Genomic DNA, 219,911 nt, shown 5'->3' on the forward strand with positions numbered 1-219,911 from the left:
ATCGTCATCTGGATCATGCGCGACCAGTTCAACTCGATTCCCGTCGAATTGGAGGAAGCGGCCTTGGTCGACGGCCTGTCGATCTGGGGCGCCTTCTTCCGCATCGTGATGCCGATCGCGCTGCCGGGTATGGTCGCCGCCTTCATCCTGGCAATGGTGCTGTGCTGGAACGAATATTTCTTCGCCGCGCTTCTGACGTCGACCGACGCCAAGACCATCCCCGTCATGGTGGCGAGCCAGACCGGCTCGCAAGGCATCAACTGGTGGTCGATGGCAGCCTTGGCAACCGCCGCGATCGCGCCGCTGGCGATCATCGGCATCGCACTCGAACGCTACCTGATCATGGGCATGACGGCCGGCTCGGTGAAGTAGCTAGACCTCTCCTTCCCCCGAGGCTACGGCATGCACACGTTTCCAAGCGGCTGGCCTTTGACGATAGCGTGCATGGCTGCTTGGCGCATGCATTGTCTTATGTAGCGCTGGTCGACCCCACTCCGTTTCGGCTTCGCCGAGCCACCTCTCCCCCGATCGACGGGGTAGAGGAAAGGCGCCAAGCTTTTTTGGCCTCAACGCTCGTCCAGCAACGCTCCCTTCCTTTCCCTCCGGAGGGGGGAAAGGTGGCGCTGCGAAGCAGCGACGGATTGGCGGAACCACCTGGCAATCAAGCCTCCGCCCGATCAGTCACGCCAGTCACGCAAGATGTGTGGATTCCCTAGGCTCCAACAAGGGGAGAGTGGGAAGCTAGGCTCGCAGGATCGCCTTTAAATGATCGAGGATCATGGCGACGCCGATCTTGCCGAGGCCCGCCGAGGCCTCCGCCGCGTCTTTCGTGTACCAGCCGGTGTTGTCGGCGTAATGCGTCTCGTCAACGGCCTCGGGGCACAGCGCGAGCATCAGCGAGGTTTCGCCTTTGCCGGCATGGTCGAACGGGTATTTGCCGTTCATCGCGGCCGGCATCAGCGGGTGCACCTGCACCCAGTTGAAGACATTCTCGCCCTGCGCATGGCCGGCATAGTAGTCCGCCATGGTGTTCGACCCCCACCAGCCCTCGCCGCGCTCCTTTTCCAGGAAACGGAAGATCGCCTGGCGGCCGGCAGTCTTGAAGGCGAGGTCGGTCGGCATGCCGGCCACGAAATTCTCGGTCTGGTGGTGGATGATGGCGTGGATGTTTCGGAAGCCGATGCGCAATAGCCCGTAGAACAATTCCTCCGCGAAGGGCGAAAGCACCGGGCCGCCGACCTGCACCGAGCCGCTGCCTTCCGGCGCCGCCACCGCATAGCTCGCAGCGCCGTAATAGAAGGGCGGCAGGATGACGAGGTCCCTCTCCTTCTCGATCAGCTCCACCGTCTTGATGACGGCTAAAGTGTCCATGCCGACCGCCATGTGCTCGCCATGATATTCGAGCACGCCGAGCGGCAGCACGACCGGCCAGTTCTCCTCGATTGCCTTGCGGATCTGGTGCGGCAGCATGAGCTCGTAGCGCATCCCCTACTCCATGTTGGTGTGCCGGGCGCGCATGGCTTCCGGCGTTGCATTGGTCAGCGCCTGGAGCTTCAGCCCCATGATCTCGAACAAAAGGAACAGCGCGCCTTCGAACAGCGAGCCCATCGGCAGCACCGAGCTTCTTGCCGCACCCTGGTCGCTGGCCATGGTCTGGGCCGGAATGACGAGCGTGAAGTCGGCGAGTTTCGCCGCGCTGCCTGTCGGCTCGGCCGTCAACAGCAGCACCTTCGCGCCGGCCGCGCGGGCGACCCGCATCAAGGTCAGCACCGTGGTGGTCTCGCCCGGCCCTGAACTCGCCAGGAAGACGTCCCCCTGCCCCAGCGGCGGCGTGGTCATGTCGCCGACCACGGAGACCGGCAGGCCGAGATGGTAGAGCCGCATGGCAAAACCCTTCACCTGCAGCGCCTCGCGACCGCAGCCATAGACGGCGACCCTGCCGGCGCCGGCAAGCATCTGGCAGGCGGCATCGATCCGAGCTTCCTCCGTGCGCGCCAGCACCGCGCCAAGCTCGTCCAGCGCGGTCGCGAACATCTCTGATCGGGCTTGCGTCATTGAGATCTACCTACGCTTGTCGCGGACTGGATTGCGAGCGCGAGTGGCCGCGCGTTTCCGGCGAAAGGCTTGTTTTTGTTCATGCTATCACCGCGAAAATCGCTGTCCAACGAGCCTCGGCACTTTTGCTGGGCCACGAGCGTGATAGTGTCATGTCAGACAAATCACTCCGGGACATCGTCAGACATGAAGACACGGCATTTCGACCGCATTGGCAATGGCGGCATCACCTTCACCGAGCTCGGCTTCGGCACCGCGCCGCTCGGCAATCTCTACCGTGCCATCTCCGACGAGGACGCCAACGCCACCCTGGAAGCGGCCTGGGCGGCCGGATGCCGTTACTTTGACACGGCACCGCTTTACGGCCTCGGCCTGTCGGAAACCCGCCTCAATCCTTTCCTGCGCGGCAGGAAGCGCGACGACTATGTGCTGTCGAGCAAGGTCGGCCGCATCATGCGCGTCGCCCCGCCGGACCAGCGCACCGGCATCGGCAAGTTCTTCGAGACTCCGTCGCGCCGGGAAGTCTACGACTACTCCTATGACGGCGTCATGCGCTCCTTCGAGGCGTCGCTGGAACGTCTGGGCGTGGACCGCATCGACATCCTCTTCGTCCATGACGTCGACATCTTCACCCATGGCAGCAAGGAAGCCTCGGATGCCCGCATCGAGGAATTCATGTCGTCCGGCTATTACGGGCTGCTTTCGCTGCGCGACCAGGGCGTGATCAAGGCCTTCGGCGGCGGCATCAATGAGTGGCAGGTCGCGCAGACGCTCGCCGAGCGCGGCGACTTCGACCTGTTCCTGCTCGCCGGCCGCTACACGCTGCTCGAGCAGGAGGCGCTTGAGAGCTTCCTGCCGCTTTGCCAGAAGCGCGGAATCGGCATCGTGCTGGGCGGCCCCTACAATTCCGGCGTGCTGGCGACCGGGCCGAAGCCTGGCGCCTTCTACAATTACAGCGAGGCCCCGAAGGATATCCTCGACCGCGTGGCGCGTATCGAGGCCGTCTGCAAGCGCCATGGCGTGCGTTTGATCGAGGCGGCGCTGCAATTCCCACTGCAGCATCCTTCGGTGATGTCGGTGATCCCAGGCGGCCAGCGGCCGGCCGAAGTGGAAAGCAACCGCGCGCTGCTCGACACCAAAATACCGGCGGCGCTGTGGGCGGATTTGAAGCAGGAAGGCCTGATGCGCGCCGACGCGCCGACGGCCTGAGCTGCCGCCCTCCATCAGCTGCAAAAAAGAAAAGCCGGGCAAGCCCGGCTTTTCTGCTCTTAAAGAAAAAGGTCTTAGTTGACCGCGTCCTTGAGGCCCTTGCCGGCCGAGAACTTCGGCACGGTGCGCGCCGGAATCTTCACTTCCGCGCCGGTCTGCGGGTTGCGGCCGGTCGAAGCAGCGCGTTTTGACACGGTGAAATTTCCGAAGCCGACAAGCCGGACATCGCCGCCCTTCTTCAGTTCGCCAGTGATCACGGAGAACACCGCATCGACGGCGGACTGAGCATCAGCCTTCGAAATGCTTGCGGAGTCGGCGACAGCGGACACCAGTTCGTTCTTGTTCATAAAAATTCCCTTCCATGAGAAAACCGGAACTTACGACTCATCCCGGCAGGAAACGGACTTTAGAAAGAAGCGTCCCGGAACCCAAGCCCAAAAACCGCGGAATTCCGGGCTTTTTTGCATTTTTTCGTGGCTTTTTCACATGAAAAAGCCGGGCTCGAAGCCCGGCTCTCTCTTTGTGCACTGCAACCTTAACTTTTGTTAGTGCGCCAGCGACTTTCCGGCATCGTCGCCGCTGTCGACCGGGGCCGGCGCATTAACCGGCTCGACCCACTCGATCGGCTCCGGCATCCGGGTGAGCGCGTGCGCGAGCACCTCGCCGACCCGCGAGACCGGAACGATCTCCATGCCGTTCTTCACATTGTCCGGAATGTCCGCCAGATCCTTGACGTTCTCTTCCGGGATCAGGACCTTCTTGATGCCGCCGCGCAATGCCGCGAGCAGCTTCTCCTTCAGGCCGCCGATCGGCAGGATGCGACCACGCAGCGTGATCTCGCCGGTCATCGCCACATCGGCCCGCACCGGAATACCCGTCAGCACCGACACGATAGCCGTGGCCATCGCGGCACCGGCGGACGGGCCGTCCTTCGGGGTCGCGCCTTCCGGCAAGTGGACGTGGATGTCGCGCTTGTCGAACAGCGGTGGCTCGATGCCGAAATCGATCGCCCTGGAGCGGACATAGGAAGCCGCCGCCGAGATCGATTCCTTCATCACGTCACGCAGATTGCCCGTCACCGTCATGCGGCCCTTGCCGGGCATCATGACACCTTCGATCGTCAGCAGCTCGCCGCCGACTTCCGTCCAGGCAAGACCCGTGACCACGCCGACCTGATCGTCGGCCTCGACCTGGCCGAAGCGGAAGCGCGGCACGCCAAGATAATCGGCGAGGTTTTCCGCCGTGATCTTCACCGTCTTCTTCTTCGTCCGCAGGATCTCGGTCACCGCCTTGCGCCCGAGCTTCATCAGCTCGCGCTCCAGGCTGCGCACGCCGGCTTCCCGCGTGTAGGTCTGGATGATGCCGCGGATCGCGTCCTCGCCGACAGAGAATTCGTTCGGCTGCAGGGCATGATCACGGATCACCTTGGGCATCAGGTGACGCTTGGCGATCTCGATCTTCTCGTCCTCGGTGTAGCCGGCGATGCGGATGATCTCCATGCGATCCATCAGGGGCGCAGGGATGTTCAGCGTGTTCGCCGTCGTCACGAACATCACGCTCGACAGGTCGTATTCGACCTCGAGGTAATGGTCCATGAACGTCGAGTTCTGCTCCGGATCGAGCACCTCGAGCAGGGCCGATGACGGATCGCCGCGGAAGTCCTGGCCCATCTTGTCGATCTCGTCGAGCAGGAAGAGCGGATTGGACTTCTTGGCCTTCTTCATCGACTGGATGACCTTGCCGGGCATCGAGCCGATATAGGTCCGCCGGTGGCCGCGTATCTCGGCCTCGTCACGCACGCCGCCGAGCGCCATGCGGATGAACTCGCGGCCGGTCGCCTTGGCGATCGACTTGCCGAGCGAGGTCTTGCCGACGCCGGGCGGTCCGACGAGGCACAGGATCGGCCCTTTGATCTTCTTCTGGCGGCTCTGCACGGCGAGATACTCGACGATGCGCTCCTTGACCTTGTCGAGGCCGAAATGATCGGCGTCGAGCACGTCCTGCGCATAGTTGAGGTCCTGCTTGACCTTGGAGTTCTTGCCCCACGGGATCGACAGCAGCCAGTCGAGATAGTTGCGCACCACCGTCGATTCAGCCGACATCGGCGACATCGACCGCAGCTTCTTCAATTCGGCTTCCGCCTTCTCGCGGGCCTCCTTGGAAAGCTTGGTCTTCTTGATGCGCGCCTCGATCTCGGCGGCCTCGTCGCGGCCGTCCTCGCCCTCGCCGAGCTCCTTCTGGATCGCCTTCATCTGCTCGTTGAGGTAGTACTCGCGCTGCGTCTTCTCCATCTGGCGCTTGACGCGCGAGCGGATACGCTTCTCCACCTGGAGCACGGAGATCTCGGCTTCCATGAAGCCCATTGCCTTCTCCAGACGCTCCTTCACGGAAAGCGTCGCGAGCATCTCCTGCTTCTCGGGGATCTTGATGGCGAGATGCGAGGCAACCGTGTCGGCGAGCTTGGAATAGTCGTCGATCTGGCTGGCCGCGCCGACTACTTCGGGCGAGATCTTCTTGTTCAGCTTGACGTAATTCTCGAAGTCGGTGACGACCGAGCGGGCGAGCGCCTCGATTTCGACCTCTTCCTCTTCCGGTTCGGCGAGCGCGGTGGCGCGGGCCTCATGGAAATCGGCGCGGTCGGTGAACGAGACGATCTTGGCGCGCGAGGCGCCCTCGACCAGAACCTTCACGGTGCCGTCGGGCAGCTTCAAGAGCTGCAGCACATTGGCGAGCGTGCCGATGTCGAAAATCGCATCGGGTTCAGGATCGTCGTCGGCTGCATTCATCTGGGTGGCGAGCAGGATCTGCTTCTCCTGACCCATCACCTCTTCCAGCGCCTTGATCGACTTTTCACGACCCACGAAGAGCGGAACGATCATATGCGGGAACACGACGATATCGCGCAGTGGGAGGACTGCGAAAACGCCGTCGCCGGAAGCCTTGGATATCTTGGCCATTGTCCAACCTTTCATGTCGCGGCCGCTTATTTTAGCCAACCGCGAATCTCATATTAACGACCGAGTGTCGTTCCGCCTACCACCGTTTGTGACGGGAGTTTTACAGCACAGAATTCGGCGCCTCGGCCTTCTGCTGTTAGGTGGATGCAGCCGGGGCAAAGATCAAGGGTTAACACGGTCGCTCGACCCGTTCCATCGCATATCCCTGCCCCGTTGACAGCAAAACGGCGCCACGCGGGCGCCGTTCCATAAAAATGACGGGTCCAGTGCCATTTCAGGCGCTGACATTGCCCTTCTTTTCCTTCTGCTCGGAATAGATGTAGAGCGGCCTTGCGTTGCCGGACACCACCTCTTCCGAAATCACCACTTCGCGCACGCCTTCCAGCGCCGGCAGCTCGAACATGGTGTCGAGAAGGATCGCTTCCATGATGGAGCGCAAGCCGCGCGCGCCGGTCTTGCGCTCGATGGCGCGCTTGGCGATCGCCGACAGCGCGTTCTCATGGAACGTCAGGTCGACATTCTCCATCTCGAACAGCCGCTGATACTGCTTGACCAGCGCGTTCTTCGGCTCGGTCAGGATCTGGATCAGCGCCGGCTCGTCGAGGTCTTCAAGGGTCGCCAGGACCGGCAGACGGCCGACGAATTCCGGGATCAGGCCGAATTTCAGCAGATCTTCGGGCTCGACCTGGCGGAACAGGTCGCCGGTGCGCCGATCCTCGGGCGAGGCAACGGTCGCGCCGAAGCCGATCGAGGTCTTGCGGCCGCGATCCGAGATGATCTTGTCGAGGCCCGCGAAGGCGCCGCCGCAGATGAACAGGATGTTGGCGGTGTCGACCTGCAGGAATTCCTGCTGCGGATGCTTGCGGCCGCCCTGCGGCGGCACCGAGGCGACCGTGCCTTCCATGATCTTCAGGAGCGCCTGCTGCACGCCCTCGCCCGACACGTCGCGGGTGATCGAGGGATTGTCCGACTTGCGCGAGATCTTGTCGATTTCGTCGATATAGACGATGCCGCGCTGGGCGCGCTCGACATTGTAGTCGGCCGACTGCAACAGCTTCAGGATGATGTTCTCGACATCCTCGCCGACGTAGCCGGCTTCGGTCAGCGTCGTGGCGTCGGCCATGGTGAAGGGCACGTCGATGATGCGGGCGAGCGTCTGCGCCAGCAGCGTCTTGCCGCAACCGGTCGGGCCGATCAAAAGGATGTTCGACTTCGCCAACTCCACGTCGTTGTTCTTGCCGGCATGCGCGAGGCGCTTGTAGTGGTTGTGCACCGCCACCGACAGCACGCGCTTGGCGTAAGGCTGGCCGATGACATAGTCGTCGAGGACCTTGAGGATCTCCTGCGGTGTCGGCACGCCCTCGCGCGACTTCACCATCGAGGTCTTGTTCTCCTCGCGGATGATGTCCATGCAGAGCTCGACGCACTCGTCGCAGATGAAGACGGTCGGGCCGGCGATCAGCTTGCGGACTTCGTGCTGGCTCTTGCCGCAAAACGAGCAGTAAAGGGTGTTCTTGGAGTCACCGCCATTATTGCCGACCTTGCTCATTTTTCTGTCCTTTCACCAACGCCCGCCGGTGGTCTGGCTTTCAGTGACGTCTCACCAATCTATCGCGGGAATCCGCCACCGCCAGTGTCCCGGCTCACACAGCGCGTTCCGTACGAAACACGAAATCAGAAAACGCGGCAATGATTCGCTGCAACCCCATTCAAAGCTAAGCCGTCGAAAATCAACATAGCCTTAACGTAGGCAATCCCGACGCCTGAGGGAACAGCCAAATGTGGCCGAAATGCCGCAAGGCGCGCCAAAACCGCGTTATGCCGTCATTTGCTGCTGATGTCAGGCCGAAGCAGCGACCGTCTCGGCCGCTTCGCGGCTCGAAATGACCTTGTCGATCAGACCGAAGTCCCTGGCCTCGTCCGCGGTCATGAAGTGGTCGCGGTCGAGCGTCCGCTCGATCTCCTCATAGCTCTTGCCGGTATGCTTGACATAGACCTCGTTCAAGCGGCGCTTCAGCTTGATGATGTCCTGCGCATGACGTTCGATGTCCGACGCCTGACCCTGGAAGCCACCGGACGGCTGATGGACCATGATCCGGGCGTTCGGCGTGGCGAAACGCATGTCCTTGTGGCCGGCGGTTAGAAGCAGCGATCCCATCGAGGCTGCCTGACCGATGCAGAGCGTCGACACGGCCGGCTTGATGAACTGCATGGTGTCGTAGATCGCCATGCCCGAGGTGACGACGCCGCCCGGCGAATTGATGTAGAGGTTGATTTCCTTCTTGGGGTTCTCCGCCTCGAGGAACAAAAGCTGTGCACAAACCAGCGTCGCCATCCCGTCCTCGACCGGGCCGGTGATGAAGATGATGCGTTCCTTCAAGAGGCGCGAGAAAATGTCATAGGCGCGCTCGCCGCGATTGGTCTGCTCGACCACCATCGGAACGAGGTTCATGTAGGTTTCAACGGGGTTCTTCATGGACTACCCTTGTTGGAGATGGATTTCCGGCACCTTGGTAGACGAGCAATGGCGCGGAATCGTTCTGGATCGGTTATGACCTAAATAGGATGCCGGCTCACCCTAGCGCAAGGTCGCCTCTCCTAGCCATCTGGTTAAGTCGAGTAAAGCGCTGCGGGCCTGAGAACCACGGTCGATTTGATCGCGCGAGACGGCTTCGGTCCTGGTTGGCCGGACGAAGCCATCCGCAAGGTAGCAATTCCTTAACCGCGCCGCTTAACGAAAAGCCTTGAAATCACTGTCCGACCCCGGACCTTCCGCTACAGTCCTGCGTTGTGAAGGCGTCCTTTTTCAACGGGGGAATGTCATGATCCGCAAACACTCCGCATCGCTGGCGGCGGTCGCGATGGTTGCCAGCGTCTCAGGAACCGCCGCTGGTGGCCGCGCGCTCGAATGCTACGAGCCGATCTACAGGCCGGCGCTCTATGACACCGTCTACGAGGATGTGATGGTGAGCCCCGGCGGACAGGTGGTCGATTACGACGCGCCGATCTTCGGCGCCTATCAAAGCGTGGACCAGATCGCGCCGCCGCGCGTCACCTATGAGACCATGCCGGCGGTGACACGCACGGTCTACCACACGGTCAAGGTCGATGATGGCGGCTATGCCTGGGAGTGGCGCGTCATCCATGGTCGCAAGGTGCTGTGCAAGGTCTGGCGCAAGGCCCGCTATGCGCGTGTGGCCGAAACGGTCGTGGTCCAGCCGGGGCGCGTCCGGCGCGTCGTTCAGCCGGCGGAATATGAAGCGGTTGCCCACGAAGTGCTGGTGCGGCCGCAGCAAGTCCGCATCCGGGAAATCCCGCCTTCCTATGGAACAGTGGCGCGCCGAGTGGTGGTGCGGGAAGGCTCGACCAGCTGGCGGCGGGTGCAAATTCCCCGGCATTGCCAAGATTAGGCGAAAACTCGCCTATCGGTTGCAGCCGGCCGGGCCGCGTTGCCGCGCACCGGCCGCATTTTGTTGCCGGCTTAGCCCAGGTCGATGTCGAGAATGGCCATCGAGAAATTGTAGTCGCCGTCGTCCTCGTCCTTGAAGACGATGCCGAGGAATTCGTCGCCGACATAGACTTCGGCCGAGTCTTCCTTGCGCGGGCGCGCCTTGACCTGCAGCTTGGGGTTCTGGAAGACGCGCTTGAAATAGGCGTCCAGCTTTCTAATTTCGTCAGGCTTCAAAAGTCTTCTCCGAAATGTCGGCCTTGTTCGTGGGAACGCGCTTCTGACACGCCAACAATGGCCATGTAAAGGCAAGCCGGCAGGATAACATGGGAGAACAGCCAGGCGGAACTGGCGACCCGTTCGGCCGCCAGCGGTAAGCGGTCGGTCAGATGTCGAAGCTGACCACGTGATCCATGCTCTGCGACGGCAGGAGCTGGTCCATCTGCCGCGAAGGCTGGTCGCAGCCGGTCTCGCCGACGACACGCGCGGGCACGCCGGCGACCGTCTTGTTGTGCGGGACGGGCGACAGCACCACCGAGCCGGCGGCGATCTTCGAGCAATGGCCGACCTCGATATTGCCGAGGATCTTGGCGCCGGCGCCGATCAGAACGCCGCGGCGGATCTTCGGATGGCGGTCGCCACTGGCCTTGCCGGTACCGCCCAGCGTCACCCCATGCAGGATCGAGACGTCGTCCTCGATGACGGCCGTCTGGCCGACGACCAAGCCCGTGGCGTGGTCGAGGAAGATGCCCTTGCCGATGCGGGCCGCCGGATTGATGTCGGTCTGGAACACGGAGGACGAGCGGCTCTGCAGATAGAGCGCGAAATCCCTGCGGCCCTGGTTCCACAGCCAGTGTGCCAGCCGGTGCGTCTGGATGGCGTGAAAACCCTTGAAATAGAGGACCGGCATGATGAAGCGGTCGCAGGCCGGGTCGCGGTCGTAATAGGCCTGGATGTCGACGCGAACCGTGGTGCTCCAATCCGGGTCGTCGTCCAGCATCGCCTTGAAGGTCTGGCGGATGAGGTCGGACCCGATGTCCTGATGTGCCAGGCGCTCGGCAAGCCGGTGGATCACCGCTTCTTCCAGGCTCTCTTGGTTGAGGATGGTGGAATAGAGGAAGGCCGCAAGCAACGGATCGCGGTTCACCGCCTCCATCGCTTCGTCCCGGATCGACCGCCAGATCGGATCGACCGGCTGCACCATGCTGGGGCGGGCAATCGTAATGCTGTTCATCGACGCTCTCCGGCCTTGCTCATTCTCCGGCGGCACATATAGGCCAGATCATAGCACGGTTGAACTCAATTTTCCTTAGTGATCGTTCAAATGGACCTGGTTCACGCAAATTCAAGCGACGATGGAAAACGAACCCTTGCTGGCGGATAGGCGCCGAAATGTCCTGCCTTCGGCGCCCGCCTGTCGAAAAATGGCCCCGGCTGCACCTCAAGGATCAGGTCGGCAACGTTGCGCCGGCGTGCTCGGCAACCATGTATTCGGCGTACCAGTCGGGCCAATTCTTGTCGTATTCCCCGCCGGTTCGCTTCTCGTGCTCACCATGGGCGGCCGCCGCCCGCCGAAGCGCGGCGGCAAGCTCGGCCGACGACGCGAACACCGTATCGCGCGCATCGACGCGGCCGGGTAACCGCTGGGTGATCTCCTGCAGCAGCCAGCCATTGCCGTCCGGATCGCTGAAGGTGACGAACGAGGAATAGCTGCGCCCCTCCGGATGCCGGCCCTTGATCGCCGGCTGGCCGGGGCCGTTGCGATGGAACACCTCGCTTGCCTCGACGCCGCGCGCCGCCAGTTCCGCCCGAGCCGCCTCAATGTCGGTCACAATCAGATAAAGCACTTTTGCCGAGCCGGGCGCCGCCGGCGTCAATCCCTTGCCGAAATGGATCGAGCACGGTGAGCCGGGTGGCGTGAACTGGACGACGCGGAACGTGTCGCCAACGACGAAATCAGCGTCGAGCCGCCAGCCTAGCCCTGCATAGAAATTCTTGGACCGATCGACATCCGAGACGGGGATGACGACAGCCTCCAGCTTCATGTCGATCGTGCCTGGTTTCGCTTTCTCGGTGCTGGTCATGCCAAACTCCTCCGGTTTGAGTGACGCGGCAGCTTCCAGCTGTCTTGTCGTTTGGTCAACCGCTCGCCGATGCCGGCTGGCGTTTGCGGCCGTGCTGGGCGACATTCTCCCTCGCTCGCGCCAAATGCTCCCTGGAAAGGCCAGCCATGCAACGATCCTTGATCGACGAAGCGCTAAAAAGCGAGCTTGCCGCGCTCTATAGCGCCGAAGATCGCCACTACCACGGCCTGGCCCACATCGAAGCGATGCTGGCGCTGGCAACCGAATACCGGCACCTTCTTGATGATCCGCAGGCCGTCGAGGCGGCGATCTGGTTCCACGATGCCATTTATGACAGCCGCGCCAAGGACAATGAGGCGAAAAGCGCTGAACTGGCCGAGAAAAGGCTCGCCGGGCGCGTCGATCCTCGTCGCCTCGCCCGCATAGCGGCCATGATCAACGCCACCGCCACGCACCAGCTGCCGCCTTTGCGCGATTCGGACGCGGTCAACGATGCCGCTCTTCTGCTCGACATGGATCTGGCGATCCTCGGCGCCGAACCTGCGGTCTTCGATGCCTATGAGAAGGCGGTCCGGCTGGAATATGGCTGGGTGGAAGAGCCGATGTGGCGCGCCGGCCGTGCTTCCGTCCTGCAGAACTTCCTCGCCCGTCCGCATATTTTCTACACGCAATCGTTCCGCGATCGGTTCGAGGCAAGGGCACGAAAAAATCTGGAGCGCTCGCTGGCTTCGCTGCAGCCGAACAAAGCCTAGTCTGGAAAAGTTTCCATCCGTCGCGCATAGGCCTTGAAGCCGGCGCGCTCATAGACCGCCTGAGCGGCCGGGTGGTCATGCGTATCGGTGTGAAGCCAAACCCACTCCGGCCGATGCGACCACGCCGCGCGCAGCACCCGGTCGAGCAGGAACGGCCCCAGCCGCTTTCCTTGAAAGGCCGGGACCAGCCCGAAGTGAACGAGCTCGATGGCCGTCTGCCCGACATGGTTGAACTCGCAGAAGCCCGCGGCCTCGCCACCGAGGCGCAGCACGTGGATATGCGTGGCATCGTCGGCGAGCCGCATTTCGAGTTCCGCTTCCGCCATGCGCAGCCGCTGGTCCCATTGCACCGGTCCGCCGACCGCGCGGCAGAGATCGAGATAGAAGGAAAGATCGAGCCTTTCGCGCGCCACGATGGCGCCGGGCAAAGGTGACGCGCGCAGCACGCCCTGGGGCGGCGCGGACATCTCCATATAAGTGACGAGAAGATCGACCATTGTCCGGCGGAGAGCGAGTGCGCTCAGAGCGGGTTTTCGGCGTAGAATTCGAGCACGCGCTGCTTGAAGCTCTTGTCGCCGACGGCGAGCATGTGGTCGCGGCCCTCGATGTGGAACGCCCTGGCGTTGGGCATCAGGGCGGCGAGCTCGTCCGGCGAGCCGCCGATATCGTCCTTGGTGCCGACCGCGATCAGCGTCGGCTGGGTAATGCGCGCCATATCGTCCTCGCTGAGCAGCTCGCGCGAAGTTGCAATGCACGCCGCGAGAGCCCGCCTGTCGCTGCGCGTCTGGTCGGCGAAGGCGCGGAAGGAGCGGCCGCGCGGATGCGTGTTTTGCGAGGGGTCCTCCGCCAGCAGCGCCGCCGCGATCGGATCCCAGTCGCCGACGCCGTCGACCATGCCGATGCCGAGGCCGCCGAACACCAGCGTCGCAACCTTCTGCGGGTTGGAGAGCGCCAGGAAGGCCGAGATCCGCGCGCCCATAGAATAACCCATGACATGGGCGCGTTCGATGCCGAGGTGAGCAAGCAGCGCGGCTGCATCGGAAGCCATCTTGGCCGGCGTGTAATCGGCCTCGTCATAACTCTTCGACGACGAGCCATGGCCGCGATTGTCGAAGGCAATCGCCCTGTAACCGGCGTCGTTCAGCGTCTTGAACCAGCCCGGCGAGACCCAGTTGACATAGTGGCTGGAGGCAAAGCCATGGATCATCAGCACCGGGTCGCCCTGTCCCGAGGCCGGCTGGCGATCGAGATAGGCGAGTTCGAAACCGTCATGCGAAAGGAATTGCATCGGCTGCTTTTCAGTTGGATTGGGCGCCGATGGCCGGATGGCGCAAAAGATCGCCTTCCTTAATGCCGTCCCTGGCGGCGGTGCCTGCCTTCAACTCAAGCACGAAGCGCACGGGCTGTCCGGGTGAGATGATCGCCTCGGACTCGGGCTCGCCAGGCTTGATCGCCTTGATCCGGCCGTCCTCGCCGACAAAGACGAGGTCGAGAGCCATCGGCGTGTTCTTCATCCAGAAATCCACCTCGCCGGTTCTGTCGAAGACGAACAACATGCCGTGATCGTCGGCCATCGTCCGGCGAAACATCAATCCCGCTTCACGTTCGGCGGAGGTATCCGCGATCTCGATGGAGAAGGAACGCTCGCCCGAACCGGTCGACACTATCAGCGGCGTCCGGTCGATGGGCAGCAGCATCGCATCCGCCGAACTCGGCTTCGCAGCCATGAAACAGGCAGCGAAAACGATCGCGGCGCAGAGCGCGCCCGCAGTCAGCCAATTGCGATGAGCCATGGGGTACCTCGTCCAGACGCTCGTCCTAAACCATGATCCGCGGAAGTGGAACCGGTTTTCGGACAAGATAGTCACGTCGCGGCAAAGGGCTCTTCGACTGCGTCGAGAAACCCTTAATGCGAGACCGACAAGGTACCCATATCGGGGTGGATTTCGGCGGCCATAAGGCCTTTGTCGCCGCGTCCGAAGCGCACCAGCACGACCTGGCCGGGCCGGAGCTCGGTTATGCCGTAGCGCCGCAGCGTCTCCATGTGGACGAAGATGTCTTCCGTCCCCTCGCCCCTGGTCAGGAAGCCGAAACCCTTGGTGCGGTTGAACCACTTGACCAGAGCCCGCTCGAGGCCGCTCTCCGGGCTGACGGTAACGTGGGTGCGCTGCTCCTGCTCTGCCGGGTGCACCGCCGTCGAGGCATCCATGGACAGGACGCGGAAAGCCTGCAGCCCGCGCTCGCCCTGTTTCACCAGGCAGACGACCCGCGCGCCCTCGAGCGCCGTCTGGAAGCCGTCCTTTCGAAGACAAGTCACATGGAGGAGGATGTCACCCGAGACGCCGTCGTCCGGAAGGATGAAGCCGTAGCCCTTGGCCACGTCGAACCATTTGATAGCCCCGGCGATTTCGACAAGCTCGGCGGAGTCGCCGCCATTGTCCCGCTTCAAGGCGTCGTCAAGGCTTCCGTCCCGCCTCGTGAAAGAGGCTTTTTCCCCCATAAGAATGCCCCCTTTTCAAATCGAACTGCAACTGATTCTTGCCGAGAGATTAACACTGCGGCTTCCGGGGTGTGCAAGGGCTGACGTGCCTTTTTTCACCGTTCAGCACCGGAAAGGCTGAAATGTTGTTTGCCGGCGCGTCCCGAAGACGATTGGCGAGGCCTCACAATCGACTCCGCCGCCGCAATTGTCGGACGATTGCCCTTTTGCCGGGTGGCTCCTATGGTGCCCGGCAACCCCAACAAGCCGAGGAAGCCGCCATGCGCTATCTGCACACAATGGTCCGCGTCGCCGATATCGACCAATCGCTCGATTTCTACTGCAACAAGCTCGGCCTGAAGGAGGTGCGCCGCTACGAAAACGAGCAGGGCCGCTACACGCTGATCTTCCTCGCCGCGCCCGAAGACGAGCAGAGCGGCATCAACGACAAGGCGCCGCTGGTCGAGCTGACCTACAATTGGGACCCGGAAGATTACAAGGGCGGCCGCAATTTCGGCCACCTCGCCTATGAGGTCGACGACATCTACGCCACCTGCCAGAAGCTGATGGACAATGGCGTGACCATCAATCGCCCGCCGCGCGACGGCAACATGGCCTTCATCCGCTCGCCGGACGGCATCTCGATCGAGCTGCTGCAGAAAGGCCCCGCCAAGGCCAAGGCCGAGCCATGGGCCTCGATGGCGAACACGGGCGTCTGGTAGAACCGGCGGTCCCGCACCGATTTGACCGGCCGCCGCTGGCGTTTCGCCAGATACCGCCTATCTACCGGGAATTGGCGCCAGCCTCATCCAGGCTGGCGTTTCTTCATCCGCCAGGAGAACTTCATGTTGACCAGCCGCGCCGATGTCGCCACCGAACATGCCAGCCGCTACCTGCAGCAGCTTTGCAAGCACTGGTCGCACAAATTCCCGGTTGAGTTCGACCCGCATCACGGCGCCATCCAGCTCTCGCTCGGCCGCACCGTCATGGACGCCGACGATCAGGCGCTGCACATCGCTCTGGCCGCCGACGATGAAGCTTCGCTCGTCCGGTTGGAGAGCGTGGTCGCCGACCATATCAAGCGCTTCGCCTTCCGTGAGGAATTGACTTTCGACTGGCAAAAGGCCGCCTGACAATCGGCGATCAGCCGTCGGCCTTGCTGGCCATCTCGAGCAACGCCAGCACGCTGCGCCAGTTGCGCGCCGTGCCCGGCACCTTCAAGGTGCGCGGGATCAGATTGGCGAACACCGATTTGCCGAGCCCGTCGGGCGCGTGCAGATAAAGCACGTCGCCCTTGATCTCGAAACGCTCGGGGCCGGTGCATTTGTCGGCGAGCCGCTGCGTCTCCTCGGCGGTCGGTTCCCGCTCCAGCGCATAGGCGTGCAGCTTGGTCGGTTCGCCGGCGACCTCGGGATAGGGATTGTCCTTCACCAGCCGCTCGAACCAGCCGGCGTCGCGCACCATGATGCGCGAGTGAAAACCCCATTTCTTCTCGAAGGCCGTTTCGATCTCCCTGGTCAGCGCCGCCGCGCTCCCATTCTTCGCCCGGAACACGACATTGCCGCTCTGCACATAGGTCGCGACATCGGTGAAGCCAAGGCCTTCGAAGAAGGCTTTGAGGTCCGCCATCTTGACGATGCGGTTGCCGCCGACATTGATGCCGGAAAACAGCGCGACGAAGACCGTGCCTTGTTTTGCGCTCATATGATGAAGCCCGCCAGCGTCTCGTTGTCGGTGATATCCTGATACTGCACGCCCTCCGCGTCGAAATTGGCCTTCAGCAAGTCGAAATTGCGCCGGTCCTTGGTCTCGATGCCGATCAGCACCGAGCCGAAATTGCGCGCAGACTTCTTCAGATATTCGAAGCGGGCGATATCGTCGTCGGGACCGAGCATTTCGAGGAAATCGCGCAGCGCGCCCGGCCGCTGCGGAAAGCGGATGATGAAATACTTCTTCAGCCCCTCGAAGCGCAGCGCCCGCTCCTTCACGTCCGGCAGCCGCTCGAAATCGAAATTGCCGCCGGAGACAACCGCGACAATGGTCTTGCCCCTGATCTCCTTGCGTGAAAAATCCTTCAGCGCATCGATCGCCAGCGCCCCGGCCGGCTCCAGCACCACGCCCTCGACATTGAGCATCTCGATCATCGTGGCGCAGAGCCGGTTTTCCGGAACCAGCCGGACGGCATCGGCGGTGAAGTCCTTGAGGTGGCGCAGCGGCTCGCGGCCGATCTCGGCCACCGCGGCGCCGTCGACGAAATTGTCGACCTTGGCGAGCTTGACCCGCTTGCCGCTGGCCAGGCTCTCACGCAGGCTCGGCGCGCCCGCCGGCTCGCAGAAGACGAAGCGCGGGTCGCGATGCTGGTCGGCGAAATAATGAGTCACGCCGGCGGCAAGGCCGCCGCCGCCGACGGGAAGCATGACGATATCGGGCACACGCCCACCCGGCATCTGGGCCGCAATCTCATAGGCGACCGTCGCCTGTCCCTCGATGATGTCCTTGTGGTCGAAGGGCGGCACCATATGCGCGCCGGCGCTTTCGGTGAATTCGAAGGCGGCGCGGTAGCAGTCGTCGAAGAAGTCGCCGACCAGCCTGATCTCGACGAAATCGCCGCCGAACAGCCGCGTCTTGTCGATCTTCTGCTGCGGCGTCGTCACCGGCATGAACACGACGCCCTTTTTTCCGAAATGCCGGCAGACGAAGGCAAAACCTTGCGCATGGTTGCCGGCCGAGGCGCAGACGAACAGCTCGGCATTGTTGCCGGCGGCAAGCGCCTTGCGGAAGAAATTGAAGGCGCCCCTGATCTTGTAGGAGCGCACCGGCGTCAGGTCCTCGCGCTTCAGAAGGATGCGGGCGCCGGTCTTCTTCGACAGATAGTCGTTCTCCTGGAGCGGCGTTTCCGGAAAGATTTCGCGGATCGCTTCGGCGGCCACAGCGACGCGGGCGGAAAAGCTGTTCACGACAAGTCCCTCATTTTCGATCTCGCCGGCACGCGCCACCATCCTGCCGGTGCCGGCAAACCTTCCTGCCGCCCTTTTGGCTTTCGCGCAACACCACGATGGTCCTCGCCCGGCGCTGAGCTAATTTCCGCTGGACACGACTTACTTTAGCCGCACTTCGGCTGTCCGGGAGATTTCCGCGGAGGTGGACGGCCAATCGCGGCCAAAGTGGAATTGCAGTGGAAGTGTCGACGTGCGGTTGAAGACAATTCTCATTATTGCCCTTGCCCTGCTGACGGCGGGCTGCGCGGGTCCCCAGACGCAGGAAATCCTGGGCAGCGTCGTCGTGCCGACGCAAGCGACCGAGATCGCCGGCAACCATTCGATCTTCATCGCCACCACCCGCAAGCGGTCCGACGACCCCAACAAGGTCTTCGACGGCGAACGCTCCGCGACGCTCAACTATGCCCGGGTCAACGTTACCGTTCCGCCGGTTCACCAGACTGGCCAGATCGAGCGCCGCTCCCGCGGCAAGTCGGACGACCCGACCAAGTATTTCATGGCCTCGGAAGTCGTCGGCTACGACACGCAGCCGAAATTCACCAGCGCCCTCAACGCCGACATCGACGCCCGCGGCGGACGTGTGATGGTCTTCGTCCATGGCTACAACACCGGCTTCGACGACGCCGTCTACCGGCTGACCCAGATCGTCCATGATTCCGGCTATCCGGGCACGCCCGTGCTGTTCTCCTGGGCTTCGGGTGCCAAGACCACCGACTATGTCTATGACAAGGAAAGCGCCGCCGCCGCCCGCGATCAGCTGGAAGTGACGCTCAGGATGCTGGCGCAGACCGGTGCCCGGCGCATCGACATCGTTGCCCATTCGATGGGAACCTGGGTGACGATGGAGACACTGCGCCAGCTCGCCATCACCGGCGACCGCGATCTGAGCGGCAAGCTCGGCGACGTGGTGCTCGCCTCGCCCGATATCGATGTCGACGTCTTCAAGAGCCAGATGCGCCGTTACGGCAAGCCGGACAAGCCCTTCATCCTGCTCCTGTCGGACGACGACCGGGCGCTGCGGCTCTCCGGCCTGATCGCCGGCTCGCGGCCGCGCGTCGGCGACTATCGGGACGCCGCCGACCTCGCCTCCTATGGCGTCACGGTGGTCGACCTTTCCAAGATGAAGGGCGGCGACAGCTTCAATCACACCAAATTTGCCGACAACCCGATGATGGTGCAGATGATCGGACAGCGGCTTCGCGAGGACGATGGATTTGCCAGCGATCGCGACGTCACCGACCGCATCCGCCAACTGGCGGCGCGGTAGTCCCAACCGCGTAGTTTCTGCGTTGCATAGACTTTGAACTGGACCCGGCCGCTCTCTGCCTTTATCGGAGTAATGGAGAGCTTTGCCGCCCTTGGGGGACCCCGGGTGACTGTGCACGTGAAGATCGTTGTCGGCCTTGCCTTCGCGCTCGCCCTCGCCGGCTGCGCCGGACCCACGCACGATCTGCTCAACCGCAAGGCGGTTACCGCGCCAGCCTCCGACATTGCCGCCACGCATGAGATCTTCGTCGCGACGACCCGCCAGCAGGCGACCAAGGATCCACGCCAGGTGTTCGACGGCGACCGTTCGCTGACCACCAGCTATGCCCGCGTCGACGTCACCGTGCCGAAGATCCACCAGGTCGGCGCGATCGAGCGCGCCAAGGGCTCGGCCGACAGCAATCCCGCCAAGCAGTTCACCGCCACCGATGTCGTCCACTATGGCGACGCGCAGCAATTCGCCAAGGCGGTCGGCGCCGACATTTCCATGCGCGGCGATCGCGCTCTGGTCTTCGTGCACGGCTTCAACAACGGTTTTGACGACGGCATCTATCGCATTACGCAGATAGCGCATGACACCAAATATCCCGGAACGCCGGTGTTGTTCTCATGGGCATCGAGCGCCAAGGCGACCGGCTATATCTACGACAAGGACAGCGCTAACGCCGCGCGCGACGACCTCGAGGCGACGCTGAGGATGCTCGCCAAGACACGCGTCAAGAGCATCGACATCATCGCCCATTCGATGGGCACCTGGCTGACGATGGAAGCGCTGCGCCAGCTCGCCATCACTGGCGACCGCGACCTCGGCGGCAAGCTCGGCTATGTCATCCTCGCCTCGCCCGACATCGACGTCGATGTCTTCAAGAAGCAGATGATCCGCTACGGCAAGCCGGACAAGCCCTTCGCCATCCTGCTTTCGGGAGACGACCGGGCGCTCAAGCTGTCGAGCTTCATTTCCGGCGACAAGCCGCGCGTCGGCGACTACGGCAACGCCGCCGACCTCGCGAGCTACGGCGTGGTTGTGGCCGACCTTACCAAGACCAAGGGCGGCGACGGCGGCCTGAACCATGCCAAATTCGCCGATAACCCGATCCTGGTGCAATTGCTCGGCGACCGGCTGCGCACGCCGGCAGCCCTGCGAGCGGGCGAACCTCAGGGAGCTGGGTTGGACAATATCGGCCAAGGGCTCGGTAAAGCCGTGGGATCGGTGGCCGAGGTGGTCATCACCACGCCGTTCAAAGTGCTGACCATAGCCACCGGCGGCGAATAGCGCCGGTCCCGCTCAGACAAAGAGGTCGACCTTCTGGAAGGTTCTCACGTCGACCAGGCCAACATCCGAGATCCTGAGCTCCGGGATGACGACCAGCGCCAGCAGCGAGTGTTGCATATAGGCGTTGTTGAGCGAGCAGCCGACCTTGCGCATAGCCTTGGTCAATTGCTCGGCTTTCGCCGCGACGATCTCGGCGCGTTCGTCCGACATCAGGCCGGCAATCGGCATCTCGACCAGCGCCAGTTCCTTGCCCTTGGAATAGAGCACCACGCCGCCGCCCACCTCGCCCAGCCGGTTGACGGCCAAAGCCATGTCTTCCTTGTTGGTGCCGACGACGATGATGTGGTGCGCGTCATGCGCCACGCTCGATGCCATCGCGCAGTCTTCCACATAGCCGAAACCGGAGACGAAGGCGTTGGTGACGCCGCCCGTGCCGCGATGGCGCTCGACCAGGGCGATCTGGCAGATGTCGTTGCGCCGATCCATGGCGACCAACCCGTCCTCGACGGGCAGATCGGCCTCCAGCGCCCGCGTCGGCGCCTGGTTCTCGATCACGCCGATCACCCGCGCCCGCACCTCGTTGGCGCCCTGCGGCGCGGAAATGTCGAAATCCTTCGCCGCGAGCTTCTTGCCGAGCTTGACCGTGTTCTTCGCGGATTGCGGATAGTCATAGGCGGGGATGTCGATCTCGAGCTTGCCGGCCTTCGCCAGCCTGACGCCGCGGCCATAGACCTCGTCTATGGCCATCTGGGCAAGGTCTGAAACGATCAGCAGGTCGGCCAGTCGCCCCGGCGCGATAGAGCCGATCTCGCGCTCCAGCCGGAAATGCTGCGCGGTGTTGAGCGTCGCCATCTGGATCGCGGTCACCGGCTTCAGGCCCTGTTGGATGGCATGCCGCACCACCCGGTCCATATGGCCTTCATGCACCAGCGTGCCGGAATGGCTGTCGTCGGTGCACAGGATGAAGTTGCGCGGGTCGATGCCGCCTTCGGTCACCGCCTTGATCTGCGCCGCGACGTCGTACCAGGCCGACCCCAGCCGCAGCATCGCCTTCATGCCCTGGCGCACACGCGCAATCGCGTCCTCGGCGCGCGTGCCTTCATGGTCGTCCTCCGCGCCTCCCGCGACATAGCCGTGGAACGGCAGGCCGAGATCGGGCGATGCATAGTGCCCGCCCACCGTCTTGCCGGCCTTGACCGTCTCGGCGATCTCGCCCGACATCACCGGATTGTTGGCGGCGACGCCGGGGAAATTCATCACCTCGCCAAGCCCGATGATGTTTTCCCAGGTCATGGCCTCGGCCACGTCGGCGACCGTCAACTCGGCGCCGGCGTGCTCCAGCCCCGGCGCCGACGGCACGCAGGACGGCATCTGCACATGCACGTTGACCGGCATGGCAACCGCCTCGTCATGCATGAGCCGCACGCCCGGCAGTCCGAGCACATTGGCGATCTCGTGCGGATCGATGAACATCGACGTGGTGCCGTGCGGGATCACCGCGCGGCAGAACTCCGTCACCGTCACCATGCCGCTTTCGACATGCATATGCGCGTCGCAGAGGCCAGGCACCAGATAGCGCCCGCCGGCATCGACGACCTTGGTCCCCGGCCCGATGGCGTGCCCGGCGTTCGGCCCGCAATAGGCAAAGCGGCCGGCAGCGATCGCGATATCGGTGCCGGGGATGATCTCGCCCGAATGGACATTCACCCAGCGCCCGTTCCGGATGACCAGATCGGCGGGTTTTCGGCCCATCGCGACATCGACCAGATGTGTCGCGACCTCCGTCCACGGCTTTGGCTTTGCGGCGCTGGTCGGCTTGGCGTTGGTCATGGGCGAGTCCTCTTGCATAAGCCACTTTGGCAAATGTCGGCGCCCGGAGCCAGAGCGTCAGGTCGTAAACCACTGTTGCAGAGATGCAATTCCGTTCAGCGGCGAAAGGGGCTAGTCTTTCCCAAGGAGTCTTTCGGAACCGCCATTTCGGAGTGCTCGATGCGTCGACTGACGCTCGCCAGTGCCGGCTTTCTTGCCCTGCTGTCCGGGTCTGCCTGGGCGGCGGATCTAGGCGCTGATCTGCCGATGACCGCGCCTGGTTTTGACTGGACCGGCTATTATGCCGGCATGCAAGCCGGCTACGGCTGGGGCCGGTCCGACATCACGGTCGATGGCGGGTCGGTCAAGCCCGACATCGACGGCGGTTTTGTCGGCGGCCATGTCGCGGGGCTCTGGCAATTCGACCAGGCCGTGATCGGCGCCGAGGCCGACCTCAACTACGCCTCGATCGACGGCACTGCCGATGCCGGCCCGGCAGGCACGTTCGGCACCGACGTCAAATGGTTCGGATCAATCAACGCCAAGGCCGGCTACGCCGCTGATCGCGTGCTGCTCTATGGCATCGGCGGCATCGCTTTCGCCGGCATCGAGACCTCGCAGGCGGCAGGCACGACCTTTGCCCGAACCCGCACCAGCACCGGCTGGACGCTCGGCGCCGGCGTCGACTACGCCTTGACCAACAATGTCGTCGTCGGCGCGCAATACCGCTACTACGATTTCGGCAAGGAGCATTTCGACGCTTCGGACACCTTCACGGAGCGCGACCAGGACGTGAAGCTGCAGACGCTCGGCGTGAATTTCAGCTATAAATTCTGAGGCTTGCCGCCGTCGTGGCGGCTCCGTCTCTTATTGCCTCTTGAAATCAGGCTCTTGAAAATCAAATGGCCGGCGCCCGCAGGGGGCGGGGGAATGGGTAGGACCTGATAGACGCCGGCCTCGGCGGATCGATCCGCCGTATGGCAAACACGAGCGTTCCCGCAGCAGACCGTAATTCCGCGATCGCGCCACTTTCCAATTACCTACCCCGCCGGAACCGAACATGGCGGATACGCTTCGCCGACGAGGCTGCAACCGGTTGGTCAGGATCGGTTCGATGCCGGCCTTCCCGCCGGCATCGCGGCCAGGCACTCCTCCAGCAGCCGAAGTCGCGCTTTTTGCCAGCGCAGCGTATGCCCAACCTCGTGCAGGTTACATCTTGCCTTCGAATTGGCTGCCTCGATCAGCCCCCGCTCGAGCCGATCGATCTCGCTGCGCAACTGACGCGCCTCCGCCTCCCGCAGCCCTCTGATCCAACCTGCCCCACGCATGGTTCCAGCACCAAAGCCGGCTCGATGCTCGCAGACAAAGGCTAATGAGATCGGTTTGCGGAACCCCGCATTTTAAACATCGCTAATATTAAATCTATGCGACGGATCACCCCACGCAAACTGCGGACGATCCGAAACATCGCTTGACGGCCCATATCAGGCGTCTGAAAAGGGCACGCCTGCGGACGTGGCGGAATTGGTAGACGCAAGGGACTTAAAATCCCTCGATCTCTGATCGTACGGGTTCGATTCCCGTCGTCCGCACCACGTTGAAATGATTGCATTATTCGTTTTCTATCACATCACTCGGATACCCAAACAAAAGTGCCACTGGGTAGCCGCCAGGGTAGCCAGAAGGGATAAAGCTGATTGGTAAAGACTCGCTATGCGTTTTGGTTGGCACTCAAGCAGCGCGACCGCGTTCCTAAATGGTCGTATGCCTCGGCGTTGACGCGGACGAGGCTCCCACAATTCGCCAGCTTAGTTCCGGTGCTCGGATATGCGGTGATCTGGGGAGATACATTCCAGAATTACCTAATGAGGTTCTCAACTCTCGGCGGTCCTTCGATTTTGTCCCCCCTAAGCCGCATTTATTTTTTGTATGTGGGAGGCGTCATGATCCTCTTTGGGCTGATGATATTCTGGTTATTCTGCCCTAGCCCGATTCGGCGCTACCGAAGTCGACGAGAATACGTTGACGCAGTCCCGGGAGATAGGGACGAGAGAGAGGGTAGACGGGCCGCAAAGATTCTTCGATCGATCTACCCTCCGGACGCAGGCGCGCAGTGGGTCATCTATGGTATTAGAGTGACCGACCAAGAAATCGACCTGCTGGCGGAGCCAACGGGGGTATTATCCGGATCAGCTGTCGCGCCACTTACCGCATACTATGAGGTAGCGGATCGGAGGTTTCCGGTCGCTTCGGGATTTTGCTTGTTCTATTTGGTGACCGGCGCAGTTCTATTCCTGGTGCCAAGCTTTGAAGTTTTCATCATGGCAATGAGCCGGTTGATACGCCACACCATCGGCATTGACTAAATCTGTCAGAAGCCGAACTCGCAGGCGAGGTGGCGGCGCGAGGGAGAATACGGCGATGCGATGGGGGCGAGGTTTTTTCCGGCTATGGCTTCTGAGCGCCGTCCTTTGGGTCGGGGCGGCCCTTTTCCTCAATTTCTCGGGTAGCCCTTACTTCCCCGAGCTACGCATAGCAGTGAATCACGATGGGCGGATCGCCGCCTTGAAACCTTGGTCAGACGAGGTGAAGGCGCTCGAAGCGGCTGCGGAAGGCGGAATTTCGGAAAGACAATTTATGGCGGTTTACCCAGGCGCCATCTACTATGCTGACGCTGGTGACGATGTGCCGACGCAATCCAGCAAATTGCAGAAAGTTAGGTCATACCTGGACGGAGAGCGGGCGCGGATTGAGTCGGAATATCGCACGTCCTGCCTCATGAGCTTCCTATACCTCGGCATTTTCCCGCCGGTCCTCCTTCTGGGGCTCGGTGCGGCCGTCGGTTGGGCGCTGGCAGGCTTTCGTCGCACACCTCAGTAAAAAGCCCGGCCACATAGCAGCCGGGCGAGTCTGTGAGGCTTGTCACAGACGCGTGGACACCATCGGGTTAAGCTTACCGAATAGTTCTTTCCTGCAGCGGTGAAGGGAGTAGTCCGATGCTTGGGAACCTTCCTCTTGTCGGCATCGCTGGTCCGCTTGTCGATTGGCTCGGGCGCCGCGCCGATCAGAAGGCGCAGCTGAAGGCGACGGACGAATTGAGCGAGTCACCGGAGGATATGCTCAGCGACATCGGGATTTCCCGTGACGACATTGAGACCGCGCGCCGGCGCCCCGGCCGGGTGAGCTGACAAAAAGGCTCGGCCACCGTAGCAGCCGAGCCTATTTTGATCACCAGTGCGCAAGCTCTTCCCGCTCGTCGTCGCCTTCGCGATCGTCAAAGCCTTGCTGGCCTATGACCCCTTTGCCGTGGCTCTCGGCCCATCCGAGCAGCGGCTCGCCGTCTTCGACCTGCCAAGACACCGGCCGGGCATAGCGGGAGCGGCTTGCCTGGTTGACATGCTCCGTCCAGCCGAGATCGGGCTCAAGGTCGCCTTCGCTGCCGTAGCATCCCAGGTTGCCCGACTGTGAGGCTTCCTCAGTCCAGCCGAGGCCATGCTCATCATCCTCCCATGTGCGGCCGCCCTCGCCTGCCTGCGGCTCGTCGTTGATGTCCCCGCCGTGCTCGTCCTCGTCCTCTCGGTCGTCCGAGTCGCCACCGGCTTCCAGTCCGCCGCTTTCGGGCCAGCCCAGCCACGGCTCGAGGTCTGGCTCTGGCGATAGATCGTCCAGCATGTCGATCAGCGCCTCGATCGAGCCGGCCAGGGACTTGCGGCTGGTGCGGTCGACCTGGAGGGTAAGCAGGTCTTTAGAATTTAAAGAAGCTGCGGCGACATAGGCCTCCGCCTTCTTCGTGAGTTGCAGGTCATCCATGGCGGCGATCCTCCGTCAAGTTGTCCAAGGCGTTGCTGCCGAGGTCTAGGAGCACGTTGGAGGCTCGGAGGAGTAGGAATGCTAAGGTTGAGCGCGCAAGGCGCGTCCTGAGCGCTGCTGAGGCAAGCAGCAATGCTATTCCGGCTGCGTAGGTCATGACGGCCTCCGCTGGACGAGCAGGATACGGCCGGAAAATCTTCCGACGATGGCTATCTTGGCAGCGGGCATAGCTCCGCCGGCTGCCGGAACATGGGTGTTCGGCATGATATTGCTCCATGAGCATGGTTGCTGTAACATCATGCAAATTAAATGACTTCGGCCTCAAGTCAATACAATTTGCATGAAGTAGAAGCGTAATGACGATATCTGCAGGTCAGTTGAGGGCCGCCCGCGGCCTCATAGGATGGTCGCAACAGGATCTCGCCGAGAAGGCTGAAGTGGGCCGAGCGACGATCGCCGACTTCGAAGCGGGCAAGCGTGCGCCCTATGCCACCACATTAACGCGCCTGCAGGAGACGCTTATCGCGGCCGGCGTCGAGTTCATTCCCGAGAACGGCGGCGGCGCCGGGGTGAGGCTCCGCAAAACCTAGCGAGTGACGCGATGCGCATCAGGCCTATGACCGAACAGGACGTCCTTGCTGTATCGAAGTTGCTTGGTGAATCTTGGCGCAACACATATGGGCCTATCGTAGGCCTGGCGGAAACGGCCAAGATTTCCGACGTCCATCATGCCCCTCCGCGGCTCGTGGAGGAACTGGCGGACACCAACAAGACGGCGGTAGTTGCCGAACGACCGGATGGCTCACTCGCCGGCTATGCGATGACCAAGACGGATGCGCTGGGCGACGTCATGCTCGATCGCCTGCACATCGAAAAGAGTGAATTCGGTACCGGCTTGGCGGCCGACTTGCTAGATGCTGTGCTTTCGATTCATGCCGGCCTCCCGAGCATCGCGCTCGAAGTGCTCGAGGGCAACGACAGGGCGCTGGCCTTCTACCGCAAGCACGGGTTTGAAGTTGTCGATCGCAAGCCTTCGTCCTACGGATCGGAGGGACGCATGTCGCTCATCATGCGCAAGCTGCTGGCTCGCTAGTGACAATTCTCATCGCTGAAATCGTCAAGCCGCTCCCCTCTGGGGAGTTGGCCGATTCGCTATTCGGTTTTCAGGATCTTCGCCAAAGCAGCGCCTCTAGGGCCGCTGATGTCATCGTGGGTGCAGACTCTAAGGAGCTTTATAGCTCCTCCTGCTATCGGCTTGTAAATGAGAAGGACATCGCCGTCCAAATGACATTCATAATAATCTTTCAGGGGTCCACTTAACTTATGGTCCTTCATAGTAGCCGGGAGCGGCGCGGGAGGTATGGATCGCTTGCACAGGTCGAACGTCCCCATAGCTGCGCTAACCGCGTCACTCTTGTGCTTGACCCATGAATCCTTGAAACCGCTGGCAAGTTCCCACTTAATGCCGTTGCGCTTCGGCTCGTCGGCCATGATTTCATTCGCGATTTAGCCAATCGAGCATATCGATCACATTGTCGAACTCCGCCTCCGGCTTAGCAGCGTCAGCAGCCAGCAAATCCGCAACGAAATCAGCACTATATCCTCCGGCGGTGCCAGCGAAAAAAGTGCAGCTCAGAGAGATATTCGCCAGCGCATTGGAAAGCGTGTAGTTGTCCATCGGAGCTTGGGCGCCGGGACCCGCATCGAGACCGATTAAGTAGATATTTTGGCTGAGAGCGGTCAGCACCTGCGTCCCCGAAAATCCGGGTACGGTCTTTCTCAACGGCAAAAGCGCCGGAGGGAGACCACGGCGCTTTTCGCGATCAGCGATCCGCAGACTCATATCAATTCAGCCTTTCTTCTTCAAATGCTCAGGTACACGCGACTGGCTAACCAATGTCATCTGCATTTCGTAAACCGGATCGCCATCCGGTGTGTACTGGCCCAGCATCTTTTTCACGTCCAAGACGACCGCCTTCGCTCGTAAAATTGTGCCATCCGACAGCGTGAATTCACTCCAGCCATCTTTCGAAGAAGCAATGTCGACGGGTTCGCTTGGGCCTTTGGGATCGTATCCCAACTGAATTCCAATGGGGAGTTGCGGCGCCTCCGGAGAAGAAGGAGCCGGCTGCTGTCGCTGTTTACTCTTTGCCATTAGACACCTGCCTCGTCGGATGTAGGCATTCCCAAGCAGACGTTAAACCCTGCGCAAGGCCATTGTGCGGTCTCAATATGCTCATTTTGTCGCAACCGTGTCAAACGAGCGACGGCATCGGTTTTCCACCGTCTCTCTCAACTTTTTATCGCGTCCTTGGTTTCCAAAGCTCTAAACCACTGCCTAAAAGGGTCCCCAGGCGTCCAGCGCTTGCATTGCCAGAAGCGCCCAGCACCCGATCTTCGCCGCCGCTGCCCTACGCCGCAGAACTGTTCCGTGCCTCCTGGCGCCCGCCGGTGGCCTGCTGCCACGCGCCCGCAAGGCATCATCTCGATAACCGGCCGGCATGGTTGCCTGACTTCCTATGCAGCCCTTGCCTCAACTGCCCTCTGGCGGGCTTCCCTGGCCAGCGCCATGCACTGTAGGGCCATGCTGCGGCTCAGGCACGGCTGCTTTTCCACCCACGGCCCGAAATGACCACGAGGCAGCGTCGTTTTCATGTGCATCAGCCAGCAGCCGACCTTGAGCTTGAGATCGGTCGACCAGCGCCCGCTGGGAAGCCCCACAGCGTCGTTGTCGGCCGGCTCGGGCTTCGGTGGCGACAGCAGCGCCAGATAGGCCCTGTGGACAGCCTGCTGCCGGTCCTGGGACAGCTTGGCGAACTGGCGGACGGTCATGCCACAGCCAAAGGCAAGAACCGCAGTGTGGCGCTTCTCGCCCCTCATTCGGCCGAGGCGCCCGTATTGCCATTCGTTCGGCAGGCGATAGGTGCCGACGCCTTCGACCTCGATCTCAGTCATGCCGCGGCCCTTTCGAACAGCGCACCACCGGCGAGCATCGGATAGAGCATGGCCGCCATATTGTGCGCGGTGGAACCTGGCATTGCCCTGGCAAGCCGGCGGACATGGCCGAGGTCGATCCGGTCCAAGGCATCGAAGAGTTCGGAACGATCGGCATTGCCTCGATCCGCACCAGGTACGAAACCGCCTGCAGCGTGGCGGCATGGAGCTCGCGACCGTTGCCGGTCTGGTTGATGAGTTTCAGGACTAGAGCCAGGTGAGACTCACCGTGCCGGCGCCCGATCGCGCGCACCGCGGGTTTGCAATAGCAATGACCAGGCTTGCGGCCTGTGGTCCGGTTCTCTTCAGCGTCGTGAAGGGTGACGCCACAGGCTCGAGCTATCCGATGGATGTCGCAAGGATGATCGCCTATCCGTGCCAGCATGCCGCGCCTCGTGTGTGAACGCGCGGATGATGCATAAGTCGCGACTTATTGGCAAGCGTTACGCTCGCAAGCGCCGCTTGGTCTGCCTGGCCGGGAATTGACAGGATCACCACCGGCACGAAGAATTCGTCGGGACCGGTGTGGCTACTCCCTCATCGTCCTTATGGATATGTGCCTCCCATTTGGGCAGAGGCGTATATTCGCGCGAGCCGAAGTCCCCCCGGTTAGGCCCGGCGCTCACTGGCCTACCCCGTCAGCGTGCCGGGCCGCCTCCGACCTCCCTCGCCGACTGCGAATGTACCGGCGGCGACGGGAGCAGGACACTATGGGCACGGCGTCCAGCCGTTCCGCTGCTCCGGCGTCACGGCGTGGTTGGTGAACTGCAGGTTCCGATCGTCGCGGCCGGCGCCGCGGCATTCGCTGCAATAGATGATTTCGAGCAAGTCCCAATGCAGGCAGCGCTGATCAGGTCCAAACCGCCTGACCAGTTCAGCGACGTCGAGCACCGCCCGGCGCCTGCATGTCAGGCAATCGACGGAAAGGCCAGTGCCGGCCCGCAAGCTTGCCGCCGAGCGTGGCTTCTGAAAACGGATATTCCTTGCCCATGGCGATCCTCGTGCTGAAAAGGGTCGCCGCACCGAGGACAATATTCCTGTCCGCGTTGAGGTTGGCAAGAGCCCGCTCGCCTGGGTGGGTCGAACGGGCTCCGGGGGGTGTGGACCCCGGCTGCGCTGGGGACTCGGCACGAGTAGCGCAGCCAAAACCCAACATGGCGGCTAGCGGAAGGTTCCATTAGCTTTTGCTTGTGAACCTATCTGCCGCCTTCGGCATTGTAGGGCATCATGGCGAAGGAACGATTCCCGTTTCTCCTGACGTCTATCGATCGCAACCTGGAGCCGGATGGCAGCGAGCAGGATGCTTACGGGAATAGGGTCTGTTGCGGCTGTTGCTGTCTGCATGCGGCCATAACAAATGTTAATCGACGTTGTTCCCCTCGAGCACGCGGCATGGTTAAGAGCAATCGTGAAAGAGCCCGCCTGCCATGGGTGCCAGACGGGCTCTTTATCGAGTGCGAGCCCTAGCACCCGACGCGACGCCCGAATGGAAAGCAGCCCTATCCGGCGCCGTCTGTTTGATCAACTTCGCCTGCCGCTCGATGTTCCATTAGCAAATGCTTGACTAAGCCGCCGGTCGCGCCAGAGTCGTGGAATGGCGAAGGGCAGCATCAAGGTAGGCGACGAGGTCGTGATCACCGCGACAGTGCGTAAGCGCGTCACTGAGGACCGGGTGAGTGTGTTGATCCCCTCCTACCACCAACCGCATTCGATCGTGGACAGAACGCCCAACATCGGCAGCGGGCAGAAGATCGATCTTGTCGGCGAGGTCACGCGGGTTGACGAGCACACTGTCACCGTCGGCGGCCGGGATCTAGGCATCACCGTCAGCCGGGACGCTGTGCGGAAACGCTAATGCAACAGCAGCGCGCCGCGGTCGGCCAATGCGCCCAGACGGCCTGCGGTAGGTAGCGCAAACTTGGTGCAAGCTATTCAGTTCACACGTTGAAACGTCTGGCACGAAAGTTTGGTATACCACGTCATTCTATTTATAGACCCTTGGCTTTCAGTCTGATCAATCGGCAACAAACCGTGCGCCGCTAATTTTTTCAGCCGTTCTAGTTCTGCCTCACATTCGTCTTGAGTGAGAAATCCCCGCCAGTTGCCAACCATGGTGCATTCGGCCGGTTGTTGAGGATGCCCGAAATAAATGCACATGAAAACTCCGAAGAGAGTCACCAGTTCATTCCTCGCCAGATGCGCTGCCGGCAAGAGTATTACCAGCGACAGCTAATATTTGGTGTGATGACGCCATAAGCAGGGGGATTCACATCGGCTCGTTTCCGATCTAGAATCTTCTCCATGGAACCGGCATTTGACGACATTGCTGCTGTCCTACGAGCCCCGCCAGCGCGTCTGCGGGCTCGATATGGCGCGTTGGCGCTGCGCCTCGCTGAAAGCCTCGCCACCGGCATCGCGATCGGCATTGGCTTCGCCATCGTCCACGCCTTCGCTGGTTGATATATAAGTCGCGACTTATCGGCAAGACTCAGGGGCAAGCTTCGCGCGCCCTGAACCCCAGAGCGCGCGTGAAGTTGGATGTGGTCAGAGCTTCACCCATGCCCAACTCGGGAAGGGTCGGCGTCCTCGCGCCGGCCCTTTTCTTTGATTATAAGAACGAAGCTATCACGACCCGCTTTATATTGCTGGTCGCGCTTGTAATTCCTCCGGTCGCGGCTTGATTAAACTCAGTCGTCAGGCACGAGAAGAACGCTATGGAGTCCAATGATTCCGCCGTAACCTGGCTATCTTTGTTAAGTGTATCGGCGCCGCTATAATTCGCGCTTATCGTTTCAATGGCGCTTGCCATATAACAAGATTGGATGGCAAAACCGCCATCATTCACCTGCAAGGCAGGAGTGGATACAGAGGTCGATGTGGTATTGACCACTGCGCTATCCATTGGTGTAAAGGAATACCGGCATCTCGTATCGTAGACAGCGCCATACAGCCGAGTTAGGCCGGCACTCATGGTGATTATAATGTTGGCTGTTGTGCCCGTCGAAAGCGGGAAGCGAACGATTGCCGTACCGCCTGACGTGCTTGCGACCTGATTGACGACAGTTGCGGCAACTCCGCCAACCGTCACGCTAGATACCGTTCTAGCGTTTGTTGCACCCCATGAAAAGCAAATGACGAGCTGCCTCAGCGCGTTCGCCGTGCCGATATTGACGCTGTTGAAGGTGTAGGTCGTTAGGTTTGTGTCGTCGCTGAAGCTGCCGGCCAGAACCGGAGCATAGGCAGAGCCGGAGAGCGGCACGAATGATGCTCCATCTGCCGTTATGCCAATAGCAGACGGCGCCGTCGCGGTTATGTTGATCGTGGCGGCAGAATTCGTAAGGATCGATCCCGAGTAGAGCTTGTATGTGGAAAACGACCTGAGATCGTCCTGAGTGAGCGTATCAGATCCAGATGTTGTAACGCCGGAGATATTTCCGCTGCGAGCATTGGTAAGAACGAAGCCACCATTGGCGATCTGGAGGCCACTCAAGGTGACCGAGGCCCCGGCATTATAAAGCGCTAGTGCATGCAGCGGCTTAATTCCGGGTGTTGTCGATCTATATACCGCGCAGAGGCAATTGGAGGCCGACGCACTTGTCGTCACAATGATCGTCGCGGTGGTTCCTGTAGGCACATCGGCATAGAAGACACCATATAGACCGACGCCGCTTTGGACCTTGTTAATAACAGTCTTGGCGACTACACCACCGATCGTGACGGAGGTTATCGATGGTGAACCAGGATTGAAAGCTATATTGACAAAAATCTTTCGATTAGCATCGGCCGCTCCGATAGACACCGACGACAGGGTGAATGTGGTCGACGATGATGTTAGATCGGACGCAACTGTCATGAACTGCAAAAGAGTCGGCGTGGAGCCTCCGCCGCCGCCCGTGGTACCCCAGAATCCTCCCGTCGAAAGCAACGGCATTGCCAATTCCTCTCTCTCAGCAGTTATCCAAGGCTACCATTGATGCCGTAGATGCCCATTTAGGTGCCGGCCCTTTCCGCTGCCTGCGCAGCCTTGGCGGCTTCCATCAGCGATTGCCACTCATCATCGGAGATGCCATTGCGCTGCCTGACCTCTTGGATGACATCGCCAAGCCAGAGCCAGATCGGCACTGCGGCGCGCCAATCCAAAACCAGATTAGCCTCCGTCTCACGGATCACATGCGCGCCGCTGCCCTCGTTCGACTCAACAGCTTCAGGCCATGCGGCAACGCCATCAGTGGTTTCGAACGATCCGGTGGCCGGACCAGGGAAACGCTCACTGTAAAACGCACACTGGATTTGCCCGCGTGGAGTGAATGAGCCTGTGCATCCATCGACATGGATGGTTCGATAGGCTGGGCTCTTTTCGTAACGGGTGATTACTTTCTGGGTCATCTTATTTACGCCCTCGATGCCTGAAGGGTCAGCTCATTGAACAAGCCGAGAGCCGCGGCCATGCGCTGTGCCTTCGCGGTCTGGCTGTCAGCGAGCCGGCTTAGGGACAGCGCATATTATCGATCCGACTCCCATGCCGGATTTGCCTTCAGATTGGAGACCACGCCGCGGTAGAGGCGCCGGGTGTCGGCGATCCTCGAACGCAACGTGATCAAATCGGCGATCGGATCGGTATCCGCGTCCGAAAGTGGCCTGCCGGCCGCGGACATCTGCTCGCACACGCGCTTGAACTGGGCTTTTTCAGCACGAGTTAGCCACCTCGGAACGGGCAGAACCGCATGTTTCTGGAGTGTTGCGGGTGCATTCGGCATCAGACACCAGCCGGGAAACTGCAAGATGGCCGAAAAAAATGTGCGAATGGGTTCGCATGCGGTCTGCGCGAGAGCGACCGTTTTAGGACTGACCTACCCCCCCAGGGGCTTCTCTCGTTCATGCCAGCGGCCTCCATGCGCGGGGACGAGCGGCTAAGCGCCATTCCTGATGAACGAGGCTGTCTTCCTCGATCGGCATGGGCAGCGGATCGAATGACTGCATGAAGCAATTGTCGTGGCAGTCGTAGGCGTAGAGCACGACTGTGCGCTGGTCTTCAGCCAGGCACACGTCGACTTGCTCAAAGGTCGGTGCTGGCTTCATGATCTGGCATCCCTGCCTTTCTTCACACAGAGCTTCCACGCTGCACCCTGTCCTGGCAGGAGACCTTGCGAGCCCACTTCCGCGTGCCACATCGATCCGTCATGCGTGCAAAGGTGGCCGCGCTTGTAGGCCTCGTCGGCTTTCCAAACGCCGCGGTATTCGACCGATGGCTTGCTCTCGAGTTCGGCGACGCGCGTCTCTAGTTCCTTGACGCGCTCACTCATCCAGACATGCATTCCGAGATGTTCGCCGGCGACATCCATCAGCAATTCGATCGATGCTCTGCCGGCGGCATCGACGTCACGCCTCTGCATGGCGATCTTTGCCTGATCGATGTTGTATTCCACAAATGCCAGGAAGGCCCTGTCTAGCGCCGCCTTGTCGCCACGCTGACGCGCGCCAGCCGGATAGGTCGGCTCGGGCACATTCTTGATGTCCCACTTCTTTTTCGAATGGCCTTGTGGCGCCGCGCCAGGCGCCTTAGGCGCGAGGTCGCCAAGCTCGATGTCGAAGCGCTCCTTGTGCAGCCGATCGACATGGCCACGAAGCTCGCTGATCTGCGTCTTAAGCCGCTCCTGCAATGGCTGGCTTTGGTCGAGTGGATGCAGTTTCGTGTCCGCTTCAAGGGCCGTATTCTTCTCGGCGATTTGCTTGCCAAGGCGATCGATATCGACATCGATCTTGTGCAACGCCGCCTGCTTCGGATCGACGATGATGGCCTTGACGGGCTTCACCTTTTTCGTGTTCACGGCCATTCGTGGTACTTCTTCCAGAAATTCACGCGCATAACCGAGAGCGCCTTGCAGTTCGCCGAGGTCATGCCCACCGACTCGAGCCGGCGGATATGGCGGAGGTCTTCGCGCTTCCACCGTGCGCGGCGTTCCGCTTTGGTCTCAGACCCGATGAGCTTGACGGTGTGGACGGTCTTCGAAGAGACAAAGGGACCGTTCAGAGAGACTTGGCGAGTTACCATTTGCCTCCCCCCTCTCAATTCGTCCGGTCGAAGGCGACGCGGACATAGTTTAGCCGCTCCCACAACTGCGGACAGACACCGGGAAGTGTCGAAAAGCGGTTGATGTCGATGCCGGCCTGCTTTGTCTTTTCCCTGAAGCTTGGCCCGTAGGTGAGTAGGTTTTCCAACCGTCCAAGCGCCTGATCGACTGCTTCGCGGTACAGCCTCAGGGGCTCCTCAAGGGCTGACCCAAGGCTCGCCTGGTAGGCCTGATTCTCTTCGTCGCGCTTGGCTTTCGCGACGGCCTCGGCTTCGAACAAAGGTGCCAGTTCGCGGCCGATAGCTTCGACGTCGGCGCTGCTGATTTGCGGCGGCTGACCGAGCTGCTGAGCGGCAAGGCGCCGGCCGGCCTCTACGTGGCGTTGCTGGCCTTCCTGGCGCGCGGCAACGGCGTCCTGATAGGCCTGTTCCGCAGCGGCGATGCTGGCAGGTTTCTCGGGGATCGTAAGCAGGCGATCGAAGTCTGGTTCGGCGGCTTTGAGGCGAGCGAGCATTCAATGGCTCCGAGGTCAGAGGAAATTCGAACTGCAATACTCTAACCCGGTGCCCGGAAGCGTAACCGGGGATACTGTAACGCTTAGGCGAACTTCTCGGCGAACGCCCGGCACATGCGCGCGAAGGCCTCGCGAACTTTGGCCGGGTCGTGCTCATCTTGCGGGTTCAAGGAAAGGCTCTCGACCAAGGCGTCTCGCATCTGTCGATCGATAAGGACGTCGGCCCGGATGGCCTCGACGCGGCCGACCTCTGCGCGATGGGAATTCACCCTGCAGGAAGCCGAACAGAACTTCGCGTCCCGGCGCTTGCCCGCGACGCTGCCGTTGCAATGCTGGCATGTCCGATCGGCCGCGCTCATGCGTCACCAGCCGAGCGCGGGAAAAAGTTACGCGGGCAACCAAAATTGTTACGGTTTATGCGCGAGAAACTGCGGGACCGGTCTGGGATTCGTACACCGTCAGAACGATCCTCCCCGCCCCCGTATCTCAGCGGAACAAACGACATCGACTGCCGTTCCCTTGCATCTCGATGATTTTCAAGCCGTTGGACTTCGCGCACGGCCATACGCGCATCGATCGCCATCGCGCCGCACGCCTGGCTATGCTGCGCGGGCGGATCGTGAAGAAGATGGCCAAGATTGACCATGCGGCCGATGAGGTTGAGCAGGCGGCGGCGGTCCTTATCGAAGTCACTCATCAGCCACCTCGCGACGCTGCAAGGTAACCGTTGACTTCATTTTCGTCGGCCGACAGAGCACCAGTCGAGCGTAGATGCTCCTGCGCTTCGGCCATCGACATCAGCATCACGTTCGGCTCTTTCGCGCGCGTAAGCGCTAACCCTTCTTCCTTTCTTTCCGGAGCAGAATCTTCTGGTGCTGGTGCTGGTGCTGGTGGGCATTGCTCAAGCATTGCTTTAGGCATTGCTTCAAGCATCCTTGGAGCATTGCTTGAAGCATTTCGGCGCCACCTGGCGTCAGCGCCTTTCCTGGCCCGATCGATGGCAATTTCACGCTTCTCGGCAGCCGCTTCCCGCTCATTGTCGAGCCGCGGCAACCGCCATCCGTCTTCGAACAAAGAGCAGATGGCCGAGCGCACTGCCTCCCATCGGTCGACGTCGACGCCAGTGACGCGCATCAGCCGGACATCGTCATCAGGCAACATGCCGTGCTGCCAATAATGCCGGCGTAGCCGTTCATAGGCGCCGAACTCTTCAGCGCTCAAATGCAAGGTGATGGCGGCCTCGTCACCGATGTAGGTTTTCATCCAGGCGAGGTCGGTCATCCGGCACCGCCGATCTGGTAGCGGTCAGGAGTCAAACGCGTTTGACATTGCCCCTGCTTTTCTTGACAATCCGGCGTGATTACCGCTATTTTTATGAACACTCTTGCTGCTTGAGTGGTCCCCCGGAAGCCCGCCGATTGGTCCCCGTCGGCGGGTTTTCGTTTGTCAGGATGCGCCATCGTCGAGACCTCCGCTTCTGACCAGATTCGCCAAGCGGATGGACTCAATCGCCTCGGCCGTCGTCATCGGAAATTGAGACTTAAGCCACGGCACCGCCGGCCGGCCGCGGACATGCGGAGGGACTTCGATAAGACGACGGGCGCCGAGGGTGATGACTTCGCTGTGTTCGTGATCGAGGCCGGTCATAGTGATCTATCCTCAATCCAGCTATCGTCGTCTTCGTCATCAGACCCGACGTTCATGTCGGAGATCCGCCGGGTCATGTCGATCTGCATCAAGGCCAAAGCGCGTATGATGGCGACTTGGGTCTCGATGTTCGTCAGGCCGTTGTGGTAAGCCGTGGTTTTGTGCAGATGCCCGACGAGAAATTCACTGCCAGGGTTCAGTACCTCTTTCAGACCAGCGTGAATCTGGGCAGCGGCCTCGGCCGTGCGCCTATGATTGCAAAGATCGCCTTCGGGATCGCTGCCCAGGATATAAGGCGGGCGAGCACCTTTGTTGTCGTTTGCGTTCATGCGGCGCGCCCCCCAATCTTGAAGGGGCGCGCCATCCGCTTCGCCGTTTCCGCTGCATCGGCATTGGCGGCCGCTGGATCACTGTAAGACCGGAGCTTGGTGCGCAGCGGGCGGCCTGGCGCCGGCGTGACAAGCTCCACTGCCCAATTCCGTCCCGATTTCCTGACCGTGTAATAGCTTGTTGCTGCCGTTGGCAGTCGGGTGATGGCGGCGGTCATCACGCGGCCCTCCGAACGAACCGCGATGCCAAATGCCGGCAGAAGTCGGCTCGCCCGTATTTCACCAATTTCGCGGAGAGCCTGATGAATTCCGGTCCGGTCCCGCGGTTGCGATGCTTCTTCACCGCCGACGGCTTCACGCCCTGGATGGAGGCGAGGTCTTCCGGATCGAAAAAGGCAGGGAGAGTGGTGTCAGTCGCGAGAGCTTCGTAGAGCTCGGCGCCGCTGAGGCCGGATGCTGCCCAAAAGCTGAGCCGGGCATTAAACGCCTTAGCCGTGTCTGTCTGTTCCATTTCGTCACCCTCGGTTTGTTTTGGGTGACGCTTAAGTTACTCACGATTTGACGGCGCGCTACAAGTTTCAGTTCCAGAAAATCATGGACTTTTTGAAACCGCCTCGTGAGGGAATATGGGGTCGCCGGGATAAAGCTTGTTATACCGCTTCCAGCCGCGGCGAACGGTCGAGACGCTAACGCCGGCATCTCTCGCGACGCGCAACCGGCTGCGAAGCACGGACCCTAGCCGGGGAAATCCGGCAGGCTGGCAAAGGCCGCCTTCAAGGCGTTCGACCAGCCGTCGGAGATGGTGCGGTAATAGGGATCGTCCTGGGCGATCCGCCTGTTGAGCCCGACCTTGAAGCTGTCCTTCTCCAGGAACAGCAGATCGAGCGGCAGCCCGACCGAAAGGTTGGATTTCAGCGTCGAGTCGAACGACACCAGAAGCAGCTTCACCGTTTCGGCCAGGCCCATTGTCCGGTCATAGGCACGGATGATGATCGGCTTGCCGTATTTCGTCTCGCCGATCTGGAAGAAAGGCGTATCGTCGGTCGATTCGATGAAATTGCCTTCCGGGTAGATCATGAACAGCCTGGGCGGGCTGCCCTTGATCTGGCCGCCCAGGATGAAGGAGGCATTGAAGTAGGAATCCGCCTTGTCGCCGTTCGGCGAGGCGTGTTCGATGACTTCCTTGACCGTGTCGCCGACCAGCCGCACCGTCTGGTACATGGACGGCGTCTCGAGCAGCTTCGGATGGCGGTCACCAACGGTCTTGTTGCGTTCGTCGAGCAGGCTGACCACGGCTTGCGTGGTGGCAAGGTTGCCTGCCGACATCAGCACGATGACGCGCTCGCCCGGCTCTTCCCAGATGTGCATCTTCTTGAAGGTCGAGATCGAATCCATGCCGGCATTGGTGCGCGTGTCCGACATGAACACGAGCCCGCGATCGATCTTGAGGCCGACGCAATAGGTCATGATTCTTCTTTAACAGCGAATCCCGTCGGAAATTACTGCTCTACCGTGACGGAGACGGCAAGCTTCTCTTGCGCCTGCCCCAAGAGTATCCCCGACACTGGCGAGGCGTCGCGATAGTCGCGCCCCGTCGCCACCCGCACATAGCGTTCATCTGGAGAGATACCGTTGGCTGGGTCGAAGGCAACCCATCCGAGCCCCACCACATAGGCCTCGGCCCAGGCATGGCTTGCAGCCTGCTCGACGGCCGCATCCATCATCAGGTAGCCGCTGACATAGCGAGCCGGAAAGCCAAGGGCGACGGCCGCGGCGATGAAGATATGGCTGTGATCCTGGCAGACGCCGGACTTCAGCGCAAGCGCCTCCTCCGCCGGCGTCACGACGCTGGTCGTGCCGGGCTTGTAGGCGACCCGTTCGCGGATGGCGACCATCAACCGGTGCAGCCGCTCGATCTCGGTTCCCTGACCGAGCGTGCCGGCCAGTTCACGTATGCCTTCGCCGGCGGCGGTAAGCTGCGTGTGCTGGCCGAACAGCCAGAGCGGGGCAAAGCCCTGATGCGGGCCTGTCACGCCCGCCGTGTCATGCGTGGTCACCTCTCCCGCCGCCTCAACGGTGATCGCGCTGTGGCCGCTCTCGGCGCTCACCAGCCGCGTGTCGTTGCCGAAATGATCGGTAAAGCGCACCTCCTCGCGCGCGCCTTCGACCTTGATCGCCCAGGAGCCGACGGTCTGCGTACGTCCGCTCAGGGGCAGCAGGCGCAGCCGCTGCAGCAGATATTGCACCGGCGCATCGTAGTGGTACTCGGTGCGATGGGTGATCTTGAGCCGCATGACGCCCGCCCTCAGCCCCTCAATGGAACCGGTAATCCTGGGCGATCTCGTCGCCCAGCCTGGTGTTGTCGCGAATGAACTCGGCCAGGAACTCGTGCAGGCCGTGATCGAATATATCCTTGATCGAGCCCCTCTTGAGCAACGCCTGGATCTTCTCGGCCGTGGCGTGGCAGGCATGGCGCTCGCCATAGTCGTCGGCGAGGAATTTCAGGTGCTCGCCGAGGAAGCGATAACAGAAGGTCAGCGAGCGCGGCATGCGCACATTGAGGATCAGATAGTCCGCAATATTCGTCGGCTTGTAGTCGGCTTCATAGACCCAGCGATAGGAACGATGCGCCGACACCGAGCGCAGGATCGACTCCCACTGATAGTTGTCCAGCGTCGAGCCGACCCAGGACAGCGAAGGTAGGAGCACATAATACTTCACGTCGAGGATGCGCGCCGTGTTGTCGGCGCGCTCGACATAGGTGCCGAGCTGCGAGAAGTCGAAAATCTCGTTGCGCAGCATCGTGCCGTAGAACGAACCGCGGATCAGCGCCGTCTCGCGCTTGATGGCATCGAGCACCGTCGGCAGGTCGCGCTCGTCGATCGGCCTCGCCAGCATGCGCTTCAGCGACATCCAGGCTTCGTTGATGCTTTCCCAGGTCTCGCGCGTCAGCGCCGTTCGCACCATGCGGGCATTGTTGCGAGCCGTCTCGATCGACGACATCGTGCTCGACGGGTTCGAAGTGTCGCGCAGCAGGAAGTCGGAGACGTTGGCAGCAGTGTAGTCCTGGTATTTCTGCGAGAACGCATAGTCGGAGCCGGCGCTAAGCAGCACCGAATTCCATTCCTCCGACGCGTTCTGCGTGCGCGTCAGCGCCATGCGCAGGCCGGCATCGACGAGGCGCGCCATGTTTTCGGCCCGCTCTATATAGCGGTTCATCCAGTAGAGACCGTTTGCGGTGCGGCCCAAAAGCATCTCAGCTTGCTCCGGTGTCGAGCGAATAGCGAATAGCGAGTAGCGAATAGGGAAAAAGGCACTTCATGACTTTTGTTGCAGGCTCCTGATCATCGAACGCAGCATCCTCCCGATTTCATCAGTTTGGCCAAGCAAACCAGCGACCTCCGCTTCGACCATTAATTCTACCTCTCCACACAGGATGAGATGTGTTTCCAACTCTTTCAGAGAGCCCTGCGCCGTGCGAAGAAATTGAATAAAGGCTCCTGTACTTTCTCTTCCATGACCCTCTGCAACATTCGCTGCGATGGAAGCCGCAAAGCGTCGTATCTGAGAAGTCATCCCGTATACTTCACTGTTCGGAAAACCTCTCGTGGCCGAATAGCAATTCACTGCCAACTTCAGGGCCGCCTTCCAAACGGTGAGATCCCTGTAGGAATTGATCGCCGTCGTATCCCCTTCTTTTCCCTACTCGCTACTCGCTATTCGCTACTCGCTCCTCAGTCATCCAACACCCAGGTGTCCTTCGTCCCACCGCCTTGCGATGAATTGACAACCAATGAACCCTGCTTTAGCGCCACGCGCGTCAAGCCACCCGGCACGATCTGGATTCGGTCGGAAACGAGCACGTAAGGCCGAAGATCGACATGGCGCGGCGACAGACCCTTTTCGGTCAGGATCGGGCAGGTCGACAGCGCCAGCGTCGGCTGGGCGATGTAGTTCGAGGGCTTCGCCTGCAGCTTCTTGGCGAACTCCTGGCATTCCTTCTTGGTCGCGGCCGGGCCGACCAGCATGCCGTAGCCGCCCGAGCCGTGCACTTCCTTGACCACCAGCTCGCTGATGTGCTCGAGCACATATTTGAGGCTGTCCGGCTCCGAGCAGCGCCAGGTCGGGATGTTGCCGAGAATGGCCTTGCGGCCGGTGTAGAACTCGACGATCTCCGGCATGTAGGAATAGATCGCCTTGTCGTCGGCGATGCCGGTGCCCGGCGCATTGGCGATGGTGATGTTGCCGGCGCGGTAGACATCCATGATGCCCGGCACGCCGAGGGCGGAGTCCGGGCGGAAAGTCAGCGGATCGAGGAAGGCGTCGTCGACGCGCCGGTAAAGCACGTCGATCTGCTTGTAGCCTTCGGTCGTGCGCATCGCGACATGGCCGTCGACGACGCGCAGATCCTGCCCCTCGACCAGTTGCACGCCCATCTGGTCGGCGAGGAAGGCATGCTCGAAATAGGCCGAGTTGTAGGAGCCTGGCGTCAGCACCGCGATGGTCGGCGCGCCCTTCGCGCTTTGCGGCCGCACCGCGGCGAGCGACTGGCGCAGCAGTTGCGGATAGTTCTCGACCGGCCGCACCTTGATCTTCTGGAACAGCTCCGGAAAGAGCTGCATCATCGTCTCGCGGTTCTCCAGCATGTAGGAGACGCCGGACGGCGTGCGGGCATTGTCCTCCAGCACGTAGAACTCGTTCTCCGATATGCGGACGATATCGACGCCGATGATATGGGTGTACACGCCAGCCGGCGGCCTCACCCCGATCATCTCGGGCAGGAAGGCCTCGTTCTTCGCGACAAGCTCCCTCGGCACCCGTCCGGCGCGCAGGATCTCCTGGCGGTGATAGATGTCGTCGAGAAACGCGTTCAGCGCCTGCACGCGCTGCTCGATGCCCTGCGTCAGCCGGCGCCATTCCTGGCCGGAGAGGATGCGCGGCACGATGTCGAAAGGGATCAGCCGCTCGGAAGCTTCCTGCTCGCCATAGACGGCAAAGGTGATGCCGGTCTTGCGGAAGACGCGCTCCGCGTCCTGCATTTTCTGGGTAAGCCTGGCCGGGTCCTGCTCCTTCAGCCAGCGATCGTAAGCCTCATAAGGTCTTCTCAATCCGGAAACTTCCGGAAGCATTTCGTCGAACGCTGCCAATCGTGTACTCCCCTATGAGGCCATTTCACTGGCCTCGCCGGAGAAAATCAAGGGCAATCGATGATTTAGGAAGCCGTGACGGCCACTCTCTGCAAATTGCCTAAATTTAAGGCACAGGCGGCAAGGTCGGGTCAGCCCCTGCTTGCCAGCGGGGCATCGCCAGGCCGGTCAGAACGCCCGGAAGGTCACGATGGTGAAGGTGTCTTTGATTCCGGGCAGGATCTGCACCCGCTCATTGACGAAGTGGCCGATATCCTCCTCGTCGTCGACGTAGAATTTGGCGAGCAGGTCATAATTGCCGGCGGTCGAGTAGATTTCGGAGGCGATCTCGGCGTCGGCAAGCGCGCTGGCGACCTCATAGGCCTTGCCCAGATCGCATTTAATCTGCACGAAAAATGCCTTCATTGCCCGGTCCTGCCGCCTGCATCATGAATAAGCGGCCCTTGTGGCAGACTGCCGCCCGGCTTTCAAGCTTCACGCGCCACGCGGCTCAAAGAGCACCCGGTTCCGCCTCCGGCGCCGAAATAGGCGAAATCTTCGCGGGTCGGTGAAACCACGCCACGCCGCGACGCGTATGTTAGACTCGATCGCCAAGCGAATTCCGGGAGGCAGGCCATGCGCCGCGCTTTGTTCGCAATAGCTCTTGTTCCGATGTTGATGACCACGCTTGCCTTCGCCGGCGATGCGGAGGTCAAGGCCGCGCAGACGGTTATCGACAGCCAGTTGAAGGCCTTCATCGCCGATGACGGCATCGCCGCCTATAGTTTCGCCGCGCCGAACGTGAAGCAGATCTTTCCGACCGTCGACACCTTCATGAACATGGTGACGAACGGCTATGCGCCGGTGCGAAAGCCCCAATCCTATTCCTTCGGCAAGGTTGAGGAGACAGGGCCTGGCTCGATCGTCCAGCAGGTGCTGATCGTCGGACCCGACGGCAAGGATTACGAGGCGGTCTATACGCTGCAGCAGCAGGCGGATGGCAGTTTCAAGATCACCGGCTGCAGCCTGCGTGCCTCGACCTCGGTCAGCACCTGAGCCATTCCGGGACCGCGTGCGACGTCCGGAATTTGGCTGGGCTCGCACTCAATCCCGGCGCCGATACAGCGTCCAGGCCAGGCCTGAAAGACCCCAGCTCGTCGAGGCATCGACACGCTCATAGGCCGACCTGCAGGCCGGCGCGGCGTCGACATATTGCGGCTGCCGGTCGATGGCCCCTTCGAGGATCAGCCAGGAGGGATGTTCGTCACATATCTTGTCCATGGCGACAAACGAGGCCTGACGCCCGAGCCGTTTGGCAAAATAATCGACGGTCATGACGGTCCGGAATTCCTGGTTGGTAGCGTAGTCCGCTGCGCCGTCACGCGTCATTTTGTAGACCATCGCGGCGTAGGACCCCCGCCCATATTCGTAGAATGGCAGCAGAAGCGTTGTCGTGCCGGCGAGGATTGCCGCCATTGCGGCCGCCGCGAACAGACGGTACCTGCCTCCGGCGGCGAAACCACGCCCAAGCAGCTCGCCCGCCCACAGCAGCATCAATGTTGCGGGAACGAGGAAGTAGCGCGGGAATTCGGCATTGGGCGGTCGTGCCATCGCCATGATAACGGGCAATCCGACGATCCCAATGACATAGAGGCTGGCTCGCCGATCGCGCCAGATGGCGGCGCAGACGCAGACGAGCCCGCAGGCGGCAACGATGGATACCCAGTCGCCGATCCAATCCGGCACGCCAAACAGGTAGCGGATCATTCCGCCATAGCCCTGCCCGAAGGCGTGAAGCGAGAATGGCAGGACGCCACCGATCCTGAAGCCGAACAGCAGCGAGCCAATCAGCATGCAGGCGGCAAGCGGCAGCACGGCCAGGAAGGCCGGCGCGAAGATCTGACCGAGTTCCACATTGACCCGCCCGAGGCTGCCGGTGCGCCGCCAGACGATCCAGGCGGCCCAGGCAACCAGGACAGCCACGGTTTCCACCATGAGGAGATGGGACAGAAAGCCGAGGAGGACGATCGCCCCGAACGCGACGCCCGAACCTCTTCCGTCGAGCCGGCGCTCCAGGAACATGACGGCAAGAAGCGTGAACAACACCAGGCCGGCATAGCCTCTCGCTTCCGAGCCATAGTGAACCATCGGATAGCTGATGGCGAACAGCAGGCTTGTGGCGACAGCTGCCCACCGGCCTCGAGCAGCCGCTCCCGCGGCAAAGACGGCACCGACACCCAGCGCTATCGACAGTCCGCGCTGGAGCAATGGCGAGGCATCGGCGCCGACAAGGTAGAGATAGATCGAATTGAGGAAATGGTTGTTGTCATGATTTATGCGCCAGAATATCTGGTCGATCGAGGTGAGCGGCTCAAGCTGCACCAGGCTCCAGATCTCATCTAGCCAGAGGTCGCCACGCGCGCCGAGCACCCGCAGGGCGAGGCCGGCGAGCCCGATGACCGCGACGGCCGGCAACACCGCTCCCGTCCATTGCTGAACGGCGGCAGCAGACTCGCGAGAGCCGCTAGCGCGATTTGTCTGCGCCTCGCCTGACACCGAGGCTTGTTCCGAGACGAGCAAGGTCTGCGCCTTTGCCTGAGATCACCCCGGCAATCTTTATATTCGCAGTCGTTTCAAAATAGTTCGCACGTGCCTCAAGCAGAGGCTTGGGGACCTCGGCCTCAGCACATAAACCGGTGTTCAGTAGCGAGCCCTGCCGCCGGACATGTCGAATACCGCGCCCGTGTTGAAGCTGACGGCATCCGAGCAAAGCCAGAGCACCAGCGCCGCGACCTCGTCGACGGCGCCAAGGCGCTTGAGCGGACTTGCGCCGATCATGTCGCTGACGACTTGATTGCCAAGTCGCCTGATAAGCTCGGTATCGATCGGCCCCGGCGCGACGCAATTGACGCGGATATCGGTGTCACTGACTTCACGCGACAAGGCTTTGGTAAAAGCGATGATACCTGCGCTCGCCGCCGAATAGGCCGCAAGATTAGGCAATCCCTCCTTGCCGGCCAGCGACCCCATATTGACGATGCGGCCGCTGCCGGTCTTGCGCATGAACGGCAAAACCTGATGTGTGACCTCGAACGTCCCGATGAGATTGATCCCGATGATGCGCTGCCACTCGGCCGGCTCGAAAGCCTCGAAGCTGCGATACGGGCCGAGATAGCCGGCATTGTTGACGAGAATATCGACCCGGCCGCTCTCGGCGATCACTTCGCTCAGCGCATTTCCGATATCGCCTGCCTTGGTTACATCGACTGTCTGGCTGCGGGTTCCGTCGAGTGGCGCTGGATCGGCATCCCATATCCAGACGTCACATCCGGATCGCGCCAGTTGCATGGCTACGGCCTTGCCGATGCCCCTCGATCCACCGGTCACGATCGCCGTCTTGCCGGCGAAATCGAACGTCACAGCCATGGCTGATCCCTCAAGACAGGACTCTGCTCCCAGGCAGAACGTCCGTCAATCAGCGAGACCAGCGGCTAGATCGCCGGAATGTCGCCCCTCGCCCAGCCTTTGGCGATCTCGGCGGCGCGCGCTTCAAAAGCCTGCGCCTCGATGGCCGCCCGGATGTCCTGCATCAGCTTCTGATAATAGGACAGGTTGTTCCAGCTCAGCAGCATGGCGCCAAGCGATTCCTGCGAACGCACGAGGTGGTGCAGGTAGGCGCGCGAATAATCGCGCGCCGCCGGGCAATCGCTTTCCTCGTCGAGCGGCCGCGGATCGTCGGCATGGCGGGCATTCCTGAGATTGATCTTGCCGCGGCGCGTATAGGCCAGGCCATGGCGGCCGGCGCGCGTCGGCATCACGCAGTCGAACATGTCGATGCCGCGTGCCACCGATTTCAATATATCGTCCGGCGTGCCGACGCCCATCAGGTAGCGCGGCTTGTCGGCCGGCAGTTCCGGGCAGGTGATGTCGAGCATCTCCAGCATCACTTGCTGCGGCTCGCCGACAGCCAGCCCGCCGACGGCATAGCCTTTCAGATCCATCGCCTTCAGCGCCTGCGCCGAACGCACGCGCATCGGCGCGCTGTCGCCGCCCTGGACGATGCCGAACATCGCCTTGCCCGGCTGGTCGCCGAACGCCGTCTTGCAGCGCTCGGCCCAACGCAGCGACAACTCCATGGCGCGCTCGATCTCCTTGGGCTTGGCCGGAAGTGCTGTGCATTCGTCGAGCTGCATCTGGATGTCGGAATCGAGCAGTCCCTGGATCTCGATCGACCGTTCCGGTGACATTTCGTAAGGCGCGCCGTCAATATGCGAGCGGAAGGTGACGCCCTGTTCGGTCAATTTCCTGAGCTTCGACAGCGACATGACCTGGAAGCCGCCGCTGTCGGTCAGGATCGGATGCGGCCAGCGCGCGAACTCGTGCAATCCGCCGAGCCTGGCCACGCGCTCAGCGCCGGGCCGCAGCATCAGATGATAGGTGTTGCCGAGGATGATGTCGGCGCCGACGCCGCGCACCTGATCCATATACATGGCCTTGACGGTGCCGCCTGTGCCGACCGGCATGAAGGCCGGCGTGCGGATCTCGCCGCGCGGCATCGAGACAAGGCCACGCCTGGCCTTGCCGTCGGTGGCAAGCACCTTGAAGGAAAAAGTCTCAGCCATTGAATTCCTTGTCGTGCACCGGCGCATCGGGCGCCTGCTCGTCGAGCGACTGCCGGTAGCGGATGCAGCCGCGCATGAATTTCGGCCAGGGCGGCACGGCGATCGCAGGCTCGGTCTTTTCCGGCAAAAGGTCCCATAGATCGGGATGATGCCAGCACAGATCATGCCCGGTCGTATCGCGATGCGCCCGGATGCCGGCGCGCAGCTTCCTCACTTCCGCGATCAGCGTGTCGCGGTCCATGCCGTCGAGATCATTGTCCATCGCTCGTCTCCGCTCGGTAAAGCAGGCTGGCGTCGCCATAGGAGTAGAACCTGTAGCGGTTCTCGATGGCATGCGCATAGGCCGCACGCATCGTCTCCAGCCCTCTGAAGGCCGAGACCAGCATGAACAGCGTCGAGCGCGGCAGATGGAAATTGGTCATCAGCATGTCGGCGGTGCGGAAGCGGTAGCCGGGCGTGATGAAGATGTCGGTCGGTCCGGACCAGGGCTCGATCCTGCCGTCCGCGCGAGCAGCGCTCTCCAGAAGCCGCAGTGATGTCGTGCCGACGCAGACGATCCGCCCTCCCCGCGCCCTGGCCGCGTTGAGCGCCGCCGCTGTCTCGGCACTTACCGCGCCGGTCTCGGCATGCATCTTGTGGTCGGCCGTGTCGTCCGCCTTGACCGGCAGGAAGGTGCCGGCGCCGACATGCAGCGTGACGAAACGGCGTTCGATGCCTTTGGCGTCGAGCGCGGCAAACAGCTCCGGCGTGAAATGCAGCCCGGCGGTGGGGGCCGCGACGGCGCCCTCTTCCCTGGCATAGATGGTCTGGTAGTCGGCGCGGTCGCGCTCGTCGTCGTCGCGCTTGGAGGCGATATAAGGCGGCAGCGGAATGTGGCCGACGGCATGCAGTGCCTCGTCGAGGAACGGCCCGGAGAGGTCGAAGCCGAGCAGCGCCTCGCCCGCCTCGCCCTTCTCGAGCACCGTCGCATCGAGCTGGCCGAGGAAGCAGGAGTTGCCGTCATGGCCGAAATGGATGCGGTCGCCTGCGGCGATGCGCTTGCCTGGCCGCATGAAGGCCTGCCAGCGGTCCGGCGCCACGCGCATATGCAGCGTCGCCTCGACCTGCGCCACGGCCTCGCCGCGCTTGCGCATGCCCTTCAGTTGCGCCGGGATGACCTTGGTGTCGTTGAACACCAGCATGTCGCCTTCCCTTAGCAGCGACGGCAGATCGGAGACGATGCGGTCCTGCAATGGTTCGCCCGGTTTAACGACCAGCAGCCTGGCGCTGTCGCGCGGCTCCGCCGGGCGAAGCGCAATGCGCTCCTCCGGCAGGTCGAAGTCGAACAGGTCGACACGCATCAGAAAAGCCGGACGAGCAGCGCCCCGGCGAGCAGCATTACCGCGCCGGCGACACGGCCGAGCGAAATTTCGCGCACCGCGACGCCAAGGAAGCCGACGCGGTCGATCAGCATGCCGGCGAGCAACTGCCCGGCGACCAGGAAGGCCATGAGAGCCGCGGCGCCAATGCGCGGCGTGAGAATGGTGGAGAGCGTGACATAGAAGCCGCCGAGCATGCCGCCGGCGATGAACAGCCAGGGCGCCGGCGCCTTCCAGTCGAGCGAGATGCCCTGCAGCCTCACCACCGCGAAGGCAATGATGCCAAGCACGATGGCACCCGACAGGAAGGAGAACGCGGCGGCGGCCACGGGAAGGCCGAGGCCGCGCGCCAGTTGCGAATTGATAGGCGCCTGGACGGCGATGAAGGCGCCCGACAGGATGCCAAGCAGGGACCAGACTGCGCCCATCATTGTTCCGCCTTTACTTGACGTCGGCCGCGACCTTCAGCGACACGATCTTGTCAGGATCCTGCACCGGCTCGCCGCGCTTGATCTTGTCGACATTCTCCATGCCTTCGATGACCTGGCCCCACACCGTGTACTGGCGGTTGAGGAAGGCGGCGTCGTCGAAACAGATGAAGAACTGCGAATTCGCCGAGTTCGGGTTCTGGGCCCGAGCCATAGAGCAAGCGCCGCGGCCGTGATTGGCGTTGGAGAACTCGGCCTTCAGGTCCGGCTTGTCGGAGCCGCCCATGCCCGCGCGCGACGGCGCATAGGTGGGCTTGCTCGAATTGCCGAACTTGACGTCGCCGGTCTGCGCCATGAAGCCGTCGATGACGCGGTGGAAAACCACGCCGTCATAGGCGCCCTCACGCGCCAGCTCCTTGATGCGGGCGACGTGGCCGGGGGCCAGTTCGGGATACATTTCGATGACGACCTGGCCCTTGGTCGTTTCCATGATGAGCGCGTTCTCGCGGTCCTTGATCTCAGCCATGTCAGAAATCCTTTTTGAAAATTGAGGGGTTTATTTGCCGTCGGCGGCGATGCGAACCTTGATCATGCGGTCGGGGTCGGCGACCGTGCCGTTGTCGGCCTCGTCGCCCTTCTTGATCTTGTCGACGAGGTCCATGCCGCTCTCCACCTTGCCGACGATCGTGTACTGACCATCGAGGTTCGGCGCCGGCGCGAACATGATGAAGAACTGCGAGTTGGCCGAATTCGGGTCCTGGGAGCGGGCCATGCCGACCACGCCGCGCGTGAACTGCTCGCTCTGCGAGAACTCGGCCGGCAGGTCGGGCAGGTCGGAACCGCCGGTGCCGACGGCTTCGGCGTTGAAGCCCTTCTTCATGTTGCCAAACTTGACGTCGCCCGTCTGCGCCATGAAGCCGTCGATGACGCGGTGGAAGGCGACATTGTCATAGGCGCCGTCGCGCACCAGCTTCTTGATCTGCGCGACATGCTTGGGCGCCAGGTCGGGGCGCAGCGCGATGGTCACGTCGCCATCCTTGAGCGTGATGATCATGGTGTTTTCCTTGTCGGCGGCAACGGCCGGCCCAGATACCGAGAAAAGGGATGCCGCGAAAAGGCCGGCAAGCACGACGAGGAACGAAGCAAGCTTCTTCAGCTGCATGGGGATCTCCGGGAAAGCCTATTTGGTGAACTTGGCGGTAAGCGCGCCGGCAACGGCCGCCGGCACGAATGGACGGATGTCGCCGCCCATCGAGGCAATCTGGCGCACGAGTGTGGCGGTAATGGTGCGCACCGACGGGCTGGCGGGGAGAAAAACCGTCTGCAGTTCCGGCGCCATCGTCTCGTTCATGCCGGCCATCTGCATCTCGTAATCGAGGTCGGTGCCGTCGCGCAGTCCCCGGATGATGATCGAGGCGCCGTGCTTGCGGGCCGCGTCGATGACCAGCCCATCGAAGGAAACGACCTTGATGCGACCGCTATCCTTGCCGAATTCGGCCTTGGTCGCGGCCTCGATCAGTTGCACGCGTTCCTCGAAGGAAAACAACGGCTTCTTGCCTGGATGGATGCCGATTGCAGCATAGACGGTGTCGGCCACCGCCAGCGAGGCTTTCAGCACATCGAGATGGCCGTTGGTCAGCGGGTCGAAGGAGCCAGCGTAAAGGGCGGTGCGTTCGGTCATGGCAGGCTTCTAGCGGGCGGGCGTACGGAAGGCAAATCCGATTAATTGCGGGCATCCGTGAACCATTTCGCGGACATGAACGACAGATGAATGCGACGATCACGAACGTTTCACGCAGCGTTCACTAGGTTGCCGCTTCAAGAGGTGAAACCAAATCACCATTTGATCCGTTGTAAGCGCAGGAGAACACGCAAATGCTGATCTACATGCTTGCCACAGCAATGACCATCGTGATGCTCATCGCGACCGCATTCGGGTTGCATCAGGAAGCGGCGCGGGTGCGCGTCAAGGCCAACACCAAGCGCCTCGATGGTTTCGCCCACCGCAACGTCTACCGCCGCCACTGATCCCCATCATGACCGAACCGGCCCAACGGGCCGGTTGAGCCGGACGAGATCCTATTCGCTCCCGCCCGTATCGTCCGCACCGGCCTCGTTCGAAGCCACGTCTTCCGCCTCTTCGTCCGACTGCGGCTCCGAAATCCGCTCCACCGAGACAACCTTTTCGCCTTCGGCCGTGTTGAAGATCGTCACGCCCTTGGTGGCGCGGCTGGCGAAGCGTATGCCGTTGACCGGCACCCGGATCACCGTGCCGCCGTCCGAAACCAGCATGATCTGATCGTCATTGCCGACGGGGAAGGTCGCGACCAGGCGGCCGATCTCGGCCGTCTTCGACACGTCGGTGGCGCGGATGCCCTTGCCGCCGCGACCCGTCAGGCGGAAATCATAGGACGACGAGCGCTTGCCGTAGCCGTATTCCGTTACCGTCAGCACGAGCTGCTCATGCGCCTTGAGGAACTCGTAACGCTCGTCGGAAAGCTCGGCTTCCTCGCCGACCTCCTCATTGGTGAGCGCGATCTCCTCTTCCTCGCCCGCTCCGCCGGCGGCAAGCCGGCGCTCGGCCGCCGCACGCTTCAGATAGGCGGCGCGCTCTGCGGGTGACGCATCGACATTCTCGATGATCGACATCGAGATGATGCGGTCGGTCTCGGCCATGCTTATGCCGCGCACGCCGACGGAATTGCGGCTCTGGAAGACGCGCACGTCGGAGACCGGGAAACGGATGCACTGGCCGGAATTCGCCGTGAGCAGCACGTCGTCATTGTCGGTGCAGGTCTCGACGCCGAGGATCTCGTCGCCCTCTTCCTCCAGCTTCATGGCGATCTTGCCGTTGCGGTTGACCTGGACGAAGTCGGACAGTTTGTTGCGGCGCACGGTGCCGCGCGTGGTGGCGAACATCACGTCGAGCTCGCCCCAGCTGCTCTCGTCCTCGGGCAGCGGCATGATCGTGGTGATGCGCTCGCCCTGCTCGAGCGGCAGCATGTTGATCAGCGCCTTGCCGCGCGATTGCGGGTTGCCGATCGGCAGCCGCCAGACCTTTTCCTTGTAGACGATGCCGCGCGAGGAGAAGAACAGCACCGGCGTGTGCGTGTTGGCCACGAACAGCCTTGTGACGAAATCCTCTTCTTTGGTCGACATGCCGGAGCGGCCCTTGCCGCCGCGGCGCTGCGCCCGGTAGAGCGACAGCGGCACGCGCTTGATGTAGCCGGAATGGCTGACGGTGACGACCATGTCCTCGCGCTGGATCAGGTCCTCGTCTTCCATATCCGCTCCGCCCTCGGAGAGCTCGGTGCGGCGCGGCGTGCCGAACTCGTCGCGGACCGCGATCAGCTCGTCCTTGACGATCTGCTGGATGCGTGCGCGAGACGACAAAATATCAAGGAAATCAACGATCTCAGCGCCGATCTTGTTCAACTCGTCGGCGATCTCGTCGCGGCCGAGCGCGGTCAGGCGCTGCAGGCGCAGATCGAGGATGGCGCGAGCCTGTTCCTCGGAGAGATTGTAGGTGCCGTCCTCGTTGATGCGGTGGCGCGGGTCGTCGATCAGCTTGATCAGCGGAGCGACGTCATGCGACGGCCAGCGCCGCTCCATCAACTGCTCGCGCGCCGTCTGCGGATCGGGCGCGGTGCGGATGAGCTTGATCACCTCGTCGATGTTGGCGACGGCGATCGCCAGGCCGACCAGCACATGCGCCCGCTCGCGCGCCTTGCGCAGCAGGTATTTGGTGCGGCGGCTGATCACCTCCTCGCGGAAGCCGACAAAGGCTTTCAGCATGTCGATCAGCGTCATCACTTCCGGCTTGCCGCCGTTCAGCGCCACCATGTTGGCGCCGAACGACGTCTGCAGCGGCGTGAAGCGGTAAAGCTGGTTGAGGATGACGTCGGCGACGGCCTCGCGCTTCAGCTCGATGACGACCCTGTAGCCCTGGCGGTCGCTCTCGTCGCGGATGTCGGAAATGCCGTCGATGCGCTTTTCGCGCACCAGCTCGGCCATCTTCTCGATCATCGCCGCCTTGTTCACCTGATAGGGAATCTCGGTGACGACGATGGATTCACGGTCGTTGCCGCGCCTTTCGATCTCGACGCGGCCGCGCATGACGATCGAGCCGCGGCCGGTGGAATAGGCGCTGTAGATGCCGGAGCGGCCAAGCACGATGCCGCCGGTCGGAAAATCGGGGCCGGGCACGATCTCCATCAGCGCCGGCAGATCGATGGCCGGGTTGTCGATGAGGGCGATGGCGCCGTTGCAGACTTCGCTCAGGTTGTGCGGCGGAATGTTGGTGGCCATGCCGACGGCGATGCCGCCGGAACCGTTGACCAGAAGGTTCGGGAAGCGCGCGGGCAATACCTTCGGCTCTTGTTCGGCGCCGTCGTAATTGTCCTGAAAATCGACCGTTTCCTTGTCGATATCCTCCAGGAGCTCATGCGCGACCTTGGTGAGCCGCGACTCGGTGTAGCGCATGGCCGCGGGCGGGTCGGCGTCGATGGAGCCGAAATTGCCCTGCCCGTCGATCAGCGGCACGCGCAGCGACCAATCCTGCGCCATGCGCACCAAAGCGTCATAGATCGAGGCGTCGCCATGCGGATGGTATTTACCCATCACGTCGCCGACGATGCGCGACGATTTCACATGCTTGCGGTTCCAGTGGTAACCGCCCTCTTGCATAGCGTAGAGGATGCGCCGGTGCACCGGCTTCAGGCCGTCGCGCACATCGGGCAGCGCGCGGCTGACGATCACGCTCATGGCGTAATCGAGATAGGAGCGCTGCATCTCCTCGATGATCGAAATCGGCTCGATGCCGGTGGGGCCGCCGTCCGGCCCGCGCGGTGTCTTCTGGTCGGTCAAATCAGGTCACAATCCAGTCGGGAATCACTGCATGCTTATATAGGAAGCCTCGCCGAAACTCCAATGTCGGCCGGACTTTTCCAGAGACAATTTTGATGGTAATTTCAAATGGATACCGCAGATTGCGACGATATGGCCACAGTGCATTTCGCCCCGAAGTCGCGGTTGAAGGGGCATAGGCCGGCAATGGATCGTCACCCTGAGATGGGCGCGGCAGTCGCGGCGAACTCCTGGTTGCCCCTGCGCGCCTTGAGCGGCTGGACGACAAAAGACCTCAATGGCGACCTAGCGGCAGGCATCACGCTCGCGGCGATCGCCATTCCCGAACAGATGGCGACGGCGCGCCTCGGCGGTTTCGCGCCGGAGATCGGCTTTTTCACTTTCGTCGCCGGCTCGGTCGCCTTCGCGCTGCTCGGCGCCAACCGCCAGTTGTCGGCGGGCGCGGATTCGACGATCACGCCTCTGTTCGCCGGCGGCCTGGCGCTGATCGCCACCGCCGGCTCGCCGCATTACCTGGCGCTGGCTGCCATGCTGGCGCTGATGGTGGGGCTGCTGGTGGCGCTCAGCGGCATTTTCCGTCTCGGCTGGATTGCCGATCTCCTGTCCGTGCCGGTCACGACCGGTTTCCTCGCCGGCATTTCCGTCCATATCATCGTCTCGCAACTGCCCTCCTTGCTCGGCCTGCCGGCCGAAAGCGGCGAGACGGTGCGGCGCGCTGGCGAGATCGCCGCCAATCTCCACCTCACCAATCCCTGGAGCCTGGCAATCGGCCTCGGCGTCTTCGCCATCGTCTTCGCCGCCGGACAGGTCAGCGCGCGGATCCCGGCGGCGTTGATCGGCATGGTCCTGGCGACGCTTGGCTTTGTCGCCTTCGACTTGAAGAGCAGGGGCGTCGAGGTGCTCGGCGCCTTGCCGAACGGCTTGCCGGTCCCCGGCATGCCGACCGCCGACTTCCACGACGCGCAGGCCCTTATCCCGCTGGCATTGCTGATCGCCATCGTCGTCATGGTGCAGACGGCGGCCACCAGCCGCTCCTTCCCGCCGCGGGATGGCGAAGCGCCCGACGTCAACCGCGATTTCGTCGGCGTCGGCGCGGGCAGCATCCTGGCCGGCCTGTTCGGCGCCTTTGCCGTCAACGCCAGCCCGCCGCGCACGGCCATCGTTGCCCAGACAGGCGGCCGCTCGCAGCTTTCGGGCCTGATCGCGGCGGCCATCGTGCTTGCGCTCGGCGCTTTCGGCGGCAGCCTGCTTGCCAATGTGCCGCAGGCTGCGCTTGCCGGCGTGCTGATGTTCGTGGCCCAGCACATCCTGCGCTGGCAGGTCTTCGCCAAGGTCTGGCGCCAGGCGCCGGTCGAGTTCGCGCTGATCCTGATCACCATGATCGCGATCGTCGTCCTGCCGATCGAAACCGGCGTCGCGATCGGCATCGGCCTGTCGCTGCTGCACGGCATCTGGGGCTCGACGCGCACCGAGCCGATCGAGCTGGCGCAGGTGCCGGGCACCTCGGTCTGGTGGCCGCCGAGCAGTTCCAGCCCGGGTGAACAGCATCCTGGCGTGCTGGTGGCGGCGTTCCAGGCGCCGCTTTCCTTCGTCAACGCCGACCGTTTCAAGCGCGGCCTCGCCGACCTGATCGACGCCAGGAGAGACGACGTGAAGCTGGTGGTGCTGGAGGCCAGCAACATCGTCGAGATCGACTATACGGCCGCTCAGGCGCTGATCGAGACCATCCACCATTGTCGCGACAAAGGCGCGGTCTTTGCTATCGCACGCATGGAATCGCTGCGCGCCCAGGCGGCGCTCAAGCGGTTCGGCATCGCTGAAATTGTTGGCACAGAGCGGATATTCCACAGCGTCGACGCGGCGATCAACACACTTGGTCCTGGGAAACCGCAGCAACAAGAACGGTGTAGCGTGCCATGATCGACCCCCGACGGGCAGCGGCAGGCTTTTTCAGCCAACGCGCCGGGCGCGATAGGCGCCCGGCGTCTCCCCCATCTGGCGCCGGAACCGGCGATTGAAGGTCGACAGGTCGTTGAAGCCTGCATCGAAAGCGATCGTCGAGACCGACGCGTCCGAGCTAGCCAGGCGCACCGCGGCGCGGTGCAGCCTGATCTTCAACAGGAACTGATAGGGCGTCATGCCGGCAACCTGCCGGAAAATGCGCAGGAAATGATACGGGCTGGTTGCCGTGCTGTCGGCGAGCTCGGTCAGCGAGAGCGGCCGTTCGGCGTTGAGCTCGATCAGCCGCACCGCTTCGGCAACCCGTTTCTGGTCGCGGCGGCTGGGCGTGCGGACAGTTCCGGAAGAACCGGCTGCGGCCGCGACCACCGCGCCGGCGATGCGCAGGCCGAGTTCCTCGAACGCCTCGTTGTCGCCCCTTTCCCGCGCGGCCTCCGCCTCGGCCAGCACCGGCGTCAGCGACAGCAAGGGCGGCAGGCGCGGATCGGCGAAGCCCAGGCGCTTTGAGCCCGGCAGTTCGGCCACGACGCGCTCTAGATAGGCCGGCGAAAAATGGAAGGAAAGGCAGCGGTCGCCGGCGCCGTGCTCATGCCCGCATTCATAGCAGGTGCCGGGGTTTCCAAGCAGGATGGCGCCTGGCGCCAGCATTGCCGTGCCCTGGCGCGTGCGGTAGCGGAACGTGCCATTGGTCACCGCGGCGACGCAGAAGGCGCGATGCTCCTCCTCGAACGGCCTGTCGCCGGCGGCGGCGGTGCAGATCACGTCGGACACCTGCCAACCAGGTCCCGAAGCAACGGTTTTATTAGTCGTCGCCATCACCGAAAGATAGCAATTTTTCCCAAGCGCAGAACCCCGCAATGCCGTTACTGCTCGCCCTCTCCTGACAAACGAGGCAGCAGCCATGATCGATTCTTTTGCCGAAGCCCTGCACAGCGGTAGCCCCAATCCGGATCTCGCCGAAAAGCTGAAGCTCTACGGCCGCTTCATCGGCGCCTGGACGTTCGATGCCACACGCATCCTGGATGACGGGACCAGACTGACGGGCCGCGGCGAGGTGCATTTCGGCTGGGTCCTGGAAGGCCGGGCGGTACAGGACGTATGGATCCTGCCCGCGCGCGACGCCGGTCCCTCGCCATCGCTCGGACCGTGGACCTTCTACGGCACGACATTGCGCGTCTACGACCCCGGCGCGGATGCCTGGCACATCTTCTGGAGCGATCCGCGCAATCAGTATTACAGCCGCCAGCTCGGCCGCGCCGAGGACGACACGATTGTCCAGGTCGGCGCGGATGGCACCGGCGCGTCGGTGCGCTGGAGCTTTTCACGCATCACCGAAAACTCGTTCCGCTGGCTGGGCGAGCGCTCCCATGACGGCGGAGCGACCTGGCGCATGGAGGTCGAGTTTTTAGCGCGGCGCGTGAATGAAGCTCGATAGCGATCGAAAAGCCGCGATCCTTCGCGCCCCCTCTGCCCTGCCGGGCATCTCCCCCACTTGCGGCTAGGGCATGCACACTTTGGTGATGGCGTGCATGGCAGCTTGGCGCATGCATTTCTTCTGCCGCGCTGGTCGACCCCCCACTTCGTCTCGGCTTCGCCGAGCCACCTCTCCCCCGATCGACGGGGTAGAGGAAAGGCGCTAGGCTTTTTTGCCGTTAACGCTCCTCCAGCAAGGCTCCCCTCCTTTCCCTCCGGAGGGGGGAAAGGTGGCGCTGCGAAGCAGCGACGGATTGGGGGAACCACGCGGCAATCAAGCCTTGGCCCGATCAGTCACGCCAGTCACGAAAGATGTGCATAGCGTAGCCACTTTGGGGCAGATTGGCAGCTTCGGTGACGGCGAGGAGGGCGCTGTCCCAGTTGCTTTCACAGCTTCGCGCACCCATTTCCCCTCCCGGCTGTTTCCAGCGCCCGGGCTTTGCTCTACCAATTGCAGAGGCTGGGCTTCGCCTGGCGGGAGGGGACCAGCGATGCCGAGTTTCGACAGCCTGTTCAACGCCTTCGTCACCATCCTGGTGACCATCGACCCGCCGGGGCTGGCGCCGCTCTTCCTCGCCGTCACGCGCGGCATGAACCGCGAGGAGCGCCAGCAGGTCTCGGTGCGCGCGTCGGTAATCGGCTTCCTGGTGATGGCGCTGTTTGCGATTGCCGGCGCCTCGATCCTGTCGGTGTTCGGCATCACGCTGCCGGCTTTCCGCGTCGCGGGCGGTTTTCTCTTGTTCTTCATCGCCTTCGAAATGGTGTTCGAGCGCCGCCAGGACCGCAAGGAGAAGATCGGCGACGTCGCGATCACCAAGGACATGATCCACAACATCGCCGCCTTCCCGCTGGCGATCCCGCTGATCGCCGGCCCCGGCGCCATTTCGGCGACCGTGCTGCTGTCGGGACATTTCGAGGGCTTTGCCGCTCAGGCAGCCCTGGTCGGCATCATCTTTCTCTGCCTCGTCATCACCTATCTGGTGTTCGTGCTGTCGGAACGCATCGACCGCATCCTCGGCCAGACCGGCCGCTCGATCCTGACCAGATTGCTGGGCGTGATCCTGGCGGCGCTGGCAGTGCAGTTCGTGGCCGACGGCGTCAGAGCGCTGATGGCCGCTTGAGCGACACCCCTACTGCCTTACTTGGCCCCCGTCTCGATCACTTCGAAATCATGCGTAAGCGTCGCGGTCTTGGCCATCATGGCGCTAGCCGAGCAATATTTCTCGATCGAGAGGTTGATCGCCCGTTTCACCTTGTCGTGCGACAGGGCTCTGCCCTTGACGATGAAATGCATGTGGATGCGGGTGAACACTTTCGGGTCGGTCTCGGCCCGGTCGGCGTCGAGTTCCACGACACAATCCTCGATCGCCTCGCGGCCTTTCTCGAGGATGTGCACGACATCATAGGCCGAGCAGCCGCCGGTGCCGATCAGCACCAGCTCCATCGGGCTCGGTCCCGGCGTCCGGCCTTCCGGTCCATGCGCGGTGCCAAGCACGACCTTATGGCCGCTGCCGGACTCGCCGACAAAAGTGCGTTCCTCAACCCATTTGACGCGTGCTTTCACGATGATCTTCCTTACGGGGTTACTGGCCGAACACCACGGCGTGCATAATTCGCCCCGGCAGCAGCGTGAAGACGCCCGCGCCGATCAAACCGAAGAAATAGAGCGAGATCATCACCTTGCGGTGCTTCGCCACACGGTGGTTGCGCGCATGCCAGACCGCCAGCGGCACGGTGACCAGCACCAGGATCGACAACAGATGGATCGGGCTGAACGGACCGACGAGCCGTATCTGCTGGATCCAGAAGCTCGATATGGCGATGACCAGCATCAGCGCCACCCAGGCATAGCCCAGCACGCGGTGACGCACATTGCCTTTCGGCAGCGCCAGCTGGGCGCCACCGATGGCCAAAGCGGCGAAGGCCGCGAAGGCATGCCATGGAATGGGAGGAGGCGCCGACAGAAGCGGTCCGAGCGACATCGCGCCTTCCCCCTAAACGATCATGTCGAGAGACGCTTAGAACGGGATCTCGTCGTCCAGCTCGCGCGACGAGCCGCCGCCACCGCCGCCCCTGGAACCGCCGCCGCCGCCGCGGCTGAAACCTTCGTTGGGGCCGGACTGGCCGAAATCGGAACCGCGGCTGCTGCTGCCGCCGGTATAGTTGCCGACCTGGCCGCCGCCGCCCTCGCCACGCGCGTCAAGCATCTGCAATTCACCGCGGAATTTCTGCAGCACGATCTCGGTCGTGTAGCGGTCATTGCCGGTCTGGTCCTGCCATTTGCGGGTCTGCAGCTGGCCTTCGACATAGACCTTCATGCCCTTCTTCAAATACTGCTCGGCCACCTTGGCGAGCTGGTCGTTAAAGATCACGACATTGTGCCACTCGGTCTTTTCCTTGCGCTCGCCCGAGTTCTTGTCGCGCCAGCTTTCCGAGGTGGCGACGCGGATGTTGACAACCGGATCGCCGGAATTCAGGCGGCGGATTTCCGGGTCCGCCCCGAGATTGCCGACCAGAATGACCTTGTTGACGCTACCCGCCATCTTACTTCTCCGCGCTCATCCGAAACAAATTTTAAGTCGCTCACCTTACAGCCTTGAGGCCACCCATGCCCGTAAAGGCTGGCTTTTCCCACAAGGTTTTTGTTCTCTTTTCGTTCTAGTCTTGACCGCTACTTCTGTCAAGGATTGTCACCAAGAGGTAGTGTTCTTGCATTGGAAACAAAGGGGACATTCGAATGAACATCATCACCCATAAGGATCGGCCGCGCGAAACGTGGCGGGCCGGAGTGGAAACCCGCATGCACATTGCTGCCGCCAATGGCGGGGCCGAGCTCTGCATATTCGAGCAGTGGGTGGAACCGGGAACCGGCGCGCCAACGCATTCGCATACGGTCGAGGAAGTGCTGACGGTGATTGCCGGCGAAGCCGAAATGTGGATCGACGACCGACGGGCCGTACTCGCCGCGGCACAGTCGCTGATCATTCCCGCGCACCGCAGACATGGCTTTCGAAACGTTGGTTCCGGCACGCTTCACATCCATGCCGTGCTCGCGTCGCCGATCTTCGAGGCAAGCTTCGACGGAGCCGCGGAGCCGGTGAAACGCTGGACGCCTTAAAATGGCGCTTGCCAAATCAATAAGTATCGACTTATGCTTTCCTCATGATCGAAGCAGAGATTTTCCGAGCGCTCGCCGACCCCACCCGTCGCGCTGTCTACGAACGCCTGACGGCCAGCGAGATGAGCGTGAGCGAGCTGCGCGCCGGCATGAGCGTGTCGCAGCCGGCGGTCTCGCAGCACCTTGCCGTGCTGCGCGGCGCCGGCCTGGTGCTCGAGCGGCGTGCCGGCCGCAACGCCTATTACCGCGCCGATCCGCAAGGGCTCGATCCGCTGCTCGGCTGGGTCGAACGCTACCGCGCCTTCTGGCCGGAGCGCATCGAGAAGTTGAAGACGGTTCTGAAGGGAATGGACCAATGACCAAGGCAGAGAACCCGACAGCGGCCGAGGCGCCGCTCAGCTTCGAATGCGATCTTTCCGATCCGCCGGAGAAAGTATGGCGGGCGCTGACCGAGCCGGAGCTCCTCGCCGCCTGGATGATGCCGAACGACATCAAGGCGGAAGGCGGCAGCCGCTTCGCCTTTGCCGGACCGAATGCGCCGATAGAATGCGAAGTGCTCGAGGCCGAGCCCGGCAAGCTGCTGCGTTATTCCTGGCGCGAGTGGCCCGGCGCGAAGGACGCGGACCAGCTCCCTGCCTTTGACAGCATCGTCACCTTCACGCTCGCCCGCACCGCCTCCGGAGGCACGCATCTCCGCATCGTCCATGACGGTTTCATGCCGGTGGCGGAGCCTGTTCTGGCCATTGCCGGCGCCGGCTGCGGGCTCTCGCTTCATGCGCGCAAGAACCCAATCGCCGCCAATGCGCCTTCAATGATGTTGCGCGCGGCCTGAAAAGAGGACATCCGTCATGAGCATTGCCAATCTCGTGCCGATGGTGATCGAGCAATCGAGCCGCGGGGAACGTTCCTTCGATATCTTTTCGCGGTTGCTGCGCGAGCGCATCGTCTTCATCAACGGCGAGATCAACGACACCGTGTCGGCGCTGGTCTGCGCGCAGTTGCTGTCGCTGGAGTCCGACCATCCCGACAAGGAGATATCGCTCTACATCAACTCGCCCGGCGGCATGGTGACCAGCGGCTTCGCCATCTACGACACGATGCAATACATCTCCTGTCCGGTGTCGACGGTCTGCATGGGCTTCGCCGCCTCTATGGGCTCGTTTCTCCTGATGGCCGGCACGCCGGGACGGCGCATCGCCCTGCCCAACACCAGGATCGTGCTGCACCAGCCGCTAGGCGGTTTCCAGGGCCAGGCCTCCGACATCCAGCGCCATGCCGAGGACATCGTGCGCACCAAGCAGCATATGACGGAGCTCTACGCCAGGCATTGCGGGCGCACCTACGAAGAGGTCGAGCGCACGCTCGACCGCGACTATTTCATGAGCGCCGCGGAAGCCAAGGAATGGGGCCTCGTCGACCACGTCTACGACACGCGCAAGAAAGCGGCCTGACATCGCGGGGCGGACGCGCGGCAGCAATTTGATCGCTGCGCGTCTGGCATCGCTCCAGTTGCGTCAATATAGTCCGCGCATGATCAGGTCCGTTCAGCCCAGACATTTATGCGCCACCCTCGCCGCTCTTGCCGCCGCGCTGATAGCCGGCACAGCGCTTGCCGATGACAGCTCGACGCAAAAACTGCCCGGCGTCAGCGACAACTACCGCATCGCCAAGCCGGCGCCGCAGCCCGAGCCGGATGACGCGCAGCCCGCCAGCAGCGACGGCTCGTTCAAGATCGGCAACACCGATGTCAGGATCGGCGGCAGCATCACCGTTGACATGGCGACGGGCGGCACCAGGATTCCGAACCACTGAGCGTTCTCGACCCCTGCCCGTAAGGCTGAACCCACCCCCCAAAATATAAGCCCCATCCCTGCTGAGCAGACGGATGGGGCTTCATGGATCCAAAAATCCAACTTTAGCCGGGAGTGGACTGCCGGCGTTCTGTTTCGGATGCAACGCGGCGTTCGGCCGACGATCCGACTATGGTCTCTGATTGTAGGGAATCGGCAAGTCACGGTTTGTCGGGCTGGCGTTTCAAGTCTGCCCTGGCACTTATGCCCGCCGCGGCTCCATCTCCGTGTGGAGCCTCAAGGGACTGTCCGGTGGCGTCATGCTCCGCTCCTGGGTCCGTTGCGACAATGTCGTTCGAAGCGCTAATCGCTATCACCTGCGGCGTCTCGCAGGTCGCCAGTTGGGCGGCGAGGCCATCGAAAGACGGCCGGCTTCGTTGACGCCTTTGAGACTGCCCCCGTGAGTCGCCGGCGTCAACCGTTGAATAGCCGGTTACCGAAAAATGTGATCACCGGGAGGTTACGTACGGGTAAGTCGAGTGGCTCCGTGAATCAACGACGCAGGCATCGGCGGCACCTGTCTTCGCGACGCTTTGCGCGATTGTTTCCACAACGCTTTGTCAGGAGCATGTTCGGTCTTTGTTCTTTCCGCTTGCTCGCTCGCGGGAAAGGCGGTTAAACCCAGGATTGGCTTCTTCCGTCGAGATTGTGGTGTCTCTCGACGTGGCGGCAAAAATACCTACATAGGGGATGGCCGGGACGAACCCGCCCAATCCAGCAAATTCCAGATCTGAGGCGGCGACCGGCGATGGCCGACCATAAATATCTTTCCATTCGCGGGGCGCGCGAACACAATCTCAAGAATATCGATCTCGACCTGCCGCGCGACAGCCTGATCGTCATGACTGGACTGTCGGGGTCCGGCAAGTCGTCGCTCGCTTTCGACACCATCTATGCCGAGGGCCAGCGCCGCTATGTCGAGAGCCTGTCGGCCTATGCCCGGCAGTTCCTGGAGATGATGCAGAAGCCGGACGTCGACCAGATCGACGGCCTGTCGCCCGCCATCTCGATCGAGCAGAAGACCACCTCGCGCAACCCGCGCTCCACGGTCGGCACCGTCACCGAAATCTACGACTACATGCGCCTGCTCTTCGCGCGTGTCGGCATCCCCTATTCACCGGCCACCGGTCTGCCTATCGAGAGCCAGACCGTCAGCCAGATGGTCGACCGCGTGCTGGCGTTGGACGAAGGCACGCGTCTCTATCTGCTGGCGCCGATCGTGCGCGGCCGCAAGGGCGAATACCGCAAGGAACTGCTTGAGTTGCAGAAGAAGGGATTCCAGCGCGTCAAGGTCGACGGCGTCTTTTATGAGATCGCCGACGTGCCGGCGCTGGACAAGAAGTACAAGCACGACATCGACGTCGTCGTCGACCGCATCGTCGTGCGCGGCGATCTGGCGACCAGGCTCGCGGATTCGATGGAAACCGCGCTGAAGCTCGCCGACGGCCTTGCCGTGGCCGAGTTCGCCGACCGGCCGCTCGACGCCAGCCTGACCGGCGAGGACTCGGTCAACAAGTCGAAGAACGAGACGCATGAGCGCATCCTGTTCTCGGAAAAATTCGCCTGCCCGGTGTCCGGCTTCACCATTCCCGAGATCGAGCCCCGGCTGTTCTCCTTCAACAACCCGTTCGGCGCCTGCCCGACCTGCGACGGTCTCGGCAGCCAGCGCGCCATCGATCCCAACCTCGTCGTGCCGGACGAGAACATCTCGCTGCGCGACGGCGCCATCAGCCCATGGGCGAAGTCGACCTCGCCCTATTACGCGCAGACGCTTGAAGCGCTGGGCAAGGCCTATGGCTTCAAGCTTGGCGACAAGTTCAAGGATCTGAGCGCCCAGGCGAAAGAAGCCGTGCTGCATGGCACCGGCGAGCGCGAGATCACCTTCCAGTATGATGACGGCCTGCGCTCCTACAAGACGACCAAGACCTTCGAGGGCGTGATCCCCAATCTCGACCGGCGCTGGAAGGAAACGGAATCGGCCTGGATGCGCGAGGAGATCGAGCGCTTCATGTCGGCCACCCCCTGCCCCGCCTGTAACGGCTACCGGCTGAAGCCGGAGGCGCTGGCGGTGAAGATCGGCGGCAAGCACATCGGCGAAGTGACCGAGCTGTCGATCCGCAAGGCCGACCAGTGGTTCACCGACCTGCCGGCGCAGCTGAACGAGAAGCAGAACGAGATCGCGGTGCGCGTGCTCAAGGAGATCCGCGAGCGGCTGCGCTTCCTCAACGATGTCGGCCTCGACTATCTGACGCTGTCGCGCAACTCCGGCACGCTGTCAGGCGGCGAGAGCCAGCGCATCCGGCTGGCCTCGCAGATCGGCTCGGGCCTCACCGGCGTGCTCTATGTGCTGGACGAGCCGTCGATCGGCCTGCACCAGCGCGACAATGCGCGCTTGCTCGACACGCTGAAGCACCTGCGCGACATCGGCAACACGGTCATCGTCGTCGAGCATGACGAGGACGCCATCCTGCATGCCGATTATGTCGTCGACATCGGCCCGGCCGCCGGCATCCATGGCGGCCGCATCATAGCGCAGGGCACGCCGCAGCAAATCATGGCGACACCCGCCTCGATCACCGGCAAATACCTGTCGGGCGAGCTTGAAGTGGCCACACCCGCGGCGCGCCGCGAGGCCAAGAAGAACCGGCGGATAAAAGTCGTCGGCGCGCGCGGCAACAATCTGAAGAACGTCACGGCGGAAATCCCGCTCGGCACCTTCACGGCGGTCACCGGCGTGTCGGGCGGCGGCAAGTCGACCTTCCTGATCGAGACGCTGTTCAAGGCGGCCTCGCGCCGCATCATGGGTTCGCGCGAGCATCCGGCCGAGCACGACCGCATCGAAGGGCTGGAGTTTCTCGACAAGGTCATCGACATCGACCAGTCGCCGATCGGCCGTACGCCGCGCTCCAACCCGGCGACCTATACCGGCGCCTTCACGCCGATCCGCGACTGGTTCGCCGGGCTCCCCGAGGCCAAGGCGCGCGGCTACCAGCCGGGCCGCTTCTCCTTCAACGTCAAGGGCGGCCGCTGTGAAGCCTGCCAGGGCGACGGTGTCATCAAGATCGAGATGCACTTCCTGCCCGACGTCTACGTCACCTGCGACGTCTGCCACGGCAAGCGCTACAACCGCGAAACGCTGGACGTGCTTTTCAAGGGCAAGTCGATCGCCGACGTGCTCGACATGACGGTCGAGGAAGGCGTCGAGTTCTTCTCGGCGGTGCCCGGCGTGCGCGACAAGCTGGAGACGCTGAAGCAGGTCGGCCTCGGCTATATCCATATCGGCCAGCAGGCGACGACTTTGTCGGGCGGCGAGGCGCAGCGCATCAAGCTCGCCAAGGAACTGTCGCGCAAGGCGACAGGCAAGACGCTCTACATCCTCGACGAGCCGACCACCGGCCTCCACTTCCACGATGTGGCGAAGCTGCTCGAAGTGCTGCATGAGCTGGTCGACCAGGGCAACACGGTGGTGGTCATCGAGCACAATCTCGAGGTGATCAAGACCGCCGACTGGGTTCTCGATCTCGGTCCCGAAGGCGGCGACGGCGGCGGCGAGCTGGTCGCCTCGGGCACGCCGGAAGCGATCGTGCGCGAGAAGCGCAGCTACACCGGCCAGTTCCTGAAGGAGCTTCTGGAACGGCGCCCCGGAGGCAAACGCGAAGCGGCTGAGTGATGGCAGGTAACGGCCTGGTCTCCATCGAAAGCTGCTTCGAAGCCGTCGCGACCACGGCTGCCGCGATGAAGAAGGTTGTCACGGCCGCTGCTGGAGTGGACCAATCATGAGACTGGGCCGCCCCGAAGACCTCGCGGCCGTCGTTGCGCTAACCACGGATGCCTATGCGCCTTACACGGCCATCTTCGGTGGGCCGCCGATCCCGGTCACCGAGGACTATACGCCGCGCATCGAGCGCGGCGAGGTGTGGCTGCTGGAAGAAGGCTCAAAGCTCGCCGGATTGATCGTTCTGGAACGTCATCCCGACCACGCCATGATCTTCAGCGTCGCCGTCGCGCCGGCTTTCCAGGGCAAAAAGCTCGGCATCAAATTGCTCGACTTCGCCGACGAGCAGGCGCGGTCATGGGGCGTGCCGGAGGTGCGGCTCTACACCAATTCGCGCATGGAGCGGAACATCGCGCTCTATGCGGCCTACGGTTTTCGCGAAACGGGTCGCCGCGCCAATCCATACCGGCCAGGATGGACGCTGGTCGACATGGTGAAGCCGGTCGACCGAGTGGCCTGATCGCAGTTCAAACGGAGGAGGAAAACGATGACTGTCCAAGGAAAAATCCGCGCCGGCATGGGCGGCTGGACTTTCGAGCCCTGGGACACCTCCTTCTATCCGGAGAAGCTCGCCAAGGCCAAGCAGCTGCACTACGCCAGCCGCCAGGTGCCGAGCATCGAGGTCAACGGCACCTATTATTCCAGCTTCAAGGAACCGACCTTCGTGAAATGGGCCAACGACGCGCCCGAGGGCTTCGTCTTCTCGCTCAAGGGCAACCGCTTCGTCACCAACCGCCGCGTGCTCGGCGAAGCCGGTGAATCGGTGATGCGCTTCCTCGGCTCCGGCGTTGCCGCGCTCGGCGACAAGCTCGGCCCGATCCTGTGGCAGTTCGCGCCGACCAAGAAATTCGACGCCGACGATTTCGAGGCGTTCCTCAAACTTCTGCCCGAGAAGCAGGACGGTGTGCCGCTGCGCCATGCGCTGGAGGTCCGCCATGACAGCTTCATCGTGCCGGAATTCCCGGCGCTCGCCCGAAAATACAACGCCGCCATCGTCTATGCCGACCATGCCAAATATCCGGCGATCGCCGACGTCACCGGCGACTTCGTCTATGCGCGGCTGCAGACCGGCAGCGACGACAACCCCGACTGCTACACGCCGAAAGGCCTCGACGAATGGGCGGGACGGGTGAAGACCTGGGCGGAGGGCAAGCAACCCGGCGACCTGCCGCGCGCGGATCCCAAGACCGATGCGCCGGTCAAGCCGCGCGACGTGTTCGCCTACTTCATCACCGAAGGCAAGGTGCGCGCGCCCTTCGGTGCCATGGCGCTGATGAAGCGGGTCACAGCCTAAAGCGCGTCGCGATCCTTCGGACTCGCTCCATGCGCTTTAGATCTTTGATTTTACGCATGTCTTTATCCCGAAACCGGTTTCCGGGAGACATGCTTTAGAGCTGCGGCCCTCCACAGCGGCCGTAGTTCAAACGCCAGAGTTTTGTTCGGCGCGCCATGCGACGCTAATCGGCCGTCGGCTTGTCGGAACCTGCCGGCCGTCTTGACCGTTCTGTCTCAGCGGCCGACCGCGGGAGACAGCTGCGAAGTCGCAACAGCTGCTGAAGGTCGGAACGGGACGCAGCCACCTCGCGAAGCGCTTGCCAAGTCCCGCAGCGTCGGAAAGGAGCGAGGAAAGATGATCGTCATCCTCGGTGCCTTGCTTACCATTGCAGGCGTCGTGGACATGGCAGGCGCCACTCTGAGGCGCGGACGACTGAGTAATCCAGCACCTCGTCCGGCGCCGAACTTGGCAACATCGGGACCGACTTTGGAGCCGCGACGGCGCGGGCTTGGTTTCCTCGGCCTGTCGCAGAATTGGCCGGGTCTGGCGATGATGGCGATCGGCCTTATCCTGCTGTTGTCGGTAATGATCCTATAACGCAGGAATCCTCGCATCTTCGCGGCGATCGTAACGTAATCGATACTTCCTTGCTCCACTAATGGTACCTACGTCAGGTTGCAGAAGCCCGGCGCCGGCAAGGACGCGTGCATGCTGCTCGACTACAATTCATTGCTTCTGGCCGTAGGCTTCTCCGCCGCTTGCCTCAGCCTCACGCTGTTTGGAACCTGGCTGGCCGCCCGTTCCGACAAGTTCCTTTTGACCTGGGCGATCAGCGTGCTGGTCGTGGTGTGCGAAGTGTTTGCCTACGACGCCTATATCAAGGCGCCAGGAACGGCCCTTGGCGTGCTGACGCTGGGGGTGCTGCTGCTGGGCTTCTCGGTCATGCTGGGGGCTGCCCATCAATTCAGGACCAGGCGCTCGCCCGTGCCGCTTACAGCGCTTGGCGTCGCAATTTCCTATGCTCTCGCGCTGCCGCCCATGGCGCTCGGCTATGACGGCCTGGGCTTCATGCTGGAAAACGCTCTGGCCGCGCTGCTCCTGTTCGGCACCGCCTATGAATATTGGCGGGGCCGCGCCGAGGCGCCCGTCCATCTCATTGGCGTGTCGCTGCTCTATTCACTGACCGCGGCATCCTTCGTGCTGTGCGCGGCCGTGCTGGCGTGGGATGGCAAACTGGTTCTCGGTCACGCGCCGAGCAATTGGGCGGAGGATCTGAGCCTCGTCATCGTGATCGCCTCCATGACCGGTATCGGCGCATTGTCGTTGGCGCTCAACCAGGGTCGGCTCGCCCGCCACCATCAGCGCGAGGCGCAAACCGATGCCTTGACCGGCCTTCTCAACCGCCGCGCTTTGTTCGACCTGCACGGCAAGACGCCGGTCAGCACCTTCACCGCTGTGGTCGTGTTCGACCTCGACGGCTTCAAGGCGATCAATGACGAGTTCGGTCATGCCGCCGGGGACGAGCTGCTCAAGGTCTTTGCCGAGGTGCTTTCCGCCGATCTGCGCTCCACCGACTCCGTCGCCCGCATGGGCGGCGAGGAATTCGCCATGGTTCTGAAACGCACCCTGCCCGAGACAGCCGAAGCGGCAGCCGAACGTGTCAGGGCCGCGCTCGCGGCGCGCATTGTTCAGACCGAGGCCGGGCCGCTGCGCTGCACGGTCAGCGCCGGCTTCGCCTTCGGCAGCAGCGAGGGCATGAGCTTCGACAAAGTGCTCAGCGCCGCCGACAAGGCGCTCTATGCCGCCAAGCGCGCCGGCCGCAATCGTGTCCTGGACTTCCGCCTCGCCGGGTGACCTTTTCCGGCCGCCTGCTCACTCTCAGTGGTGGGCAATCACGTCGTTGAAGGCATCAAGGTCGACGTAAAAAACCTTGGTCATTTCGCCGATCAAATCATCCTCGTCATAGCCTTGCGACATCAGGATGTTGATCGCGGTCATGATATCGACGCGCTCCGTGAGGCGCCGCTTCTGATAGTCCTCGACAAAACGTTCCATCGCCATCCCCTGGCAAGATTCTTCTTGGACGCATTGACCGACAATCACTGCGGGGAAAGCTAGGCCGACTTGCTTGCGTGGAACTTGCGGGCGGAGTTCGCGCGCCTTCCCCCTCGTTCGCGACTGGCACGGAAAGCGGCCGACTCACCAAGGCCAAGAAAAGACTAGCATGCGGCGTTCGCCGCGCCAGAGTTGGGCAGGGGCGCGCGGGAGAAATATTAAGCTTACTATCGGTTCGCGGTGTCGGTCGAAGTCGAGCAGCTATTTTAAACTGTCAGGAACTTCCGCACATCCGCCCGGTCGAGATCCTCGGCCGGGCCCGTATGCACGATCTGGCCGCGATCCATGATGTTGACCTCGTCGGCAAGCTCGCGGCAGAAGTCGAGATATTGCTCGACCAGAAGCACGGCGATCCCCGCCTGGTCGCGCAGATAGCGGATGGCGCGGCCGATATCCTTGATGATCGATGGCTGGATGCCTTCGGTCGGCTCGTCGAGCACCAGCAGCTTGGGTCGCATCACCAGCGCTCGGCCGATGGCGAGTTGCTGCTGCTGCCCGCCAGACAGGTCGCCGCCGCGGCGGCCAAGCATCTGCTTCAGCACCGGAAACAGCTCGAAGACATGGGCCGGGATGTTGCGGTCTGCGCGCCTGAGCGGCGCGAAACCGGATTCCAGGTTCTCGCGCACCGTCAGCAGGGGAAAAATCTCCCTGCCCTGCGGCACGAATGCGATGCCCGACCGGGCGCGGTCATACGCCGCGCTCCGGTCGAGCGCCTTCCCCTCGAAGGCAACGCTTCCGCTCGTCAGCCGGTGGTGGCCGACGATCGATCTCATCAAACTGGTCTTGCCGACGCCGTTGCGGCCGAGCACGCAAGTGATCTTGCCGGCGCCCGCCTTCAGCGAGACACCGCGCAGCGCCTGGGCGGCGCCATAGTGAAGTGTGGCGTTGGAGACTTCGAGCATGGTCAGCCCCTTCTCCAGCGCTTCAGGAAGGCGAAATCGAAACGGTGGAACGGAACCCGCCAGACCATGCTCAGCGCCCCAGATAGACTTCGACGACGCGCTCGTCCGCCGAGACGAAGTCGAGCGTGCCTTCCGAGAGCACCGAGCCCTCATGCAGGCAGGTGACCTTGACGCCGAGCTCGCGCACGAAATGCATGTCGTGCTCGACGACCACCACCGAATGGTCGCGGGCGATGTCCTTGAGCAGGCGCGCGGTCTCCTCGGTTTCGGCATCGGTCATGCCGGCGACCGGCTCGTCGACGAGCAAGAGCTTCGGGTCCTGCGCCAAGAGCATGCCGATCTCCAGCCATTGCTTCTGGCCATGGCTGAGATTGGCGGCGAGCTCGTCGCGCTTGTCGCCGAGACGGATGATGCCGAGTATGTCGTCGATGCGTCGCGCCTCGGCCGCGGAGCGGCGATGGAACAGCGCCGGGAAGATCGAGCGCGGGCCCTTCAGCGCCAGCATCAGGTTGTCCTCGACGCTGTGGCTCTCGAAGACGGTAGGCTTCTGGAATTTGCGGCCGATGCCCATCATGGCGATCTCGGCTTCGTCATGGCGGGTGAGATCCACCTGGCCGTCGAAGAAGACTTCGCCCTCGTCCGGCCGCGTCTTGCCGGTGACGATGTCCATCATCGTCGTCTTGCCGGCGCCATTGGGTCCGATGATCGCCCGCATCTCGCCCTTGTCGAGCACCAGCGACAGATTGTTGATGGCGCGAAAACCGTCGAAGGAGACCGACACGCCGTCGAGATAGAGGATGGTGTTCGACTTGCTCATGACCGCTCACTCCGCCGGCTGCGGTTCGGGGCCGGTGGCCGACCAGGCGCCGGGCGTCCTTGCCGCCGAGCGAACGATCTTTGGCTCCGGCGCCTGCGGATCGGTGCCGGCCTCCGCCGCAAGCGAAGCCGCACGCAGCGCCTTGGCCTGGCCGCGCCAGGCATCCCACATGCCGACGATGCCTTTGGGCAAGAGCAGCGTGACGGCGACGAACAGCCCGCCCAGCGCGAACAGCCAGAATTCCGGCAGCACGCCGGTGAACCAGGACTTGCCGGCATTGACGAGCAGCGCGCCGATGATCGGCCCGACGATGGTGCCGCGCCCGCCGACGGCGGTCCAGATCACCACCTCGATCGAGTTCGCCGGATCGAATTCGCCGGGATTGATGATGCCGACCTGCGGCACGTAGAGCGCGCCGGCGATGCCGGCCATGATTGCCGAGACGGTGAAGGCGAACAGCTTGACGTTCTCGGCCCGCCAACCGAGGAAACGGGTACGGCTCTCGGCATCGCGCACAGCCATCAGCAGCTTGCCGTATTTAGAGCGCACGATGGCCGCGGTCACGAAGACGCCAAGCGCCAGGGTGACGGCGCTCGCCGCAAACAGCGCCGAGCGCGTCGCGTCCGCCTGCACGCTGAAGCCGAGAATGTCCTTGAAATCGGTCAGGCCGTTGTTGCCGCCGAAGCCCATGTCGTTGCGGAAGAAGGCGAGCAGCAGCGCATAGGTCATCGCCTGGGTGATGATCGAGAGATACACGCCCGTGACGCGGCTGCGGAAGGCGAACCAGCCGAAGACGAAGGCAAGCAGGCCCGGCACGGCCAGCACCATCAGCGCCGCGAACCAGAAATGGTCGAAGCCGTACCAGAACCAGGGCAGTTCCTTGTAGTTCAGGAACACCATGAAGTCGGGCAGGATCGGATTGCCGTAGACGCCGCGCGAACCGATCTGGCGCATCAGATACATGCCCATCGCATAGCCGCCGAGCGCGAAGAAGGCGCCGTGGCCGAGCGAAAGGATGCCGCAATAGCCCCAGACCAGGTCGAGCGCGAGGGCCAGAAGCGCGTAGCAGAGATATTTGCCGACCAGCGCCACGATGTAGGGCGGGATATAGAAAGCGCTTTGCGGCGACACCGCGAGGTTGAGCAGCGGCACGATGACGGCTGCCGCGAGCAGCGCGACGATCGTAATGGCAATGCGATGGTCGGCGGAAAAGAAGCGCTGCGCGATCATGCCTCCACCGCCCTGCCCTTCGGCGCGAACAGGCCGCGCGGGCGCTTCTGGATGAACAGGATGATCAGCACCAGGACGACGATCTTGCCGAGCACCGCGCCGGCATAGGGTTCGAGGAACTTGTTGACGATGCCGAGCGAGAAGGCGCCGACCAGCGTGCCCCAGAGATTACCGACACCGCCGAAGACCACGACCATGAAGCTGTCGATGATGTAGCCGCGGCCAAGATTGGGCGACACGTTGTCGATCTGGCTGAGCGCCACGCCTGCGATGCCGGCAATGCCGGAGCCCAAAGCGAAGGTCAGTGCGTCGACCCAGGGCGTCTTGATGCCCATCGAGGCGGCCATGCGCCGATTGGCGGTCACGGCGCGCATCTGCAAGCCCCACGGGGTGCGCTTCATGACGTAGAGCAGGACGCCGAACACCGCAAGCGCGAACACCAGGATCCACAGCCGGTTCCAGGTGATCGCGAGCTGGCCGATATCGAACGAGCCGGACATCCAGGACGGGTTGCCGACCTCCTGGTTGGTCGGCCCGAAGATGGTGCGCACCGCCTGCTGCAGGATCAGCGAAACGCCCCAGGTGGCGAGCAGCGTCTCCAACGGACGGCCATAGAGGAAGCGGATGATGCCGCGCTCGATCGCGAGCCCGACAAGCGCCGCGACCAGGAAGGCGAGCGGCAGCGCGATCACCAGCGACCAGTCGAACAGGCCGGGAAACGAGGTCCGGATCACCTGCTGGACGACGAATGTGGTATAGGCGCCGAGCATAACCATCTCGCCATGCGCCATGTTGATGACGCCCATGACGCCGAAGGTGATGGCGAGCCCGATCGCCGCGAGCAGCAGGACCGAGCCGAGCGAAATGCCGTACCAGATGTTCTGGCCGGCATCCCAAAGCGCCAGCGTCGAATTGATACTCGCGATTGCGGCCGTCGCAGCTTCCTTGACCACCCCGGAGGCGTTAGCCTCGACGGAGGTGAGGAGCGAGAGCGCGTCGCGGTCGCCACGCGCACCGATCAAGGCAATTGCGGCGAGCTTGTCCGCATCGGGCTTGTCCGAAACCAGTATGGAAGCGCCACGCGCCTGCTCCAGCAAAGCCTTGACGCTCGGCACGGATTCACTGGCGATCGCTGCGTCGAGCGGCTCGATGTTGGCGGCATCAGGTGTCTTGAACATAGTGTTGGCGGCGGCGATGCGGACAGTCGGATCCTTGGAACCAAGCGTCAACGTGCCCAATGCATCGCGGATGGTGCGGCGCAAGGTGTTGTTGACGCCGATCTGGGTTAAGTCATCTGCGGAAGCCTCACCCGCTGCCTCGCCGCTCAGCGGGTCGAAAAGCTGGATGCTGTCGCTTCCTTCCTTGCCGACAAACACCATCGAGTCGGCGGCGCGAATGTAAAGATTGCCTTCCGCCAATGCAGCAAGCGGCCGTTCGACAGCCGGATCGCCTGTGGCGGTCAACTCGCGAACGATAACTCCAGTCTCGGAAAAGTCCGCAGCTGTCGCGAATTTGGCGATGATGGCACGCAGATCGGCTTCCGCAGCGCCCGAGGACGACAGCGTCGTCAGCAGGAACAAAAGCGTGAGGCCAATCGCACGAAAGATCTTCATCGGTATTTGGTGACCGTTGAGGGTTTAATGGGCGTCCGGACGGTGGAGGAAACCGTCCGGACGCACGCAGTCTTGGGCATGGACCTGATGATCCAGCCCGGGGAGGATCAGTTGGTGCCCTTGCCGCCGCACTTGCCGGCCTTGACGTTGAAGTTGCCGCAGCTGAGCGGCGCGCGCCAATCGGAAATCAGGTCCTTGGAATCGGGCAGGTAGTCGGACCATTCGTCGCCCATCACCAGGCCGGGCGTCTTCGAGACCGTCTGGAACTGGCCGTTGGCCTGGATTTCACCGATCAGCACCGGCTTCGTGATGTGGTGGTTCGGCATCATCGTCGAATAGCCGCCGGTCAGGTTCGGCACCGAGACGCCGACCATGGCGTCGATGACCTTGTCCGGATCGGTGGTGCCGGCCTTCTCGACCGCCTTCACCCACATGTTGAAGCCGATATAGTGGGCTTCCATCGGGTCGTTGGTGGTGCGCTTGTTGTTCTTGATGAACTTGTGCCAGTCGGCGATGAACTTCTTGTTCTCGGGCGTGTTGACGCTCTCGAAATAGTTCCAGGCGGCGAGATGGCCGACCAGCGGCTTGGTATCGAGACCGGCAAGCTCTTCCTCGCCGACCGAGAAGGCCATGACCGGGATGTCTTCGGCCTTGATACCCTGGTTGCCGAGTTCCTTGTAGAACGGCACGTTGGCATCGCCATTGACGGTCGACACAACCGCCGTCTTCTTGCCGGCCGAGCCGAACTTCTTGATCGCCGAGACCTCGGTCTGCCAGTCGGAAAAGCCGAACGGCGTGTAGTTGACCATGATGTCCTCAGCCGGCACGCCCTTCGACTTCAGATAGGCTTCGAGGATCTTGTTGGTGGTACGCGGATAGACATAGTCGGTGCCTTCGAGCACCCAGCGCTTCACCGAGCCGCCATCGGCGCTCATCAGGTAGTCGACGGCCGGGATGGCCTGCTGGTTCGGCGCCGCGCCGGTGTAGAAGACGTTGCGCTCGCTCTCCTCGCCCTCATACTGGACGGGATAGAACAGGATGTTGTCGAGTTCCGAGAACACCGGCAGCACCGACTTGCGCGACACCGAGGTCCAGCAGCCGAACACGGCGGCGACCTTGTCCTTGGAAATCAGCTCACGCGCCTTTTCGGCGAAGAGCGGCCAGTTGGACGCCGGGTCGACGACCACGGCTTCCAGTTTCTTGCCGAGCAGGCCGCCCTTGGCGTTCTGCTCGTCGATAAGCATCAGCATGACGTCTTTCAGCGTCGTCTCCGAAATCGCCATGGTCCCCGACAGCGAATGGAGGATACCGACCTTGATCGTGTCTTCCGCCGCCTTGGCGGAAGCCGACGCCAGCAGGCCGGCCGCGACGACACCCGCCGACAGGATTCTTGTTATTTTCGCGAAGTTACCCCTCATATGACACTCTCCCAAGCGTGATTGTTTGCATCGCAGCATAGACTGTGCAAGCGACGTGCCAGACGGGAATGCACGCAAGGGAATTGCGGGATAACGATGAGATTACAGGTGGTTATCCAGTAGCCGGGAAACTTTCCGATCTGCCGGCCCGCGACCAGATTGAGAAAAGTTTACGCAGCGCTGCCTAGTTTCTACCCAAATGGTAAAAATGCCTCAAATTTCATCATGTAGGCGAAAGACTGGCTGATCCGACTTGTTGCAGGGCCGGGGCAAAATGGGGCAAGGTCGCTGCGCAAACGAGCGACGTCATGGCCCTGCGAACGATCCTGAGCTTCCTGATTCTCCTGTCCGCCGCCGGCGGCGCGCAAGCCGATTTCACCGACGGCAAGCTGCCCGACGGCGCCTATCACTGCGAGGTCTATCTGCTCGGCCTGTTCCTCGACCTCGGCGTGATCACCATCAAGGGCAACCTCTATAGCGGCCCGGTGACCTTCGGCGCCGCGCCGCAAGCCTACGACTACCAGATGAACCCCAATGGCGAGATCACCTGGCTTGGTCCGCTCGGCGGCTACACCAGCGGCGGCAATTCGATCTCGATGACTCAGGCGACGCTCGACGACCCCAGCGGCCCCTCCTTCGACATCATCATGAAGCAGCAGGACGGCGCCTTCACCGCCTCGACCTGCACCAGAAGATAGCCCCCGGCTTCATACAAAAAAGGCGCGGAACCCGTTTGGATTCCGCGCCAGCAGGCAGTCGGGAGGACAAACGCAATCCAGGAAAAGTGCTCAGCGGTTTTCCGTCCGGAATTGCGTCAAACAAAAATAGCTGAAGCGGGTCGGCGGTAACGCCGAACCGCTTCAGATAGTCTTGGCCGACATCTGCGCGGCGATGTAGTCGGCCTGGCGGATCGCCAGCGTCACGATAGTCAGCGTCGGGTTCTCCGCGGCGCCGGTGGTGAACTGGCTGCCGTCGGAGACGAACAGGTTCTTGATGTCGTGCGACTGGCCGTGCTTGTTGACGACGCCGTCTTCCGCCTTCTCGCTCATCCGGTTGGTGCCGAGATTGTGGGTCGAAGGATAAGGCGGCGTCGGGAAAGTCCTGGTCGCGCCGACCGCGGCGTAAAGCGCCTGGCCTTGGCTGTAGGCATGGTTGCGCATTGCCTCGTCGTTCGGATGATCGTCGAAATGGACGTCGGCGATCGGCATGCCGTGCTCGTCCTTCTCATCCTTGTGCAGCGTGATGCGGTTCTCCTCGCGCGGCATATCCTCGCCGACGATCCACAGGCCCGCCATATGGTCGTAATGGTCGAGCGCCGTGGTGAAGGAGCGGCCCCAGCCGCCGGGGTTGAGGAAGGCCGCCATGAATGGCAGGCCGAGCGACAGCGTCTCCATCTCATAGCCGCCGACGAATCCGCGTGAGGGATCATGCCTCGCCTCGTCGCGGATGATGCCGGCCATGGTGGTGCCGCGATACATGTGCACCGGCTTGTCGAAGATGGCGTAGACCGAGCCGGTGGTGTGGCGCATGTAGTTCTTGCCCACCTGCCCGGACGAGTTGGCGAGCCCGTGCGGGAATTTGGACGATTCCGAATTGAGAAGCAGCCGCGGGCTCTCGATCGAATTGCCGGCGACGGCGACGATGCGGGCCTTCTGTTCCTGCAGCTTGCCGTCCTTGTCGGCATAGACGACGCCGGTCACCTTGCCGGAAGCGTCATGGTTGATCTTGATCACCATCGAGTTCGGCCGCACCTCGAGATGCCCAGTCGCTTCGCCCTTCGGGATCTCGGTGTAGAGCGTCGACCATTTGGCGCCCCATTTGCAGCCCTGGAAGCAGAAGCCGGTCTGCTGGCAGGAATTACGGTCGTCGCGCTCCACCGAATTGATGGCCATGTTGCCGGTATGACATTCCTTGTAGCCGAGCTTGTCGGCGCCGGCCTTGAGCACCTTGAAATTGTTGTTGCCGGGCAGCCGCGGCCAGTTGTTGGTGCCGGTGACGCCCATCTTGGCTTCAGCCTTGGCGTAATAGGGCTCCATCTCGGCCAACGTCACCGGCCAGTCGAGGAGATTCGCGCCCTTGACCTTGCCGTAGGTCGTTGCCGCCTTGAACTCATGCTCCTGGAAGCGCAGCGAGGCGCCAGCCCAGTGCGTGGTCGAGCCGCCGACCGATTTGACGATCCAGGCCGGCAGGTTCGGGAAATCCTTGGCCACGCGCCAGTCGCCCGAGGTGGTGCGCTTGTCCTTCCACGCGAGTTGGGCAAAGGAATCCCACTCGTCGTTGATGAAGTCCTCATATTCGTGGCGGGCGCCCGCCTCCAGGATGACGACGTCGATGCCTTTCTGCGCCAGTTCGTTGCCGAGCGTGCCGCCGCCGGCGCCGGAGCCGATGATCACGACCACGCCGTCGTTCTTGAGATCAAATGATGCTGCCATGGTTTCCTCCCATGAAATCTGTCGAAATGCGCTTCAGGGCAGAGCGGCCTACAGCCACTCGATGTCGTTGAAGCCGCGTGCGATGTAGCCGCCCTTGGAATAAGACTCGCCTTCGTAGCCAAAGATCGGCCACAGCTCCTTCTGGTTGTAGAGGCTGACGACGAGACCGCCGCGCACCGCCTGGAAGAACGGCGTCTTCTCGATGCCGGTGAGCAGCGCTACCCGCTGCTCCTCCCAGCCAAGCCCGCGATAGCCGCCCTTGCCGGCCTTCTTGTCGAGGTCGGCGATGCCTTTCTCGATCAATTCCTTGTGGGCTGGGTCCTTGGCGGCCGTCTCGTCATGACCCTTGACGGCGATGGCGTAATATTTGTCCGGCACCTGGTCATGCGGGTAGATATCGCGCGCCATCTGGATAAGCGTCGCCATCGTCTCGGGCTTCAGCGCCGAGGTTTCGAGACCCCAGGCGTGTTCGGGGCTGATGACGGCGCTGCCCGATATGATGAGCAGCGCGCCGGCGCCGCCGCGCTTCAGAAGCTCGCGCCGCGAAAGCCCGGCTTTCTTCCCGTAACCCGGTTTCTTCTCGTAGACTGTAACCATGATTTCCTCCCTGCTTGCTGTTCGCGCCCGTGAGAGCGCCGTTGCTGGCGCCGCGCCTCTCCGCGGCGAAATATCCCCTATTTGAAGCGCCCTCCCCGCTGCAGGACCTCGATCTTGTAGCCGTCGGGATCCTCGATGAAGAAGAAGCGGGCGATCAGCGCCCCGCCGTGGTTGAACTCGACGATCTTCTTCGGATTGAAGCCCAGCGCGCCGATCCGGTCATGCTCGCTGTCGAGATCGGCGACCGAAACGGCGAGATGGCCGTAGCCGTCGCCCAGCGCATAAGGCTCGGTACGCCCCTTGTTCACCGTCAGCTCCACCTCGAAAGGCGAGTCGCCATTGCTGAGATAGATGAGCGCGAAGGTCTCGAAATCGAGCCGCTGCGCGACCTCGAGGCCGAAGGCCTTGTTGTAGAAATCGACGGAACGCGCCTCGTCGAGAACCCTGATCATGGAATGGATCGTCTTCGCCAAATCGGACTCCGTGAGCTCTTCATGCTTTTCGAAGCCGATTATGCGCGCCGGCGAAAAATGGTGGTGGCAGCCGATTACCACGCGTGCGGCTTGAAAACGGGTAGTCTCGCCACGCGTAAGGACGAAAGTCTGATTGCCGTCGGCGGCTATCGGATCGAAGATCAACAGCGCAGGCAGTGTTCAAAAAGGCGTCGGCTCACTCGATCGGCGCCCAAGACAAACAAAAACGGGAGGTACCGATGTGCAGAGTCTTCGCCGGGCAAGACCCGGAAGGCTACCGGCAGATCAACCGATCGATCCGCATCGACGGTCATTCGACCAGCATCCAGCTCGAGGCGACGTTCTGGGGTCTGCTTGACGAGATCGCCGACAGCCAGGGACTGACGACACCGAAATTCATCTCGAAGCTCTATGACGAGGCGATCGAGATCAACGGGCAGATCCCGAATTTCGCTTCCATGCTGCGCACGACCTGCGCGCTCTATCTGCGGGGCCACCGGCCCAGCGCCGAGGAGCAGACCGCGTTGAAGCGGGAAGCCGCCTAACTCTCTGCCGCGACTTCGAGCGCCAGCCGGGTCATGTCGGTGAAGAGGGCCTGGCGCTCCGAATAGTCCGTCAGCTCGCCGGTGGCGACGTGATCGACCACGGTGAGCAGCGACAGTGCCCGCGCCCCGAACTGCGCGGCAATCCGATAGAGGGCGCTGGTCTCCATATCGACAGCCAGCGCGCCGAGCGCCCTCGGCTCGTCGAAGCGCGCGCGGCCGTCGGGATGGTGGAACACGTCGCTGCAGATCGTCAGTCCGGCGCTGCAGGCGATGCCGAGATCGGCCGCGCGTCGCAGCGCCAGCGCATGCAGCGCCGGATCCGGTCCCGCCGGCTGGTAAAGTCCGAACACCTGTCCGCTGATCGCGCTCTCTGCCCGCACTTCGCTGGAGATGACGAGCCCGCGCAAGGGCACATCTTCCGACAAGCCGCCGCTGGTGCCGGTGCGTATCAGCGTCTTCACGCCATGATGGTCGAGCAATTCATGGGCGTAGATCAGGAAGGATGAAACGCCAATGCCGGTCGCCTGGATGCTGACCGGCTTGCCGCGGAACCGGCCGGTGAAGCCCAGCGCGCCCCTTCGGCGGTTGACGCAGCGCGGTCCATGGAGAAAGGTCTCCGCCATCCATTGGGCGCGCTCGGGGTCACCCGGCAACAGCACCGTTTCGGCATAATCGCCCCTGCCCGCCTCGATATGCGGCGTCACGCGCTACCACCCCCATGATAGATCCATCCAGTTGCCATCATGGCAGGGCCGCCGCAATGTGCAAGCAGTAGCTGTTTTAAAAGCAATTCCAGGGAATTGCGTCAAAAACAAAAGAGATGGAGCGGTTCACCGACGAAACCACACTACGATTCCAGCACGTCCTTGACGATCGTCGCCAGTTGCTTGAGCGAGAACGGTTTCGGCAGGAAGCCGAAATGCGCGTCGGCCGGCAGGTTCTTCGCGAACGCGTCCTCGGCATATCCCGAAACGAACACGAACTTGATGTCGGGCTGGCGCTTGCGCAGCTCGCCGAGCAATGTCGGTCCATCCATCTCCGGCATCACAACGTCAGACACAACGATGTCGACCTTGCCGCCGAGCGCCTCGAACACTTCCAGAGCCTCGACGCCGGACGACGCCTCATGCACGGTGTAGCCGCGCGAGGTCAGCGCCCGCACACCGCCCATGCGCACCGCGTCCTCGTCCTCGACCAGGAGCACGGTGGCCGAACCGGAAAGGTCTTTCGCGGTGTCGGCCGGCTTGGCCGGCGCCGCGGCCGCTGGTGCCTCGCCGGGCTCGGGCTGCTTCTTTGCCTCGGCGATGTGGCGCGGCAGGAAGATGCGGAACACCGTGCCCTTGCCGACTTCGGAATCGCAAAAGATGAAGCCGCCGGTCTGCTTGATGATGCCGTAGACCATCGACAGGCCGAGGCCCGTGCCCTTGCCCACTTCCTTGGTCGTGAAGAACGGCTCGAAGATTTTCTTCAGCACGTCGGGCGCGATGCCGCTGCCGGTGTCCTCGACGTCGACGAGCACATAATCGGCCGGCGTCAGCTCGCGATAGGCGAAGGATTTGCACTCGTCCGCCGTGACGTTGCGCGTGCGCACCGTGAGGTCGCCGCCGCTCGGCATGGCGTCGCGCGCATTGACGGCGAGATTGACCACCACCTGCTCGAACTGGCCGATATCGACCTTGACCGGCCACAGGTCGCGGCCATGGTCGATCTTGAGCTTGATGTCGTTGCCGACCAGCCGGGCGAGCAGCATCCTGAGATCGGCCAGGACATCGGTCAGGTTGAGCACTTCCGGACGCAGCGTCTGCTTGCGCGAGAAGGCCAGCAACTGCCGCACGAGCGAGGCCGCCCGGTTGGCGTTCTGCTTGATGTTCATGATGTCGGGGAAGGACGGATCCGACGGCCGGTGGTTGGTCAACAGAAGGTCGGACGCCATGATGATGGCGGTGAGCACGTTGTTGAAGTCGTGCGCGATGCCGCCGGCAAGCTGGCCGACCGCCTGCATCTTCTGGCTCTGCGCCATCTGGCCCTCGAGCGCCTTCTGCTCGGTGGTCTCGACCGCGTAGACGATCGCCGATTCCTCGGCGCCCTCGCCGCCCGCGCTGTCGGCGACGGCATTCACGTAAAAGCGGATATGGCGTTCCTCATTGCCGGGCAGCACGGAGTCGATCGGCTCGATATTGGCCTGCCGCTGCCGGGCCTTCTCGAAGGCGGCGGCAAAGGCCGGCCGGTCGCGCTCGTGGACGATGGTCTCGAAGCGCACCCGCCGGTCGACGGCGTCGCGGTCGACCACGGACGAAAACAGCTGCAGGAACGGCGCGTTGGTGCGCAGGATGCGCCCGCTCGCGTCGACGCCGGCAATCGCCATCGGCGTCGAGTTGAAGAAGCGGGTGAAGCGGACTTCGGAGGCCCTGAGTTCCGCGGAAGCGTCCTCGCCCTGGGTGCGGTTGAGCACGATCGTGCGGGTCGGGCCGTTTACGCCTTCGCGGCTTGCCGAAACCCGGTGCATGAACCGCACCGGCAGCGCCTGGCCGCTCATGGTGGTGAGGTCGAGGTCGATGACCGCGTTGCGGGTCGTGCCGGGATCGGCCTTGACCGAACGGACCAGCGCCATGCCGTCGCCGGCGATGATTTCCGGCAGCGTGATGGCGCCCGGCGTGAAGGAGGCAAGGTCGATGCCCAGCCACTCGGCAAGCGTGGCGTTGATATAGGTGACGCGACCCTCCTGGTCGGCCGAGAAGAATCCGGCCGGCGCATGGTCGAGATGGTCGATGGCTTTCTGCAGGTCGAGGAAGAAACGCTCCTGCTCCGCCCGTTCCTGCGAGATGTCGGCGAGCTGCCAGGCCAGCATAGGCAGTCTTTGCCCGGGCATGCTGAAGGCGCGGGCACGCGCTCGGTACCAGCGCGCGCCAGGTTCGGCGCCAGGCTTGATCGACTGCGCCAGCCGGAACTCGCCGTCGCCCGCCTGGCCGTCACGCAGGCCCGACGCCAGCCTGTAGATCGTCATCGAGGCCTCGGGAACATCCGACAACAGCCCTTCGACAGTCTTGAGGTCGGCCGCCGAGGCGGCACCCGTCATGTCGGCATAGGCGCGGTTGGCGTAGACGACGCGCCCCTTGGTGTCGGTCACCAGCAGGCCCTGCGACATCGAGTCGACAAAGGCTTTCGACAATTCGTCGCCGGTCGAGCGTGGCGCGATCTGCACGAAGCCGATCGCGGTCGCGAACAGGAAGCCGACGCCGATCATGGCGAGCACGCCGAGCATGCCGAGCAGGAAAGGATCGCCGAGCCGCTCACGGAAAAGCCCGAAGACGATCGCGGCGCCGGTCAGGACGACAATGAAGACGATGAGCCTGGTGACGGCGCCCGGACGCGTGTTCTGGTCGACGATCGGTACCGGATAGAAATCGCCGCGCGCTTCCTTGGCCATGTTCCCCCTGCTCGTGATTCCGGTGTCCGACGGGCGCGGACGGCCGGTTGAATCACATTCTCCTGTAACGGAAAAGGCCCCGGCGGCAAATGTCCGATAAAATCAATGATTCATGTTTCAAACTGTTCACGATGGGTGATGTGAACTTGCGGCGGGCCGCCACCGCGGTCTAGTGTCGCCTGACCTCAAGAGGCGATTGGGTGCACCGATGCTGCAGTGGCTGGATAGCGTGGCGGGTCCGGGTTATGTCGCTGCAATCCTGTGGACGTTTGCAGCGCTCATTCTGCTCGTCGTCGTCCTGCTCGTCATCAAGGTTGTGCGCAACCTGACCTTCGGCACTTTCGTGGCCGGCGGCAGGAACCGCAAGACGCGTCTCGCGGTCATGGACGCCACCGCCGTCGACAGCCATCGCAGGCTGGTGCTGGTGCGCCGCGACGACATCGAGCACCTGATCCTGATCGGCGGGCCGACCGATGTCGTGGTCGAGCGCGATATCAGGCTGGCGGCGCCGCGCCGCCCGGCGCTGACCGGCGACAGCGGCCAGCAGCAGGCAACCGCCGCCGCACGCCCGCGCGCGCCGCAACCGGCGCCTGCGCCCGCACCTGCCAGGCAGGCGCCGCCGCCAGCCACCCAGCCAGCTGCCGCCACACGCCCGCGCCCCCCGGCGCCTGCTCAGGCGCCCAAGCCGGCGGCGCCGAGCCAGCCGACGGCGAAGCTCATGCCGCTGCCGGGCTACGGGACGACCAACGGCAGTACCAGGTATCCGCCGCCGCCCTCGAACGATTCCATTGACGACACGCTGATGCACGAACTCGAGACCTCTCTCGACGATCAGCATTCCCAGCCGCCGGCGGCAAACAAGCCAGCGGCCAAGCCTTCGCTCGACGACGAGATGACCAGGCTCCTTGGCGAACTGGGCAGCCACAAGCGCTGACCCAACGGCAACTGCCTGCGGGTCAGCTATTCTCCCCCTTGGCACCGAAACAAAAAATGGCCGGAAATCCGGCCATTTTTGTTGTTCGTTTCCCTGCCCAGTTCGCGTCAGTCGTCGCGATAGACCTTCTCGCGGCGCTCGTGACGCTCCTGTGCCTCGATCGACAACGTTGCGATCGGACGCGCATCAAGCCGCTTCAACGCGATCGGCTCTCCGGTTTCCTCGCAATAGCCGTAGGTGCCTTCGTCGATGCGCTGGAGCGCGGAGTCGATTTTGGAGATGAGCTTGCGCTGGCGATCGCGGGCGCGCAATTCGATGGCGCGGTCGGTTTCGGAGGAGGCGCGATCGGCCAGGTCGGGGTGGTTGGCGTTTTCCTGCTGCAGGATTTCGAGAGTTTCACGCGCTTCGCGAAGGATGTCGTTCTTCCAGGTGATGAGCTTCTGGCGGAAGTACGATTTTTGCCGTTCGTTCATGAACGGCTCGTCTTCGGAGGGTACGTAATCGGCGGTAACGATGTCGTTCATTCGACTCACCCAACAACCCCAAATTTGGCGCCTATATATTCGGGGACAAGAGCCTGCACAAGCGCTATCGGCGACAGTTTCACGCAATTGTTAGTCTCGCATCGGCAGCTCCGGCAACGACGTTGTTTCAACGGCATAAAACGAATTCGCACATGATTCGTTGCAGTTGCTCGCGCCGGCCATTGTGCATGACGTGGTTCTGGTGACTAATCGCGCTTTGCCAGGAAGGCAGCGTCATGGGGGACCGGTTGAGCAGACTTTATCTGTTGCGGCATGCCAAAGCCGGCTGGGCGCTGCCCGGCGTGCGCGATTTCGACCGCCCGCTCGACGAATCGGGCATTGCCGACGCCGAGGCAATCGGAGAGGCCATGCGGGCTCGCAACTACGTGCCGGACGTCACGCTTTGCTCCAATGCCAAACGGGCACGGCAGACGCTGGAAGGCCTGGCGGGGCGCACCGACACCGGCCGGGTGCTGTTCTTCGACACGCTCTACAGCGAGGATGCGGCCGGCTATCTCGACATCATCCGCAAGAATGCCGGCGCCGAGCAGCTTCTGGTGATCGGCCACAATCCGATGACCGAGGATCTGGCCATGGCAGTGTCGGGCGACGGCGACGAGGCAGCGCGCGGCATGATGAAGCACGGTTTTCCAACCTCGGGCCTCGCCGTGGTGCGCTTTCCCGGCAATCTTGCCGAAGCGGCGCAGGGCAACGGCTACCTCGAAGCCTTTCTCACGCCTGCCGACCTCTGAGGCCATTTCAAACGCCCGGCCCAGCGCCTATATCGGGCGCGGACGCGCAACCAGAGGCTGATTTGGCATCATCGCTGACCAATTTCACCGACGAGGCGAGGATTGCGCTCGACACGCTGTCGGGCCGCGCCGCCGGGCTCTTCTCCCCGTCATTGCGTCTTGGCGTCACCGGCCTTTCCCGCGCCGGCAAGACGGTGTTCATCTCCGCCCTCGTCCACAACCTCATTCATGGCGGACGCCTGCCGCTCTTCGAAGCGCAGAAATCCGGCCGCATCGCCCGCGCCTTCCTCGAGGAGCAGCCGGACGATGCCGTTCCGCGTTTCCAGTACGAGGATCATGTCGCGGCTTTGGTGAACGACCGCGTCTGGCCGGACTCGACCCGCGCCATCTCCGAGCTGCGGCTCACCATCGAGTACGAGTCGGCTTCCGGCTGGAATCGGTTGTTTTCAGCCGGGAAACTGTCCGTCGACATCGTCGATTATCCCGGCGAATGGCTGCTCGACCTGCCGCTGCTCGGCAAATCCTTCGCCGATTTTTCGCGCGAAGCGGTCGAGCTGGCCGCCCTGCCCGTCCGCTCCGACCTGTCGCAGGACTGGCGCGAGCTGGCTTCCACTGTCAATCCCGATGCCGACGCGGACGAGATGACGGCGCGGCGCCTGGCTGAAAGCTTCGCCGCCTATCTCAAGGCCTGCAAGCTCGACGAACGCGCCCTGTCGACGCTGCCGCCCGGCCGCTTCCTGATGCCGGGCGACCTCGAAGGCTCGCCGGCGCTGACCTTCGCGCCGCTGATGACGCTCGCGCAAGGCCGGCCGCGCTCCGGATCGCTGCAGGCGATGATGGAGCGCCGCTACGAGGCCTATAAGACGCATGTCGTCAAGCCGTTCTTTCGCGAGCACATTACCCGTCTAGACCGGCAGATCGTGCTGATTGACGCCATGCAGGCGCTCAATGCCGGCCCGGCCGCCATGGCCGATCTGGAACGCGCCGTCACCGAGATCCTGTCCTGCTTCCGGCCCGGACGCGGCAATTTCCTCACCGACTTCTTCTCGCGCCGCATCGACCGCATCCTGGTGGCCGCGACGAAGGCGGATCATCTGCACCATGAAAGCCATGACCGGCTGCAGGCGATCGTGCGCCGGCTGACCGACCGCGCCATGACGCGGGCGAATTTCAGCGGCGCCGCCGTCGATGTCGTTGCCATGGCCGCGGTCCGCTCGACCCGCGAAGGTACGGTGAAGCAGGGTCGCGAGACGCTGCCGGTCATCATCGGCACGCCGCTGAAGGGCGAGACGATCAACGGCGAAACGTTCGACGGCAAGGCCGAAACTGCCATATTCCCGGGCGATTTGCCGGAAAAGGTCGATACGGTGTTCGCCGGATCATCGCCCGACAGCGCCGAACCGGCGATCCGCTTCGTGCGTTTCCGTCCGCCGAAGCTCGAGCGCACCGCCGAAGGCGTCACGCTGTCCTTGCCGCATATCCGGCTCGACCGCGCGCTGCAGTTCCTGATCGGAGATCATCTGGCATGACCGCTCCCCGCAAACCGGCGGCCTTCCGCATCGAGCCCGAAGCGGAGGCGGCGCCGCAACCACCGCGAAGCCGCGTCGCCGAGGAGCAGCCGGCGCGCCGGCCGCGTGCCGCGAGGGCCGATGTGGCGGTGGTGATCCCCTCCGAGGTCGATGTTTTCGACGAACCGGATATCGAGGCCGCAGCCCCGCCGCCGGCTGTGGCGCCGCGAAAGCGCTCGCTGCTTGCTCGGCTGTTCTTCGGCGCGGTCGGGGCGCTCGTCTCGCTAGCTGTCGGCCTGTGGGCCGACCAGCTGATCCGCGACCTGTTCGCGCGCGCCGAATGGCTGGGCTGGCTGGCGGCCGGCATGGCGGCCATCGCGTTGCTGTCGCTGCTCGTCATCCTCATCCGCGAATTCCTTGCCATTGCCCGCCTTGCCGAAGTCGAAAAGATGCAGAAGCGGGCCTTGGATGCCGTGGCGCGCGACGATCCCAAGGCGGCGCGCGCCTTGGTCGACGAGCTTTCGGCCTTCGTTGCCGCAAAGCCCGAGACCGCGGCCGGTCGCCGTTCGCTTGCCGAATTGCGCGGCGAGATCATCGACGGCGCCAATCTGGTGCGACTGGCCGAAACAGAGATCCTGTCGCCCCTCGATGCCCGCGCCAAAGTCATGATCCTGGAGGCCGCGAAGCGCGTCTCCCTCATAACGGCCGTCAGCCCTCGCGCGCTGGTCGACATCGCTTATGTCGTGTTCGAGGCCGGCCGCCTGATCCGGCGGCTGTCCGAGCTTTATGGCGGCCGTCCAGGCACACTCGGCTTCTTTCGGCTGGCGCGTGGCGTGCTCGCGCATCTGGCGGTGACCGGCTCGATCGCGGTCGGCGACAGTTTCGTCCAGCAGATCGTCGGCCATGGGCTTGCCGCGAAACTCTCGGCAAAGCTCGGCGAAGGCGTCGTCAACGGCATGATGACGGCGCGCATCGGCATCGCGGCGATGGAAACCGCCCGCCCCTTGCCGTTCATCGCCGTGAAGCGCCCGGGCCTCGGGGATTTCCTTTCGGCGCTGACGTCCTTCGCGGCCAAAAAAGACGGTCAGGCGGAGCAATAGGGTAAACGCGAAAACCGCCGCCAGAGCCGGATGATTTCAGTTCGATTCGACCTGAAATCTGAATCCGGCTCTGAGTCGAAGAAGTGGAGCATGATGCCGTCCGAAAACCGCTTCACACTTTTCGGCATCATGCTCTAGTGACGAAGCATTAACCAATCTTCGCCATGGTCGACCAGGTCCCAAGAATAGACTCTGTCGTGCCGGGTGTCGTCCATGAGAAGCGTAATCCTGTCCTGCGTGCTGCCTGCGACCGTTGCTATCGCCGCGCCGCTCGGATTGGTCGAAAAAGCCTTTGGCGCAGAGCCGGACAAGCAGTTCTTCCGGTCCGTCGAAGGCCGATGGGTAGGCCCTGGCGAGATCATTGCCGGCAAGTACAAGGGCACCAAATTCACCTGCGATTTCAACGGCTCGACGCCTGACGGCAAGGTCGGCATGACGTTGGACGGCAACTGCCGGGTCGGCGTCTTCACGCAGAAGATGTCCGCGACCGTTGAGCGCAAGGGTCGCGACGGCTACAGGGGCGCCTTCATGGGCGGCTCGACCGGCAACGGCATGGACATTGTCGGCGGCAACGTCGTCGACGCCCAGAAGGTCGTCTTCACCATCAACCGCAACCAGCTGAACGGCGTCATGCAGGCCCGCGTGCCCGACGACAATTCGATGACCGTGACGGTGGCCGTGCGTGTCGACAAACAGCTGGTGCCGGTGATCGGCATGAGCCTGAAGCGGGTCGACTCGGTCGAAGTCGGCGCCATCGCCAAGAACTGATCTCCTCCGGCGGCCGCCCGCCACCCGCAAAGAAGGCGATTCAGGTCAAAGTCGGGAAGTGGCAGGCGACTTTGCGGCCCGGACGATGTTCCTGAAGCTCCGGCCGCTCAGAACGGCAGCGTTCAGCCGCGATCGGGCATCGCGGGTGGAAACGGCATCCGGATGGAGGTTTTAGCGGGCTCGGCACATCGCCCGTGAGGATGATGCGCTTGCGAACGCCCGTAGGCGTCGTCTCGACGACCGGAACCGCCGAGATCAGCGCCTGGCTGTAAGGATGGGCCGGCGTCGCAAACACCTCTTCCGCAGGCCCCTCCTCGACGATCGAGCCGAGATACATGACCGCGATGCGGGTCGAGACCTGGCGAACCACGGAGAGATCGTGGGCGATGAAGATGTAGGTGAGCTTCAGCTTCTCCTGCAGGTCGGCGAGCAGGTTGACGATCTGGGCCTGCACCGACACGTCGAGCGCCGAGACCGGTTCGTCCAGCACGACGAGGTCGGGGTTCAACGCGATCGCCCGCGCGATGCCGACACGCTGACGCTGACCGCCCGAGAATTCGTGTGGATAGCGCATCACATGGTCCGGCAGCAGTCCGACCAGCTCGAACAGCTCCGCCACGCGCGCCGTGATCTCCTTGGCCGAAAGCTTGCCGTGGATGCGCAGAGGCTCGGCGACAAGATCGCCGACGCGCCGGCGCGGATTGAGCGAGGCTGAGGGATCCTGGAAGACCATCTGCAGGCGCCGGCGCAGCGGCCTGAGCTCGGACAGCGACTTCGAGGTGATGTCGTCGCCCTCGAACAGAAGCTTGCCGTCGGTGATGTCGTAGAGCCGCACCAGGCATCGCGCCAGGGTGGACTTGCCGCATCCGGATTCGCCGACCAGGCCAACCGTCTCGCCGCGCCGCACGGTCAGCGAGACGTTGTCCACGGCGTGGACCGTCCGCCTGCCCTCGGCGGAAAACCGGGTGCCGATCGAAAAGCGCTTGGCCAGAGAGCGCGTCTCGAGGATCGGTCGGTCGGCGTCCATCATTGCTTCGCTCATGCCTGTGCCACCCGAAAGCATGCTGCCGCGTGGGCGCCTTTGCCGAGACCGGGCTTATCGGCCTCGCAAGGCTCGTAGCGGACCGGACAGCGCGGACCGAAGGCGCAGCCTTGCGGCAGCCGCAGCAAGGACGGCGGCGAGCCGGGGATGGCCGGCAGGCGCCGGGGTTTCTGGCCGGTCAACGGCGGAATCGAGCCGAGCAGCGCGCGCGTATAGGGGTGTCGAGGGTCGGAAAACAGTTCCGTGCGCGTACCGCGCTCGACAACCCGGCCTGCATACATGACCATGACGCGGTCGGCGAGCTCGGAGACCACGCCCATGTCATGCGTGATGAAGACTACCGCCGATTTATGCGTCGCGCGCAATTTGCGCACGAGGTCGAGAATGCCGGCCTGCACGGTGACGTCGAGCGCGGTGGTCGGCTCGTCCGCAACCAGCAGCGCCGGATCGCAGCACAGGGCCATTGCGATCACCGCCCGCTGCCGCATACCGCCGGAAAGCTGGTGCGGATAGCGCGACATCGCCTCGCGCGGATTGGGGAAGTTCACCTCCGCCAGCAGCTCTTCGACACGCGCCATCGCCTTGGCTTTGCTGACGCCGCGATGCGCCCGGATCTGTTCGGCGATCTGCCAGCCGATCGTGTAGACCGGCGTCAGCGCCGTCATGGGATCCTGGAAGATCATCGCGATCTCGTTGCCGCGCAGGCGACGAAGCTCGCGCGGCGGCAGCCCCACCAGCTCTCGGCCCTTATAGCGGATCGAGCCTTCGATGGTGGCGTTCGGGTCGGTGATGAGCCCCATGACGGCGAGCAGCGACACCGTCTTGCCGGAGCCGGATTCGCCGACGACGCCAAGGATCTCGCTTTCCTCGAGGTCGAAGGAAACGCCGTCGATGGCGCGCACCGGCCCGTCATGGGTGCGGAAGGATACTCTGAGATCGCGCACAGACAGGATCATGATGCCCTCAGGCGCGGATCGAGGAGGATGTAGACGAAATCGACGACGGCGTTGGCGATGACCACGAACATCGAGGCGTACATGACCGTCGCCATGATCATCGGCAGGTCGAGGTTCTGCAGCGCGTCATAAGTGAGCTTGCCGATGCCGTGCAGGCCGAACACGACTTCGGTCAGCAGAGCCGAACCGCCCACCAGCGCGCCGAAGTCAAGGCCGAACAGCGTGACGAAGGCGATCAAAGAGGTGCGCAGGGCGTGGCGGAACAGGATGCGGGTCTCCGACAGGCCTTTGGCGCGGGCGGTGCGGATATAGTCTTCCTGCATGGATTCGATGATGGCCGCGCGCAAGACGCGCCCGTAAATGCCGATATAGAGGATGGCCAGCGTGATCCATGGGATGACCAGCGTCAGGAACCAGCCCTTGGGATCGTCGGAAAAGTTCTTGTAGCCGAGCGGCGGCACCCAGGAGAACGCCCAGCTGTCGTGGTAGCGGCTCTGAGTGATCAGGTTCATCACCTCGCCCAGCCAGTAGACCGGCATGGAAATACCGAACAGGCCCAGCGCCATCAGCAGCTTGTCCAGCCAGCTGTCACGGGTGGCCGCGGCGGCGATGCCGATGATGATGGAGACGACCACCCAGAGGATCGCCGCGCCGAACACCAGCGACAGCGTGACAGGGATCGAATCCAAGACCGCCGGCACGACCTTCCAGCCGCGATTGACGAAGGAGGTCAGATCGCCGGTGATGAAGATCTTCTCCATCATGCGCGTGTATTGCACGTAGAGCGGCTGGTCGAAGCCGAAGCTGTGGCGCACCGCCGCCAGCACCTCAGGCGAGGCGTTGCGGCCGGCGATGCGCGCGGCGGGATCGGCGCCGGGCGTGGCGAAGAAAATCAGGAAGACGATGACCGAGATGCCGAACATCACGAACAGCATCTGACCGAAACGGCGAAGGATCGCATAAAACATCAGTCGCGCCCCAGCCGGACCTTGGAACGCGGATCGAGCGCGTCGCGCAGACCATCGCCGAAGACGTTGAGCGCCATGACCGAAACGGCGATCGCCAGGCCGGGCACCAGTGCCACCAGCGGCCGCGTGTAGAGCAGCGCCTGGCCGTCCTGGATGATGGTGCCCCAGCTCGCCGCCGGCGGCTGCACACCGATCGACAGGAACGAAAGCGCCGATTCCGTCAGCATGTTGAGCGCCATCATCAGCGGCACGAAGACGATGAGCGTAGTGGTGATGTTGGGCAGGATGTCGCGCCACAGGATGCGCCAGCCCGGCACGCCGAGATTGATCGCGGCAAGCACGAACTCGCTGTGGCGCAGCGCCAGAACCTGCCCGCGGATCGGACGCGCCACATAGGGTATATAGACAATGCCTATGATGACGATCGGCAGCCATAGGCTGCCCGATTGGATCTCGATCGGTCCGATCGCGATACCTTGCGCGATGGTGACGATGGAGAGCGAGATCGCCAGCAGGTAGATCGGGAATGCCCAGAGCACGTCGAGGAAGCGCGACAGCACCGTATCGGTGATGCCGCCGAAATAGCCGGCGATCAGCCCCGCCAGCGTGCCGAAGATCAGCGTGAAGATAGTGGCCGCGCCGGCGATCAGCAGCGAGTCCAGCCCGCCATAGAGCAGCCTTGCCATGACGTCGCGGCCCTGGCTGTCGGCGCCGAGGAAGTAATTGCCGAGCCGCCAGGTCGGACCGATCGGCGTGTAGCCAAGCCCCAGCCCCTCGGTCGATTGTTCCATCACCGGAACGTCGGCGCCGTCGATCTGGATGACGGCGTCGAGCGTCGAGGCGAACGGGTCGGTGCCTGCCCATTTCGCGTAAAGCGGCGCGCTGAAACAGGCGACAACGATGATAAGGAACATGGCCAGGGACGCCATGGCGGCCCTGTCCGTTGCCAGCTTCGCAAACGCGACGGCCCAGGGCCCTCGCGTCTTGCGCGGCATGGCGGCGACTTGGCTGGACACGATGTGCCTTCCGCGGTTCGTTACTGCACCCAAGACTGGGTGATAATCCAGTTGAACTGCGGGTTGAACTTGAAATTGCCGATGCGCTTGCTGACGAAATCGAGCCGCTTCGGCGTGAAGAGGCCGACCGCCGGCGCCTTGTCGGTGACCTGCTTGTCGATCGCGGCCCACAATTTGTCGGCCGCCTTCTGGTCGGTGACGCCGAGGTCCAGCGCCTTCTGCATCTGGGCGTCGATATCCTTGTCGCAGAAGCCCGAGATGTTGATCGAAGCGTCCGAGCCTTCGCGATAGGAGGCGCAGCTGAACAGGATGTTCAGGAAGTCCGACGCGGCCGGGTAATCCTTGTACCACTGGCTGACGGACATCTGCACTTTGTTGTTGGTGTTCTGGATGTAGGTGAACTGCAGGTTGGACGAGATCGGCTTGACGTCGGCGACATAGCCGATGCTGGTCAGCACGCTCTGCAGATAGACGCCGATCGACCGCGAGATCTCGGTATCCTCGACGATGATGGTCACCTTCTGACCCTTGGTGCCCGATTCCTCGACGAGCTGCTTGGCCTTGTCGACATCCGGAGCCGACCATTTGGCGCCAGGGTTCTTGGTGAAGGGGCAATAGTCCTCATGTCCGGGGAAGTCCGGCGGCAGGACCTGGCAGACCGGCGAGGCCAACACCTTGCCGCCGAACAGCTTGACCAGCGTGTTGCGGTCGACGGCGTAAGCGACGGCCTGGCGGGCCTTTTCATTGTCGAACGGAGCCATGCGGGTGTTCAGCGGCGCGTACCACCAGGCTGAAAGCGGCGAGATGTGCAGCTGGTCCATGGACTTGCTGCCAAGTTCGCCGAGACGATCGCTGGGCAGCGCGTCGAACATCCAATCCGCTTCGCCGTTCTGGATCGCGGTCACGGCCGCCTCTTCCGACAGACCGAAATCATACTGCACAACGTCCGGATAACCGTCCGGCTGCGCTTCCTCGCTCCACTGCTTGAAATTGGGGTTGCGGGAAACCGTCATGCCTTTGTTGGGATCGAAGGCCGAGATCATGTAGGGGCCGGTGCTGGGGATCGGCTTGGAGCCCATATCCTCCGCCGGCGTGTCCGACGGCAGGATCACGGCGTGCGGCAGGGCCAGCTTGTAGAGGATCTCGGCATCCGGCTTGGTGAGATGGAGGGTGATCGTGCCGGCCGCCTCGTCGGCGACGACACCGCCTTCCAGCGTGCAGCTCTTGGTGTCGGCCAGGCATTTGTCGGCACCGACGATGCCGGCATAGAACGTGCCCGACGTCGGCCCGGAGATCTTGAAGATGCGCTGGAAGGAGGCGACGACGTCCTTCACGCCGAGATCGTGGCCGTTGGAGAACTTGATGCCCTTGCGCAGCTTGAAGGTGTAGGTCTTGCCGTCATTGCTGACCGTGGGCAGCGCCTCGGCGAGGTCCGGAACGATGCTGAAGCCGTCGACGCCCTCAGCCTTGCGGAAGGTGACCAGGCCGTCATAGATCGGCTGGTACATCTGCCAGCCCTGGTCGGTGTAGTTGATGTGCGGATCGAGCGTTCCGGCAGCCGAGCGGGCGAGCAGGCGGATGGTGCCGCCTCGGTGCTCCTTGAGATATTCAGCCTGCGCCGGAGCCAGCCACAAGCCGGCCAGCAAAGCCGCGGCCGAAGCCGCCAAAAGAACTTTCTTCATGTCGTCATTCCCCTTTTCTCAGTTGTCGTTGTCGTCCAGGAAGCCTCCCACCAGTCGCATGCACGCCTCTTGCTCCTCGACATGCGGCATGTGGCTGGAATGCTCGAATATCCGCCAGCGCGATCCCTTGATGCCGTCCTTGAATGGCTGCACGGTCGCGGGCGTGGCTTCGTCGTAGCGGCCGGAGATGAGGAGTGTGGGAACCTCGATGGCCGGCAGGCGGTCGATGACGCTCCAGCTCTTCAGCGTGCCGATCACGTGGAATTCGTTCGGGCCGTTCATCACATTATAGACGGTCGGGTTGCGAATTATCTGGGCGAAGGTCTCGGTCACCTCGGGCGGGAATGGCAGCACCCGGCAGACATGCCGCTCATAGAACCGCATCGTCGCTTCCTGGTAGGCCGGATCGTCCGTCGTGCCGGCCTGTTCGTGCTTCGTCAGCGTCTCCTGCACGTCCCTGGGCAGATCGGCGCGCAGCCGGTTGGCTTCCTCGACCCAAAGCTTCATGGAAGCCGGAGAGTTGGCGATGGTCAGCGACTTCAAGCCTTTCGGCCGGGTGACACCATATTCGGCGCCCAACATGCCACCCCAGCTCTGCCCGAGCACATGGAAGCCGCCGCGGATCCCAAGATGGTCGACGAGGTTTTCCAATTCGTCGATGAAGAGCCCGGGCGTCCAGAAATCGGCGCCCTTCTGCGGCAGCAAGGTGGAGTTGCCGCAGCCCAACTGATCGTAATGGACGACCGCACGGCCGCCTAAGGCGAGAAGCTTGTAGGCGTCGACGTAGTTGTGCGCGGCACCCGGCCCGCCATGCAGGATCACGACGGGCGCCTTGGCGGCATCGAGCTCGCCGCTGATCCGATACCAGGTCTCATAGGCGCCGAAGCCGGCCCGACCTTCCTTGCTGACGATCTCGGACGACATCCCGGTTTCCTGCTTGGTTGAAGACATCTCGCTGCCGCCTAGTTCGCCGCCAGGCCGGACTGCACCCATTCTTCCAGCATCTGCACGCCGAAGGCCGTGGCGCCCTCCCGGCCCAGCGGCCGGTCCTTGTCGGCCAGTTCCTTGCCGGCAATATCGAGATGCACCCAGGGACGGTCTTCGGTGAAATTGCGCAGGAACGCCGCGGCATAAGGCGCGTCGCCGTCTTCCATGTCCTTGGCGTGGTGGCGGATATCGGCGAAGGGCGATTGCAGCCCTTGGTCATAGGCCCGGTCGAGCGGCAACTGCCAGAACCGCTCGCCGACCTTTTCCCCGGCCGCGATCATCCGCGCGGCGATCGTGTCGTCGGTGCTGAAAAGACCGGCGAACACCGAGCCGAGGCCGCGCATCACCGAATAGGTCAGCGTGGCCAGATCGACGATCACCGACGGGTTGAAGCGCGAGGCGGCGTAATAGAGACAGTCGGCCAGGATCAGCCGGCCTTCCGCATCCGTGTCGAACACTTCTACCGTCTGTCCCGACGCCGTCGTGATGATGTCGCGCGGCTTGAGCGCGGTGCCCGACGGCATGTTCTCGGCGATGCCGAGCACGCCGACGGCATGCACCGGGCTGCCTTGCCGGGCGAGCGCGATCAACAGGCCGACCACGGCGGCGGCCCCGCCCATGTCGGCCTTCATGTCGAACATCTGCTCGCCGCGCTTGATGCACAGGCCGCCGGAATCGAAGCAGACGCCCTTGCCGACGAAAGCCAGTGGCTGCGCCGGAGCGCCCTTGCCGCGATAGCGCAGGACCGCGACACGCGGCGGTCGCGCCGACCCCGACCCGACGGCCAGGATCGCATTCATGCCAAGCTCTTTCAGCCGCGCCGGGTCGAGGATCTCGACATCGATGCCGGCCTCGCGCAGCGGCTCCAGATGAACATGGAAATTGTCAGGGTGGAGATGGTTCGGCGGCAGGTTGACCAGTGTGCGCGCATATTCGACGCCGTCGGCAATCGCGTTGACCCGCGCCAGAGCCGAGCCCAGTTCCGGGCCGGCGGCGCCGATCAGCTGCACCCGCAATGTGCGATCCGCGCCTGCCCCTTGCCGCCGGTTGCGCATGTCGAAACGATAGCGCCGCAGCCGCATGCCGAGCGCGACCCGCGCCAGGATTTCCGCCGCGGGCAGGTCCACACCGGCGACTGGGTCCAGCACCAGAGTGGCCGTGCATTCGCCCTTGCCTTCCAGATGCGCTGCAAGCAGACCGCCGGCCCGTGCCAGGGAAAGCGTGGTTACGGTCTCGGCTCTGCCCAAAGCCAACACCACCACGCGCCGGGCCGATACTGCCTTGGGGGCAATAACGTCGACGCAGGCGCCGGACTCCTCGAGAGCGCCGCGGTCGGAGCAGGCGCGGGACAAGATCCCGTCCATCTCGGCATCGAGCGCCGCTGCCCGGAGGCCAAAACCGTCTTGAGCGGGCTGCAGGATCACGACGACCGCGGTTTCGGCGGAAATCTCGTCCGCCGCTTCGAAGACCGGCACCGGCGACTGAGGCATAAAGCTCGTTCTCCCATTTGCGGGTCGGCTCCTGCCAAGTCGGCTGCGTTACCGCAAAGCCTCTCCTGCCAGCGGTGAAACCGGTGAGGCCGGTTTGCACCGTTGGGGAAATGGTATCGGAGTACCCGGATAATTGTTTTCTGACGGCGGCTTAGTCGCTCTTGCCATTTGGGTATCCCCGAAACCGCCAGGCGATCAAACGCCAATTTTGCCCAAGTCGATTGACAAAAACTCAACTGACAATTCATGATTGGGCAATGGCCCTGCCTTCACTCAACGGCATGCGCGCTTTCGAGGCCGCCGCGCGTCTCGGCAGCATCAAGGATGCCGCGGAAGAGCTGCATTTGACGCCCTCCGCCGTCAGCCGCCACATCCGCGCGCTGGAAAGAAACCTTGGCCAGGATCTGTTCGTGCGCGGCTTTCGTCAGATAACGCCGACCATCAGGGGCTCATATTATGCGCGCAGCCTCTCCGAGGCATTCGAGGCCATCTGGCGGGCCACCGGCGATGTCAGCTTTGTTGACGGGCCGGGGCATGGCAGGACTCAGCGCGTCAGAGTGCTCTGCGTGCCGGCGGTCCTGAATCTCTGGCTGGCCGACCGGCTGCCGAATTTCCGTAAGCTGCACCCGTCCGTGGACCTGGAGATCTCGACATCGGGCAAGCGCGCCAACTTCGATTTGGCCATTGTCGACGAGTTCGTCTACAAGGCCGGCCCGGCCCTGACGCTGCTGATCCCACTGGTCCTGACCCCGGTCTGCGCGCCGTCGCTGCTGGAAGGGCCGGTGCCGCTCAGAACACCCGCCGATCTGGTCAATCATCACCTGATCCACGAATGCGAGAGCATGCGCTGGCGGCGCTGGCTGGAGCAGGAAGGCGTCCTCGACACCACGCCGAAATCCAGCACGACGCTCGATGACTGTACCTTGATCATGCGCGAGGTGATAAACGGCGCCGGGATCGCCTTGGCCGACACCATGATGGCGCAGGATCTTCTGCAGCAAGGCAGGCTCGTCGCCCCGTTCAGCGCCCGCCACACCTATCCCGCCGGCATTTACCTGCATCAGCGGCGCAGCATCGGCAACAAGCCGGCCACCGGCCTTTTCCAGGACTGGCTGCTGTCGGAGGTCGCCGACCACAAACGGGCAATGGCGATAGCCTGAAACGTCTCTGGAAGCTCGAAGCGGAGCGCAAAACAAAAAAAGGCGGCGGCCGCCTGGCCACCGCCTTCGCATTACTCGACGGCTGCGCTTAACCCTTGAAGGCGGCAGTCAATTCGTCATAGGCCTTGCAGGCCTCGTCGAGCGTCGTCGCGCCCTGGTACTTGGCGGTCACGGCCTGAGCTTTTGCGGTCAGGTCGGCGGCCTTGCTTGGATCCTTGGTGATCGCCGCCTGAAGTGCGGCAGCCATGTCCTGCGCCTTCTTGGCGGCTATTTCCTGCGTGCATTCCGGCCCCTTGGAGCAAGCCGAGGCGGCCAACGCCGCAACACCTACGGCGACGAGCAAAAACTTCTTCATGTCAATCATCTCCTCAAAAAGGCGGCCGCCCATCGCAGCCGCCTCCAATGGCCGAAGCCCAAAGGCCAGAGCCAAGCGTGCCTTAACCGCTGATTGTGGCGGCACGCAACGACCGGGCCGCATAAACTTGTGTAACCAGGCTGCAATATCGCGGCGGTCCGGATTTGAGGCGGCATAAAAACAACCTAAAGCGCGGCGCATGAGGCCGTTCAGGCGCGACGCGCTTCAGAACAATTCCAGGAAAAGTGTGAGGCGTTTAGGTTCGGCGACTTCGCCGCAACCTTCCGTTCGGAATTGTGTAAAAACAAAGAGATAGAGCGTCTCATCGTTTTCGTGAAACGGTGAGACGCTCTAGGTCTGCAGCGAAGTTCACCCGCGAGGCTGCAGCAGCGCCAGCATAACTGTCGATGCGGCAAGGACGACGGTAAGGGTCAAGGGCCCCGTGGCGCCATAGGTGTCCACGACATAGCCGCCTACAACCGCGCCGGTGGTGATGGCAACCTGGAAAGAGACGACCATCAGGCTGCCCGCCGCTTCCAGCGCATCAGGTGCCGCGCGCGACAGATTGGTCGGCAGCACCACCGGTGCCATGCCGAATGCCAAGCCCCAAAGCGTGACGAATCCGAAGGCAACTGCGATGTGCACGCCCCAAAGCACCAATGCCAGAGCAGCAAACGCCATCAGCGCCGCGGTGCCCACGAGAGCCATGCGGATATTGGCGTCGGCCATGCGGCCGCCGGCAACATTGCCGATCACGGCGGCGACGCCAAATCCAAGCAGGGCCAAGGCGATTGGTCCGGTTGCCAGGAGCGTCACGTGCTCGAGGAACGGGCGCACATAAACCGAGCCGGCAAAATGCCCTGTCATCAGCAGAAGGATGGCCAGCATGCCGAGTTGAATGCCACGCCGCCGTGTCAGCCGAAATACATCCGCAAGACTATTGCTGGCCGTGGCGGGCAAGGTCGGCAGGCTTAGCAACTGCAGCAGCATGGCAATCACGGCCAGCCCCGCTGTCAAGGCCATGGCGCTGCGCCATCCCAGCCAGTCGCTGATCAACGCGCCCGCCGATGGTGCGGCAATGGTGGCGAGCGAGACGCCGAGGGTGACGATGCCCATGCCCCGACCTGTCGCACTGGCGCCAACCAGCCTGGCCACGACGGCAACCGAGAGTGCCCAGAAGGCGCTGAGAGCGATTCCGAGCCCGGCCCGGCCCAGCAGCAACAGCCAGAAATTGGGTGCCAGCGCTGCAAGGAGGTTGGAACCGACCGCCAAGGCGCTGAGGCCGACCAGCACCGTCTTGCGATTCAATCGGCCGATGAGAACATTGCTCAACATGGCCGTCACGGCTCCGACCGAAGCGGTGGCGGTGACGACCTGTCCGGCCGTTCCTTCGCTGATGCCGAGATCGCGCGCCATTGGCGTCAGCAGGCCTGCCGGCAGGAATTCGGCTGACACCAGGGCAAAGCTGGTGGCCGCCAATGAAATGACCGAGAACCAGGTGGCTGCGTTCCACGTGGTTGGCGCCGCGGTGTCGAGGTCTAACGCCGTGTCTTCGTCGTCAAGCTGTAATGTTGTGTCTGTCACTGAAAGATCTCCAAGGTCTGGACATCTTAAATAGACGAGTCCATTCGGATGATATGCATCTTAAAATCCGAAATTCATGTCCGCTCGTCCGGAAATTGTGCGACGCACAACGCCTGGCGAGACATTGGTGATGCGTTTGAACGCGCGCGCGAAGGATGCTTCGCTATCATAGCCCAAACGGGTAGCAACCTCCGCAACCGACAAGCCGTTTTGCCCCAGCAACTCGCGGGCAAGCTGCATGCGCAGACGGGCGAGATAGTGGACGGCGCCCTCCCCTAGCACGGCGCTGAAGCGCTCGGCGAAAATCGAGCGCGATTGGCCTGCCAGGCCGGCAAGGCTTTCCAAGGTCCAGTTATGGCCGGGGTCTCGGTGCATGGCTGCCAGCGCGCGGCCGATATGGGGGTCGCGGATGGCGGCGAGCCAACCGGTGGTCGAGGCTCCCGTGCAATTGACCCAGCAGCGGATGAGCCGGGCTGTCAGCAAATCCGCCATGCGCGACAGAATCGTGGCGCTGCCCATCTGCGGCTGCGCGGCCTCGGCCGTCATAGCCGCCAGCAAAGGACGCATGACCGGGTCATTGCCGGCCACATCGCAGCCTTTGATGATCGGCGGCATCAACGTGATCAGTGGATTGAGCGCACAGACGCCCAAGGCCATGGAGCCGCAGAAAAGAGTGCTTGTCGCGCCCGTCCCTTCCCGCACCACCTCGCAAACATTGCTCCCCAGCTTGGTCACCTGGCAGCCCTCGAGCGAGTCGCCGACGACGTCCGGCGCGCTGGCAAGCCGATGGGCGATGCCTTGCGGCAGCAGCGCCAGATCGCCATCGCGCAACTCCTGCCAGCCTTCCGCTTCGGTATAAATCCAGCACGGACCCTGGCCGACAAAGTGAAAGCGAAGCAGCTTCTGTTGCGGAAGGGCGATGCTCCATGGATGTCGGAGCTCGCAGCGGCCATAGTTGACCCCGCTCAAGTGAAAATCCTGCAGGACTTCGCTGAGCGCATCCATCGGGATATGGGACGCCGAAGAGGGGCGGGACGAATAGTCAGACATTTTGCCATTGTATATGCCGAACGTCCGGCAGGCAAGCCGAGCCCGCTTCAAAGGCACCCTACCCTTCCAGTCAGTCTGCCCGCCCTTGCCTCCCGCTGCCGGTGCATGCAAGGAGTGCTTCCAACGCATGTCGCCCAGAAGTGTGCAGCGGTTCCGGGACAACGACATGCATCAAAGCAAAGACCTAAAGCGCATCGCCTGAGGCTTTTCAGGCGACGCGCTTTGGAGCAACAGGATGACAGGCATGGCAGCTGAAGCGTCGAGCAGCGATCTGGTGCAGGTGGTGGCGCTGCTCGCCGCGGGCGTGGTCGCCGTGCCGATCTTCAAGCGTATGGGGCTGGGCTCGATCCTCGGCTATCTCGCCGCCGGCGTGGTCATCGGCCCGTTCGGCTTGCGCGTCTTTTCCGAATCGGAATCGATCCTCCACGTCGCCGAGCTCGGCGTCGTCATGTTCCTGTTCATCATCGGTCTCGAAATGCAGCCGTCGCGGCTCTGGAGCCTGCGTCGCGAGATCTTTGGACTAGGCGCCCTCCAGGTCGGCGTTTGCGCGGTCCTGCTTACGCTGGTCGGACTGGCTGGAGGCTTTCCCATCGCGCAGTCCTTCGTTGCCGGCGCCGGCTTCGTGCTGACCTCGACCGCGATCGTCATGCAATTGCTGGAAGAGCGCGGCGAGATCGCCACGCCGAAAGGCCAGCGCATCGTCTCCATCCTCTTGCTCGAAGACTTGATGATCGTGCCGCTGCTGGCGCTGGTGGCGTTCCTCGCGCCCGGCGGTGCCGAGACCAGTTTTTCGGAGCGGCTGACCGAAGTCGGCATCGGCATCGCCGCGATCGTCGGACTGGTCGTGGCGGGCCGTTACCTGCTCAATCCGCTCTTCCGCGTCCTGGCGGACGCCCGTGCCCGCGAGGTCATGACCGCCGCGGCCCTCCTGGTGGTGCTGGGATCGGCTCTCGCCATGCAGCTCTCCGGCCTGTCGATGGCGATGGGCGCCTTTCTCGCCGGCGTGCTCCTGTCGGAATCGACTTTCCGACACCAGCTCGAAGCCGATATCGAGCCGTTCCGCGGCATCCTGCTCGGCCTGTTCTTCCTCGCCGTCGGCATGTCGCTCGACCTTGGCGTCGTCGCCCAGAACTGGCGGCTCGTCGCCATCTATGTCGTCGCCTACATGGTCATGAAGGCGCTCGGCATCTACATCGTCGCGCGCATCCTGAAGAGCGGCCACCGCGAGGCGCTCGAACGCGCCGTCTTCATGGCGCAGGGTGGCGAGTTCGCCTTCGTGCTGTATTCGTCCGCGGCCGCGGTCGGCATCATCGACGGCCAGGCCAACGCCACGCTCACGGCCATCATCATCATCTCGATGGTGCTGACGCCCTTGGCGATCGTGGCGCTGCGCTACCTGACCCCGCGCGACGAGCAGTCCCTCGACGGTGTCGATATCGCCGACGGCCTCACCGGCAGCGTGTTGATCATCGGTTTCGGCCGTTTCGGCCAGATCGCCAGCCAGCCGCTTTTGCTGCGCGGGATGGACGTCTCGATCATCGACAATGAGGTGGAGATGATCCAGGCCGCGGCCGATTTCGGCTTCAAGGTCTATTATGGCGACGGCACGAGGCTGGACATCCTGCACGCTGCCGGCGCCGGCCGGGCCCGCGCGGTGCTGATCTGCGTCGACAAGCCGGACGCCGCCGTGCGCATCGCGCAGCTGATCAAGGCCGAATTCCCGCTGGTTACCATCCTGGCGCGCGCCTTCGATCGCGGCACGGCGCTGCAGCTGGTGCGCGCCGGCGTCGACTATCAGCTGCGCGAGACCTTCGAATCGGCGTTGGTCTTCGGCGGCTCGGCGCTGGAGGCGCTAGGCGTCGATCCGGAGGAAGTCGCCGAGGTCATCGAGGATGTGCGGCGCCGCGACGAAGCGCGCTTCGAGACGCAGCTGGCCGAGGGCGTGCGCGCCGGCCAGCGTTTCCTCAAGGGCAATATCGGCACGCCGATCCCGACGCCGCTGACGCAGCCGCGCCGCGCCGGCCGCGCGCTGAACCAGGAAACGGCCGTCGTGCTGAACAAGGCAGAGACCAACAACTGAAGGGCAAGGCATGGCAGAGCTCGATCCGCGGGCGCTTTCCGTCACCAAATTCTGGCGCGATGCCGGCGAAGACGCTTGGTTCGAGAAGAACGATGCCTTCGACGCCGATTTCCGCAGCCGCTTCCTGGAGCTGCACTACGCAGCCGCACGGCGCGAATGCGACGACTGGAACGCCCATGCCGAAGGCTCATTGGCGCTGATGATCCTGCTCGATCAGTTCCCGCGCAACTGCTTCCGCGGCACCGGTCACATGTGCGCTACCGATCCTCTGGCCAGATACTTCGCCGAGAAGGCAATAGCCGCCGGGCATGACCTGAAATTGGAGGAGCTGGTCCGCGTTTTCCTCTATCTGCCCTTCGAGCATTCCGAAGTGCTGGCCGACCAGGAACGGGCAGTGCAGCTCATCGCCACCAGAGCTCCGGGCGATCTCAAATATGCGGAAGAGCACCGCGACATCATCCGGCGCTTCGGACGCTTTCCGCATCGCAACCGGATGCTTGGCCGCGCGACGACGGCCGACGAACAGGCCTTCCTGGACGGCGGCGGCTTCTCCGGCTAACCGGCCGATCTTAGCCGAGCCACCATTCCCGGCCGGACGGCAGCCGCTCGATGCCGGACGTATCGACGGCTTTGAGCCGCTCCGAGACGCTCCTGCTGCCGACCGAAAGCCCGGGCGCGATCTCGGCCAATGGCGCCAGCACGAAGGCGCGCTCCAGCATGCGCGGATGCGGGACTTCGAGCCCGGTCTCGTGGATCACCCGGTCGCCGAACACCAGGATGTCGATGTCGATCAGGCGCGGCCCCCAGCGCTCCTCGCGCACGCGTTTCAGCCGCCTCTCGACGTCGAGGCAAAGGTCGAGCAGCGCGCGCGGCGAGAGCGCCGTCTCGATCGCTGCGGCGGCATTGAGGAAATCGGGCTGGTCGAGCTTGCCCCAAGGCGGCGTGCGATAGAGCGAGGAGACGGCGGTGACGCGCGTCGCATCGTCGCCGTCCAGTATACGCAACGCCGCGCCCATGGACTTCGCCGGGTCGCCAAGATTGCCGCCGAGACTGAGATAGACGACGCTATTCTGGCCAGACAACGGTCACCTCGACATAATCGAGCACGCCCGGCACCGGGGCGTTCGGCTTGCGCACGGTGATCGCGGCCTTCCTGATCTGCGAGAACCGTGCCGTCAGTGCCTTCGCAACCTCTAGCGCCAGCGCCTCGATCAGGAACCGGCGATGTCCGGTCACGATCTTCTCGATGACCGCGAAGGCAACACCGTAATTGACGGTATCCTCAATGGAATCCTCCGCCAGCGGCCGGCTGGGCTCGACGGTCAGCTCGGCATCGACGTAGAAACGCTGGCCAAGCGTCTCTTCCTCGTCCAGCACGCCGTGGCGGGCGAAGAAGGCGCAGTTCTTCATGCGGATGACGTACATGATCAGGGTCCGGGAGGAAGCTCGGTTTCGCGGGCAAGCATAGCATCGGTCAGCGCCAGCGCGTCCACGTTGATTGCGACATCGTGGACGCGAAACAGGTCGGCTCCCTTCAAGCGCAGGATGACGCTCGTCGCCGCCGTGCCAGCGGCCCGATCGCCAGGCTCGCGCCCGGTGGCGCTGCCGATGAAGCGCTTGCGCGATGTTCCCGCCATCAGCGGATAGCCGAGTGCCTGAAGCTCGGAAAACCGCGCCATCAGGTCGAGATTCTCTTCCGCAGTTTCCTTGGCGAAGCCGAAGCCGGCGTCGAGCACGATCTGGCTGTCGGCGACATTGGCGGCGCGCGCGATCTCCAGCGATTTGCGCAGGAACAGGAACTGGTCCTCGATCACGTCCGGCAGCTTCTGCCGCTCGCGCCCGGTATGCATGATGATCAGCCCGGCGCCGGTCTCGGCTGCGACGCGCGCGATGCCAGGCTCGCGCTGCAGGCCCCACACGTCGTTGACGATATGGGCGCCGGCGGCGAGCGCGCGCCGCGCGGTATCCTCGCGATAGGTGTCGACCGAGATCAGCGCCTCGCCAGACGCCGCGAGCGCGGCGATGACCGGCAACACGCGCCCCTGCTCCTCTTCAGCCGTGATCGGCGCGAAACCAGGCCGGGTCGATTCCCCGCCGACATCGATTACGGCGGCGCCCTCTTTCACCATGCGGCGCGCCTGCTCCAGCGCCTTCTCAGGCGCGATGAACAAGCCGCCGTCCGAAAAACTGTCGGGCGTCACGTTGAGGATGCCGACGACGACCGCCTTCGGTCCGAGGTCGAGATAGCGCCCATGCGCCAGCTGCCATCGCCTTGTCGTCATTGTCCATCAACCATGCGTGATCCGCCGGAAATCAATTCCGTTGCGCTGGCGACGGCCCTAAAGCAAGGTGCGTGAAGAGGCAATATGATGAACCGATCCCTGCTCTGCACCTTGATGCTCGCCTTGGCCGCCACGCCGGCCGCCGCTGCGAATCTGGTGAAGACCTACAGCTATTTCAGCGTCGGCGGCCGCACGCTCGACGATATCCAGAACCAGCTGTCCAGAAACGGCCCTGAGGTAAAGAGCACCGGGTCGCGCCATCCCGGCGCCACGCAGATGGCCTTTACCACCCGTATCAGCTACGCGCAGAGCGCCGAATCCTGCCGCATCGCCGACGCGGCCGTCACCGTGAAGGTCAAGGTGATCCTCCCGGAATGGCGGCGCCCGCGCAAAGCCGATCCGGACGTCAGGCTGTTCTGGGACACGCTCTCGGCGGATATCAAGCGGCATGAGGAGCGCCATGTCGAGATCGCCAAGAACCATGCGCGCTTGCTCGAGGATACGCTGAAGGCCAGCCCCGCGCAAAAGACGTGCGAACAGGCAAAGGCGGAGGCCGCGGCGATCCAGGCAGCCGAGCTCGCCAGGCACGATCAGGACCAGGTGCGGTTCGACCGCGTCGAGGCCGTCAATTTCGAAAGCCGTATCATTCGGCTGATGCGCTATCGGATGGAGCGCACTGAAGCCGGCCAGTTGCCGCCGCCCTGACAGAGGCAAGGCCATCCGGGCCAATTTCGTCCAAGCATCGTGCCAGGTCGGAAAAACTTTCGAGCGGCGGTCGAAATCGGCCTATACCGACCGACATATAGCGGGTTCGAAATATCCAGGTCTTGAACCAACCCGAGCCTCGGACATCGAAGAGAAATGACAGGCGCCAGGCGCAACGGACCGGCCAGGACCGCCTTGGCGCACTGAGCATCAGCCTTTGAAAGAATGACGCATGGACCAGACCGTCGAGAACCAGGCGATGGCGCCGAAAGCCGCGCCGCTGATAAGCGAGAGCGAGAAGAACGCCATCATAGGCGGCGTGCTGTTGTCGATGCTGCTGGCGGCCCTTGACCAGACAATCGTTGCTCCCGCGCTGCCGACGATCGCGCGCGCGCTCGGCCATGCCGAGTATCTGCCGTGGATCGTCACGGGTTATCTTCTGACCGCGACGGCGATGTCGCCGCTCTACGGCAAGATCTCGGATGTCTATGGCCGCCGTCCCGTCATCTATGCCGCGATCCTGATCTTCCTGCTCGGATCGCTGGTCAGCGCGCTGGCGCCCAACATGCTGGTGCTGGTCATCGGCCGCGCCATTCAGGGTGCCGGTGGCGGCGGTCTCTTCGCGCTGGCCCAGACGGTCATCGGCGATCTCGTGCCGCCGCGCGAGCGCGCCCGCTACGCCGCCTGGATCGCCGGCACATGGGCGGTCGCCAGCGTCGCCGGCCCGCTGCTCGGCGGCGTGTTCGCCGAACACCTGCACTGGTCGCTGATCTTCTGGATCAACCTTCCCATCGGCTTCCTGGCCATGGCGATCATCAACAACCCGCTGAGGAAGCTGCCGATCGCAGCCAAGAACCATAGCATCGACGGGTTGGGCGCCGGGCTGCTGGTTATCGCGACGTCGCTGCTGCTCCTTGCGCTCAACTGGGGTGGCAGCGCCTATCCCTGGTTCTCCCGCGAAATCCTTGGGCTGGTGGCCTGCTCGGCCCTGTTCTGGGCCTTCTTCGCGCTGAGGCTGCTCAAGGCCGCCGAGCCATTGATCTCGCTCGACGTGCTGGGCAACCGGATCGTGCTCGCCGGCACGCTATCGATGTTCCTGCTGCAGGCGGCAAACATCGGCGCCTCGGTTTACCTGCCGGTCTACCTGCAGTCGGTGGTCGGGCTTTCGGTCAGCCAATCCGGTACCGCCATGCTCGGCCTCCTGCTCGGCACGGTTGCAGGCGCCACTTTCAGCGGCCGCATGATCCCGCGTTTCGTCCACTACAAGCGCATTGCCATGATCGGCGTCAGCCTTGCCATCGTCTGCATTGGCGTGCTCAGTGCCATTGCGGGACACGCCTCTCTGCTCGAGGTCGAAATCCTGACGACACTGATCGGCCTTGGCAGTGGCACGACTTTCCCGGTCAGCACCATTTCCGTGCAGAACGCCGTCGATCGCGCGCATCTCGGCGTCGCGACGGGCGTTCTGACTTTCCTGCGCACGCTAGGCGGCGCGCTCGGCGTCGCCATGCTCGGCGCCGTCGCGCTTGGTTATGGGCTGCCCTTGGCAGCCGAGGGCTCGCAGACTCCTATCCAGCTGACATCGGCGATGCCGTTCGTGATGATCTTCCTCACCGCCGGCGTCACGCTTGTCCTGGCGCTGATCGCGCTGGCGCTTATGCCGGAAAAACCGCTGCGCGGCCATGACGAGCAAGCGGCACCCGTGCTCGCGGAATAGATCTCCTTGAGGTGTGTCGAGATTCAGGTCAGTCGTGGACGCCGAGCTTCTTCTGCAAGCTGGTCGACGAGGTCGTGTACTGGAAGACGATGCGCTCGCCCGGGCTGATGATGCGCTTGGCGGCCTGCGCCATCAGCGCCACCTCGTGGAAGCCGGACAGGATCAGCTTCAGCTTGCCCGGATACCAGTTGATGTCGCCCACCGCAAATATGCCCGGGATCGACGACTGGAACTTCTCGGTATCCACCGGGATCAGGTTCTCGTTGAGGTTGAGGCCCCATTCGGCGATCGGTCCGAGCTTCATGGTGAGGCCGAAGAAAGGCAGCATGCGTGTGCATGGCACTTCGACGTCGCCGTCCGGACCGCCCTTGATGGTCGCCGATGACAACTGGCCGTCGGCCCCGGCAAGCCCGCTGACCTGACCGACCAGGAACTTGAGCTGCTTCATCTCCTGCAAGGCATACATCTTGTTGACGCTGTCGGGCGTCGCCCGGAATTCAGGGCGGCGATGCACCAGCGTCACGCTTTTGGCGATCGGTTGCAGGTTGAGTGTCCAGTCGAGCGCCGAGTCGCCGCCGCCGACGATGACGAGATCGTGGCCGCGAAATTCCTCCATGCGCCGAACCGAATAAAAGACGCTCTTGCCTTCATAGGCCTCGATGCCCGGAATGGGCGGGCGCTTGGGCTGGAACGAGCCGCCACCGGCGGCGATCACCACCACCTTGGCCTCGAACAACTCGCCCTCGTCGGTGGCGACGCGGAAGCTGCCATCGTCGAGCTTTTCCAAGCTCGACACCATGCGGTTGAAAGTGAAGTCCGGCTTGAACGGATGGATCTGCTCCATCAGCTTGTCGACCAGGCCCTGCGCGGAGATCATCGGCCAGCCGGGAATGTCGTAGATCGGCTTTTCCGGATAGAGTTCGGCGCATTGGCCGCCCGGACGGTCGAGGATGTCGATCAGATGACACTTCATGTCGAGCAGGCCAAGCTCGAACACGGCGAACAGACCCACCGGCCCTGCCCCGACAATGAGAACGTCCGTTTTGATCGTATCGGTCATGCGCTGCGCCCCGTTGGCAAACGGTGCGAGACTGCATGAGCTATCGACCGCTGCCAAGCAGCCAGCGCGAAGAAAACTGGAAGTCGACTTTAACCCTGGCGCTCGGGAACGCGCACGACCAAGCCATCCAGCGCGTCGCGCACCTTGATCTGGCAGGAGAGCCGGGAGTTCGGCCGGACGTCGTAGGCGAAGTCCAGCATGTCCTCTTCCATCGCCTCCGGCTCGCCGACCTCGGCCGTCCATGCCTCGTCGACATAGACGTGGCAGGTCGCGCAGGCGCAGGCGCCGCCGCATTCGGCCTCGATGCCGGGCACCGCGTTGCGGATCGCGTTTTCCATGACGGTCGAGCCATTTTCGGCCTCCACGTCGAATTGGGTCCCGTCATGGGCGATGTAAGTCAGCTTGGTCATTAAGTCACCTGAGGAGTCGCGACGGAGATAATCACTCCACCGGACAAGTCAACTGCGGCGCGAAAGCGCCACGAAATGACGTTTTTCAAAAAGATAGTGCTAGCGGCTGATGCCCGCGATGAAGTCGCGCACTTCCTCGATCAGCATGCCGAGCCGCTTGAGCGCCCGGACATCTTCCGGCTGCTTCTCGATGATCGCCGCGCATTCGGCGACCGCGAACGCGCCGATGCCGCGCGCCGAGCCCTTCAAGCCGTGCGCCAGAAGTATCCTCTGCCTGGCGTCGGCATCCGCGATCTGGTCGCAGACGGTGAGCGACTGCTGCACGAACAGCGCCAGCACCTCCCGTTCGAGGTCCCGGTCACCCATTGTCTGGCGCGCCAGATGGCCGAGATCCACAGGTCTGGCTCCAGCCGTTCCGGAGGCATCTCCCCCCGGCATGGAAAACGCAATACCACTTTCGCCACGCATACGCACTGCAACTCCATAAAGCGGGCAGATGAGCCCAAGAAAATAGGCGATTCCGGTCGCCAACGGGTTAACGATTGGAGGGGAAAATGTTGTCACGGAGGCGACCGGATCACGCTTCCGTTAACCTTATATTTAAAGTTTTACGTATCGCCCGGAATGCATGTTTTCTTTACCCCAGTGTGTCATTACGGTACGAAGGTCCATTTTTCAGCCTCCTGCTCGGGATATACAAGCCAGAATCGGGCCAGAATCAGGCCAAAATCATAAGTCCCGCGGCAGCTAGTACAGGGTAGCGAAGGCATGGCTAAGAAACCAACGACGACCAAGTCTCTCGACAGCGACGTAGCCGCGGAATTGGAAAAGGCGCTTGACCTTGACCTTGGTGGCGACGAAGGCGGCCTCGACATGGCGGCGTCGATGGAGGACCTCGAAGCGCAGATCTCGGCGGCGGCCGACGAGCTGGCGCGCGAAGGTCGCAGCCAGCGGACAGAGCCGGCGAACAACCCTCAGCCCTCCACCCCCCAGCCTCCAAGGGCGCCCGCGCCCAAGCCAGCCGAGTTGCGCCCTGTCGAGCCGCGCAACGGACAACCGTCCGGCTTCACGCCGCCCGCTGGCTTCACGCCCGCCAATGACGACCGCCAGAAGGACTACAAGACGCTGCTGCACAGCCTCAACCGGCGTGCATCGAGCACCGTCTACTGGGTCATCGCCTTTATCTCACTGGCCTGGATCGCCGGCGCCGGCGGCCTGGCCAATCTCCTGTTCGGCTCGGGCATCTGGAAGATCCGCACCTTCGACCAGTTCTTCGCCCGTCCCGAGCTGATTGGTCTCGCGGTTGCCGCGATCGTTCCGGTCATCCTGTTCTGGGCGTTCGCCGCCATGATCCGGCGCGCGCAGGAAATGCGCATCGCCGCGCAGTCCATGACCGAGGTCGCCTTCCGCCTGGCGGAGCCGGAAAACCTCGCCCAGGACCGTGTCATGATGATCGGCCAGGCCGTTCGCCGCGAGGTGGCGGCAATGGGCGAAGGCATCGAGCGGACGCTCGCCCGCGCCGTCGAGCTCGAGACGCTCGTCCACGGCGAAGTCACCCAGATCGAACGCTCCTATTCCGAAAACGAGGCCCGTATCCGTTCTCTGGTCGATGGTCTGGGCAGCGAGCGCGAGGCGGTCGTCACCCATGCCGAGCGCGTGCGCGCCTCGATCGCCAGCGCGCACGAGACGCTGCGCGACGAGATCGGCGCGGCCAGCGACATCATCCGCGACTCGATCCTCAACGCGTCGACCAAGCTGTCGATGACGATCAACAATTCCGGCGACACGCTGATCGATCGCATCAATGAAAGCTCGACGTCGATCTTCGATTCCGTCGAATCGCGCCTGGACAACATCACCGACCGGCTTTCGACGTCCGGCGAAGCCTTCGCCAGCCTGCTCGACACCCGCATCGCCAAGCTGACCGACACCACGGACGGCCTCACCCGCTCGCTGACCGACCTGCTCGACGACCGCACGAATGGGATGGTCTCACTTCTCGGCGGCGCTGCCCGCACGCTGAACTCCGAATTCGAGGCGAGCCTCAGCGGCATCGAACGGACGCTGGCCGAACGCGGCCAGGCGCTGATCAGCGAATTCCAGACCCGCGCCGAAGCGCTCGACACCGGTACGCAGAAACTCAACGCCGCCCTCGAAGCGCGCGCCCGCCAGATCAACGAGACGATGGTGGAGCGCGCGAAAGAGATCGCCCACGCCTTCGCCGAGAGCAAGGACACGCTGTCGGCGATGATCGATCAGGGCAAGACCCAGATCGGCGCCGATATGGCCGATATCATCTCGTCGACCTCCTCCATGCTGGAAGCCCGCGCCACCGACTTCGCCGGCCGCATGGAAGCAGCCCGGCATGTCGTGTCGCGCTCCTTCGATGCCGACATCCAGCGGCTGGCCGATGCCCGTGTCGGCATTGAGGAAGCCGTCGAAAACCACAGCCGCGCGCTTTCCGAGAGCCGTGAACGCATGGCCGCCGCCATGCAGGAGGACCTGGCGAAATTCGCCGAGGGCCGCGCCGAGATCGATGCCGCCGTCACCAACCAGGTGCAGAAGCTGGCCGAGGGTCGCAACCTGATCTCGCGCGCGCTGGAAGAAGACCTGCGCAAGGTGAACGAGTCGCGCGCCGCCATCGATGCATCGCTTGGCAGCCATCTGGAACAGCTCGAAGAGGGTCGCAGCCGCCTCTCCCAGGCCTTGAACGAAGACTCGGGCAGACTCGTCCAAGCCCGCTCAATGATTGACGAAATGGTCGCCGGCCATGTCGGGAAACTGGCCGAGGGCCGCAACATCCTGGCGCGCGCCCTGGAAGCCGATCTCGGCAAGCTGCAGGACAGCCGCGCCTCGATCGACGGCCTCGTCGCCGGCCAGGTTGAGAAGATCGCCGAGGGCCGCGCCGTGCTCGCCAAGGCGCTCGAAACCGACATCATCGGTATCAGGAACCTGATCGAGACCCATTCGACCAAGCTCGCCGAGGACCGCGGCGAACTCAGCCGCGCGCTTGAAAGCGATCTGAGCGGCATCCGCGGCCTGATCGATGGCCACGCCGGCAAGCTTGCCGAAGACCGCAGCCTGTTGTCGCAGACGCTGGAGGCCGACCTCGCCAAGCTGGCCGAAAGCCGCGCCTCGATCGACGGCCTCGTCGCCGGTCAGGTCGAAAAGCTCGCCGAGGGCCGCGATATCCTCAAGCGCGCCTTGGAGGCTGACATCAACACCATCAAGGGCGCCATTGCCGGCCACTCCGAGAGGGTGCTTGACGATCGCTCGCAGCTGTCGAAGGCCCTCGAAGCCGATCTGCAGGCCGTCAGCGGCGCCATCGCCGACCATCAGAACCGGCTCGTCCAGGACCGTTCGGTGCTATCGAAGTCACTGGAGGACGATCTCGCCAAGCTGGCGGAGAGCCGCTCCTCGATCGACGGGCTTGTCGCCGGCCAGGTCGAAAAGCTCGCCGAGGGCCGCGACATCCTCAAGCGCGCGCTGGAAGCCGATCTCAACACGATCCAGGGCGCGATCGTCGATCATTCGCAGAAGATCACCGACCACCGCGCCGACCTTTCGCGCGCGCTGGAGGCCGATATGGCTAGCGCCAGCGGCCTCATGCAGACCCACGCCGACCAGCTGTCGCAGAACCGCGCGAGCCTGTCCAAGGCGCTCGAGGATGATCTTGCCAAGCTGGCCGAGAGCCGCTCCAGCATCGACGGCCTGGTCGCCGGCCAGGTCGAGAAGCTGGCGGAAGGCCGCGATATCCTCAAGCGCGCGCTGGAAGCCGACCTCGCCAAATTGGCCGAAAGCCGCGCCTCGATCGATGGCCTCGTTGCCGGCCAGGTCGAGAAGCTTTCGGAAGGCCGCGATATCCTCACGCGCGCCCTTGAAGCCGATCTTGCCAAGCTTGCCGAAAGCCGTGCCGGCATCGACGGCCTCGTCGCCGGCCAGGTCGAGAAGCTCGCCGAAGGCCGCGACGTGCTAACGCGCGCCCTTGAAGCCGACCTCGCCAAGCTTGCCGAAAGCCGTTCCGGCATCGACGGGCTCGTCGCCGGCCAGGTCGAAAAGCTCGCCGAGGGCCGCGATATCCTCAAGCGCGCCCTTGAAGCCGACCTTCAGAAGCTGACCGAAAGCCGTTCCGAGATCGACAACGTCATCGCCGGCCACGTCGGCAAGCTGTCCGAAGGCCGTGACATGCTGGCCCGCGCGCTTGAGGACGATCTCGCCAAGCTCGCCGATGCGCGCAAGGACGTCGACCGTTCGGTGTCCGGCCATATCGACCAGATCGCCGCCAGGAGCGGCGACATCTCGGCTGCCATCGCCGCCGATGTCGAGAAGATCGAGCAGGCCTTCAGCCGCCAGACCGGTGTCATCGAAGAGCGCGCCAGCACCATGGAGCGCGCGCTGTCGACCGGTGTCGACAATGTGCGCGGCGTGCTGGAGAAGACCGCGGTGTTCGTGGCGGGCGCGTTGCGCGACAAGGTCATGGAAGTCACCAGCACCCTGCATGAGCAGGCCGGTGCGGCCTTCAGCGATGCCGATCGCAAGATCGCCGAGCGCGCCGAGCAGACCTCCGCCGCGCTGCTTGCCAGGGCCGAGGACATTGCCCAGGCCTTCGAGGCGGCCGACCGTCGCCTGCACGAGCGTGCCCAGGATACGTCCAACATGCTGATGGCGCGCGCCGACGATGCGTCGAACGCGCTCATGGCTCGCGCCGAGGAAACCGCCGACAAGCTTGCGACGCGCGCCGGCGAGATCGCCAGCGCCTTCGACACGGCCGACCAGAAGCTGGTTGCCCGCGCCGTCGAGACGGCGCAGTCGCTGGCCGCCCGCGCCGGAGACATCCTGCGCAACTTCGAGGGCGCCGACGAGCGGCTGTCGATGCGCATCACCGAATCGGCCGAAGCGTTGGCCGCCCGCGCCAGCGATCTCGGCCGCATCTTCGACGGCGCCGACCAACAACTGATGGCGCGCATTGCCGAGGGTTCGGAAGCGCTTTCCGCCCGCGCCGGCGAGATCGGCCGGATCTTCGACGACGCCGACAACCGCCTGGTGTCGCGCATCGCCTCGACCAGCTCGACCATCGGCGGGCATGCCGACACGATTATCGGCGCCTTCGCCGCCACCGAACAGCGTGTCGCCGACCGCGCCCGCCAGACCGGCCAGGAGCTCGCCGTGCACGCCCGCGAGATCGAGCAAGCGCTGGCCGGCGCCGACGAGCGGCTTGCCGCAAGCGCCGCGGCTGCCGCCGCGCGCGTCGAGGACCAGGTCGCGAGCGTGGAAAACCGCCTCGCCTACACCGCCGAGACGATGGGCCAGAAGCTCAACGAGCAGGTCTCCAGCGCCGAGGCCCAGCTGATCTCGCGCGCCAACGTCATCGCCGAGACCTTCACGGCGGTCGGCCAGCATATCGGCCAGAGCACCAACGAGGCCGCGCGCACGATCGGTGCCAACACCCGCGAGCTCAACACCATGCTCGCGGCGCGTTCGACCGAGATGGCGAAAATCCTCGACGAGACGGCCAAGCCGCTGGTCGAGCGCTTCGCCCAGGGCGGCTCCGAACTGCAGCGCGGCATGGAGGAGGTCGCCGAACGCGCGGCCGAGAAGCTGCGCAGCGAGAACACGAACCTCGTCAATGCTCTCGCCAGCCGCACGGCCGAAACGCTGTCGGCCGTCGAAGGCGCGCGTTCCTCGCTTGCCGACAGCGTGACCGATCTCATCGGCCGCATGACGACCTCCAGCGCGCAGCTTGGCCAGCTCATCGAGCAGGCTGCCGTCAATCTCGGCCAGGTCGAGGAGCGGCTCTCCGGCAGCACGCAGAGCTTCGCCGCGACCACGGAGAAGGCCGCCCAGACCTTCGCCAGCTCGGCGCGTCTGGTCGATTCCAACACGACGCGGCTCACCGACCTGTCCTCGGCGACGCTGCGCGAGGTGGCCTCGATCGCGACCAAGTTCGACGAGCACAGCCGGCTGCTCTCCAGCGCCTCGAATTTGCTCAGCTCCGCGCAGAGCAACCTCGAGCACACGCTGGAGCGTCAGTCCTCGCTGGAGGACCTCGCCGTGGGCCTGGTCAAGAAGTCGGAAGACCTCGAAAAGGTGATGCGTTCCTTCGAAAGCCTCGTCGGCCAGACGATGCAGACCGCGGAAGGCCGCACGATGGAGTCGGCGGAAAAGATCCGCACGGCGATCGCCGAGGTCGTCGATTCGGCAACGCGTCGCTTCGCCGACGCCACCGAGGAGATGCGCCGCACCGCGAGCTCGATCAAGAGCGAGCTCGACCTGACCCGCGCCGAACTGAAGAAGGGCGTCATCGAGATGCCGGAAGAGGCCAAGGAATCGACTTCGGCCATCCGCCGCGCCGTCTCCGAGCAGATCAATGCGCTCAAGGAACTGTCGGATATCGTTGCGAAATCCGGCCGCAGCGGCAGCAGCGAACAGGGCGAACCGCGCGGTCTGCGCCCTGCTCCGCAGCCGGCGCCGGCCCGCGCCGCCGAACCGCCGCTGCGCCGTCCGCCGGCTCCGCAGCCTCAGCCGCAGCCGCAACCGGCGCCTCGCGCTCCGCAGGCGCCGCTGGCCGAGACCACGCTGCGTGGCACGCTCGATCTCGAACGCCCGGCCGATGCGCAGCGCCGCGAGCCGAACGGCAAGCCCACGCAGGGCGGCTGGGTGCGCGACCTTCTGACCAACGCCTCGCGCGAGGAAGAGCTGCGGCCGGCGGCGCCGGCGGAAGCGCCGCGCGCGACGCCTGCCCAGCGCTCGCCGCTGCATGTCATGGAGTCGCTCAACTCGCTCTCGGTCGACATTGCCCGCGCCATCGACCACGACGCCTCGATCGAGCTCTGGAACCGCTACCGGCGCGGCGAGCGCGACGTGTTCACGCGCCGCCTTTACACGCTGAAGGGCCAGCAGACCTTCGACGAGATCCGCCGCAAGTATCAGGCCGAGGCGGAATTCCGCGCCGCGGTCGACCGCTACTGCGAGGATTTCGAGAAGCTGCTCAAGGATGTCTCGCGCAACGACCGCGACAACATCATGGCGCAGACCTATCTGACGTCCGACACCGGCAAGGTCTACACCATGCTGGCCCACGCCAGCGGCCGGCTGCACTGACGCGGCCAAGCGGAATCAGAAACTAAAAAGGCGGGTCTCGGCCCGCCTTTTTCATGTCCACGATGTCGATTGTCGGCTCGGCCGGCGTTCAGATCGTCTGGTCCGTCCAGCGGACGATATCCTTGGCCGCCTGGCCGAAGGCATTGTCCAGCGCGCCGACGTAAGCCGCGTTGCCGCTGCCCGAGACCGGCGCGCTCGCGGTGAAGTCCTTCGAGGCGCGCACCTCGCCGTTGCGGTCGTTCAGGATGCGCACGAACAGATCGACCTCGGCATGCTCGCCGCCATTGACGCGCACCTCGAAGGAGCGCACCTCGACGATGATCTGATAGTCGATCGCCAGCCCCTCGCCCGGCTTGCCGACGCCGGCAAAGCTGCCGGAGCGCTGGAAGGTCTCGGCCAGCCTCGCCTGCACGATCAGCGGCAGCCGGTCCGCCCACTGCGCGCCTTTCAGGAACTGGATCGACTGGTCCGAAGGCCTGATGACGATGTTCTGGCTGTCCAGCGCCTTGAGCGCGGATGGCTGGGCGATCAGGATCTGGCGGCGGCTGTGGGCGCGCACGTCGACCGACGGCGCCGACAATTCGAACGTGTCGAGCGGCGCCGGCTTGCCGCCCAGAACCGCGCAGCCGGCAACCGCAAGTACCAGCAATGCCGCCGCGGATGATCTCAAACTACCCGCTACCACCCTGACCGACTTCACGCGTGATCCCCGTTGTCCCCGATCAACCCGCATTCGCGGTTCATTTTCTTGGCGGTCGCGGCGGCCGAAGTCAACGCCGTGCCCTTCCGTCGAACTGACGAACCTCGCCCTCGCCGCCGGACAGGATGCGCTGCGGATTGCGGCTGAGATCGGTCACCGCTTCCTCGATGCGGTTAATCGAGCGCCGGCTGTCCTGCACCAGCGCTTCCACATTCTGCAGCCCCGAGCCTGAGAAGCGCGACAGGTTGTCGACGATGGTGCCGAGGCGGGAGTTCAGCGTGTCGGCCACCTGCTTGAAGGATTTCAGCGTCGCCCTGGCGTCGGCCATCACGCCGTTGGCCTCGCCGGAGCCGAGGAGATTATCGACCTTGGCCAGGATGCCGTCGACGCGCACCGAGGCGTCGTTGAGGCGCTGCGCAAGCTGGCGGGCATTCTTGATCGTGTCATTGATGTCGTCGGAGCGGTTGGCGATCTTGTCGGTGACCTTGGCGATGTCGGAGGCCGCCTTGTCGGCGTTGGCGCTGGCCTTCTGGATGTTGGCCAAGGCGGCCTTGACGTCGGCCGGATCGATGCCGTCGAGCACGCCGTTGACCTTGGCCAGCGTCCCTTGCGTCTGCTTGGCGAAATCGTTGATCGAGCCGACCGCCGTGTTGACGTTGTCGATGACCGTATCGAATTGCTTCGAGGTCTCCTTCAGGTTCGCCGTCACCGTATCGACATTGGCCACGATGCTCTTGATCTGGTCCTTGTCGACGGAATTGAGCAAGCCTTCGGCCGCTTTCAGCGTGCTGTCGAGCCGGCCCGAGACATTCTTCAGCTGGTCCGAAAGCGAGCTCACCGCCGACAGGAACTTGTCGATGCCGTCCGAGTTCTTGGCCAGCGCATCCGAGAAGGTCTCGACATTCTTGACCGTCTGCGTCAGCGGGCCGCGTACGTCCTTGGTGAAGCCTTCGAGCTCGCTAAGCACCTTGTCGGCGCGGGTAAAGATGTTCTGCGCCGTCTGCAGAAGGTTGGTGACCGCGGACGGGTTGGCGACGATCTCGGCGACCCTGCCTTCCTTCTCCGCCTCGTCGAGCAGCCTGGCTTCCTTGGGGTCGGCACCCTTGAGCTCGATATTGGCCTGGCCGCTGAGGCCGGTAAGTCCGATGTCGGCCTGCGTCGACTTGGTGATCGGCGTCCAGCGGGCGATTTCGGTGTCGGCGATGGCGACGGTCGGATCGTCGCCATCGATATAGACGTTCTTCACGTCGCCCACCCTGACGCCATTGAACAGCACCAGGCTGCCGCGGCTGAGGCCGGAGGCCGAGCCCGGGATGCGCACGCGCAGCATCGCCGTTTCGCCCCGGTCTCCGATCGCGGCCGTCCAATAGACGAAGGCGAAGGCCGCCAGGATCGCGCCCAGCGTGAAGATGCCGACGATTACGTAGTTGGCTCTTGTTTCCATCGCCCCACTTATCGCTATGCGCGCGCCGCAAGATCAAGTTGCCGGGCGCGTTTTCCGCGGAAATAGGATTTCACCCACGGCTCGTCGCTTTTCAGCATGTCGTCGATCGTGCCTTCCACCAGCACCCGCTTCTTGCCGAGCACCGCCACGTGGTCGCAAGCGGTGAACAGCGTGTCGAGATCGTGCGTGACCATGTAGACGGTGAGATCCATCGTGTCGCGCAGCTTGACGACCAGCTCGTCGAATTCGGCGGCGCTGATCGGATCGAGCCCGGAGGTCGGTTCGTCCAGAAAGACGATGTCGGGATCGAGCGCCAGCGCCCGCGCCAGCGCCGCGCGCTTGATCATGCCGCCGGAAAGCTCGGACGGGAATTTCTGCGCCGCGTCGGGCGGCAGCCCGACCAGCTCGATCTTGAGCATGGCGAGCTCGTCCATCAGCGCCTTGGGCAGGTCGAGATATTCGCGCATCGGCACCTGCACGTTCTCCAGCACCGTCAGCGCCGAAAACAGCGCGCCATGCTGAAACAGCACGCCAAGCCGCATATCGATGCGCAGGCGGTCTAAGTCGCTCGCCTTGTCGACGTCGACGCCGAACAGGCTGATCGTGCCCGACTGCTTCGGCATCAGCCCCAGTATGGTGCGCAACAGCACCGATTTGCCGGCGCCCGAGGCGCCGACGAAGCCGAGGATTTCGCCGCGCTTGATGTCCAGCGAAAGCTTGTCGAGGATCAGCTTGTCGTCGATGGCGACGGTGACGTCGCGCACCGAAAGTACGATCTCGTCGTCGTTGGTGGCTTCCTCAGTTGCCGCGCCGCCGTTCGCCATCTCAGAACCCGATCGCTGCGTAGAACATGGCGAAAAGCCCGTCGAGGATGATGACGACGAAGATCGATTTCACCACCGAAGCGGTGACATGCAGGCCGAGCGATTCGGCGCTGCCGCCGACTTTCATGCCCTCGACAGACGCAATGATGCCGATGATCAGGGCCATGAACGGCGCCTTGATCAGGCCGGCGAAGATGGTGCTGAGATCGATGGCGACACGCAGCCTGTCGATGAACGCAGCCGGCGGGATGTCGGAATAGAGCCAGGCGGCGACGATGCCGCCGGCAAGTGCGGCAAAATTGGCGATGATGGTGAGGCAAGGCAGCCCGATCACCAGCGCGACGAGCCGCGGAAAGACAAGCACGCCAATTGGATTGAGGCCGATCACCTTGAGCGCGTCGACCTCCTCGCGCATCTTCATCGAGCCGATCTCGGCCGTGATGGCGCTGCCCGAGCGGCCGGCAAGCATGATCGCGGTCATCAGCACGCCGAGCTCGCGCAGGATCAGCACGCCGACAAGGTCGACGACGAAGATATTGGCGCCGAAATAGCTGAGCTGATAGGCGCCCTGCTGGGCAACGATGGCGCCGACGATGGCCGACATCAGCACCACCACCGGGATCGCGCCGACACCCATGCGATCGATCTGGTTGAAGATCGCGGCGGGATTGACCGCGTGACCGCGCCCGAGCTTCATCTGCGCGCCGCGGATCGTGGCGCCGAGGATGTTCATCGAGGCGAAGAAATCGTCGCGCATCTCGTAGACCCGCCGGCCAACCAGCTCCAGCGCGCGCAGGATGATGTTGGGCGGCCCGGACGGGCCCGATTCGGGCTCGCGGCGGACCGCGTCGCCGACCGCGCCGAGCAGGATCGAGGCGACCTCGCTTTGCCCCTGAAAATGGACCTCGACGCCTTTCTTCTCGAAGGCGCTGGCCAGCCGGTCGATCAGCCAGGCGCCGGCCGTGTCCATCTTTTCGATGCGGGAAAGGTCGAGCGTCAGCTGTTTCGCGCCGCTTCTCCGCTCGATCTTGCGCATGTCCGCATCGACCGCCGCCACGGTGCGCGTCGTCCACACGCCGGAAAAGGCGCAGCTCAGCACGCCGCCTTCCTCGCCCGCGGCAACGCGTGGCTGGTGCTCGGCGTCCTTGGCGGCCTCACCGCTTGCGTCGCGTTTGCGGATGGTCAACATGGCGTCCTGTTTAGCCTGACGGGACTGGCGTGTCGATTTGCCGGCAGACTGGTGTCGCACAGCCGGAGAAGAAATTTATGGCGCGTGTCATTTCGGTCGAAATGGAGCGATTCCCGATCGCCGGCACCTTCACCATCTCACGCGGATCCAAAACCGAAGCCGAAGTCATCACCGTAACGATCGCTGACGGGGGACGTTCCGGGCGCGGCGAGTGCGTGCCTTACAAGCGCTACGGCGAGACCATGGACTGCGTATACGCCGCCATCGAGGCGATGCGCGACCAGATCGCCGGCGGGCTGGGCAGGACCGCGCTGCTTGATGCCATGCCGGCAGGCGCGGCACGCAATGCCATAGATTGCGCGCTGTGGGATCTGGAAGCCAAGCTGACCGGCACGCCCGTGGCGGCGGCGATCGGCGTCCTTCCGTCCAAGCCGCTGGAAACCGCCTACACGCTGTCGCTTGCCGAACCGGAAGCCATGGCCGCGCAGGCGCGCGCCAATGCCGCGCGGCCTTTGCTCAAGGTCAAGATCGGCGGCGACAACGACATGGCGAGGATACGCGCAGTGAGAGAAGCCGCTCCAGACAGCCGCCTAATCCTCGACGCCAATGAAGGCTGGACCGATGACGACATCGAAGCCAATCTAGCCTTTGCCGCCGATCACGGCATCGCGCTGATTGAGCAGCCCCTGCCCGCCGGCCGCGACGAAATCCTGCGCCGGATAGCGCATCCGGTGCCGATCTGCGCCGACGAAAGCGTGCACGCGGCGAAGGACCTCGACGCGCTGGTCGGCCTCTACGACGCCGTCAACATCAAGCTCGATAAATCCGGCGGCCTTACCGAGGCGTTGAGATTGCGCGACCGTGCCCGCGATCTGGGCTTCGGGATCATGGTGGGCTGCATGGTCGGCACCTCCCTCGCCATGGCGCCTGCGGTTTTGCTGGCGCAGGATGCGGACTTCGTCGACCTCGATGGCCCGCTGCTGCTTGCGCGCGATCGCGAGCCCGGCCTCGTCTATCAGGGGTCGCTGGTTTCACCCCCTGACAGAGAGCTTTGGGGCTGAGCGCGCGGCAAGACCGATCAGCGCCATGCCGATGATCGCGATCGGGATCATCGCCCAGAAACCTTCGACGCCGAAGCGGTCGTAAAGCGGGCCGGAAGCAAGCGTGACGGCGGCCATGAAGAAGCCGTTGAAGAAATAGGCGATGCCTTGCGCCGCGCCCGTGCGCTCCTCGGAAACCGTCTCGCCGATCATTTTCTGCAGGCCGATCAGCACCATCGCGACCGAAACCGAGTGCAGGGACTGGACAAGGAAGAAGCCGGCGACGCCAAGCCCGAGCGGCCAGACGAGCGGAAAGGCGATCCAGCGCACGACCGAACCGATGCTGGCGATCACCATCACCCGCACGACCGAGACGGAGGCGAAAATGCGGTTGAAAAACAGGAACATGCAAACTTCGGATACCACGCCCCAGGCCCATAGCAGGCCAACGACGGAATCGCCGATGCCGATCGACTTCCAGTAGATCGACACGAAGCCGTAGAGGAAGGCGTGGCTGGCGGTGATGACGCCGACGCCGAGCGTGAAACAGAGGAAATAGGCGTTGAACAGGCTGGGCGCCTGGTGCTGGATCTCAGTGGCCGACAGTGGCGAGGCCTTGCGCGGCCGCCCCATGCGCGGCGCCCAGAACCCGGCAGCGAGGGCCGCGCCGAGCGCCACGAAGATGATCACCGGAACCGCCTGCGGGCCGGTGGCCGCCAGGATGAATCCGCCCACCACATTGGCGCAGAGGTAGGAGATCGAACCCCATTTGCGCATTGCCGTGTAATTGGAGCCGAAGCGCCGCACGCCCGACAGCGCCAGCGAATCGGCCATCGGCGAGTGCGGAGTCCAGACGATGGTGAGCAGCAGCGACACGGCAAGCACGATCGCGTAGGTGGCCGGCAGGAAATAGCCGGCGGAGACGACCATCGAGGCCGCGACCAGTGCGATATAGACATTGGCGCGGTCCTTCGCCCGGTCGGCAAGCGCAGTGAGCATCGGCGTGGTCACGACCCGCAGGAACATCGGCGCAGCAAGGATCACCGCGATCTGCTCTGCATGGAACCCTTTCGCCTGCAGCCAGAGCGGAAAGTATGGCAGATGCGTGCCCTGCGACACGAACAAGGTCGCGAAGATCAGGCTGATGCGCAGTTCGAAATGGCTGGGCTTGATGCGTTGTTCGGGCGAGAGCGGCGGCAGCGACATGGATCGATCCAATTTCGCTGCAGTCGACGGCCTGCAACGCGTCTCGATCCCTAACATGCGGCAACGTGCGGCGGAACCGTCTGGACCAATCGATCGGGCTGCAAACTGGTGAATACAGCCAGCCGAACTAAGCCGTCCCGCTGTGGTCCACGGTTACGGGCCGAACCGGTCAAGCAACGGGGCAGGTGCGTTCAGGCCGCCTGCGCCGCCCTGCCCTTGAGGTCGATGATGTCGACCGGCACCAGCACATCCTTGCCGGCGGAAGATTCGGGCAGCACATGCGCCCAGGTCAGGATTTCCATGCGGCCGTCGAAGTGCTCGACAACCGCCGTGCAGCTTTCCACCCAGTCGCCGGTGTTGATGTACTGCACCTCACCATAGTTCTCGATGGCGGCATGATGGATGTGGCCGCAGATCACGCCGTCGACATGGGAACGCCGCGCCTCTTCCGAAAGCACCGTCTGGAACGAGCCGATGAAGTTCACCGCCTTCTTCACCTTGACCTTGGCCCAGGACGAGAACGACCAGTAAGGCAGGCCGAGCAGATGGCGCAGCTTGGTCACCACCCGGTTGATCAGCATCGCCGTGTCATAGGCATAGTCGCCGAGATAGGCGAGCCAGCGCTGGTTGTGCACCACCGTGTCGAACTGGTCGCCATGGATGACCAGCAGGCGCCGGCTGTCGGCGGTTTCGTGGATGGCGCGGTCGGCAACGACGATGCCGCCGAAATGCACGCCCTGGAATTGGCGCGCGAATTCGTCGTGATTGCCAGCGATATAGGTGATCGAGGCGCCCTTGCGCGCCTTGCGCAGCAGCTTCTGCACGACGTCATTGTGACTCTGCGGCCAGTGCCAGCTGCGCCGCAGCCGCCAGCCGTCGACGATATCGCCGACCAGATAAATGATCTCGGCGTCGTGATAGCGCAGGAAGTCGATCAGGAAATCGGCCTTGGCCGCTTTCGAGCCAAGATGCACGTCGGAAATGAACAGGGCGCGGAAAGTGCGGGGCTCTGGGGCTGACATCGCGATTTTACCCTTTGCTTTGCGTGCCTATGCCCCGATTCATGCAACAACCGTATGACGGTTGCGGTTGGTCCAGCCCAGGCGCTAGCTTGCGCGCAACGTATTCAGGAGGAAATCACCATGGATCTCGGCATTCGCGGCAAGAAGGCCATCGTCTGCGCCTCAAGCAAGGGACTTGGAAAAGGTTGCGCCATGGCGCTGGCCGAGGGCGGTGCCGACCTTGTCGTCAACGGCCGCAACGCCGAGCTTCTGGCCAAGACCGCGCAAGAGATCCGCGATAAATTCGGCGTCAAGGTGATCGAAGTTGCCGGCGACGTGTCGAAGCCCGAGGTGCAGAAGGCGCTGCTTGCCGCCTGCCCCGACCCGGACATCCTGGTCAACAACAATGGCGGCCCGCCGCTGCGCGATTTCCGCGAGCTTGATCGCGCCAAGATCCTTGAGGGCGTGACGCAGAACATGGTCACGCCCATCGAGCTCATCCAGGCAGTGATCGACGGCATGGCCAAGCGCGGTTTCGGCCGCATCGTCAACATCACCTCGCTGTCGGTCTATGTGCCGATTCCCGGCCTCGACCTGTCTTCCGGCGCGCGTGCCGGCCTGACGTCGTTTCTGGCCGGCGTGGCGCGCACGGTGATCGACCGCAACGTCACCATCAACAGCCTGCTGCCCGGCAAGCTCGACACCGACCGCCTGCGCGGCCCGCATGAGGCAGGCAGCCCGGAAGACCCGGCCGCGGCCGCCGCGCGCAAGGCCCGCATCAGCGCCGACGTGCCGGCAAAACGTCTCGGCACGCCGGAGGAATTCGGCCAGATCTGCGCCTTCCTCTGTTCGGTCCATGCCGGCTACCTGACCGGCCAGAACATCCCGGTCGATGGCGGCCTCTACGTCAGCGCGTTCTGAGCATCGCCTGAAGCTCCCCAGCCAACCAGCTGGAATCGGTAGATTATTTCCGCTCCGGCATTGTGAAGCCGGAGCCTGCGATTTGCGGTCGCGAAAAATCGCGAGCGCATGCTAAAAGGCTCCAAACCAGTATCGCAGGGAGGGGCCGCAATGGACGGCGAGAACAAGAAACCGGCTCGGTCGGACCTCGACGAGGCCGCCCTCTTCTTCCACAAGTATCCAACGCCGGGAAAGCTCGAGATCCAGGCGACGAAGCCGCTCGGCAACCAGCGCGACCTGGCGCTGGCCTATTCGCCGGGCGTGGCTGCGCCCTGCCTAGAGATCCGCGACGATCCGGCCACCGCGGCCGACTACACCGCGCGCGCCAATCTTGTCGGCGTCGTCTCCAACGGTTCCGCTGTGCTTGGGCTCGGCAATATCGGTCCGCTCGCCTCCAAGCCGGTGATGGAAGGCAAGGCGGTGCTGTTCAAGAAATTCGCCGGCATCGACGTCTTCGACATCGAGATCGACGCGCCTGAGATCGAGCGCATGGTCGAGACGGTGGCCGCGCTCGAGCCAACCTTCGGCGGCATCAATCTGGAGGACATCAAGGCGCCGGAATGCTTCGAGGTCGAGGAGCAGCTGAAGGCCCGTATGGGCATCCCGGTTTTCCACGACGACCAGCATGGCACCGCGATCATCGTCGCCGCCGCGGTGCTCAACGGGCTGGAACTGGCCGGCAAGACGATTTCCGACATCAAGATCGTCACCTCCGGCGCGGGCGCCGCCGCGCTTGCCTGCCTCAACCTTCTGGTCTCGCTTGGCGCCAAGGTGGAAAACATCTGGGTCACCGACCGTTTCGGCGTCGCCTACAAGGGCCGCGTCGAGGAGATGGATCGCTGGAAGGACCCTTATGTGAAGGACACCGAGGCGCGCACACTGGCCGATGTCATTCCCGGCGCCGACGTCTTTCTCGGCCTCTCCGCCGCCGGCGTGCTGAAGCCCGAGCTTTTGCAGCATATGGCGCCGAAGCCGCTGATCCTGGCTTTGGCCAATCCCAATCCCGAGATCATGCCGGAAGTGGCGCGTGCGGCCCGGCCGGACGCCATGATCTGCACCGGCCGCTCCGATTTTCCCAATCAAGTCAACAATGTGCTGTGCTTTCCTTACATCTTCCGCGGCGCGCTCGATTGCGGCGCCAGCGCCATCAATGAGGAGATGAAGATGGCGGCCGTGCGGGCGATCGCCGCCCTTGCCCGCGAGGAGCCTTCCGATGTCGCGGCACGTGCCTATTCCGGCGAGACGCCGATATTCGGTCCCGATTTCCTGATCCCCTCGCCCTTCGATCCGCGCCTTATCTTGCGCATCGCGCCGGCGGTGGCAAAGGCTGCCTGCGACAGCGGCGTCGCGACGCGGCCGATCGCCGACTTCGCCGCCTATATCGACAAGCTCAACCGCTTCGTCTTCCGCTCCGGCCTGGTGATGAAGCCGGTGTTCTCATCCGCAAAGGCGTCGAGCGCCAAGCGCGTCATCTACGCCGAAGGCGAGGACGAGCGCGTGCTGCGCGCGGCACAAGTGGTGCTGGAGGAAGGCATCGCCGAGCCGATCCTGATCGGCCGCCCGCATGTCATCGAGGTTCGCCTGAAACGCTACGGGCTGCGCATCAGGCCGGGCGTCGATTTCGGCCTGATCAATCCCGAGGACGATCCCCGCTACCGCCACTATGTCGATCTGCTGATCGAGCTCGCCGGCCGGCGCGGCGTGACGACGGAAGCCGCCCGCACCATGGTGCGCACCAACAATACGGTGATCGCGGCGCTCGCGCTGAAGCGTGGCGATGCGGATGCCATGATATGCGGGCTCGAAGGTCGCTTCGAGCGGCATTTGCGCAATGTCTCGCTGATCATCGGGCCGCGCGCCGGCGTCAAGGACCGCGATCTGTCGACGCTCTCCATGCTGATTTCGCAGCGAGGCATCATCTTTCTCACCGACACCTATGTCTCCATCGATCCCACGGCCGAGGAGATCGCGGAGATGACCGTTCTCGCGACGGAGCAGATCAGGCGTTTCGGCATGGAACCCAAGGCCGCCCTGCTCTCCTTCTCGGATTTCGGTTCGCGCGACGCGCCGAGCGCGCTCAAGATGCGGCAGGCCGCGGCGATCCTGGCGCGCATCGCGCCCGACCTGCAGTGCGACGGCGAGATGCATGCCGATACCGCGCTGTCGGAGCATCTGCGCCAGCGCGTCTATCCGCATTCGCGGCTGAAGGGCGAGGCCAATTTGCTGGTCTTCCCGAATCTCGATTCGGCCAACATCACGCTGACAGCGCTGCGCGCCATGATGGACGCGCTGCATGTCGGGCCGATCCTGCTCGGCACCGACAAGCCCGCGCATATATTGACGCCGTCGGTGACCTCGCGCGGCGTGGTCAACATGACCGCGCTGGCCGTCGTCGAGGCGGCGCACAAGGCGCAGGCGCTCGCTCCGATCTGACTATGTTGCTCAGGTTGGCGCGAAGCGGAAATGCCCCGTCCGCCTGAAGACGTAAAGAGTGTCCTCTTCGCGGGCGCCCTGGCCGATATTGTGAATGACCAGCGGCCGCTCCGGCGCCTCGGTCGAGCGGTTGGATGAGATGATGGCGATATGCGTCAGGTTGCCAGGCAGCATCTGTGTGACGAGATCACCCGGCAGGTAGTCGGCGGGATCCTCGCTGACGGCCAGGGAAGCGCCTCGCCGCTCAAAGAACACGGCGAGATTGGGCACGCGGCGGTGGTCGATGTTAGTATCTGTCGATTTCATGCCCCAAGCCTTCGGATAAGCGGCGAAATTGGCCGCCATGTCCTCATGCACCAGCCTTTGCAGGTCGAGGCGAAAGGCGCGGCGATAGGAGCGGATCACGACATCCGTGCACACGCCCCGGTCCTGCGCCTCATCGCCGCCCGGGTATCCGATGCGGGTGTAGGTGGGATCGTAGATGGTCGTGACGCCGATCTGGCGACGTGCTGCATCGACCAGTCTCGACTGCCATTCCGGCGCGATGGACTTCTTCCCGGCCATGGCCGGCGGCATCGCCAGACACAGAAGGCCGAACTGCAGTGCGGCTCGACGGGTGATCGGGGTCAATGACTGGCTCCGGCCTTGCTGGACCGGGAGATTTTCAGAGTCGACTACGTCTTTTTTGCACCTCCTTTGTGCAACTTCCATGCAGCGCGAGACTGCGCTCGCCGCTTTGTCAGAACATCGGTGAGGCCAATCTGGGCCTGGACCGTCTTTGGCTGTAAATTTGAGGGAACGATTAACCGCGAATCCGGTAGCATCCAGACAGACTGGTGAGCTGAGTTTGGGCACATGAATGGCGGAGGGCTGAAGCTGACCCACCTTGTGGCGCTGCTCGCAGCGCTTGAGGGTTCAGCCTTCGCCGTCGATCAATCCCAGGCGGCCTCGCGCACCTGCAGGCAGCTCGAAGCCGAACTCGCCGCGACGCGCGGTGGTGGCGGAGGGCCGGGCCTCGTCCGCAAATATGATGACGCCATCGCGCGCCAGCGCGAGCAGTTGGCAAGAGCCCGCGGCCGGGCAAGCGATGCTGGTTGCGGCTTCACGCTGTTTTCGCGCAATGTCAGCCAATGCGCGGCGATCAATGCCTCGATAGAGCGCATGAACGCCAATCTCGACACGCTTCAGGCCAAGCGCGAGCGGCTTTCCGCCGGCGGCACGCGGCGCGACCGCGGCCGTATCCTGGCGGCGCTTGACGCCAATAACTGCCGCGACGACGAGATCGCGCCGCGACGCGCGCCGCTTCAGGAGGCTTCCCGCGACGATGGCGGCGGCAATCTTTTCGAGCAGCTTTTCGGCCGCCAGGACGAGCAGCTCGAAACACCCGATGCCCCTGATGTGCCAGACGCTGCGGGCGTGCCGCTTGATGATCCGAGTGTGCGCAACATCCGCCGCGTCATCAACCAGCCCGACGGCATGGACCTGCCGCGACTGGGCGGCGAGTTCCACACCATGTGCGTGCGCACCTGCGACGGCTATTTCTTCCCGATGTCCAACGCCGCCTCCGTCGGCGATTTCGAACGGGACCAGAAGAATTGCGAATCGAGCTGTCCGGGCACCGAGATGCAGGTCTTCTATTCGCGCGGAATGGACGACGACTCCGGGTCGATGACCTCCTCGGTCACCGGCCAGCCCTACGCCTCGCTGCCGACCGCCTATCTCTACAAGCAGGCCAATTATTCGCGGCCGCCGAGTTGCGGTTGCAACGCGCAGGCCGGCAATTTCACGATCATCGGCGGCAACCCGCCCAATCCCGAACAGTCGCAGCCGGAGGGCGGAGTGACACCCTTCATCCCGGTGCCGGCGAACAAGCCCGATCCGGGCGCCGATCCCGAAACGCTCGCCAATGCCGAAGGCGGGCTCGACCTGGACGCGATCAAGCGGCTGACCACCAAGGTGCCGGTGTCGCCGGTCTCGGCGCTTCCGCCGGATCAGCGCAAGGTCAGGGTCGTCGGGCCAGCGTTCCTTCCCGACCCATCAGCGGCAATAGATCTGAAAGCTCCGGCCCCGAAGTCCGCCCCGTGAGCGCCAGCCGCAGCGGCATGAACAGCGGCTTGCCCTTGCGCCCCGTCGTTTCCTTGATCTTGCCTGTCCAGTCCTTCCAGACCGTGCCGTTCCAGGGCTCCTCTGGCAGCACGTCGAACGCTTGATTGAGGAAATCGCGGTCCTCGGCGGAAAACTCGGCCGGCTCCTGCGGGCCTTCGCTCAGGATTCGCCACCAGCCGACCGCGTCCGACAGGCGGTCGAGATTGCCGCGCACCGCCAGCCAGAACGCCTCGGCCTTGTCACCGGAAATGCCCAGCACCATCAGCCGGTCGCGCGCTTCCTCGAACGGCATGTGATGCATCAGCGCGCGGTTGAGTACGAAAAGCTCGTCCGGATCGAACTTGGAGGCGGACTTGGAGGTCGCCGCCGGGTCGAAATGGCCGGCAAGCTCGGCGAGGTCATGCGCCGCCGTGACATTTTCCGAGGTGCCGACGAGCACCGCCAGCGAGGCGACCGCCATCGGCTCGATGCCATCCTCGCGCAGGCTCTCGATCGACAGCGCGCCGGTGCGCTTCGACAGCCCCTCGCCCGTGGTCGTGGTGAGCAGATTGTGGTGGCCGAAGACCGGCGGCTCGGCGCCGAGCGCCTTGAAGATCGCGATCTGCACGCCGGTATTGGTGACATGGTCGTCGCCGCGGATGACATGGCTGACGCCCATCTCGATATCGTCGACCACCGAAGGCAGCGTATAGAGATAGGTGCCGTCCTCGCGCACCAGGACGGGGTCCGACAGCGAGGCGAGATCGACCGTCTCCTCGCCGCGCACCAGGTCGTTCCAATGCACGTCCGTGCGCTCCGGCTGCAGCGGATCGCTGGTGAAATTGGGCAAAAGGAAGCGCCAGTGCGGCTTGCGCCCGTCCGACTGGTATTCGGCCACCTGCTCCGGAGTCAGCGTCAGCGCCTCGCGGCCATAGACCGGCGGCAGGCCGCGCGTGCGACGCACCTTGCGGCGCAGATCGAGCTCTTCCGGGGTCTCGTAGCAGGCATAGAGCACCCGCGCCGCCTTCAGCCGCTCGACCGCCGCGTCATAGATCTCGAAGCGGCGCGACTGGTACTCGGTGACGTCCGGGAAGATGCCCAGCCAGTGCAGGTCATAAAGAATGGAATCAGCATATTCCTGCTTCGAGCGGGCAATGTCGGTGTCGTCGAAGCGCTGGATGAAACGGCCCTTGTTGTTCATGGCGAAAAGCCAGTTGAACAGCGCGGTGCGCGCATTGCCGATATGGATGCGGCCGGTCGGCGAGGGGGCGAAACGTACGGTTACTGACATGAGCGGGGCGTAGCGGATGCTTTTGGCGTTGACAAGACGCGCCCCCCCGCGCAAACGCAACAGATAGTGCAAGCCAGCTAAAATGAAAAGCCGCTGGCCGACACGCTTCGCGGCAGCCTGACAAACCGCGTCAAGTGCCCGGGGACCCGGGCTTCGCATGTCCCCGTTATCCACATATGTGACACACAAGATGTTGGGGTCACAAAACCTACAAAAACGAATCCTTGACGGGTCGAAACGAGTCGCTTTTTATAGGCCATGCGCTCCTGTTGCGGGCGTGACCGGAGAGTTTCGAGGCCGGTCTTTTTTCCCGGATTTTGTGCGTTTTGCCCGAATTTCCGCCTGTTCACGAGGCCGGCGGAAGCGTTGGGATCATTGGGGTTTGGGTGGGCGAAAGGGAGAATTGTCGGCCTGGAAAAAATGATCTGTTAACACTATATTTAGTGTTTGCAGGCAGGCTCGGCGCTAGATAATGTGAACCTCCCTTTGCGGAGGGAATCGACAAAAGTTTCAGTCTTGAGGGACCCGTGGGTCGGCCGGCAACCTGGGTAAGCGCCTGGAAAGGCGTTTGCTTGTCTGCATGATGGCGCCCGCGACGAGGAGAATGTCGGCGTCGCCTGTGATGCCGGCAAACGGCGGACTGCGCTTTTCGCCATGTGGGGCAGAAATCCCTGGGGAAAGGCGCTATATATAGACACAAAGGGACCGGACCAATGCGCATCGAGCGTCGCTTCACCAAGCCAGACCAGTCAGCTTATGCGGAGATCGAATTCCGCAAGGCTTTGTCCGAGATCAAGAATCCCGACGGCTCGGTGGTGTTCCGCCTCGACAACATTGATGTGCCGGCGCAGTTCAGCCAGGTCGCCGCCGACATCCTGGCCCAAAAATATTTCCGCAAGGCCGGCGTGCCGGCGCGGCTGAAGAAGGTCGAGGAGAACGACGTTCCCTCCTTCCTGTGGCGCTCGATCGCCGACGAGGCCGAACTCGCCAAGCTTCCCGAGGCCGAGCGCTACGGTTCGGAAACCGACGCCCGCCAGGTCTTCGATCGCCTCTCCGGCACCTGGACCTATTGGGGCTGGAAGGGCGGCTACTTCAAGTCGGAGGAGGACGCGCGCGCCTTCCGCGACGAGCTTGCCTATATGCTCGCCACCCAGCGCGTCGCGCCGAACTCGCCGCAATGGTTCAACACCGGCCTGCACTGGGCCTATGGCATCGACGGTCCGAGCCAGGGCCACTTCTATGTCGACCCCTTCACCGGCAAGCTGACCAAGTCGAAGTCGGCCTATGAGCATCCACAGCCGCATGCCTGCTTCATCCAGAGCGTGCAGGACGACCTCGTTAACGAGGGCGGCATCATGGATCTGTGGGTGCGCGAGGCGCGCCTGTTCAAATACGGCTCGGGCACCGGCTCGAACTTCTCGATGCTGCGCGGCGAAGGCGAGAAGCTTTCCGGCGGCGGCCGCTCCTCCGGCCTGATGAGCTTCCTCAAGATCGGCGACCGCGCGGCCGGCGCCATCAAGTCGGGCGGCACGACGCGCCGCGCCGCGAAAATGGTTATCGTCGACGCCGACCATCCCGACATCGAGCAATTCATCGACTGGAAGGTCAATGAGGAGCAGAAGGTCGCCTCGCTGGTGACCGGCTCGAAGATCGTCAAGAAGCACCTCGAAGCGATCATGAAGGCCTGCGTCAATTGCGAAGGCAATGGCGACGACTGCTTCGACCCGGCGCTGAACACCGCGCTGAAGCGCGAGATCAAGCTGGCCAAGAAAGACGCCGTGCCGGAGAACTACATCTACCGCGTCATCCAGTTCGCCAAGCAAGGCTACACCTCGATGTCGTTCAACACCTACGACACCGACTGGGATTCGGACGCCTATCTCACTGTCTCGGGCCAAAACTCCAACAATTCGGTGTCGCTGAAGGACAATTTCCTGCGCGCCGTTGAGGCCGATGGCGACTGGCAGCTCACCGCCCGCAAGGACGGCAAGGTGCTGAAGACGCTGAAGGCGCGCGATCTGTGGGAAAAGATCGGCTACGCCGCCTGGGCGTCGGCTGATCCCGGCCTGCACTTCAACACGACGATGAACGACTGGCACACCTGCGCTTCCGCCGGTGCGATCCGGGCCTCCAACCCGTGCTCGGAATACATGTTCCTCGACGACACGGCCTGCAACCTCGCATCGATCAACCTCCTGCCCTACCGCAAGGAAGACGGCACGATCGACATCGCCGCTTACGAGCACACCGTTCGGCTGTGGACCGTCGTGCTCGAAATCTCGGTGATGATGGCGCAGTTCCCGTCGAAGGAGATCGCCAAGCTCTCCTACGACTACCGCACGCTCGGCCTCGGCTACGCCAATATCGGCGGCCTGCTGATGACCTCGGGCATTCCCTACGACTCCGACGAGGGCCGCGCGATCTGCGCAGCACTTACCGCCATCATGACCGGCGTCGCCTATTCGACCTCGGCCGAGATGGCTTCCGAGCTCGGCGCCTTCCCGGACTATGACCGCAACGCCCAGAACATGCTGCGCGTCATGCGCAACCACCGCCGCGCCGCTTATGGCGACAAGGACGGCTACGAAAAACTCGCCGTCAATCCGGTGCCTCTCGTCGCCTCCGACCTGAAGCAGCAGGCGCTGGCAGAGCATGCCCGCGCCGCCTGGGACCGCGCCATCGAGCTCGGCGAGGAGCACGGCTACCGCAACGCGCAGGCGACCGTGATCGCGCCGACCGGCACGATCGGCCTCGTCATGGATTGCGACACCACCGGCATCGAGCCCGATTTCGCCCTGGTGAAGTTCAAGAAGCTCGCCGGCGGCGGCTACTTCAAGATCATCAACCGCGCCGTGCCGGAAGCGCTGCGCACGCTGGGCTATTCCGAAAGCCAGATCGCCGAGATCGAGGCGTACGCCGTCGGGCACGGCAACCTCAACCAGGCGCCCGGCATCAACCCGCCCTCGCTGAAGGCCAAGGGCTTCACCGACGAGAAGATCGCGGCGCTGAATGCGGCGCTGAAGTCGGCCTTCGACATCAAGTTCGTGTTCAACCAGTGGACGCTGGGCGCCGACTGGGTGAAGGAGACGCTCGGCTTCACCGACGAGCAGCTCAGCGACGTCTCCTTCGAGATGCTGCCGGCGCTGGGCTTCTCCAAGAAGGACATCGACGCCGCCAACATCCATGTCTGCGGTGCGATGACGCTGGAAGGCGCGCCCTTCCTCAAGGCCGAGCACCTGCCGGTGTTCGACTGCGCCAGCCCCTGCGGCAAGATCGGCAAGCGCTCGCTCTCCATCCAGAGCCACATCCTGATGATGGCGGCGGCGCAGCCCTTCATCTCGGGCGCCATCTCCAAGACCATCAACATGCCGAACGAGGCGACGGTCGAGGATGCCAAGAGCGCCTACATGCTGTCCTGGAAGCTGGCGCTGAAGGCCAACGCCCTCTATCGCGACGGCTCGAAGCTGTCGCAGCCGCTTAATGCCTCGCTGCTCGCCGATGGCGAGGAGGATGAGGACGAGGCGGTCGAACAGCTGGTCGCGGCACCGGCGGCGCAGCGCGCCGTGCAGGTGACGGAGAAGATCGTCGAGCGCGTCATCGAGCGGCTCTACCGCGACCGCGAGAAACTGCCGAACCGCCGCAAGGGCTACACGCAGAAGGCCGTCGTCGGCGGCCACAAGGTGTATCTGCGCACCGGCGAGTTCGATGACGGACGTCTCGGCGAGATCTTCATCGACATGCACAAGGAGGGCGCTGCCTTCCGCGCGATGATGAACAACTTCGCCATCGCCATCTCGCTCGGCCTGCAATATGGCGTGCCGCTCGACGAATATGTCGAGGCCTTCACCTTCACCAAGTTCGAGCCGGCCGGCATGGTGCAGGGCAACGACGCGATCAAGAACGCCACGTCGATCCTCGACTACGTGTTCCGCGAGCTCGCCGTCTCCTATCTCGGCCGCCACGACCTCGCCCATGTCGATCAGTCGGATTTCGACAAGACGGCGCTCGGCCGCGGCATCACCGAAGGCAAGGCGACGCCCTTCTCCAAGGGCCTCTATCGCGGCGCCTCGCCTGTGAAGCTGGTGTCGGGCATCGGCAGCGAGCCCAAGGGCTTTGGCGGCTCAACTTCGACGCCGGCCCCTGCCCGCGCCGCGCCGACCGCTTTTGCAGGCTCCAACGTGCTGGCGTTGAAGCCGGCCAGCGACGAGGCGCTCGCCTACAAGCGCGACTATGAGGAGCGCGCCCGGGAACTGGCCGAGGACATGGTGGAAGAGGAAGCCGAGGCCGCCGGCGGCGCCGAGGCGCTCTTCACCGACGCCGCAGCCAACGAAGCGGCCGAGGCGAAGAAGCTAGCCGCCACCCGCCGCCAGCAGTCGCTGCTGCAAGGCTACACCGGCAACGAATGCTCCGAGTGCCACAACTTCACCATGGTGCGGAACGGCACCTGCGAGAAGTGCGACACGTGTGGCTCGACGAGCGGGTGCAGCTGAGGAAATCTACGAAGGGCACCAGGACCTGGTGCCCTTAAAGCTTCTTATGAGTCAGTATTCCTTCGTAACGGCCCCAGTTGAAGCTTTGACAGACCGCGACGTTCCGGTCTGTCAAGGCACTTCCTTTTTCTACAAGCGCGACGCTCGGTGGCTTTATCTGGTGACTAATTGGCATGTAGTCACAGGCAGATCACCATTTGCACCGAAATTTAGCCAAACAGGAGCGGTGCCGGTTAAATTGCGCCTCAGACTTCATCGAAATATCGGACCGGATTCGTTTCGGCTTTCTCAGAAGATTGAGCATACAATTTCAATAAACGACTCCGAAGGAGAAAAACCACTTTGGCTTGAACACCCGAGCCATCAATACAAGGTTGACATTGCTGTCATTCGAATACCGAATGATGATAATTTGACAAACTTAGCTACATTCAGCTTTTTGGACGAAGAAAAGGACCTTCAGACTGACTATCAGCCAGAACCTATGGCCGATGCGTTCGTACTTGGATATCCTTGGGGTCTGTCGTCTGGTGATGGAGTTCTGCCGCTTTATAAAAGGGGCAGTGTCGCATCCGATCCTCGGGTGGACTACTCACAATTACCCAGATTTCTTATCGATTGCAGAACCGCCGGAGGTATGTCGGGAGCTCCAGTGTTAGTGAGTCGAAGCGGAGTGTGGGCTCCAAATGGAATATTGGACGACTCGACTGTTTTCGGGACCGTGACCAATTTTGTTGGCGTGTACTCGGGACGTTTAGAGACCAACATGGCCAACAGTGCTGCGCAGGACGCGATATCGGAACTGGGCATCGTGTGGAAGAAGGCGGCCCTGGACCAGATAGTTGACGGGGGCGCGCGCGGGACAAAACTCAGCGAACTCTAAACTAGCTTCGATTACGTTCATGCCATGATCGGCCACATCACCATCGAAGTCAGCAACCTCGCTAAGAGCAAGCTCTTCTACGAACAGGCTTTTTCGCCGCTGAACTACAGTCTCGCCTTCGGCAAGAAAGGCGTCTTCTGGGCCTTCAATGTCGGCAATGGCTGCCTGTTCGAGATCCAGAGCACGGGCGAGAAGCCGCCGCTCACCCGTCTGCATGTCGCCTTCCGGGTGAAGAGCAAGGCCGAGGTCGATGTGTTCCATCGCGCCGCGCTCGAAGCTGGCGCCACCGACAACGGCGCGACGGGGCCACGGCCGGGCTATGGCCCGAATTACTATGCCTGCTTCGTGCTCGATCCCGACGGCTACAACATCCAGGCGATGATCAACGAGGCGTAAGCGCGCCCTTCCCTACTCCGCCTGTGGGAGAAGGGAGGCGCGCTAATCACGCCGGCCTAACCGCCAGAAACGTATTCCATTCCTCGCTATTGCGGCCGACGTTGAAATCGTCCCGCAAAAGTACCAGTCCGGTGCTCTCAATACGCTCCGCGAAATCGTCCCTGCGCCACAGCACGGTATGATAGTTGCCGTCTGTCTCGCCGTCGCCATTGCGCATCGACACCAGAAGCGCGCCGCCCGGCCGCAGCGCGCCAGCGATCTTGGCAAGCACGTGGTCGATCTGGTCGCGCGGCACGTGGATCAGGACGGCGAGCGCCAGCACTGCGTCATAGGGGCCGCCGAGATCATCGGTGAGGAGATCGAGAAGCTCGCCGTGCTTGCCGCGCGCGGCCTGCAGCTCGAGGAACCGCTTCGTCGCGTCGGTGCGGCGAACCTTGACGCCCAGACCCTCCAGGAAGTCCGCGTCGTATCCCGCGCCCGACCCGACTTCCAGAATCCGGCCGTCTTTGCCGCCGATCGCCACGAGGCGCTTCAGCGATGCCTGCTCTCTGCATTGGGAACATGTCGCACGATGGCATCGTAGCGATCCGCGTAGTCTTCATAGGCAGTGATCGTTTGCTGGCTCTTTGCCAGAGCTTCCGACAGTTGATTCATCTTTCCTCCAGGGCTGGTCGAAGTGCTTGCTCAGCGAATGCTGCCGGGCGGCACGTGCCCATCCAGCACGCCGATGTCGCGCAGGAAATGGTCCGACAGTGACCGGCGGTCGAGCTGGCCGCGGCGGCGCGGCTTGAACGGCGCGGCGATGAGGTCGAGCAGCGGACGGCGAAGCGTGTTGTAGAAGGTGGTCATTGCCCTGTCCTTTCAGGTTCGATCCGATGGACAAAGCATGCCGTTTTCCGGCCTTGGTTTCCAATCGAACGTCGCGTAGTATGCATCAGGAGGATTGATGCGTCATGAGTTGGGAGCTACCGCCCTTAGGGGCCATCCGGGTCTTTGAAGCCGCAGCCAGGCTGGGCAGCTTCACCAAGGCGGCCGAGGAGCTCGGCATGACCCAGTCGGCCGCGAGCTACCAGATCAAGGTGCTGGAAGAACGCGCCGGAACGCCGCTTTTCATAAGAAAAACAAGGCAGATCGCGCTGACCGAAGCCGGGCAGCAATTGGCGCCGCACGCGACGGACGCATTCTCATCGCTGGCCGATGCCTGGGTCGCCACCAAGGGCGGTGCCACCGGCGTGCTCTCCGTGACGACGATGGAAACCTTCGCGACGAACTGGCTGGCCGTATGGCTGGGAACATTCCAGTTGATGCATCCCGACCTTGCGGTGAAGGTGAATACATCGCCCCGGCTGGTCGATTTCTCGCGCGAGGACATGGATGTCGGGATCCGAACCGGCACCGGAAACTGGCCGGGCCTGACCGCGCATTATCTGTTCAAGGCGGACTATACGCCGATGCTCAGCCCGAAGCTCGCGGAGAGCGTCGGCGGCATCCACCGCCCCGAGGATCTCTACAAAGTGCCGCTATGCTGCGCCGATGATCCGTGGTGGAAAGTCTGGTTCGAAGCGGCCGGCGCCCCCTTCGAGCCCGAACGCATGATTGCCGGACCCGCGCTCGGCTCGCAGGCTTATGATGCGATGGCTGCGCTGACCGACCGCGGCGCCGCGATCCTTACCCGCAACATCTACAGCGCCCTGCTGGCCAAGGGTCAGCTGATCCAGCCCTTCGATGTCCTTGGGTCCGACGGCGACGGCTATTGGCTGGTGCATCTGGAAAGCCGCCGCAACACACCCAAGATCAAGGTTTTTCGCGACTGGGTGCTGGCCCAGACGGCGGATATCCGCGAGCGCGAAAAGGCAGAGGCGCGATAAGCTAAGGTTGAGCGAAGCGACGTGGCGAGAAACGCGGATGGCGAAGGGCCGGGAATCCGAGGCCAGGTTGACATGCGTCAATGCTACGCTTTCCCCATCCTCTACTGTCGCGCCGTCAGCATGACTTCGGAGGCGAAGATGGAACAGGAGATCAAAAACAAGATCCAGACACTGCTGGATCAGCATCGGATCATGACGGTTGCTACGCTGAGGCCGGATGGCTGGCCGCAGGCGACGACCGTCGGCTATGTCAATGACGGCCTCACCCTCTACTTCCTCTGCGGACTGGATAGCCAGAAGGCGGCCAATATCGCGCGAGACAATCGTCTGTCGCTGACCATCGACCACGACGCGCCGCAGGTGATGGAGATCACCGGACTTTCCATGGCGGCGCGGGCGCAGCCGGTCACCGACAAGGCCGAGGCCGAGAAGGTTCTGCGCATGCTGCCGATGAAATATCCGCCGCAGACCTCGATGCCCGGTCCGATGCCGACGCCGGACCAGGTCCGTATCTTCCGCGTGATGCCGACAGTGATCTCCGTGCTCGACTACTCGAAGGGTTTCGGTCACACGGATCTGGTCACCTGCTAAGCACGGCACCGCGGCCAGGCGATCCAATCGATCGATCGCATGATCCAGATCAAGGCAAAGCCCATCGTTCCCGGTGTTTCCTCGGCTGTTCTTTCCGAGGAGATGGAAATGCCTACAGAGAGCCTAATCGTCGTCACCGCCATTGTCGCCTATTTCGCAACCTTCATGGCCGTGCTCGGCTATGTGACAATGACGGAGTCGCGAATTCTGCCCCGGAGGTAGCCGAGGCGATCGGATGCGCCTCAGTCCGCGTCGGCCATCATCTGCCCGCCACCGCCCAGCAAGGCGCGCCATTGCCGCTCATCGCCACGGAAGACGTTGAGGTCGATGCGGCCTGTCACGCCATGCGACAGGCCGGAGCCCGAATACTGCCAGAACAGCCATTTGCGGCCCGGATAGACTTTTGACGGGTGCGCCGCAACGGCCCGGAGCCAGAACGGGTAGTCCAGGAAGGCGCCGCGCAGGTTGTCGCGGTAGAAGTCGGGGCTGGTGTAGATGATGGGACGCTGGCCGTAATGGCGCTCCAGCTTGTCCATGAACACCTGCATCTTTTCCAGCACCTTTTCGCGCGAGGGCTTGCGCCTGCAGGAGGATTCGCCGTTCCACTCGACGTCGATCACCGGTGGCAGCGCGCCGTCGACCTTCGGCACGTTGCGGATGAACCAGTCGGCCTGCTCGCCGGCGGTGCGGCACCAGTAGAAGAAATGATAGGCGCCGCGCTTCAGCCCGGCGGCGTCGGCGTTGCGCCAGTTCTTCATGAACATCGGATCGAGATGGTCGCCGCCATCGGTCGCCTTGATATAGGCGAAGTTGGCGCCCTGGGCGCGCAGCTTTTCCCAGTTGATGTTACCCTGCCAGCGCGAGACGTCGACGCCGTGCACGGCGAGATGGCGCGGCGAGGAACGGCCGAAATTGATCGGCTTGGCGTCGCGGAAGGCGTAGCGCGTGACCGGGCTGGCGAGCATGGCGGGCGCGGCGCGCGACAGCCGCTTCGGCGGCGAGACGAGCGCTGCCTCCTGCACCGGCGGCTCGACGCTGTCCGGGAGATCGGTCGCCGGGAAGTTCGCGGTCTCCTCCTCGGCAAGGCCGAAGGGGCGCGAGTTCTCGTCGCCAGCGTCAGCGTCCGAACTGGCATTGTCCTCGTCGAGCAGCGGCGCCGGCGGCGTGAAACGCGTCGCGCCCGACATCGAGGCCGTCTCGACGGTTTTTTCCGTCACGGCGGTCCTCACGCCTTTCGACACCGGCGCGCTCGGCCGCACGACCGAACTGGTCGTCTCGCTCGACGGCAGTTGCAGGGCATCGACTCCAGCTGTCGACGAGCAGCCGGCAAGGCAAAGCGATGCGAGCATGAAACTGACGACGCCAAAAATCCGCATCTTTGACCTGTACGCAAAACAAAACAGACCGAAGGCAGGAACGGCGCCGCCGGAAACTCCATTCCTAATGAGAAATTACCAACAAAGTTTGAATCAAAATTTACTTTTGGTCCGGCCGGGCGATTCGCCGTCCGGCTGCCTGGCGTTCCCTGGTCAGCGCCTGAACACGCCGATCATCGGCCCGAGATTCCAGAAATCGTCGTTGCGGCCGATGCCTGGCGCATAGAGGCTCGAAATCGAGCCGTCGAGGAAGAGCGCGTTCGGACAGCCGAGCTGGTCGCGGAACAGCCGCGCGAATTCGTGGAAGGTCACGACGTCGTCCGAGATCGCGAAGACCGCGACGCCATCGGCGCGCACGCCCACGCCGTCGCGTATCTTGCGCGAGGTGCCGTCCGCATGGAATTTCGGATGCAGCTTGCCGTCGATGACCAGCATCGGCCCGGACTGCGTGGCGTAATCCACGCGCGGCGGACGCTTCAGATAGTCCTTGGTCGCGCGAACACCTGCCTTGCCGGCGCTGAGATAGAAGATGCCGTTTGGCTGCATGGAGAAATTGCCGGTTCCCGATCCGGTCTTCGCCGGCGTGACCTGCTCGCCGCGCTCGACGTAAAGCCCAACCGGCGCGAGGTTCGGGTGATACATGCCGGCATTGATGCCGAACAGCATGCTGCGCCCCGCCGCTTGCTGTGCTTTGCGCAGATTGTGCAACGACCGGTAGAGCTCGCCATCCTTGTTCTTCCAGAACAGCTCGATGGAAAAATGCTTCGGATCGGCCTCGCAGACCAGATAGGTCGCGTTCTCGAAAGTCTGGTTGTGACAGGGCGGCAGCGCCGCCAGCCATTGGCCGACGCCCATGCCGGCGCCAACGGCGGCGGGCACCGCCGATTTCACCAGCGTGGCCAGCAAAGGAATCGATTGCAGCAGAGTCACAAGATCCATCAGCGCCCCCGAGGGTCAGCGTCGATATAGCGGATTCGGTCGAGACCTCTAACTCTTTGCTTTTTGCGCGAATTCAGGACGGAAGCCGCTGCGCGGATTTCCTGGATTGCGTCAGGTGAGCCAACCGGTCGCCACGCTGATCAGCAGCACCACGCCAAGCAGGCCGCGATAGATGACGAACGGCCAGGCGGAGAAGCGTTCGAGCACCCGCATCAGCCCCCATATGGCGAAAAAGGCCGAGATGGAGGCGACGATCAGGCCGACGGCGAGGATCGACCAGCCATGTGCATCGAGATGCACCTTGTGCAGTTCATAGAGCTCCTTGAGGCCGGCGAGCGCGATTGCCGGCAAGCCGAGCAGGAAGGAGAGGCGCGCCGCCTCCGGCCGGGCGAAGCCCAAGCCCATCGCTGCAGTCAGCGTCGAGCCCGAGCGTGAGACACCGGGGATGAGCGCGCCGACCTGGGCGACGCCAACCAAGAGCGCATCGAGGATCGAAGCCTGGCGCAGCATCAGCTTATGGCTGGCGAAAATTTCGGCGAGCGCCAAAAGGATCGCCATGGCAATACAGGCCCAGCCGATGACGGCGAGCCCGCGCAGCGGCGAGTTGCAGGCGTTGAGCACGCCGGAAAGCGCAAGGCCCGCAATGACGATCGGTACGGTGGCAAGCACGATGCTGATCGCCAGGCGGAAATGGCGGTCGCCGAAATCGCGGCGCGCGATCGCCGAGATCGATCCGAAGAGCACGTCCCTGACATCGCTCCAGAAATAGCTGACCACTGCCGCCAGCGCCGCGAGCTGCATGGCGGCCGAGAAGGCCGATCCGGGATCCTGCCAGCCAAGCACCGCCGGCACGATCCGCATATGCGCCGTCGACGAGATCGGCAGCAATTCGGTGATGCCTTGCACGATGCCCAGGAACGCCACTTTGGCATAGCCCAGGCCGACAAAGCCGGTGTCCAGTCCTTGAGTGCAGACGTCGGTCATCTCAACCCTTTTCCCTGCGCCTCGATCCTTGCCGAGGCAAAAGTGAATCGTCCTCGAAAGCCCCTCTGGAGAGGCTTAGCCTCACGATAGCGTGATTCCAACTCACGGATTTGTAAGGTGCCGCTAATCCTGCTTGACAACAGGCTGCCTCATATTATCCTCTGCTAATCTTACACTGTAAGGCATATCGGAGGAGCATGCTATGTCGACCGCCGCCCTCTCGGAACTCGAGCCCGTCATGCCGCCGGAAACCCATGTCCCGGAAATCGCGATCGAGGAGGTATCGCGCGATATGAGCCGCGCCATCGAGCGCGCCGAAGTCACGGCATGGCTCGACCTTTACCAGGCGGTGCCCGCCGATTTTGCGGCACGCCAAGGGCTGTCGATCGCGAGCGACGGCGATCTGGTCTGGACCACCTGCACGACGATCCCGTTCATCCATTTCAACTGCGTGAAGAATATCGGCGTCGATGGGCCGGCGACGGAAGACCAGCTCGACGCGTTGCTCGCGCATTACCGCGATGCCGGCATCAGGCGTCCCTGGTTCTACACGAGTCCGCACACCGAGCCGGCGCGGCTGAGATGCTGGCTGGAAGCGCGCGGCCTGCAGCATCAGGGCGGCTGGGAGCGCATCTATCGCGACGCGACGCCGCTGCCAGCCGAACCGCTCTTCCCGGGCGATCCGCTGATCCCGGTGGACGATCCAGTGGTCGAGGAGGTCACCTCCAGGACGGCTTCGGAATGGGCTTCCTTCATCGATGCCAAATACAGGCTCCCCACCTCGCCCTGGCTCACCGCGCTTGTCGGCCGCAAGGGTTGGCGCCACTACATGCTGAAACGTGGCGGCGCGGTCGCCGCGGTGCGCTCGCTTTTCATCGGGCCGGACGGCGCCGCCTGGACCGGCATCGACGCGCCGGTACCCGGCATCATGGCGCCGAGCTTCGATCTGGATGCCATGCTCGGAGAAAGGCTGGTTCGCGACGGCATTGCGGCCGGCGCGAAGCTCTTTGTCGCCGATATCGAGGCGCCGCTCCCCGACCGCGACGGACCGGCCTATCGCAACTACGACCGGCTCGGCTTCAAGCTCGCCTATTCACGCAGTCACTATAGTTACCTGCCCGCCTATTCGAGCTGATTTCCCGGAATAGCCTCAGCGGTGCAGCCACTGCTTCAGACAGCTTCTTGCCACTATATGCGCAGGCGGCACTGACGCCTGGTCGATGCGGGAATCGTCGCCGGCCCTGTCGCGCGCCTTTTCCAGGAGCAGGCGAAGCTCGGCCGGGCGCACCCGGTCGCGCGCCATAACGAGCTGGATCATCGGGTCGTTCAAAAGCTCGTCCAGGGTGTTGATGCTCTCGCTCATCCGTCGCCTCCTCGATGCCTGCCCGCATGGCGCTTAGATAGGCAGCCAATGATGGCCCGCCAATGACGCTTTGCCGGCTATCTCGTGCACCGGAGATGAAATTTTTGTGCAGGGCTCTTCCCCTTCTCCCCTTGTGGGAGAAGGTAAAACGCTAGGCCGGCGGCGCGCCTTCATACTGCGGCAAGCCATCGTCGAGCATCAGCCAAGGCTGCTTCGAGGCGGTCCAGAAATGCATGTCGGGCTTGAACAATGACGGGTCGTCGAGCGAGCCGGACGTGACGCCAAGAATGTTTCTGGAATCGCGGCGCGAAAACAGGGTTGTGCCGCAAGCCGGGCAGAAGCCGCGCTTGAGGTCCGGCGTGGAGTTGATCGTCGCCACCGGCCCTTCGATGGTCACGTCGTCGATGCGGAAGAGCAGGCGGGCGTTGAAGGCCGCGCCGATCGCTTTCTGGCAGATCCGGCAATGGCAGACGCGTTCGTTGATCGGCGCGACCTCGGCTCTGTAACGCACCGCGCCGCACAGGCACCCGCCCTGATATTTCGTCATCACTGACACCCGTTTCGAGGAATGCCGGCAAGGTAGTGACCGGCATGAGAGGGTCAAACAAAAAACATTGATGGGATGCGATCGCCTGCGCTGATACGGGTGGCCCAACGACGCGTCCTGGCCTGCGATTGACAATCGCCGGCCGCCACGCCCTGCTTACAGCGTCCGACGGGATGAGGAAGACGATGGCCGACATCGACACGATAGTGATCGCACCCTTGTTCGGTCCGCCCTCACCAGCCCGCGACCAGACCGACTTGAGGATCATGGCCGCGGCGTCGGGCATCGGCTTCATGGCGATCCGCGACTTTCCCGGCGCCGACTGGCTGACGCCGCAGAACCGGGCGCGGCTGTTTGCGATCTTTTCGCTGCCCGAGGCTGAAAAGCAGAAGCTGCTGCGCTGGAATTTCGACCGCACCAAACAAAATGTCTATCGCGGCTGGTTTCCACTTCAGCCGGGCGCCGTGTCCTATAAGGAAGGCATCGATATGGGGCCGGACATCGCCGAGGTGCGCACCGCGCCCTCAGGGCTTGATGTCGGCGATCCGCTCTGCGAGGACACGCCTCTGCCGCCCGAAAGCGTCCTGCCCGGCTGGCGCCAGGCAGCCGCTGGTTACTACAAGGCGATGGAGACGGTCGGCAACGCGCTGCTGCGCTCGGTCGCGCGCGGCCTTGGGCTGACCGAGACAATTTTCGACAGGGATTTCGAGGGCGGCATCTCCACATTGCGCCTGATCCGCTATCCGCTGCGCGATCCAAACAGCGGCATCGACCTCAGCGGCCCCGACTTCTCCGTGATGCACAAGGGCGAGATGCGGACCATCATTGGCCGCGAGCATGCCGATTCCGGTTTCGTCACCTTGCTGGCGCAGGACGGCGTCGAAGGCCTGCAGGCAAAAAACCTTGCCGGCGAGTGGATCGACGTGCCGCCGGCGGACAACACGCTCGCCGTCAATTTCGGCCAGCTGCTCGAGCGCTGGACCGCCGGCCGGGTGCGCGCGACCAGGCATCGGGTGATCGCGCCCAAACAGGCGCGCTTCTCGATTCCGTTCTTCTACGAGCCACGCGTCGACGCCGAGATCGCGCCGCTGCCGCTCGAGGGCGCCGAGCTCTTCGAGCCGTTCCTTTATGGCGACTACCTCTGGGACACGGCGACGAAATTTGTCGAAATGAGCGGCGTCAGGCACCTGCGCCAGCCGCGAAGGGCCAAGGCTTCTTGAATCAGAGAAATCAGTGCCGCTTGGCCTGCACGAGATACGCGTCGATCATGGTCTCGCCCAGCCATTTCGCGGCTTCGAGCCGGTGCAGCCCCTCGACCAGGATGTGGCGCTTGCCGTCATGGCGCACCTGGATCGGAGTCTTCATGCCGTTCTCGAGGATGTCCTCGGCGAGATGGCGCACGGTTTCGGGATGCAGCGTCTTGCGCCGCGCCGTCGGCACGTAGATGTCGTCGACCTTGACCTTTTGTACCCGCAGCATGTCGGCTCCCGGCGTTTAAACATCGCCTGAAGCTGAATAGTCCGTTTGCCGGATATCGCCAAGCGCAGGTGGCGGCTGGCCCGATGGTTTCCATTTGACGCTTGGCCGGCCGATGGTCTCAATAACGGCTTCGTGATCTCAGGTGTTCCTTGACGCAATTGCCCACCGAATTTCCCGATTTCGGGCTGACGCCCGAGCAGCGCCGCGAGGCGGTGCGCGGCCATTATTACGAATGGCCGGGGATGGATGGTGAGCGCGGTGAGATCTGGGGCTACAGCGACCGGTTTTCCTACCGTCCGGGCGAGATAGTCATGCTTTTCGTCAGTTCGACGGCGCCGCAATTCAGCCTTGCCGTCATCCGCGACGGCGACAGCGAAACCAAGGTCTTCGAGGGATCGGGCCTGTCGGCGCGCTGGCAGGACACGCCCGACCAATGCTCGGTCGAAGGCTGCGGCTGGGAAGGGTCGTTCGAATTCCGTGTCGGCGACGATTGGCCGTCGGGCGCCTATCGCGTGACGCTCTCGGCCGAGGGCCGCGACGGCAACCCGATCCGCAGCCACCATCTCTTCATCGTCGCGCCCAGGCCCGGCCGCAAGCCGGGCCGGCTGCTGCAGGTCGCCGCGACCGGCACCTGGCTTGCCTACAACACCTGGGGCGGCTCGAATCACTATCAGGGCATCACCGGCTCGAACCGCGATCAGTACGCGACGATGGTGTCTACGCAGCGCCCCTGGTGCCGCGGCTTCGTCGTGCTGCCAAAGGACGCGCCGCGCGTGCCGCTCGAAGTCGCCGTGCCGCCGAAGACCGTGCCGCGCTATCCGCACATGGAATGGGCTTTTGCCACCGGGCATTCGAAGAAATACGCCTCCTCCGGCTGGGCAAGCTATGACAGCCACTTCTTCCGCTTCGCCGAGCGCGCCGGCTATCAGGTCGATCTCGCCAGCCAGCACGAGCTGCATTTTTCGCCCGAAATCCTCGACGGTTACGACTGCGTCGTCTTCGTCGGCCATGACGAATACTGGACCTGGGAGATGCGCGACGCCGTCGACAACTATGTCGAGCGCGGTGGACATGCGGCGCGCTTCGCCGGCAATTTCATGTGGCAGACGAGGCTGGAGGACGAGGGCCGCCGCCAGGTCTGCTACAAATACAAGGCGCGCGCGCAGGACCCTGCCTATCGCGGCGGTGACGTCACCCGCGCCACCAACTCCTGGGAAGCGCCCGAGATCGGCCGCCCTGGCAGCGCCACCTTCGGCCTCAATGCGACGCGCGGCGTCTATGCCGGTTGGGGCGGCTGCGCGCCGCGCGGCGTGCGCGGCTTCCCGGTCTACCGTCCCGAGCACTGGGCCTTCGCCGGCACCGGCATCTATTACGGCGACCTGCTCGGCGCCGACAGCCATGTCTATGGCTACGAGGTCGACGGCCTCGATTTCGAGATCCGCGGCGGCCTGCCCTACCCGACCGCGGAGAGCGGCGCGCCGGATGGCCTGCAGGTGCTGGCGGTCGGCATGGCGAGCCAAGTCGAGGAAAGCGCCGATATCCCGATCGAGGATCAGTTCCTTACCGACGAGGACGGCCGCTTCACCGCCGAGACTCTGTTCGGCGAGGCCAGCGACGCTAATCTCGACAAGGTCAAGCGCGGCAACGGCATGATCGTCAATTTCCCGCGCGGCAAGGGCGAGGTCTTCCATGCCGGAAGCTGCGAATGGGTCGCCGGCCTGCTAAGGCAGGACGCGATGGTCGAACGCGTGACCAAAAATGTTCTCGACCGCTATCTTGGCCGCGACGCGAGGGGCGAATGAGCGCTGTGCAATCCATCGAAACCAGCAGCCGGCCGAACCTTTTCCACTTCACAAGGCGGCCCCAGCCGATGGTGGATCGCGCCGACGGCATCTATCTGTGGGACAAGAGCGGCCGCCGCTACATCGACGGATCGAGCGGCGCGGTCAACGTCAATATCGGTCACGGCAATCGCAACGTCATCGACGCGATGAAGCGGCAGCTCGACCGCGTCAGTTTCGCCTACATCTTCCAATTCGAGAACGAACAGGCCGTCGCGCTGGCGCGGGACTTGGCCGATCGGCTTCCGAACGGGCTCGACCGCATTTATCTCGTTTCCGGCGGTTCCGAAGCGGTCGAGGCCTGCCTCAAGCTCGCGCGGCAATGGGCGGTCGCGACGGGCCAGGACAAGCGCTGGAAAATCATCGGTCGCATGCCCTCCTATCACGGCATCACGCTCGGCACGCTTGCCGTTACCGGCGACGATGTCCTCACCAAGACATTCGACCCGCTTGGACGGCCGATGCCGTTGGTGCCGGCCCCGTTTGTTCATCGCGACCAAGATAATCTGTCGCTGGAAGAGCGCGGCGTCCGCTACGCCGATATGCTTGAGGAAAAAATTCTGGAGGAAGGGCCCGAAAGCGTGCTCGCCTTCATCATGGAGCCGATTGGCGGCGCGGCGACCGCCGCGCTGGTGCCGCCCGACAGCTATTTTGCCCGGATCCGCGAGATCTGCGACCGCTACGGTATCCTGCTGATCCACGACGAGGTCATGACCGGCATCGGACGCACAGGCAAGTTCCTGGGCGGCGATCATTGGCGCTGCCGGCCGGATATCGTTGCGCTGTCGAAAGGGATGAGTTCCGGCTATGCGCCCTTGGGGGCGCTTGCCGCGACAGAGAGGATCGTCGGGCCGGTCGTTGCTACGGGTGGCTTCTTGCATGGCCACACCTATGGCGGCAATCCCGTCGCCTGCGCGGCCGGCGTTGCCGTTCTCGGCGAAGTCGACCGCCTTGGCCTGGTCGAGAATTCCGCCGTCATGGGCGAAGTGCTGAGGGGCGAACTCGAAGCGCTGTCGGGTCGCTTTCCTTTCATTGCCGACGTGCGAGGCAAGGGCCTGTTCATGGGTGCGGAGCTCTACGCCGACCCCTTGGCCCGGACGCCATTGCCACAAAATCTCAACGCCAATTTGCGGCTCATCGATCTGGCCTTCGAGCGTGGACTCATCATCTACTCGCGGCGCGTGCGCGGCGGGCCGGTAAGTGATAATTTCATGGTCTGCCCGCCTTTGATCACAACCCGCGAACAGATCGGTGAGATTATCGCGGTGCTTGGCGACGCACTGGAGGCACTTGCCGCCGAACTTGACCTGCCGGTCAATCACTGAGCCCTCGCCAAGGGAGGAGCCGATATGGAGAGGGTGCTTGTCTCGGCCTGCCTGCTCGGCAGCAAGGTGCGCTACAACGGCTCGTTTCGGCTCGACCACCATCCCGTACTGTCGCGGTGGCAGTCGGAAGGCCGGATCGTGCAGATCTGTCCAGAGGTTGCGGCAGGTTTTTCGACGCCGCGTCCGCCGGCGGAAATCCAGGGCGCGGGCGACGGCCATGCGGTCCTGCAGGGCCAGGGCAGAGTGATCGAGCAAACCGGCAGCGATGTCACCCACCTTTACCGCCAAGCCGGGCAACTGGCGCTCGACCTCGCCCGCGAAACCGGATGCCGCTATGCCGTATTGACGGATGGCAGCCCGTCCTGTGGCAGCAGCTTCATTTATGACGGGAGCTTTTCAGGGACCCGCGTGGCTGGCCAAGGCACGACCACAGCGCTGCTCGAGGAAAATGGTATCCGTGTCTTCTCGGAAGACCAGATCGAGGAGCTTGATGATCTTTTGACCGGCCTTGGGCCGGCGCAATCCCCGGCCTGATCAATGCGGCAGGAAGGCACCAAGACAGTCATCCGCCCCGGGCGCATCGACGACGTCGAAACCATCCACGCCGCCCTGCTGCGTCTCGGCACTCATATCGGCGCGCATCAGGAAATCACCTCGACACCCGAAGACCTTCGCCGCTACGGCTTCGGCGAAAAGCCCGCCTTCTCGACCTTGATTGCCGAAATCAGCGGCGAGTTCGCCGGACTTTGCCTGCATTTCCCGATCTTCTCGACCTGGATGGGCCGCCCGGGTGTCTATGTGCAGGACCTTTATGTCGAGGACCGTTTTCGCGGCCGCCGCATTGGCGAAAAGCTGCTGCGGTGCGTTGCCAGGGAATGCCGCGCGGCCGGAGGTGTCTATCTCAGGCTATCCGTCGATACCGACAACGAGACCGCCAAGGCCTTCTATGAAAGACTGGGCATCGGCTGGTCGAGCTACGAGCAGGTGCAGAAAATCGTCGGCGATGCCTTCTTCGCCTTTGCCGACGCGCCGGAGGAATGACGATGAAAGCCTTCTATGCCGAGGAGCAGAAACGCCATGATCCCAAGGCTTTCCTCTCCAGCGGCGCGCCGCAGCCAAACCCGGAAAAGCCGGAGCGGATCGAGAGATTGTTAGCCGGCGCAAGATCGGCCGGCTTGACGATCGAACGTCCGAGGAAACATGGACTTGGCCCGATCGCGGCGGTGCATACGCCTGAGTATCTCGACTTCCTCGAGCACATCTTCATGCGGTGGCAGCGCATCGAAGGCGCTTCGGCGGAAGTCATCCCGAACATCCATCCGATCGCCCGCAACGGCTCCTATCCGGCCTCTGCTGTCGGCCAGGCCGGCTACCACATGGCCGACACCGCCTGTCCGATCTCGGCCGAGACCTGGGACAGCGCGCTGTGGAGCGCGTGGAGCGCGGTGGAGGCCGCTGAGGTGGTGATGGCCGGCGCGCCTTCGGCCTATGCGCTTTGCCGCCCGCCGGGCCATCATGCCTTCGCCGATGTCGCCGGCGGCTTCTGCTTCATCAACAATTCGGCGGTCGCGGCGCAGGTGCTCCGGAAAAGCGCCGCCCGTGTCGCCATCCTCGATGTCGACCTGCATCACGGCAACGGCACGCAAGGCATCTTCTACGCCCGACCCGACGTGCTCACCGTCTCGCTGCACGCCGATCCGGTGCGCTTCTATCCGTTCTTCTGGGGCCATGCCGACGAGCGCGGCGACGGCCCCGGCCTCGGCTACAATCTCAACCTGCCGCTGACGCGTAAATCAGCCGATGCGGCCTTCCTCGAAGCACTTGCCACAGCCTTCCAGCGCATCCGCGCCTTCGCGCCGGAAGCGCTGGTCGTGGCGCTTGGCCTCGACGCCTTCGAGGGCGATCCGTTCGGCGGCCTGTCGGTGACGACCCAGGGCTTTTCGCGCATCGGCGAAGCGATTGCCGGGCACGGACTGCCCACAGTCATCGTTCAGGAAGGCGGCTATCTCTGCGATGCGCTGGGCGACAACCTCACCGCTTTCCTGACCGGTTTCGGCGGCAAGCAGCGATAGAGCGTTACGATCGTTCCTGCCGTAGCATCGCGATTACACGGTGAACGCTCTCCAGCGTCTCCTCGATCTCGGCCGCCGTGTTGTAGTGCGCAATGCCGATGCGCACGACGCCCTGCTCGGCCGGGATGCCGAGCTGGTGGACGATCTCCCACGCGTAATTATGGCCTGACCACAGGAAGATGTTTTCGGCGTTCATCTGCCGCACGATCGTTTCCGGCGCGATCCCTTCGACGGTGAAGGAAACGGTCGGCACACGCTCGGCAAGGCGCGCCGGATCGGTGATGCCGCGGATGACCAGGCCTTCGATATCGGACAGGCCTTCGATCAATTGCCGGGCCAGCGCGTTCTCATAAGCGATCGACACCTCGAACGCCTTGGCGATCCGCTGCCGCCGCGAGCCGCCCTCGCCGGCGGCGGCGCCGAGATCGGCAAAATGGTCGATCGCGGCCGTCAGTCCGGCCATCAGCTCGATCTGCGGCGTGCCGAGCTCGAACCGCTCCGGCAGCCCGTTCGACGAGCAACGGCATTTGTAAGGTTTGAGACCGTCGATGACGTCGCGGCGCCCCCACAATATGCCCATATGCGGCCCGAAGAATTTATAGGCCGAGCAGATCAGGAAATCGCAGTCGAGCTCTTGCACGTCGATCAGCCCGTGCGGCGCGAATTGCACCGCGTCGATATAGACCAGCGCCCCGGCCTGCCTGGCGATCGCGGTCAGCGCCTGCACGCGGTTGATCGAGCCAGTGAGGTTCGAGGCATAATTCAGCGCCACGAGGCGCGTCTTGTCCGAAAGCAGCGCCTTGAGGGCTGCCTCTTCGACCTGCCAGCTCTGCTCGTCGAAGGCCAGGAAGCGCACGACAAGGCCGAGATCCTCGGCAAGCTGCAGCCAGGGCGAGACATTGCCTTCGTGGTCCATGCGCGTGACGATGATCTCGTCGCCGGGCTTCATCGTGCGGCCGAGCGTGCGCGACATGTGGTAGGTCAGCGTCGTCATGTTGGCGCCGATGACGATCTCCTCGACGCTGGCCGCGTTGAGGAAATCGGCCATCGCGGCATGCGCCGCGTCGACCACATGCTGCGCAGCGATCGTGGTTTCGAAGAAGCCGCCGAGATTGGCGTTGGTGGTGAGCAGGCAGCGCGACACCGCGTCCGCGACCCCCTGCGGCACCTGCGTGCCGGCGGGATTGTCGAGATAGATGCGGCGCCGCCCATTGTCGGTCAGCGAAAGTGCCGGAAATTTGCCGCGCACAGCCTCGATCGGAAAATCTGCCATCGTCTTCCTCCCCTTATCCTCTCCCGGACGGTTGCCGATCACGGGCACGGATTGCCGACACGCTGGTGGATGACGTCGACCGCTTTTTGCATCTCTTCCGTCCAGGTGACTTCGGCCGAGGACAGCGCCATGTCGAGTTGCCCGACGCTGGTCGCGCCGACGATGTTCGCGGTCACGAAGGGCCGGCTTGTCACATAGGCGTTGGCGAAGAGCGCCGGCTCCATGCCGAAGGAGCGCGCCAGCTCGGTGTATTCCAGCAGCACCTCCGCCGCATTCGGCGTCTCGTAGCGCTGGCCGCGGTTGAAGAGCTGCGAGCGCGAACCCTGCGGCCGCGCGCCATGATTGTATTTGCCGGTGAGATAACCCTGAGCCAGCGGCGAATAGGGAAGAAACGCGATCTCCTCGCGCTCGCAGACCTCGGCGAGGTTCACCTCGAAGGTGCGGTTGACGAGGTTATAGGCGTTCTGCAGCGAGGCGACGCGCGGGCCGATGCCTTTCTCGGCTTCGAAGACGAAGCGCATGACGCCCCAGGAGCTTTCGTTCGAGAGGCCGAGATGGCGGATCTTTCCGGCTTTCACCAATTCCTCGAAGACGGCGAGCGTCTCGGCAATCGGCGTCTCGTCGTCGGGCGCGCCCGCGGCATCGGGCCGGCGCGCCACCGCGCCGACGCGCGTCGGGTTAGAGCCCCACGGAATATCCCGGTCGGGCCAGTGGATCTGATAGAGGTCGATATAGTCGGTGCCGAGCTTCACCAGCGATTTCTCGACCGCGTCGAAAATGTCGGCCCGCACCAGTTTCGACGGACGGTCGCCCCGGAACCAGGTGTTGGCGGTGCGGCCGACCACTTTCGAGGCGAGGATGACCTTGTCGCGGTTGCGGTTGGCTTTCATCCAGCTGCCGATGATCTTTTCGGTCCGCCCTTGCGTCTCCGCCTTGGGCGGGATCGAGTAAAGCTCGGCCGTGTCGATGAAATTGACCCCGCGCGAAAACGCCAGATCCATCTGCGCATGGCCTTCGGCTTCGGTGTTCTGCTGACCCCAGGTCATCGACCCAAGGCAGATTTGCGAAACAAGGAGATCGGTCCGACCGAGGCGGCGTTTGTGCATAAAATGACTCCGGCGGGAGGTTGCGCGGACAGCGCGGGGAGGAAATCGGAACATAGAGCAAAACGCTCGCGTTTGGCAAAGTCGCATAGTGTGGAGGTTGGCCGAAGCGCCAATCAGTTCGTCATCCACGGGCGGAGCAAGGAGCGAAGCGACGCGCGCAGACCCGAGGATCCATGCCGTGACGTTAAGGCGTTGCAACGGTACAGAATTCTGCTCCGCTGCATCCTTCAGCCGAAGTTACGGCATGGATCCTTGGGTCTTCGCTCCGCTCCGCGTCGCTACGCCCAAGGATGACGACTTTTGGGAGGCTCGAGCCAATTTCGAACGCTTGCGACGGTTCACCGAGGTCGCGGAAATCTTGGTGGAAGGAACTATCGCCTGGCCCCAGCCAAAGCCCGCCGCTTGGCCTCGTCGATCAGCATGTTGGCCACCTGCATGCGGATCATGGCGCGCTGGCGCAGATGCGGCGCGACCCGGTCCGGATGGTTGGCGAAGGCGAAGTTGCGGCGGATGCGGCCGAAATCGGCATTCTTGGCCGGACGGTCGAGACCGAGCTCATCGGCGATCGCTTCGGGGTCGATCGGCGGCAGCTTTTCCTCCGGCCGGTGCTCTTCGCCGGCAAGCGCCAGTTTCGCCTGGTCGAGAAGCGCTGCGAACTCCGCCGCGAGGTCGGCGCCAGCCTCGCGGTATTCAGCGGCGACGCTCTCGCCGGCGACCTTGATGCGGCCGGAATGCAGTTCGTCGGCCACCGACAGATAGTCGAACGGGATCGACGGCCGGGCGCCCTGCTCCTCGCCTTTCTCCGAAGCGACGATCAGGTCGTCGAGCAACGAAGCGAAATCGAGCTTGTTCCCGGTGCCGATCTCAGCCTCCTCCTGTGGTGACGGCATGCATTGATGCCGTTGAACATAGGGCGCTCTCGTTAAAAATGAATTCTGGCGACGTTAACAATTGCCGGCTTTTACGTCCGAAGAGACTGCCTGAATCATCGAATAAAAAGCCGGACTGCATCTCGTGCAGTCCGGCAAGGTCGCCAGGAGTGGCGAGGAAAAAGCCAGCCATGAGCCGGCATCGGTGCCTACGGTTGAGCCTGCCGAAAAGTTTCACGAAAAATCGATAATGGCGGAAAAAATTAGTTCGGCATGGCAGCCATGCAATTGCTGCACTGCACAATTTTAACAAATCGATTATATTCTGAGGTCGGGAGGACCAACAGGGGCTATTGAGTCATGGGGTTCTTCACTGAAATGTTCGCACGGCCAAGGCCGCAGGAACACCAGCGTTACCGCGCGGCGCTCGCGCTTCTGAATGCGATGAGCAATACCGACCGCGCCGATATCGGCATCAAGCCGGCGGATTTTCCGCGCATCGCGCGCGAGATGTCGATCCGCTGAGCCGAGCTGGACCAAAAAGGTTTCCCGGGATGCCGGGAAACCTCCAAGTCATTCAAAAGTCAGCGATTTCCGAGAAAAGTCTGCTTGCCGAGCGGCACGCCATTATGGCGCAGGATGTCGTAGGCCGTGGTGACGTGGAAGTAGAAATTCGGCATCGCCACATGCAGCAGGTACTGCAGGCCGGGCAGCGTGGTTTCGCGCCCGCCGAGCCTCACCTGGACCGTCCTGTCCTCCGATCCTTCCAGATCGGCCACCGAGAACGAGGCCAGAAGGTCGAGCGTCTTGGCGATTCGAGCCTGCAGCTCGGCAAAGCTCGCTTCATTGTCCTCATATTTCGGCACCTCGCGGCCGGCGAGCCGCGACGGCGCACCCTTGGCATGGTCGGTGGAGATCTGGACCTGCCTGGCCAGCGCGAACATGTCCGGCGCCAGCCGCGCCGTGAGAAACACCTGCGGATCGATCTTGCGTTCGCCGGCATTCTGCTCCGCCGCCGTCAGCACGCTGGCCAGCGCCTTCAGCCGGGCGGAAAAGACGCCAACCGATATGTCGTACATGGAAATGGTCACGGATAATCTCCCCAGGCGGCCCGAGCGCCGCGGGCCGTGAACTAGCGCTTCCCACCACGATTCTTCAAGCGGTCCTGCCCACGGCGTCACCACGCCGCCGCAATCGCCATGGTAGTATTTTCGTTACCGACCGGAGGATTCGATGAAAAAAGCCGTTTTCGCAGCGACCGTCATTCTCTCACTGGCCGGCTTCGCGCATTCCGCTTTTGCGGCCGATGCGCCCTATATCGACGACAGGTCCAGCGCCGACGCCGTCATCCGCTCGCTTTACAGCGCCATCAATCGCCATGAATTCGCCCGCGCCTGGGGTTATTTCGGCGATACAAAGCCAGCTAAGGATTTCAACGCTTTCGTGAAAGGTTACGACGGCACCGACAGCGTCGACGTCAAGACCGGCGCTGTATCGGACGAAGGTGCCGCCGGCAGCATCTATTACAGCGTCCCAGTCGCCATCCAGGCGACCGACAAGAAGGGCGAGGCCAAGGTCTTCGCGGGCTGCTACACGGTCCGCCAGGTCAATGCGCAGATCCAGGAGCCGCCCTTCCAGCCAATCTTCATCGACAAGGGCGCGCTGAAGCCATCGACCGAGGATTTCGACAGCGCCGTGCCGGCGAGCTGCGGCGACGGCCCGCCGCCGCCGAAGAAGGACGAAGCGCTGGAGCAGGCCAAGAAGGCGTTTCTCGCCACTTATGCCGGGCAGTGCGACAAACAGGATCCCGACGGCAAGCCGATCGGCGAGCCAGAGGCCCATTCGATCCACTACAAGGACAAGAACGCTCAAGCCTCCGACCCGGAGCGCGAGACGCGGCTGTTCCGCTTCTTCTGCTCGATGGCCGCCTACAACGAAACCGCGGTCTATTACGTCGCCGATGACGTCAACGGCGTCACCCAGTTGCAGTTCACCGAGCCGGATCTCGATATCCGCTACGAGAACAACAACAGCGAAGGCAAGGTCGAATCGATCCACATCATTGGCTTCAAGACCAGCGGCTGGGCGACCAACTCGGACTATGACGAGAACACGAAAACCATCACCACATCCGACAAATGGCGTGGCGTAGGGGACGCCTCGTCATCGGGGACCTATCTGTTCCGCAACGGCGATTTTTCGCTCGTCCAGTACGACGTCGATGCGTCCTATGACGGCGAGATCAATCCGCAGACCATCATCGACTACAACACAGCGCCTTGAGCCTCGGCAGAAGGATCAGGGCGCTTTCGTCAGCATCCAGTTCAGCGTGCCGCGCCAGTCCACCATGCGGATCGGCGTGCCATGCGTGCCGGTCTCGAAGCGCACGAAGCGTGTCGGATAGGATTTTTTGGCCAGGATCGAGTGGAAGAAGGCTTCCTGCTTTTCCACCGGGAAGACCACGTCATGGCTGCCCTGGCCGAAGAACACCGGCACACGGCGCTTGAAGGCGGGGCTGGTCAAAAAGCTGTCGTCCCACAGCGAGCCGAGCAGCAGCAGCCCGTTAATGCGGCCGCCCGTATCCTTGCGCGCGGCGAGCTTCCAGCAGATCATGCCGCCCATGGAGCCGCAGGCGACGAAGATCTTCGCGCCGGGCGATTGTTGGGCGTAGTGATCGATGAGCGCCGCGACTTGCGCCGCGCCCTTGTCGCCGAAATCGGGGAAGTCGGGCGAGAGGTAGAGCCCGCCATTCTGCGCCATCAGGTTCTTGATGCGGTTGAAGTTGCCGCCGAAGGTGAAGTCGTCGACGCCTTGCTTGCGGCTGCCGCCTTGTCCATGCAGGTAGAGAACGATGATCGAAGCGCCTTCCGTCCTGCCGACCGCCACATGCCTGACATCGCCGGCGTCGGTCTTCAGCATCAGGTCCTGCTGCACCTTGCGCACGCCGGGGTCGGTGTATTGCGCGCGCACACGCCTTTCCGGCACCTCGTCGCGCTGGTTGATGTCGCGCATCTCATGATAGTCGAGCACAGTGTAGGCGCCGTTGTCGCCGGTGGACAGTGTCGCTGGATAACCGAAGAGGTCGTCCTTGAACGGTTTTAGCGAAAGCGTCTGGCTATGGGCAGCCTGGACGGTAAAACCGGTTGCAACGAGCAGGGCGAGGAGGAAGCGCAATGACATGCCGAGAGGCATGCGAAATTCGGCTCTGCTTTGTCAATCCTGCAGGACGCCGCCCGCCCCTTCCAGCGCCTCGCGCGTGTCGACATCGATCGATGCGCCCTGGCCGATCTCGACATCGATAACGTCGAGACCCTCGGCTTCGACCAGATGGCGCGCGCCGGTATCGCCCTCGAGCTGCGCGACCGCCGCGAAAAGCGACCGCGGCAAAAGCACCGGATTGCCGCGCTTGCCCTGGTGCGAGGCGCGCACCACGGAGCGACCGCCAGAGCTGCGGAACGCATCGATCAGGCTGTCGAGGTCCTTCGACGAAACGCCCGGCATGTCGCCGAGCACGATCATCGCGCCGGCCGAGTCGGGCGCGACCTTCGCAATGCCCGCCTTCAACGACGAGGCCAGGCCGTCGGCGAAATCGGGATTGTCCGCGACTGTCACACCGAGGCCGGCTAGCGCGGAACGCACGCGCTCGCGCTGATGGCCGGTGACGACGACGGTGCTGGCGGCCTTCGAGCCCAGTGCGCGCGAAGCAGTGCGGCGCACCAGCGGCTCGCCATCGAACAACGCCAGAAGCTTGTTCGGCCCGCCCATGCGGCTCGAACGGCCGGCGGCCAGAAGCACGATATCGACCTTCAGCGCCGACCTTGCCGGCTGCGGCGCCGGCTCGCGCGGCTGCGGCCTTGTCGGGATTTCCATAAGAAGCCCGCCGACGCCCATGCCGGCAATATCGCGAGCCGTCACATCGAGCCCGGCAATCAGGCGATCGAGCACCCAGTCGAAGCCGTTCTCCTTCGGGCTGCGCGCGCATCCCGGCGCCCCGACGACGCGCTTGCCGTCGAGCGTCCCAAGCACCAGCAGATTGCCGGGATCGACAGGCATGCCGGCGCGGATGACGGTGCCACCTGCGCGTTCGATCGCGGCCGGCACGACATCGGCGAAATCGCTCATCGCCGAGGCGCCGAAGATCACCACCATGTCATTGTCGCGCGCCAACTGGGTTGCGGCTGCGGCGACGGGCGCGATCTCATGCGGCGTGCGCCGCTCGGCCGTCAGCCGGCCGCCGGAACGCGCCAGCCGCGCCTCGGTGACGCGGAGCGTCTTGTCCAGCACGCTCGACTTCACGCCGGGAAGCACCGTCTGGATGACGCCGACATTGATGGGACGATAGGCGTTGACCGCAAAGATCTCGCGGCCGGCGCAGATCCTCACCACTTTGTCCACCAGGCTTGCGGCGACGGCGAAAGGAATGATCTTCACCGTTGCCACCATCTGGCCCTGCTCGACCGGCGCATGCTGCGCCAGCGTCGCTATTGTGATGGCCGGATCGACGGCATTGATGGCGTCGATCATCCTGGCATCGACGGTGAAGACGCCCGAGGCGCCTGCATGCAGGTTCACCCGCCCCGTCGCGGCCGGCTTGATCTCGATGTTGCGATGGCTCATCGCGGCGGCGATCTTCGCGGCGGCGGCGTCCTCGCCGAGATCGCCCTCAGCAAGGACCGCCGCGACGACTTCAGCGATGCCCGCAGCCTTGAGCGCCGCGATATCCTCGCGGCTCAGCCGGTGCGCCTTGCGGAACCGCTTTTCGCCCGCGGCCGTCGCATGCGCCAGCACCGCCCCTTCAGCCTCGTCGATCGGAACCGGTCCAAATTTCACGCCACGGCGCCTTTTGCTTCGAGACCGCGCGAGCGGAAGGCGTGGATTGTCTGCGCAAGGACGGCGACAGCGATCTCGGCCGGGCTGGCGGCGCCTATATCGAGGCCGATCGGTGCGTGGATACGGGCGATCTGGTCGGCGCCGGCGCCGAGCGCCAGCAAGCGCTCGACACGCTTGGCGTGGGTCTTGCGGCTGCCGAGCGCCCCGACATAGAAGCAGCGGGCATCGAGCGCCGCCTTCAGCGCGAAATCGTCGATCTTCGGGTCGTGGGTGACGGCGGCGAGCGCCGTGTAGCTGTCCAGCGGCGCACGCTTCAGCACGTCTTCCGGCCATTCGGCATGCAGCGCGACGTCGGGAAAGCGCTCAGGGGTGGCGAAAGCGGTGCGCGGATCGATGATCTCGACCGGGTAGCCGGCGATCCTGGCCATCGGCGCCAGCGCCTGGCTGATATGTACCGCGCCGATCACCACGAGGCGCGGCCGCGGCAGATGCGCATTGAGAAAGAAGGTCCGCCCTTCCGCCTCCACCGACCGCGAATTGCCGGTAAGGAACGCATTGGCGATTGCCGCCCCTAGATCGCCCGCGACATGGTCGCCCTCGCGCACGATGCGGTCGCGGCCATCGCCAAGGTCGGTGACAAGCACCGCGGCGCGGCGGGCGCGGCGTTCTTCGTTGAGGGTCTTTAGAATATACGGATCCACGGCGGTCAGCCCAGCCTTTCGACATAGACCTTGATGCGGCCGCCGCACGAAAGGCCCACCTGCCAGGCCGTTTCGTCGGCGACCCCGAACTCCAGCATCCTGGCCTTGCCCGAGCCGATGACGTCGATCGCCTCCGTCACCACGGCGCCCTCGACGCAGCCGCCGGAGACCGAGCCATGGAAATTCCCTTCGGCATCGATAACAAGATGGCTGCCGACCGGACGCGGCGCCGAACCCCAGGTCTCGACCACGGTCGCGATGGCGACATCCTTGCCGTCCTTCATCCAGCCCTCCGCGATGATCAGGGGATCGCGGGCCTCATCGAGATAATTGCTCTCATCCATCGTCGCTTCTCACAAAGTCTGTTTTCCCGCCGGGACATTCCCTGGCAGAGCATATGGCTACGCGGCGCGCCTCCCGCCAGTTTGCAACCAGCGGCGCGGATCGACCGAGGCCGCCGGCCGCTGGTCGAGAGAGGCGCAAAGATCGGTCAGCGCGTCGAGATTATGCACTGCCCGGAACTCGTCGACATGCGGCAACATCGCTTTGACGCCGCGGGCGCGGGCCTCGAACCCGTCGAAGCGCAACAGCGGGTTGAGCCAGATAAGCCGCCGGCAGGATTTATGCAGCCGCTCCATCTCCTGCGAAAGGCCGGTGACGTCGTCGCGCTCCAGCCCATCGGTGATCAAAAGCACCACAGCGCCCTGTCCCAGCACGCGCCGCGACCACAACCGGTTGAACTCGGCAAGCGTATCGCCGATCCGGGTGCCGCCCGACCAGTCCTTGACCGCCGCCGAGCATTCGGCCAGCGCCTCGTCCGGATCGCGGTGGCGCATCTGGCGGGTCAGGTTGGTCAGCCGCGTGCCGAAGACGAAGGCGTGCACGCGCCGCCGCTTTTCCGTCAGCGCATGCAGGAAGTGGAGGAAGATACGCGTGTACTGGCTCATCGAGCCGGAAATGTCGGCAAGCACCACCAGCGGCGGATGCATTTCGCGCTGCGAGCGGAATTTCGGCAGTATAAGCTCACCGCCGGTGCGCGCGGCCGAGCGCATCATGGCGCGCGGATCGACGCGGCGCCCTTTGGCGTCGGCCTTGAAGCGCCGTGTGCGGACGAGATCGAAGGGAAGTTGCAAGGCCATGATCGCCTTTTTGGCCTCGGCCATTTCGCCGGCATCCATCTGGGCGAAGTCCTTCCCGCGCAGCACCTCATTGCCCGAAAAGGTAAGGCGCGCATCAACTTCGATCTCCGGTACTTCCCTCGGCTGATTTTTCTGGTGGCCCTCGAACATCGCCTGGCTGACGCGGTTCTCGGCCGCCCGCGGCTTCTGCTTTTCACGATCGTCCGGCGCGACTGGCGAAAACATCGCCAGCAGCTTCTCGATCAGCTCGCGCGATTTCCAGAACAGGCGGAAGGCCTCGTCGAAGACGGGATGATCCTCGTGCCGCGAGACGAGCACCGCATGCAGCGTCCAGTAGAAATCGTCGCGCGAGCCGATGCCGGCGGCCAGCACCGCCTCGATGGCGTCCTTCACCGAGGCCGGGCCGACGCGCATGCCAGCCTTGCGCAAGGCGCGGGCGAAATAGACGATGTTGTCGGCGATACGCCCATCGGCGCGCGCCTCCTTGGGTTCCGAACGCGGCAAGGGCACCGCCCCTACTCCGCCGCCGAAAGCTCGGCCTTCACCTCATTGAGGATGCGCCGGCCTTCGCCCTCACCGATGCGGGCGATATCGTCCTGGTATTTCAAAAGCACGCCGATCGTATCGGACACGGTCTCCGGATCGAGCGCCACCTTGTCGAGTTCGGTCAGCGCACCGGCCCAGTCGATGGTTTCGGCGACGCCGGGCGCCTTGAACAGCTCGACCTGGCGCAGCTTCTGGATGAACGACACGACCTCCGCCGACAGCCGGCGGTTCGCCTGCGGCACCTTGCGGCGCACGATCTCCAGCTCGCGCTCGGCATTGGGATAGTCGACCCAATGATAAAGGCAGCGCCGCTTCAGCGCGTCGTGGATTTCGCGGGTGCGGTTGGTGGTGATGATGACGATCGGCGGCTCTTCCGCCTTGATCGTGCCGAGCTCGGGAACCGTAACCTGGAAGTCCGACAGGATCTCGAGCAGGAACGCCTCGAAGGCCTCGTCGGTGCGGTCGAGCTCATCGATGAGGAAAACCGGCGCCGCGCCGGCCTTGCCGGTCAGCGCGTCGAGCACCGGGCGGCGGATCAGGTATTTTTCGGAAAAGACGTTGCGCTCCATGTCGGAGCGCACGACCTTGCCGGCCGCCTCCTCCATGCGGATCTCGATCATCTGCGCGGCATAATTCCACTCATAGACGGCCGAGGAGACGTCGAGCCCTTCATAGCATTGCAGGCGGATCAGCCGGCGACCGAGCGCGTCGGCCAGTACCTTGGCGATCTCGGTCTTGCCGACGCCCGCCTCGCCTTCGAGGAACAAGGGCCGCTTCATGCGCAGCGATAAAAACAGCACGGTCGCCAGCGGGCGATCCGCCACATAATCCGCGCCCGTCAAAAGATCGAGCGTTTCGTCGATCGTTTTCGGCACGGGGCGCGGCGCGGTCATCTCGTCTCCGTGGATCCCGCCCGCCCGTTTCAAAGAACGTGATAGCCGCGGTTGTGGTAGATCAGCGGCCGCAAATTATCGCCGATGCGCAAGCCTGTCACCTTGCCAAAAAGCACACGGTGGGTGGCAAGGTCCTTGGCATCGATGATCTCGCAGTCGAACACGGCAAGCGCACCCTTCAGCGTCGGCGCGCCGGTCGAAATCACATCCCACTCGGCAAGCGCAAAGCGTTCGTCCGCCGGCAACCCGGTGGCACCGGAAAAGCCGACCGAGACGGCTTCCTGGTCCGAGGCAAGCGTGTTGAGTGCGAACCTGCCGTTTTTGATGAAAGCCTCGTTCTTGGCGTTCTCGCGGTTGAGGCAGACCAGCACCGTCGGCGGCGTGTCCGAAACCGAACAGGCGGCGATCACCGTCGCGCCTCGTTTGCCGCCGGGCCCGTCCGTGGTCACCACATGCACATGGCCGGCAAAATGCGCCATCGCATCGCGATAGTGCTGCGGTCCGATGTCATTGATCTTCAGCACGCGATAATCCACCTGTCGGAACAAGCCCGTTATATATGGCGGCATATTGCACGCCACAAGTTACCTATCACGGGCGAAGTGCTTGACCGCAATCCGCAAATTCGCGTGTTGCGCGGCGCTTAGCCAGCCTTTAGGCATTTCTTGGAATAGTGTCGGGATTGTATCCCCGGCATGGAGGATCTCTTAGCCCGAATGCGTCTTCTCACGACGACATCAGCCGTGCTGCTCTGGCTGTCGCTGGCAGCGAGCGCCGACGCCGAGACGCTGGTCGGCGTTGCGGCGCCGCTTTCCGGTCCGTCGGCGATCCTGGGCAAGCAGATTGAGAATGGCGCGGGCCTGGCGGCGGAGGCAACCGGCATTACGGTGAAAGCCGTCGACGATGCCTGCACCGCCGATGGCGGCGCCGCGGCGGCAAAGGAATTCGTCGACGCCAAGGTCAATGTCGTGGTGGGTTTTCTCTGCACCGAGGCGATCGAGGCGGCGCTGCCGATCCTGAAGGATGCCAACATTCCGGCCATCACAGTCGGCGTGCGCACCGAAAGCCTGACCGACCGGCGCGCCAAGACCGGTTGGCCGGTCTACCGGCTCGGCCCGCGCGGCGACGATGAGCGCAACGCGGTTGCCGCCAGGCTTACCCAGCTGTGGCGCAACGACCTGTTCGCCATCGTCGATGACGGCACCATCTATGGCCGCGAAATGGCCGAGACCTTTCGCGCCGCGGCCGAGCAGGCAGCGTTGAAACCGGTCTTCGTCGACACGTTCCGGCCGCAGCTCGACAACCAGATCGGGTTGGTCGGCCGGCTGAAAAAGGCCGGCGCGACAAAAGTGTTCGCCGGCGGCGACGGCGACGACATCGCCATCATGGGTCGCGACGCCGCCTCCCTCGACGCCGGCATCACCTTTGCCGGCGGCGAGAACTTGCGCACGCCGCCGGGCGATGTACCCTATGCCGTCGGCACGCTGATGATCGCAACGCCGGAATGGTCGGAGGTAGCCGACCCCAAGATCGTGCACGCCTTCGGCGCAAAAAACATCGTGCCGGACGGCTACACCCTGCCGTCCTATGCGGCAGTCGAGATCGCCAAGGCCGCGCTGACCAGCGCGGAAAGCTCCGGCCAGCCGCTCGGCGATGCGCTGACCGGCCATGATTTCGCGACCGCCATCGGCACCATCCGCTTCGACGACAAGGGCGACCTCAGCCAGAACCCGTTCCGCGTCTTCCGCTTCGACGGCACGCATTTCGTACCGCTGGAGGGCAATTGATGTTCCACACCGGACCGCGCAATCTGATCACCGACGTTACGGGCCTTCGTGTTGGCAATGCCACCGACCCAAGGCTCAAATCCGGCGTCACGGTGGTGCTGTGCGACGAGCCTGCCGTGGCTGGCGTCCAGGTGCTGGGCGGCGCGCCGGGCACGCGCGAGACCGACCTGCTCGAGCCGCAGAATTCGATCGCCGCGATCCATGCCGTGGTTCTGTCGGGCGGCTCCGCCTTCGGCCTCGACGCTGCCTCCGGCGTGCAGGCGGCGCTGCGCGAGAGAAACATCGGCGTCGAGGTCGGCGGCTTCCGCGTGCCGATCGTGCCGGCTGCGATCCTGTTCGATCTGCGCAATGGCGGCGACAAGGATTGGGGCCTTTATCCGCCCTATCGCGAGCTCGGCTATGAGGCTGTGCAGGCGGCAACAATGGATTTCGCCATCGGCACGGCGGGCGCCGGCACGGGCGCGCTGACCTTCGGACTGAAGGGCGGCCTTGGCTCCGCCTCGACCATTCTCGACAGCGGCGTCACAATCGGCGCGCTCGCCGCCGTCAACCCCACCGGCTCGGTGACGGTCGGCCGCAGCCGCCATTTCTGGGCGGCGCCCTTCGAGATCGGCGACGAATTCGGTGGATTGGGTTATCCCGATCCGCTGCCCGAAGATGCCAGGAAGATCCTGCTGAAATACCGCGACAGGCCCGACGGCGGGCATGGGGAAGCCGGCAGCACTACCATTGCCGTCATCGCCACCGACGCCGTGCTGACCAAGACGGCGGCCAAGCGGCTGGCTATTTCGGCGCATGATGGCTTTGCCCGTGCCATCTGGCCGACCCATACGCCGGCGGACGGCGATCTGGTGTTTGCGCTGGCGACCGGCAGGAGCGGCATCGAACTCAACGCCGATGCCGCGATAGACCTGTTTGCGGCCGCCGGTGCGACGATGGCGCGGGCCATCACCCGCGGCGTGCATGCCGCGACGCCGGCCGACGGCGATCTGTTTCCCGTCTGGTCGTCGCGCTGACTGGAGCAATTCCAGGAAAAGTGTGCGGCGGTTGGGCTCGGCGTCTTCGCCGTAGCTTTCCGTCCGGAATTGCTCGAGAACAAAGGTCAGGTCGGATCGGATTTCTCTTCCTCGAAGGTGACCGCGACATCGGAATTCGCGGAAAGCCAGACCTTTTGCCCGTCGATCTCCGCGACCAGGGCGAGCGAAATGTAATGATGATGACCCTTATGCGAGCCCATGCCGCTGTCGGCCTTGGTCAGCTTGATCCGGTCACCCTCGACCTTGTCGACAGTGCCGATATGGACGCCATCGGCGCCGATCACTTCCATATGTCCGCGTATCTTGCTGATGTCGGTGCTCATGCTGGTTCTCCGCTGGATGTGCCCCTTCGGATGCGAGACGGCCGACAATAACAAATGAACGCCGGATTGGATGCATCGCAGGGTACGTCTCGTTCACCATGGCGTGATAGACATGAATTCACCTTCACGCTGTTGACCGCGCTCTACCAGTTTCTCGCGCTTGGCGTACGGTTCTATTTTGCGGCGGGTTTTGCGGCGCTTGTCGCGACAAGCATATGGTTTGCGCGGCAGCGGCGTTGAGCATTGGGCCCGCCTCTGTTAGGACGCGGCCGACGCTTCTCCCAGGCAGGACTGAAAAACGGATGATCCCTCGCTATTCCCGGCCGGAAATGGTCGCCATCTGGTCGCCCGAGACCCGCTTCCGCATCTGGTTCGAGATCGAGGCGCATGCCTGCGATGCGCTGGCGGAATTGGGCGTCATCCCGAAGGAAGCGGCCAGGACCATCTGGGAAAAAGGCGGCGCGGCCAAATTCGACGTCGCCAAGATCGACGAGATCGAGCGCGTCACCAAGCATGACGTCATCGCTTTCCTCACCCATCTCGCCGAGTTCGTCGGACCGGACGCCCGCTTCATCCACCAGGGCATGACCTCGTCGGACGTGCTCGACACCTGCCTTGCCGTGCAGCTGACCCGCGCCAGCGACATCCTGCTCGCCGACATCGATGCCTTGCTTACGGCGCTAAAGCGCCGTGCCTTCGAGCATAAGGACACCGTCACCATCGGCCGCAGCCATGGCATCCACGCCGAGCCGACGACTTTCGGCGTCAAGCTGGCACAGGCCTATGCTGAGTTTTCCCGCTGCCGCGAGCGTCTGGTGCACGCGCGGGAGGATATTGCTACATGTGCCATCTCCGGCGCGGTCGGCACCTTCGCCAACATCGAACCTTATGTCGAAGAGCATGTTGCGGCAAAGCTCGGGCTGAAGCCGGAGCCGGTGTCGACCCAGGTGATCCCGCGCGACCGGCATGCCATGTTCTTTGCCACGCTGGGCGTCATCGCCTCGTCAGTCGAACGCCTGGCCGTCGAGATCCGCCATCTGCAGCGCACCGAAGTGCTTGAAGCGGAAGAGTATTTCTCGCCGGGCCAGAAAGGCTCGTCGGCGATGCCGCACAAGCGCAACCCGGTGCTTACCGAGAACCTCACCGGCCTTGCCCGTATGGTGCGGTCAATGGCGCTGCCGGCGATGGAGGACGTGGCGCTCTGGCACGAACGTGACATTTCGCATTCTTCGGTCGAGCGCATGATCGGGCCGGATGCGACGGTAACGCTGGATTTCGCGCTGGCGCGCCTCACCGGGGTCGTCGACAAGCTGCTCGTCTATCCCGAGAACATGGAGAAGAACCTCAACAAGTTCAGAGGGTTGGTGCATTCGCAGCGCGTGCTGCTGGCGCTGACCCAGGCCGGCCTGTCACGCGAGGACGCCTACCGGCTGGTGCAGCGCAACGCTATGAAAGTCTGGGAGCACGGCGCCGATTTCCTTGAGGAGCTGCTTGCCGACAAGGACGTGACCGCGGCCCTCTCCGAAGCCGAGATCCGCGAGAAATTCGACCTCGGCTACCACACCAAGCATGTCGACACGATCTTCAAGCGGGTGTTTGGGGAGGCCTAAGCTAAGGCAAGGCGTGCGTTAGCGCCCCATCAAGCCTTCCCCGGCACAGTCCTGATCACCGTGCCCCAAGGATCCTCACGGCTTATCTCCTCCTGAACATTATCCGAGCGCATCTCGACCCAGGCCAAGCCCGAGCGGGACGGATCGCGCCTTCCCGCGCCGGCGCTCTGCCAGGCATTGGCGCCGATATGGTGGTGGTAATGGCCGGACGACAGGAACACCGCCTGGCTGCCATATTTGGCGACGGTGTCGAAGCCGAACTGCTCGTGCCACCAGGCCTCCGCATCTTCCGGCCGGCCGACGCGCAGATGCACATGGCCGACAATGGTGTTTTCCGGCGCGCCCTGCCATCCGGCATCGCCCGCCGGCACGCTGCCCACCACCGCCGGCAGGTTGAGCCGCTCGGTCGCCATGGCGATCCGGTCGCCGTTCCATTTCCAGTCCTGCGGGCGTCGGTCGGCATAGATCTCGATGCCGTTGCCTTCCGGATCGGTGAGATAGAGCGCCTCGCTGACCAGATGGTCGGACGCGCCCTCGATGCCGATGCGGTTGGCAGCGGCGTGGCTGATCCAGCGGCCAAGATCGGCGCGCGACGGCAACAGGAAAGCGGTGTGGAAGAGCCCGGCGCTGCGTGGATCATCCGGCTTGGCCGCAGAATCCGGCTCCAAGACCAGCAATGGCCGGTTGGCGGCGCCAAGCGTGATCGCACCGCCGGCGCGGCTCAACTCCTGCAGGCCAACGACGGCGCGATAATAGGAGGCCAGGCCCTCGGCGTCGCGCGCCTTTAACCCGACACGCGACACGCTAACCGGGGTGGTCGCGGCAAAAGGCAGTTCGCTCATCAAACTCTCCGTTCAGGCGACGCCTTTCCCGAAATGGGATTTGCAGGCCGCCGGGTCTTGTTCCCCTCCAAATCGTCGATTGCTATCGTTCACACAAGAGGGCAAGAATCGAACAAGTTGTTCACCATTGTGATCGCACCGATTTTGGCGACAGGGTTGCAGGTGAGAAGGCCGCTCGCTACATCGGCCCGATGAAAGTCAAAGACGCAGATATTCTCATCGTACCGGGCTACACCAATTCCGGCCCCGAGCACTGGCAGACCCGCTGGCAGTCGAAACTGTCGACGGCGCGGCGCGTCGAGCAGGCGGAATGGACCAAACCCGTACGCGAGGACTGGACGGCGAGCGTGGCGAACGCCGTGAACGAGGCCGAGCGGCCGGTGGTGCTTGTCGCGCATTCGCTTGGCGTCGCGGCGGCGGTGCAGGCCATCCCGCAGTTCAAGAAGCCCGTCGCCGGCGCTTTCTTCGTCGCGCCGCCGGATGTCTCGAACCCGGAAATCAGGCCGAAGCACCTGATGACCTTTGGCCCTTATTCGCGCGATCCGCTGCCCTTTCCGTCGATCGTCATCGCCAGCCGCAACGACCCGTTCTGCGCCTACGAGATCGCCGAGGACATCGCTGCCGCCTGGGGGTCGCTCTTCATCGACGCCGGCGAGGCCGGCCACCTCAACCAGGACGCCGGCTTCGGCCCGTGGCCGGAAGGTTCGATGACTTTCGCCAAGTTCTTGACGGAACTGAAGCAGCCCTAGGCCGACCTCAAGAGCCGATCGAATCCCGCATGCTCTTCAACAAGGTCTTCGCGCCAAGCGAGATCAGCGTGTGGTCCGAGCCCATGGCCAGCAGCCGATAGCCCATCGACACGACGCGGCCGGCGATTGCCGGCTCGATAACGTAGATGGCGGCATGCTTTCCGGCCTTGCGCGTCCGCTCGGCGATCGAAGCGACCGTCTCCATCATGCTTTCCAGCGTCGAATTGATGGTGGTGCCGTTCGACCAGGCGATCGAGAAATCCGACGGGCCGACGAAGATGCCGTCGATGCCGGGCGTATCGAGGATGCCGTCGAGCGCCTCGAACGCCGCTCGCGTCTCGACCATCGCGAAGGCCATGGTGCGCTGGTTCGAGTCGCGCAGCCATTCGGCGTGGTCGCCCTTGCCGTGGCGCGGGAAGGCGTAGGTCGGGCCCCAGGAGCGCTCACCCAGCGGCGGATATTTCATCGCCGCGGCGAAAAGCCTGGCGTCGGCCACCGAGTTCACCATCGGCGCGATCACTGCCTCGGCGCCAAAATCGAGCGCGCGGCTCGCCATGTCGAAGCGGCCGACCGGAATGCGCACCAGCGCCGGCTTGCTGGCGGCCAGCACCGGCACCAGGCCGCGCAGCACGCTGTCCTCGTGGTGGCCGCCATGCTGCATGTCGAGGGTGACGGCGTCAAAGCCTTGCTTGGCGATGATTTCGACCGTCAGCGCGTCCGGCACGCCGGACCAGGCGGTGAACAGCGTTTCGTCGGCGGCCAGGCGGGATTTGAGCGACATCGGACTTTCCTTGGTGACAATCCGCAGTTTCAGCCGGAAACGACGGCAAAGGCAAAGAAAAACCGCCCGGTTTGGCCGGGCGGTCGATTGGTCCAGCTAGAGGCCGGCCTCAGGCATTCTTGATCTCCTCGATCGCCTGGGCCATCAACTCGTCCATGGTGCGGCGGATCTGATGGTCGGACTGATTGACGCCGGCGGCATCGAAATCCTTGCGAATCTTGCGGAAGACATCGTGATCGCCCGCCTCCTCGATATCGGAGACCACCACTTCCTTGGCATAGGCTTCGGCATCGGCGCCGGATTTGCCCAGCTTCTCGGCGGCCCACAGGCCAAGCGCCTTGTTGCGCCGCGCCGCGGCCTTGAAGCGAAGTTCCTCGTCGAAGACGAATTTGCGCTCAAAGCCCTCTTCGCGGTCTTTCATGCTGCTCATGACGTCCCTCCGATCAAATCCGATTCGCGTTCGCGGTGAATATGTGTGATGGGCAAGCACAAATCAAAAGGCCGCGACCCGGTCAATATACTTCGTCGCATGCTGCGCTGCGGCATTTCAGTCCCGAAAGCGGTTGATTCGCCGGATTTGGCGATTGAGCAAACCAGGCGATTGCGATAACACCGGCATTGAACACCGCCGTCGCCATACTAATTTAGGCAGACGGACAGGAACCGGTCACTTGCCGCCTGCCCGCAGACCCAGAGAAAAAATCAAATGAAAAATCGCCGCCGCATTTACGAAGGCAAGGCCAAGATCCTCTATGAGGGACCTGAGCCGGGCACGCTGATCCAGTTCTTCAAGGATGACGCCACCGCCTTCAACAAGAAGAAGCACGAAGTGGTCGATGGCAAGGGCGTGCTCAACAACCGCATTTCCGAGCACATCTTCAACCACTTGAACCGCATGGGCATCCCGACCCACTTCATCCGCCGGCTCAACATGCGTGAGCAGTTGATCAAGGAAGTCGAGATCATCCCGCTCGAGGTCGTCGTGCGCAATGTCGCCGCCGGCTCGCTGTCTAAGCGCCTCGGCATCGAGGAAGGCACGGTGCTGCCGCGCTCGATCATCGAATTCTACTACAAGGCCGACGCGCTCGACGACCCGATGGTGTCGGAAGAGCACATCACCGCCTTCGGCTGGGCGAGCCCGCAGGAAATCGACGACATCATGGCGTTGGCCATCCGCGTCAACGACTTCCTTTCCGGCCTGTTCCTCGGCGTCGGCATCCAGCTTGTCGACTTCAAGATCGAATGCGGCCGCCTGTTCGAGGGCGACATGATGCGCATCGTGGTCGCCGACGAAATCTCGCCGGATTCCTGCCGCCTCTGGGATGTCGCCACCCAGGACAAGCTCGACAAGGATCGCTTCCGCCGCGACATGGGCGGCCTGGTCGAGGCATATCAGGAAGTCGCCCGACGTCTCGGCATCATCAACGAGAACGAGCCGCCGCGCCCGACGGGTCCGGTCCTCGTCGCCTCTTCCGATGCGCCCAAGGGCCTGAAGCACTGAATACTGACGGGGCCTGCCGGGTAATGGCAGGTCCACCGCCTGATCCATCACTTAGGAGTATCGATGAAAGCCCGCATCACCGTGACCCTCAAGAACGGCGTCCTCGACCCGCAGGGCAAGGCGATCGAGCATGCGCTCTCTGGACTGGGCTTCGACGGTGTCGGCCAGGTTCGCCAGGGCAAGGTGTTCGACATCGAGCTCACCGGAACCGACAAGGCCAAGGCCGAAGCCGATCTCAAGGCCATGTGCGACAAGCTCCTGGCGAACACGGTGATTGAGAATTACGCGGTGGAGATTGCCTGACAATGAAATCAGCCGTTGTCCTCCTGCCTGGCCTCAACCGTGACCGCGACATGATCGCGGCGCTGACCAAGATTTCCGGCCAGGCGCCGGCGACGGTGTGGCAGACCGACACCGAAATCCCCGATGTCGACCTGATCGCCATCCCCGGCGGTTTCTCCTTCGGCGACTATCTGCGTTGCGGCGCGATCGCGGCGCGCATGCCGGTGATGCGGGCGGTGGCCGAAAAGGCCGCCAAGGGCGTCACCGTCATCGGCGTCTGCAATGGCTTTCAGATCCTGGTCGAGGCGGGACTGCTGCCCGGCGCCTTGATGCGAAACGCCTCGCTGAAATTCGTCTGCCGTCAGGTCAAGCTCGAAATCGCCAACGCCAACACCATGTTCACGGGCCGCTACCGGCCCGGACAGATCATCCGCTCACCCGTGGCGCATCATGACGGCAACTATTTCGCCGACGCTGAGACGCTCGCCCGGCTCGAAGGCGAAGGCCAGGTCGTGTTCCGCTACGCCGAAGGCACCAACCCCAACGGCTCGATCAACGACATCGCCGGCATCGTCAACGACAAGGGCAACGTGCTTGGTCTGATGCCGCATCCCGAAAACCTGATCGAGGCGGCGCATGGCGGCAATGATGGACGCGCGCTGTTCGAAAGCGCGCTCGGCCTCGCGGCTTGATCCTTTAACATCCTATCGGAACGCGGGGGCGGACTGACCATGAGACCGACGATTGCTCGCCTTGCTCTCGTGGCCGCCGCCGGGCTCGGCTTGGCGTCCTGCCAGTCCAGCCCCAAGACGGCGCCGGTTCCCTCGGGCAAGAGCGCCTCGCTGCTGGCGATGGAACAGGTCGCGATCTCGGCGCACAAATGCTGGATCGCCAGCAAGGATCCGGCCTTCAAGCCCTACCAGATGGCCAATGAGCTCAATTCCTACAGCGGCACGCCGCGCTTCCTGCTTGTGCCCGCCAAGCACTATGGCGGCAAGCCACTGCTCGTCGTGCAGGCGCAGGGCAATTCTAGCCGCGTCGATGTGTTCGGGCCGCTGATGAACGAGCCGCTCGGCGCGCGCATCGGTTCCGACATCGCCCGCTGGCAGGCCGGCAATCCGTCCTGCGCGGCAGCCGCGTGAACCTGCCATGAGCCGGTTCCTGCAGAAGGCGGGACTGGTTATCGGGTTTATCGGGCTCGTCCTGCAGGCCGCGATCACCATTCCGGCGTCGATGGCGGCAGGGCGCAGCCTGCTTGGCTCGATTGTCTTTCTCTTCAGCTTCTTCACCATCTTGACCAACATAGCCGCCGTGATGGTGCATGCTTCGCTGCTATCGCCCACAGGCTATGCCTGGTTCCCGGCCTTCGCCGGGCAGCGCATGCGCGCCGGCGTCGCGGTCGCCATCACGTTGGTCTTCATCGTCTATGCGACCGTGCTGGCCGGGCTTTGGCAGCCGCAGGGCCTGTTCCTGCTTTGCGACATCCTGCTCCACTACGTCACGCCGCTGATCTTCGTGCTGTGGTGGCTCATTGCGGGCGCGGATGGCTCGACGCGCTGGCGCGATGTCTCCTGGTGGATGATCTATCCGCTCGCCTATCTCGCCTACGCGCTGATACGCGCGCCCTTCGCCGGCGAAGTGCCCTACCCGTTCCTCGACGTTGCCAAGAACGGCGCGGCCAGCGTCGCCGTTTCGGCTGCGGGCGTCACCGCGCTGTTCATCGGATTGAGCGTGCTTGCCGTGCTGATCGATCACGGCATCGGCCGGTTGCGGGCAAAGCCCGCAACCCGCGTCCGATCGAGCCAAAGATAAGCCACTACTCCCAGAACGACCTGATGCCTTCGCGATGAGCGTCGCAGCGCGAGATGCCGATATCCTTGAGCTGCTCGTCCGTCATCTCCAGCAGCGCGAGGCGGCCGCGCCGGCGCTCGAGCATGCCGCCGATCTGCGTGACGATGGAACGGAGCGCGACCACCATCCGGCTGACAAAGCCGCGATGGGCCAAGGGCTCAGCCTGCGCACCAAAAGCCGGGCGAGCGTAGCGAATTGTCTCAATTGTATCCATTGTCGTTCTACCTTGTCTCGATTGTACCTTTCCAATCGCCGGTTCGATATGGATTGACTCATCGCGCGGTGCAATATAGAAAATTGTCACCATGACAAATTGGCTCCCTGACCTCTCCTCTGGCTCCGGTCCGCTGTACCAGCGTCTTGCTGACAGCATTGAGTCAGATATCGATAAGGGCGTCATCGATGCCGGTGCAAAACTGCCGCCGCAGCGCGACCTCGCCTACGATATCGGCACGACGGTCGGCACCATCGGCAGGGCCTATCAGTTGCTGCGCGAACGTGGCCTGGTGAGCGGCGAGGTCGGTCGCGGCACCTATGTGCTCGGCCAGCGTACAGAGACCCCGAAATCCGATGTCGAGCCCGGCTTGCAAGGCACACGCCCCATCGACGCGCCGAGCGGCAAGCTGCGCTTCGACAGCACCGCCGCGCCCGATGTCGGCCAGGGTGCGGTGATCGCCGACATCCTGGCGCGTACCGCGCAGGAACATCCCTACGATATCTCGAGCTACACGCGTGATTTTCCCGAACGCTGGTACGAGGCTGGAAGCCGCTGGTTGGCGCGCAATGCTTTCCGCCCCTCGCCCGATTCGATCGTGCCGACGCTGGGCACCCATGCCGCGGTCATGGCGGCGATCGCGGCGCTGACCATGCCCGGCGACTATGTCGTCTTCGAGCACCTAACCTATTCGCAGATCGCCCGCAGCGCCGGGCTGATCGGCCGCCGCACGGCGCTGGTTTCGACTGATGACAACGGCATTGACCCGGATGATTTCGAGCGCGTCTGTGCGCAGAAACATCCAAAAGTGATGTTCCTGATGCCGACCGCGAAAAACCCGACGCTGGTGACGCTGTCGGCGGAGCGGCGGCAGGCGATCGCGAAGATTGCGCGCGAATACAATGTCGCGCTGATCGAGGACGATCTTTACGGCGAGCTCACCGACGACCCGACACCGTTGCTGGCCGAATATGCGCCCGAGCGCACCATCGTCGCCGGCGGTCTGTCGAAGTCGGTCGCCGCCGGCGTGCGCGGCGGCTGGCTTTCCTGCCCGCCGGCCTACCGCCACCGCATCCGTGTCGCGCACAAGATGATGACCGGCGGCCTGCCCTTCCTGCTGGCCGAGGTCGGCACGCGGCTGGTGATGTCGGGCCAGGCGGGCGATATCCGCAAGCGCTGCATTGCCGAAATCCAGGCGCGCCTCGCTGTCGTGCGCGACGTGCTGGCGGGGTTCGACTTCAAGGCAAGGGACAACGTGCCCTTCGTCTGGCTGACCTTGCCGGACCCGTGGCTGTCCGGCACGTTCAAGAACGCCTGCCTGGCGCAAGGCGTGCTTATCGACGACGAGGACGAGTTCAAGGCCGGGCGCTCCGAGCAGGTCTTTCACGGCGTGCGCTTCGGCATATCGCAACCGCGGCAAAGCAACGATGTCGCCGGCGGCGTCGCCGTCATCCGCCGCCTGCTCGACGAGGGCCGCGCCGGCTACGACAGTTTTTCCTGATCAAGCCTGAAAGCCCCGACCCTAAGCATCACCAGAGTGGCAGTTTTCCGGCGTTTTCCCCATCTGGTGGGGGTGTATCGCGCGAAAGCTTGCGATAAGAGGAGACTCAAAGAACCTCCCCTCTCCCACGGACAAAAATCGCCGCTCATGACCATTTCCAATTCCGTGCCGATCACCCCCGAGCTCATCGCCGCGCACGGGCTGAAGCCCGACGAATACCAGCGCATTCTGGATCTGGTCGGCCGTGAGCCAAGCTTCACCGAGCTCGGCATCTTCTCGGCGATGTGGAACGAGCACTGCTCCTACAAGTCCTCCAAGAAATGGCTGCGCACCCTGCCGACCAGCGGTCCGCAGGTCATCCAGGGTCCAGGCGAGAACGCCGGCGTGGTCGATATAGGCGACGGCGACTGCGTGGTCTTCAAGATGGAGAGCCACAACCATCCGTCCTACATCGAGCCCTATCAGGGCGCGGCGACCGGCGTCGGCGGTATCCTGCGCGACGTCTTCACCATGGGCGCACGGCCGGTTGCGGCGATGAATGCGCTGCGCTTCGGCGCGCCTGACCATCCCAAGACCCGGCATCTGGTCGCCGGCGTGGTTTCGGGCGTCGGCGGCTATGGCAATTCCTTCGGTGTGCCGACGGTCGGCGGCGAGGTCAATTTCGACGCCCGCTACAACGGCAACATCTTGGTCAACGCCTTCGCGGCGGGTCTTGCCAAGACCAACGCCATCTTCCTGTCGCAGGCCAAGGGCGTCGGCCTGCCGGTCGTCTATCTCGGCGCCAAGACCGGGCGCGACGGCGTCGGCGGCGCCACCATGGCCTCGGCCGAGTTCGACGACAAGATCGAGGAGAAACGCCCGACCGTGCAGGTCGGCGATCCCTTCACCGAAAAATGCCTGCTGGAGGCCTGCCTCGAGCTGATGGCCTCGGGCGCCGTCATCGCCATCCAGGACATGGGCGCGGCCGGCCTCACCTGCTCGGCCGTCGAGATGGGCGCCAAGGGCGACCTCGGCATAGAGCTCGACCTCGACAAGGTGCCGGTGCGCGAGGAGCGCTTGAGCGCCTATGAGATGATGCTGTCGGAAAGCCAGGAGCGCATGCTGATGGTGCTGCGCCCCGAGAAGGAAGAGGAAGCCGAGGCGATCTTCCGCAAATGGGGGCTCGACTTCGCCATTGTCGGCAAGACCACCGACGATCTGCGCTTCCGCGTCATCCACCAGGGCGACGAAGTCGCCAATTTGCCGATCAAGGAGCTGGGCGACCAGGCGCCGGAATATGACCGCCCCTGGGTCGAGGCGAACAAGCCGGCGCCGCTAGCCGCGAACGATGCGCCGAAGGCGGATGTCGCCGACGCGCTGCTCAAGATGCTGGGCGGACCGGACCTCTCCTCGCGCCGCTGGGTCTGGGAGCAGTATGACACGCTCATCCAGGGCAATTCGCTGCAGCTCCCCGGCGGCGATGCCGGCGTGGTGCGCGTCGAGGGCCATGCGACCAAGGCGCTCGCCTTCTCCTCCGACGTCACGCCGCGCTACTGCGAGGCCGACCCTTACGAAGGCGGCAAGCAGGCGGTGGCCGAATGCTGGCGCAACCTGACCGCCACCGGCGCGCTGCCTCTCGCCGCCACCGACAACCTCAATTTCGGCAATCCGGAGCGGCCCGAGATCATGGGCCAGTTCGTCGGCGCCGTGAAAGGCATCGGCGATGCCTGCCGCGCGCTGGGCTTCCCGATCGTCTCCGGCAATGTCTCGCTCTACAACGAAACCAATGGCCGCGGCATCCTGCCGACACCGACCATCGGCGGCGTCGGGCTGATCGCCGACTGGTCGAAGATGGCGCGCATCGGCTTTGCCGCTGAGGACCAGATGATCGTGTTGGTCGGCGCGCCGCCGAGCTGGGGCAGTCATCTCGGCCAATCCGTCTATATGCGCGACCTCCACGGCCGCGCCGACGGTCCGCCGCCGCCGGTCGATCTCGCGCATGAAAAGCGCGTCGGCGACCATGTGCGCTCGCTGATTGCATCCGGCATCGTGACCGCCGCGCACGACATCTCCGACGGCGGCCTGGCGATAGCGCTGGCCGAAATGGCGATGGCTTCCGGCATCGGCGCCAGCATCCCGGGGCTCACCGGCACCGATCCGATCCCGGTCTGGTTCGGCGAAGACCAGGGCCGCTACCTGCTGACGCTGTCGATCGATCCGCAAAGCAGCGAATGGGACCGAATCTGCGAGGAGCAAGGCAAGCTCGGCATCTTCGCGCCTTGGATCGGCACCACGGGTGGCAGCACGCTGAAACTCGGCGATGCCCGTGCGATCCCGGTGAGCGAGCTGAAGGCCGCCCATGAAGGTTGGTTCCCGCGCTTCATGGACCAGGCCAGTTGACCAGGCTGACTGCGAAGGCGCTGATCGCAGTCGTCTTCTGGCCTTCGCTGTTCTTCTTCTGGTTCCTCGGCCCTTTCGTTTTCGTGTTGCTGTCGACCACCTCGAGCGAGGTGTGCCCACGGCTGGAAACCCGCGACGAGTTCCTTGCCGCGGCGAACGCCGCTTTGCCGATGCTCGTCTTGCAGACCCTGATCTACGCGGTTCCGGTCGTCTGCCTGGTGCTGTGGGACAGGCTCGCGCCGGAGCCGGCGCGGGCACGGCATATCGCGACCTGCATCAAGCTCTTCGTCGTTGCCGCGATCATCGGAGCGACTTGGGACTATGGCTCGTCCCTGGTCTGCGACGGCTATGGCCAACCCTTCTTCTCGTCCGCCTGGCGAATGACGAGCTATCTTCCGATCGTCGGCCTGCTCATCAACATCCCGCTTTATGTACTGACTTTCAGTCTCGGCCGGGCCTTCTCGACCCGCGATGACATCACCGAAGACGGCGTGGTCCATTCGAAGCAGGACAATTCTTAGGCCGCTGTCGCGGACGGAACGGCTTCAATCCGGGCCGGAAAGGCTTTAGGCTCGCGAGTCAGATCATACCGGTGCTGCCTAGCTGCCCGCGCACGAGACAGGATTTTGCCATGGCAATGGATGCCCACGACATCGAAAAACTGATCAAGGAAGGCATTCCGGACGCCAAGGTGACGATACGCGACCTCGCCGGCGACGGCGACCACTACGCGGCCGAAGTGGTGGCCGAGAGTTTCCGCGGCAAGAGCCGTGTCCAGCAGCACCAGATGGTCTATGACGCGCTGAAGGGCAATATGGGCGGCGTGCTGCATGCGCTGGCGCTGCAGACGAGCGTCCCGGACTGAGCGATATCGCGCTTAGGGGTTGGCCCAAAATCGCGTGATCCCTTGCGCCATTGGGCCAGTGTCTCGGCTAACGTCTTGTTTCAGCCACCCTATGGGTTTATTTGATGGACATGCTTCGAGCCTGACTCCCACAGGCGTGAAAGGATTGTCCATGACTGGCATCAGCGACTACATCGACAATGAAGTGAAGAGCAACGACGTCGTGCTCTTCATGAAGGGCACCCCGGGCTTCCCGCAATGCGGCTTCTCCGGCCAGGTGGTGCAGATCCTCGATTATATTGGGGCCGACTACAAAGGCGTGAACGTGCTCGACTCGGCCGAACTGCGCCAAGGCATCAAGGACTATTCCAACTGGCCGACCATCCCGCAGCTCTATGTGAAGGGCGAATTCGTCGGCGGTTGCGACATCGTGCGTGAAATGTTCCAGGCCGGCGAGTTGCAGGACTTCCTGGTCGAAAAGGGCGTCAGCGTCAAAGGCGCAGCCTGATTCAATCTTGCTCGCCGGCGCGAAGGCGAACCTTCGGCCGGCAAGCATCGCCTGAGGGCGCCCCCACCTCGGCATTATGAACCCGCATCGCGGGGATGAGACGAACCGCGCCGGCCAGCCGGCGCTTGTTCGTTTGAAAGATCGGACTTTGCCGTGGACAAGCAGGTAGAAGCGTCGCAACGGGCAAGCAGCTTGCCCATTCCGCGCTGGGAATTCATCGCGCTGTGCGCAGCGCTGATGGCGCTCAACTCCTTGGCCATCGACATCATGCTGCCGGCGCTGCAGCAGATCGGCGCCTCGCTCGGCGTCGAGAGCGTGAACCACCGCCAATATGTCATCACCGCCTATATGCTCGGCTTCGGCGGCGGACAGCTTTTGTTCGGGCCCATTTCGGATCGCTTTGGACGCCGCGCGCCACTGGTCTTTGGCCTGGTCGTCTATGTCGTGGCCGCGGCCGCCGCCGCCATAGCGCCCAGTTTCGCCCTGTTGCTGACCTGGCGTCTCGTCCAGGGTATCGGCGCGGCCGCAACCCGCGTCATCGCCGTCTCGATCGTGCGCGACACGTTCGAAGGCCGGCGTATGGCCGAGGTGATGTCGCTGATCTTCATGGTGTTCATGGCCATCCCGGTCATCGCGCCCGGCATCGGCCAGTTCGTCATGCTGTTCGCCAGCTGGCACTGGATTTTCGTCACTATGGCTATCGGCGCGCTGATCGTTTCGACCTGGGCTCTGCTGCGCCTGCCGGAGACGCTGCATCCCGAATATCGCCGCTCGCTCACGGTAGGATCCGTGCTCGGCGGCTTCCGCATCGTGCTCACCAACCGGCTCACGCTTTGCTATGCCTTTGCCAGCACGTTCATCTTCGCCGCCATGTTCGGCTTCATCAGTTCGGCGCAGCAGATCTACATCGACGTCTTCCATGTCGGAGAATTGTTCCCGCTGATCTTCGCCGGCGTCGCCGGCGTACTCGCCTTCTCCAACTATCTCAATTCGCGGCTGGTCGGCCAAATTGGCATGCGCCGCCTGTCGCAGGGCGCGCTGCTCATCTTCCTGTGCATCAGCCTTGCCTGGCTGGTGGTCTCGCTCGAGATGCAGATGCCGCTCTGGCTCTTCGTCACCTTCTTTGCCGGCGCGATGCTGCCGTTCGGCGGACTAGGCGCGAATTTCAACGCGCTGGCCATGGAGCCGCTCGGCGAGCTCGCCGGCACGGCGGCGTCCATCCTTGGCTTCATGCAGACTTTTCTCGGCGCCCTCATTGGTGCGGCGATCGGCCAGGCCTATAACGGCACGGTCACGCCTCTGGCCGCGGGCTTCTGCAGCGTCTCGGTCGCGGCCTTGCTGATGATCCTGATCGCCGAGCGAGGCAGGATGTTCCAGCCCCACAATCCCCCCGTCTCGGGGCACATCACCGATCTGCACTAGATTGCGGTCTGGCCGGCGATTGCCGGTCGTGGACGCAGCGGGACTACCCTTATTCGGCCCAGAGCTCGCGGCGCAGCTCGTCCCAGCTTTCTCTGTCCGGCGCGACCAGCAGGCCGCCGTCGACATGCGAGGGCAGATAGACGCTGCCGTCGACGCGCGCGACATGGCCGCCGGCTTCCTGATGGATCAGCGCGCCCGCCAGATGATCCCAGGGCATCAGCTTGTTGTAGAGCACGAAATGGGCGTGACCGCTCGCAAGCAGCCGGTATTCATGCGCCGCGCAGCGATAGGCGAATTGCGACAGCGTCTTGGTCTGGTTGCGGGCGAGCCGCGACCGTTCAGGCTCTTGGAGAAACTGCCAGGAAACGGCGCCGGTCATCTGCGACATCGGCACCGGCGCCGCGACGCGAACCTTCTCCAGCGCGCCATGCGCGTGGCGGATATGGCTACCGGCGCCCTTGGCGCCGATCAGCCAGTCCTTGCCGACCGGATCGTGGATGATGCCCGCGACCGTCTCGCCATTAACGACGACGCCGGCCATGACGCCGAACAGCGGTACGCCGGAGGCGAAGTTGAAAGTGCCGTCGACCGGATCGATGACGAACGCTAGCGCGGCATCGCCAAGGCCCGACAGCAGCGCCGGATTGTCGGAGCAGGCCTCCTCGCCGACCACCATGGCGTCTGGATAGCGCTCGCGCAGCCGGGCGGTGATCAGCCTCTCGGCATTGACGTCCGCTTCCGTCACCAGGTCGGCGGCGGAGGTTTTCTGGCGCACGTCGCCCTCGCCCAGCCGCCGGAAACGCGGCATGATTTCAACCCTGGCTGCATCGGCGAGAAGGTCGGCCAGCCAGTCGATCGCGTGATCGTCAAATGTCATCGGAAATGTCTTGTCCTGGGTTCGTGGCGAGCCCCGCGAAGTCGAACAGCTTCCTGTCCAGGAGATGCGAGGGCCGCACATTGGTCATGGCGCGGATCATCGTATCCTTGCGGCCCGGCATGCGCTTCTCGATGTCGTCGAGCATCGCCTTCATGGCGTTGCGCTGCAGCCCTTCCTGGCTGCCGCACAGGTCACAGGGAATGATCGGGAATTTCATCGCGTTGGCGAATTTCTCGAGGTCGGCCTCGGCGCTGTAGGCGAGCGGCCGCAGTACCATGACGTCGCCCTCGTCATTGAGGAGCTTGGGCGGCATGGCGGCAAGGCGACCGCCATGAAACAGGTTCATGAAGAAGGTCTCGAGTATGTCCTCGCGGTGGTGGCCAAGCACCAGCGCCGAGCACCCCTCCTCGCGCGCGATGCGATAGAGATGGCCGCGCCTGAGCCGCGAGCAGAGCGAGCAATAGGTGCTGCCCTCGGGCAGCTTGTCGGTCACCACCGAATAGGTGTCCTGGTATTCGATGCGATGCGCGATGCCGTTGGCGTTGAGATAGTCGGGCAGGATATGTTTCGGGAAATTCGGCTGGCCCTGGTCGAGATTGCAGGCAAGCAGATCCACGGGGAGCAGGCCGCGCCATTTGAGGTCGAGCAGCAGGGCAAGCAGGCCGTAGGAATCCTTGCCGCCGGAGAGCGCCACGAGCCAGCGTTCGCCGGGCTTCACCATGGCGAAATCCTCGATCGCCTGGCGGGTGAGCCTCAACAGCCGCTTGCGCAGCTTGTTGAACTCGACCGAGGACGGCACGTCGCGAAACAGCGGATGGAAACCGCCATCGGCCTCATCGTCGATCGGTTCCAGGGATTTCACATCTGGCAGCATGTTCATGGCGCTGGTACCCACGGGGTCCTGTTGGCGCACGGCTTACCGGACATAGCGAACAAAGAAAAGGCCGCCTCGAGGGCGGCCTTGGATGTTGCGGCTGATTGAGTTCGATCAGCGCGAGTAGAATTCGACGACCAGGTTCGGTTCCATCTGCACGGCGAACGGAACGTCCGAGAGGCCGGGAACGCGCGCGAAGGTCGCGGTCATCTTGTTGTGGTCGGCTTCGATGTAGTCCGGGACGTCGCGCTCGGCGAGAGCGACCGATTCCAGCACGATCACGAGCTGCTTCGACTTCTCGCGCACCTCGATCACATCGCCCGGCTTGCAGCGATACGAACCGATGTTGGTGCGCTTGCCGTTGACGTTGACATGGCCGTGGTTGACGAACTGACGGGCGGCGAAGATGGTCGGCACGAACTTGGCGCGGTAGACGATCGCGTCGAGGCGCGACTCCAGCAGGCCGATCAGGTTCTCGGAAGTGTCGCCCTTGCGGCGGTTGGCCTCTTCATAGACCTTGCGGAACTGCTTTTCCGAAACGTCGCCATAGTGACCCTTCAGCTTCTGCTTGGCGCGCAGCTGCAGGCCGAAGTCGGAAAGCTTGCCCTTGCGGCGCTGGCCGTGCTGGCCGGGGCCGTATTCACGCTTGTTGACCGGGGACTTCGGGCGGCCCCAGATGTTTTCGCCAAGGCGGCGGTCGATTTTGTATTTCGCGGATTCGCGCTTGCTCATCGCATTCCCTTTCAAAACAATATACCCGGAACCCCATGGCTCCGGGCGAAGGAAACGCGCCCTCCTCTGGCCTCCGTTTTCGAGACCTGACAGGGTTTCCCACGCAAAGCGACGGAAAACCCACGGGACACGTCAAAAGAAACCACCGGGCGTCGCCACCCGGTGTTGGTGGGCCTGTTAAACACAGATTTAACCGCTGTCAAGCTTGTGGCTGGCGGCATTAAGCGCAAGCTTATACCATTCCTGCGTTGCATGCGGCGCTGGACGTGGCGGAAAGTTGCACGCCGTCGGCATCGGGGCGGATGCAGCGTCTTCGGCGGCGAACGCCCTGCACATGATGAAGGGACTGGAGCAGAGGAGTGCGAATTCCCATGAAGAAGTTCTTCCTTACCCTGACCGGAGCCGCCGTCTTGGCCGGGTCGATGGCGGTCATGACGCCTGAACCGGCCATGGCCAGGCATTGGTATGGCCACAAGCAGGTGTGCCGCGTCGTGGTGAAGAAAAGAGTCGTCTGGCGTCACGGCCACCGCCATGTCGTGCGCTACAAGACGAAATACTGCTGGTGGCGCTACTAACCTATTGCGCAGCAGAGGATTGACGCAGGCCCGCGGCCAACGCCGCGGGCTTTCATTTCGGCCTCTATGACTTCTTGCCGGGCAGGCCCTTGCGTTTGGTCTCCGCGAATTCCTCGAGCTGCTTCTCGCTCATCGATTCATACATTTCACGCGACGCGCCCTTGAGCTCGCTCTTCTTGGTCTCGCCGCGCTTGGCGGAAAGGGCTGCGCCCGCGGCTTTTTGCTGGGCTTGCGATGTGGCAGGCATGGCTGTCTCTCCTTTGCTGGAGAGCAATTCCAGGAAAAACGGTTCTCCGTCAGGAATTGCGTCAATCAGATGGAGTAGAAACGCTGCGCTTCGGCGGCAGTTCCAGCGTCAGCAGCCCAATCCCCGGAAGCCTGATCTTCTTTGGCGGACTTCCCGCGTCCGGAACGCCAGTGTAGGACGACGGCATGAAATCGCTGACCGATCCCTCACAGGCCCTCTCCACCGGCCTTGCGGAAATCCGCACCGAATTCCACGTGCCGGATGGATTCCGTCCGGAGGTAACGGCGGCGGCGCAGGTGGCGGCCAGGCGTGTGCCAAGCCAGCATGCCGACCGCACCGAGATCCCCTTCGTCACGCTCGATCCGGCGAGCTCGACCGATCTCGACCAGGCCTTCTCGATCGAGGCGAGCGGCGGCGATCTCCTCTTGCATTATGCCATCGCGGACGTTGCCTGGTTCGTCGAGGACGGCGACGCGATTGATCTCGAAGCCTGGAACCGGGGTGAGACGCTTTATTTGCCGGACGGCAAGGCCGGGCTCTACCCGCCTGTGCTTGCCGAGGCCGCGGCGAGCCTGTTGCCCGATGGACCGCGCCCAGCGGTCATCTTCACGGTTCGGGCTGCCGGGGACGGCGCGGTGAAGCTGGACGGCGCGGAGCGCGCCATCATCCAAAGCCGCGCCAAACTCGCCTATGACAGCGTGCAGCCCTCCGACGTTCCGGTCGGCTTCGCCGAACTGGCGCGGCGCATGGCGGCAAACGAAGAGCGCCGCGGCGCTTCGCGCGTCGACCCGCCCGAGCAGGAGGTGGAGAAACTTGCCGACGGCACGTTCCGGCTTTCGTTCAGGCCGCTGCTGCAATCCGAGCAGGACAATGCCGCGCTTTCGCTGGCCGCCAATATGGCGATCGCCGATGCCATGCTGGCGCACAAGACCGGATTGTTCCGGGTGATGTCGGGGCCGGATGCTGCCAAGGTGCAAAGACTGCGTAACGCGGCGCAGGCGCTCGGCCTGTCCTGGCCGGACTCCACCAGCCTGCGCGACTATCAGCGCACGCTCGATCCGGCCGATCCTCAACAGGCGGCGCTGATGCTCGAGATCCGGCGCGCAGGCAATGGCGCGTCCTACCAGCCCTATCAGGAGGGCGTCGTCCCCTGGCATGAGGCGATGGCCGCGACCTATGCGCATGCCACCGCACCGCTCAGGCGGCTGGCCGACCGCTACGTCGTGCGCTGCGCGCTGGCGATCGCCAACGGCCAGCCCGTGCCGCAGGCCGTCACCGACGCCTTCGCCAGATTACCGAAGGTGATGGGGCGCGGCGATGCCCGGGCCTCGCAGATCAACCATGCGGCCATCGACCTTGCCGAGGCGGTGATGCTCAAGGGACATGAAGGTGAGACGTTCAAGGCCGTCGTAACCGACTTCGTCGATCATGGCGTGCGAGCGCAGCTTGCCGACATGCCTGTTGTTGCCAATGTGAAGGCCTCCGGGCTCAGGCAGGGCGCCGGCCTGACGCTAAAGCTGGTTTCGGCCGACCCGGATCAGCGCAGCGTCGTTTTCGAGCCCACTTGAGCGCTAAGGTGCAGTAAGGCCGAAGCCCTGTATCAGCCGTCGAGTGGCGAAATCCACCTTGCCGGAAGTGAAGACGGCAAGATCGGGCTCGCTTTCGCCCGATGTTTCTCCGACCGGCTCGAGCAGCGACATGGCGCGCCGCGCGATCGCCTCGGCGGGATCGATCCAGTCGACCGGCCAGGGGGCGGTCTTGCGCATGCGGTTGACCAGAAAGGGATAATGCGTGCAGGCGAGCACGACGATGTCGGTGCGATTTCCCTCGCGTTCGAGGAAACAGGGCGCGATCTCGGCGCGCACCGCTTCCTCGTCGACGAAACCCTGGCGCATATAGATCTCGGCCAGCCCTGCCAGCCGGTCGCTGCCGACCAGGCGGACATGGCATTTCTGCGCCCATTTGCTGATCAGGTCGCGCGTGTACTGGCGCTTCACAGTGCCCGGCGTCGCCAGGACCGAGACCAGGCCGGATCGCGTGCGTTCGGCGGCCGGCTTGATCGCCGGCACGGTGCCGACAAAAGGGTGGGCGGGGAATTTGTCGCGCAGCGCATCGATCACCAGGGTCGAGGCTGTGTTGCAGGCAATGACCGAAATCGCCGGCTGCAGCCGGTCGAGCAGTTTGCCGAACAGCGTAAGGATGTGTTCTTTGAGCGCCGGCTCTTCCCAGGCGCCGTAAGGAAATGCCGCGTCGTCGGCGACATAGACGAAGCGGCGATCGGGCATCAGCACGCGCGCCTCGCGCAGCACGGTCAGGCCGCCGACGCCGGAATCGAACATCAGGATCGGGCGCTGGCTTGGTCGATCGCTCATTGTCATCCGGTCATAAAGCAATTCCAGGAAAAGTGTGAAACGGTTTTCGGTCCGGAATTGCGTCAAAACAAAGAGAGGCGGCAGGTCCGTGATTGGGCCAACCGCGCTTCTATCGCGAATGATCTTGGTCTTGAAGTGGCGAATGCGAGCAGCTTTTGCGCAGCTGTCTCGAAGGCTCGCTCATATGCCGCGCTTGCCGAAGCCGGCGGGGCGCGGCCTGCCGAAAGGCTGCGGCGCGGGCGGAACGCGGGCGGTTGAAGGGGCAACGGCGGCGCGTGGAGCGGCCGGCACAGCCGCCCGTGCGGTGCGCGCCGGCGCCGGCAGCGGACCGTCGAAGTCGAAAACATCCGTCAGTTCGTCGATGTTGCTGCCCGCGACGGGTTTCGCCACCAGGATCGTGCACCAGAGGCCGAATATCGAAAGTCCGAGCAGATTCAGCCCGCCCGGAATGCTATCGGGATCGCCGAACTTGACGACCAGCAGCACGCCGGCCTGCAAAAGGGCGTAGACGGCGGAAAGGGCGATGTAGGCCCAAAGGATCCAGCGGCGCCCGTCGGCGTCGCGGACGCGGCGCGAGGCGATGTTGCCGCGCAGCGCGACAAAGATAAGCGAGGCGATCAGGACCGCGCCTGCCATGCCCTGACGCGCCGGGCCAGGTCCCGAATTGATCAGTCCCTCAAAACCGATTGTACCGACAATGCAGACAACGATCACCACGGTCTCGGCGACGGCCAGACCGAGAGAGTAAAGGAAAAAGCGCAGTCGACCAATATTGGACGCAAACATGTGCCACCCCCACTATTGCAGCAAGGATGAGGCATGACCGAATAAAAATCGGTTACTTCAAATGCTCACAGCTTATCGATTTTAACTTTCTTCGTCTTTGGCGCGACTGCGCACAGCGGCCGGCAGCCGCCTCGGATCATCCCCCGGCGAGCCATCGCCGCGCGGCATGGCCGGCGAGAACCGGTCGAGCGAGGAGATGATGCCGCGCAGAACCTTCAGTTCCGGCTCGGCAAAGCCGGCGCGCGTCAATACGGCGCGCAGATTGTCGACCATCTTCGGTTTCTTCTCTTCCGGGCGGAAGTAACCGCGCGCTTCCAGCGCGCTTTCCAGATAGGCGAACAGGCTGTGCAGCTGCTCCTTGGTCGCCGGCGCCAGCTCCGGCCCCGAGAAATTGGTCTGGGTCTCGTCGGCGAGGCCGGACTTCATCCATTCATAGGACATTAGAAGCACTGCCTGGGCGATGTTGAGCGAGGAAAAGCCGGGATCGACCGGAAAGGTGACGATCTCGTCGGCGAGCCCGACCTCGTCATTATAAAGGCCGAAACGCTCGCGGCCGAATAGGATGCCGGTGCGCTCGCCCGCCTCGACACGCGCCCTGAGCGCCCTGCCCGCTCCCACCGGCCCGCGCACCGGCTTGAAGCCGTCGCGCTCGCGCGCCGTCGTGGCGAAGACGAAGTTGAGATCGGCGACGGCCGACGCCAGATCGTCAAAAACCCGGGTTGCGTCGATGACATGGTCGGCTCGGCTGGCGGCCGCGCGCGCCTTCTCGCTCGGCCAGCCGTCGCGCGGGTTGACGAGGCGCAGTTCCGACAGGCCGAAATTCGCCATCGCCCGCGCGACCATGCCGATATTCTCGCCGAGCTGCGGCTCGACCAGGATGATCGCCGGTCCGGCGGAGGCGGTGTTGGCTCTATCTTCGGTGGCTGGCATGGCTGTGGGTAACCGGGGTTTGCGGCGTTTCGGCGTCCCCCTGCCACATCCAGACCGGAAAATGAAGCATTCACAACAGCGGCACACGTCCATCCCGGCGCGGATCGTGGTTTGCGCGCTGAAAAAGCCTTTGATATACGCTCCGCATCCCCGGCCGAAACCATGCGGGCAAGGCCGTCCAGATCCCCAGCAACGAGGCACTCTTTCCATGGCGAAGATCAAGGTGGCGAACCCGGTCGTCGAGCTCGACGGCGACGAGATGACCCGCATCATCTGGCAGTTCATCAAGGACAAGCTCATCCACCCCTATCTCGACCTGAAGCTTGAATACTACGATCTCGGCATCGAGCACCGCGACGCCACCAACGACCAGGTGACGATCGACTCGGCCAACGCCATCAAGAAATGGGGGGTCGGCGTAAAATGCGCGACGATCACACCCGACGAAGCGCGCGTCGAGGAATTCAAGCTGAAGAAGATGTGGAAGTCGCCCAACGGCACCATCCGCAACATCCTCGGCGGCACCATCTTCCGCGAGCCGATCATCATGAAGAACGTGCCGCGCCTGGTGCCGGGCTGGACCAAGCCGATCGTCGTCGGCCGTCATGCGTTCGGCGACCAGTACCGCGCCACCGACTTCCGCTTCCCCGGCAAGGGCAAGCTGACGATCAAGTTCGTCGGCGAGGACGGCCAGGTGATCGAGCACGAGGTCTATGATGCGCCGGGCGCCGGCGTGGCGATGGCCATGTACAATCTCGACGAGTCGATCCGTGAGTTCGCCCGCGCCTCGCTGAATTACGGCTTGCTGCGCAATTTCCCGGTCTATCTGTCGACCAAGAACACCATCCTCAAAGCCTATGACGGCCGCTTCAAGGACATCTTCCAGGAGGTGTACGAGAAGGAGTTCGAGGCCGAGTTCAAGGCGCGGAAGCTCTGGTACGAACACCGCCTGATCGACGACATGGTCGCCTCCAGCCTGAAATGGTCGGGCGGCTATGTCTGGGCCTGCAAGAACTATGACGGCGACGTGCAGTCCGACACCGTGGCGCAAGGCTTCGGCTCGCTCGGCCTGATGACTTCGGTGCTGATGACGCCCGACGGCAAGACGGTGGAGGCGGAAGCCGCGCACGGCACCGTCACCCGCCACTATCGCCAGCACCAGAAGGGCGAGGAAACCTCGACCAATTCGATCGCCTCGATCTTCGCTTGGACGCGCGGCCTCGCCCACCGCGCCAAGCTCGACGACAATGCCGAGCTCAAGCGCTTTGCCGAGACGCTGGAGAAGGTCTGCATCCAGACCGTCGAGTCAGGCTTCATGACCAAGGACCTGTCGCTGCTGATCGGCCCCGACCAGCCCTGGCTCTCGACCACCGGCTTCCTCGACAAGATCGACGAAAATCTGCAGAAGGCCATGGGGTAAAATCTAATCCCGGTAATGTCGAAGGCTCCGAAAGGAGCCTTCGTTTTTTCTGGGTAAGCAAAAGAGCGAAGCGATGGCCAAGCCGACTCTCTACGGTGCCGACTACAGCGTCTATGTGCGCATCGCGCGGATGACGCTGGAGGAGAAGGGCGTCGGCTACGAACTCGTGCCGCTCGATATCTTCGCCGCCGAGGGCATACCGGCTTGGTATCTGGAGCTTCAGCCGTTCGCCCGCATCCCGGCCCTCGAGCATGACGGCTTTCGCCTGTTCGAGACAAGCGCCATCGCGCGCTATGTCGACGAAGCCTTCGACGGTCCGGCCCTGCAGCCGACCGACGCCCGCGGCCGCGCCAAAATGAGCCAGATCATCGGCATGCTCGACGCCTATGGCTATCGCGCCATGGTCTGGGACGTTGCGGTTGAGCGGCTCGAAAAGACCCCGCCGGATGAGGCGCTGATCGCCAGCGGGCTGAGCCAAGCTGAGACGGTGCTCAAGGTGTTGACGTCACTAAAGGCGAAAGGGGGGCCTTGGCTGCTCGGCGAGCAGCTGACGCTGGCCGACCTGCATGCCGCGCCGATCATCGCTTATTGCCTCAAGGTCTCGGAAGGGCGCGATCTGTTGGCGCGGTTTGCGGATATCGGGGATTGGTATGCGCGCGTCGCTGATCGTGCAAGCTTTGCGCGGACTGAAAGGGTCGACTAATTCGAGTGAACTTCCTCGGCGTCGGCGCCGGCCCTCATTGCCCTGCCGGGCATTTCTCCCCGTGAACGGGGAGAAAGAGGCTGGCCGGAGCGCGGCGCCCTTCCTGCAACGTCGGCGATCAGCGAAAGCCGCGGCGACATCGCCCTTCTCCCCGTTCAACGGGGAGAAGATGCCGGCAGGCAGATGAGGGGGCAGCGCTACCCTCTAAGAGTTAGGAGCCGGGTTGAGCTAAGCCGGTCACTTCAGCCTTCACGCCGCCTCCAGCGCCGCCCTTACCGCCGCAATCGCGTCGTTGGCCTTGGAGGCGTCCGGGCCGCCGGCCTGGGCCATGTCGGGACGCCCGCCGCCGCCCTGTCCGCCAAGCGCGGCCGAGGCGACGCGGACCAGATCGACGGCGCTGAAGCGGCCGGTCAGGTCATCGGTGACGCCGACGACCACGCTTGCCTTGTTGTCCTCGCCGGAACCGACGAAGACGACCACGCCGGAGCCGAGCGTCTTCTTGCCGGCATCGGCAAGCGGCTTCAGGTCCTTCGGCGCAACGCCCGAAACCGCTTTGCCGAGGAATCCGACGCCGGCGACCGTCTCGTTGGCGGCCGGGGCATCGGCAACGGCCGAGCCGCCGCCCAGCGCCAGCTTCTTGCGCGCCTCGGTCAGCTCCTTTTCGAGCTTCTTGCGCTCTTCGAGCAGCGTCTCGACGCGAGCCGGCACATCGGCCGGCGAGATCTTCAACGTCGCCGCCGCAGCCTTCAGGCGCTTGTCCTGCTCGTCGAGATGCCTGCGGGCAGCCTCGCCGGTCAGGGCTTCGATGCGGCGCACGCCGGCCGCCACCGCGCTGTCCGACAGCATGCGCACCAGGCCGATATCGCCGGTCGACCTGACATGCGTGCCGCCGCAGAGCTCGACGGAATAGGGCCGGTTGGCCTTGGCGCCATGCAGGCCGGTGCCCATCGACACGACGCGCACCTCGTCGCCATATTTTTCGCCGAACAGCGCCATCGCGCCCTCGGCGATCGCGTCGTCGACCGACATCAGCCGCGTCGTCACCGGGCTGTTCTGCACGACGATCTCGTTGGCCATGCGCTCCACCTCTTCGAGCTCATCGGCCGAGATCGGCTTGTTGTGCGAAATGTCGAAGCGCAGGCGATCAGGCGCGACCAGCGAGCCCTTCTGCGCGACATGGGTGCCCAGCACCTCGCGCAGCGCCTCGTGAATGAGATGCGTTGCGGAATGGTTGGCGCGCAGCTTCGAGCGGCGGGCATGATCGACCTTGAGCTCGACCGCCGCACCCGTCTTCACCGTGCCTTTAACCACCTTGCCGAGATGCACGAACAGGCCGTCGGCCTTCTTCTGCGTGTCGGAAACCTCGATCGAGAAGCCCTCGCCGGAGATCACGCCGGTGTCGCCCATCTGGCCGCCGGATTCGCCATAGAACGGCGTCTGGTTTACGACCACCGCGACCGCGTCGCCCTGGGAGGCGCTGTTGATCGTCTTGCCGTCCTTGACCAGCGCCTGGACGATGCCTTCCGCAGCTTCAGTCTCGTAGCCGAGGAATTCGGTCGCGCCGGTCTTTTCGCGCACCGAGAACCACACCGTCTCGGTCGCGGCCTCGCCCGAGCCCGCCCAATGCGCGCGCGCCTCAGCCTTCTGCCGCTCCATCGCGTCGGTGAAGCCGGCAATGTCGACCGAGATGCTGCGCTGGCGCAGCGCGTCCTGCGTCAGGTCGAGCGGGAAGCCGTAGGTGTCGTAGAGCTTGAAGGCCGTCTCGCCGTCCAGCATGTCGCCGGCATGAAGCGTCTCGGTGGCGTCCGAAAGCAGGCCGAGGCCGCGCACCAGCGTCTTGCGGAAGCGCGTTTCCTCGAGCTTCAGCGTCTCGGTGATCAGCGCCTCGCCGCGCACCAGCTCGGGATAGGCCTGGCCCATCTCGCGCACCAGCGCCGGCACCAACTGCCACATCAGCGGCTCCTTGGCGCCAAGCAGTTGCCCGTGGCGCATGGCGCGGCGCATGATGCGGCGCAGCACATATCCTCGGCCTTCGTTGGATGGCAGCACACCGTCGGCCACCAAGAACGACGACGAGCGCAGATGATCCGCGATCACGCGATACGAAGCGACGTTCTCCTGGTTCGGGCCCTGGCCGAGCGCGGAGGACGCGGCATCGATCAGATGTTTGAACAGGTCGGTCTCGAAGACGCTTTCGACGCCCTGCAGGATGGAGGCCATGCGCTCAAGGCCCATGCCGGTGTCGATCGAGGGCCGCGGCAGGTCGATGCGCTCTTCCTTCGTCACCTGCTCATACTGCATGAACACCAGGTTCCAGAACTCCAGGAACCGGTCGCCGTCCTCTTCCGGACTGCCGGGCGGGCCGCCCCAGATATGCTCGCCGCGGTCGATGAAGATTTCCGAGCACGGACCGCACGGGCCGGTGTCGCCCATCGCCCAGAAATTGTCCGAGGTCGCGATGCGGATGATGCGGTCGTCGGACAATCCGGCGATCTTCTTCCAGTAGCCCGCCGCCTCGTCGTCGGTGTGATAGACGGTGACCAGCAGCTTGTCCTTCTTCAGGCCGAAACCCTTGGTGATCAGGTTCCAGGCAAGCTCGATCGCGCGCTCCTTGAAATAGTCGCCGAACGAGAAATTGCCGAGCATCTCGAAGAAGGTGAGGTGGCGCGCGGTATAGCCGACATTGTCGAGGTCGTTGTGCTTGCCGCCGGCGCGCACGCTCTTCTGCGCGGTAGACGCCCGCGAATAGGGACGCTTCTCCAGGCCGGTGAAGACGTTCTTGAACTGCACCATGCCGGCGTTGGTGAACATCAGCGTCGGATCGTTGCGCGGCACCAGCGGGCTGGAGGCGACGATCTCGTGGCCCTCCTTGCGGAAGTAGTCGAGGAATGTCGACCGGATGTCGTTCACGCCACTCATTGCACACTGCCTTTTTCGCAAGAACCGCCGGCCAGGCCGGCGGCAATGGGCTTTGGTATTTCAGAAGATAGATGGGCCTTTTAGCGATAGCTCTTGAGCCTGTCCAGAAACACGGAGTTGGGCCAATCGGCAAGCGGGCAGCGGCTCAACACCACCCGCGAAATGCAAAACCGCCGGCGCGAAGGCCGGCGGTTCAGGTACGCAGTACTCAAGAACTCGATTACATAAGCACAAGCAAATAGACCAGGATTGTGGCCGAACTCCGGCTAAGCCGACGAATTGCTTGCGCTCAATCCCGAACAGGAAACCGCTGCGCGATCTTCCTAGGCCAGCCCTACATGGCGCCGGCTTCGTCCTCGAAACCGTCGTCCCCGCCTTCGGAGCCGCCATTCTCGAGGAATTTCTCGGCGATCAGCCCGGCATTCTGCCGAAGCGCCAGCTCGATCTCGCGCGCCGTGTCGGGATTGTCGCGCAGGAACAGCTTGGCGTTCTCGCGACCCTGGCCGAGACGCTGCGAATTATAGGAGAACCAGGCGCCCGACTTCTCGACCACGCCGGCCTTGACGCCGAGATCGACGAGCTCGCCGGTCTTCGACACGCCCTCGCCATACATGATGTCGAACTCGACCACCTTGAAGGGCGGGGCCAGCTTGTTCTTGACCACCTTGACGCGGGTCTGGTTGCCGACCACCTCGTCGCGGTCCTTGACCGAGCCGATGCGGCGGATGTCAAGGCGCACCGAGGCGTAGAATTTCAGCGCATTGCCGCCGGTCGTGGTCTCGGGCGAGCCGAACATGACGCCGATCTTCATGCGGATCTGGTTGATGAAGATGACCATGGTGTTGGAGCGCGAGATCGAGGCGGTCAGCTTGCGCAGCGCCTGGCTCATCAGGCGGGCCTGGAGACCGGGCAGCGCATCGCCCATTTCGCCCTCGATTTCAGCGCGCGGCGTCAGCGCCGCGACCGAATCGACCACCAGCACGTCAATGGCGCCCGAACGCACCAGCGTGTCGCAGATTTCCAGCGCCTGCTCACCGGTGTCGGGCTGCGAGATCAGCAGGTTTTCCAGGTCGACGCCGAGCTTGCGGGCATAGACCGGATCGAGCGCGTGCTCGGCATCGACGAAGGCGCAGATGCCGCCCTTCTTCTGCGCTTCCGCCACCGTGTGCAGCGCCAGCGTCGTCTTGCCCGAGCTTTCCGGCCCGTAGATCTCGATGATGCGGCCGCGCGGCAGGCCGCCCACGCCAAGCGCGATGTCGAGGCCGAGCGAGCCCGTCGGCACGGTTTCGATCTCGACCACCTGCTCGTTGGCGCCGAGCCGCATGATCGAGCCCTTGCCGAAAGCGCGCTCGATTTGCGACAGCGCCGCGTCCAGAGCCTTTGATTTGTCCACTGCCTTATCCTCTACAAGCCGCAAAGTATTCTGAGCCATGATACATCACCCCGTGGTCGTCAATGAAGGCCGGACAATCCGTGATCCTTACCGTTTTGTACCTTTTTTGTTCTCATTTGGCAAGGGGCAACAAATATCTGAAAAACAATCAATATCTGGATTTGTTCTATTTTTGTCTCACCAGGGCTAGTGCGGAGCACAACCACTGGTCCAGAAGAGATTTCGATATCCGGCCTTCCCGAATCGCGACCCCGATTGCAGGGTGACCCGGGGAAACCTAGTGTGCGCAGCCGCACGATCAATGAAAGTCACCGACCCGAAATGCCGACATCCCCAACTATCCTCGCGCTGGGCGGCGCCCATATCGACCGGCGCGGCCAGGTCTCGGGCACTTATGTGCCGGCAGCCTCCAACCCCGGCATCATGCGCGAGGACGTCGGCGGCGTGGTTTTCAACGCGCTGCGCAGCGTGCTCAAGCGCGGTGTGTCGGCCTCGCTGATTTCCGTGCGCGGCGGCGACGCGGCGGCGGACACGGTTGCCTCGGCGATCGACAACGCCGGGATAACGGACCTCTCGGTCGTGTTCCTCGACCGCACGACGCCGAGCTACACGGCGCTGATCGACGCCGAGGGCGAGCTGATCGTCGGGCTGGCCGACATGGCGCTCTATGATCTCGCCTTCCCTAAGCAGATAAGGCGTTCCAAGGTGCGCGAGGCAATCGCCGCGGCCGACGCGATCCTGTGCGACGCCAACCTGCCGACGGCGGCGCTGGAACGCCTGGTGGCGCTCGCCGGCGGCCGGCCGGTCTTCGCCATCGCCGTTTCACCGGCCAAGGTCGTTCGGCTGACGCCGCTGCTCGACCACCTGTCGCTGCTCTTCATGAACCGCCGCGAAGCCGCCGCGCTGGTCGGCGCCGAAATGTCCGGGAACGCGCTTGTCGACGCACTCAGGCAGACCGGCCTGAACGCCGGCGTGATCACGGCCGGCAGCGCCCCGGTGCTGGGCTTCGACGACAGCGGCATCTTCGAAATCGACCCGCCCGCGCCGCGGCGGGTCGCCGACGTCACCGGCGCCGGCGACGCGCTGACCGGCGCGGCCGTCGCTGCAATACTGCGCGGCCTGCCGCTGCGCGCCGCGCTGCGTGAGGGCGTCGCTGCGGCCATGCTCGCCATCGAGAGCCCGGAGGCCGTGCCATCCTTCACGAGCGCCAACTTCACGCAGGCGCTTGCCCTTGTGCCGGAGGCACGGAAGGTGGCATAGGGCCACCAACCATCCAGTTCCTCCTTGCCGGAGACAGCCATGACGCCCGAGACCGCCCGCCCCTTTATTGACATCCACCCGCCCGTGGCGGAGGCGCTTGCCGCCGGCCGGCCGGTGGTGGCGCTGGAAAGCACGATCATCACCCACGGCATGCCCTACCCCGACAATGGCGCGATGGCGGCCAAGGTCGAGCAGATCATCGCCGATGCCGGCGCGGTGCCGGCGACGATCGCCGTGGTCAACGGCCGCATCAAGATCGGCCTGTCCGACGGCGAACGCGAATCGCTCGCGATGACCGGCGACGCCATGAAGCTGTCGCGTGCCGATATCGGCTTTGCGGTGGCGCAAGGGCGCACCGGCGGCACCACGGTGGCCGCCACCATGATCGCCGCGCATATGGCCGGCATAAAAGTGTTCGCCACCGGGGGCATCGGCGGCGTCCACAAGGGCGCCGAGAAAAGCTTCGACATCTCGGCCGATCTCGACGAGCTGGCGCGCACGCCGGTCATCGTCGTCTCGGCCGGCGCCAAGGCGATCCTCGACATCGAAAAGACGCTGGAGGTGCTGGAGACGCGCGGCGTGCCGGTCATCGGCCATGGCAGCGAAACCATGCCCGCCTTCTGGTCGAGACAGTCGCCGTTCCGCGCGCCGCTAACGCTGCAGGCGCCTGAGGACATCGCGCATTTCTACCGGACGCGGCAGGCGCTGGGCCTCGGCGGCGGCATCCTTGTCGCCAATCCTGTGCCGCACAATGACGAGATCCCCGCCGACGAAATGGCCTTCTATATCGATGCCGCGCAGAAAGCCGCCGAAGCGCAGAGTGTCACCGGCAAGGCAGTGACGCCGTTCCTTCTGTCGAAGATCCTTGAGCTGACCGGCGGCCGCAGCCTCAAGACCAACATCGCGCTGGTCGAGAACAACGCGCGGCTGGCGGCGGCGATTGCGAAGGCGCTGTAGAGGCACGCGGCGAAGCCCCCTCACCCGGATTGCCAAGGCCGAATTGCGAAGAGAGCAATTCGGGGCAATCCGACCTCTCCCCGAGGGGAGAGGAAGCGCCGGCGCCAACCTCTTCTCCCCAGCGGGGAGAAGGTGGCCGCGAAGCGGCCGGATGAGGGGCGGCCTCGACGCGCCCTTCACAGTGTTTCAACAGCAGGTCAAAATCACTTCCCCGCCCGGCGTCCCGCCTCATACGCCCGCCGCGCCCACACGGCAATCTCGTCGGGATCGTCGAAGGCCTCGTCGGGCACGCTCCAATAAGGCATCGCCACCGCCTTGCCGTGGCGTGAGCCGGTATATGTCCACTGCCTGCAGCCCGCTGCCTCGAAGTCCGGCGCACTTTCCTCGTCCGCCTTCAGCATCAGTTCGCCGCGCACGACAACCGCGACGATGACGCCGTCGCAATAGATACCCTTGCCGCCGAACAGTTTGCGGATGCTGATCGGACCAAGGCTTTCGAACAGTTCTTCAAGGCGCGTATTATCCATGCCGCGATCATCTCATCCGGCACGGGCCTTGTCATCGCCGCAACCAAAAGCATGCTGACAGGTTGAAACCTGAAAACGGAGTTCCCGCCATGCCCGTCCTGCTCAAAGGCTCCTGCCGTTGCGGCGCCGTCCGCTTCGAGGTGCAGAGCCACACCCCGGTGCCGTTCATGCTCTGCTACTGCTCGATCTGCCGCAAGCAGCAGGGCGGCGGCGGTTTCGCCATCAATCTCGGCGCCGACTACGAGACTTTGAAAATCACGGGCAAGCGCAGCCTCGGCGTCTATTGCGCCGAGATCGAGATGACGAGCATCCGCATTGCGAGGTCTCGACCGGCGAGCGCAATTTCTGCCGCAAATGCGGCTCAGCGCTCTGGCTCTACGACCCGACCTGGCCGGATCTCGTCCATCCCTTCGCCTCGGCGATCGACACCGACCTGCCGAAACCGCCGGAAAAGGTGCATCTGATGCTGAAATACAAAGCGAACTGGGTCGAGCCGGTGGTCGGCAGACAAGACAAGGTGTTCGACCTCTCGTAGTCTCCTTCCTCGAAGGACGGATTGCCCGCGCGCTTTGATCTCGCGCGAGACAACCGCTATGCACCTCATGGACGGAATCCCATCGAGTCCTTCATGAAATTCGCCATCCTGCTTTGCGCCTTGCTCCTTGCCTCCCCTGCCCAGGCAGACTGGAAGCCCATCGAGAAGATCGACACCTATGCCGTGTCGGGCCAGAGCGCGGAGCAGCTTTATCTGTCGATCGGAGAGAAGGGTCCGGTGGTCGGCGCGGCCGGCAGCGGGCGGCGCGTCATCGCGCATACGTTCTTCAAGCTGACCTGGCAGCGCGACTACGAGCCGCAAGGCAGCGCCTGCGTGCTGAAGTCGGCGCGGCCGAAGCTGATCATCACCTACACGCTGCCGAAGCCGGCCGGAAAGCTGGACCCTGCCTTGCAGGCGCGCTGGGACAGGTTCGCCGCCGGGCTGATCGCGCATGAAAAGGTGCACGGCGCCGGGATCGTCGACATGGTCGACAGGATCGTCGCCTTCAGCACCGGGCTGACCGCCGAGAACGATCCCGGCTGCAAGAAGGTCAGGGCGGAGCTGACGGCCTATCTCGACCAGCTCTCCAGGGCGCAACGCCAGGGCAGCCGCGACTTCGACACGAAAGAGTTCGGTCAGGATGGCAACATGCTGAAGCTGATCGCGGCGTTTCTGGGCGGCTAGCGCAATTCCAGGAAAAGCGTGTGACGGTTTCCGTCTGCAATTGCGAAAATACAAGGGGTTAGAGCGGTTCGCCGTTTCCGTGACACGGTGAAACGCTCTAGCGGATCGCCACCAGCTTCGCCGCGTCGCGGATCGCGCGCACGGCGTCCGGATTGACGACGGGATAGCCCGCTATGAAGCCCTCGACGGAGAAATCCGGGAAATCGGCATTCAGCCTGGCGCCGAAGCCAGCCGCCTCGGCGTCCTCGCCGGCCGCCGCATGGGCGAGCGCTTGAAACATCAGCACGTTGGTGGAATCCGGTGTGCTTCTGCGCAGCGCGGCGATGGCTTCCCGGTAGCGGCCGGCCACGAACAGGATGCGACCCTGCATGCCGAAATACCAAGGCGGAGCGAGCGGGTTGAGCTGCATTGCGCGCTCCATCAGCGCGATCGCCTCCGCCGGATCGCCGGCGACCAGCGCCCTGCTGCCTGCAAGCAGCGCCAGCGTGTCCGCCTGGTTGGAGCCGTATTCGAAGGCGCGACGATAACAGCGCTCCGCCGCCGCCAAATCTCCGAGGCAGCCCATGGCATCGCCAAGGCAAACATGCACCGCGCTGTCTGTCGGATCGAGTTGCAGGGCATTCTCGACCGCCATCCGCCATTTCTCGGCTGCCGCCTTTGGTTCACCGCCGAACCCGTTACAGGACTGGATCGAGTAGGCGTAGCCGAGTTCGAGCCAGGCCTTGGCCAAGGTCGGGTCGAGCTCAAGCGCGCGGGTGAACAGGCGGATGGCTTCCGCATTTCCTTCGCGGCTGAACTTGTTGTGTTGTTCCACGCCGAGCAGATAAAGGTCATAGGCGCGCAGGCTGGCCGGCTGCTTGCGGCGGATGGCATTGCGGCCGGCCGTGGCGATGGCGCCGAAACAGCCGGCGAGCGCGTTGACAACGCTGTCGGTCAGCCCGTCCTGCAGCGCAAACAGGTTCTCGACCGGACGCTCGAAACGCTCACTCCACAGCCTGAGGCCGGAAGCCGCATCCGCGAGTTCGACGGTCAGACGCACACGTGTGTCGTCGGCGCGCAGTTGCCCCGACACGAGGTAGGCGGCGCCCAGCGCCTTGCCGTCGGCGGCGAAATCAGCGGGCTTGCTGCCCAGCGACTTCATGGTGTGGAAAGCAATGACGGGAATTCCGGCATAGCGGGCGAGATCGATCGTGATGTCTGACGACAGACCTTCGGCGAACCGACGCCAGCTTTCATCGCCGCTCAAACATTCGATCGGAAACACTGCGAGCACCGGCGAGGCGTCGGGCGACGCTGCTGCAGGCGCCGTGTCGGCGACGGTGCTGATACGCCGCGCGAGCGCGACCTTGTTGCTAACGCCAAGCTTCTCATAGATCGCCGCAAGATGCGTGCGCACGGTGGACGGTGCTATGAAAAGGACCTGGCCGATCTCGCGATAGGTCATGCCGGCGGCGAACCTCTCCGCCACCGCGCGCTCGCGGTCCGACAACGCCTCCGAGCTCGTCACGATGCGGTTCATGCCCTGTCCTGCCAGCGGACATAGATGCGTTCAATCGTAGAACCATCAAAATACTACAAATGCAGGACCCAAAACACTGCATGCGGCCGATGGTTCGGCAGATCGTGAAGGTTCAGGCTCCCCCTATGCCTTCACCAGGGCAGCGCTTCAAACAAGGGAGCCGACCATGAAAACGATGCTGGACACTATATCCGGATTCTACGGCGCTGTGCGGCTCGATCTCAGCGAGCCGCGGGCGGACGCCAATCTGGCCGAGCACCGGCCCGGCCTGTTCGACCTGCTGTCGGCATGGGAGGAGCGGGCGCGTTTTCGTCACGAGCTTGCGATCATGGCGCGCGAGACACCGCATCTCATCGGCGATATCGGCCTGACGATGGACCTGGTGCGCGATGAGCTCGCCAAGCCCTTGTGGCGCCGCTAGAGCAATTCCAGGAAAAGTGACGGTTTTCCGTCCGCAATAGCAAAAAAACAAGGAGATAGAGCGGTTCGCCGTTCCGTGAAACGGTGAAACGCTCAGCCGGAACGGATTCAGCGAAAAATCAGGATTGTTTCAGGACAAACGGACACCCTCGGGACGATGATGGCGTTCATGGGGCGGCACATGGCGCCGACGCCAGGCTCGGAGGTCGATCATGCATGCGAGGACTGACACATCATTTGCACCGACGTCGCTGTCGCGGGGTGAAGCGCTAAGCATGCTTTCCGCGGGGATCGCGGGCCCCTGCTGCGGCGAGGCCAACGAGATGCTGGCCTGGCTTTACCTTTTGCCGTCCAACGAAACCGCGCCTGACGAGACACGCGTCGAGCCGAACGCCGCGCGGCGCCGTTCCTGGCTCGGCCTGCTCGGCATGTTTCGGGCTTGACCTTGCCGGGATTTGCCCCTCCCAATGAACCCTGCGCAATCGGGCGTGTCGATGGGGCAAGGGCTTGGCGCTACAGATTGGCGGCGCTGTTCTCGATCTTGACCGGGGTACGCTCCGGCGCGACGGCGAGATTGTGCCTATCCGGCCAAAAACCCTGGAATTGCTCGCCTTCCTGACGCGCAATCCGGGACGGGTGCTGAGCAAGGACGAGCTGATGCAGGCAGTCTGGCCGGGCATCATCGTCACCGAGGACTCGCTCACCCAATCGATCCGCGACGCGCGCAAATCGATCGGCGACGAGGCGCAGGCGCTGATCCGCACGGTGCCGCGCCGGGGCTACCTGTTCCAGCCGGAGATCGAGGCGGCACCAGCGCCCGTCGGCGCCACGGCTGCTGCCCGGGCGGAGCCGATGGTGGCTATTTTGCCGTTCCAGGTCGATCCGGTCGACGGCACCGCCAAGGCGTTGTTCGACGGCGCGGTGGAGGAGATCACCAACGCGCTCTCCTACTTCAAGACCGTCGCCGTGCTGGCGCGTCATTCGGCCTTCGCTTTGGCCGAGCATTCGCGCGAGGACATCCGGGCGACCGCCGAGCGCTTCGGAGCCGACTACGTCGCCGAAGGCGGCGTCGAGACTTCCGAAGCGGAATACAGCGCACGCGTGGTGCTTACCGAGACGGCGTCCGGGCGACGCGTCTGGGGCCAGACCTTCACCTTCGCCAAAGGCGAGATCTTCACGTTCCAGACGATGGTGGCGCAACGCATCGTGACGGCGTTGGTCGCCAACATCGAAAGCGCGGTGATGCGGCGCGGCCTGCCCGCGGCTGCGGCCAATGTCGAAGCCTATCTGCATTTCCTGCGGGGGAAGGAGCTGCTGCGCAGCTATGGCGAACGGGTCAACCAGGATGCGCGCGAGCATTTCCTCAAGGCGATCGAACTCGATCCTCGTTCTGGCCTGGCGAACGCTTATCTGGCGCTTGCAGATGTCATCATCGGCGGCTACGCCGATGCGCCGCGCGCCGTGCTCGACCAGGCGCGTGATCGCGCGCTGCACGCAATCGCGCTCAGCCCCGACGAGGCGCGGTGCCACCGGATGCTGGCGCTAATCCTGCTCTACCGAGGCCGCGACGAATACGACGCCGCCGAGAAACATTTCGCCCGGGCGCTCGATCTCAATCCCTATGACGCCGACACGCTGGCCCAAACTGGATTCTTCCGGGCGCTGCGCGGCGACGGCGAGGCTGGGCTCGCGCTGCTCGACAAGGCCGTCCAGCTCAATCCGATGCATCCGACCTGGTACTATTACGACCGGGGCGAAGCCCTGCTGGCGCTCGGTCGGTATCAGGAAGCGGCCGCGTCCTTCTCCTGTCTGCCCCGCAAGAGCGCCTGGCAATGGGCGCGGCTGGCCGCATGCCACGCATTTGCCAGCGACCACGGGAAGGCGCTGGCCTGCGTCATGGAAGGTCGCGCCCTGGAGCCAGACCTCACCATCGCCCAGATCGTCCAGGACATGCGCATGGAACGCGAAGAGGATCGCGAACGACTCCGTCGCGGGCTCGAACTCGCCGGCTGGGACACGGCCATCTAAAGCGCGTCGCGATCCTTCGGATTCGCTCCATGCGCTTTAGGTCTTTGATTTTACGCATGTCTTTATCCCGAAACCGGTTCCCACTTTCGGGAGACATGCTTTAAGCATGTCCGGCTAGAAACTGATCTCCACCGCCGCGGCGCTTCGCCTGGCCTCGCCATGGAACACCGCCTCGATGTTGTTGCCGTCGGGATCGAGCAGGAAGCAGGCATAGTAGCCGGGATGGTAATGGCGCTCGCCCGGTGCGCCATTGTCCTTGCCGCCGGCGGCGAGCCCGGCCTTGTAGAACGCGTCGACCATGGGGCGGTCCTTCGCCTGGAAAGCGAGATGGTGGCGGCCGGTGAGCACGCCGAGCGCGGCGCGGCTGTCGGCGCTGGAGACGAACAGTTCGTCGGCCCAGAAATAGTCCTGCGCCTCGCCGCCGATCGGAATGCTCAGCGCCTCGAACAGGGCGGCGTAGAAACGCCGGCTGGCCGCAAGGTCGCGCACCACGAGCTGGATGTGGTCGATGAGCCGGCCGCGATAGAGTTCCATGGATAACGCCTCCTGCTGGTTGCTGCGGCTCAATCTAGAAGGGCCCACAACGCGGTCAATGCAGGGTCTTGCAGGCTGCTGACAGTTGGAGCCGCCGACGGGGCAGCGCTCCCAAGGTGATCGGCGGTCGCCGCCCCTAGAAAAATCCGGATAAAAAATGCAACCAGATTGTAGGATCGCCTCGCACCCTGGCGTCCTCCGGACGCAAGCGGCCCGGTGAAACTAGAAAAACCGCGCCGCATCAAACAGGATGCCATACGGCATGGAGAAGAACCATGAACCATTCCTATCGTTGGGTCATCGTCGCGGCCGGCGCGCTGATGACCTGCGTGGCGCTCGGCGCCATGTTCTCGCTGGCGATCTTTCTGGAGCCGATATCGCTCGACACCAACTGGTCGCGCACCGGCATTTCCAGCGCCATGACCTTGAACTTCCTGGTGATGGGCCTCGGCGGCTTTGCCTGGGGCTCGATCTATGACCGGGTCGGCGCGCGGCCCGTCGTGCTTGCGGGCGCCGTGCTGCTCGGCCTGTCGCTGGTGGTGGCGAGCCGCGCCACGTCGCTCATCGTCTTCCAGCTCAGCTACGGCATCATCGTCGGGCTGGCGGCCAGCGCCTTCTTCGCGCCGATGATCGCGCTCACCACCGCCTGGTTCGACACCAACCGCAGCCTCGCCGTGTCGCTGGTCTCGGCCGGCATGGGCGTGGCGCCGATGACCATCTCGCCCTTCGCGCGCTGGCTGATCACCGCCTATGACTGGCGCACCGCCATGTTCGATATCGGCGTCATGGCCTGGCTGCTGCTTTTGCCCGCCGTCTTGCTGGTGCGCCAGCCGCCCGTCGCGACCGCTGCCACCGGCACGCCGGCGCCGGCCGCCGACGATCCCAGCATGAGCGTCGGCCAGGCGCTGCGCTCGCCGCAATTCATCGTGCTGGGTCTCACCTTCTTCGCCTGCTGCGCGGCGCATTCGGGCCCGATCTTCCACATGGTGAGCTACGCCATGTCCTGCGGCGTGGCGCCGATGGCGGCCGTATCGATCTACAGCGTCGAGGGCCTGGCCGGCCTTGGCGGGCGCGTGCTCTACGGCGTGCTCGCCGACCGGCTGGGCGTCAAGCCGGTTCTGGTCGCCGGTCTCGCCATCCAGGGGCTGGTGATCGCCGCCTATCTCACCGTCGGCCGGATCGAGCAGTTCTACCTCCTGGCCGTCATCTTCGGCGCCACCTATGGCGGCGTGATGCCGCTCTACGCGGTGCTGGCGCGCGAATATTTCGGCCTGCGCATCATCGGCACGGTGCTTGGCGCGGCGACGCTGCTGTCCAGCCTCGGCATGTCGCTCGGGCCGCTCGCCGGCGGCATGATCTACGACGCCACCGCGAGCTACCACTGGCTGTTCATCGGCTCGGCGCTGATCGGGCTGGGTGCGGCCGGCATCGCCATCGCCTTCCCGCCGCAGCCCAGCCGGCAGAAGCTGCAGATGGCGTGAGAGAAACCTGGTTCCTCGTCCCCATGAAATGGGGGAGAGGTGGCTCGGCGAAGCCGGGACGGAGAGGGGGAGCGCCCTACGAAGACCCCCTCTCCGTCCGCTCGCGGACACCTCTCCCGCCTTTGGCGGGGGCGAGGAAGCCAAGCCTTGAGATGCCGGCGAATAGCGCTTCTTCCGCCCCGGCCGCATCTCGCTACGCTTCATCGAATGCGAAATTCGTTGCCCGATGCCGGCGAGTGTGAAACGCTTCGCAAGTCAGGCTGGCCGCGCGCCGGCGCGATCCATCGTCCAGGAGCATTGCGGTGATGGCAAGCTTGGAAGCCGAAGACGCCAGAAATTGGTCCAACCTGCTGACCGCCGCCGAGAAAGGCGACGCCGAGACCATACGTGCCGAACTCGCGGCGGGGGCGGACATCAACCAGACCGACGAAGGCGGCTGGACGGCGCTGCATCTTGCCGCCCATAATGGCCACCTGGCCGCGCTCGAGGCGCTGATCGCCGAGCCGACGATCGACGTCAATTCCAGGAACAAATGGAAGAGCACGCCCTTGAGCCTTGCCGCGGCCAAGGGTCACTACGACTGCATCCAGGCGCTGGTGCGACACCCTCAGATCGATATCGACGCGCGCGCCGATTACTATGGCCGCACGGCGTTGATCGAAGCGGCAAGGAACGGGCATCTCGATGCCGTCACGCTGCTGGTCGAGCATGGCGCGGACGTCAACGCGGCCGACAAGACAGGGCGAAACAGCGCCCTCATCGAAGCCATCAAGGGCCGGCACTTCGCGGTTGCGCAGTATCTGCTTGAGACCAGGAAGGTGAACTTCCTCAACAAGGACATGCGGCTCAACGCGCTGATCTGGGCCGGCAGCACCCGCAACAGCGAGCTCATCGAGAAGTTGGACGCGGCGATCCACGCGTTTTTCGAAGGCAAGTGAACCGCAGCCGTCAGGCTTGTACCGTCAGGCGGGCGCCACCCCTTCCAAGGCGATGATGCGTGTGTGGGCGCAGCGGAAACGGATTTGCTTCAGCCTCTCATACTCCGGTGAGTCGTACCACGCGGTGATCGCAGCCATGTCGGGAAACTCGATTATGACCAGGCGGTGCGGCTCCCAGTCGCCTTCAAGCACCCGCGTCGCGCCGCCCCGCGCGAGATAGCGCCCGCCATAGCGGGCCTCGGTCGCCGGGACTTCGCGTCTGTACTCGTCGAACATGGCCATGTCGGTGATATCGACATCGGCAATCAGATAGGCGGCCATCGTCGTTCTCCCGTTCTGTCGTCCGTTCCCATTACATATCAGTAATTACTCATATATTAGCTTCAGCCCTGGGCCGCCACCCACTTCTCAACCACCCAGTGATGCTTGCCGTTCTGGCGGTTGCGGCTGAAACCTTGGCGCTCGAACATCGCCAGCGTGCCGTTGTGGAGGAAGGCGCTCGCGACCTTCCTGCCTGCGGTGTCCTCGGGATAGCTCTCCACCCTGCCGCCGCCGAGCCGAGCGATCTCGACCAGTGCGCCGGCAAGCGCCGCGGCGGCAACGCCTTCGCCACGCCGCGTCTTGTCGATGAAGAAGCAGGTGATGCGCCAGTCGGGCAACGCCGTCAGCCCTTCCTCATATGCGCGCCGGTGCTTGATACGCGGCAATTCGCCGGTCGAGCCGAACTGGCACCAGCCGACGCAGGCCGAACCATCGAAGACAAGCGCGGCATGCGCGCTGCCGTCGCGCACCCGCGCCTCCTTTGCGTCGCGGTTGCCCGCCGCGCCTGCGGCCTTGGCGTGGAAGGCCATGCACCAGCAGCCGCCCCAAACGCCATTATGCCGCTCGACCAGCGCGGCAAAATCCGGCCAGGTTGTCATGTCGAGAGGTTTTGTGCTGAAGGTCATCGGCGCCTCCTTGCCCAGCAAAGATAACCGATCCGGCCCCACTTTGAAGCGAGGCTCTCCCTTCACCCGGTCCCCGCCCCCGAACGCACCGCCTCGCGCTCGCTCTCGTCGCGTTGCACCCGCTCGTCGGAGATCAGCATCACCGGGCATGGGCTGCGCCGCAGGACGGCCGTCGTCGTCTCGCCGAAGATGAGCTCCTCGCCCTGGCGCCGCGCCACACCCATGACGATCAAGGACACGTTGCGGCCAGCCTGGCGGGCGATGGCGTCGGCGGCCGCGGCCCTGGAGCGGATGGCGGTCTCGATCTCGACCCCGTAGCGGTCGGCAAGTGTGACGATGTCCTTCAGCACCGCTTCCCGGCGACGATGCGAGACGGTGTCGCGCGGCTCCTCTCGGCCGGTGCGCGCGACATAGAGCATCTTGACCGGCGCGCCGGTGACGGCGGCTATCGCGAGCGCCAGCTCGGCGCCGCGGCGGGCAACCGCCGTGCCGTTGACCGGCACCAGTATCTTGCCCGATCCGGGACCGAGTTTCGGCATCTGGCGGCCGGCGCTCGCCGGCTTCAGCACTAGGCAAAGCGGCCCGTCGAAGGCGCCGGCGACTTCGTTCAACCGGTGCGAGAAGCCGCCCTTGGAGGTGACGGCGCGGCCGAGGCCGACAAGCAGCATGCCGTAGCCCTTGCGCGCCTCCCTGGCGACCGCCTCGGCCGAAAGCTCCTCATGCTGGCGGCGGGTGACAGGCGTTTCGCGCACCGGCTCCTCGTCGCCCTCCTTGGCCGCCTCGCGGCTGTCCTCCGCGCCCTTCTCGATTTCCTCCAGATGCAGGCCCTCGGCCGGCTCGGCATCGGTCTCGCCGCTGGAATGCAGCACCGTCGTCGGCTTGCCGGCGCCGATGACCCCGGCGAGATAGGCCGCGAAGCGACCGACGACGCCCTCGTCGACCACAACCAGAAGCCGCTCCAGATTGGCGACGAAGCCGCGCTGATCGATCTCCTCGCGCTCCAGGCGCTTCTTCTCGTTGTCGCCGATCGGCAGGCGGCGCAGCGCCCAGCGCAATGTCGGCGGCATGGCCAGCGTGGTGACGACGGCCATGGTGAGGATCATGGTGAAAAGGGTGTGCGACAGCACGCCCATCGACAGGCCGATGGACGCGACGATCACCTCGGTCGAGCCACGCGCGTTCATGCCGCAGCCAACAGCGATGCCTTCGGCGCGGCTCATGCCCGCCACCTCGGCGCCGATGAAGGCACCGCCGAACTTGCCGATCGAGGCGATCACCACCAGAGCCACGGTGAGCAGCGCCAGTTGCGGATCGACCAGCACAGTGAGATCGGCCGACAGTCCGGCGACGCCGAAGAACACCGGCATGAAAAGAGCCGTGATGACACCGCGCAACTGCCCTTCGATATGGCGCGACAGGATCGGCGATTCGCCCACCAATATGCCGGCGACGAAAGCGCCGAGCACGGTGTGCACGCCGATCAGATCGGTAATCAGGGCCATCACGCCCATGATGGCGAGGATGACGGTGACCACCGCATATTCCGAGCGGAAGGTGTCGTTGGTCCAGCGGATGGCGTCGAAGACGATGCGGCGGCCCACCGTGAAGGAAAACGCCATGAAGAGGGCGACGCCGGCGATGGTGAAGGTCAGGTTGGCGATCTCGATCCGCCCCTTGGTGGCAATGCCGATGGTGATGGCGACGACCACCCAGCCGATCGTGTCCTCGATGATGGCCGAGGAGACGATGATCTGGCCGAGGTCGCGGCGCATGAAGTTCATGTCGCGCACCACCATGGCGACGATCTTGACCGAGGAGATGGAGAGCGCGGTGCCGAGGAACAGCCCGGCGACAATGCGCTCGCCGCCGGCGGCAAGCAGCGTGTCGGGCATGAACTGCGCGGCGATGAAACCGAGCGCGAAGGGCATGGCGACCCCGGCCGCCGAGATGGAAAAGCAGGCGCGGCCGACACGGCGCACGAGCCTCAGATCCGTCTCCATGCCGGTGAGCAGAAGGAGCATCAGAACACCCAGCTGGGCGATGGCGTTGATCATCGATTTCTGCGACGGGTCGCCGGTGAAGATCAGCCGCTCGGCTGCCGGCCAGACCCAGCCGAGCAGCGAAGGCCCGAGCAGGATGCCGCCGATCAGCTGCCCCATCACCGCGGGCTGTCCCAGCGCTTCCAGCACCTCGCCGATGCCGCGGCCGACAACCAGGAGCAGGATCAGCTCGGCGACGAAAACGCCTTCCGAGGACATGCCGGTCTTCTCGGCGGCGAAGGCGACGGCGGGCATCAAAGCGAGCGCCGCCGCTGCAATCCAAACCGACGGCGGCCAGCGCCGATTGAGCATGTTGGACAAGATGCCCCCTCATTCCTCGCTTCGGCATAACGGTCTGGCTGGAGGATCGGTTGCACGGGCCCATGCCAGCCGTTCCTCGCCCCCATGAAATGGGGGAGAGGTGGCTCGGCGAAGCCGAGACGGAGAGGGGGAGCGCCGAACCGATTGGCGAAAGTGTCTCGAAGAGGAAGACTTTCGCTCTAGGAAGCCCCCTCTCCGTCCGCTTCGCGGACACCTCTCCCCCGCTCTGCGGGGGCGAGGAAAAGCTCCCTACAATTCTAATCAAATGCCACTACCGATCTTTGCTTCCCGGTAAAGCGACTCGACGATGTTGGCCGCCAAGGCGGGGCAATAAGGAGAAGCTAATGAAAAGCGACTTTGCCGCCGCCCACCTGCACCTCGACCGGGCATGCCATTACCTGCGTGGCGACGATGAAACGAGCCGCGCGGCGCTTCAGGCACTCGACCTTGTGATCGACGCGGTGGCGGCGGCCCAGCATGCCAGGCCGATGGCCGACGTGCTGCCCTTTCAGCGGCGCGCGAATGGCGGCGTTCCACCGCTTGCATCCTGACTTATCCGCCTGAAAAGGCGGGAACATTTTGGGCCGGCCACACGTTGTGCTATATGGGGTGTGGCCGGCCTGTTCTTGAAATAGGGATCGGCCGGCCATGGCGGCGGGAGGCGCATGGCACTATGTCCCAGACGAAGGCCGCAAGATCCACCGACGCGGCCAGTGCCCCGAAATCCATCGAGGCGAACGCGCCGGCAACATCAACAGAAAAGGCAGCGCCGCCGCGGGCGTCCGACACGCTGGCGCTGAAGCTCAGCTCTCCCGAATTCACCTCGACGCTGTCGCATTTCCACCGGGCCGAGATCGCGCGCATGGCGGGCTGGCGCGACCGGCTCGACCGCACCAGCAACTGGGCGATCACCGTGGTGGCGGCGATGCTGTCGGTGTCGCTGTCGACGCCCAGCGCGCATCACGGCGTGCTTTTGTTCGCCATGCTCCTGATCACACTGCTTTTGTGGATCGAGGCGCGGCGCTACCGCTTCTTCGACGTCTACCGCGCCCGTGTGCGGCAGTTCGAACGCTACTATTTCGCGCAGATCTTTTCGCCGCAGCCGGATTACGCATCCAACTGGCTGGCCATCCTGGGCGAAGGCCTGCGCTCGCCGCGTTTCCTGATCACGCAGCGCGCGGCGCTGATCCGCCGGCTGCGCCGCAACTACATCTTCATGTACACGATCCTGCTGCTTGCCTGGATCCTCAAGATCACCACGCCGAGCCTGTCGCGCGAAGGCTCGCCCATCGGCTTCGGCGCCTCGCTGGTCGACACGTTCCGGGTGGCGACGCTAGGGCCGATCCCCGGCGTCGTCGTCGTGTGCGGCGTGGCCGCCTGCTATCTCGCGCTGCTTGCCGCCGCCTTCCTCATCCGCGCCGATGACGGCGAGCTGTCCTTCGGCGACGTGCATGTGTGATTGGCCGCGCGACGAGCCGTTTTACCATGCTTGATGCGAAGCGCGGCGCGATCACAATCCCGGCGGCCTGATGAAGCCCTCGGTCAGGCGGGCCAGCGCTTTGGCAAGTGCCAGCAGCTTCATGTCCGAATGGCGGCGGCCGACGAGCTGGACGCCGATCGGCAGGCCTTCGCGGTCGAGGCCTATCGGAATAACGACGGCCGGATGACCCGTCAGATTGAAGCGGCAGGCGTGGCTGAGCGCGCTCCAATAGGACGTCTCGACGCCATCGACCGGAATCGGCATCCCCATTTCCTGGTGACGGAAGGCGGTGCACATCATCGCTGGACAGACCAGCACGTCCCAATCGTCAAAGAAGCGCTCCCACGCATGGATGAATTCGTCGCGCTGGTTGAGCGCCTCGAGATAGGCCGACAACGTTGGAGAATTTTCCCTTGGTGCCTGGAAGGCCTGTGAAAACCAGGTGATGAAATCCGAAAACAATGCCCGCTCGGCGGCGAAATCGTGCGGCGGCAGAACCTGACCGACCCGCGCGCCACCGATGTCGATCGCGCCTGCAAAGCCGGCAATCGCATCGGCAATATCGCGAGCGGTCGGCACGCCGGGGAATTCCGGCGCGAAGGCGACGCGCAGCCGGTCCAGCTGCGGTTCCGGCTCCTCGTCCGTCGCTATGGGCGGCACTTCGGTATCGAGGCCGTCAGCGCCGGCGATGATGCGGTGGGCGAGGATGAGGTCGTCGACGCCGCGCGCCAGTGGCCCGATGTCGAACAGCAACCGGAAGCTGCGCGGCATGTCGGGTGGATCGGCATAGCTGCCGGTGGTGGGCACCGAGGATTGCGTCGGCTTGAAGCCGTAGACGCCGCATAGATGCGCCGGCACGCGGACCGAGCCGCCGGCGTCGCTGCCGATATCAAGCGGCGCGAGCCCGGCGGCAACCGCCGCGGCTGCGCCGCCGCTGGAGCCGCCCGGCGTGCGGCTGACGTCCCAGGGATTGCTGGTACGGCCGAAGATAGGGTTGGAGGTCTGCAGGTCGCGCAGCCGCGGCGGCACGTTGGTCTTGCCTATAATGATCGCACCGGCCTTGCGCAGCCTGGCCGCGACGGTGCTGTCGGCGGTCGGAATGTAGTCGGTCCAGGCCGTCAGCCCGATCGTGGTGCGCATGCCGGCCGTGGCGTGACCGTCCTTCAGTGTGACCGGCACGCCGTGCAGCGGCCCGACCGCCTCGCCGCGCGCAATGGCTTCATCGGCCGCCCTAGCGCCGTCGCGTGCAGCTTTTTCGTCGAGGGTGATGATGGCGTTGAGGAGCGGATTGACGGCGGCGATCCGTTCCAACTGCGCCTCCATCGCTTCGGCCGCGCTGACCCGCCGCTCGCGGATCGCGGCCGCGAGCCGGCTGGCGGTGAAGAAGGTGGTGTCGGTGGCAAGGGTAGCGGTCATCTGCGGTTCCTCCCTGGTGGGGTCAGGCAACGGGCTGTAGGGATCGGCCGTCCGCGGATTTTCCCTACTGCCCTGCTCCCTTACTGCCCTACTGCCCGCCCATCTCTTTCTTGAAGGTCTCGAAGTCGACCTGCATGCCGTTGAAGATGGTGCTCCAGTGACGTGTCAGCGCCGCCATGGTTACGGCTTCCTGGATTTCCTCGTCGGTGGCGCCGGCGCGCTTGGCGTCCTGAGTGTCGGACCAGATGCAGTAGCTGCAGGGGATCTGCGCCGCGACCGCGAGCGAGATCAGCGACTTCACCTTCGGCGGCAGCGCCGTCTTGTCGCTGAGCTCGATGGCCTTGACCTCGGCCCAGGCGCCGGGCAGACCGGCTTTCGGGAACTGTTTGACAAAGCTCGGCACGCCCCCCATGGTCGATTGGATGTCCTTCAGCGTCGCATCATAGTCGTCGGCGTGCGCGAGCAACGGGGTGGCGAGCATGGCAAGCGAGCCGAGAACGACGGCGCGGCTCAATCGGACTGCGGAAAAGGCAAACATCGGGATATCTCCTTGCTGTGGTTGACACGCCGGCAACCGGCCGCGTGACCCAAAAAGGATGATGTGGCGCATCGAAAAGTTCGCCCTGCTGGCGAACTTCACGAAGATGTCATTCCTCGAGACGCGCTGGCCGTTCTGAGGTGTGGACGCGCATCACGCGCACCTGGCGCTCGCCATGGACCAGGACGATGGCAAAGCTCGGCGGACAATGGAACGGATTCTCGGGCGGATTGACGAAGTCGCCCTCGAGCACGGTGACGTTGGCGCTGGCCAACGCGCGCACCGGCTTATGGCGAACGCCGGCGCCGATATCCTCGTCGATGGCCTCACCGAAGAGGTGACGCCCGACGCCACGCGGCCCGCCGGCAAAGGCAATGTCGAGGTCCTCCGCATAGTGGGCAAGCACCCGCTCCTTGCCGCCGTGCTGGAGCGAGCGGTATTCCTCGGTGTAGAAGGCCAGCCGCTCGGCCACCAGCCTGTGGTGTCCCCGGTCGGGCAGACCGGCCGATGCCAGCAGCAGCTCCGAAAGCCTGATCTTGGCGTCGGACAGCCGGCTGCGCACGGTGCCAACCGGCACGCCCAGAATGGCGGCAATCTGCTCATAGCCTGGCGAGCTGCCGAAATAGCGCAGCATCACCGTGGCGCGCTGCATTTCCGGCAGATGCGCAAGCGCCGCCCACACCCAGTCGCGCAGGTCGCGGCTTTCGATCCGGCTCTCGATGCGCTCCTCGTCGGCGAGTTCGCGAAAGGCACGCTCGGTTTCGGCCGGCCCGGCACGGGGACGGCGACGGCGCAGCGCCATCAGGCAGTGGTTCCTGAGGACCGAATGCAGCCAGCCGCCGACGGCTGCGGGATCACGCAGGCCGTCCAGTCGCGCCAGCGCGGTAAGGAACGTATCGTGGACCGCGTCCTCGGCGTCGCCGGTGTAACCCAGCATGGACAGAGCGATCGCGTGGAGTTGCGGGCGATAGCGCTCGAACAAAAGGCCGAAACCATGTGCCTCGCCAAAGCGCGCCGCCATGACCAGAGCCGCGTCGGGCTGGCCTCGCCCTTGATCAAAACCGACTTGTCCCATGGCCTTATCCCCTGCCCTGATCATACCAAAAAGGACAGGATGCGGTGAGGGGCCGGAAAGTTCGGATGCCTGCGTCCATCGACTTCCATCTCGTCTAGTTCAACGACAGCGCCGCCCGAAACTCCTGGGATGAGTTGCGGGCGGGATAGGGTTCGTGCGGCACGGGGACGCCGAGATGGCTGCAGAGCGGTGCCCAGCCGTCGCCGAGCTTGTGCACCAGCAGTCGCTCCGCCGGCACGGTGTTCAGCACCGCCTCGACATTGTCCCGGTAGACGGCGATGGCATGGGCTCGGTCGTGCGGGCGGCCGCCGAAGACCTGGTTGGCGACGAGGGCGATGCCGAGCGACTCCTGATCCGTGCTGCCGGCGATCGCCGGCAGCAGGGTTTTTTCAAAACTCGCCCACCAGCTTTCGGGCGAGCGCCAGGTGAGGATGACGCGCGCCTGCGGATAGGCTTCGATCAGCTCACGCCAATAGAACGCCGAGGGCCAGTCGACGCAGGATTTATATCCCGCGAAGAGCTGGGCCCAGTCGGGCGCCTCGCCCCTGGCCAGCGCCCGCCAGAGCCGCTTCTGCTTCGCATGCGCCATGACCTCCCACATATGATGACAGGGGCCGAAACCAAGCATGGTCAGCGCCTCGCGCATCGAATCAGTACCGGTCCGGCCAAAGCCGGTTCCAATCACCATCAGCGACATTTCCCCCTCCTCCCGTCTTTCAAGCGGTTGCGGTCAACCTCCCTGGACCACGAGCCGCAGGCGGTTGCCTTCCGGATCAGCGGTCGAAATCACTCCGCCTTCCCTTCTCGCCGGCGCGTTGGCCGCTTCGAGCCGCCGCGCCACGGCGGCGAGTTCCTGCGCGGAACCCAGCTCGACGGTGAAATGGTCGAGGCCGGCGGCATTGGGCGGCGGCTCGCGCAGCTCGTCGCGCGCCCAGATGTTGAAGGCGATCATATGCGCGCGGCGCTCGGTGCCGCAGTCGAACATGCCGAAGGTCCGGGACTGGATATGCGGCCGGAAGCCGAGCACGCCGAGATAGAATTCCATCAGCGCCTCGGGCGCGCGGGCGCGCAAATGGATGTGGCCGATGAAGGCCTCCCGCGCCATCCTCGGCTCGACATGGCCGGAATTGCCGAGATCGCGCAGCAGGCTAGACACATCCAGCGGCTCAATCCCGGAATGCGCGCTGCCGTCGACGGCGATCAGCGACACGCCGCCCTCGGGCGAGACCTCGCGGCGCAGCAGGCGCTCAAGCGTGTCGAAGCATATCTCGATGCCGTTGCCGGACGGGTCGGAGACGTAGAGCGATTCCGAAACAAGGTGGTCTTGGGCGCTGTATCGCAACCCCGACGCCTTGAGGCGGGCGGCGGCGTGGGCGAGGCCGCGGCGGGTGGTGACGTGGATGGCGACATGGAAGAGATCGCGCGACTTCTGCGGCAGCGCGACTTCCGCGCCGGCATGGAGCACGACCAGCGTCCGGCCGCCGGCGCCAAGCTCCGCTTGAGCAGCATCTTCGCCGGCCAGCGTCAGTCCGAGCGTGTCGCGCCAGACGGTCAAGGCGGCCGGAATGTCGGTCACCTTGAGATGGACCGGCCCGAGACGCGTGGCCTGAGACAGCAATCCTTCGTCCATCGTCGTCCATCCGATTGCGGCCGATGGATACATTAGCTCTGAACGATATTTATGTCTCGCGCCAAGTTCGGGTTGACCCCTCCCCGGCGGGCGGCGACTATCGCCGAAGCAGGCTGTTTTTTCGCAGCTCCAAACGAAGCAGGAGGAACCTCCCATGGACGACACCGACCGCTGGCGCAACATGGCGAGCGCGCCGCGGGACGGCAGCCGCATCCTGGTGACGGTGCGCTCCTCCGAGCAGGGACCGGCCGAGGTCGACATGGCGTATTGGTCGCGCGCCGACCAGTTCGGCGAGGAAGGCTGGCGGGCCTCGGACTCCTCACCCGGCCGCGTGGTCGAGTATGCCGAGCCCGAGCTCAGATGCTGGATGCCGCTGCCGAGTGCCGGGCGAGGCTCGATGCCGAGCCCCTGGGAGGGCGAGGACGTGCCGCTGGTGGATGGGGAAGGGATTTAGGCGGCCTCCTGGCGATTGGCGAAAGCAGCCGCGACAGCCAATCTCCCCGCTAGTGGGGGAGATGTCCTGCCGGACCCCAAGGGTGGGCTGGCGGGACAGAAGTTCTTTTTTCGGCACGCCGGGTGAATGCCGATCCGATCCGCATCGCGAAGGCAAGGAGCCGAAGCGCGACGCTTTCCAAATCGACGATGGGCATGCCGGTTTGCCGATGCTCGCGCTGCCGCTCAAGATAGCGGGCCAGCGCAATTTCATGCCGCAATGACGCATTGGCGAGCTGACCGTCGCGCCGGTCGTCGTCATGCCAGAGTGGCCATTCGCCTAGGTGTTGCACGGCATCCTCCTCGGATCGATGTCCAGTGCGGACAATCTGCTGGAGGCCCGTGAGGGCGGCGCAGGCACCGGCGTGATCAAATCGTGAAAAGCGCCGACCGCATGAGATCGCGGTTGAATTAGCGACCGCTAAGCGAAAGAATTGACCCGATCACGGTCGGGGTGGCTTTCGATGACGGCGCCGCATCTTCACCTGCTGGGTGGTTTCGACTTTACCGGCGCCGGGGCGACGGCTCCCGCCTTCAGCCGCAAGGCGCGCGGCATGGTGGCCTATCTTGCGCTGCAGGCCGGCCAGGCGCAGTCGCGCGAGAAGCTGGCGGCGCTGCTCTGGAGCCTCAACGGCGAGGCCCAGGCGCGGATGAGCCTGAGGCAGGCGGTGTCGTCCGTCCGCAAGGCCATGAGCGTCTCCGGCGGCGGCCGCTTCCTGACCGATGGCGCGAGCATCGCGCTTCACCTCGACGATTTCGATTTCGACGTGGCGCGCTTCGAGGCGCTGGCGGCGAGTTCCGCGCCCGAGGATCTCGAACGGGCCGTCGCGGTCTATCGCGGCGACCTGCTGGACGGGCTCGGCCTGCGGGAAGAGCCGTTCGAGGAATGGCTGCGGGTCGAGCGCGAGCGCCTGCGGGCGATCGTCGTGTCCGCGCTGGACAGGCTCATCAATCACCACATGGCTGCCGGCGATCCGGCTTCCTGCATAAGGGCCGCCCTGCGCCTGGTGGCGATGGAGCCGCTGCGCGAGGACGCCCATCGTGCCCTGATGCGAAGCTACGCGGCGCAAGGGCGCATCAATCTCGCGCTGAAGCAGTATGAGCTGTGCCGCGACGCGCTGCAGCGCGAGCTGCGGCTGATGCCGGAAGCCGAAACCCGGCACCTGCATGAGGAGCTGCGCGCCCGCCGCACCGCGTCCCCTGGCCGGCCCCCGGCTTCGAGCACCGAACCCGATGCGGCGCGACCGCCCACCCGCTATGTCAAATCGTCCGGCGTCAACATCGCCTACCAGGTGACGGGCGATGGGCCGGTCGACCTGGTCTATGTGCAGGGCTGGGTCTCCAATCTCGACCTGGCCTGGGGATCGCCGCGCTTCGCGCATGTGCTGAAGCGGCTCGGCTCCTTCTCGCGCCTGATCCGCATCGACAAGCGCGGCACCGGCCTTTCCGACCGCAATGTCGGCCTGCCGACGCTGGAGCAGCGCATGGAAGACATGCGCGCCGTGCTGGACGATGTCGGCTCCAATCGCACGGTGCTGTTCGGCAGCTCCGAAGGCGGACCGATGTGCATCCTGTTTGCCGCCACCTATCCGGAGCGCACCGCGGCCTTGGTGCTCACTGGATCTTATGCCCGAGGCACATGGTCGAAGGATTACCCCTGGGCCCGAACGGTCGATGAGGTGCAACAGGATCTCGACGCCGTCGAGCGGCAATGGGGCGAGCCGGCCGAGATGCGCAACGCCGCGCCCAGCCTGATCGAAAACATGGTCGAGCGAGAGTGGTTCGCCGCCTATCTCAGGAATTCGGCCTCGCCGGCGGACGCGATCGCGCTCTGGCGCTGGGGCACCGAGATCGACGTGCGCGACATCCTGCCGGCGATCCATGTCCCGACGCTGGTGCTGCAGAGGACCGGCGACCGGTGGGTGAAGCCGGAGGAAGGACGCTATCTGGCGGCGCATATCGAAGGCGCCAGATATGTCGAGCTTGCCGGCCGCGACCACGTGATCTGGGGCGAAGGCTGCGACGGGCTGATCGACGAGATCAAGGATTTCGTGACCGGTGCGCTGCCGGCGGCGCGCGCGGAAAGGGTGCTGATATCGGTGCTGGCGCTCGCCATCGAGGGCGCTGCCGACGACGCGAAAGCCCCAGAGCGGGCAGACATCGTTCGCGACGAATTGCTGCTTGGCGGCGGCACGGAAATCAGGCGCTCGCGCGGCAGGCTGCTCGCGGCTTTCCAACGCCCGACGCGCTCGATCGAATGCGCGATGGCCATCGCAAACCGCCTGAAGCCATGCGGCCTCGAAGTGCGCGCGGCGATTCACATCGGCGAGTGCGAGGCGCGCGGCGGGGATTTTTCCGGCATCGCCATCGAGGTCACATCGCGGCTGCTCGATCATGCCCAGTCGGGCCAGATCATCGCATCGCGAACGATGCGCGACCTGGTCGTCGGCTCCGGCCTGACCTTCGAGGAACAAGGCGAGATGAAAGCAAGCGGCCTGCCCGGCGCGCTCCAGTATTTTGCCGTCACCGGCGCCGCGCCAGGCCCCTGACCTTCGTTTCAGAACAAGAACGCCGCCGTCGCCGGGTCAGGTCCGGTGCGGCCATCGGCGGAATCCAGGCCAGCGATCGTCCGCATGTCGTCGGCGTCCAGCTCGAAATCGAAGACATCGAAATTGCCGGCGATGCGCTCCTGGTGGATCGACTTCGGGATGACGATCAGCCCCTCCTGCAAATGCCAGCGGATGGTCACCTGCGCTACCGACTTGCCATGCTTCTTCGCCAGCTTCTCCAGTGTCGGGTCGGAAAGCAGCCGGCCGCTGCCCAGCGGGCTCCAGCTCTCGATATGGATGTTGTGCTTCTTGTGGAAATCGCGCTTGTCGCGCTGCTGGAAGCGCGGATGCAGCTCGATCTGGTTGACGACGGGCGTCACACCGGTCTCGCCGATGATGCGCTCCAGATGGTCCTGGTTGAAGTTGGAGACGCCGACCGACTTGATGCGGCCCGCCTTTTGCAACTCGACCAGCGTCTTCCAGGCTTCGACATATTTGTTTTGGGCAGGCACCGGCCAGTGGATGAGGAAGAGATCGATCTGGTCGATGCCGAGTTTTTGCATCGTGTCGTCGAAGGCGCGCAACGCCGCGTCGCGCTGATGCGCGCCGTTGCGCAGCTTGGAGGTGATGAAGAGCTCGTTCCTCGGCACGCCCGCCGCGCGGATCGCCTCGCCGACGCCTTCCTCGTTACGGTAGCCCTCGGCGGTGTCGATGAGACGGTAACCTGCGTCGATGCCCCAGCGAACGACCTTGGCGGTGATGCTTGGCTCGACCTGCCACACGCCGAGCCCGATCTGGGGAATGGTAGCGCCGTCGTTCAATGTCAGCTGTTCCGGCATGCGGATGTCCTTCTGCACAGTGGGTGGCCCCGCCTCTATCTAGGCTGCGCGTTTCGCAATGCGAGAGGATGACGGAGAAATCCGCCTTCGTCCCTTGTAGGAGAGAGGGATCGGCGCGGAGCGTTGAGGCGCACGACGGTGCTGAAGGGGGTAAGACGCACCATGCTGAAGCGCCGGTCGTGAGGCGACGGCGGGACTGCCCCCTCCATCCTGCCGAACTCTTCACCAGGTGGGTAGTTCGCGCTCAACTGCCTCGCGTCGGCGCCCCAACAGATCTCGCACGGCGAATCGCCCGCATCTTCTCAAATTCTTACCCGAAACCTAAGCCTTTTGGAGAACTCGTGCCCTATATGAAAAATACTAAAGTAAATTCGGCGAATGTGGGGTGTATTAACATGGAAACCGAAAGCAGAAAGCGCTCAGAGCGGGAGCCCGACAGTCTGGTTTCAGAATTAGAGGCGCGCCGCGATTTTCTCAAGAAGGCTGGGCGCTTCGCGGCGGTGACCCCGCCGTCCATAACACTTCTCCTCGGTACAAGCCTCAGCTCCGCAGCGATCGCCAAATCGGGCGGATCAAGTCCGGGCAATTCTGGCGGATCGACCTGGGGCAATGGAGCGGGAGGCAAGCCCTTCCACCCCCGCCCTCGCAGCCTCAATTTCGGCCGCTCCGGCGGCGGCGACAACTATGGCGGCGGGTCTCACGGGGGCGCCAGGTCGGGCGATCCCAACTAACAGGCACTCGGTCCGGACTGCTCGCCGCATGCCGGCGAAACCTCCCCTACCGGCAATCTCCCCGCTTCGGCGAGGATCGGACTTCGCCTCCACCTTCGCCCATGCGCCTAACCGGTCGCCCCGAACCTCAGCCCATCCATCAGGAGCTTCACCAGCCGTCCTGAGCGCTCGCGCCAGTCGGGCGTGTTGGGCGCGGAGTAGATGCCGCCCAGCGCATGCATGACATCGGAAGAGTCGACGTCGGCGCGGATCTTTCCCGCGGCGGCGGCGGCCTGGACCAGGCTTCGCATGGCGCCCGAGACGCGCCCCGATGTGTCGGAGAACAGCGTGGAATTGGCGGTGAGCAGCAGGCGCAGGCTGGTGGCGAGGCCGCGCTTGGTGGCGATGTAGTCGACGAAGCGCTGCATCCAGAGTTCCAGCGCCACATCGGCCGGATGCTCGCGGGCGAGGTCCTCGGCGGCGTGGCAGAGGCCTTCCACCTCGCGGCGGTAGACCACCTCGACCAGATGCTCGCGCGTCGGAAAATGGCGGTAGAGCGTGCCGATGCCGACCCCTGCCCGCTTGGCGATCTCCTCCAGCGAGGCATCGACGCCGTCGCTGGCAAACATTTGCGCCGCCACTTCGACCAGCCTGTCGCGGTTGCGTTGCGCATCGGCGCGCAGCGGCTTTGGCGCCGGCGCATCGCGCGGCGCTTCAGCGGTCATTTCCTGGTCGGGCACTTTTTTCTCCACCACCGCAATATGGGGGGTTGAACCACGGCTGGCCAGACCCCAGTTAGATAAACGGAGGCACCTCCGCTTTAGTGGAGTGCTTTTATCATATAACCAGGGGAAGCGTTATGTCACCAGATCAAGGACGGAAAGCGCACCCTGGTTGGTGGAGTGGGGCGCCGGAACTGCTGATCTCCCCCCTTGCGGGGGAGATGGCCGGCAGGCCAGAGGGGGGTGCTGTCCCGCCAGCGTCGCGAAGCTTGGGTTCCTCGCCCCCGCTGAAGGCGGGGGAGAGGTGGCCGCGAAGCGGACGGAGAGGGGGATTTCGTAGGGCGCAGCCCCCTCTCCGTCTCGGCTTCGCCGAGCCACCTCTCCCCCATTTCATGGGGGCGAGGAACCTTGTCGTTCAAATGCCTCGTTCCTTCGCGCCCCCCTCTGCCCTGCCGGGCATCTCCCCCACAAGGGGGGAGATTAGCAGCTTCCACGCCTTGCCCCCCACCCCCCAAGCCCCATTTCCATCCGCTCAAGCGTCCAGCAATTGGAGCCCGACGCCCCATGAATGACCAAGTCACCATCAGTCCCACCACGCTTTCCATCCATCTCGCCATCAACGGCCGCGACCATGCGCTGGAGATCGAGCCGCGCGTCACGCTGCTCGACGCGCTGCGCGACCGGCTGAACCTCACCGGCACCAAGAAAGGCTGCGACCAGGGCCAGTGCGGCGCCTGCACCGTGCATGTCGACGGCCAAAGGGTGCTTGCCTGCCTGACA

235 protein-coding genes, 1 tRNA gene and 2 pseudogenes (2 of these 238 only partly in view) are annotated in these 219,911 nt (G+C 63.7%); 98 read left to right on the forward strand and 140 right to left on the reverse strand.

What is annotated here, in order from left to right:
* A protein-coding gene (locus EN852_RS09525; protein WP_127875228.1) for a carbohydrate ABC transporter permease crosses the window boundary here: on the forward strand, positions 1-372 show its final stretch. Its footprint begins 546 nt before the window's first position; the window shows 372 of its 918 coding nt (coding positions 547-918); its start codon lies beyond the left edge, outside the window; the stop codon is at positions 370-372.
* A gap of 369 nt (positions 373-741) precedes the next feature.
* Here the strand turns inward: EN852_RS09525 and EN852_RS09530 are convergent, their stop codons facing one another.
* Positions 742-1,485: a creatininase family protein gene (locus EN852_RS09530; protein WP_127875227.1), complete on the reverse strand. Its 744-nt coding sequence runs from the start codon at positions 1,483-1,485 to the stop codon at positions 742-744.
* 3 nt (positions 1,486-1,488) lie between these two features.
* Entirely contained in the window at positions 1,489-2,055 is a 567-nt protein-coding gene (locus tag EN852_RS09535; RefSeq protein WP_127875226.1) for an SIS domain-containing protein, read from the reverse strand.
* A gap of 186 nt (positions 2,056-2,241) precedes the next feature.
* Between EN852_RS09535 and EN852_RS09540 the strand changes: the two genes are divergently transcribed.
* A complete protein-coding gene (locus EN852_RS09540) occupies positions 2,242-3,264 on the forward strand; it encodes an aldo/keto reductase (RefSeq protein WP_127863711.1) in 1,023 nt (340 codons plus the stop codon).
* Positions 3,265-3,338: 74 nt separating this feature from the next.
* Here EN852_RS09540 and hupB read toward each other — a convergent pair whose 3' ends face one another.
* From hupB to clpP, 4 genes are all read right to left on the reverse strand, one after another.
* Positions 3,339-3,611, reverse strand: coding sequence for a DNA-binding protein HupB (gene hupB, locus EN852_RS09545; RefSeq protein WP_027166452.1), 273 nt, complete (start codon positions 3,609-3,611; stop codon positions 3,339-3,341).
* 198 nt (positions 3,612-3,809) lie between these two features.
* Entirely contained in the window at positions 3,810-6,221 is a 2,412-nt protein-coding gene (gene lon / locus EN852_RS09550; protein ID WP_095818721.1) for an endopeptidase La, read from the reverse strand.
* A 274-nt stretch (positions 6,222-6,495) separates the two neighbouring features.
* Entirely contained in the window at positions 6,496-7,770 is a 1,275-nt protein-coding gene (gene clpX, locus EN852_RS09555; RefSeq protein WP_040969491.1) for an ATP-dependent Clp protease ATP-binding subunit ClpX, read from the reverse strand.
* Positions 7,771-8,061: 291 nt separating this feature from the next.
* Positions 8,062-8,697 carry an ATP-dependent Clp endopeptidase proteolytic subunit ClpP gene (clpP, locus tag EN852_RS09560; protein WP_127863709.1) on the reverse strand — a complete coding sequence of 212 codons (636 nt, stop codon included), beginning with the start codon at positions 8,695-8,697 and terminating at the stop codon, positions 8,062-8,064.
* A gap of 346 nt (positions 8,698-9,043) precedes the next feature.
* On the opposite strand from clpP, the gene EN852_RS09565 reads away from it, so the two are divergent.
* Entirely contained in the window at positions 9,044-9,631 is a 588-nt protein-coding gene (locus tag EN852_RS09565) for a hypothetical protein (RefSeq protein ID WP_127875225.1), read from the forward strand.
* A gap of 71 nt (positions 9,632-9,702) precedes the next feature.
* Here the strand turns inward: EN852_RS09565 and EN852_RS09570 are convergent, their stop codons facing one another.
* From EN852_RS09570 to EN852_RS09580, 3 genes are all read right to left on the reverse strand, one after another.
* Positions 9,703-9,906 carry a DUF3126 family protein gene (locus EN852_RS09570; protein WP_042644432.1) on the reverse strand — a complete coding sequence of 68 codons (204 nt, stop codon included), beginning with the start codon at positions 9,904-9,906 and terminating at the stop codon, positions 9,703-9,705.
* Between the two features lie 148 nt (positions 9,907-10,054).
* Positions 10,055-10,903, reverse strand: a complete 849-nt coding sequence (gene cysE, locus EN852_RS09575; protein ID WP_127863707.1) for a serine O-acetyltransferase — start codon at positions 10,901-10,903, stop codon at positions 10,055-10,057.
* Positions 10,904-11,117: 214 nt separating this feature from the next.
* Positions 11,118-11,753: a VOC family protein gene (locus tag EN852_RS09580; RefSeq protein WP_127875224.1), complete on the reverse strand. Its 636-nt coding sequence runs from the start codon at positions 11,751-11,753 to the stop codon at positions 11,118-11,120.
* Positions 11,754-11,899: 146 nt separating this feature from the next.
* On the opposite strand from EN852_RS09580, the gene EN852_RS09585 reads away from it, so the two are divergent.
* Positions 11,900-12,505 (forward strand): hypothetical protein, encoded by a 606-nt coding sequence (locus tag EN852_RS09585; RefSeq protein WP_127875223.1) that lies wholly within the window; start codon positions 11,900-11,902, stop codon positions 12,503-12,505.
* Here EN852_RS09585 and EN852_RS09590 read toward each other — a convergent pair.
* The 4 genes from EN852_RS09590 to EN852_RS09605 all read right to left on the reverse strand — a co-directional run bounded on the left by EN852_RS09590 (position 12,502) and on the right by EN852_RS09605 (position 15,005).
* A complete protein-coding gene (locus tag EN852_RS09590) occupies positions 12,502-13,002 on the reverse strand; it encodes a GNAT family N-acetyltransferase (protein WP_127875222.1) in 501 nt (166 codons plus the stop codon). The genes EN852_RS09585 and EN852_RS09590 overlap by 4 nt on opposite strands.
* Before the next feature lie 23 nt (positions 13,003-13,025).
* Positions 13,026-13,793, reverse strand: a complete 768-nt coding sequence (locus EN852_RS09595) for an alpha/beta hydrolase (protein ID WP_127875221.1) — start codon at positions 13,791-13,793, stop codon at positions 13,026-13,028.
* 10 nt (positions 13,794-13,803) lie between these two features.
* Positions 13,804-14,298, reverse strand: a complete 495-nt coding sequence (locus EN852_RS09600; RefSeq protein WP_127875220.1) for a DUF192 domain-containing protein — start codon at positions 14,296-14,298, stop codon at positions 13,804-13,806.
* A gap of 113 nt (positions 14,299-14,411) precedes the next feature.
* Entirely contained in the window at positions 14,412-15,005 is a 594-nt protein-coding gene (locus tag EN852_RS09605; RefSeq protein ID WP_126064639.1) for a cold-shock protein, read from the reverse strand.
* 260 nt (positions 15,006-15,265) lie between these two features.
* Here EN852_RS09605 and gloA point away from each other — a divergent pair, with 260 nt between their 5' ends.
* Positions 15,266-15,706 (forward strand): lactoylglutathione lyase, encoded by a 441-nt coding sequence (gloA, locus tag EN852_RS09610; protein ID WP_127875219.1) that lies wholly within the window; start codon positions 15,266-15,268, stop codon positions 15,704-15,706.
* Positions 15,707-15,829: 123 nt separating this feature from the next.
* Entirely contained in the window at positions 15,830-16,117 is a 288-nt protein-coding gene (locus EN852_RS09615) for a DUF2218 domain-containing protein (protein WP_127875218.1), read from the forward strand.
* A gap of 10 nt (positions 16,118-16,127) precedes the next feature.
* Here EN852_RS09615 and EN852_RS09620 read toward each other — a convergent pair whose 3' ends face one another.
* Positions 16,128-16,688 (reverse strand): DUF1697 domain-containing protein, encoded by a 561-nt coding sequence (locus EN852_RS09620; protein WP_127875217.1) that lies wholly within the window; start codon positions 16,686-16,688, stop codon positions 16,128-16,130.
* The gene (gene ilvA, locus EN852_RS09625; RefSeq protein WP_127863700.1) at positions 16,685-17,941 is read right to left on the reverse strand and encodes a threonine ammonia-lyase IlvA; all 1,257 of its coding nucleotides are present in this window, start codon (positions 17,939-17,941) and stop codon (positions 16,685-16,687) included. Before ilvA ends, EN852_RS09620 begins: the two co-directional genes overlap by 4 nt.
* 232 nt (positions 17,942-18,173) lie before the next feature.
* On the opposite strand from ilvA, the gene EN852_RS09630 reads away from it, so the two are divergent.
* Both EN852_RS09630 and EN852_RS09635 read left to right on the forward strand, forming a co-directional pair.
* Positions 18,174-19,250: an alpha/beta hydrolase gene (locus tag EN852_RS09630; RefSeq protein ID WP_127875216.1), complete on the forward strand. Its 1,077-nt coding sequence runs from the start codon at positions 18,174-18,176 to the stop codon at positions 19,248-19,250.
* A 105-nt stretch (positions 19,251-19,355) separates the two neighbouring features.
* Positions 19,356-20,522, forward strand: a complete 1,167-nt coding sequence (locus tag EN852_RS09635) for an alpha/beta hydrolase (protein ID WP_127875215.1) — start codon at positions 19,356-19,358, stop codon at positions 20,520-20,522.
* 12 nt (positions 20,523-20,534) lie between these two features.
* Here the strand turns inward: EN852_RS09635 and ade are convergent, their stop codons facing one another.
* Positions 20,535-22,352, reverse strand: coding sequence for an adenine deaminase (gene ade / locus EN852_RS09640; protein WP_127875214.1), 1,818 nt, complete (start codon positions 22,350-22,352; stop codon positions 20,535-20,537).
* A 159-nt stretch (positions 22,353-22,511) separates the two neighbouring features.
* Here ade and EN852_RS09645 point away from each other — a divergent pair, with 159 nt between their 5' ends.
* Complete coding sequence (locus EN852_RS09645) at positions 22,512-23,168, forward strand: outer membrane protein (protein ID WP_127875213.1); 657 nt, start codon at positions 22,512-22,514, stop codon at positions 23,166-23,168.
* Positions 23,169-23,431: 263 nt separating this feature from the next.
* Here the strand turns inward: EN852_RS09645 and EN852_RS09650 are convergent, their stop codons facing one another.
* Positions 23,432-23,608, reverse strand: coding sequence for a hypothetical protein (locus tag EN852_RS09650; protein ID WP_245519526.1), 177 nt, complete (start codon positions 23,606-23,608; stop codon positions 23,432-23,434).
* 232 nt (positions 23,609-23,840) lie between these two features.
* Here EN852_RS09650 and EN852_RS09655 point away from each other — a divergent pair.
* The 4 genes from EN852_RS09655 (at position 23,841) to EN852_RS09670 (ending at position 25,519) form a co-directional block, all read left to right on the forward strand.
* Positions 23,841-23,926, forward strand: a tRNA-Leu gene (locus tag EN852_RS09655).
* 540 nt (positions 23,927-24,466) lie between these two features.
* A complete protein-coding gene (locus EN852_RS09660) occupies positions 24,467-24,697 on the forward strand; it encodes a hypothetical protein (protein ID WP_127875212.1) in 231 nt (76 codons plus the stop codon).
* Between the two features lie 199 nt (positions 24,698-24,896).
* Entirely contained in the window at positions 24,897-25,211 is a 315-nt protein-coding gene (locus EN852_RS09665; RefSeq protein WP_127875211.1) for a hypothetical protein, read from the forward strand.
* A gap of 116 nt (positions 25,212-25,327) precedes the next feature.
* On the forward strand, positions 25,328-25,519 hold the full coding sequence (locus EN852_RS09670) for a hypothetical protein (protein ID WP_127875210.1): 192 nt from the start codon (positions 25,328-25,330) through the stop codon (positions 25,517-25,519).
* A 40-nt stretch (positions 25,520-25,559) separates the two neighbouring features.
* On the opposite strand, the gene EN852_RS09675 is transcribed toward EN852_RS09670, so the two are convergent.
* Entirely contained in the window at positions 25,560-26,141 is a 582-nt protein-coding gene (locus EN852_RS09675) for a hypothetical protein (RefSeq protein ID WP_127875209.1), read from the reverse strand.
* 356 nt (positions 26,142-26,497) lie between these two features.
* Between EN852_RS09675 and EN852_RS09680 the strand changes: the two genes are divergently transcribed.
* Complete coding sequence (locus EN852_RS09680) at positions 26,498-26,731, forward strand: helix-turn-helix transcriptional regulator (RefSeq protein WP_127875208.1); 234 nt, start codon at positions 26,498-26,500, stop codon at positions 26,729-26,731.
* 26 nt (positions 26,732-26,757) lie between these two features.
* Positions 26,758-27,234, forward strand: a complete 477-nt coding sequence (locus EN852_RS09685; protein ID WP_246694224.1) for an N-acetyltransferase — start codon at positions 26,758-26,760, stop codon at positions 27,232-27,234.
* A gap of 59 nt (positions 27,235-27,293) precedes the next feature.
* Here the strand turns inward: EN852_RS09685 and EN852_RS09690 are convergent, their stop codons facing one another.
* From EN852_RS09690 to EN852_RS09710, 6 genes are all read right to left on the reverse strand, one after another.
* Positions 27,294-27,632, reverse strand: coding sequence for a type II toxin-antitoxin system mRNA interferase toxin, RelE/StbE family (locus EN852_RS09690; RefSeq protein WP_135879539.1), 339 nt, complete (start codon positions 27,630-27,632; stop codon positions 27,294-27,296).
* A gap of 4 nt (positions 27,633-27,636) precedes the next feature.
* Complete coding sequence (locus EN852_RS09695; protein WP_127875206.1) at positions 27,637-27,984, reverse strand: hypothetical protein; 348 nt, start codon at positions 27,982-27,984, stop codon at positions 27,637-27,639.
* Positions 27,985-27,990: 6 nt separating this feature from the next.
* A complete protein-coding gene (locus EN852_RS09700; protein WP_127875205.1) occupies positions 27,991-28,296 on the reverse strand; it encodes a hypothetical protein in 306 nt (101 codons plus the stop codon).
* Between the two features lie 362 nt (positions 28,297-28,658).
* Positions 28,659-29,096, reverse strand: a complete 438-nt coding sequence (locus tag EN852_RS09705; protein WP_127875204.1) for a hypothetical protein — start codon at positions 29,094-29,096, stop codon at positions 28,659-28,661.
* Positions 29,093-29,224, reverse strand: a complete 132-nt coding sequence (locus EN852_RS43150; RefSeq protein ID WP_281407779.1) for a hypothetical protein — start codon at positions 29,222-29,224, stop codon at positions 29,093-29,095. The genes EN852_RS09705 and EN852_RS43150 overlap by 4 nt, the downstream gene beginning before the upstream one ends.
* A 619-nt stretch (positions 29,225-29,843) precedes the next feature.
* The gene (locus EN852_RS09710) at positions 29,844-30,026 is read right to left on the reverse strand and encodes a hypothetical protein (RefSeq protein ID WP_127875203.1); all 183 of its coding nucleotides are present in this window, start codon (positions 30,024-30,026) and stop codon (positions 29,844-29,846) included.
* Positions 30,027-30,729: 703 nt separating this feature from the next.
* On the opposite strand from EN852_RS09710, the gene EN852_RS09715 reads away from it, so the two are divergent.
* Both EN852_RS09715 and EN852_RS40790 read left to right on the forward strand, forming a co-directional pair.
* Complete coding sequence (locus EN852_RS09715) at positions 30,730-30,990, forward strand: hypothetical protein (RefSeq protein ID WP_127875202.1); 261 nt, start codon at positions 30,730-30,732, stop codon at positions 30,988-30,990.
* Between the two features lie 446 nt (positions 30,991-31,436).
* Entirely contained in the window at positions 31,437-31,595 is a 159-nt protein-coding gene (locus EN852_RS40790; protein ID WP_189545801.1) for a hypothetical protein, read from the forward strand.
* Positions 31,596-31,743: 148 nt separating this feature from the next.
* On the opposite strand, the gene EN852_RS09720 is transcribed toward EN852_RS40790, so the two are convergent.
* The 19 genes from EN852_RS09720 to EN852_RS09810 all read right to left on the reverse strand — a co-directional run bounded on the left by EN852_RS09720 (position 31,744) and on the right by EN852_RS09810 (position 43,248).
* Positions 31,744-33,066 carry a hypothetical protein gene (locus tag EN852_RS09720; protein ID WP_127875201.1) on the reverse strand — a complete coding sequence of 441 codons (1,323 nt, stop codon included), beginning with the start codon at positions 33,064-33,066 and terminating at the stop codon, positions 31,744-31,746.
* Positions 33,067-33,125: 59 nt separating this feature from the next.
* Positions 33,126-33,521 carry a hypothetical protein gene (locus EN852_RS09725; RefSeq protein ID WP_127875200.1) on the reverse strand — a complete coding sequence of 132 codons (396 nt, stop codon included), beginning with the start codon at positions 33,519-33,521 and terminating at the stop codon, positions 33,126-33,128.
* A gap of 116 nt (positions 33,522-33,637) precedes the next feature.
* Entirely contained in the window at positions 33,638-33,892 is a 255-nt protein-coding gene (locus tag EN852_RS09730) for a hypothetical protein (RefSeq protein ID WP_127875199.1), read from the reverse strand.
* A gap of 118 nt (positions 33,893-34,010) precedes the next feature.
* Complete coding sequence (locus EN852_RS09735; RefSeq protein WP_127875198.1) at positions 34,011-34,214, reverse strand: hypothetical protein; 204 nt, start codon at positions 34,212-34,214, stop codon at positions 34,011-34,013.
* A complete protein-coding gene (locus EN852_RS09740) occupies positions 34,211-34,963 on the reverse strand; it encodes a hypothetical protein (protein ID WP_127875197.1) in 753 nt (250 codons plus the stop codon). The genes EN852_RS09735 and EN852_RS09740 overlap by 4 nt, the downstream gene beginning before the upstream one ends.
* Before the next feature lie 238 nt (positions 34,964-35,201).
* The gene (locus EN852_RS09745) at positions 35,202-35,720 is read right to left on the reverse strand and encodes a hypothetical protein (RefSeq protein WP_127875196.1); all 519 of its coding nucleotides are present in this window, start codon (positions 35,718-35,720) and stop codon (positions 35,202-35,204) included.
* Positions 35,721-35,803: 83 nt separating this feature from the next.
* Entirely contained in the window at positions 35,804-36,079 is a 276-nt protein-coding gene (locus tag EN852_RS09750; RefSeq protein ID WP_127875195.1) for a hypothetical protein, read from the reverse strand.
* Positions 36,076-36,417, reverse strand: coding sequence for a hypothetical protein (locus EN852_RS09755; protein WP_127875194.1), 342 nt, complete (start codon positions 36,415-36,417; stop codon positions 36,076-36,078). Before EN852_RS09755 ends, EN852_RS09750 begins: the two co-directional genes overlap by 4 nt.
* Positions 36,417-37,001: a YdaU family protein gene (locus EN852_RS09760; RefSeq protein ID WP_127875193.1), complete on the reverse strand. Its 585-nt coding sequence runs from the start codon at positions 36,999-37,001 to the stop codon at positions 36,417-36,419. Before EN852_RS09760 ends, EN852_RS09755 begins: the two co-directional genes overlap by 1 nt.
* Positions 37,002-37,166: 165 nt before the next feature.
* On the reverse strand, positions 37,167-37,367 hold the full coding sequence (locus EN852_RS09765; protein WP_127875192.1) for a hypothetical protein: 201 nt from the start codon (positions 37,365-37,367) through the stop codon (positions 37,167-37,169).
* Positions 37,364-37,696: a hypothetical protein gene (locus EN852_RS09770; protein WP_127875191.1), complete on the reverse strand. Its 333-nt coding sequence runs from the start codon at positions 37,694-37,696 to the stop codon at positions 37,364-37,366. The genes EN852_RS09765 and EN852_RS09770 overlap by 4 nt, the downstream gene beginning before the upstream one ends.
* Complete coding sequence (locus EN852_RS09775) at positions 37,693-37,914, reverse strand: hypothetical protein (RefSeq protein WP_127875190.1); 222 nt, start codon at positions 37,912-37,914, stop codon at positions 37,693-37,695. The genes EN852_RS09770 and EN852_RS09775 overlap by 4 nt, the downstream gene beginning before the upstream one ends.
* Entirely contained in the window at positions 37,914-38,207 is a 294-nt protein-coding gene (locus tag EN852_RS09780) for a hypothetical protein (RefSeq protein WP_127875189.1), read from the reverse strand. The genes EN852_RS09775 and EN852_RS09780 overlap by 1 nt, the downstream gene beginning before the upstream one ends.
* 224 nt (positions 38,208-38,431) lie before the next feature.
* Entirely contained in the window at positions 38,432-39,163 is a 732-nt protein-coding gene (locus EN852_RS09785; RefSeq protein WP_095818647.1) for a peptidase, read from the reverse strand.
* 32 nt (positions 39,164-39,195) lie between these two features.
* Positions 39,196-39,990 carry a transglutaminase family protein gene (locus EN852_RS09790; protein ID WP_127875188.1) on the reverse strand — a complete coding sequence of 265 codons (795 nt, stop codon included), beginning with the start codon at positions 39,988-39,990 and terminating at the stop codon, positions 39,196-39,198.
* A 19-nt stretch (positions 39,991-40,009) separates the two neighbouring features.
* Positions 40,010-40,951 carry an alpha-E domain-containing protein gene (locus EN852_RS09795; RefSeq protein WP_127863866.1) on the reverse strand — a complete coding sequence of 314 codons (942 nt, stop codon included), beginning with the start codon at positions 40,949-40,951 and terminating at the stop codon, positions 40,010-40,012.
* Positions 40,952-41,014: 63 nt separating this feature from the next.
* Positions 41,015-41,374, reverse strand: a complete 360-nt coding sequence (locus tag EN852_RS09800) for a four helix bundle protein (RefSeq protein ID WP_127875187.1) — start codon at positions 41,372-41,374, stop codon at positions 41,015-41,017.
* A gap of 56 nt (positions 41,375-41,430) precedes the next feature.
* Positions 41,431-42,843: a circularly permuted type 2 ATP-grasp protein gene (locus EN852_RS09805; RefSeq protein WP_189400793.1), complete on the reverse strand. Its 1,413-nt coding sequence runs from the start codon at positions 42,841-42,843 to the stop codon at positions 41,431-41,433.
* A gap of 168 nt (positions 42,844-43,011) precedes the next feature.
* Positions 43,012-43,248: an Lrp/AsnC ligand binding domain-containing protein gene (locus EN852_RS09810; RefSeq protein ID WP_059185676.1), complete on the reverse strand. Its 237-nt coding sequence runs from the start codon at positions 43,246-43,248 to the stop codon at positions 43,012-43,014.
* A gap of 210 nt (positions 43,249-43,458) precedes the next feature.
* Here EN852_RS09810 and EN852_RS09815 point away from each other — a divergent pair, with 210 nt between their 5' ends.
* A complete protein-coding gene (locus EN852_RS09815) occupies positions 43,459-43,878 on the forward strand; it encodes a DUF4864 domain-containing protein (protein WP_127875186.1) in 420 nt (139 codons plus the stop codon).
* Between the two features lie 48 nt (positions 43,879-43,926).
* On the opposite strand, the gene EN852_RS09820 is transcribed toward EN852_RS09815, so the two are convergent.
* From EN852_RS09820 to coaD, 9 genes are all read right to left on the reverse strand, one after another.
* Positions 43,927-45,297: a hypothetical protein gene (locus tag EN852_RS09820; protein WP_127875185.1), complete on the reverse strand. Its 1,371-nt coding sequence runs from the start codon at positions 45,295-45,297 to the stop codon at positions 43,927-43,929.
* Positions 45,298-45,522: 225 nt separating this feature from the next.
* On the reverse strand, positions 45,523-46,248 hold the full coding sequence (locus tag EN852_RS09825) for an SDR family NAD(P)-dependent oxidoreductase (protein WP_127875184.1): 726 nt from the start codon (positions 46,246-46,248) through the stop codon (positions 45,523-45,525).
* 65 nt (positions 46,249-46,313) lie between these two features.
* On the reverse strand, positions 46,314-47,444 hold the full coding sequence (tgt, locus tag EN852_RS09830) for a tRNA guanosine(34) transglycosylase Tgt (RefSeq protein ID WP_127875183.1): 1,131 nt from the start codon (positions 47,442-47,444) through the stop codon (positions 46,314-46,316).
* Entirely contained in the window at positions 47,437-47,706 is a 270-nt protein-coding gene (locus tag EN852_RS09835; protein WP_127875182.1) for a hypothetical protein, read from the reverse strand. Before EN852_RS09835 ends, tgt begins: the two co-directional genes overlap by 8 nt.
* The gene (queA, locus tag EN852_RS09840) at positions 47,696-48,784 is read right to left on the reverse strand and encodes a tRNA preQ1(34) S-adenosylmethionine ribosyltransferase-isomerase QueA (protein WP_127875181.1); all 1,089 of its coding nucleotides are present in this window, start codon (positions 48,782-48,784) and stop codon (positions 47,696-47,698) included. The genes EN852_RS09835 and queA overlap by 11 nt, the downstream gene beginning before the upstream one ends.
* The gene (locus EN852_RS09845; RefSeq protein ID WP_127875180.1) at positions 48,784-49,233 is read right to left on the reverse strand and encodes a DMT family transporter; all 450 of its coding nucleotides are present in this window, start codon (positions 49,231-49,233) and stop codon (positions 48,784-48,786) included. The genes queA and EN852_RS09845 overlap by 1 nt, the downstream gene beginning before the upstream one ends.
* Positions 49,234-49,243: 10 nt before the next feature.
* Complete coding sequence (locus EN852_RS09850; RefSeq protein WP_040987166.1) at positions 49,244-49,756, reverse strand: peptidylprolyl isomerase; 513 nt, start codon at positions 49,754-49,756, stop codon at positions 49,244-49,246.
* A gap of 30 nt (positions 49,757-49,786) precedes the next feature.
* Entirely contained in the window at positions 49,787-50,284 is a 498-nt protein-coding gene (locus tag EN852_RS09855; protein ID WP_246694242.1) for a peptidylprolyl isomerase, read from the reverse strand.
* A gap of 126 nt (positions 50,285-50,410) precedes the next feature.
* Positions 50,411-50,911, reverse strand: a complete 501-nt coding sequence (gene coaD, locus EN852_RS09860) for a pantetheine-phosphate adenylyltransferase (RefSeq protein ID WP_127863857.1) — start codon at positions 50,909-50,911, stop codon at positions 50,411-50,413.
* Between the two features lie 194 nt (positions 50,912-51,105).
* Here coaD and EN852_RS09865 point away from each other — a divergent pair, with 194 nt between their 5' ends.
* On the forward strand, positions 51,106-51,258 hold the full coding sequence (locus EN852_RS09865) for a hypothetical protein (RefSeq protein WP_095765297.1): 153 nt from the start codon (positions 51,106-51,108) through the stop codon (positions 51,256-51,258).
* A gap of 51 nt (positions 51,259-51,309) precedes the next feature.
* On the opposite strand, the gene gyrA is transcribed toward EN852_RS09865, so the two are convergent.
* Positions 51,310-54,096 (reverse strand): DNA gyrase subunit A, encoded by a 2,787-nt coding sequence (gene gyrA, locus EN852_RS09870; protein WP_127863856.1) that lies wholly within the window; start codon positions 54,094-54,096, stop codon positions 51,310-51,312.
* A 186-nt stretch (positions 54,097-54,282) separates the two neighbouring features.
* Between gyrA and EN852_RS09875 the strand changes: the two genes are divergently transcribed.
* Positions 54,283-56,016, forward strand: a complete 1,734-nt coding sequence (locus EN852_RS09875) for a SulP family inorganic anion transporter (protein ID WP_246694243.1) — start codon at positions 54,283-54,285, stop codon at positions 56,014-56,016.
* A gap of 30 nt (positions 56,017-56,046) precedes the next feature.
* Here the strand turns inward: EN852_RS09875 and EN852_RS09880 are convergent, their stop codons facing one another.
* Positions 56,047-56,871 (reverse strand): AraC family transcriptional regulator, encoded by an 825-nt coding sequence (locus tag EN852_RS09880; RefSeq protein WP_127875178.1) that lies wholly within the window; start codon positions 56,869-56,871, stop codon positions 56,047-56,049.
* Positions 56,872-56,956: 85 nt separating this feature from the next.
* Between EN852_RS09880 and EN852_RS09885 the strand changes: the two genes are divergently transcribed.
* A complete protein-coding gene (locus EN852_RS09885; RefSeq protein WP_127875177.1) occupies positions 56,957-57,490 on the forward strand; it encodes a hypothetical protein in 534 nt (177 codons plus the stop codon).
* Between the two features lie 529 nt (positions 57,491-58,019).
* Positions 58,020-58,649, forward strand: coding sequence for a MarC family protein (locus EN852_RS09890; protein ID WP_042642668.1), 630 nt, complete (start codon positions 58,020-58,022; stop codon positions 58,647-58,649).
* A gap of 17 nt (positions 58,650-58,666) precedes the next feature.
* Here EN852_RS09890 and EN852_RS09895 read toward each other — a convergent pair whose 3' ends face one another.
* Genes EN852_RS09895 through EN852_RS09905 form a run of 3 tightly spaced genes read right to left on the reverse strand, consistent with a single transcriptional unit; the run spans position 58,667 to position 60,071 of the window.
* Positions 58,667-59,092, reverse strand: coding sequence for an OsmC family protein (locus tag EN852_RS09895; RefSeq protein WP_127875176.1), 426 nt, complete (start codon positions 59,090-59,092; stop codon positions 58,667-58,669).
* Between the two features lie 19 nt (positions 59,093-59,111).
* The gene (locus tag EN852_RS09900) at positions 59,112-59,510 is read right to left on the reverse strand and encodes a DUF2306 domain-containing protein (protein ID WP_127875175.1); all 399 of its coding nucleotides are present in this window, start codon (positions 59,508-59,510) and stop codon (positions 59,112-59,114) included.
* Between the two features lie 36 nt (positions 59,511-59,546).
* Complete coding sequence (locus EN852_RS09905; protein WP_127875174.1) at positions 59,547-60,071, reverse strand: single-stranded DNA-binding protein; 525 nt, start codon at positions 60,069-60,071, stop codon at positions 59,547-59,549.
* Between the two features lie 194 nt (positions 60,072-60,265).
* Between EN852_RS09905 and EN852_RS09910 the strand changes: the two genes are divergently transcribed.
* The 10 genes from EN852_RS09910 (at position 60,266) to EN852_RS09955 (ending at position 69,401) form a co-directional block, all read left to right on the forward strand.
* Positions 60,266-60,646: a cupin domain-containing protein gene (locus EN852_RS09910; RefSeq protein ID WP_246694226.1), complete on the forward strand. Its 381-nt coding sequence runs from the start codon at positions 60,266-60,268 to the stop codon at positions 60,644-60,646.
* A gap of 44 nt (positions 60,647-60,690) precedes the next feature.
* Complete coding sequence (locus EN852_RS09915; RefSeq protein ID WP_127875173.1) at positions 60,691-61,005, forward strand: metalloregulator ArsR/SmtB family transcription factor; 315 nt, start codon at positions 60,691-60,693, stop codon at positions 61,003-61,005.
* A complete protein-coding gene (locus EN852_RS09920; protein WP_127875172.1) occupies positions 61,002-61,478 on the forward strand; it encodes an SRPBCC domain-containing protein in 477 nt (158 codons plus the stop codon). Before EN852_RS09915 ends, EN852_RS09920 begins: the two co-directional genes overlap by 4 nt.
* A 16-nt stretch (positions 61,479-61,494) precedes the next feature.
* A complete protein-coding gene (locus tag EN852_RS09925) occupies positions 61,495-62,097 on the forward strand; it encodes an ATP-dependent Clp protease proteolytic subunit (RefSeq protein WP_127863845.1) in 603 nt (200 codons plus the stop codon).
* Positions 62,098-62,176: 79 nt separating this feature from the next.
* Positions 62,177-62,458 (forward strand): hypothetical protein, encoded by a 282-nt coding sequence (locus EN852_RS09930; protein ID WP_127875171.1) that lies wholly within the window; start codon positions 62,177-62,179, stop codon positions 62,456-62,458.
* A 786-nt stretch (positions 62,459-63,244) separates the two neighbouring features.
* Positions 63,245-66,166 carry an excinuclease ABC subunit UvrA gene (gene uvrA / locus EN852_RS09935; RefSeq protein WP_127875170.1) on the forward strand — a complete coding sequence of 974 codons (2,922 nt, stop codon included), beginning with the start codon at positions 63,245-63,247 and terminating at the stop codon, positions 66,164-66,166.
* A 106-nt stretch (positions 66,167-66,272) separates the two neighbouring features.
* On the forward strand, positions 66,273-66,731 hold the full coding sequence (locus tag EN852_RS09940) for a GNAT family N-acetyltransferase (protein WP_127875169.1): 459 nt from the start codon (positions 66,273-66,275) through the stop codon (positions 66,729-66,731).
* 27 nt (positions 66,732-66,758) lie between these two features.
* Positions 66,759-67,565 (forward strand): DUF72 domain-containing protein, encoded by an 807-nt coding sequence (locus EN852_RS09945; RefSeq protein WP_127875168.1) that lies wholly within the window; start codon positions 66,759-66,761, stop codon positions 67,563-67,565.
* Between the two features lie 336 nt (positions 67,566-67,901).
* Complete coding sequence (locus EN852_RS09950) at positions 67,902-68,144, forward strand: hypothetical protein (RefSeq protein WP_127875167.1); 243 nt, start codon at positions 67,902-67,904, stop codon at positions 68,142-68,144.
* 111 nt (positions 68,145-68,255) lie between these two features.
* Positions 68,256-69,401, forward strand: a complete 1,146-nt coding sequence (locus EN852_RS09955) for a GGDEF domain-containing protein (RefSeq protein WP_127875166.1) — start codon at positions 68,256-68,258, stop codon at positions 69,399-69,401.
* Positions 69,402-69,425: 24 nt separating this feature from the next.
* Here EN852_RS09955 and EN852_RS09960 read toward each other — a convergent pair whose 3' ends face one another.
* From EN852_RS09960 to urtA, 6 genes are all read right to left on the reverse strand, one after another.
* Positions 69,426-69,602, reverse strand: coding sequence for a hypothetical protein (locus tag EN852_RS09960; protein WP_095818617.1), 177 nt, complete (start codon positions 69,600-69,602; stop codon positions 69,426-69,428).
* Positions 69,603-69,868: 266 nt separating this feature from the next.
* Positions 69,869-70,564, reverse strand: coding sequence for an urea ABC transporter ATP-binding subunit UrtE (gene urtE, locus EN852_RS09965; RefSeq protein ID WP_127875165.1), 696 nt, complete (start codon positions 70,562-70,564; stop codon positions 69,869-69,871).
* A gap of 70 nt (positions 70,565-70,634) precedes the next feature.
* On the reverse strand, positions 70,635-71,381 hold the full coding sequence (gene urtD, locus EN852_RS09970; protein ID WP_127863838.1) for an urea ABC transporter ATP-binding protein UrtD: 747 nt from the start codon (positions 71,379-71,381) through the stop codon (positions 70,635-70,637).
* A gap of 6 nt (positions 71,382-71,387) precedes the next feature.
* The gene (gene urtC, locus EN852_RS09975) at positions 71,388-72,611 is read right to left on the reverse strand and encodes an urea ABC transporter permease subunit UrtC (RefSeq protein WP_127875164.1); all 1,224 of its coding nucleotides are present in this window, start codon (positions 72,609-72,611) and stop codon (positions 71,388-71,390) included.
* Positions 72,608-74,224 carry an urea ABC transporter permease subunit UrtB gene (gene urtB / locus EN852_RS09980; RefSeq protein ID WP_127875163.1) on the reverse strand — a complete coding sequence of 539 codons (1,617 nt, stop codon included), beginning with the start codon at positions 74,222-74,224 and terminating at the stop codon, positions 72,608-72,610. Before urtB ends, urtC begins: the two co-directional genes overlap by 4 nt.
* Positions 74,225-74,331: 107 nt before the next feature.
* Positions 74,332-75,642 carry an urea ABC transporter substrate-binding protein gene (gene urtA / locus EN852_RS09985; RefSeq protein WP_127875162.1) on the reverse strand — a complete coding sequence of 437 codons (1,311 nt, stop codon included), beginning with the start codon at positions 75,640-75,642 and terminating at the stop codon, positions 74,332-74,334.
* A 308-nt stretch (positions 75,643-75,950) separates the two neighbouring features.
* Here urtA and EN852_RS09990 point away from each other — a divergent pair, with 308 nt between their 5' ends.
* On the forward strand, positions 75,951-76,340 hold the full coding sequence (locus EN852_RS09990; protein WP_127875161.1) for a hypothetical protein: 390 nt from the start codon (positions 75,951-75,953) through the stop codon (positions 76,338-76,340).
* A gap of 162 nt (positions 76,341-76,502) precedes the next feature.
* Here the strand turns inward: EN852_RS09990 and EN852_RS09995 are convergent, their stop codons facing one another.
* From EN852_RS09995 to EN852_RS10005, 3 genes are all read right to left on the reverse strand, one after another.
* A complete protein-coding gene (locus EN852_RS09995) occupies positions 76,503-78,074 on the reverse strand; it encodes a GMC family oxidoreductase (protein WP_127875160.1) in 1,572 nt (523 codons plus the stop codon).
* A 48-nt stretch (positions 78,075-78,122) separates the two neighbouring features.
* Complete coding sequence (locus tag EN852_RS10000; protein WP_127875159.1) at positions 78,123-78,671, reverse strand: gluconate 2-dehydrogenase subunit 3 family protein; 549 nt, start codon at positions 78,669-78,671, stop codon at positions 78,123-78,125.
* A 77-nt stretch (positions 78,672-78,748) separates the two neighbouring features.
* Entirely contained in the window at positions 78,749-79,144 is a 396-nt protein-coding gene (locus EN852_RS10005; protein WP_127875158.1) for a VOC family protein, read from the reverse strand.
* Positions 79,145-79,383: 239 nt separating this feature from the next.
* Here EN852_RS10005 and EN852_RS10010 point away from each other — a divergent pair, with 239 nt between their 5' ends.
* Positions 79,384-79,689, forward strand: coding sequence for a ribbon-helix-helix domain-containing protein (locus tag EN852_RS10010; RefSeq protein ID WP_127875157.1), 306 nt, complete (start codon positions 79,384-79,386; stop codon positions 79,687-79,689).
* On the opposite strand, the gene EN852_RS10015 is transcribed toward EN852_RS10010, so the two are convergent.
* Positions 79,686-80,393 carry a DeoD-type purine-nucleoside phosphorylase gene (locus EN852_RS10015; RefSeq protein WP_127875156.1) on the reverse strand — a complete coding sequence of 236 codons (708 nt, stop codon included), beginning with the start codon at positions 80,391-80,393 and terminating at the stop codon, positions 79,686-79,688. The genes EN852_RS10010 and EN852_RS10015 overlap by 4 nt on opposite strands.
* Positions 80,394-80,536: 143 nt before the next feature.
* Positions 80,537-83,116: a PAS domain-containing sensor histidine kinase gene (locus EN852_RS10020; RefSeq protein WP_127875155.1), complete on the reverse strand. Its 2,580-nt coding sequence runs from the start codon at positions 83,114-83,116 to the stop codon at positions 80,537-80,539.
* Positions 83,117-83,324: 208 nt separating this feature from the next.
* Between EN852_RS10020 and EN852_RS10025 the strand changes: the two genes are divergently transcribed.
* A complete protein-coding gene (locus EN852_RS10025; RefSeq protein ID WP_189545803.1) occupies positions 83,325-84,050 on the forward strand; it encodes a flagellar biosynthetic protein FliO in 726 nt (241 codons plus the stop codon).
* A gap of 107 nt (positions 84,051-84,157) precedes the next feature.
* On the opposite strand, the gene dksA is transcribed toward EN852_RS10025, so the two are convergent.
* Positions 84,158-84,574, reverse strand: coding sequence for an RNA polymerase-binding protein DksA (gene dksA, locus EN852_RS10030; protein WP_040972254.1), 417 nt, complete (start codon positions 84,572-84,574; stop codon positions 84,158-84,160).
* 248 nt (positions 84,575-84,822) lie between these two features.
* Between dksA and EN852_RS10035 the strand changes: the two genes are divergently transcribed.
* From EN852_RS10035 to EN852_RS10050, 4 genes are all read left to right on the forward strand, one after another.
* Positions 84,823-85,326 carry a histidine phosphatase family protein gene (locus EN852_RS10035; RefSeq protein ID WP_127875154.1) on the forward strand — a complete coding sequence of 168 codons (504 nt, stop codon included), beginning with the start codon at positions 84,823-84,825 and terminating at the stop codon, positions 85,324-85,326.
* Between the two features lie 62 nt (positions 85,327-85,388).
* On the forward strand, positions 85,389-86,855 hold the full coding sequence (locus tag EN852_RS10040; RefSeq protein ID WP_127875153.1) for a YcjX family protein: 1,467 nt from the start codon (positions 85,389-85,391) through the stop codon (positions 86,853-86,855).
* A complete protein-coding gene (locus EN852_RS10045) occupies positions 86,852-87,934 on the forward strand; it encodes a TIGR01620 family protein (RefSeq protein ID WP_127875152.1) in 1,083 nt (360 codons plus the stop codon). Before EN852_RS10040 ends, EN852_RS10045 begins: the two co-directional genes overlap by 4 nt.
* A 213-nt stretch (positions 87,935-88,147) precedes the next feature.
* The gene (locus EN852_RS10050) at positions 88,148-88,702 is read left to right on the forward strand and encodes a hypothetical protein (RefSeq protein ID WP_095818606.1); all 555 of its coding nucleotides are present in this window, start codon (positions 88,148-88,150) and stop codon (positions 88,700-88,702) included.
* A gap of 40 nt (positions 88,703-88,742) precedes the next feature.
* On the opposite strand, the gene EN852_RS10055 is transcribed toward EN852_RS10050, so the two are convergent.
* Genes EN852_RS10055 through EN852_RS10085 form a run of 7 tightly spaced genes read right to left on the reverse strand, consistent with a single transcriptional unit; the run spans position 88,743 to position 96,843 of the window.
* Complete coding sequence (locus EN852_RS10055; protein WP_127875336.1) at positions 88,743-89,732, reverse strand: dipeptide ABC transporter ATP-binding protein; 990 nt, start codon at positions 89,730-89,732, stop codon at positions 88,743-88,745.
* Between the two features lie 8 nt (positions 89,733-89,740).
* Positions 89,741-90,700, reverse strand: a complete 960-nt coding sequence (locus tag EN852_RS10060) for an ABC transporter ATP-binding protein (RefSeq protein WP_127875151.1) — start codon at positions 90,698-90,700, stop codon at positions 89,741-89,743.
* Complete coding sequence (locus EN852_RS10065) at positions 90,697-91,668, reverse strand: ABC transporter permease (RefSeq protein ID WP_127875150.1); 972 nt, start codon at positions 91,666-91,668, stop codon at positions 90,697-90,699. The genes EN852_RS10060 and EN852_RS10065 overlap by 4 nt, the downstream gene beginning before the upstream one ends.
* Positions 91,668-92,684, reverse strand: coding sequence for an ABC transporter permease (locus EN852_RS10070; protein WP_127875149.1), 1,017 nt, complete (start codon positions 92,682-92,684; stop codon positions 91,668-91,670). Before EN852_RS10070 ends, EN852_RS10065 begins: the two co-directional genes overlap by 1 nt.
* A gap of 20 nt (positions 92,685-92,704) precedes the next feature.
* On the reverse strand, positions 92,705-94,366 hold the full coding sequence (locus tag EN852_RS10075; RefSeq protein ID WP_127875148.1) for an ABC transporter substrate-binding protein: 1,662 nt from the start codon (positions 94,364-94,366) through the stop codon (positions 92,705-92,707).
* An 18-nt stretch (positions 94,367-94,384) separates the two neighbouring features.
* Complete coding sequence (locus tag EN852_RS10080; RefSeq protein WP_127875147.1) at positions 94,385-95,290, reverse strand: proline iminopeptidase-family hydrolase; 906 nt, start codon at positions 95,288-95,290, stop codon at positions 94,385-94,387.
* A gap of 38 nt (positions 95,291-95,328) precedes the next feature.
* Positions 95,329-96,843, reverse strand: a complete 1,515-nt coding sequence (locus EN852_RS10085) for a leucyl aminopeptidase (RefSeq protein WP_127875146.1) — start codon at positions 96,841-96,843, stop codon at positions 95,329-95,331.
* 257 nt (positions 96,844-97,100) lie between these two features.
* Between EN852_RS10085 and EN852_RS10090 the strand changes: the two genes are divergently transcribed.
* On the forward strand, positions 97,101-98,003 hold the full coding sequence (locus EN852_RS10090) for a LysR substrate-binding domain-containing protein (RefSeq protein WP_127863818.1): 903 nt from the start codon (positions 97,101-97,103) through the stop codon (positions 98,001-98,003).
* 88 nt (positions 98,004-98,091) lie between these two features.
* Here the strand turns inward: EN852_RS10090 and EN852_RS42235 are convergent, their stop codons facing one another.
* The 3 genes from EN852_RS42235 to EN852_RS10105 all read right to left on the reverse strand — a co-directional run bounded on the left by EN852_RS42235 (position 98,092) and on the right by EN852_RS10105 (position 100,992).
* Positions 98,092-98,559 carry a hypothetical protein gene (locus tag EN852_RS42235; protein WP_246694227.1) on the reverse strand — a complete coding sequence of 156 codons (468 nt, stop codon included), beginning with the start codon at positions 98,557-98,559 and terminating at the stop codon, positions 98,092-98,094.
* A gap of 168 nt (positions 98,560-98,727) precedes the next feature.
* A complete protein-coding gene (locus EN852_RS10100; RefSeq protein ID WP_127875145.1) occupies positions 98,728-99,942 on the reverse strand; it encodes an MFS transporter in 1,215 nt (404 codons plus the stop codon).
* Positions 99,943-100,002: 60 nt separating this feature from the next.
* The gene (locus EN852_RS10105) at positions 100,003-100,992 is read right to left on the reverse strand and encodes an AraC family transcriptional regulator (RefSeq protein ID WP_189545805.1); all 990 of its coding nucleotides are present in this window, start codon (positions 100,990-100,992) and stop codon (positions 100,003-100,005) included.
* 244 nt (positions 100,993-101,236) lie between these two features.
* Here EN852_RS10105 and EN852_RS10110 point away from each other — a divergent pair, with 244 nt between their 5' ends.
* On the forward strand, positions 101,237-103,072 hold the full coding sequence (locus tag EN852_RS10110; protein ID WP_127863816.1) for a monovalent cation:proton antiporter-2 (CPA2) family protein: 1,836 nt from the start codon (positions 101,237-101,239) through the stop codon (positions 103,070-103,072).
* Positions 103,073-103,082: 10 nt separating this feature from the next.
* Positions 103,083-103,631: a DUF924 family protein gene (locus EN852_RS10115; RefSeq protein WP_127875143.1), complete on the forward strand. Its 549-nt coding sequence runs from the start codon at positions 103,083-103,085 to the stop codon at positions 103,629-103,631.
* 10 nt (positions 103,632-103,641) lie between these two features.
* Here EN852_RS10115 and folK read toward each other — a convergent pair whose 3' ends face one another.
* From folK to folP, 3 genes are read right to left on the reverse strand one after another with little or no spacing between them, the layout of a single operon-like run.
* On the reverse strand, positions 103,642-104,154 hold the full coding sequence (gene folK / locus EN852_RS10120; protein ID WP_127863814.1) for a 2-amino-4-hydroxy-6-hydroxymethyldihydropteridine diphosphokinase: 513 nt from the start codon (positions 104,152-104,154) through the stop codon (positions 103,642-103,644).
* Positions 104,138-104,497: a dihydroneopterin aldolase gene (gene folB / locus EN852_RS10125; RefSeq protein WP_127863813.1), complete on the reverse strand. Its 360-nt coding sequence runs from the start codon at positions 104,495-104,497 to the stop codon at positions 104,138-104,140. Before folB ends, folK begins: the two co-directional genes overlap by 17 nt.
* Positions 104,498-104,499: 2 nt before the next feature.
* Positions 104,500-105,354: a dihydropteroate synthase gene (gene folP / locus EN852_RS10130; RefSeq protein ID WP_127875142.1), complete on the reverse strand. Its 855-nt coding sequence runs from the start codon at positions 105,352-105,354 to the stop codon at positions 104,500-104,502.
* Positions 105,355-105,438: 84 nt separating this feature from the next.
* On the opposite strand from folP, the gene EN852_RS10135 reads away from it, so the two are divergent.
* Complete coding sequence (locus tag EN852_RS10135) at positions 105,439-106,059, forward strand: DUF922 domain-containing protein (protein ID WP_127875141.1); 621 nt, start codon at positions 105,439-105,441, stop codon at positions 106,057-106,059.
* A 232-nt stretch (positions 106,060-106,291) separates the two neighbouring features.
* Positions 106,292-107,776: an MDR family MFS transporter gene (locus EN852_RS10140; protein WP_127875140.1), complete on the forward strand. Its 1,485-nt coding sequence runs from the start codon at positions 106,292-106,294 to the stop codon at positions 107,774-107,776.
* A 28-nt stretch (positions 107,777-107,804) separates the two neighbouring features.
* On the opposite strand, the gene EN852_RS10145 is transcribed toward EN852_RS10140, so the two are convergent.
* The 3 genes from EN852_RS10145 to EN852_RS10155 all read right to left on the reverse strand — a co-directional run bounded on the left by EN852_RS10145 (position 107,805) and on the right by EN852_RS10155 (position 109,714).
* Positions 107,805-108,836, reverse strand: a complete 1,032-nt coding sequence (locus EN852_RS10145; protein WP_127875139.1) for an NAD(P)/FAD-dependent oxidoreductase — start codon at positions 108,834-108,836, stop codon at positions 107,805-107,807.
* 89 nt (positions 108,837-108,925) lie between these two features.
* Positions 108,926-109,246, reverse strand: coding sequence for a 2Fe-2S iron-sulfur cluster-binding protein (locus tag EN852_RS10150; RefSeq protein ID WP_127863808.1), 321 nt, complete (start codon positions 109,244-109,246; stop codon positions 108,926-108,928).
* A gap of 99 nt (positions 109,247-109,345) precedes the next feature.
* Entirely contained in the window at positions 109,346-109,714 is a 369-nt protein-coding gene (locus tag EN852_RS10155; RefSeq protein WP_127863807.1) for an Hpt domain-containing protein, read from the reverse strand.
* 300 nt (positions 109,715-110,014) lie between these two features.
* On the opposite strand from EN852_RS10155, the gene EN852_RS10160 reads away from it, so the two are divergent.
* The gene (locus EN852_RS10160; protein ID WP_127875138.1) at positions 110,015-116,347 is read left to right on the forward strand and encodes a kinesin; all 6,333 of its coding nucleotides are present in this window, start codon (positions 110,015-110,017) and stop codon (positions 116,345-116,347) included.
* 88 nt (positions 116,348-116,435) lie between these two features.
* On the opposite strand, the gene EN852_RS10165 is transcribed toward EN852_RS10160, so the two are convergent.
* The 4 genes from EN852_RS10165 to EN852_RS10180 are packed head-to-tail and all read right to left on the reverse strand — an operon-like array spanning position 116,436 to position 120,504.
* Positions 116,436-117,080, reverse strand: coding sequence for an ABC-type transport auxiliary lipoprotein family protein (locus EN852_RS10165; protein WP_127863805.1), 645 nt, complete (start codon positions 117,078-117,080; stop codon positions 116,436-116,438).
* 37 nt (positions 117,081-117,117) lie between these two features.
* Positions 117,118-118,491 (reverse strand): MlaD family protein, encoded by a 1,374-nt coding sequence (locus tag EN852_RS10170; protein WP_127863804.1) that lies wholly within the window; start codon positions 118,489-118,491, stop codon positions 117,118-117,120.
* Between the two features lie 14 nt (positions 118,492-118,505).
* Positions 118,506-119,315, reverse strand: a complete 810-nt coding sequence (locus tag EN852_RS10175; RefSeq protein WP_127875137.1) for an ABC transporter ATP-binding protein — start codon at positions 119,313-119,315, stop codon at positions 118,506-118,508.
* Position 119,316: 1 nt separating this feature from the next.
* A complete protein-coding gene (locus EN852_RS10180) occupies positions 119,317-120,504 on the reverse strand; it encodes an ABC transporter permease (protein ID WP_127875136.1) in 1,188 nt (395 codons plus the stop codon).
* Positions 120,505-120,581: 77 nt separating this feature from the next.
* Here EN852_RS10180 and dgcA point away from each other — a divergent pair, with 77 nt between their 5' ends.
* Positions 120,582-121,565, forward strand: coding sequence for an N-acetyl-D-Glu racemase DgcA (gene dgcA / locus EN852_RS10185; protein ID WP_127875135.1), 984 nt, complete (start codon positions 120,582-120,584; stop codon positions 121,563-121,565).
* Here the strand turns inward: dgcA and EN852_RS10190 are convergent.
* Together EN852_RS10190 and EN852_RS10195 are read right to left on the reverse strand one after the other, a co-directional pair.
* On the reverse strand, positions 121,536-122,750 hold the full coding sequence (locus tag EN852_RS10190) for an MFS transporter (protein ID WP_127875134.1): 1,215 nt from the start codon (positions 122,748-122,750) through the stop codon (positions 121,536-121,538). The genes dgcA and EN852_RS10190 overlap by 30 nt on opposite strands.
* A 191-nt stretch (positions 122,751-122,941) precedes the next feature.
* A complete protein-coding gene (locus EN852_RS10195; protein WP_127863799.1) occupies positions 122,942-123,772 on the reverse strand; it encodes a UDP-2,3-diacylglucosamine diphosphatase in 831 nt (276 codons plus the stop codon).
* Between the two features lie 120 nt (positions 123,773-123,892).
* On the opposite strand from EN852_RS10195, the gene EN852_RS10200 reads away from it, so the two are divergent.
* Complete coding sequence (locus EN852_RS10200) at positions 123,893-124,672, forward strand: SDR family oxidoreductase (protein ID WP_127863798.1); 780 nt, start codon at positions 123,893-123,895, stop codon at positions 124,670-124,672.
* Positions 124,673-124,822: 150 nt separating this feature from the next.
* Positions 124,823-127,144, forward strand: coding sequence for an NADP-dependent malic enzyme (locus EN852_RS10205; RefSeq protein WP_127875133.1), 2,322 nt, complete (start codon positions 124,823-124,825; stop codon positions 127,142-127,144).
* 9 nt (positions 127,145-127,153) lie between these two features.
* Here EN852_RS10205 and EN852_RS10210 read toward each other — a convergent pair whose 3' ends face one another.
* Entirely contained in the window at positions 127,154-127,774 is a 621-nt protein-coding gene (locus EN852_RS10210) for a DUF1287 domain-containing protein (protein WP_246694228.1), read from the reverse strand.
* 225 nt (positions 127,775-127,999) lie between these two features.
* Between EN852_RS10210 and EN852_RS10215 the strand changes: the two genes are divergently transcribed.
* On the forward strand, positions 128,000-129,229 hold the full coding sequence (locus EN852_RS10215) for a DUF2865 domain-containing protein (RefSeq protein WP_127875132.1): 1,230 nt from the start codon (positions 128,000-128,002) through the stop codon (positions 129,227-129,229).
* Here EN852_RS10215 and gltX read toward each other — a convergent pair.
* Complete coding sequence (gene gltX / locus EN852_RS10220) at positions 129,147-130,520, reverse strand: glutamate--tRNA ligase (RefSeq protein WP_127875131.1); 1,374 nt, start codon at positions 130,518-130,520, stop codon at positions 129,147-129,149. The two genes, EN852_RS10215 and gltX, sit on opposite strands and share 83 nt — an antisense overlap.
* Before the next feature lie 713 nt (positions 130,521-131,233).
* Here gltX and EN852_RS10225 point away from each other — a divergent pair.
* Genes EN852_RS10225 through EN852_RS10235 form a run of 3 tightly spaced genes read left to right on the forward strand, consistent with a single transcriptional unit; the run spans position 131,234 to position 136,289 of the window.
* Entirely contained in the window at positions 131,234-135,010 is a 3,777-nt protein-coding gene (locus tag EN852_RS10225; protein ID WP_127875130.1) for a vitamin B12-dependent ribonucleotide reductase, read from the forward strand.
* A 46-nt stretch (positions 135,011-135,056) separates the two neighbouring features.
* Positions 135,057-135,893, forward strand: a complete 837-nt coding sequence (locus tag EN852_RS10230) for a serine protease (RefSeq protein ID WP_127875129.1) — start codon at positions 135,057-135,059, stop codon at positions 135,891-135,893.
* Between the two features lie 24 nt (positions 135,894-135,917).
* Complete coding sequence (locus EN852_RS10235) at positions 135,918-136,289, forward strand: VOC family protein (protein WP_127875128.1); 372 nt, start codon at positions 135,918-135,920, stop codon at positions 136,287-136,289.
* Between the two features lie 46 nt (positions 136,290-136,335).
* Here the strand turns inward: EN852_RS10235 and EN852_RS10240 are convergent.
* Both EN852_RS10240 and EN852_RS40795 read right to left on the reverse strand, forming a co-directional pair.
* A pseudogene (locus tag EN852_RS10240) lies at positions 136,336-136,943 on the reverse strand (class I SAM-dependent methyltransferase).
* Between the two features lie 30 nt (positions 136,944-136,973).
* Positions 136,974-137,138 (reverse strand): hypothetical protein, encoded by a 165-nt coding sequence (locus tag EN852_RS40795; protein ID WP_189545807.1) that lies wholly within the window; start codon positions 137,136-137,138, stop codon positions 136,974-136,976.
* Positions 137,139-137,242: 104 nt separating this feature from the next.
* Between EN852_RS40795 and EN852_RS10245 the strand changes: the two genes are divergently transcribed.
* From EN852_RS10245 to EN852_RS10255, 3 genes are all read left to right on the forward strand, one after another.
* On the forward strand, positions 137,243-138,157 hold the full coding sequence (locus tag EN852_RS10245; RefSeq protein ID WP_127875127.1) for a LysR substrate-binding domain-containing protein: 915 nt from the start codon (positions 137,243-137,245) through the stop codon (positions 138,155-138,157).
* A gap of 138 nt (positions 138,158-138,295) precedes the next feature.
* Entirely contained in the window at positions 138,296-138,748 is a 453-nt protein-coding gene (locus EN852_RS10250) for a pyridoxamine 5'-phosphate oxidase family protein (RefSeq protein WP_127875126.1), read from the forward strand.
* A gap of 39 nt (positions 138,749-138,787) precedes the next feature.
* On the forward strand, positions 138,788-138,970 hold the full coding sequence (locus EN852_RS10255) for a hypothetical protein (RefSeq protein ID WP_127863789.1): 183 nt from the start codon (positions 138,788-138,790) through the stop codon (positions 138,968-138,970).
* A gap of 20 nt (positions 138,971-138,990) precedes the next feature.
* Here EN852_RS10255 and EN852_RS10260 read toward each other — a convergent pair whose 3' ends face one another.
* From EN852_RS10260 to EN852_RS10270, 3 genes are all read right to left on the reverse strand, one after another.
* Complete coding sequence (locus EN852_RS10260) at positions 138,991-140,124, reverse strand: GH25 family lysozyme (RefSeq protein WP_127875125.1); 1,134 nt, start codon at positions 140,122-140,124, stop codon at positions 138,991-138,993.
* A gap of 153 nt (positions 140,125-140,277) precedes the next feature.
* Entirely contained in the window at positions 140,278-141,063 is a 786-nt protein-coding gene (locus EN852_RS10265; protein ID WP_127875124.1) for a phosphodiester glycosidase family protein, read from the reverse strand.
* Positions 141,064-141,174: 111 nt separating this feature from the next.
* Complete coding sequence (locus tag EN852_RS10270) at positions 141,175-142,047, reverse strand: undecaprenyl-diphosphate phosphatase (RefSeq protein WP_127875123.1); 873 nt, start codon at positions 142,045-142,047, stop codon at positions 141,175-141,177.
* A gap of 202 nt (positions 142,048-142,249) precedes the next feature.
* Here EN852_RS10270 and EN852_RS10275 point away from each other — a divergent pair, with 202 nt between their 5' ends.
* Positions 142,250-143,182: a hypothetical protein gene (locus EN852_RS10275; RefSeq protein ID WP_127875122.1), complete on the forward strand. Its 933-nt coding sequence runs from the start codon at positions 142,250-142,252 to the stop codon at positions 143,180-143,182.
* A gap of 15 nt (positions 143,183-143,197) precedes the next feature.
* Here EN852_RS10275 and EN852_RS10280 read toward each other — a convergent pair whose 3' ends face one another.
* Both EN852_RS10280 and EN852_RS10285 read right to left on the reverse strand, forming a co-directional pair.
* Positions 143,198-143,410, reverse strand: a complete 213-nt coding sequence (locus EN852_RS10280) for a hypothetical protein (RefSeq protein WP_127875121.1) — start codon at positions 143,408-143,410, stop codon at positions 143,198-143,200.
* A 151-nt stretch (positions 143,411-143,561) separates the two neighbouring features.
* Positions 143,562-143,957 carry a GFA family protein gene (locus EN852_RS10285; protein WP_127875120.1) on the reverse strand — a complete coding sequence of 132 codons (396 nt, stop codon included), beginning with the start codon at positions 143,955-143,957 and terminating at the stop codon, positions 143,562-143,564.
* Positions 143,958-144,142: 185 nt separating this feature from the next.
* On the opposite strand from EN852_RS10285, the gene EN852_RS10290 reads away from it, so the two are divergent.
* A complete protein-coding gene (locus tag EN852_RS10290; protein WP_127875119.1) occupies positions 144,143-145,177 on the forward strand; it encodes a 2OG-Fe(II) oxygenase family protein in 1,035 nt (344 codons plus the stop codon).
* A 10-nt stretch (positions 145,178-145,187) separates the two neighbouring features.
* On the opposite strand, the gene EN852_RS10295 is transcribed toward EN852_RS10290, so the two are convergent.
* Positions 145,188-145,436 carry a ParB N-terminal domain-containing protein gene (locus tag EN852_RS10295; RefSeq protein WP_042644583.1) on the reverse strand — a complete coding sequence of 83 codons (249 nt, stop codon included), beginning with the start codon at positions 145,434-145,436 and terminating at the stop codon, positions 145,188-145,190.
* Between the two features lie 149 nt (positions 145,437-145,585).
* On the opposite strand from EN852_RS10295, the gene EN852_RS10300 reads away from it, so the two are divergent.
* From EN852_RS10300 to EN852_RS10320, 5 genes are read left to right on the forward strand one after another with little or no spacing between them, the layout of a single operon-like run.
* On the forward strand, positions 145,586-147,238 hold the full coding sequence (locus EN852_RS10300; protein ID WP_127875118.1) for a N,N-dimethylformamidase beta subunit family domain-containing protein: 1,653 nt from the start codon (positions 145,586-145,588) through the stop codon (positions 147,236-147,238).
* Entirely contained in the window at positions 147,235-148,602 is a 1,368-nt protein-coding gene (locus EN852_RS10305; protein ID WP_127863780.1) for an aspartate aminotransferase family protein, read from the forward strand. The genes EN852_RS10300 and EN852_RS10305 overlap by 4 nt, the downstream gene beginning before the upstream one ends.
* Positions 148,603-148,626: 24 nt before the next feature.
* A complete protein-coding gene (locus EN852_RS10310; RefSeq protein ID WP_127863779.1) occupies positions 148,627-149,136 on the forward strand; it encodes a DUF523 domain-containing protein in 510 nt (169 codons plus the stop codon).
* A 3-nt stretch (positions 149,137-149,139) separates the two neighbouring features.
* Positions 149,140-149,643, forward strand: coding sequence for a GNAT family N-acetyltransferase (locus EN852_RS10315; protein ID WP_127875117.1), 504 nt, complete (start codon positions 149,140-149,142; stop codon positions 149,641-149,643).
* A gap of 2 nt (positions 149,644-149,645) precedes the next feature.
* Positions 149,646-150,674: a histone deacetylase family protein gene (locus tag EN852_RS10320; protein ID WP_127875116.1), complete on the forward strand. Its 1,029-nt coding sequence runs from the start codon at positions 149,646-149,648 to the stop codon at positions 150,672-150,674.
* 4 nt (positions 150,675-150,678) lie between these two features.
* Here EN852_RS10320 and EN852_RS10325 read toward each other — a convergent pair whose 3' ends face one another.
* The 3 genes from EN852_RS10325 to EN852_RS10335 all read right to left on the reverse strand — a co-directional run bounded on the left by EN852_RS10325 (position 150,679) and on the right by EN852_RS10335 (position 153,943).
* On the reverse strand, positions 150,679-151,947 hold the full coding sequence (locus EN852_RS10325; protein WP_127875115.1) for a cysteine desulfurase-like protein: 1,269 nt from the start codon (positions 151,945-151,947) through the stop codon (positions 150,679-150,681).
* A 38-nt stretch (positions 151,948-151,985) separates the two neighbouring features.
* The gene (locus tag EN852_RS10330; protein WP_127875114.1) at positions 151,986-153,053 is read right to left on the reverse strand and encodes an aldo/keto reductase; all 1,068 of its coding nucleotides are present in this window, start codon (positions 153,051-153,053) and stop codon (positions 151,986-151,988) included.
* Between the two features lie 371 nt (positions 153,054-153,424).
* A complete protein-coding gene (locus EN852_RS10335) occupies positions 153,425-153,943 on the reverse strand; it encodes a hypothetical protein (protein WP_189545811.1) in 519 nt (172 codons plus the stop codon).
* A gap of 339 nt (positions 153,944-154,282) precedes the next feature.
* On the opposite strand from EN852_RS10335, the gene EN852_RS10340 reads away from it, so the two are divergent.
* Positions 154,283-154,447, forward strand: coding sequence for a DUF1127 domain-containing protein (locus EN852_RS10340; protein ID WP_112098519.1), 165 nt, complete (start codon positions 154,283-154,285; stop codon positions 154,445-154,447).
* 59 nt (positions 154,448-154,506) lie between these two features.
* On the opposite strand, the gene EN852_RS10345 is transcribed toward EN852_RS10340, so the two are convergent.
* On the reverse strand, positions 154,507-155,013 hold the full coding sequence (locus EN852_RS10345) for a DUF1993 family protein (protein WP_127875113.1): 507 nt from the start codon (positions 155,011-155,013) through the stop codon (positions 154,507-154,509).
* Between the two features lie 142 nt (positions 155,014-155,155).
* Here EN852_RS10345 and EN852_RS10350 point away from each other — a divergent pair, with 142 nt between their 5' ends.
* Complete coding sequence (locus EN852_RS10350) at positions 155,156-156,205, forward strand: DUF1176 domain-containing protein (protein ID WP_127875112.1); 1,050 nt, start codon at positions 155,156-155,158, stop codon at positions 156,203-156,205.
* Between the two features lie 15 nt (positions 156,206-156,220).
* On the opposite strand, the gene EN852_RS10355 is transcribed toward EN852_RS10350, so the two are convergent.
* From EN852_RS10355 to EN852_RS10385, 7 genes are read right to left on the reverse strand one after another with little or no spacing between them, the layout of a single operon-like run.
* Complete coding sequence (locus EN852_RS10355) at positions 156,221-157,102, reverse strand: alpha/beta fold hydrolase (RefSeq protein WP_127875332.1); 882 nt, start codon at positions 157,100-157,102, stop codon at positions 156,221-156,223.
* Between the two features lie 33 nt (positions 157,103-157,135).
* Positions 157,136-158,752 (reverse strand): molybdopterin-binding/glycosyltransferase family 2 protein, encoded by a 1,617-nt coding sequence (locus EN852_RS10360; protein ID WP_127875111.1) that lies wholly within the window; start codon positions 158,750-158,752, stop codon positions 157,136-157,138.
* On the reverse strand, positions 158,749-159,453 hold the full coding sequence (locus EN852_RS10365) for an XdhC family protein (RefSeq protein WP_127875110.1): 705 nt from the start codon (positions 159,451-159,453) through the stop codon (positions 158,749-158,751). The genes EN852_RS10360 and EN852_RS10365 overlap by 4 nt, the downstream gene beginning before the upstream one ends.
* 5 nt (positions 159,454-159,458) lie before the next feature.
* On the reverse strand, positions 159,459-159,797 hold the full coding sequence (locus EN852_RS10370) for an XdhC family protein (protein WP_127863769.1): 339 nt from the start codon (positions 159,795-159,797) through the stop codon (positions 159,459-159,461).
* A 57-nt stretch (positions 159,798-159,854) separates the two neighbouring features.
* On the reverse strand, positions 159,855-161,096 hold the full coding sequence (locus EN852_RS10375) for a VWA domain-containing protein (protein ID WP_127875109.1): 1,242 nt from the start codon (positions 161,094-161,096) through the stop codon (positions 159,855-159,857).
* Positions 161,097-161,107: 11 nt separating this feature from the next.
* Positions 161,108-162,031 carry a MoxR family ATPase gene (locus EN852_RS10380; RefSeq protein WP_127863768.1) on the reverse strand — a complete coding sequence of 308 codons (924 nt, stop codon included), beginning with the start codon at positions 162,029-162,031 and terminating at the stop codon, positions 161,108-161,110.
* Between the two features lie 29 nt (positions 162,032-162,060).
* Complete coding sequence (locus EN852_RS10385; RefSeq protein ID WP_127863767.1) at positions 162,061-162,555, reverse strand: flavin reductase; 495 nt, start codon at positions 162,553-162,555, stop codon at positions 162,061-162,063.
* A 192-nt stretch (positions 162,556-162,747) separates the two neighbouring features.
* On the opposite strand from EN852_RS10385, the gene EN852_RS10390 reads away from it, so the two are divergent.
* Together EN852_RS10390 and EN852_RS10395 are read left to right on the forward strand one after the other, a co-directional pair.
* Entirely contained in the window at positions 162,748-163,818 is a 1,071-nt protein-coding gene (locus EN852_RS10390) for a branched-chain amino acid ABC transporter substrate-binding protein (protein WP_127875108.1), read from the forward strand.
* Positions 163,818-164,834, forward strand: coding sequence for a P1 family peptidase (locus EN852_RS10395; protein WP_127875107.1), 1,017 nt, complete (start codon positions 163,818-163,820; stop codon positions 164,832-164,834). The genes EN852_RS10390 and EN852_RS10395 overlap by 1 nt, the downstream gene beginning before the upstream one ends.
* An 86-nt stretch (positions 164,835-164,920) precedes the next feature.
* On the opposite strand, the gene EN852_RS10400 is transcribed toward EN852_RS10395, so the two are convergent.
* Complete coding sequence (locus tag EN852_RS10400; protein ID WP_040982323.1) at positions 164,921-165,178, reverse strand: DUF2171 domain-containing protein; 258 nt, start codon at positions 165,176-165,178, stop codon at positions 164,921-164,923.
* Between the two features lie 302 nt (positions 165,179-165,480).
* Here EN852_RS10400 and purB point away from each other — a divergent pair, with 302 nt between their 5' ends.
* Positions 165,481-166,788 (forward strand): adenylosuccinate lyase, encoded by a 1,308-nt coding sequence (gene purB / locus EN852_RS10405; RefSeq protein ID WP_127875106.1) that lies wholly within the window; start codon positions 165,481-165,483, stop codon positions 166,786-166,788.
* A 29-nt stretch (positions 166,789-166,817) separates the two neighbouring features.
* Here purB and EN852_RS10410 read toward each other — a convergent pair whose 3' ends face one another.
* Positions 166,818-167,630 carry a VOC family protein gene (locus EN852_RS10410; protein ID WP_127875105.1) on the reverse strand — a complete coding sequence of 271 codons (813 nt, stop codon included), beginning with the start codon at positions 167,628-167,630 and terminating at the stop codon, positions 166,818-166,820.
* 191 nt (positions 167,631-167,821) lie between these two features.
* Here EN852_RS10410 and EN852_RS10415 point away from each other — a divergent pair, with 191 nt between their 5' ends.
* Positions 167,822-168,379: an alpha/beta hydrolase gene (locus EN852_RS10415; protein ID WP_127863762.1), complete on the forward strand. Its 558-nt coding sequence runs from the start codon at positions 167,822-167,824 to the stop codon at positions 168,377-168,379.
* A 7-nt stretch (positions 168,380-168,386) separates the two neighbouring features.
* Here the strand turns inward: EN852_RS10415 and EN852_RS10420 are convergent, their stop codons facing one another.
* Together EN852_RS10420 and EN852_RS10425 are read right to left on the reverse strand one after the other, a co-directional pair.
* Positions 168,387-169,160 carry an HpcH/HpaI aldolase/citrate lyase family protein gene (locus tag EN852_RS10420; protein ID WP_127875104.1) on the reverse strand — a complete coding sequence of 258 codons (774 nt, stop codon included), beginning with the start codon at positions 169,158-169,160 and terminating at the stop codon, positions 168,387-168,389.
* A 109-nt stretch (positions 169,161-169,269) separates the two neighbouring features.
* Positions 169,270-169,590: a DUF1476 domain-containing protein gene (locus tag EN852_RS10425; RefSeq protein ID WP_095818554.1), complete on the reverse strand. Its 321-nt coding sequence runs from the start codon at positions 169,588-169,590 to the stop codon at positions 169,270-169,272.
* Between the two features lie 276 nt (positions 169,591-169,866).
* Here EN852_RS10425 and purC point away from each other — a divergent pair, with 276 nt between their 5' ends.
* The 5 genes from purC to EN852_RS10450 all read left to right on the forward strand — a co-directional run bounded on the left by purC (position 169,867) and on the right by EN852_RS10450 (position 172,755).
* A complete protein-coding gene (gene purC / locus EN852_RS10430) occupies positions 169,867-170,661 on the forward strand; it encodes a phosphoribosylaminoimidazolesuccinocarboxamide synthase (protein ID WP_042644540.1) in 795 nt (264 codons plus the stop codon).
* A gap of 63 nt (positions 170,662-170,724) precedes the next feature.
* Entirely contained in the window at positions 170,725-170,964 is a 240-nt protein-coding gene (gene purS / locus EN852_RS10435; protein ID WP_040995386.1) for a phosphoribosylformylglycinamidine synthase subunit PurS, read from the forward strand.
* A gap of 2 nt (positions 170,965-170,966) precedes the next feature.
* Positions 170,967-171,635: a phosphoribosylformylglycinamidine synthase subunit PurQ gene (gene purQ / locus EN852_RS10440; RefSeq protein ID WP_127875103.1), complete on the forward strand. Its 669-nt coding sequence runs from the start codon at positions 170,967-170,969 to the stop codon at positions 171,633-171,635.
* A gap of 39 nt (positions 171,636-171,674) precedes the next feature.
* Positions 171,675-172,085: a hypothetical protein gene (locus tag EN852_RS10445; RefSeq protein WP_127875102.1), complete on the forward strand. Its 411-nt coding sequence runs from the start codon at positions 171,675-171,677 to the stop codon at positions 172,083-172,085.
* A 7-nt stretch (positions 172,086-172,092) separates the two neighbouring features.
* Positions 172,093-172,755: a Pr6Pr family membrane protein gene (locus EN852_RS10450; RefSeq protein WP_127875101.1), complete on the forward strand. Its 663-nt coding sequence runs from the start codon at positions 172,093-172,095 to the stop codon at positions 172,753-172,755.
* Between the two features lie 4 nt (positions 172,756-172,759).
* Here EN852_RS10450 and EN852_RS10455 read toward each other — a convergent pair whose 3' ends face one another.
* Entirely contained in the window at positions 172,760-173,008 is a 249-nt protein-coding gene (locus tag EN852_RS10455; protein ID WP_127864032.1) for a DUF1127 domain-containing protein, read from the reverse strand.
* A 91-nt stretch (positions 173,009-173,099) separates the two neighbouring features.
* On the opposite strand from EN852_RS10455, the gene EN852_RS10460 reads away from it, so the two are divergent.
* The 6 genes from EN852_RS10460 to EN852_RS10485 all read left to right on the forward strand — a co-directional run bounded on the left by EN852_RS10460 (position 173,100) and on the right by EN852_RS10485 (position 179,662).
* Positions 173,100-174,509 (forward strand): PLP-dependent aminotransferase family protein, encoded by a 1,410-nt coding sequence (locus EN852_RS10460; protein WP_127875100.1) that lies wholly within the window; start codon positions 173,100-173,102, stop codon positions 174,507-174,509.
* Between the two features lie 147 nt (positions 174,510-174,656).
* Entirely contained in the window at positions 174,657-176,888 is a 2,232-nt protein-coding gene (gene purL / locus EN852_RS10465) for a phosphoribosylformylglycinamidine synthase subunit PurL (RefSeq protein WP_127875099.1), read from the forward strand.
* A complete protein-coding gene (locus tag EN852_RS10470) occupies positions 176,885-177,409 on the forward strand; it encodes a hypothetical protein (protein WP_127875098.1) in 525 nt (174 codons plus the stop codon). Before purL ends, EN852_RS10470 begins: the two co-directional genes overlap by 4 nt.
* A gap of 110 nt (positions 177,410-177,519) precedes the next feature.
* Positions 177,520-177,753, forward strand: coding sequence for a BolA family transcriptional regulator (locus EN852_RS10475; protein WP_006206026.1), 234 nt, complete (start codon positions 177,520-177,522; stop codon positions 177,751-177,753).
* A 151-nt stretch (positions 177,754-177,904) separates the two neighbouring features.
* Complete coding sequence (gene grxD / locus EN852_RS10480) at positions 177,905-178,240, forward strand: Grx4 family monothiol glutaredoxin (protein ID WP_040981263.1); 336 nt, start codon at positions 177,905-177,907, stop codon at positions 178,238-178,240.
* 153 nt (positions 178,241-178,393) lie between these two features.
* A complete protein-coding gene (locus EN852_RS10485; protein WP_127875097.1) occupies positions 178,394-179,662 on the forward strand; it encodes a multidrug effflux MFS transporter in 1,269 nt (422 codons plus the stop codon).
* 49 nt (positions 179,663-179,711) lie between these two features.
* Here EN852_RS10485 and EN852_RS10490 read toward each other — a convergent pair whose 3' ends face one another.
* The 3 genes from EN852_RS10490 to rpsD all read right to left on the reverse strand — a co-directional run bounded on the left by EN852_RS10490 (position 179,712) and on the right by rpsD (position 182,145).
* Entirely contained in the window at positions 179,712-180,539 is an 828-nt protein-coding gene (locus tag EN852_RS10490; protein WP_127875096.1) for an inositol monophosphatase family protein, read from the reverse strand.
* Positions 180,529-181,413: a tRNA 2-thiocytidine(32) synthetase TtcA gene (gene ttcA / locus EN852_RS10495; protein ID WP_189545851.1), complete on the reverse strand. Its 885-nt coding sequence runs from the start codon at positions 181,411-181,413 to the stop codon at positions 180,529-180,531. Before ttcA ends, EN852_RS10490 begins: the two co-directional genes overlap by 11 nt.
* A 114-nt stretch (positions 181,414-181,527) precedes the next feature.
* Positions 181,528-182,145: a 30S ribosomal protein S4 gene (rpsD, locus tag EN852_RS10500; RefSeq protein ID WP_040981269.1), complete on the reverse strand. Its 618-nt coding sequence runs from the start codon at positions 182,143-182,145 to the stop codon at positions 181,528-181,530.
* A 371-nt stretch (positions 182,146-182,516) separates the two neighbouring features.
* On the opposite strand from rpsD, the gene EN852_RS10505 reads away from it, so the two are divergent.
* Positions 182,517-182,720: a hypothetical protein gene (locus EN852_RS10505; protein ID WP_127875094.1), complete on the forward strand. Its 204-nt coding sequence runs from the start codon at positions 182,517-182,519 to the stop codon at positions 182,718-182,720.
* Positions 182,721-182,784: 64 nt separating this feature from the next.
* Here EN852_RS10505 and EN852_RS10510 read toward each other — a convergent pair whose 3' ends face one another.
* On the reverse strand, positions 182,785-182,967 hold the full coding sequence (locus EN852_RS10510; RefSeq protein WP_127875093.1) for a DUF3008 family protein: 183 nt from the start codon (positions 182,965-182,967) through the stop codon (positions 182,785-182,787).
* A 185-nt stretch (positions 182,968-183,152) separates the two neighbouring features.
* Here EN852_RS10510 and EN852_RS10515 point away from each other — a divergent pair, with 185 nt between their 5' ends.
* Positions 183,153-184,535, forward strand: a complete 1,383-nt coding sequence (locus tag EN852_RS10515; RefSeq protein WP_127875092.1) for an RNB domain-containing ribonuclease — start codon at positions 183,153-183,155, stop codon at positions 184,533-184,535.
* 3 nt (positions 184,536-184,538) lie between these two features.
* On the opposite strand, the gene murI is transcribed toward EN852_RS10515, so the two are convergent.
* The 3 genes from murI to EN852_RS10530 all read right to left on the reverse strand — a co-directional run bounded on the left by murI (position 184,539) and on the right by EN852_RS10530 (position 187,055).
* The gene (gene murI / locus EN852_RS10520; RefSeq protein ID WP_127875091.1) at positions 184,539-185,339 is read right to left on the reverse strand and encodes a glutamate racemase; all 801 of its coding nucleotides are present in this window, start codon (positions 185,337-185,339) and stop codon (positions 184,539-184,541) included.
* Positions 185,340-185,519: 180 nt separating this feature from the next.
* Positions 185,520-186,125 carry a hypothetical protein gene (locus tag EN852_RS10525; protein ID WP_127875090.1) on the reverse strand — a complete coding sequence of 202 codons (606 nt, stop codon included), beginning with the start codon at positions 186,123-186,125 and terminating at the stop codon, positions 185,520-185,522.
* An 81-nt stretch (positions 186,126-186,206) separates the two neighbouring features.
* Complete coding sequence (locus tag EN852_RS10530; protein WP_127875089.1) at positions 186,207-187,055, reverse strand: RNA methyltransferase; 849 nt, start codon at positions 187,053-187,055, stop codon at positions 186,207-186,209.
* Positions 187,056-187,263: 208 nt separating this feature from the next.
* Here EN852_RS10530 and EN852_RS10535 point away from each other — a divergent pair, with 208 nt between their 5' ends.
* Entirely contained in the window at positions 187,264-188,475 is a 1,212-nt protein-coding gene (locus tag EN852_RS10535; RefSeq protein WP_112127719.1) for an NADP-dependent isocitrate dehydrogenase, read from the forward strand.
* Positions 188,476-188,548: 73 nt separating this feature from the next.
* Complete coding sequence (locus EN852_RS10540) at positions 188,549-189,178, forward strand: glutathione S-transferase family protein (protein ID WP_127875088.1); 630 nt, start codon at positions 188,549-188,551, stop codon at positions 189,176-189,178.
* Between the two features lie 249 nt (positions 189,179-189,427).
* On the opposite strand, the gene alaS is transcribed toward EN852_RS10540, so the two are convergent.
* A complete protein-coding gene (gene alaS / locus EN852_RS10550) occupies positions 189,428-192,097 on the reverse strand; it encodes an alanine--tRNA ligase (RefSeq protein WP_127875087.1) in 2,670 nt (889 codons plus the stop codon).
* A 334-nt stretch (positions 192,098-192,431) separates the two neighbouring features.
* Complete coding sequence (recA, locus tag EN852_RS10555) at positions 192,432-193,529, reverse strand: recombinase RecA (RefSeq protein WP_112127716.1); 1,098 nt, start codon at positions 193,527-193,529, stop codon at positions 192,432-192,434.
* 282 nt (positions 193,530-193,811) lie between these two features.
* Here recA and EN852_RS10560 point away from each other — a divergent pair, with 282 nt between their 5' ends.
* Together EN852_RS10560 and EN852_RS10565 are read left to right on the forward strand one after the other, a co-directional pair.
* Complete coding sequence (locus tag EN852_RS10560; RefSeq protein ID WP_127875086.1) at positions 193,812-194,750, forward strand: carbohydrate kinase family protein; 939 nt, start codon at positions 193,812-193,814, stop codon at positions 194,748-194,750.
* A 39-nt stretch (positions 194,751-194,789) separates the two neighbouring features.
* Positions 194,790-195,707: a pseudouridine-5'-phosphate glycosidase gene (locus EN852_RS10565; RefSeq protein ID WP_127875085.1), complete on the forward strand. Its 918-nt coding sequence runs from the start codon at positions 194,790-194,792 to the stop codon at positions 195,705-195,707.
* Positions 195,708-195,910: 203 nt separating this feature from the next.
* Here the strand turns inward: EN852_RS10565 and EN852_RS10570 are convergent, their stop codons facing one another.
* A complete protein-coding gene (locus tag EN852_RS10570; RefSeq protein WP_127875084.1) occupies positions 195,911-196,234 on the reverse strand; it encodes a TfoX/Sxy family protein in 324 nt (107 codons plus the stop codon).
* A gap of 89 nt (positions 196,235-196,323) precedes the next feature.
* Here EN852_RS10570 and EN852_RS10575 point away from each other — a divergent pair.
* A pseudogene (locus EN852_RS10575) lies at positions 196,324-196,769 on the forward strand (GFA family protein).
* 93 nt (positions 196,770-196,862) lie between these two features.
* On the forward strand, positions 196,863-197,453 hold the full coding sequence (locus tag EN852_RS10580; protein WP_127875083.1) for a DUF922 domain-containing protein: 591 nt from the start codon (positions 196,863-196,865) through the stop codon (positions 197,451-197,453).
* 97 nt (positions 197,454-197,550) lie between these two features.
* Here EN852_RS10580 and EN852_RS10585 read toward each other — a convergent pair whose 3' ends face one another.
* A complete protein-coding gene (locus tag EN852_RS10585; RefSeq protein ID WP_127875082.1) occupies positions 197,551-198,972 on the reverse strand; it encodes a LuxR C-terminal-related transcriptional regulator in 1,422 nt (473 codons plus the stop codon).
* A gap of 166 nt (positions 198,973-199,138) precedes the next feature.
* Between EN852_RS10585 and EN852_RS10590 the strand changes: the two genes are divergently transcribed.
* From EN852_RS10590 to EN852_RS10595, 3 genes are all read left to right on the forward strand, one after another.
* Positions 199,139-199,393, forward strand: coding sequence for a DUF1127 domain-containing protein (locus EN852_RS10590; RefSeq protein WP_127875081.1), 255 nt, complete (start codon positions 199,139-199,141; stop codon positions 199,391-199,393).
* A 211-nt stretch (positions 199,394-199,604) separates the two neighbouring features.
* The gene (locus tag EN852_RS40800) at positions 199,605-199,835 is read left to right on the forward strand and encodes a hypothetical protein (protein ID WP_210238230.1); all 231 of its coding nucleotides are present in this window, start codon (positions 199,605-199,607) and stop codon (positions 199,833-199,835) included.
* A gap of 64 nt (positions 199,836-199,899) precedes the next feature.
* On the forward strand, positions 199,900-201,420 hold the full coding sequence (locus EN852_RS10595) for a winged helix-turn-helix domain-containing protein (protein WP_189545817.1): 1,521 nt from the start codon (positions 199,900-199,902) through the stop codon (positions 201,418-201,420).
* Between the two features lie 114 nt (positions 201,421-201,534).
* Here EN852_RS10595 and EN852_RS10600 read toward each other — a convergent pair whose 3' ends face one another.
* Positions 201,535-201,954, reverse strand: coding sequence for a VOC family protein (locus EN852_RS10600; protein WP_127875079.1), 420 nt, complete (start codon positions 201,952-201,954; stop codon positions 201,535-201,537).
* Between the two features lie 275 nt (positions 201,955-202,229).
* On the opposite strand from EN852_RS10600, the gene EN852_RS10605 reads away from it, so the two are divergent.
* Together EN852_RS10605 and EN852_RS10610 are read left to right on the forward strand one after the other, a co-directional pair.
* Positions 202,230-203,435, forward strand: coding sequence for an MFS transporter (locus tag EN852_RS10605; RefSeq protein WP_127875078.1), 1,206 nt, complete (start codon positions 202,230-202,232; stop codon positions 203,433-203,435).
* A 305-nt stretch (positions 203,436-203,740) separates the two neighbouring features.
* A complete protein-coding gene (locus tag EN852_RS10610; RefSeq protein WP_246694229.1) occupies positions 203,741-204,373 on the forward strand; it encodes an ankyrin repeat domain-containing protein in 633 nt (210 codons plus the stop codon).
* Positions 204,374-204,397: 24 nt separating this feature from the next.
* Here the strand turns inward: EN852_RS10610 and EN852_RS10615 are convergent, their stop codons facing one another.
* The 3 genes from EN852_RS10615 to EN852_RS10625 all read right to left on the reverse strand — a co-directional run bounded on the left by EN852_RS10615 (position 204,398) and on the right by EN852_RS10625 (position 207,671).
* Complete coding sequence (locus EN852_RS10615) at positions 204,398-204,694, reverse strand: DUF1330 domain-containing protein (RefSeq protein WP_095820724.1); 297 nt, start codon at positions 204,692-204,694, stop codon at positions 204,398-204,400.
* 62 nt (positions 204,695-204,756) lie between these two features.
* The gene (locus EN852_RS10620) at positions 204,757-205,320 is read right to left on the reverse strand and encodes a GNAT family N-acetyltransferase (protein ID WP_127875076.1); all 564 of its coding nucleotides are present in this window, start codon (positions 205,318-205,320) and stop codon (positions 204,757-204,759) included.
* 62 nt (positions 205,321-205,382) lie between these two features.
* Positions 205,383-207,671, reverse strand: coding sequence for a cation:proton antiporter (locus EN852_RS10625; protein WP_127875331.1), 2,289 nt, complete (start codon positions 207,669-207,671; stop codon positions 205,383-205,385).
* Positions 207,672-208,024: 353 nt separating this feature from the next.
* Here EN852_RS10625 and EN852_RS10630 point away from each other — a divergent pair, with 353 nt between their 5' ends.
* Both EN852_RS10630 and EN852_RS10635 read left to right on the forward strand, forming a co-directional pair.
* The gene (locus tag EN852_RS10630; RefSeq protein WP_127865238.1) at positions 208,025-208,231 is read left to right on the forward strand and encodes a hypothetical protein; all 207 of its coding nucleotides are present in this window, start codon (positions 208,025-208,027) and stop codon (positions 208,229-208,231) included.
* 122 nt (positions 208,232-208,353) lie between these two features.
* Positions 208,354-209,139 carry a DUF2270 domain-containing protein gene (locus EN852_RS10635; RefSeq protein WP_127875075.1) on the forward strand — a complete coding sequence of 262 codons (786 nt, stop codon included), beginning with the start codon at positions 208,354-208,356 and terminating at the stop codon, positions 209,137-209,139.
* A gap of 51 nt (positions 209,140-209,190) precedes the next feature.
* Here EN852_RS10635 and EN852_RS10640 read toward each other — a convergent pair whose 3' ends face one another.
* The 5 genes from EN852_RS10640 to EN852_RS10660 all read right to left on the reverse strand — a co-directional run bounded on the left by EN852_RS10640 (position 209,191) and on the right by EN852_RS10660 (position 213,819).
* Complete coding sequence (locus EN852_RS10640) at positions 209,191-210,576, reverse strand: amidase family protein (RefSeq protein ID WP_127875074.1); 1,386 nt, start codon at positions 210,574-210,576, stop codon at positions 209,191-209,193.
* 88 nt (positions 210,577-210,664) lie between these two features.
* Entirely contained in the window at positions 210,665-211,114 is a 450-nt protein-coding gene (locus tag EN852_RS10645; protein WP_246694230.1) for a carboxymuconolactone decarboxylase family protein, read from the reverse strand.
* Between the two features lie 109 nt (positions 211,115-211,223).
* Entirely contained in the window at positions 211,224-212,189 is a 966-nt protein-coding gene (locus tag EN852_RS10650) for a sigma-70 family RNA polymerase sigma factor (protein ID WP_127875073.1), read from the reverse strand.
* A 94-nt stretch (positions 212,190-212,283) separates the two neighbouring features.
* Positions 212,284-212,886: a sulfotransferase family protein gene (locus tag EN852_RS10655; RefSeq protein WP_127875072.1), complete on the reverse strand. Its 603-nt coding sequence runs from the start codon at positions 212,884-212,886 to the stop codon at positions 212,284-212,286.
* Positions 212,887-212,919: 33 nt separating this feature from the next.
* Complete coding sequence (locus EN852_RS10660; protein ID WP_127875071.1) at positions 212,920-213,819, reverse strand: VOC family protein; 900 nt, start codon at positions 213,817-213,819, stop codon at positions 212,920-212,922.
* A 154-nt stretch (positions 213,820-213,973) separates the two neighbouring features.
* Here EN852_RS10660 and EN852_RS10665 point away from each other — a divergent pair, with 154 nt between their 5' ends.
* Positions 213,974-214,273 (forward strand): hypothetical protein, encoded by a 300-nt coding sequence (locus tag EN852_RS10665; protein ID WP_127875070.1) that lies wholly within the window; start codon positions 213,974-213,976, stop codon positions 214,271-214,273.
* Positions 214,274-214,322: 49 nt separating this feature from the next.
* On the opposite strand, the gene EN852_RS10670 is transcribed toward EN852_RS10665, so the two are convergent.
* A complete protein-coding gene (locus EN852_RS10670; protein ID WP_127875069.1) occupies positions 214,323-214,604 on the reverse strand; it encodes a hypothetical protein in 282 nt (93 codons plus the stop codon).
* A gap of 171 nt (positions 214,605-214,775) precedes the next feature.
* On the opposite strand from EN852_RS10670, the gene EN852_RS10675 reads away from it, so the two are divergent.
* On the forward strand, positions 214,776-216,860 hold the full coding sequence (locus tag EN852_RS10675; protein WP_127875068.1) for an alpha/beta fold hydrolase: 2,085 nt from the start codon (positions 214,776-214,778) through the stop codon (positions 216,858-216,860).
* Positions 216,861-216,868: 8 nt separating this feature from the next.
* Here EN852_RS10675 and EN852_RS10680 read toward each other — a convergent pair whose 3' ends face one another.
* A complete protein-coding gene (locus EN852_RS10680) occupies positions 216,869-217,699 on the reverse strand; it encodes an aldo/keto reductase (RefSeq protein WP_127875067.1) in 831 nt (276 codons plus the stop codon).
* A 395-nt stretch (positions 217,700-218,094) separates the two neighbouring features.
* On the opposite strand from EN852_RS10680, the gene EN852_RS42240 reads away from it, so the two are divergent.
* Positions 218,095-218,430 carry a hypothetical protein gene (locus EN852_RS42240; protein WP_127865230.1) on the forward strand — a complete coding sequence of 112 codons (336 nt, stop codon included), beginning with the start codon at positions 218,095-218,097 and terminating at the stop codon, positions 218,428-218,430.
* A 107-nt stretch (positions 218,431-218,537) separates the two neighbouring features.
* Here EN852_RS42240 and EN852_RS10690 read toward each other — a convergent pair whose 3' ends face one another.
* Positions 218,538-219,134 carry a TetR/AcrR family transcriptional regulator gene (locus EN852_RS10690; protein WP_127875329.1) on the reverse strand — a complete coding sequence of 199 codons (597 nt, stop codon included), beginning with the start codon at positions 219,132-219,134 and terminating at the stop codon, positions 218,538-218,540.
* A 561-nt stretch (positions 219,135-219,695) separates the two neighbouring features.
* Here EN852_RS10690 and EN852_RS10700 point away from each other — a divergent pair.
* Positions 219,696-219,911: the beginning of a (2Fe-2S)-binding protein gene (locus EN852_RS10700; RefSeq protein WP_189545818.1), read on the forward strand. 285 nt of this gene lie beyond the right edge of the window; only the first 216 of its 501 coding nucleotides appear in the window; it begins with the start codon at positions 219,696-219,698; the stop codon falls past the right edge of the window.

Source organism: Mesorhizobium sp. M2E.F.Ca.ET.209.01.1.1, from assembly GCF_004010375.2.
Classification (GTDB): domain Bacteria; phylum Pseudomonadota; class Alphaproteobacteria; order Rhizobiales; family Rhizobiaceae; genus Mesorhizobium.

Excerpts from the sequence above, each read along its gene's own strand:
- EN852_RS10110 (WP_127863816.1), top strand. The coding sequence starts at position 101,237 with ATGGCAGCTGAAGCGTCGAGCAGCGATCTGGTGCAGGTGGTGGCGCTG.
- EN852_RS10410 (WP_127875105.1), bottom strand. The coding sequence starts at position 167,630 with ATGAGCGAACTGCCTTTTGCCGCGACCACCCCGGTTAGCGTGTCGCGT.
- EN852_RS09530 (WP_127875227.1), bottom strand. The coding sequence starts at position 1,485 with ATGCGCTACGAGCTCATGCTGCCGCACCAGATCCGCAAGGCAATCGAG.
- EN852_RS40795 (WP_189545807.1), bottom strand. The coding sequence starts at position 137,138 with ATGACCACCTTCTACAACACGCTTCGCCGTCCGCTGCTCGACCTCATC.
- EN852_RS10510 (WP_127875093.1), bottom strand. The coding sequence starts at position 182,967 with ATGCCTGCCACATCGCAAGCCCAGCAAAAAGCCGCGGGCGCAGCCCTT.
- EN852_RS09855 (WP_246694242.1), bottom strand. The coding sequence starts at position 50,284 with ATGATCATCACGCTCAAGGATGGCGACGTGACCATCGCGCTGCGCCCC.
- EN852_RS10075 (WP_127875148.1), bottom strand. The coding sequence starts at position 94,366 with ATGAAGAAAGTTCTTTTGGCGGCTTCGGCCGCGGCTTTGCTGGCCGGC.
- EN852_RS10400 (WP_040982323.1), bottom strand. The coding sequence starts at position 165,178 with ATGAGCACCGACATCAGCAAGATACGCGGACATATGGAAGTGATCGGC.
- EN852_RS09950 (WP_127875167.1), top strand. The coding sequence starts at position 67,902 with ATGATCGTCATCCTCGGTGCCTTGCTTACCATTGCAGGCGTCGTGGAC.
- EN852_RS09945 (WP_127875168.1), top strand. The coding sequence starts at position 66,759 with ATGACTGTCCAAGGAAAAATCCGCGCCGGCATGGGCGGCTGGACTTTC.
- EN852_RS10055 (WP_127875336.1), bottom strand. The coding sequence starts at position 89,732 with ATGATGGACGCCGACCGACCGATCCTCGAGACGCGCTCTCTGGCCAAG.
- uvrA (WP_127875170.1), top strand. The coding sequence starts at position 63,245 with ATGGCCGACCATAAATATCTTTCCATTCGCGGGGCGCGCGAACACAAT.
- folP (WP_127875142.1), bottom strand. The coding sequence starts at position 105,354 with ATGACGACAAGGCGATGGCAGCTGGCGCATGGGCGCTATCTCGACCTC.
- EN852_RS10205 (WP_127875133.1), top strand. The coding sequence starts at position 124,823 with ATGGACGGCGAGAACAAGAAACCGGCTCGGTCGGACCTCGACGAGGCC.
- EN852_RS10305 (WP_127863780.1), top strand. The coding sequence starts at position 147,235 with ATGAGCGCTGTGCAATCCATCGAAACCAGCAGCCGGCCGAACCTTTTC.
- EN852_RS10585 (WP_127875082.1), bottom strand. The coding sequence starts at position 198,972 with ATGAACCGCATCGTGACGAGCTCGGAGGCGTTGTCGGACCGCGAGCGC.
- EN852_RS10275 (WP_127875122.1), top strand. The coding sequence starts at position 142,250 with ATGTCGACCGCCGCCCTCTCGGAACTCGAGCCCGTCATGCCGCCGGAA.
- EN852_RS09845 (WP_127875180.1), bottom strand. The coding sequence starts at position 49,233 with ATGATGGGCGCAGTCTGGTCCCTGCTTGGCATCCTGTCGGGCGCCTTC.
- EN852_RS09780 (WP_127875189.1), bottom strand. The coding sequence starts at position 38,207 with ATGGAACAGACAGACACGGCTAAGGCGTTTAATGCCCGGCTCAGCTTT.
- EN852_RS09880 (WP_127875178.1), bottom strand. The coding sequence starts at position 56,871 with ATGGCGACGACTAATAAAACCGTTGCTTCGGGACCTGGTTGGCAGGTG.
- EN852_RS10335 (WP_189545811.1), bottom strand. The coding sequence starts at position 153,943 with ATGCCGTCACCACAGGAGGAGGCTGAGATCGGCACCGGGAACAAGCTC.
- EN852_RS09565 (WP_127875225.1), top strand. The coding sequence starts at position 9,044 with ATGATCCGCAAACACTCCGCATCGCTGGCGGCGGTCGCGATGGTTGCC.
- EN852_RS09850 (WP_040987166.1), bottom strand. The coding sequence starts at position 49,756 with ATGGCTGAGATCAAGGACCGCGAGAACGCGCTCATCATGGAAACGACC.
- urtE (WP_127875165.1), bottom strand. The coding sequence starts at position 70,564 with ATGCTCGAAGTCTCCAACGCCACACTTCACTATGGCGCCGCCCAGGCG.
- EN852_RS09940 (WP_127875169.1), top strand. The coding sequence starts at position 66,273 with ATGAGACTGGGCCGCCCCGAAGACCTCGCGGCCGTCGTTGCGCTAACC.
- EN852_RS09875 (WP_246694243.1), top strand. The coding sequence starts at position 54,283 with ATGGATCGTCACCCTGAGATGGGCGCGGCAGTCGCGGCGAACTCCTGG.
- EN852_RS10620 (WP_127875076.1), bottom strand. The coding sequence starts at position 205,320 with ATGACCTTCAGCACAAAACCTCTCGACATGACAACCTGGCCGGATTTT.
- EN852_RS09960 (WP_095818617.1), bottom strand. The coding sequence starts at position 69,602 with ATGGAACGTTTTGTCGAGGACTATCAGAAGCGGCGCCTCACGGAGCGC.
- murI (WP_127875091.1), bottom strand. The coding sequence starts at position 185,339 with ATGAGCGATCGACCAAGCCAGCGCCCGATCCTGATGTTCGATTCCGGC.
- EN852_RS09825 (WP_127875184.1), bottom strand. The coding sequence starts at position 46,248 with ATGGCTGTGACGTTCGATTTCGCCGGCAAGACGGCGATCGTGACCGGT.
- EN852_RS09885 (WP_127875177.1), top strand. The coding sequence starts at position 56,957 with ATGATCGATTCTTTTGCCGAAGCCCTGCACAGCGGTAGCCCCAATCCG.
- EN852_RS10250 (WP_127875126.1), top strand. The coding sequence starts at position 138,296 with ATGGAACAGGAGATCAAAAACAAGATCCAGACACTGCTGGATCAGCAT.
- EN852_RS09910 (WP_246694226.1), top strand. The coding sequence starts at position 60,266 with ATGAACATCATCACCCATAAGGATCGGCCGCGCGAAACGTGGCGGGCC.
- EN852_RS09735 (WP_127875198.1), bottom strand. The coding sequence starts at position 34,214 with ATGAAGCCAGCACCGACCTTTGAGCAAGTCGACGTGTGCCTGGCTGAA.
- EN852_RS10230 (WP_127875129.1), top strand. The coding sequence starts at position 135,057 with ATGAGTCAGTATTCCTTCGTAACGGCCCCAGTTGAAGCTTTGACAGAC.
- EN852_RS10135 (WP_127875141.1), top strand. The coding sequence starts at position 105,439 with ATGATGAACCGATCCCTGCTCTGCACCTTGATGCTCGCCTTGGCCGCC.
- EN852_RS10570 (WP_127875084.1), bottom strand. The coding sequence starts at position 196,234 with ATGGATAATACGCGCCTTGAAGAACTGTTCGAAAGCCTTGGTCCGATC.
- EN852_RS09925 (WP_127863845.1), top strand. The coding sequence starts at position 61,495 with ATGAGCATTGCCAATCTCGTGCCGATGGTGATCGAGCAATCGAGCCGC.
- EN852_RS09775 (WP_127875190.1), bottom strand. The coding sequence starts at position 37,914 with ATGACCGCCGCCATCACCCGACTGCCAACGGCAGCAACAAGCTATTAC.
- purB (WP_127875106.1), top strand. The coding sequence starts at position 165,481 with ATGATCCCTCGCTATTCCCGGCCGGAAATGGTCGCCATCTGGTCGCCC.
- EN852_RS09730 (WP_127875199.1), bottom strand. The coding sequence starts at position 33,892 with ATGCCGAATGCACCCGCAACACTCCAGAAACATGCGGTTCTGCCCGTT.
- EN852_RS10010 (WP_127875157.1), top strand. The coding sequence starts at position 79,384 with ATGTGCAGAGTCTTCGCCGGGCAAGACCCGGAAGGCTACCGGCAGATC.
- EN852_RS10640 (WP_127875074.1), bottom strand. The coding sequence starts at position 210,576 with ATGACCGCTACCCTTGCCACCGACACCACCTTCTTCACCGCCAGCCGG.
- EN852_RS10260 (WP_127875125.1), bottom strand. The coding sequence starts at position 140,124 with ATGCGGATTTTTGGCGTCGTCAGTTTCATGCTCGCATCGCTTTGCCTT.
- EN852_RS09585 (WP_127875223.1), top strand. The coding sequence starts at position 11,900 with ATGCAACGATCCTTGATCGACGAAGCGCTAAAAAGCGAGCTTGCCGCG.
- EN852_RS10020 (WP_127875155.1), bottom strand. The coding sequence starts at position 83,116 with ATGGCCAAGGAAGCGCGCGGCGATTTCTATCCGGTACCGATCGTCGAC.
- EN852_RS10630 (WP_127865238.1), top strand. The coding sequence starts at position 208,025 with ATGAAAAGCGACTTTGCCGCCGCCCACCTGCACCTCGACCGGGCATGC.
- purL (WP_127875099.1), top strand. The coding sequence starts at position 174,657 with ATGACCATTTCCAATTCCGTGCCGATCACCCCCGAGCTCATCGCCGCG.
- gloA (WP_127875219.1), top strand. The coding sequence starts at position 15,266 with ATGCGCTATCTGCACACAATGGTCCGCGTCGCCGATATCGACCAATCG.
- EN852_RS10650 (WP_127875073.1), bottom strand. The coding sequence starts at position 212,189 with ATGGGACAAGTCGGTTTTGATCAAGGGCGAGGCCAGCCCGACGCGGCT.
- purQ (WP_127875103.1), top strand. The coding sequence starts at position 170,967 with ATGAAATCAGCCGTTGTCCTCCTGCCTGGCCTCAACCGTGACCGCGAC.
- EN852_RS10320 (WP_127875116.1), top strand. The coding sequence starts at position 149,646 with ATGAAAGCCTTCTATGCCGAGGAGCAGAAACGCCATGATCCCAAGGCT.
- rpsD (WP_040981269.1), bottom strand. The coding sequence starts at position 182,145 with ATGAGCAAGCGCGAATCCGCGAAATACAAAATCGACCGCCGCCTTGGC.
- EN852_RS09595 (WP_127875221.1), bottom strand. The coding sequence starts at position 13,793 with ATGCAATTCCTTTCGCATGACGGTTTCGAACTCGCCTATCTCGATCGC.
- EN852_RS09760 (WP_127875193.1), bottom strand. The coding sequence starts at position 37,001 with ATGACCGACCTCGCCTGGATGAAAACCTACATCGGTGACGAGGCCGCC.
- EN852_RS09580 (WP_127875224.1), bottom strand. The coding sequence starts at position 11,753 with ATGACCAGCACCGAGAAAGCGAAACCAGGCACGATCGACATGAAGCTG.
- EN852_RS09790 (WP_127875188.1), bottom strand. The coding sequence starts at position 39,990 with ATGCGGCTCAAGATCACCCATCGCACCGAGTACCACTACGATGCGCCG.
- EN852_RS10265 (WP_127875124.1), bottom strand. The coding sequence starts at position 141,063 with ATGGATCTTGTGACTCTGCTGCAATCGATTCCTTTGCTGGCCACGCTG.
- EN852_RS10380 (WP_127863768.1), bottom strand. The coding sequence starts at position 162,031 with ATGACCGCGCCGCGCCCCGTGCCGAAAACGATCGACGAAACGCTCGAT.
- EN852_RS09745 (WP_127875196.1), bottom strand. The coding sequence starts at position 35,720 with ATGCTCGCTCGCCTCAAAGCCGCCGAACCAGACTTCGATCGCCTGCTT.
- EN852_RS09815 (WP_127875186.1), top strand. The coding sequence starts at position 43,459 with ATGCGCCGCGCTTTGTTCGCAATAGCTCTTGTTCCGATGTTGATGACC.
- EN852_RS42235 (WP_246694227.1), bottom strand. The coding sequence starts at position 98,559 with ATGCGCCGCGCTTTAGGTTGTTTTTATGCCGCCTCAAATCCGGACCGC.
- clpX (WP_040969491.1), bottom strand. The coding sequence starts at position 7,770 with ATGAGCAAGGTCGGCAATAATGGCGGTGACTCCAAGAACACCCTTTAC.
- EN852_RS10065 (WP_127875150.1), bottom strand. The coding sequence starts at position 91,668 with ATGTTTTATGCGATCCTTCGCCGTTTCGGTCAGATGCTGTTCGTGATG.
- EN852_RS09620 (WP_127875217.1), bottom strand. The coding sequence starts at position 16,688 with ATGAGCGCAAAACAAGGCACGGTCTTCGTCGCGCTGTTTTCCGGCATC.
- EN852_RS10605 (WP_127875078.1), top strand. The coding sequence starts at position 202,230 with ATGAACCATTCCTATCGTTGGGTCATCGTCGCGGCCGGCGCGCTGATG.
- EN852_RS10655 (WP_127875072.1), bottom strand. The coding sequence starts at position 212,886 with ATGTCGCTGATGGTGATTGGAACCGGCTTTGGCCGGACCGGTACTGAT.
- EN852_RS09690 (WP_135879539.1), bottom strand. The coding sequence starts at position 27,632 with ATGGCCGACGAGCCGAAGCGCAACGGCATTAAGTGGGAACTTGCCAGC.
- queA (WP_127875181.1), bottom strand. The coding sequence starts at position 48,784 with ATGCGTGTCGACCTGTTCGACTTCGACCTGCCGGAGGAGCGCATTGCG.
- clpP (WP_127863709.1), bottom strand. The coding sequence starts at position 8,697 with ATGAAGAACCCCGTTGAAACCTACATGAACCTCGTTCCGATGGTGGTC.
- EN852_RS10525 (WP_127875090.1), bottom strand. The coding sequence starts at position 186,125 with ATGTTTGCGTCCAATATTGGTCGACTGCGCTTTTTCCTTTACTCTCTC.
- EN852_RS10145 (WP_127875139.1), bottom strand. The coding sequence starts at position 108,836 with ATGACCGATACGATCAAAACGGACGTTCTCATTGTCGGGGCAGGGCCG.
- EN852_RS10330 (WP_127875114.1), bottom strand. The coding sequence starts at position 153,053 with ATGCACAAACGCCGCCTCGGTCGGACCGATCTCCTTGTTTCGCAAATC.
- EN852_RS09645 (WP_127875213.1), top strand. The coding sequence starts at position 22,512 with ATGCGTCGACTGACGCTCGCCAGTGCCGGCTTTCTTGCCCTGCTGTCC.
- grxD (WP_040981263.1), top strand. The coding sequence starts at position 177,905 with ATGACTGGCATCAGCGACTACATCGACAATGAAGTGAAGAGCAACGAC.
- EN852_RS10150 (WP_127863808.1), bottom strand. The coding sequence starts at position 109,246 with ATGACCAAGCTGACTTACATCGCCCATGACGGGACCCAATTCGACGTG.
- EN852_RS10050 (WP_095818606.1), top strand. The coding sequence starts at position 88,148 with ATGAGAAGCGTAATCCTGTCCTGCGTGCTGCCTGCGACCGTTGCTATC.
- EN852_RS10600 (WP_127875079.1), bottom strand. The coding sequence starts at position 201,954 with ATGGAACTCTATCGCGGCCGGCTCATCGACCACATCCAGCTCGTGGTG.
- EN852_RS09685 (WP_246694224.1), top strand. The coding sequence starts at position 26,758 with ATGACCGAACAGGACGTCCTTGCTGTATCGAAGTTGCTTGGTGAATCT.
- EN852_RS10315 (WP_127875117.1), top strand. The coding sequence starts at position 149,140 with ATGCGGCAGGAAGGCACCAAGACAGTCATCCGCCCCGGGCGCATCGAC.
- EN852_RS10245 (WP_127875127.1), top strand. The coding sequence starts at position 137,243 with ATGAGTTGGGAGCTACCGCCCTTAGGGGCCATCCGGGTCTTTGAAGCC.
- EN852_RS10660 (WP_127875071.1), bottom strand. The coding sequence starts at position 213,819 with ATGGACGAAGGATTGCTGTCTCAGGCCACGCGTCTCGGGCCGGTCCAT.
- EN852_RS40800 (WP_210238230.1), top strand. The coding sequence starts at position 199,605 with ATGCATGCGAGGACTGACACATCATTTGCACCGACGTCGCTGTCGCGG.
- EN852_RS10105 (WP_189545805.1), bottom strand. The coding sequence starts at position 100,992 with ATGTCTGACTATTCGTCCCGCCCCTCTTCGGCGTCCCATATCCCGATG.
- EN852_RS09750 (WP_127875195.1), bottom strand. The coding sequence starts at position 36,079 with ATGAGCGCGGCCGATCGGACATGCCAGCATTGCAACGGCAGCGTCGCG.
- purS (WP_040995386.1), top strand. The coding sequence starts at position 170,725 with ATGAAAGCCCGCATCACCGTGACCCTCAAGAACGGCGTCCTCGACCCG.
- EN852_RS10530 (WP_127875089.1), bottom strand. The coding sequence starts at position 187,055 with ATGCCAGCCACCGAAGATAGAGCCAACACCGCCTCCGCCGGACCGGCG.
- EN852_RS10615 (WP_095820724.1), bottom strand. The coding sequence starts at position 204,694 with ATGGCCGCCTATCTGATTGCCGATGTCGATATCACCGACATGGCCATG.
- EN852_RS10180 (WP_127875136.1), bottom strand. The coding sequence starts at position 120,504 with ATGTTGACCATCCGCAAACGCGACGCAAGCGGTGAGGCCGCCAAGGAC.
- EN852_RS09755 (WP_127875194.1), bottom strand. The coding sequence starts at position 36,417 with ATGAGTGACTTCGATAAGGACCGCCGCCGCCTGCTCAACCTCATCGGC.
- EN852_RS10635 (WP_127875075.1), top strand. The coding sequence starts at position 208,354 with ATGTCCCAGACGAAGGCCGCAAGATCCACCGACGCGGCCAGTGCCCCG.
- EN852_RS10625 (WP_127875331.1), bottom strand. The coding sequence starts at position 207,671 with ATGCTCAATCGGCGCTGGCCGCCGTCGGTTTGGATTGCAGCGGCGGCG.
- EN852_RS10515 (WP_127875092.1), top strand. The coding sequence starts at position 183,153 with ATGAAATCGCTGACCGATCCCTCACAGGCCCTCTCCACCGGCCTTGCG.
- EN852_RS09615 (WP_127875218.1), top strand. The coding sequence starts at position 15,830 with ATGTTGACCAGCCGCGCCGATGTCGCCACCGAACATGCCAGCCGCTAC.
- EN852_RS10535 (WP_112127719.1), top strand. The coding sequence starts at position 187,264 with ATGGCGAAGATCAAGGTGGCGAACCCGGTCGTCGAGCTCGACGGCGAC.
- EN852_RS10450 (WP_127875101.1), top strand. The coding sequence starts at position 172,093 with ATGAGCCGGTTCCTGCAGAAGGCGGGACTGGTTATCGGGTTTATCGGG.
- EN852_RS10165 (WP_127863805.1), bottom strand. The coding sequence starts at position 117,080 with ATGCGGGTTGATCGGGGACAACGGGGATCACGCGTGAAGTCGGTCAGG.
- EN852_RS10160 (WP_127875138.1), top strand. The coding sequence starts at position 110,015 with ATGGCTAAGAAACCAACGACGACCAAGTCTCTCGACAGCGACGTAGCC.
- EN852_RS10025 (WP_189545803.1), top strand. The coding sequence starts at position 83,325 with ATGCTGCAGTGGCTGGATAGCGTGGCGGGTCCGGGTTATGTCGCTGCA.
- EN852_RS10540 (WP_127875088.1), top strand. The coding sequence starts at position 188,549 with ATGGCCAAGCCGACTCTCTACGGTGCCGACTACAGCGTCTATGTGCGC.
- EN852_RS09535 (WP_127875226.1), bottom strand. The coding sequence starts at position 2,055 with ATGACGCAAGCCCGATCAGAGATGTTCGCGACCGCGCTGGACGAGCTT.
- EN852_RS10285 (WP_127875120.1), bottom strand. The coding sequence starts at position 143,957 with ATGACGAAATATCAGGGCGGGTGCCTGTGCGGCGCGGTGCGTTACAGA.
- EN852_RS10235 (WP_127875128.1), top strand. The coding sequence starts at position 135,918 with ATGATCGGCCACATCACCATCGAAGTCAGCAACCTCGCTAAGAGCAAG.
- EN852_RS09705 (WP_127875204.1), bottom strand. The coding sequence starts at position 29,096 with ATGACTGAGATCGAGGTCGAAGGCGTCGGCACCTATCGCCTGCCGAAC.
- EN852_RS10445 (WP_127875102.1), top strand. The coding sequence starts at position 171,675 with ATGAGACCGACGATTGCTCGCCTTGCTCTCGTGGCCGCCGCCGGGCTC.
- EN852_RS10490 (WP_127875096.1), bottom strand. The coding sequence starts at position 180,539 with ATGACATTTGACGATCACGCGATCGACTGGCTGGCCGACCTTCTCGCC.
- EN852_RS10505 (WP_127875094.1), top strand. The coding sequence starts at position 182,517 with ATGAAGAAGTTCTTCCTTACCCTGACCGGAGCCGCCGTCTTGGCCGGG.
- EN852_RS09695 (WP_127875206.1), bottom strand. The coding sequence starts at position 27,984 with ATGAGTCTGCGGATCGCTGATCGCGAAAAGCGCCGTGGTCTCCCTCCG.
- EN852_RS10215 (WP_127875132.1), top strand. The coding sequence starts at position 128,000 with ATGAATGGCGGAGGGCTGAAGCTGACCCACCTTGTGGCGCTGCTCGCA.
- EN852_RS10690 (WP_127875329.1), bottom strand. The coding sequence starts at position 219,134 with ATGACCGCTGAAGCGCCGCGCGATGCGCCGGCGCCAAAGCCGCTGCGC.
- EN852_RS09680 (WP_127875208.1), top strand. The coding sequence starts at position 26,498 with ATGACGATATCTGCAGGTCAGTTGAGGGCCGCCCGCGGCCTCATAGGA.
- EN852_RS42240 (WP_127865230.1), top strand. The coding sequence starts at position 218,095 with ATGGAAACCGAAAGCAGAAAGCGCTCAGAGCGGGAGCCCGACAGTCTG.
- hupB (WP_027166452.1), bottom strand. The coding sequence starts at position 3,611 with ATGAACAAGAACGAACTGGTGTCCGCTGTCGCCGACTCCGCAAGCATT.
- EN852_RS10560 (WP_127875086.1), top strand. The coding sequence starts at position 193,812 with ATGCCGACATCCCCAACTATCCTCGCGCTGGGCGGCGCCCATATCGAC.
- gltX (WP_127875131.1), bottom strand. The coding sequence starts at position 130,520 with ATGTCAGTAACCGTACGTTTCGCCCCCTCGCCGACCGGCCGCATCCAT.
- dgcA (WP_127875135.1), top strand. The coding sequence starts at position 120,582 with ATGGCGCGTGTCATTTCGGTCGAAATGGAGCGATTCCCGATCGCCGGC.
- EN852_RS10255 (WP_127863789.1), top strand. The coding sequence starts at position 138,788 with ATGATCCAGATCAAGGCAAAGCCCATCGTTCCCGGTGTTTCCTCGGCT.
- EN852_RS10610 (WP_246694229.1), top strand. The coding sequence starts at position 203,741 with ATGGCAAGCTTGGAAGCCGAAGACGCCAGAAATTGGTCCAACCTGCTG.
- EN852_RS09715 (WP_127875202.1), top strand. The coding sequence starts at position 30,730 with ATGGCGAAGGGCAGCATCAAGGTAGGCGACGAGGTCGTGATCACCGCG.
- EN852_RS10060 (WP_127875151.1), bottom strand. The coding sequence starts at position 90,700 with ATGATCCTGTCTGTGCGCGATCTCAGAGTATCCTTCCGCACCCATGAC.
- EN852_RS10080 (WP_127875147.1), bottom strand. The coding sequence starts at position 95,290 with ATGTCGTCCGAGATCGTCAGCAAGGAAGGTCGGGCCGGCTTCGGCGCC.
- EN852_RS10190 (WP_127875134.1), bottom strand. The coding sequence starts at position 122,750 with ATGTCGCTGCCGCCGCTCTCGCCCGAACAACGCATCAAGCCCAGCCAT.
- EN852_RS09930 (WP_127875171.1), top strand. The coding sequence starts at position 62,177 with ATGATCAGGTCCGTTCAGCCCAGACATTTATGCGCCACCCTCGCCGCT.
- EN852_RS09795 (WP_127863866.1), bottom strand. The coding sequence starts at position 40,951 with ATGCTTTTGGGCCGCACCGCAAACGGTCTCTACTGGATGAACCGCTAT.
- EN852_RS40790 (WP_189545801.1), top strand. The coding sequence starts at position 31,437 with ATGGAACCGGCATTTGACGACATTGCTGCTGTCCTACGAGCCCCGCCA.
- EN852_RS10665 (WP_127875070.1), top strand. The coding sequence starts at position 213,974 with ATGGACGACACCGACCGCTGGCGCAACATGGCGAGCGCGCCGCGGGAC.
- EN852_RS10290 (WP_127875119.1), top strand. The coding sequence starts at position 144,143 with ATGGCCGACATCGACACGATAGTGATCGCACCCTTGTTCGGTCCGCCC.
- EN852_RS10270 (WP_127875123.1), bottom strand. The coding sequence starts at position 142,047 with ATGACCGACGTCTGCACTCAAGGACTGGACACCGGCTTTGTCGGCCTG.
- alaS (WP_127875087.1), bottom strand. The coding sequence starts at position 192,097 with ATGAGTGGCGTGAACGACATCCGGTCGACATTCCTCGACTACTTCCGC.
- EN852_RS10340 (WP_112098519.1), top strand. The coding sequence starts at position 154,283 with ATGGGGTTCTTCACTGAAATGTTCGCACGGCCAAGGCCGCAGGAACAC.
- EN852_RS09835 (WP_127875182.1), bottom strand. The coding sequence starts at position 47,706 with ATGGACAATGATCTCGACGGCATGGACCGCGACACGCTGATCGCGGAA.
- lon (WP_095818721.1), bottom strand. The coding sequence starts at position 6,221 with ATGGCCAAGATATCCAAGGCTTCCGGCGACGGCGTTTTCGCAGTCCTC.
- EN852_RS10045 (WP_127875152.1), top strand. The coding sequence starts at position 86,852 with ATGACCGCTCCCCGCAAACCGGCGGCCTTCCGCATCGAGCCCGAAGCG.
- dksA (WP_040972254.1), bottom strand. The coding sequence starts at position 84,574 with ATGAACGACATCGTTACCGCCGATTACGTACCCTCCGAAGACGAGCCG.
- EN852_RS10310 (WP_127863779.1), top strand. The coding sequence starts at position 148,627 with ATGGAGAGGGTGCTTGTCTCGGCCTGCCTGCTCGGCAGCAAGGTGCGC.
- EN852_RS09900 (WP_127875175.1), bottom strand. The coding sequence starts at position 59,510 with ATGTCGCTCGGACCGCTTCTGTCGGCGCCTCCTCCCATTCCATGGCAT.
- EN852_RS10645 (WP_246694230.1), bottom strand. The coding sequence starts at position 211,114 with ATGTTTGCCTTTTCCGCAGTCCGATTGAGCCGCGCCGTCGTTCTCGGC.
- ade (WP_127875214.1), bottom strand. The coding sequence starts at position 22,352 with ATGACCAACGCCAAGCCGACCAGCGCCGCAAAGCCAAAGCCGTGGACG.
- EN852_RS09905 (WP_127875174.1), bottom strand. The coding sequence starts at position 60,071 with ATGGCGGGTAGCGTCAACAAGGTCATTCTGGTCGGCAATCTCGGGGCG.
- EN852_RS09670 (WP_127875210.1), top strand. The coding sequence starts at position 25,328 with ATGCTTGGGAACCTTCCTCTTGTCGGCATCGCTGGTCCGCTTGTCGAT.
- purC (WP_042644540.1), top strand. The coding sequence starts at position 169,867 with ATGAAAAATCGCCGCCGCATTTACGAAGGCAAGGCCAAGATCCTCTAT.
- EN852_RS09720 (WP_127875201.1), bottom strand. The coding sequence starts at position 33,066 with ATGCCGTTGCTTTCGACGGGAGGATTCTGGGGTACCACGGGCGGCGGC.
- EN852_RS09675 (WP_127875209.1), bottom strand. The coding sequence starts at position 26,141 with ATGGATGACCTGCAACTCACGAAGAAGGCGGAGGCCTATGTCGCCGCA.
- EN852_RS10475 (WP_006206026.1), top strand. The coding sequence starts at position 177,520 with ATGGCAATGGATGCCCACGACATCGAAAAACTGATCAAGGAAGGCATT.
- EN852_RS10085 (WP_127875146.1), bottom strand. The coding sequence starts at position 96,843 with ATGCCTCAGTCGCCGGTGCCGGTCTTCGAAGCGGCGGACGAGATTTCC.
- EN852_RS09990 (WP_127875161.1), top strand. The coding sequence starts at position 75,951 with ATGGCCCTGCGAACGATCCTGAGCTTCCTGATTCTCCTGTCCGCCGCC.
- EN852_RS09700 (WP_127875205.1), bottom strand. The coding sequence starts at position 28,296 with ATGGCAAAGAGTAAACAGCGACAGCAGCCGGCTCCTTCTTCTCCGGAG.
- EN852_RS10580 (WP_127875083.1), top strand. The coding sequence starts at position 196,863 with ATGAAATTCGCCATCCTGCTTTGCGCCTTGCTCCTTGCCTCCCCTGCC.
- EN852_RS10000 (WP_127875159.1), bottom strand. The coding sequence starts at position 78,671 with ATGGTTACAGTCTACGAGAAGAAACCGGGTTACGGGAAGAAAGCCGGG.
- urtD (WP_127863838.1), bottom strand. The coding sequence starts at position 71,381 with ATGAGCAAGTCGAACACCATCCTCTATCTCGACGGCGTGTCGGTCTCC.
- tgt (WP_127875183.1), bottom strand. The coding sequence starts at position 47,444 with ATGGCTGAGACTTTTTCCTTCAAGGTGCTTGCCACCGACGGCAAGGCC.
- EN852_RS09765 (WP_127875192.1), bottom strand. The coding sequence starts at position 37,367 with ATGACCGGCCTCGATCACGAACACAGCGAAGTCATCACCCTCGGCGCC.
- urtB (WP_127875163.1), bottom strand. The coding sequence starts at position 74,224 with ATGAAGATCTTTCGTGCGATTGGCCTCACGCTTTTGTTCCTGCTGACG.
- EN852_RS10370 (WP_127863769.1), bottom strand. The coding sequence starts at position 159,797 with ATGGATGAGAGCAATTATCTCGATGAGGCCCGCGATCCCCTGATCATC.
- EN852_RS10590 (WP_127875081.1), top strand. The coding sequence starts at position 199,139 with ATGAAAACGATGCTGGACACTATATCCGGATTCTACGGCGCTGTGCGG.
- EN852_RS10675 (WP_127875068.1), top strand. The coding sequence starts at position 214,776 with ATGACGGCGCCGCATCTTCACCTGCTGGGTGGTTTCGACTTTACCGGC.
- EN852_RS10415 (WP_127863762.1), top strand. The coding sequence starts at position 167,822 with ATGAAAGTCAAAGACGCAGATATTCTCATCGTACCGGGCTACACCAAT.
- EN852_RS09865 (WP_095765297.1), top strand. The coding sequence starts at position 51,106 with ATGCTGATCTACATGCTTGCCACAGCAATGACCATCGTGATGCTCATC.
- EN852_RS10175 (WP_127875137.1), bottom strand. The coding sequence starts at position 119,315 with ATGGCGAACGGCGGCGCGGCAACTGAGGAAGCCACCAACGACGACGAG.
- coaD (WP_127863857.1), bottom strand. The coding sequence starts at position 50,911 with ATGACCGAACGCACCGCCCTTTACGCTGGCTCCTTCGACCCGCTGACC.
- EN852_RS10420 (WP_127875104.1), bottom strand. The coding sequence starts at position 169,160 with ATGTCGCTCAAATCCCGCCTGGCCGCCGACGAAACGCTGTTCACCGCC.
- EN852_RS10295 (WP_042644583.1), bottom strand. The coding sequence starts at position 145,436 with ATGCTGCGGGTACAAAAGGTCAAGGTCGACGACATCTACGTGCCGACG.
- EN852_RS10425 (WP_095818554.1), bottom strand. The coding sequence starts at position 169,590 with ATGAGCAGCATGAAAGACCGCGAAGAGGGCTTTGAGCGCAAATTCGTC.
- EN852_RS10280 (WP_127875121.1), bottom strand. The coding sequence starts at position 143,410 with ATGAGCGAGAGCATCAACACCCTGGACGAGCTTTTGAACGACCCGATG.
- EN852_RS09955 (WP_127875166.1), top strand. The coding sequence starts at position 68,256 with ATGCTGCTCGACTACAATTCATTGCTTCTGGCCGTAGGCTTCTCCGCC.
- EN852_RS10395 (WP_127875107.1), top strand. The coding sequence starts at position 163,818 with ATGTTCCACACCGGACCGCGCAATCTGATCACCGACGTTACGGGCCTT.
- EN852_RS09605 (WP_126064639.1), bottom strand. The coding sequence starts at position 15,005 with ATGGGGGAAAAAGCCTCTTTCACGAGGCGGGACGGAAGCCTTGACGAC.
- folB (WP_127863813.1), bottom strand. The coding sequence starts at position 104,497 with ATGTACGTCATCCGCATGAAGAACTGCGCCTTCTTCGCCCGCCACGGC.
- EN852_RS09540 (WP_127863711.1), top strand. The coding sequence starts at position 2,242 with ATGAAGACACGGCATTTCGACCGCATTGGCAATGGCGGCATCACCTTC.
- EN852_RS09770 (WP_127875191.1), bottom strand. The coding sequence starts at position 37,696 with ATGAACGCAAACGACAACAAAGGTGCTCGCCCGCCTTATATCCTGGGC.
- EN852_RS10115 (WP_127875143.1), top strand. The coding sequence starts at position 103,083 with ATGGCAGAGCTCGATCCGCGGGCGCTTTCCGTCACCAAATTCTGGCGC.
- EN852_RS09890 (WP_042642668.1), top strand. The coding sequence starts at position 58,020 with ATGCCGAGTTTCGACAGCCTGTTCAACGCCTTCGTCACCATCCTGGTG.
- EN852_RS09725 (WP_127875200.1), bottom strand. The coding sequence starts at position 33,521 with ATGACCCAGAAAGTAATCACCCGTTACGAAAAGAGCCCAGCCTATCGA.
- recA (WP_112127716.1), bottom strand. The coding sequence starts at position 193,529 with ATGGCTCAGAATACTTTGCGGCTTGTAGAGGATAAGGCAGTGGACAAA.
- urtA (WP_127875162.1), bottom strand. The coding sequence starts at position 75,642 with ATGAGGGGTAACTTCGCGAAAATAACAAGAATCCTGTCGGCGGGTGTC.
- EN852_RS10355 (WP_127875332.1), bottom strand. The coding sequence starts at position 157,102 with ATGTCATTGCGCTTCCTCCTCGCCCTGCTCGTTGCAACCGGTTTTACC.
- EN852_RS10170 (WP_127863804.1), bottom strand. The coding sequence starts at position 118,491 with ATGGAAACAAGAGCCAACTACGTAATCGTCGGCATCTTCACGCTGGGC.
- EN852_RS10350 (WP_127875112.1), top strand. The coding sequence starts at position 155,156 with ATGAAAAAAGCCGTTTTCGCAGCGACCGTCATTCTCTCACTGGCCGGC.
- EN852_RS10325 (WP_127875115.1), bottom strand. The coding sequence starts at position 151,947 with ATGGCAGATTTTCCGATCGAGGCTGTGCGCGGCAAATTTCCGGCACTT.
- EN852_RS10680 (WP_127875067.1), bottom strand. The coding sequence starts at position 217,699 with ATGCCGGAACAGCTGACATTGAACGACGGCGCTACCATTCCCCAGATC.
- EN852_RS10195 (WP_127863799.1), bottom strand. The coding sequence starts at position 123,772 with ATGTCAGCCCCAGAGCCCCGCACTTTCCGCGCCCTGTTCATTTCCGAC.
- EN852_RS09785 (WP_095818647.1), bottom strand. The coding sequence starts at position 39,163 with ATGACCTATTGCGTCGGCCTCAAGATCGATCGCGGGCTCGTGTTCATG.
- EN852_RS10460 (WP_127875100.1), top strand. The coding sequence starts at position 173,100 with ATGACAAATTGGCTCCCTGACCTCTCCTCTGGCTCCGGTCCGCTGTAC.
- EN852_RS10225 (WP_127875130.1), top strand. The coding sequence starts at position 131,234 with ATGCGCATCGAGCGTCGCTTCACCAAGCCAGACCAGTCAGCTTATGCG.
- EN852_RS10140 (WP_127875140.1), top strand. The coding sequence starts at position 106,292 with ATGGACCAGACCGTCGAGAACCAGGCGATGGCGCCGAAAGCCGCGCCG.
- urtC (WP_127875164.1), bottom strand. The coding sequence starts at position 72,611 with ATGATCGCGCAGCGCTTCTTTTCCGCCGACCATCGCATTGCCATTACG.
- EN852_RS09920 (WP_127875172.1), top strand. The coding sequence starts at position 61,002 with ATGACCAAGGCAGAGAACCCGACAGCGGCCGAGGCGCCGCTCAGCTTC.
- ttcA (WP_189545851.1), bottom strand. The coding sequence starts at position 181,413 with ATGCTGCCAGATGTGAAATCCCTGGAACCGATCGACGATGAGGCCGAT.
- EN852_RS09600 (WP_127875220.1), bottom strand. The coding sequence starts at position 14,298 with ATGGCTCATCGCAATTGGCTGACTGCGGGCGCGCTCTGCGCCGCGATC.
- EN852_RS10455 (WP_127864032.1), bottom strand. The coding sequence starts at position 173,008 with ATGGATACAATTGAGACAATTCGCTACGCTCGCCCGGCTTTTGGTGCG.
- EN852_RS10155 (WP_127863807.1), bottom strand. The coding sequence starts at position 109,714 with ATGCGTGGCGAAAGTGGTATTGCGTTTTCCATGCCGGGGGGAGATGCC.
- EN852_RS09995 (WP_127875160.1), bottom strand. The coding sequence starts at position 78,074 with ATGGCAGCATCATTTGATCTCAAGAACGACGGCGTGGTCGTGATCATC.
- EN852_RS10565 (WP_127875085.1), top strand. The coding sequence starts at position 194,790 with ATGACGCCCGAGACCGCCCGCCCCTTTATTGACATCCACCCGCCCGTG.
- EN852_RS10390 (WP_127875108.1), top strand. The coding sequence starts at position 162,748 with ATGCGTCTTCTCACGACGACATCAGCCGTGCTGCTCTGGCTGTCGCTG.
- EN852_RS09810 (WP_059185676.1), bottom strand. The coding sequence starts at position 43,248 with ATGAAGGCATTTTTCGTGCAGATTAAATGCGATCTGGGCAAGGCCTAT.
- cysE (WP_127863707.1), bottom strand. The coding sequence starts at position 10,903 with ATGAACAGCATTACGATTGCCCGCCCCAGCATGGTGCAGCCGGTCGAT.
- EN852_RS10200 (WP_127863798.1), top strand. The coding sequence starts at position 123,893 with ATGGATCTCGGCATTCGCGGCAAGAAGGCCATCGTCTGCGCCTCAAGC.
- EN852_RS09590 (WP_127875222.1), bottom strand. The coding sequence starts at position 13,002 with ATGGTCGATCTTCTCGTCACTTATATGGAGATGTCCGCGCCGCCCCAG.
- EN852_RS10090 (WP_127863818.1), top strand. The coding sequence starts at position 97,101 with ATGGCCCTGCCTTCACTCAACGGCATGCGCGCTTTCGAGGCCGCCGCG.
- EN852_RS09915 (WP_127875173.1), top strand. The coding sequence starts at position 60,691 with ATGATCGAAGCAGAGATTTTCCGAGCGCTCGCCGACCCCACCCGTCGC.